We start from the raw sequence: 230,686 nt of genomic DNA on the forward strand, positions 1-230,686 counted from the left end.
CCGGCCACCCCGGCCGCGGAGAAGCCGTCTGCTCCGGTCGCCGCGAAGCCGGGCGCACCGGCACCGGCACCGGCCGCCCCTGCGGCTGAGAAGCCGTCTGCTCCGGCACCGGCCGCGCCTGCGGCTGAGATGCCTGCTGCTCCCGCCGCGCCGGCCGCCCCGGCAGCCTCGGCGGAGGCTCCCGCACCGGCGGCACCAGCGTCCTCGTCCGCGCCGAAGCCGGCCACCCCAGCCCGTCCGGGTGCCCCGAAGCCGGGCGGCACCAAGCCGGCCGCCCCGCGGCCCGGCAACAATCCGTTCACCTCCAAGCAGTCCGCGCCCCGCGCAGACGAGCGTGGCGGCGAACGCTCGGGTGGCCCGCGTCCTGGCGGCCCCCGCCCCGGTGGCCCGCGTCCCGGCAACAACCCGTTCGCGCCCAAGCAGGGCATGCGTTCGGGCCGTCCGGACGCTGGTGAGCGTGCCGGCGGTCCCCGCCCCGGTGGTCCGCGTCCGGCAGCCGCCGGCGCGGGTGCCGGTGCCCCCCGTCCGGGTGGCGCACGCCCCAGCCCGAACATGATGCCAGGCCACATCAACAAGCCGCAGCCGGCCTCCGCCCGTCCGGGTGGCCGTGGACGTCCCGGTGGCGCTCCCGGCGGCGGGACCGGTGGCGGTCCGCGTGGTGGCCGTCCCACCGGCCGCGGCGGCACCCAGGGTGCCTTCGGCCGCGGTGGCCCCGGTGGCCGCAAGCAGCGCAAGTCGAAGCGCGCGAAGCGTCAGGAACTGGAACAGAAGTCGGCACCGTCGGTCGGCGGCGTCTCCGTCCCGCGCGGTGACGGCACCACGCAGCTCCGCCTGCGCCGCGGCTCGTCCCTGAGTGACTTCGCCGAGAAGATCAATGCGGATCCGGCCTCGCTGGTGACCGTGCTCTTCCACCTGGGCGAGATGGCGAACGCCAACCAGTCCCTGGACGAGGAGACGTTCCGCGTGCTCGGGGAGGAACTCGGCTACCAGATCGAGATCGTCTCCCCGGAGGACGAGGACAAGGAGCTCCTCGAGGCCTTCGACATCGACCTCGACGCCGAGGAAGAGGCGGAGACCGAGGACGACCTCGAGAAGCGCCCGGCTGTCGTGACCGTCATGGGCCACGTGGACCACGGCAAGACCCGACTGCTGGACGCCATCCGCTCCACCAAGGTCATCGAGGGTGAGGCCGGTGGCATCACCCAGCACATCGGTGCCTACCAGGTGGATTTCCAGCACGGCGAGACGGACCGCAGCCTGACCTTCATCGATACCCCGGGCCACGAGGCGTTCACCGCCATGCGTGCCCGTGGTGCCAAGGTCACGGACATCGCGGTGCTCGTGGTGGCCGCTGATGACGGCGTCATGCCGCAGACCGTCGAGGCGTTGAACCACGCCAAGGCGGCCGGCGTGCCGATCGTGGTCGCGGTCAACAAGATCGACAAGCCCGAGGCCTCCCCGGAAAAGATCCGCGGTCAGCTCGCCGAGTACGGCCTGGTCCCCGAGGAGTACGGCGGCGACACGATGTTCGTGGACGTCTCCGCCCGGAACAACCTGAACATCGAGGAGCTGCTCTCGGCCATCCTGCTCACCGCGGACGCCGCGCTGGAGCTCACCGCCAACCCGAACAAGGGTGCCCGCGGTGTGGCCATCGAGGCGAACCTGGACAAGGGCCGCGGTGCCGTCGTCACGGTGCTCGTGCAGTCCGGCACCCTCCGCGTCGGAGACACCATGGTGGTGGGCCACGGCCATGGCCGCGTCCGCGCCATGTTCGACGATGACGGCACCACCGTGACCGAGGCGCCGCCGTCGCGTCCGGTCCAGGTGCTGGGCCTGTCCTCCGTGCCGCGCGCCGGCGACACCTTCCTGGTGACCGAGGACGACCGCACCGCCCGCCAGATCGCCGAGAAGCGCGAAGCCGCCGATCGCAACGCCATGCTGGCCAAGCGCCGCAAGCGGATCTCCCTGGAGAACTTCGACCAGGCCGTGGCCGAGGGCAAGATCGACACCCTCAACCTCATCATCAAGGGCGACGCCTCTGGCGCCGTGGAGGCCCTCGAGGACTCCCTGCTCGAGATCGAGGTCGGTGCCGAGGTGCAGCTGCGCGTCATCCACCGTGGCGTGGGTGCCATCACGCAGAACGACGTCAACCTGGCCACCGTGGACAACGCCATCATCATCGGCTTCAACGTCCGCCCGGCCGAGCGCGTCACCGATCTGGCCGACAAGGAGGGCGTGGACATGCGCTTCTACTCGGTGATCTACGACGCGCTCGATGACATCGAGAGCGCGCTGAAGGGCATGCTCAAGCCGGAGTACGAAGAGGTCCAGCTGGGTACCGCGGAGGTCCGCGAGGTCTTCCGGTCCTCCAAGTGGGGCAACATCGCCGGCACGCTGGTCCGTTCCGGGCTCATCCGCCGCAACGCCTCCGCCCGCCTCGTGCGGGACGGCAATGTGGTGGCGGACAAGCTCAAGATCGAGTCGCTGCGCCGGTTCAAGGACGACGCCACCGAGGTCCGCGAGGGCTACGAGTGTGGTATCGGCCTGGGTGGCTTCAACGACATCAAGGACGGGGACATCATCGAGACCTTCGAGATGCAGGAGAAGCCGCGCGTCTGAGTTGACGCGCCGGCCGATCCCCCCAAGGAGAAAGGACGGTCCCATGGTGGATCAGGCACGTGCGGCCCGGTTGGCCCAACGGATCAAGGTCCTGGTCGCCGAGGCCCTGCGCAAGCGGGTCAAGGATGATCGGGCTGAGGCCATCACCCTCACCGAGGTGCGGGTGACCAACGACCTCCAGCACGCCACCGTGTACTACACGGTGCTCGGTGATGCCACGGCGGCCGAGGGCGCCCGGGAGGTCCTCGAGGCCCACCAAGGCGTCATCCGGCACGAGGTCGGGCGCCAGCTGACCATCCGGCTGGTGCCGACCCTGGAGTTCGTGGCCGATGAGGTCCCGGAAACCGCGGCGCACCTCGAGGAGGTGCTCGCCCAGGCCAGGGAGCGCGACGCCGAGCTGGCCCGGTTGCGGGAGAACGCCTCCTTCGCCGGTGAGCCCGACCCGTACAAGAAGGACGGCGAGGACAGCGGGAACGAGGACGCGGCCCGTTGAGCAGGTCTTCCAGGCAGTCCCGGGACCGGGAGCTGCCCGAGGGCGCTCCCGGCACCGAGGCCTCCGGCCTGGTGCTCGTGGACAAGCCGGCCGGTTGGACCTCCCATGATGTGGTCGGGAAGGTCCGCCGGCTGGCCGGCACCCGCAAGGTCGGTCATGCCGGCACCTTGGATCCGATGGCCACCGGCCTGCTGGTGGTCGGCTTCAACAAGGCCACCCGTCTGCTGACGGCGATCACGGGGACGGACAAGACCTACCTGGCGACCATCCGGCTCGGTGTCTCCACCGTGACGGACGACGCCGAGGGGGACGTGCTGCAGACCCGGCTCGCGAACGCGGTCACGCCGGAACGGGTGGACGCTGCCGTGGCCGACCTCACGGGCGACCTCCAGCAGGTCCCCTCGGCGGTGTCCGCCATCAAGGTGGACGGGCAGCGCGCCTACCACCGGGTGCGGGCCGGCGAGGACGTGCGCCTCGATGCCCGGCCCGTCACGGTCCGCCGCTTCGAGGTCACCGGTTACCGGCGCGCCGAGGACGGTACCACCGTGGACCTCGACGTCGAGGTGGACTGCACCTCCGGGACCTACATCCGTGCCCTGGCCCGGGACCTGGGGGAGGCCCTGGAGACCGGAGGCCACCTGACCGCCTTGCGGCGCACCGCCGTCGGGCCCTTCTCCGTGGCCGATGCCGTGACCCTCGAGGACCTGGCGGTGCGCTTCACCTCCACCGAACTCTCCGTGGCCGCGGCCGGGCTGTTCCCCGTGCGCCGGCTGACCGGTGAGGAGGCCTCTGAGCTGTCCTTCGGGCGGCGCATCGAGGTCACCGGCACCGAGGGGATGGTGGCCGCCCAGGCGCCGGACGGCACCGTCGTCGCCCTGATCTGCGACCAGGAGCGCCAGGGCCGCCCGGAGGTCCTCTCCGCCAAGCCCGAGATCGTCTTCGCGCCCGCCACAGCACCGGCAGCAGCCTCGACGCAGGACGGCGGGCGGACGTGACGGAGGTGGCGACCGACGGCTGGTTCTGGGCCGGCACCGCGTTGTGTGCCCTCTCTCTGGTGATCTGTGTGGTGATGACCTTCATCCGCACCTTCCCGGACGACTTCTCCATCCTCTCCGTGGCCGCGGTGGAGCTCTTCCTGATCACCTACGGCGTGGGGGCGATCTTCCGCCAGACCGGAGGCGAGCCCCTCCAGGGGGAACTCTGGGAGTTCTGGGGCTACGTCCTCACGGCGCTGGTTGTCTCCCTGGTCGCGGTGGTGTGGGCCGTCACGGACAAGACCCGCTGGTCCAACCTGGTGATGGCCGCCGTGGGGCCGACGATCTTCGTGATGCTCTACAGACTGCAGGTGATCTGGTTTGGCTGAGGCCGAGAACAACAAGAACAACAAGGGCAATAAGACCAAGGAGAACAACAGGCCCCGGCGGAACCAGGGGCTCGGCCGCATCCTGGTGATGGTCTACGCCGTGTTCGCCCTGTCCTCCTTCGCGCGTTCGATCTTCCAGATCGCCACGCACTTCGAGCAGGCGCCCCTGGCCTATCTGCTCTCCGCCTTCGCCGCCGCCGTCTACATCGTGGCCACGCTGTCCCTGGCCCGTTCCGGCCGCACGGCCTGGTACGTCTCGGTCGTGGCGGTGGGCATCGAACTGGTGGGCGTGGTCGGGGTCGGGCTCTGGACGCTCCTGGACCCGCAGCTGTTCGCCGATGACACGGTGTGGAGCCGCTTCGGCGCCGGTTACGGGTACATCCCGCTGATCCTGCCGATCCTGGGCCTGGCCTGGCTGCTGGGACACCGACCCCGCGTCGAAGTGGAAAGCCGCCCCTGAGGGGGTGGATAATCGAGAGATGAGCCGGAGCGGAGGGACTGCATGCACTATTGGGACGGCCTAGCCGCCGTACCGGAGAGTCCCGCACCCTCCGTGGTCACCATCGGGAACTTCGACGGGGTGCACCGTGGTCACCTCCAGGTCCTCGACCAGGTCGTCTCCGCCGCGCGCGGTTCCGGGGCGACGTCCGTGGCCATCACCTTCGACCCGCACCCCCGGGTGGTGCACCGGCCCAATGACCTCCAGGAGGCCATCACCGGCTACGAGGAGAAGGCGCGGCTGATCGAGCAGGCCGGCATCGACGCGATGCTGGTCATTCACTACACCCTCGAGTTCGCCCAGCAGAGCCCCGAGGAGTTCGTCAAGAACGTGATCGTGGACGCCGTCAACGCCACGGCGGTGGTGGTGGGCCGGGACGTCCGCTTCGGCTACCGCAACTCCGGTGACTTCGGCACCATGGTGGAACTCGGCCGGACGTACGGCTTCGAGGTCATCGACGTCGCCGACTTCGGCGAGGACCGCCGCTGCTCCTCCACCTGGATCCGCGAATCGCTGCGCGAGGGCGAGGTCCGCGAGGCCGCCGGCGTGCTGGGCCGCAACCACCGCGTGCATGGCGAGGTCGTCCACGGCTTCGCCCGGGGCCGCGAGCTGGGGTTCCCCACCGCCAACCTCTCCGACGAGGTCCAGGGCATGATCCCGGCCGACGGCGTCTACGCCGGCTGGCTCTTCGACGAGGCGCACCGGCGATGGCCCGTCGCCATCTCGATCGGCTCCAACCCGACCTTCGAGGGGGTGTCCCGGGTGGTCGAGGCCCATGTCATCGACCGGCCGCAGGAGCAGGTCGAGGACTTCGACCTGTACGGCCAGTTCGTCACGATCGAGTTCGTGGAGCGGCTGCGCGGCATGGTCGCGTTCGAGGGCATCCCCAAACTCGTCGAGCAGATGACCCAGGACGTCGACCGCACGCGTGAGGTCCTCGCCGCGGTGCCGGCGGACCCACGTCCGTGACCGTGCGGTGTGAGCACAGGGACAGTCCGGTGACAGGTCCCGTCCCGAACCGGCCTGGTGGGGACCCCCGCCTCGACAGCGCCTCCCGCCAGAGCCTCGGGGCCGCGTTCGTCACCGGGGGAGAGCACTACCACGCGGTGCGGCCCTCCTACCCGGAGCAGACCGTCGACTTCCTGGTCCCGGCCGGTGCCCGCACCGCCGTGGACCTCGGCGCCGGCACCGGCCTCTTCACCCGGCTGCTGGCGGACCGGGGGCTCGAGGTCACCGCCGTGGACCCCTCAGCCTCCATGCTGGAACCGCTGCGGCGCGCGGTGCCCTCCGCCGCCGTCGTGCAGGCGGCCGCGGAACACACCGGACTGGACTCCGGCGGATTCGACCTGGTCACAAGCGCGCAGGCGTGGCACTGGATCGACCCGGACGCCGGCTCGGCGGAGGCCGCGCGGCTGCTGCGCCCCGGCGGGACGCTGGCCCTGGTGTGGAACCAACTGGACACCTCCGTGCCCTGGGTCCACCGGCTCACCCGGATCATGCACGCCGGGGATGTCCATGCGGCCGGCTCCGGCCGGCCATCGCGGCGCACGCGCGCTCCCTTCGGAGCTGAGGAGCACCACGAGGTGCGCTGGACGGACCGCACGACGCCGGCCGGCCTCCATGCGCTGATGGCGTCCCGTTCGTATTGGCTCCGCTCGGGCGAGCACATCCACGCGCGGATGACCGCCAACCTCGAGTGGTACCTGCACGAACACCTGGGATTCGCTACGGATGAGACGATCGAGCTGCCGTACCTGACGCTCGCGCTGCGCACGCGACGGGACTGAGGGCACCCGGACTGCTAGACTGGTGTGTTGGTGCCCGCTGCAGTCCGCGGTGGCGGGATCCACCATTTCTGATCGCGGCACAACTCATAAGGAGTTCGCGTGGCACTCGACCCCGCCGTCAAGCAGGACATCATGAAGGAATACGCCACCCACGAGGGCGACACCGGTTCCCCGGAAGTACAGGTTGCTGTGCTGTCCCGTCGCATCTTGGACCTGACGGAACACCTGAAGTCTCACAAGCACGACCACCACACCCGCCGCGGCCTGATGGCCCTGGTCGGTCGCCGTCGTCGTATGCTCGGATACCTCGAGCGCACCGACATCGAGCGCTACCGCTCGCTGATCGGGCGCCTCGGCCTGCGTAAGTGACATCCTGACTTCAGGCGGCGTCCCGCGTATGGGGTTTCCCCCTTCGGGCCGCCGCCTTTAGTCTGGTCCGGGAGGGTCACCCGATGTGACCGTCCCTGCTGCATACCAGTCAGCACCCCCATCAAGCCCGTCACGTCCATCCATTCGCGGTCCTCGACAGTGGCTTCCGGAACCTCACGACCATCGTGTCCGAGCGTCCGGAGGCTTCGATCGAAGACCGGGTGGTGACGCGGCGGGCCGTGAAGAAAGGACACCCACCCATGGAGGGTCCCGAAATCAAGTTCGCCGAAGCCGTCATCGACAACGGCACCTACGGCCAGCGCGTCGTGCGCTTCGAAACCGGCCGTCTGGCCCAGCAGGCCGCCGGCGCGGCCATGGTCTACATCGACGAGGAGACCTCGATGCTGTCGGCCACGACCGTCGGCAAGTCCCCGCGTGAAGGCTTCGACTTCTTCCCGCTGACCGTGGACGTCGAGGAGCGCATGTACGCCGCCGGCCGCATCCCCGGTTCGTTCTTCCGCCGCGAGGGCCGCCCGTCCACGGACGCCGTCCTCACCTGCCGCCTGATCGACCGCCCGCTGCGTCCCGCGTTCACCAAGGGCATCCGCAACGAGGTCCAGGTCGTCGTGACCGTCACCTCGATCGCCCCGGACGAGGTCTACGACACGGTGGCCATCAACGCCGCCTCGATGTCCACCCAGCTCTCCGGCCTGCCGTTCTCCGGCCCGATCGGCGGCGTGCGCGTGGCCCTGATCGACGACGGCACCGGCAGCCGCCAGTGGGTCGCCTTCCCGAAGCACTCCCAGCTCAAGGACGCCGTGTTCAACATGGCCGTGGCCGGCCGTGTGGCCGGGGACGACATCGCCGTGATGATGGTCGAGGCCGAGGCCACCCCGGACTCCTGGAACCTGATCAAGGAACAGGGCGCCACTGCTCCGACCGAGGAGATCGTGGCCGAGGGCCTCGAGGCTGCCAAGCCGTTCATCAAGGCTCTCTGCGACGCCCAGGCCGATCTGGCCCAGCGCGCCGCGAAGGCCCCTGTCGAGATCCCGGTCTTCAAGGACTACGAGGACGATGCCTACGAGGCCGTGGAGCAGTTCGCCGCCGCCCGCCTGCAGGAGATCTACTCGATTGCCGACAAGCTGGAGCGCCAGAACACGGATGACGCCTACCGCGCCGAGGTCGTCGAGGCCCTGGCGGGCGAGGGCACCCAGTTCGAGCAGCGCCGCGGCGAGATTGCCAAGGCCTACGGCGCGGTGACCAAGAAGGCCGTGCGCCAGCAGATCCTGACCAACCAGGTCCGCATCGACGGCCGTGGCCTCACGGACATCCGCAAGCTGACCGCCGAGGTGGAGGTCCTGCCGCGCGTGCACGGTTCGGCCATCTTCGAGCGCGGCGAGACCCAGATCATGGGTGTCACCACGCTGAACATGCTGAAGATGGAACAGCAGATCGACTCGCTGGCCCCGGAGACACGCAAGCGTTACCTGCACCACTACAACTTCCCGCCGTACTCCGTCGGCGAGACCGGCCGCGTGGGCTCGCCGAAGCGGCGCGAGATCGGCCACGGTGCCCTCGCCGAGCGCGCCATGGTCCCGGTGCTGCCGTCCCGCGAGGAGTTCCCCTACGCGATCCGCCAGGTCTCCGAGGCGCTGGGCTCCAACGGGTCCACCTCCATGGGCTCCGTCTGCGCCTCCACCCTGTCGATGCTGAACGCCGGTGTGCCCCTGAAGGCCGCCGTGGCCGGCATCGCGATGGGCCTGGTCTCGGACACCGTGGACGGTCAGACCCGCTACGCCGCCCTGACGGACATCCTCGGCGCCGAGGATGCCTTCGGCGACATGGACTTCAAGGTGGCCGGCACCTCCGAGTTCGTCACCGCGATCCAGCTGGACACCAAGCTCGACGGCATCCCGGCCTCCGTGCTGGCCGCCGCGCTGACCCAGGCCCGTGAGGCCCGCCTGCACATCCTGGGTGTCCTGAACGCCGCGATCGATGCCCCGGACGAGATGAGCCAGTACGCACCGCGCATCATCGCGGTCAAGATCCCGGTGGACAAGATCGGTGCGGTCATCGGCCCCAAGGGCGCCATGATCAACCAGATCCAGGACGACACGGGTGCGGACATCTCCATCGAGGACGACGGCACCGTGCTGATCGGAGCCACCGAGGGTTCGGCAGCCGAGGCCGCCCGTTCCGCGGTCAACGCCATCGCCAACCCGCAGGTCCCCGAGGTCGGCGAGCGCTACCTCGGCACCGTGGTGAAGCTGACCACCTTCGGTGCGTTCGTGTCCCTCACCCCGGGCAAGGACGGCCTGCTGCACATCTCCGAGCTGCGCAAGATCAACGAGGGCAAGCGCGTCGAGGACGTGGAGGACGTCGTCGAGGTCGGCCAGAAGATCCAGGTCGAGATCACCAAGATCGACGACCGCGGCAAGCTGTCCCTGGCCCCCGTGGTCGAGGGCGGCGAGTCCGAGAACAACGAGTCGGATGCCGTGTCGGACGCCGATGAGTCTGACAAGTCCGAGGAGAACTGATCTCCCGCTGATCGCCTGAAGGAGCTGACCCGTCAGCTCCACCGGCCCGTGGCCCGCACTTCGGTGCGGGCCGCGGGTGGTTAACGTCCCGGTGAGGCCAGCCGCGGCGGCGCTGGTAGTTTCGGAGGCATGAGTCCTACGCTGCCGATTCCCGCTGATTTCACCGGAACCATCCAGGACGCCGGCCATGGCTCCGTGGTCCGGCGTTCCGTGTTGCCCGGAGGAGTCCGGGTGCTGACGGAGGCGATGCCGGACCAGCGCTCGGTCACCATCGGCTTCTGGATCGCCGTGGGATCACGGGACGAGGCGGAGGGCGGATTCGGCTCGACGCATTTCCTGGAGCACCTGCTCTTCAAGGGCACCCCCACCCGGTCGGCCATGGACATCGCCACCGCGTTCGATCGCGTCGGCGGGGAGTCCAACGCCTCCACGGCCAAGGAGTCCACGTGCTATCACGCCAGGGTGCTGGACACCGACCTGCCGATGGCCATCGACGTCATCACGGACATGGTCACCTCCGCCCTGATCGATGCGACCGAGCTCGAGACGGAGCGCGGGGTGATCCTCGAGGAACTGGCCATGGATGCCGACGATCCCATCGACACCGCGCACGAGGCCCTGGCAGCGGCCCTGCTGGACGGTCATGAGCTGGGCCGTCCCATCGGCGGCACCGCCGAGACCATCAACGCCGTGACACGTGAGCGCGTGCTGGAGCACTACCGCCAGTGGTACCGCCCGGACGAATTGGTGGTGACCGCTGCCGGCGGCCTGGACCATGACGAGGTGTGCCGGCTCGTGGTCGAGGCGTTGGAACGCTCGGGCTGGAACCTGCCGGACGGCGCTTCCCCCGCCCCGCGGCGCAGCCATGTGTACACGGGAGCGGGGATCTCCGAGGGTTTGCACCGGATCTCCCGGCCGGTGGAGCAGTCCTCGATCCTGGTCGGCGGGCGCTCAGTCCACTCCCTGGATCCCGACCGGTTCGCGCTGGCCCTGATGAACTCCACCCTGGGAGGGGGCATGAGTTCGCGCCTGTTCCAGGAGATCCGGGAGAAGCGCGGCCTGGCCTACAACACCTACTCCTTCTCTGCCGCCTATTCGGACGTCGGCTACTTCGGTCTCTACGCCGGCTGCTCCCCGCAGAAGGCCGACTCCGTGGCCGAGCTCATGGTCTCGGAACTGGAGCGCCTGGCCGAGCACGGCATCACCGACGAGGAACTGGAACGCGCCCGCGGCCAGCTCTCCGGCGGCACCGTGCTCGGGCTGGAGGACACCGGGTCCCGGATGTCCCGCCTGGGCCGGGCCGAACTGGTCACGGGGGAGTTCGTTGACCTGGACGGGGCCCTGGACCGGCTGCGCGCCGTCACGGCCGCGCAGGTGCAGGCGGTGGCCCAGAGACTGGCGGCCTCCCCGCGGGCCACGATCATGGTCGGCCCGGACGTGTCGGCGGACGGGCTCTCCGGCAGCTGAGCGTTTCCAGGACGTTTCCATCCGCGCCTTCCACGGGGAGTCGCTTGACTCGGCGTGGCGTGTGCAACATTCTGGACGGCATCGACCTCTCACAGGCCGATCCGTCGCCCGAGGGGTCGGGTACCGCACCACGGACAGAAAGACCGGTTCACCGTCATGGATCAACTGCAAACAGTGCTGGACAACATCGGCTCGTTCGTCTGGGGTCCGTTCTTCCTCATCCCCCTGCTGTTGGGCACCGGCCTCTACCTGACCATCCGTCTGGGCTTCCTGCAGTTCCACAAGCTCTTTCCCGCCCTGAACCTGGGGATCATCCGTCGGCGGGATGCGGACACCGAGGGAGACATCTCCCAGTTCCAGGCCCTGACCACCGCCCTGGCCGCCACGGTCGGCACCGGGAACATCGTGGGTGTGGCCACCGCGATCGGTATCGGCGGACCGGGTGCCCTGTTCTGGATGTGGGTCACGGGACTGCTGGGCATGGCCTCGAAGTACTCCGAGGCGTACCTGGCCGTCCGGTTCCGCACCACCGACGAGGCCGGTGACAAGTCCGGCGGCCCGCAGTACTACCTGCAGAAGGCCATCAAGGGTCCCGTCGGCAAGATCCTGGCACTCACCTTCGCGGTCTTCGCCTTCCTCGCCTCCTTCGGCATCGGCAACATGACCCAGAGCAACTCCATCGCGGCCAACGTCGAAGGCTCCTGGAACGTGGCCCCATGGATCACCGGCATCATCCTGACCGTCATGACGCTGCTGGTGCTGGTGGGCGGAATCAAGTCCATCGGCAAGGTCACCGCCGGATTCGTTCCCGTCATGATCGTCTTCTACGTGGCCGCCTCGCTCTACATCCTGATCGTCAACCTCGTGGACATCCCGGCCGCCTTCGCGCTCATCTTCACCGATGCCTTCACCGGCACGGCCGCGGTCGGGGGCTTCACCGGCTCGATCCTCATCATCGCCATCCAGTACGGCGTGGCCCGCGGTATGTTCTCCAATGAATCCGGGATGGGCTCGGCGGCGATCGCGGCGGCAGCGGCCCAGACGTCCCACCCGGTCCGTCAGGGCCTGGTGTCCATGACGCAGACGTTCATCGATACGCTGATCGTGGTGACCTGCACCGGCCTGGTGATCATCACGACCGGGGCGTGGAACGTGATCGACGAGGCCACCGGTGAGCAGATCTCCGCGGCGCTGATGACCGGCGAGGCCTTCTCCCACGGCCTGCCCGGCGAATGGGGTCACTGGATCGTCACCATCGGCCTGATCATGTTCGCCTTCTCCACCATCCTCGGATGGTCCTACTACGGTGAGCGCAACGTGGAACGCCTCTTCGGTCAGCGGCTCGTGATGCCCTACCGAGTCGTGTTCTCCCTCGTGGTGTTCGTGGGCTGCACCGTGCCGCTGTCCATTGTCTGGAGTTTCTCCGACATCATGAACGGCCTGATGGCCCTGCCGAACCTCATCGGACTGCTGGTCCTCTCCGGCTTGGTCGCCCGCGAGACCCGGCACTACCTCAAGCATGATCCGAAGCTGGTGGCCAGCACCGCCGAGATCGAGGCCTTCATGGTGGACCGGCCAGGCTGGGCGGACTGGAAGTCCGGCAACGTGGTCGGCTCATCCCGCACGCACACCGGGCGGGCGCCGGTGGAGTCCGTCCGAGACCTGGACTAGCAGACACCTGCCGACGGCCCGCGCGGGGCCGTCGGCGCCGAGGGCCTCCGGAGGCACCTAAACTGGAGGTCATGACTGCGCCCGAGACCGAATCCCGCACCGTATCCCGCCCCGAACTCAGCGCCGAGCCGATCCGGGTCGCCATCCTCGGAGCCACCGGCAAGATGGGCCGCTACGCCGTGGCGGCCGTGGGCGGAGCCCCGGATCTGGAGCTGGTGGCCGAACTCGGCTCCCGGGATCCCGTCTCGGCCGCCCTCGATGCCGGCGCGAGCCACGTGCTGGACCTCACCGTCCCGCAGGTCTCGCCGGACAACGTGGCCTTCGCCGTCGAGCACGGCCTGCACGCCGTCGTCGGGACCTCCGGCTGGTCCGCCGAGCGCCGGGAGACGCTCGCGGGGCAGCTGGCGGCGCATCCGGAGGTGGGCGTGCTGATCGCCCCGAACTTCTCGGTCGGCTCCGTCCTGGCCAGCGCCTTCGCCGCAAAGGCCGCCCGTCACTTCCCCTCGGTGGAGATCATCGAGATGCACCACCCGGACAAGGTCGATGCGCCTTCCGGCACGGCGGTGCGGACCGCGGGACTGATCGCGGACGCCCGCCAGGCGGCCGGCGTCGGAACCTCCCCGGACGCGACCGCCCATGATCCGCACGGCGCCCGCGGGGCCCTGGTGGACGGGATCCGCGTGCACGCCGTGCGACTGCGCGGGCTGGAGGCCCACCAGGAGGTCCTGATGGGCGGGCCGGGGGAGCAGCTGGTCGTCCGTCACGACGCCTTCGACCGCGGGGCGTACATGCCCGGTGTCCTGCTGGGGCTGCGGACCGTGGCATCCCGGCCCGGCCTGGCCTACGGCCTGGACGCCTACCTGGACCTCGACTGAGCTGGACCGGAGACGATGAGAACCAAGATCGGAGTGGTGGCGATCGCCGCCCTCATGCTGCTGTTCGCCGTGGTGGCGGTCGTGTCCGCCGTGGGCTTCCTGCAGGCACCCCAGCCCATCGCCAAGATCCTCGGCGTGGCCGTGCTCTGCGTGGTCGCCGTGGGTGTGTGGACGCTGTGGCGCGAGTTGCGCTTCGGACTCACGATGGAGAAGATGGGCCGCACCCTGGAGGCCGAGGGCGGACTGCCCGAGGACAACCTGCCCCGCTCGGCCGCGGGACGCATCGACCGCGCGGCCGCGGACGTCCAGTTCGAGACCTTCCGTGCGGAGGCCGAGGTCGCCCCGCGGGACTGGCGCTCCTGGTACCGGCTCTCCCTCGGCTACGACGCCTCCGGGGACCGTTCCCGGGCCCGGAAGGCCATGCGGGACGCGATGGCGTTGTACTCCGCCCGGTCAGGGAGCTGAGGGCCCGGCTCTGATCGGGCCGTTCTCACCGGGCCGCGGGTGTGGCCAGGCGAGCCGCCGCCTCGGTACTGTGTGCGCAGCAGGACCGCACACTGCCGGCCAGGGAGGGCCTTTGGAACACGTCGCAGCACACCATCCGGACCACGACTCGCCGCACACCGGGTCACCACACACCTCACAGCACGTCCCGGAGCAGGGCATCACCCTCCGGATCGATGGCACCGACCACGAACTGACCGTTGACACCCGAACCACCCTGCTGGACGCCCTGCGCGAACGCGCCGGCAACACCTCGCCCAAGAAGGGCTGCGACCACGGACAGTGCGGCTCCTGCACGGTCCTGCTGGACGGGCGCCGGCACCTGACCTGCCTGGCCCTGGCCGTGGCCTATGACGGCGCCGAGATCGTGACGGCGGCGGGACTGGCCGGACCGGCAGACGAGGGGGACCTCCACCCGGTCCAGCAGGCGTTCATCACGCACGACGGCTTCCAATGTGGCTACTGCACGCCGGGTCAGGTGTGCTCCGCCGTCGGGATGCTCGAGGAGGCCGGCCGGGGAGCTCCCAGCCACGTGACCGCCGACCTCGAGGCGGACGTGGAGCTCACCGACGAGGAGATCCGCGAGCGCATGAGCGGCAATCTGTGCCGCTGCGGCGCCTACGCCGGCATTCTCAGCGCGATCCGGGAGTCGGCGGGCCGATGAGACCACTGACCTATGCAGCCCCCGCCACCGCCGCAGAAGCGGTCAGCGCCGTCAGCGGGGATCCCCAGGCGCGGTTCCTGGGCGGCGGGACGAACCTGGTGGACCACCTCAAACTCGGGGTCAGCACGCCCGGACGGCTGGTGGACATCAGCCGGCTTCCGCTGGACACCGTCGAGCAGACCGAGGCGGGGGTGCGGATCGGCACCAACGTGCGCAACAGCGACCTGGCCGCCCACCCGCTCCTGCGCAGCGGCTGGCCCGGCATCAGCCGGGCCCTGCTGGCCGGGGCCAGCGGCCAGATCCGCAACCAGGCCACCACCGGCGGCAATCTGCTGCAGCGCACCCGGTGCGTGTACTTCCAGGACATCACCACCCCGTGCAACAAACGGGAGCCGGGCAGTGGCTGTTCGGCCCTCGAGGGGTACGGCCGGTACAACGCCGTGCTCGGTGCCAGTGAGGCCTGCGTGGCCACCCACCCCTCAGACCTCGCCGTCGCCCTGACCGCCCTGGACGCCGTCGTCGTGGTCCTGGGGCCCGATGGCGAGCGGCAGGTCCCCATGGCGGACCTGCACACTCTGCCCGGGCACCACCCCGAGATCGAGACCACCTTGTCCCACGGTGAGCTGATCACCGCGGTCGAAGTCCCGGCCACGCCGTTGGCCCGGCGCTCGACCTACGTCAAGACCCGGGACCGGGCCTCCTTCGCCTTCGCCCTCGTCTCGGTCGCCGCCGCCGTGACCCTCGACGACGACGGCGTGGTCGCGGACATCGCGCTCGCCTGGGGCGGGGTCGCCCACAAACCGTGGCGCGCCACCCGGGCCGAGGCAGAGCTACGGGGACGCCGGCCGGACGAGTCCGCGATCGCCGCGGCCGTGGAGGAGGAACTGCGGGCGGCGGCCTTCGGCCCGGACACCGAGTACAAGCGCCCGCTGCTGCGGGGCGCCACCACGGAGGCACTCTCCCGTCTCCTCGGCGGTCTGGACGGGAAGCCCGACGGAACATCGGAGAAGGAGGGGGGACGATGACCGCGAACCCCGTACGGGCCGTGGCCATGGGCACCGCGATGGAGCGGGTCGACGCCCGGGAGAAGGTCACCGGCCGCGCTGCCTACGCCGTGGAATACGACGCCGAGGCAACAGCCGCGTCCGGCGGGTCTCCATTGCACTGCTGGCTGGTGACCTCGACCACCGCCAAGGGGCGGGTGCTGCGCGTGGACGCGAGCCAGGCCCTGGAGCATCCCGGCGTGGTGGCGGTGCTGGACCACACCACCGCACCGAGACTGGCCACCACGGACAACCGCGAACTGGCCGTGCTGCAGGACGATCGGATCGGGTTCCGCGGCCAGATCGTGGCCCTGGTGCTGGCTGAGACCCCTGAGGCCGCCCGCGAGGCCGCCCGTCTGGTGCAAATCCACCAGGAGGACGAGCCGGCGTCGGTGGTCCTGGAGGGTGCGGAGACCTACCGGCCCGAGACGGTCAACGCGGGCTTTCCGTCTGACACCGACGAGGGTGACGTCGAGGCGGCGCTGGCGGCAGCGCCGGTGCGGATCGAACAGACCTACACCACCCCGCACGAGCACAACAACGCGATGGAGCCCCATGCGGCCACGGCCCTGTGGCACGAGGACACGCTGACGATGTGGGACTCCACCCAGGGCGTCCACAGCGTTGCCTCGACCCTGGCCCCGATGCTCGGCATCGACGTGGACCGGGTGCGCGTACAGGCGCCCTACGTCGGCGGCGGGTTCGGCAGCAAGGGGCTGCCCCACAGTCCGGAGATGGCCGTCGTCCTCGCCGCACGCTGGGCTGAGGGACGGCCGGTCAAACTGGCTGTGACCCGCCAGCAGATGTTCGCCCTCACCGGGTACCGCACCCAGACGATCTCCCGCCTCCGCCTGGGCGCCGAGCCGGACGGTCGCATCGTCGCCCTCGACCACGCGGTCGAGGTCCAGAGCTCCGCCATCAAGGAATTCGTCGAGCAGGCCGCCGTCCCGGCACGGATGATGTATGCCGGTCGGCACCGGCGGACCAGCCACCGGGTGGCCGCACTCGACGTCGCTGTCCCGTCCTGGATGCGGGCACCGGGGGAGATGCCCGGCATGTACGCCCTCGAAGTGGCCATGGACGAGTTGGCGGTGGCGTCCGGCGTCGATCCCCTCGAGGTGCGCGAGCGCAACGAGCCCGAGGTCGATCCCGAGACCGGCAACCCGTTCGGCAACCGGCGGCTGGTGGAGTGCCTGCACCGTGGCGCCGAGCTCTTCGGGTGGGCCGACCGCCCCGCCGAGCCGCGTGCCACCCTCGACGGCGACTGGTGGGTGGGCACGGGCGTCGCGTCCTCGACCTATCCCGCCCACTTCTTCCCGGGCAACGCCGCCCACATCGCGGCCCTCGGCGGGGGGCGCTATGCCGTCTCCATCGGAGCGGTCGACATCGGCACCGGGGCCCGGACCGCCCTGCTGCAGATCGCCGCCGATGCCCTGGGCGTCGGGGTGGCCGACGTCGACCTGGCGATCGGTGACACGGACCTGCCGTTCGCCACCGTGGCCGGCGGGTCGTCCGGCACGGGTTCCTGGGGCACCGCCATCACCCAGGCGGCGCAGCAATTCCGCGCGGACCACGGCGAGGACCCGGACCGCGGGGTGGAGACCACCGCGACCGCCGAGTCCTACCCCGACGTGGAGCACCTGGCCATGCACTCCTTCGGCGCCGTGTTCGTCGAGGCACGGGTGCACCGCTGGACCGGTGAGGTGCGGATACCGAGGATGCTCGGCGTCTACTCGGTGGGCCGGGTGATCAACCCGACCACGGCGCGCTCGCAGTTCCTCGGCGGACTCGTCATGGGGCTCTCGGCCGCGTTGTTCGAGGAATCGGTGCGCGATCCCCGCTTCGGCCACGTCGTCACCCAAGACCTGGCTACCTACCACGTCGCCGCGCACGCGGACATCGGCGACCTGCAGGTCGAGTGGCTCGACGACGTCGACGAGCAGGCGACCCCCATGGGGTCCCGGGGGATTGGGGAGATCGGCATCGTCGGTACCTCCGCCGCCGTTGTCAATGCCACCTACCACGCCACCGGGATCCGGGTCCGAGACCTGCCCGCGACCGCCGACAAGTTCCTGTGAGCCCCACGCGTCCTCCGGTGAGCCCCGGGCCCGTCGCGGTGAGTGGCCCGCAAGTGCGAGTGCCGGCAGGGCCGTACCGGGGCGGTGCACCGGTGGTGGGTGTGCTGCTGGCCGCCGGTGCGGGCCGCCGCCTGGGCCGGGGGCCCAAGGCCCTGCTGTGCGTGGACGGTACGCCCCAGGTGGTCCGGATGGCGCGTGCCCTGCTGCGAGGCGGCTGTGACGCGGTGGTGGTGGTTCTCGGCGCCTCGGACGAGGAGGTACGGACGGTCCTGGACGGAGCGCTGACGGGGACCCCCGAGGGCCAGCGCGTGCGTACCGTGGTGAACGCGGACTGGGAGTCGGGGATGGGCTCGTCCTTCCGGCTCGGGATCGAGGCCGCAGATCGGCTGCTCGCCTCCTCCGGCCCCTCGTGCGGCTTGATCGCGGTGGCCCTGGTGGACCAGCCCGACGTCGGCGAGGCCGTGGTGCGCCGTCTGCTGGCCGCTGCCACCGCCTCCACCACCGCCCGGGACCTCGGCCCTCGGGTGACGGCCGCCGGGTACTCGGATGCGCAGGGCCGGCTGGTCCGCAGTCACCCCTTGGTCTTCCCCCGGCACTGGGCCCGGGAGGCGGCCGCCCTGGCAGCGGGGGACGCGGCCGGACGGGTCTGGCTGCGTGGCCACCCGGAGGTGGTGGACGTCGTGGACGTGGGGCAGCTGGCCACGGGCCGCGACGTGGACATCCCGCAGGACCTCGACGGGCTCAGCCGGGGAATGGAGGCCGATGTCCGAGCGTGACGACCTGTGGCAGCGGATGGCCCCGGTCCTCGACGGTGACGCCGGCTTCGTGCTGGCCACCGTGGTCTCCACCTCCTCGAGTGCGCCGAGACCGGTGGGGACGCAGATGGCCGTCCTGGACGACGGCACGGTCATCGGCAGCCTGTCCGGGGGATGCATCGAGGCAGACGTCTACGCGCACGCTCAGGAGGTGGCGACCACGGGCCGGGCGCTGGTCCGTGACTACGGCTACAGCGACGGTGCGGCGCTCGACATCGGGCTGACCTGTGGCGGCTCGCTCCGGGTCTTCCTCGAACGCGTCGCCCCGGCGGACCTGGACTTCTTCCGCGCCCTGGCCGAGGCGCTGCGCTCCGGTGAACCGGTCGCCACCGTCACGGCGTTGCCGGGACCGGACGCCGGGTGGCGCGGTCTCGTGACCGCGGCTGACTCCGCAACGAAGCCTGACCGGGGCCTCCACGAGGCCGCCGCCCTGCTGAGGGAGTCTCGCTCCGGCGTCGTGAAAGTCCCAAGCCCCGACGGCGGTCCGCCCTCCGACTACGCGGTCCGCAGCTTCACGGCGCCGGCGCACCTCGTGGTCTTCGGCTCGAACGCGTTCGCCGCGTCCCTGGCCCGGTTGGCCGCGGACGTGGGCTACCGGGTGACCGTCTGCGACGCCCGGGCGGCGTTCGCCACCCGGGAGCGGTTCCCCGAGGCGGATGAGATCGTCGTGCGGTGGCCCCACGAGTACCTGGACGAGCTTCACGTCGATCACCGCACCGTCCTCTGCGCGCTGACACATGACCCGAAGTTCGACGACCCGCTGGTGGCGAGGGCCCTGCGCTCGCCGGCCGCCTTCGTCGGGGCCATGGGATCGCGGCGCACCAGCCGGGAACGTGAGGAGCGACTGCGGGACCTGGGGCTGAGCGAGCAGGAACTGGCGCGGTTGCATGCGCCCTTGGGCCTGGACCTCGGGGCGGGAACCCCACAGGAGACCGCGGTGTCCATGATGGCCGAGATCATCTCGGCCCGCAGGTCCGGGACGAACCTGCCTCTGACCCAGGTGGGCGGCCCCCTGCACCGTGCGCGGTGAATCCAGGGGCGCCAGGGGCGTCAGTGGCGCGGTGCGTCAGGGCCTCGGCCCGGCCAACGTGCCGGAGACGGTCGCGACGAGCCACTCCAGCGGGCCCCTCCAGCCGAATCCGCGCCACAGGGTCCCGGCGACGAGGCAACCCACCCAGTAGGCCAGGAGCAGGCCGAGACGGGGCCAGTCGGCCGTCGCCGTCTCGAAGACGTCCAACGCCACCAGGTGCCCCACGTACAGCGTGAGGGGCAGGGCTCCGGCGCCGATCAGCGGCATCAGGGGCCAGACGAGCACCCCGCGGGCGATCTGGGTCAACAACAGGCAGACCCCGAGCACCAGGGCGGAGGTGCCGCAGGTCAGCAGGAGGTCCAGCGGCGCCCCGGAGTGGGGTGTGGCGAGCGTGAACCACACCGGAAGGTGCTGCACCGACTCCGTGGACAGGCTCGCGCCGGTCAGAAGCTCGGCCCCGAGGGCACGCGTGCCGGCCCCGGTCCCGGTCGCCAGGGCCGAGGCCACCTCGGGCCACTGCTGCAGACCGCGCGAGAGGAGGAAGGCCAGCGCGGCCAGGGCGGCGCCCCCGGCGGCCAGGACGGCCGCCACCCGCATCCGGTCCAGCCGCAGCCGGCCGAGGAACAGGCCGAAGAGCACGTAGCCGAACCACTGCAGCACGGGATAGTAGCCCGTGAACAGCAGGTCCCAGGCCAGCAGCCCGGGCTGGGAGACCAGGTCGATGAGGGTCGGGTTGGACCACAGCCGCCAGCCGTCCACATAGGCCGTGGACCCCACCGCCGACTGCATCGCCGCGGACAGCAGGCTCGCGAGCACGGGGGAGAGCAGCACCCAGCCGATCGCCCAGGCGGCGAGGGCGCGGGCCCCCAGGTGCAGGAAAGGCACCGCGACCAGGAACAGCAGTGCGTACTGGGCCAGGATGACGGCGACGTTCATGTCCAGGGAACCGCAGGCGAGGCCGAGGACGAACAGCAGCAGCGCGCGTACCGCCACCCGGCGGCGGTCCCAGCCCAGGAGGGGGCCGCGGTGGGGTGCGCCGGTCCGGCCCGCGCCGCCACTGAGCAGGGCCAGCCCGACGCCGGCCAGTGTGGCGAACAGGGCCGAGGACTTCCCGGCGAACACCAGCCCGACGACGGTCGGTTCCGTCCCGTCCGCGGACACCAGTCCGAGCAGATGGGTGGCGATCATACCCAGCAGGGCCAGGCCCCGGGCCGCGTCCACACCGGGGATGCGACGCTGCACTGCCGTGGTTGCCGCCATGGGCCGCTCCTTGTTCCCGATCCGTTCCTGGTGCTTACTTGGTTCGATCTCGGTTCGATCTTGGTTCGTCTGTGGTTCGGTCGTCGTGTCAGCCCAGACTCTCGCCCTCCGGCTGCCTGCCGGATGCCATTCTCGCAGGTAGGCTGGAAGCCATGATCGAGACCCCTGCCGCGCGCTCCGCGAACACCTTCGGCACCGTTGTCCCCGCCATGGTCACCCCCTTCACGGCCGACGGCGGCCTGGACCTGGATTCGGCCCAGAAACTGGCGAACCACCTGGTGGACGAGGGTGCCGACGGGCTGGTCATCACCGGCACCACCGGGGAGACCTCGACCCTGCTGGACGAGGAGAACGTGGCCATGTTCGAGGCCGTGGTGGAGGCCGTGGGGGGCCGCGCCAAGGTCATCGCCGGGACCGGCATGAATGACACGGGTCACTCAGTGCACCTGTCCCAGCTGGCCGCCAAGACCGGCGTCGACGGCCTGCTGCTGGTCACGCCGTATTACAACAAGCCCAACCAGGCCGGAATCCGGGCCCACTTCGAGACCATCGCCTCCGCCACCGACCTTCCGGTCATGCTCTATGACATCCCCGGGCGCTCGGTCATGCCGATCAACCCGGACACCATCATCGCGCTGTCCCAGCACCCGAACATCGCCGCCCTCAAAGACGCCAAGGGCGACTTCCAGTCCACCACTCTCGTGGCGGCGAACACGGACCTGGACATCTACTCGGGCGAGGACTCCCTGACCATGCCGCTCATGACCCTGGGCGCCGTGGGCGTGGTCTCCGTGACCGCCCACGTGGCCACGCGGCTGTACCGCCGGATGGTGGACGCCATGCTCGCCGGCGACCTGGCGGCGGCCCAGGCACTGCACTTTGAGCTGGATCCTTACCAGCGGGCGGTGATGACCCACATCCAGGGCGCGGTCTCCGCCAAGACGATCCTGAACTGGCAGGGCATCCTGCCGAACTCCGTGGTCCGCCTCCCGCTCGTGGAGGCCACCGAGGACGAGAAGACCACCATCCGTGCCGACCTCGCGGAGGCCGGACTCACCTTCTAGAAGGGACCGAACCCCATGGCACCAGGCTCCCGCCTGTCCACTCCACCCGCGCTGAAGCCGGGCACCTGCCGCATCGTCCCGCTCGGCGGCCTCGGCGAGGTGGGCCGCAACATGACCGTCTTCGAGCTGGACGGCAAGATCCTCATCGTCGACTGCGGCGTGCTCTTCCCCGAGGAGCACCAGCCCGGCGTGGACCTGATCCTGCCGGACTTCAGCTATATCGAGGATCGCCTCGATGACGTGGTCGGGGTGGTGCTGACCCACGGCCACGAGGACCACATCGGCGCCGTGCCGTACCTGTTGCGGCTGAAGGCGGACATCCCCCTGATCGGCTCCACGCTGACCCTGGCCCTGATCGAGGCCAAGCTCGAGGAGCACCGGATCCGTCCGCTCACCCTCACCGTCACGGAGGGGGACACCGAGCACCTCGGCCCCTTCGAATGTGAGTTCGTGGCCGTCAACCACTCCATCCCGGACGCCCTGGCGGTGGCCATCAAGACGCAGGCCGGCACCATCCTGCACACGGGCGACTTCAAGATGGACCAGTTGCCGCTGGACGGCCGCATCACTGACCTGCGGGCCTTCGCCCGGCTGGGGGAGGACGGCGTGGACCTGTTCCTCACCGACTCCACCAATGCCGAGGTTCCCGGGTTCACCACCACGGAGAAGGAGATCGGCTCCGTCCTGGAGGGCCTGATGGCACGGGCCAGCCAGCGCGTCATCGTGGCCTCGTTCGCCTCCCATGTGCACCGCATCCAGCAGGTCCTGGACGCCGCCCACCAGCACGGCCGCAAGGTCTGCTTCGTGGGACGGTCCATGGTCCGCAACATGGGCATCGCCGCCAAGCTCGGCTACCTCAAGGTGCCAGAGGGCATCCTGGTGGACCTCAAGCAGGTGGACCAACTGCCGGATGACCGGGTGGTGCTGATGTGCACGGGCTCCCAGGGCGAGCCCATGGCCGCGCTGTCCCGGATGGCCAACGGGGACCACCGGATCCAGCTCAATGCCGGCGACCTCGTCATCCTGGCCTCGTCCCTGATCCCGGGCAACGAGACCTCGGTGTTCCGGGTGGTCAACGGCCTGATGAAGCTCGGCGCGGAGGTGGTCCACAAGGGCATGGCCCAGGTCCACGTCTCCGGGCACGCGTCCCAGGGCGAGCTGCTCTACTGCTACAACATCGTCAAGCCCACCCACGTGATGCCCGTCCACGGGGAGACCCGCCACCTGATCGCCAACGGCAAGATCGCCGAGTCGACCGGGGTGCCGAAGGAGAACGTCCTGCTCACCGAGGACGGTTCAGTGGTGGACCTGACGGACGGCGTGGCGCGCGTGTCCGGACAGGTGGAGTGCGGATTCGTCTACGTGGACGGTTCCTCGATCGGCGAGATCACCGACGCCGACCTCAAGGACCGCCAGGTGCTCGGCGAGGAGGGGTTCATCTCGATCATCTCCGTGGTCAACCGCCAGACCGGCACCATCGTCTCCGGCCCGGACATCCACGCCCGCGGCGTGGCGGAGGACGATTCGGTGTTCGACGAGGTCAAGCTCAAGATCGCCCGCGCCCTCGAGGAGGCCGTGCAGTCCAACGCGGACCACACCACACATCAGCTCCAGCAGGTGGTCCGCCGCGTCATCGGCACGTGGGTCAACCGCAAGCTGCGCCGCCGGCCGATGATCGTGCCGGTGGTCCTGGAGGCCTGAGGCGCCGGAACCGTCGCCGGAACCCCTGTGTTGGTCACGGACAGCCTAGGGGGACGCCGGTACCCTACGTAGCATGGCGACCCGTACTTCCCCGACGCGTTCGCAGTCCAGCCGGTCCTCGACCTCCACCGCCCGCAAGGGTGCGGAGCCGAAGTCGGCGAAGTCGTCTGCGCGCCCGTCCGGCTCCACCCAGCGCAACCGCAGCGCGCCCGAACCCGCCCCGCAGCCGGCGGGCAACCTGTTCGTGCGCGCGGCGCGCGGGTTCTGGATGGCCCTGGCCACGCCGATCGGCGCCGGCGTGCGCAAGGTCGGCCGCGACGCCAAGATCGAGCCCGAGGACCGCCGCGACGGCACCGGGTTCTTCCTCGTGGCCCTCGCCTTCGTCATCGGCTCGGTGGAATGGTGGGGCCTGCGCGGCACCCCGGGCTACGGCACCGTGGTCCACAACGTGGCCGCCGGCACTCTCGGCTGGGCCGCCCTGCTCTTCCCGGCCGTGCTGCTCATCATCGCGGTCCGGTACTTCCGCACGCCCCAGGAGCACCGGGACAACGGCCGCATCTCGATCGGCCTGCTGGTCATGCTGGTCGGCGCCGCCGGGATCGCCCACCTCGTGGCGGGCCTGCCCGCCGTGGCCGATTCCTTCGAGAACCTCCTGGCCGGAGGAGGCCTGGTCGGCTACCTCGCCACCACCCCGCTGGCCTCCCTGCTGACGCCATGGCCCGTGTGGGCCCTGATGGTCGTCCTGGTCCTCTTCGGGCTGCTGATCGTCACCGCCACCCCGGTGGGTCAGATCCCGCAGCGCACCCGGGATGCCTATGCCTGGCTCACCGGCCAGCCCGACGGCGGCGCGGCCACCGAGCGCCCAGACCGCACCGCCCGCGGTGCCCGCGAGAGCCGGGCCTACCGGGACGGAGAGGACGCGCATGACCAGTCCTACCTGACGCAGCACGAACGGAACCAGGCCGGCAAGCGGGACAAGCAGAACAAGCAGGGCAAGAAGCGCAAGGGCACCCGGCTCTTCGGGCGTGACGACGAACAGCCGACCGCGGTCCTGGACCAGAACGGTGATCCGGTCACCACCACGGAGGCCTACGAGACCGCCGTGATCGGAGATGCCGATGCTGACGGGCACCCGGGCGAGCACTCTGACGCTGACTCCGCGGCGACGCCCGCCGAGGCCGAGTCCTCAGGACCGGCCGTGCCGCCCGGTGTCCGGCGGCCGACCGCCGGGGAACTGGCCATCGCCCGGGTCAGGGAAGCGGCCGGCGTCGGGCCCGATGCCCCCGCCGGACCGGCCACCGAACCGATCGGCACCGTGCCTCCGGCGATGCCGGCGGAAGCACCGGCAGCGGCTGTGAAGGCGACCCCGGTGGCCCGGCCGGCTGAACTGCCGCCCATGCCGGCACGCTCCGAGCAGCTGCACCTGGGCGGGGACATCACCTACACCCTGCCGGACTCGGCCCTGCTTCCGGCCGGGCCGCCGCACAAGGACCGTACCGAGGCCAATGACGCCGTGGTGGCCGCCCTCACCTCCACGCTGGACCAGTTCAAGGTCGATGCCGAGGTCACCGGATTCTCCCGCGGCCCCACGGTCACCCGCTACGAGATCGAGCTCGCGCCGGGCACCAAGGTGGAGAAGGTCACGGCGCTGTCGAAGAACATCTCCTACGCCGTGGCGTCGTCAGACGTGCGCATCCTCTCGCCGATCCCGGGCAAGTCCGCGATCGGCATCGAGATCCCGAACGCGGACAAGGAGGTCGTCGCCCTGGGTGACGTGCTCCGTTCCAATGCCGCGCGCAAGACCGACCACCCGATGGTGATGGGCGTGGGCAAGGACGTCGAGGGTGGCTTCGTCATGGCCAACCTCGCCAAGATGCCGCACATGCTCGTGGCCGGTGCCACCGGTGCCGGCAAATCCTCCTTCGTGAACTCGATGATCACCTCGATCCTCATGCGTTCCACCCCGGACGAGGTCCGCATGGTCATGGTGGACCCCAAGCGCGTGGAGCTCACCGCGTACGAGGGCGTCCCGCACCTGGTCACCCCGATCATCACGAGCCCGAAGAAGGCCGCGGAGGCCCTGCAGTGGGTCGTGCGGGAGATGGACACGCGCTATGACGACCTGGCGGCCTTCGGCTACAAGCACGTGGACGACTTCAACAAGGCGATCCGGGCCGGCAAGGTCAACCTCCCGCCGGACTCCAAACGCGTGCTCAAGCCCTACCCGTACCTGCTGGTGATCGTGGATGAGCTCGCGGACCTGATGATGGTCGCCCCGCGGGACGTCGAGGATGCGATCGTCCGCATCACGCAGCTCGCCCGTGCCGCCGGCATCCACCTGGTGCTGGCCACCCAGCGGCCCTCGGTGGACGTGGTCACCGGTCTCATCAAGGCCAACGTGCCCTCCCGTATGGCCTTCGCCACCTCATCCGTCACGGACTCCCGCGTGGTCCTGGACCAGCCCGGAGCCGAGAAGCTGCTCGGCCAGGGCGACGCCCTGTTCCTGCCGATGGGCAAGTCCAAGCCGATGCGCGTCCAGGGGGCCTGGGTCAACGAGTCCGAGATCCACGCGGTCGTGGAGCACGTCAAGACCCAGATGACCGCGCAGTACCGCCAGGACGTGGTCCCGGAGAAGGTCGAGAAGGTCATCGACGAGGACATCGGCGATGACATGGACCTGCTGCTGCAGGCCACCGAGCTGGTGGTCACCACGCAGTTCGGCTCCACCTCCATGCTGCAGCGCAAGCTGCGCGTCGGCTTCGCGAAGGCCGGCCGGCTCATGGACCTGATGGAGTCCCGCGGGGTCGTCGGCCCCTCGGAGGGCTCCAAGGCCCGCGACGTGCTGGTCAAGCCCGATGACCTGGCCGGCCTGCTGGCCACCATCCGCGGCGACGGGCCGCCGGCCGCGGCCCCGAGCGAGGACGCGCCGGAGGCCTATGCCGAGGACGTGGTGCACGCGGACCAGCCCGACGGCACTGGTGCCTCGGAGGGCCTCACCCGTGAGGACGACGCCGGCGGTCCCGGTGGCTCCGGCGGTCCCGGTCAGGCGGGCGCGGCGTACCCGGAGATGCCCCAGCGCTCCGGCCAGGCCCCCTCGGACCAGGAACTGGTGCGCGGCTCCCTGCCGGCGGAGTCAACGGAGTACCAGGCTCCCGACTACGGACGTGACCTGGTGGCAGACGATCTCGCCTCCCGTCCCGCGGCGGACGACTGGTACGACGAGGACGGTGGCGAGGACGGCGAGGGTTCCGAGGACGCGTGGCACCTCACCGGCCGGTGAGATCCGTAGACTGCACGCATGAGTGAGAACTGGAACCTGCCCAACCTCCTGACGGCCGTCAGGATCGTCATGGTCCCGTTCTTCATCTGGATGCTCGTGGCCGGAGGCCCTTCGGGCGAGGACTCGATGGTCCTGCGCTGGGTGGCCTTCGCGCTGTTCGCGGTGGCCATCTACACCGACAAGCTGGATGGCGACATCGCCCGGTCCCGGGGACTGGTCACCAGCTTCGGCAAGATCGCCGATCCCATCGCGGACAAGCTCCTGACCGGTTCCGCCTTCATCGTCCTCTCCCTGCTGGGCGAACTCTGGTGGTGGGTGACGGTGTTGATCCTCGTCCGCGAGTGGGGCATCACGGTGATGCGCCTGATGGTGCTCAAGTACGGCGTCATGCCGGCCTCCAGGGGCGGCAAGCTCAAGACCGTGCTCCAAGCCGCGGCCCTGCTGTGGCTGCTGGCCCCCCTGGGCGCGGTGCTGGGGGATTGGTGGCTGTGGGCCGGTTGGACCCTGATGGCCGCAGCCCTCGTGGTCACCCTCGTCACCGGAGTCGACTACGTCGTCAAGGGCCTGAGACTCCGCCGGGACTCCCTCGCCGGCCAGCCCAGCCGTGATTGACCGGGCGGAACCGGAAGAGCCGATGGAACCTGCCGAGCTGGTCGATGCGGAGAGACTGCCGGCCGCCGTCGTGCAGCTGTTGATCCGCCGGGGCCTGACGGTCGCCACCGCGGAGTCACTGACCGCCGGACTGCTGGCCGCCACCCTGGCCGAGGTGCCAGGGGCCTCCGGGACGCTGCAGGGCGGCGTGGTGGCCTATCAGAACCACGTCAAGGAGCGGCTGCTCGGCGTGGACCCGGGCCTGCTGGTCCGCGCCGGTGCCGTGGACGCCGTGGTGGCCCGGCAGATGGCCGAGGGTGCCCGCCGCGTGACGGGGGCCGACGTCGGGATCTCCACGACCGGCGTGGCCGGACCGGACGCGCACCAGGGCAAGCCGGTGGGCACGGTCTACGTGGGGTTGGCCGGAATGCCCGGTCATGCGGAGCCGGAGGCCGTGCTGCTCCACCTCGAGGGCGGCCGGGAGGCGATCCGGTGGAACACCGTCCGCCGGGGACTGCAGTTGATGCAGGCGCGTCTGACCGGGTGGACATGACATTTGCGTCACGGAAGGCAGGCGATGCGTCGGGACGCTTGCCTCCGGGTCCGGGGTTGTCGGTAGGCTGGGACCACGCCGCGCACTCAGCTGGGAATCGGCTGAGAATCCAGATGATGGGCGGCCGGGGCGGGAACAAAAACCGGCCTGGTCGCCGTTGTACCCACCAGTTGGCCTGATCGGCCACTCCCAGTACCCACTCAGGAGAAGACAGTAGACATGATGAAGCATCCGGTAACCGTCAACGGCATCACCCGTTGGCTGGAGACCGGGGAAAACGTCCCAACCGACTCCCTCGAGACCAAGGAGCACGCCGTGCCAGTCCTTCGCCAGGAAATCGGAGACGTCCTGCGTGACGTCCGCCAGCGCCAGCGCCGCACGCTCCGCGAGGTCTCCCACCATGCGCGGGTCTCCCTCGGCTACCTGTCCGAGGTCGAGCGCGGACAGAAGGAAGCCTCCTCGGAGCTGCTGTCCTCCATCTGCGGCGCCCTGAACGTCCCCATGTCCCTGATGCTGCGCGAGGTCTCGGACCGGATCGCCCTCCAAGAGGGAGTGCACATCCCGGACACCGTCCCCGTGGACCTCGAGAGCGGCTTCGCCCCCGAGGAGTTCGGCGCCCGTATCCCGGACGAGGTCCCGGACGACTTCGGCCAGCTCGCCGGCAGCCACTGACCAAGACCGCAGCGCAGGACCGCAGACCCTCGGGGCTGCGGTCCTGTTGCCGTGAGGGGACGGAAGGGCCCAGAGATGAAGCACAGTGAGTTCCGCCGGTTGATGGACGACGAGTTCGGCCCCGGCAACGCCGGCGTGATCGCCGCGACCCTCGTGCTGCCGTCCCTCCTGGAGACCGCAGACCGGGCCCTCGACGCCGGCGTGGACCCGCGGCGCGTGTGGCTCGACGTCTGCGACCTCCAGGGCGTCCCCGAGGGGCGACGCCTCGGCCGTGACCTCCCGGTGCGGGACCGCGCCCAGGACTGAGTCCGGCGCTGATCCCGGACAACTCCGAGGACACGCCGGGCCCGAGCTCTTCGAAAACATCTTCGAACGGCGGTAGGCTCCTCCACAGGACATGAACCGGGTATGACCCGGGCATGTCATCCACAGCACCAGCGGCGTTCCGCTAACCCGTCCGGGCGATCCAGTAGGTTCGTCATCAGTACAGGGGAACGGCTCGAAGGCCGCCCGCCACCAGCACACGTAGGGGTGAATCATGGCGTCAGCCACTGACCGCGAGAAGGCTCTGGAAGCCGCACTGGCCCAGATCGACAAGCAGTACGGCAAGGGCTCGGTGATGCGCCTCGGGGACGAGGTCCGCGTCCCGATGGAGGTCATCCCCACCGGCTCCGTGGGCCTGGACGTCGCCCTGGGTATCGGCGGTTTGCCCCGGGGCCGTGTCGTGGAGATCTACGGACCGGAATCCTCCGGCAAGACCACCGTCGCACTGCACGCCGTGGCCAACGCCCAGCGCAACGGCGGCATCGCCGCGTTCATCGACGCTGAGCACGCGCTGGACCCGGAATACGCCAAGAAGCTCGGCGTGGACACGGATGCCCTGTTGGTCTCGCAGCCGGACACGGGTGAGCAGGCCCTCGAGATCATGGACATGCTGATCGGCTCCGGTTCGCTGGACATCATCGTCATCGACTCCGTGGCGGCCCTGGTGCCCCGCGCCGAGATCGAGGGCGAGATGGGTGACAGCCACGTGGGTCTGCAGGCGCGCCTGATGTCCCAGGCCCTGCGCAAGATCACCGGTCGCCTGGCCCAGAGCAAGACCACTGCCATCTTCATCAACCAGCTGCGCGAGAAGATCGGCGTGTTCTTCGGCAGCCCCGAGACCACCACCGGTGGCAAGGCCCTGAAGTTCTATGCCTCCGTCCGGATCGACGTGCGCCGCATCGAGACCCTCAAGGAGGGCGGCAACCCCGTCGGCAACCGCACCCGCGCCAAGATCGTCAAGAACAAGATGGCCCCGCCCTTCAAGCAGGCCGAGTTCGACATCATCTACGGTGAGGGGATCTCCCGCCAGGGCTCCCTGATCGACATGGGCGTGGACGAGGGCATCGTCAAGAAGTCCGGCGCCTGGTACACCTACGACGGTGACCAGTTGGGCCAGGGCAAGGAGAACTCCCGCCGCTTCCTCAAGGACAACCCCGACCTCGCCGACGAGATCGAGACCCGCATCCTGGAGAAGCTCGGCATCGGCGTGGCGGCCGAGGACGAGACCGCGGGTGAGCCGCAGCTGCGCGCCGTCTCGGGTCAGTCCCCGGCCTGATGACACGTCGCCACCTCCGCGCGGTACCGGACGTCCCCGAGCACCTCGCGGACGATCCGGAGCCGGCTGCCGCGGAGGTGGCGCGGACCATCGTGCTGCGCCAGCTCACCGCCTCGCCCAAGTCGCGGAAGCAGTTGGAGGAGAAGCTCGCCGAGCGGGATGTCCCGGAGGACGTGGCCGCCGCCGTGCTGGACCGCCTCGAGGACGTCCGGCTCGTGGACGACACCGCCTATGCGGAGAACTTCGTCCGGACCCGTCAACGCTCCAAAGGCCTCGCCCGCGGCGCCCTGCGCCGGGAGCTCCAGCAGAAGGGCGTCTCCGGGGAAGCCGCCGAACAGGCCCTCGAGACGATCAGCGAGGATGCCGAACGGGAGGCCGCCGTTGAACTGATCCAGCGCAAGATCCGCGGGCGCCAGCTCCCGTCCGGGGACTCGGCCGAGGACCGGGCCGAGCGGGACAAGACGGTCCGACGCCTGGCCGGCATGCTCGCCCGCAAGGGATACCCGCCCGGCATGGCCCTGGGGATCGTCAAGGACGTCCTCGGTGGCCTCCAGGACGAGGCGGATGCTTTTGCCCTGGACGACGACTAGAATGTTGCGGTGACTTCCGCCCCCCACCGTCTCGATGAGCGCACGTACCAGGTCCGCACCTTCGGCTGCCAGATGAACGTGCACGATTCCGAGCGCATCTCCGGCCTGCTGGAGGACGCCGGGTACGCGCCGGCCGAGGGGACCGCCGATCCCGACCTCGTCGTGTTCAACACCTGTGCCGTCCGGGAGAACGCGGACAACAAGCTCTACGGGAACCTCGGCAACCTGCGCGCCGTCAAGGACAGCCACCCCGGCATGCAGATCGCGGTCGGCGGCTGCCTGGCCCAGAAGGACCAGAAGACCATCATCGACAAGGCCCCGTGGGTCGATGTCGTGTTCGGCACCCACAACATCGGCTCGCTGCCGACCCTGTTGGAGCGGTCCCGCCACAACCACCAGGCCGAGCTCGAGATCCTGGAATCGCTGGAGACCTTCCCCTCCACCCTGCCGACCAAGCGGGACTCCACCTACTCCGGGTGGGTCTCCATCTCGGTGGGCTGCAACAACACCTGCACCTTCTGCATCGTCCCGGCCCTGCGCGGCAAGGAGAAGGACCGCCGTCCCGGCGAGATCCTCGCCGAGGTCCAGGCCCTCGTGGACGCCGGCGCCGTGGAGGTCACCCTGCTCGGCCAGAACGTGAACACCTACGGTGTCGAGTTCGGTGACCGCGGTGCCTTCGCGAAGCTGTTGCGCGCCTGCGGCTCGATCGAGGGACTGGAGCGGGTCCGCTTCACCAGCCCCCATCCGGCCTCCTTCACCGATGACGTCATCGATGCCATGGCCGAGACCCCCAACGTCATGCCGCAGCTGCACATGCCGTTGCAGTCCGGCTCGGACCGGATCCTCAAGGAGATGCGCCGTTCCTACCGTTCCCGGAAGTTCCTGGGCATCCTGGACAAGGTCCGGGAACGGATCCCGCACGCCGCCGTGACCACGGACATCATCGTCGGTTTCCCCGGGGAGACCGAGCAGGACTTCCAGGACACCCTGGACGTGGTGGAGGCGTCCCGCTTCTCCTCGGCCTTCACCTTCCAGTACTCCATCCGCCCGGGGACCCCCGCCGGTGAGATGGAGAACCAGATTCCCAAGGCGGTCGTCCAGGAACGCTTCGAGCGCCTGACCGCCCTGCAGGACCGCATCAGCGCCGAGGAGACGGCGAAGCTCGTGGGCACCCGCCAGGAGCTGCTGGTGACGAACCACTCCGGTTCCAAGGACGCCGCCACCGGCCGGTTGGCCGGCCGCGCCCCGGACAACCGGCTCGTGCACTTCAGCGTCCCGGAGGGCGCCGAGGTCCCGCGGCCCGGTGACGTCGTCACGGTGACGGTGACGGCATCGCACCCCTACTTCCTGATCGCGGATCCCACAGCGGAAGACCCGGAGGGCTACGTCCTGCGCCGGTCCCGCGCCGGTGATGCCTGGGACCTGGCCCAGGCCGCCTCCTGCGGTGTGCCTTCGCCCGGGGCGGGGGCAGCTCGTGCCGAGGGTACTGCCGGCTCGGCCGGCGTGAGCCTGGGCATGCCCACCCTGCGCCCCGCATGACCGACGCCGGCCGCGCACCGATCGTGGCCGTCGTCGGGCCCACGGGCACCGGGAAGTCCGAGCTGGCCCTGGACCTGGCCGAGCGGCTGGGCGGGGAGATCGTCAACAGCGACGCCCTGCAGTTCTACCGCGGCATGGACATCGGGACGGCCAAGCTCCCGGTCTCCGAGCGGCGGGGGTTACCCCACCACCTGCTGGACGTGCTCGACGTGGCCGAGGAGGCCTCGGTGGCCCGTTTTCAGTCCGAGGCGAGGGCGGTGATCGGCGACGTCCGGGCTCGTGGCCTCGTGCCGGTCCTCGTCGGCGGCTCCGGGCTGTACGTGCGGGCCGCACTGGACGACCTCGAATTCCCCCCGACAGACCCGGATGTCCGGGCACGGATCGAGTCCGAAGGTCATGAGATCGGTCTGGAGGGCCTGCGGAAGCGGTTGCAGGCCGTGGATCCGGACAGCGCGGCACGCCTGGGGGATGCCCGGCGGATGGTGCGTGCCCTCGAGGTCTTCGAGCTCACCGGACGCACGTTCACCTCGTACATGCCCCAGCGGACCTACCTGCGGCCGACGGTGCAGGTGGGGTTGGACCTGGACCGGCCCCGATTGCATGAGCGGCTGCACGCCCGGGTGGTCGCCATGGCCGAGGGTGGCCTGCTGGATGAGGTCAGGGCCCTGGACGCCCTCGGGCTGCGGCAGGGCAGGACGGCCTCGCGGGCGATCGGCTACGCGCAGTTCCTCGCCGTCCTGGACGGTCAGGCGGACACGTCCTGGGCCATCGAGGACACCGCCACGGCGACCCGCCGCTTCGCCCGCCGCCAGATCACCTGGTTTCGGGCGGACCCGCGCGTCACGTGGTTCGATCCCACGCGCCCCGGCCTGCTCGAGGACGTGCTGGGACACCTGGCCCGGTCAACAAGGCCGCAGGCCGCCACCTAGACTGAGGTCATGACCCTGCCGATCGCCCAGGACCCCGACCGCCTGCGGACCGCCCTCGACCAACTGGCCGGGCTGGCCTTCACGAAAGGGCACGGCACCGGCAACGACTTCATCCTCGTGCCGGACCTGAGCGGGGAGACCGAACTCGCCCCAAACCACGTGGAGGCCCTCTGCGACCGCCACTTCGGGGTCGGCGCCGACGGGTTGATCCGAGTCGTCGAGTCCACGCACCTCATCGAGGGGCGGGATCTGCTGGAGGGCCATCCCGAGGCCACCTGGTTCATGGACTACCGCAATGCCGACGGCTCCGTCTCCGAGATGTGCGGCAACGGGGTGCGCGTCTTCGTGCACTATCTCGCCACCCGGGGCCTGGTGGACCTGGAGGTCGGACAGCAGGTGCGGATCGGCACCCGTGCGGGCGTCCGCACCGTCACCCGGATCGGCGAGGAACAGTACTCGACCGACATGGGCCCGTGGAGCTACATCGACCCGGAACTGGCCGAGGAACGGGCCTCGGACTCCCTGGTGCTCGCCGCCGGGCTGGCCGATCCCCGCCCGGCCCTGAGCATCTCGATGGGCAACCCGCACACCGTCGTCGCACTGGCCGAGGACGCGGATCTGGCGGATCTGGACCTGGCCAAGCAGCCCAACGTGGAACCGGTCCCGCCGAACGGTACCAATGTGGAGTTCGTGGTGGCCGCCGACCCGCTCTTCCTGAACGGCGTCGGCCGACTGGACCTGCGTGTCCACGAGCGGGGAGTGGGGGAGACCCTCTCCTGCGGCACGGGAGCCTGTGCCGCCGCCACCGCCGTCCGCATCTGGGCCGGAGACCGTGACGCCCTGACCTGGGAGGTCGGCGTCCCGGGCGGCACGGTGGGCGTCGAGTTCCTACCGCAGGCTGACGGCACCGAACGCGTCATCCTGTCCGGGCCCGCCACACTCGTCTCGGACGGAACGGTGGCCTGACAAGGACACGACCGAAGGCTATCGGATTCGGTCCACCTGCAGGATCCGGAAGCCCTTCTCGCTGCCGAAGCGTGACGCCGTGAATTGCTCCGGTAACCGTTCGTCGAGGGCCGCGGCCATCCACGGCAACAGGGAATCGGCCCCGAGGTTCTTCTGCACCACCAACAGGGCCCGCCCTCCGGGGGCCAGTCGGGGCAGCCACTGCAACAGGATCGAGTGCAGTGCCTCCTTGCCCACCCGTATCGGCGGATTGGACCAGATCAGGTCGAAGGTCCGCTCGGCCGGGACCTCGTCCGGCCGGTAGACGGAGACGTTGTCCAGGCCGAGGGCGGCGGCATTGTTCCGGCACAACTGCGCGGCACGGTCATTGACCTCCACCCCCGTGATCTGGGCGTCGGGGCTGGACAGCGCCAGCGTGAGGGTGAGCGGCCCCCATCCGGTGCCGATGTCCAGGAAGGAGCCCGACGACGGAGGGTCCGGTACCGTCCGCAGCATCGCCGCGGTGCCCTTGTCCAAGCCGTCGGGGGAGAAGATGCCGCCCGCCGTCTCGACGGTGACGTCCCGGCCGGCCAAGGTGACGTTGAGCCGTCGTCGTTGTTCCGGGCCGACCGGCTCGGCGGAGAAGTAGTGTGCGGAATCCATCACGGCCGATGCTACCTCTGCTTGACAACGTCCCTATACTGGATGGCATGTGGATTTACCTGCGTTGAGTCGGACGTGCCCCTGCGGCACCGACGCTCCGGACCCCGATCTCCCCGCTGTGCAGCGGGTCGAGACACCGTCCGTGATGGCACCCACTTTCCCCTGAGCCTGCGTGACCCGACTGTCCGGGTCCTGGTCTGCCGCGATTCCTCGCGCCGACCCCACGCCGGCCCGACCCGTGAAGGAGGCCCTGGTGGCCCCGAAAACCCCCATCCACAGCGGCGACCCGAACACTCTCGGCGTCCCCGCCAGCGACTACTCTAGAGACCACACCTCTTCCAAGGAGACCATGACCGAGACCACCCCGCAGGGGAACGAACAGCCCGCGAACGAGCAGCACGGGAACGAGTCCGAGATCCGGGACGTGATCGACCGGATCCTCGCGGCCGATGCAGCCAGTGCCGCCAAGAACGCCCCCGAACAGGGCCGAGCGCTCGCGCTCTCTGAAGGCGGTGACGGGCACACCGAGGCGGACGGCGAGCAGTTCGACCTGGCCGAACGTCAGGCGTTGCGGCGCGTCAGCGGACTGTCCACCGAGCTCGAGGACATGAGCGAGGTCGAGTACCGTCAGCTGCGCCTGGAGCGGGTCGTTCTCGCCGGTCTCTGGGCCGAGGGGACCGCGGAGGACGCCGAGAACTCCCTGCGCGAGCTCGCGGCCCTGGCCGAGACTGCGGGTTCCGAGGTCCTGGACGGTCTGATCCAGCGTCGGCACCTGCCCGATCCGGCCACCTTCCTGGGCAAGGGGAAGGCCGAGGAGCTGCGCGGCATCGTGGCGATGACCGGTGCGGACACCGTCGTCGTGGACTCGGAGCTGGCTCCCTCCCAGCGCCGTGCCCTGGAGGACATCGTCCGCGTCAAGGTCATCGACCGCACGGCGCTGATCCTGGACATCTTCGCTCAGCACGCCCAGTCCCGTGAGGGCCGCGCCCAAGTGGAGTTGGCGCAGCTCGAGTACCTGTTGCCACGCCTGCGCGGTTGGGGCGAGTCCATGTCCCGCCAGGCCGGTGGCCGTGCCGCCGGCGGTGAGGGCATCGGCTCCCGCGGCCCCGGTGAGACCAAGATCGAGCTGGATCGCCGCCGCATCCGCACCCGCATGGCCAAGCTGCGCCGGGAGATCGCCGCGATGAAGCCCGCGCGCGAGACCAAGCGGGCCAACCGGCGTCGCAACCGGGTGCCTTCCGTGGCGATCGCCGGGTATACGAACGCCGGCAAGTCCTCCCTGCTCAACCGCCTCACGCATGCCGGCGTCCTCGTGGAGAACGCCCTGTTCGCCACACTGGATCCGACGGTGCGCAAGTCCGTCACGCCGGACGGCATCGGGTACACGCTCTCGGACACGGTCGGCTTCGTCCGGTCCTTGCCGACACAGTTGGTCGAGGCTTTCCGCTCCACCCTGGAGGAGGTGGCCGACGCTGACGTGATCCTGCACGTCGTCGACGCCTCGCACCCGGATCCCGAGGGGCAGATCACCGCCGTGCGATCTGTGCTGGCCGAGGTGGACGCCCGGCAGATCCCGGAGATCATCGTGCTGAACAAGGCTGACGCCGCCGACCCGGTGGTGGTGGCCCGGCTGCGTCAGAAGGAACCGCGGTCAGTGGTCGTCTCCGCCCGCACCGGGGAGGGGATCGAGGAACTCGAGCGCGCCGTCTCGGACGCGATCCCGCGCCCGAACGTGGCCCTGGACCTGTTGATCCCTTTCACGGACGGGGATGTGGTCTCGCGCCTGCACTCGCCGGACGCGGACATCATCTCGGAGACCTACGAGGCCGAGGGCACGCGGCTCCGGGTACTGGTCCGAGAGGACATCGCCGAGGACCTGCGCCGCTATGCCGCCGAGGGGTCCGCGGACGGTCAGGAGCGCGCCGGAGCATGACAGAGACGGTCGAGGAAGCCGCGCCGGCTGCCGTGGCGCAGCCCGCCGCCGAGCCCCGTACCGAGGCGGAGCGTGAGGCGCTGCGGCTGCTGGACGCCGCCGTCACAGCCACCGGGGGTCAACGCCGGGAAGGGCAGCGGCGCATGGTCGTGGAGGTCGCCCGGTCCCTGGAGACCGGGCAGCACCTGCTGGTGCAGGCGGGCACCGGCACCGGGAAGTCGTTGGCGTACCTGGTGCCGGCGCTCCAGCACGCACTGGAGGCCGAGAACCCGGTGGTGGTGGCCACCGCCACCCTGGCGCTGCAGTCCCAGATCATGCGGCGGGATGCTCCCAAGCTGCTGGAGGCCCTGCGGGACGAGCTTCCCCGTCCCATGAACATCGCCCTGGTCAAGGGCCGGTCCAACTACTTGTGCAAGCACAAGCTGGAGGGCGGCTTCCCGGAGGAGGACGGCCAGGCACTGTTCGGCATGGCCGACGACGGCGAGATGACGTCCGGATCCGACGGCGGCCCGACCAGCCCCCTGGGCCGTGAGGTCCTGCGGCTGCGGGAATGGTCCGAGGAGACGGACACGGGGGACCGGGACGACCTCGATCCGGGCGTCACCGACCGCGCGTGGCGCCAGGTCTCGGTGTCCGCGGTGGACTGCCTGGGCGCCCAGAAGTGCCCGATGGCGGCCGAGTGCTTCTCCGAGCGGGCGCGCGCGGACGCCGGGGACGCAGACGTGGTGGTCACCAACCACGCCATGCTCGCGATCGCCGCCTTCGAGGGACTTGCGGTGCTGCCCGAGTTCGAGGCCGTGGTGGTGGACGAGGCCCACGAACTCCAGGACCGCGTGACCGGGGCGGTGACCGGCCAGCTCTCCGGGGCCATCGTGCAGGCCGCGGCCTCCTCGGCCCGCAAGCACACGGCCATCGCCGTGGAGGACCTGGTTCAGGCCGGCGCCGGCCTCGACGCCGCCTTTACCGCCACCCCCACGGGCCTGATACCGCGTGGACCGGACGAGGTCCAGCAGAACGCCCTGAAGGCGGTCCGCGATGCGGCCCGCCAGGGGCTGAGTGATTCCAAGCCGAGCGGGGGAGGTGCCGACTCCGCGGCCGACGGCGGGCGTCAGATGGCCCGATCCCGGATGCAGGACGTCCTGGACGTGGCCGAGCGGATGCTGGAGACCACTCCGGACACCAGTCACCCCGAAGTGCTCTGGGCGTCCCGTCCGGGCCACTTCGAGCCCGGCACCGGGTGGATCCCCGGGGACGAGTCTGCGGCTCCGATGCTCTACGTGGCCCCGCTGTCCGTGGCCGGCAAACTCCGCGAGGGACTCTTCGGCCAGGCCACGACCGTGCTGACCTCGGCCACGCTGGCCATCGGTGAGTCGTTCAACCCGGTGGCGGGATCCCTCGGTCTGATGGGCGAGGGGGCACCGGCCTGGACCGGTCTGGACGTGGGCAGCCCCTTCGACTACCCGAGGCAGGGCGTGCTCTACGTGGCACGGCATCTGCCGAAGCCGGGTCGGTTCGCCGCCCCCGAGACCTATGACGAACTCGAGGCACTGCTCAGGGCGTCCGGCGGAGGGGCCCTGTGCCTGTTCTCCTCCAAACGGGCCGCCGAGGACGCTGCCGCCGAGATGCGCACCCGGCTCGGTCCGAATCCCACGATCCTGTGCCAGGGCGACACCACGCTGACCGCCCTGGTGCGGCAGTTCGCCACGGAGGCGGACACCTGCCTGTTCGGGACCATGAGCCTGTGGCAGGGCGTGGACGTGCCCGGCGAGTCCTGCCGCCTGGTGGTCATCGATCGGATCCCGTTCCCGCGACCCGATGATCCCCTGTCCACGGCGCGGTCCAGAGACATCAGCCGGCATGGCGGCAACGGGTTCATGGCGGTCTCCGCCTCCCATGCGGCGGTCCGTCTGGCGCAGGGCGCCGGCCGGCTCATCAGGACCGCAACGGACCGCGGAGTGGTGGCTGTCCTCGACTCCAGGCTGGCGACGGAACGGTACGGTTCGTTCCTGCGTTCGACCCTGCCGGACTTCTGGCCGACGGCCGATCCGTCCGTGGTCCGCGGCGTGCTGGAGCGGCTGCGCCCCGCTGACTAGCGGATCAGCATCTCGAGGGCGCCGACCGTGCGAATGGCCCGCCATTCGATGCCAGGAGCCGTGCTCCAGGCCGGCCAGTCCACGGACCATCCGCCATCGGGCTCCTGGGCGGATGCGAGCCACCGGCGGTCCCGGGACATCACGGCCGCGGGGACCAGGCTGCCGTAGAGGTCCGTGGGGAAGGGGACCGTCCAGGGATGGTGGACCAGGTCGACCGCATGGATGCTCTCGTCCTCGGCGCCACCCTCCACGGGGAGGGAGCCGTTGGCGGACAACCGCTCACGAAGGGTGGCCAGAAATGGGCTGTCGGCCGAGCCCGTGGGAAGGCCGTCCGCTGCGAGGAACCTCAGGGCGTACTTGACCTCATAGGCTGGCAGGTCGCCGGCAGTCGCAGCCCGGGACAATCGGAGGCGGCACCAGTCCGAGGCGGCCTCAGCCCACCCGCCCGAGAACCCCGTCAGCAGGGCCGCGGCGGCGAAGCCATATGTGAGGTGCGAACCGCCGGGAACCGGTTGGACCCACGGCGCATGGGGCCATTCGAGGGAGGCCTCGGTGACGAAGGGCACGGAACCGTCCAGTCCGGAGGTCGAGGCCACCCATTCCAGTCCACAGCGCACCCAGGGGTGCTCGGCCAGATCCCATCCGGCCAAGAGGTCCAGGGCCGTCAGCGTGGAGAGCGCCTCACTCTTCGGTGACCGCACATCGGGTTCGAGGCCGTGACCGAATCCGCCGTCTGGATTGCGGTACGCCCCCAGGGCGGCCAGGACACCCTCGGTGCCGCCGCCGTGGAGCAGCAGGTCCACCCGGCGGCGTTCGAGCAGCCGCCCGTGGGTGTAGACGAACTCCTCGGCATCCGCCACGCGGACGCCCGGCGGCAGAGGCCGATGGTTCATGGGGCTCAGAGCGCCCGAAGTACCGTGACGACCTTGCCCATGACCGTCGCCTCGTCTCCGAGGATGGGCTCATACGCAGAGTTCTGCGGCAGCAGCCACGTGTGGCCGTCCCGCTGCCGGAAGGTCTTCACGGTGGCCTCGTCGTCCAGCAACGCGGCGACGATGTCCCCGTTCTGAGCGTTGTTCTGCTGACGCACCACCACCCAGTCGCCGTCGCAGATCGCCGCATCGACCATGGAATCGCCGGAGACCTTCAGCATGAACAGTTCCCCCTCGCCGGTCAGCTGACGCGGCAGGTTCATGACGTCCTCGACCTGCTGGTCGGCGAGGATCGGCCCACCGGCGGCAATCCGGCCGACCAGGGGGACCGGGACAGCATCACCGTCGGCGGCCCCGGTGTGCAGGGTCCGCACCGTCCCGCCCGGCGTGGCCGCCGATTCGGGGGGCATGACGGCGGACTCGACCACGAGGGCCAGGCCGTTCTCGTCCAGCAGGACCTCCATGGCCCGCGGACGGCCCGGATCCTTGCGGATGTAGCCGAGCTTCTCCAGCTGACCCAGTTGATGGGTGACCGATGACAGTGAGGCCAGGCCTGCCGCATCCCCGATCTCCCGCATGGACGGCGGATACCCGTGTGCGGCGATCGCAGAGCGGATGGATCCGAGGATGATCCGCTGACGGTCGGTGAGGGGCCGGACGCCGTGATCGTGATGCGGGTCCGGGGCGGGAGAGGGAATCCGGGGGGCCATTCGACCATCCGTTCTTATCGTGTCCGTCGGTCTTGGTGAAGTGTCTCGTGCTGGGTCGCTGGGTCTGACGGTACCGGAGTCACACCCTCGATTCAAAGATATGTTCGAATTTTTCTTGGCATGTCTCGAACAGGCGTGCTAGACATGACATCGAAGCAGTCGAACACACGTTCTATACGGCCCGGGGTTCCGGGAGGAGAGGCAGAAGAGCATGAGCACTGCAGCATCGGTCCAGACCCGCACGTCCGGCTCCGCCGGATTCCACCTGAACCGCCGTGGTCGTTTCCTCTTCGTGGGATTCCCCGTCATCGTCCTGGCGGCCCTGGCCGCAGTGGCCGCCGTCTTCTTCGGCGCCCACGGGATGGCGCCCGCGGCGGCCTCCGATGACCAGCCTGTTGCGGACGTGGAGACGGTCACGGTGAACTATGGCGACACCCTGTGGGCCATCGCCGGGCGCACCGCCCCCGAGTCCCCCCGCAACGAGGCCATCCTGCGCATCGGCCAACTGAATGATCTCGACAGCGGCGATCTGCAGCCCGGTCAGGTGTTGTTCGTCCCCGCTGGCGCCTGAACCTCCGCTGGCCCCGCAGAGACTGCCGCGGGATTCGTCTCCCTTCAGCCGGGCGATAGGATGGCCTGGGTCCGTAGTGGGGCGGATCCCTTGCTGATGACGGGGCACTCATGGGGAACAAGCGCAGGCAGATGAAGTCTGTGGCGACCCCGGTGGCCTTCTCCGCCGTCGGTGCCCTCGTGGCCACCGGCGCGTTCCTCTATCCCGGCTTCGACACCGCTGACCTCGAACTGCATGACGCCGGCATCTGGGTCACCCACAACAGTGGGGGATACGTCGGCCACCTGAACCACGAGTCCACCATCCTGGACGGTGGTTTCCGGCCCCCGGTGGAGGACTTCGAACTTCACCAGGAGGACGCCACCGCCCTCATGCTGGACCCGGCGTCCGGCGCCCTGACCGCCATTGACACCACCGCCATGGTCGCCGGCGATCAGATCATGCTGCCTGCAACCCAGGATTTCGCGCTGGGCGCTGGCGTCATCTCGGCCAGCAACCCCGCAGAGGGGGCCGTCTACGCCGGGACGGTGGACCCGACGCCCCAGGTCTCGACGGACGAACCGCTCTACGAGGCCGAGGGAGCCGTGACGTCGACGACCACGGTGGGTGGCGAGGTGTTCGTGGCGGACCTCGGCCGGGACACCGTGATTCGCTTCGCGGCCGAGGGTGAGCAGCCTGGTGCCCCGGTGGAAACCCGCCAGGACGGCCTCGAAGGGCTGTCCGGAATGCAGGACCCTCAGCTGGTGGCCGTGGGCGACGTTCCGGTGGTGGTGGACCCTGAGTCCGGCATCCTGTCCTGGCCAGGCCACTCCATGCAGGATGAGCGGCTGGTGGGCGCGGTGCCACAGCCGTCCGGTCCCGAGGCGGAGCAGTTGGCATTGTCCACTGAGCGGGACCTGCTCACCGTGGCGCTGTCCAACGGGGACATTCAGGCCATGAGCATCGTGCCGCCCACGGACGCCTCCGCCGGATCGACCACGCCCGCCGGTACTGACGGCAGTGTGGCGGCAACGGCCCCCGTACGGGTAGCCGGTTGCCTTCATGCCGCCTCGGCTGTCACCGGGCACTACCTGCAGGACTGTGACGGTGAAGAACAGGATCAGATCGTCCCCATCCCCGAGCTGACGGCCGGCGCGGAGCTGGTCTTCCGAGCCAACCGCGATGTCGTGGTGCTCAACGACACGACGTCCGGGACCAACTGGATGGTCCTCGACCAGATGAAGGTGGTCGCCAACTGGGACGACCTCGAACCGCCCCAGGGCGAGGGAGAGGAGACGGAGGAGGAATCCGACGAGGTCACCCAGGAGACCGCTCTGCCGGAGCGTCAGGAGGAGAACAGGCCGCCCGTGGCGGAAGATGACAGTTTCGGCGTGCGACCCGGCCGGACCACGCAATTGTCCGTCCTGTTCAATGACTCCGATCCTGATGGAGACGTCCTGACGGCCTCCCTCGAAGGTGACCAGCCCTCGGTGGGCACGGTGCAGGAGATCATCGACGGCATCGGGATGCAGATCGTCGTCCCGGAATCCGCGAGCGGCCGGGCCGCGGTGACCTATGTGGCGGATGACGGACGTGGCGGCACGGACACGGCCCAGATCTCCTTGCGGGTGGTGCCGGACAGTGAGAATCGGGGACCCACCCAGGAGCGCAAAGCGGTACTGCGCGTGCCGGCCGGGGAATCGGTGACGAGCCAGGTCTTGACGGACTGGATCGACCCGGACGGTGACGACCTCCAGCTCGTGGGCGCCCTGGCCGAGGAGCCGGATACCGTCCGGACCCGTCCAGACGGCCAGCTCACCTTCCAGGACAACACCGGCGAGGCCGGACGCCGGGACATCCAGGTCTCCGTGTCCGACGGGCGTGAGACCTCCACGGGCACAGTGCAGATCGAGGTCCTCGAACGCGGTTCGATCCATCCGCCGATCACCCAGGCCGACCACGTCACCGTCCAGGCAGGGCAGGAGGTCACGTTCTACCCGCTCGAGAACGACACCGACCCACTCGGCGGCCAACTGCGCCTCTCCCAGGTGGCTGCTGTGGAGAATGCGGAGATCGACTACTCGGCGGCCGGGGGATCGGTGCAATGGTCCTCGGATGTCGCTGACACCTACTACGTCGAGTATCTGGCGGCGAACGAGTACGACTCCGCCCCGGGGCTGATCCGGGTGGACGTCGTGGAGAGTGAGGAGAGCGCCGGACTGCCGGTGGCCGTGCGTGACATCGCGCTGTTGCCGGCAGGCGGTCAGACCCTCGTCAACGTCCTGGGCAATGACACCGACCCGGCCGGCGGCGTGCTGGTGGTGCAGGGGGTCCAGGATGCCACGACCGAGTCCGGGGCGCCGGCCCCGTTGAAACTGGCCGTCGAGGACTTCAACCACATCCGGGTGGTGGACACCGGTGGGATGACCGGTCCGGCCACCTTCTCCTATTCGGTGTCGAATGCCCAGGGCACCTCCCAGGGTGAGGTCACCGTGGTGCCGCTGCCGGAACCGGAGGTCATGCAGCCGCCCATCGCCGTCGCGGATGCGGCGAACGTCCGCGTCGGTGATGTGGTCACCATCGACGTCCTGGCCAATGACACCCATCCCAATCAGGAAGAACTGACCCTGAAGCCCGAACTCGACCGCCAGGTCGCCGAAGGCCGCGGGATCGGTTTCGTGTCCGATGGAAAGGTCAGGTTCCGTGCCGGCAGTGAGCCCGGACGGGCCACTCTCGCCTACACGGTGCGTGCCCCGGACGGACAGGAGGCCTCGGCCACCGTGGAGATCACCATGGTGCCGATGGATCGCGAGTCCAACAACCCGCCGGTGCCTCTCTCGGTGTCCGCCCGCGTGCTCTCCGGAGAATCCGTGGCGGTGCCGATCCCGTTGGACGGGATCGATCCGGACGGCGACTCCGTCACCCTGGAGGGCGTGCAGTCGCCGCCCACCCAGGGGTCCGTGCGCATGGAGAAGGGCCGGCTGGTGTATACCGCCTCCAGTGCCGCCACGGGTTCTGACCACTTCACCTACTCGATCGTGGACCGGCTGGGCGCCCGGGCCACCGGCACCGTGACCATCGGGATCGCCCAGCCGCTGAGCACGAACCACCCGCCGGTGGCCCTGGACGACTCGGTCGAGGTCCGGCCCGGGCGCACCTTCACCACGAACGTCCTGACCAACGACGCCGATCCCGACGGCGATCAGGTGACACTGGTGCAGGATCGATTCGCCCCCAGCGAGCCGGAGGTGCCGGTGGACATCGTGGACGGACGGGTCCGCGTGGTCACCCCGGAGACCGAGGGTTTCCTCAACATCGGTTACACCATCGCCGACCCCGCCGGCGCCACCGCTACGGCCACCCTCTCCATCCGCGTGGATGAGGAGGCCCCACTCATGCCGCCTATCGCCCGCGACGACCTCGTCGGTGTCGAGGAGATCGACGGCCGGGAGCAGATCTCCGTCTCGGTCTTGGACAACGACGAGGACCCCGATGGCGCCGTGGAGGACCTCGAGCTCGGCGTGGACGAGGCCGCCCAGATGGCCGGTGCCCGGGTGGAGGGCACCAACGTGGTCCTCCCGGTGCAGCCGGCGGCACAGGTCATCATGTACACGCTGACGGACGTGGACGGCGGGGTGGGCCGTGCCTTCATCCTGGTGCCGGGCAACGACCACCGCGCGCCGTGGCTGACCACCACCGAACCGTTGCGCGTGGTGGCCGGCGAGGACCTCCGCGTGGACCTGACCGATCACATCGGTGTCCGTGACGGCCGCACGCCGCGGCTGACGGATGACAGCTCGGCGTCCGCCACCCCCGCTTCCGCTGCGTTCACCGTGGGATCGGCCACCGAGGTCCGGTTCACGGCTCCGGCCGACTACGCCGGTGGCGCGTCGGTCAACGTGACGGTGACGGATGGCGAGGATGGCTCGGACCCGAACGGGCTGGTGTCCACGTTGTCCATCCCCATCACCGTCGAGCCGCGTCCGGACGAGAACAATCCGCCGACGGTGCAGTCCAGCTCGCTGCAGATCGAGCAGGGCGGCGACCCTGTGACCCTGGATCTCGGTCCTCTGGCCGCAGATCCCGAGGGCGACGAGCTGACCTTCTCCCGCGGTCAGGTCAGCGGCGAGTTCGCGGCCGAACTCGACGGGTCCGAGCTGACGGTAACCCCCTCATCGAACGCCGAGCGGGGTACGACGGGCACCGTGGCGTTCACGGTGTCCGACGGCGAGGCCGAGCCCGTCGCCGCAGAGATCACCGTCGACGTGGTGGGCACCTCCCGGCCGCTCCCGCGCGCCCTCGATGACGAGGTCCCGGAGGCCCGGTCCGGCGAACCCGTCACGGTCAACGTGCTGGAGAACGACATCAACCCCTTCGAGGGAGAGGCGCCGCTGACCGTGACCGCGGCCCAGGTTGCGACGGGCGAGGGGACCGCCGCGACGGACGGCTCCACCGTGACCGTCACCCCGGGGCAGGACTACTCGGGCCGGATGCAGGTGACCTACACGGTCCAGGACCTGACGTCCGACCCCGCACGGGAGGTCCAGGGCAACATCACCGTGATCGTCAAGGGCCGTCCGGACGCCCCCGGCGTTCCCCGGATCGAGTCCGTGGACGACCAGACGGTCGAGCTCTCCTGGGCCGCCCCGCCGGACAACGGCGATCCGATCACCGGGTACACCGTGACGGACACGACCACCGGCTCCACCCAGCAGTGCTCCTCCACCGCGTGTTCCATCACCGGCCTGGAGAATGCCGTGGAACACCGCTTCACCGTCGTGGCCACCAACGGCGTGGGCGCATCGGACGACTCGGGTGTCTCGGCGCCCGCGATTCCGGACGTGCGTCCCGAGCAGCCGGCCCCGCCCACCGTGGACGCCGGTGACGGACTCGTCACGGTGCAGTGGACGCCGCCGGTCAACCGCGGCACGGCCATCACGGACTATCGCGTGCAGTTGAGCCCGGCACCGCCCGGTGGCGGCCTGCGCTCGTCGGGGGCCGGGACGTCCCTGGGCTGGGACGGCCTCACCAACGGCGTGGACTACCAATTCCGTATCCAGGCCGTGAACCAGGCCGACGAACCGTCCGAGTGGTCGGGCTGGTCGGTGGCCGCGACGCCGGCCGGCAAGCCCTTCGCCCCCGGGACCCCATCAGCGGTCAGGGACACCTCGGCCGTCGATGGCGGCGTGGTCCGGTTGTCCTGGTCCGCAGCGGATGACAACGGTGCTGCCCTCCAGGGCTACACCGTGACGGCACATTCCGGCAGTTCGAGTCAGTCCCGCGACGTGGCTCCGGGGGCCACGTCGATGAACTGGTCAGGACTGGACCCGTCCACCGCCTACGCGTTCAGCGTGGTGGCCGAGAATGCGGAAGGCACCTCGCCGTCGTCGAGCCGTTCCGCGACCGTGACGCCCTACGGGCGGCCGGGAGCGGTCACCGGACTCACCACGAAGGCCACCGGATCGGACCGGCAGCTGGACCTCTCGTTCTCCGGGGTGGCCAGCAACGGCTCGCCGGTGACCTACCAGTACAACCTCGGCGGCGGCTGGTCCAATCTGGGGTCCTCGACCTCGGACACCATCACGGTCCCCGCCAACGGAAAGAGCTACCAGCTCACGGTGCGCGCTACCAATGCCGCGGGTGCAGGGACGTCCCAGAAGGTCGCCACCGCCACCGCCTACGGTCCCGCCAAACCGCCTTCGATATCGGCCACCCCACACCAGGGGAACGTGCAGTTCAGCTGGAACCCGAGCACCGACAAGAACACCGTCGGGAACGGGCGCCCGGTGACGATGACCGCCAAGGTCAACAACCAGACCGTGTCCAATGACGGCGAGTACACCACGGACCGTTTCCGCTCACCCCGGGACTTCACCCTGGTTCTGACGGTGTGCGTCACCGGCACCAGCGAATGTGAGACCGTGCAGAAGAAGGAGCGGTCACTGGCCATCCCGGACCCGGGCATCTCCATCAGCGTCGGCCCGTCCGGAGACGGGGTGAAGAGCAACTGCGGCGAGGGCAAGGAGTTCGAGAACTGCCACTACACCCACATGGACATTGTCGGCCTGGACCCCGGCCCGGTGGACATCACCTGCGTGGCGATCGGCGGCGCGAGCTCGAATGCGCCGGGGCGGGAGAACGAGTACATCACCGGAACGTGGACCATTCCGGAGAACGGCAGCTACTCGGGGGTCCCGGGCATGTGCATCATGCACGACGACCACGCGCAGATGTTCGTCCGCATCAAGGAATACGGCCTCGAATCGAACCGGCTGTCTGGCCCCTGGCCGTAAACCGGCGAGACCGTGCCCAGGTCGGAGAGAGGCCGAACTAGACTGGCTCGGTGAGTACTACGGATTCCCAGTCCACCCCGGAGGCCCTAGCCGCCCTGCCGCTGCGTGATAACCTGCGGGGCCTGAGCCCCTACGGCGCCCCGCAGCTGGACGTGCCCGTCACGTTGAACACCAACGAGAACACGCATCCGGTGCCGGACGAGGTGGTGCAGGCCATCGCCGCTTCGGTGGCGGAGTCGGCGGTGAGTCTCAACCGCTACCCGGACCGCGAGTTCACTGAGCTGCGCAAGAGGCTGGCCGAGTACCTGGGCCACGGGCTGTCCGAGACGCAGCTGTGGGCCGCCAACGGCTCCAACGAGATCCTGCAGCAGCTGCTGCAGGCCTTCGGCGGCCCCGGGCGTACCGTGATGGGCTTCCCGCCCACCTACTCGATGTACCCGCTGCTAGCGGCCGGAACGGACACTGGCTACCTGGCCGGCGTGCGAGGCGAGGACTTCTCCCTCACCGCCGAGTCGGCCGCTGCGCAGGTCGCGGAGCACCGTCCTAACCTGGTGTTGCTGTGTTCCCCGAACAATCCCACCGGAACGGCCCTCGGCCTGGACGTGGTCGAGGCGGTCTACCAGGCCACCGAGGCGTATCAGGGCATGGTCATCGTGGACGAGGCATACGCCGAGTTCGCCCTCGCCGGCACCGACTCCGCGTTGTCCCTGTTGCCCGGCCGGCCCCGGCTCGTGGTGACCCGCACCATGTCCAAGGCCTTCGCCCTGGCCGGTGCTCGGCTCGGCTACCTGGCCGCCGCGCCCGAGGTCACCGACGCCCTGCGCCTCGTGCGGCTTCCCTACCACCTCTCCGCGGTGTCCCAGGCGACGGCCAACGCCGCGCTGCAGCACTACGACGTGCTGCTGGAGAACGTCGAGGACATCAAGCGCCAGCGGGATCGGATCGTCGAGAGCCTACATGGGCTCGGGCTGCAGCCGGCGGTCTCCGACTCGAACTTCGTGTTCTTCGGCGGACTCGGGGATGCCCATGCCGTGTGGCAGGGTCTGCTGGACCGAGGCGTGCTGGTGCGCGACGTCGGGATCGCCCACCACCTGCGCGTCACCGCCGGTACCGAGGCCGAGACCACGGCCTTCCTTGATGCGCTGGGCGATGTGCTGTCCCGATAGACTGGACCACCGAATAGCCTCACCGTGACGGTCCGTCGTGGTCATGAGAGAGCATCCACCACAGCAAGGAGCTGAGCCGCCATGGGCGCAGAGCTGATATCCGGACGCAAGGCCCGGATCCAGCGGACCACTTCCGAGTCCGACGTCTACGTCGAGATGGACCTGGACGGAACCGGCACCTCGGAGATCTCCACCTCCGTGCCGTTCTACGACCACATGCTGACGGCCCTGGCCAAGCACTCCCAGATCGACCTGACGGTGCGGGCCACGGGGGACATCCACATCGACGTGCACCACACCGTCGAGGACGTGGCGATCTCCCTCGGCGAGGTCCTCAAGACCGCGCTGGGGGACAAGTCGGGCATCCGCCGCTTCGGCGAGGCCTCGGTGCCGCTGGACGAGGCGCTGGCGCGCGCCGTCGTCGACGTCTCCGGGCGCCCCTACCTGGTGCACGAGGGCGAGCCGGAAGGCCAGCAGTACCACCTGATCGGCGGTCACTTCACCGGCTCCATGACCCGCCACGTCTTCGAGGCCATCACGTACCACGCGTCGATCTGCCTGCACATGGACGTCGTCCGCGGCCGGGACCCCCACCACATCGTGGAGGCCCAGTTCAAGGCGTTCGCCCGGGCCCTGCGCGCCGCGGTGGAGGACGACCCGCGGGTGACCGGGGTGCCGTCCACGAAGGGAGCGCTATGACCGGAACTCGACCGACCGTCGCCGTCCTCGACTACGGCTCCGGCAACACCCACTCCGCCGTGCGCGCCCTCCAGCGGGCCGGGGCGGACGCCGAATTGACGGCGGACGCGGACACCGTGATGAACGCGGACGGTCTCGTGGTCCCCGGAGTGGGCGCATTCCAGTCCGTCATGGAGGCCCTCCAGGCCACCGGTGCCACCCGGTGGATCGGCCGCCGCGTGGCCGGCGGCCGGCCCGTGCTCGGCATCTGCGTGGGCCACCAGATCCTGTTCGACGCCGGCGTGGAGCACGGCGTACGCACCGAAGGAATGGCCGAGTGGCCCGGCGTGGTGGAAGCGCTGCCGGCCCCGATCGTGCCGCACATGGGCTGGAACACCGTGCGACCGCCCGCCGGCTCGGACCTGTTCCGGGGCATCGAGGACGAGCGCTTCTACTTCGTGCACTCCTACGGGGTACTGGACTGGACCTTCGACCAGACCCACCAGGCGATGAACCCGCCGCAGGTGACCTGGTCGAACCACGGGGCGGACTTCATCGCCGCCGTGGAGAACGGCCCGCTGTCCGCCACGCAGTTCCACCCGGAGAAGTCCGGGGACGCCGGCATGCAGCTGCTCACCAACTGGCTCGGAACCCTCTGATGCCGTACTGGACCACGTTGCTCATCGCCCTGGGCGGCCTGTTGCTCGGCGGGGCCTACTCCCTGCGCAAGCAGGAGTTCCCGGTGTGGCTGCAGATCGGCTTCGTCGTCTGCGCCGTGATGGCGATCGTGGCCGGATTCCTGCTGCTCCCGTAGGCAGCCGGCCCGCACCGAATCAACCGTTTCACCCGAATCACCCCTGACCCTGTTGTCTTTACTGCAGATGTCTCTATTCCCGCATTCCCGAGAGGACCCACGTTGACCGAGAAGAAGCTTGAACTGCTGCCCGCCGTGGACGTCCAGGACGGCCAGGCCGTGAGGCTCGTCCAGGGCGAGGCCGGCACCGCCACCGGGTACGGAGAGCCCCTGGAGGCCGCCCTGGCCTTCCAGCAGGCCGGTGCCGAGTGGATCCACCTGGTGGACCTGGACGCCGCGTTCGGCCGCGGGGACAACCGCGAGGTCATGTCCCGCGTGGTCACGGAGCTGGGCGTGAAGATCGAGCTCTCCGGCGGCATCCGGGACGACGCCTCGCTGGAGAACGCCCTGGAGATGGGCGCCACCCGCGTCAACCTCGGCACGGCCGCCCTGGAGGATCCCGAGTGGACAGCACGGGTCATCGAGCGCTTCGGTGACCAGATCGCCGTCGGCCTGGACGTGCGTGGCACCACGCTGGCCGCCCGCGGCTGGACGAAGGAGGGCGGGGACCTCTGGGAGGTGCTGGCCCGCCTCGAGGAGGCCGGCTGCGCCCGCTACGTGGTCACCGATGTCACCAAGGACGGCACCCTGAAGGGTCCGAACACCGAACTGCTGGCACAGGTCGCCGAGAAGACCGCCAAGCCCGTGGTGGCCTCCGGCGGCATCTCCTCGCTCGAGGACATCGCCGCGCTCTACGCGATGGTGGGCGTGGCCGGATCTGCTGCTGCCGCCGGCGTCGAAGGCGCCATCATGGGCAAGGCCCTCTACGCCGGCCGGTTCACGCTCGAGCAGGCGCTCGCAGTCGCCTCCGGCGCCACCCTCGATGCGGCGGTGGCGGAGCACCCCGCCCCGTGACCGGTAACGATTCCGGCCGGCACCTCCCCGGGCACATCCAGGCTGCCATCCAGCGCAACCTGGAGCGCCAGCAGCGGGACGACGCCGGCCGCCCCGCCGACTCGGCCGGCCTCGCCTGGGAGGGCCGGGACCTCTCCGGAGAGGGGATCGACGGCTCGGCCAACCCGCTGCACGCGTTCGACACGGACGACGGCACCGCGGACCCCGCCTGGGGCCCGGTGCTGGACCGGTTGGCGGCCGGCGAGGCAGGGGAGCCCGCCGTGGTGGACGTGCTGTCCCGCATGCGCGTGTTCGCCGCCGTGGTGCCGACCGTCGCGGAACATGACGAGCACGGCGGCGACAAGGAGGCCGACGTCGCGATCGTGACGCTCAAGGCCCCGGACGGCCGGACGGCCCTGCCCGTCTTCACGAACGTCCCGGCTCTGACGGCGTGGCATCCGCAGGCCCGGCCCGTGGCCACCTGGATGCCGCGCGCATGCCTGTCCGCGGTGGACGAGGGAGCCGAGCTGGTCGTGGTGGATCCGGCGGCCGAGCGCACCTTCGTGGTGCGGCGGCCGGCCGTGTGGGCGCTGGCCCAGCAGCAGGACTGGACGCCGTCATACGCGGATGAGGCCCTGGCCGGTGAGCTGGCGTCCGTGGTGGGCCTGGTGCCCGGCCTGGAGCGCATCGGCCTGGCGCCGGGCTCCGGAGTGGCCTCCCGTACCGCCTCCGGCGCGGTGCTGCCCGGCGGCGGTTCCGGACCCGAGCTGCGGCTGGTGGCCTACCCGGAGCCGGCACTGAGTGCGGCCCAGGACGAGGCCGGGCTGCGGCTGATGGCCGCGACCCTGCAGCAGGTGCTCGGCGAGGTGCCCTCCCTGGCGGAGAAGGCGGACTCGGTGGAGATCACCGTCAGTCGCTGAGGGTCGCGGTCTCCCCGCCTTCCAGGGTCCTTCCCAGCCGGGAGAACACCCGGAGCAATGTCTCGGCCTCGCCGTCCTCGAGCCGGTCCAGGAACAGGTCCTGCACCTGGCGCGAGTGCACGGCCGCGGCCTTGCGGAAGTGGTGCCGGCCGGCGTCGGTGATCACGGCCTCCGCCCCGCGCCGGTCCGTGGCCGCGGCGCACCGCTCCACCAGGCCGCGTTGTTCCAGGGTCTTGACCTGGTAGGTCACGCGGGAGGGGGAGAAGACCATCAGCCGTGCCAGCTCACCCATGCGCAGCCGTCCCTCCGGCGCCTCGGAGAGCAGCAACAGCAGGTTGTAGTCGGCCAGGTGCAGCCCGGCTGAATCCTTCAGCGTCCGGTCAAGGCGGTCCTGCAACAGGGCCGTGGCCTCGAAGTAGGCACGCCAGGACTGGCGTTGCACACCGGACTCGTGGGCGACCGGGGCGGAGGTCCGGGACCAGGCGTCAGTTTCCGCGGAGGAGCTGGTCAAAGGGGATCACCTCCACGGGCTTCACCTCGCCGGTGGCCCGGCATGGGCGGGCCGGCAGCCGTCCCACCACGGAGGCCAGATCCTCGCCGGCGGCGTCGATGCGGTGCTGCAGCGGAGTGGTCCGGGCCGACTCCTGGCCGCCGGTGACCTCGCCCCAGTCGTCCGAGGCGGCGAACACCGAGGAGGACAGGACCTTGGAGCGCAGGTAGCTGAACAGCGGCCGCAGCGCGGTATCGATCATCAGTGAGTGGCGGGGCGTGCCTCCGGTGGCGCCGAGCAGCACGGGGACGCCACGCAGGGCGTCGTTGTCCACCAGGTCCCAGAAGGACTTGAACAGGCCCGAGTAGCTGGCCTTGAAGGTGGGGGACACGGTGACGATGCCGTCGGCCTGCTCCACCTGGTCCAACGCTGCCTGCAGGGCTGCCGACCGGGACGGATTGACCGTGGCCTCGGCGATCTCCGTGGCCAGCAGTCGCAGCTCCACCACATGGATCTCGGGGACGATCCCCTCGGCGGAGAGGTGATCCGCCGCGGCCGTGGCCATCCGGTTCGCCAGCATCAGCGAGGAGGACGGATCGCCCAGTCCGCCGGAGACCACCACGAGGTGGCGGGCCTGCGGCGTGAACGGATCCGTGGCGGCGGGGGAGCCGAAGTCCGGGGCGTCTTCCATGGCTCAGTTCTCCTTCGTGCTGGTGCTGGTGCTCGGGGCGGCGTCAACGGTGGACGCAGCGGCCTGGGCGGCCCGTTCCTGCGCATCCCTCCAGGCCTGTGAGCCCTCCTTGCCACCGGGGACAGGGGCCTCGCCGCGCCGCGCCCGCTCCACGAGGAACTCGTGGCTCGGGGCCTCGGGGACGTCGGCCGGCTTCAGCGCTGCGAATTCCTTGCGCAGGACCGGCAGGACCTCCTCGCCCAGGAGGTCGAGCTGCTCCAGCACCACGTCGGTCGGCAGGCCGGCGTGGTCCATGAGGAACATCTGGCGCTGGTAGTCGCCCACCCAGTCGCGGAACTCCAGCGTGCGCTCGATGACCTGCTGAGGGGAGCCCACGGTCAGCGGGGTCATCTTCGTGAACTGCTCCAGGGACGGGCCGTGGCCGTACACGGGGGCATTGTCGAAGTACGGGCGGAACTGCTTCACGGCGTCCTGCGAGTTCTTGGCCATGAAGGCCTGGCCGCCCAGGCCCACGTAGGCCTGGTGGGCCTGGCCGTGACCGTAGTACTCGTAGCGCTGGCGGTAGAGCTGCACCATCTGGATGATGTGCTCCTTGTTCCAGAAGATGTTGTTGTGGAAGAACCCGTCACCGTAGTAGGCGGCCTGCTCGGCGATCTCCGCGGAACGGATTGAGCCGTGCCACACGAACGGCGCGACGCCGTCCAGCGGCTGCGGGGTCAGCGTGAAGTCCTGCAGCGGGGTGCGGAAGCGGCCCTGCCAGTCGATGTTCTCCTCGTGCCACAGGCGGTAGAGCAGGTGGTAGTTCTCCACGGCCAGCGGGATGCCCTGGCGGATGTCCTTGCCGAACCAGGGGTAGACCGGACCGGTGTTGCCGCGGCCCATGGTCAGGTCCACGCGGCCCTCGGCCAGGTGCTGCAGGTAGGAGTAGTCCTCGGCCAGGCGCACCGGATCCATGGTAGTGATCAGGGTGGTGGCGGTGGAGAGGATGAGCTTCTCGGTCTGAGCCGCCAGGAACGCCAACAGGGTGGGCGGGTTGCCCGGGGCCACGAACGGCGGATTGTGGTGCTGGCCGGTGGCGAAGACCTCGAATCCGGCCTGCTCGGCGTGCTTCGCGATCTTCACCGTGTCCTTGATCCGCTGGTTCTCGGTGGGGGTGGTGCCGTTGGTGGGGTCCGTGGTGATGTCGCCGATGGTGAAGATGCCGAACTGCATGGTTGCTCCTTGCTGGCTTCCAGGATGGCCGCCGGTGGGCCTCGTGCTGAGTATTCCAAATTTGAATCATCTGGTCCAACGGTGGGACGCCGCGGACTATTCCCTGCTCTGCTCCCTGCTTTGTTCTCCTGTCTTCGCTGGTCCACACCGCGCGTCCGGTTGGACCGTGCGGCGGAGGAGGGGAGACTGGGCGCATGAGCCCCACGAGCAGCTTGAGCGACCAGAACCTGTTGGTGATGCAGCAGGTCACCGGCTTCATGTCCAACGACTTCGCGATCGAGAATGGCGAGGGAAGCGTGGTCGCCCACGGTCACACGCGCGGCTCGGCGGCCTCACGGATGTTCCGCGGCAACCGCCAGTTCGAGATCCAGGACCTGGACGGCACCCCGCTGTTCCGCGTGGAGGATCCCATGACCTTCGGCCGGGATCGGTACCGGGTCACCGGCCTCCTGGGGGAGCCCATCGCCGAGATCGTCCAGCGGATCTCCTTCTTCCGCACGTCCGTGGCGATCTCCGTGGTGGACGGCACGGACCTGCAGCTGGACGGTTCGCTGTCCGGGTTCTCCTTCCGGCTGATGGCGGGGCAGGCGCCGGTGGCCAGCGTGGACCGGAAGTGGGCCGGGTTCGGCAGGGCCATGTTGGGCCGCAGCCGCTATGCGGTGGAACTGGATCCCGGCATGCCGGAGGTGGTGCGCTACGCCGTCATCGGCAGTGTGATCGCCTTGGACCTGATCCGGGACAAGGCCAGCAACAACAACTGAGCCGTGCCCCCTCGGCTACGCCCGGGTAACCTGATTCCGTGAACTTCGCCGCCTACGGGCACCTGCTGCGGGACGTGCGCATCCGCCGTGTCCTGGGCGTGGGCTTCATCGCGCGGTTCCCCAATGCGGCCACGGGCATCATCCTGACCCTGCACGTGGCCGTAACGATGGACCTGGGCTACGGGGCGGCCGGCCTGGCCGTGGCGGCCATGACGCTGGGCATGGCCGTGGGCTCGCCGTGGCGCGGCCGGCTGGTGGACCGGCTCGGACTGCGCCGGGCCCTGGTGCCCTCCGTGGTCACGCTGGGGGCGGTGTGGACGGCCGTGCCCTTCCTGCCGTTCCCCTGGCTGCTGTTCGGTGCCTTCCTCGGTGGGCTGTTCGCCCTGCCCGTCTTCTCCGTGGTGCGTCAGTCCATCGGCGTGCTCACCCACGGTGCGCGGCGCGAGACCGCGTTCGCCCTGGACTCGATCATCACCGAGACCATCTTCATGGTCGGCCCCGCCCTGGGTGCCGTGGTCGCCACCAGCTGGTCGAGTGCCTGGGGGCTGGGGATCATCGGCTGGTCCGCCGTGGCCGCCGGACTGTACCTGATGTGGTTCAACCCGCCCACGCGCTCCTCCCAGCTCGGGACCTTCCTGGCCCGGCCCGGTACCGAGCGTGAATACTCCGCCGAGGAAGACCTGCGGCGGGCAGTGGACGGCTCCGTGCAGGGGGCCCCGGCGCACCTGGACCTCACCGCCACCGAGCTGGCCACGGGCGCCCTGCCGGTGATCCGCTCCACACCCCAGCACGACGCCGGCCCGCACCCAGATTCCCGTCCGCACCCGGGTTCCGGTTCGGGTTCCCGCGCGGACTCGCAGGCCGCGGCTCGGCGCGGGCCGCTGGCCCGGCTGCGCGCCTCCTTCGGCTGGCTCAGCGGCACCGCGCTCGCGGTGCTGGCCGTGTCCCTGGGCTCCGGGATGCTGATGTCCGGCACCGAGGTGGCGATCGTCGCGGAACTGGAACGCTCCGGCCAGGCCGCCCAGGCCGGCGTCGTGATCGCGTTCTGGTGCGGGGCCTCGGCAGTCGGTGGCATCCTCTATGGGGCCATGGGCCGGCGGATCTCCCCGTTGCTGCTGCTCGCACTCTTCGCCCTCGGCACGCTGCCGATGGCGCTCGTGGACGGCATGTGGGCGCTCGCCGTGGTCTCCCTCATCTCGGGACTGTTCACGGCTCCGACCCTCGCGGCCGCCTCCGCCCTGATGTCCACCGTGGTGACCGAGGAGCGGCGCGGTGAGGCGCTGGGCTACTACGGTTCGGCCATGACTGCCGGCGCGGCGCTGGGCGCCCCGGTCTCCGGTGCCTTCATCGACGGCATCTCGCCCGAGGCCGGGTACCTGTTCGCCGGACTGATCGCCCTGGCCATGGTGGGCCTGGCCGTGGCGGCACGTTTTCTCGTGCGGCGGCGCCGCGCGCGGCGCTGATCTGCTTCCTGGTGCGAGCCGGCTTCCGGTTCGACCCGGTGACTCAGCCCGAGACGCGCTCCAGCGTGGCGAGCGTCCGGGCCAGGACCAGCTCGGTGGCGGCGGGGTCGAAGTCCGGGTGTCCGTGCTCGGTGAACAGGTGCTGGTCGCCCGGGTACTCGTAGAGCTCGGCGACGTTCCCGGCCAGTCGCCAGGCCACCGGTCGGTCCTCTTCGCCCCAGGGGTCGCTGCTCTTCAGGTGCAGGTCCAGCCCGACGCCGTCCGGCCAGCGGGGTGCGAAATGGTCCACCGGCAGCGCCGCGGAGACGGCGATGCAGGCGCGGGCTGACGGCCGCGTCTGGGCGAGCCGGTAGGCCGGCATGGCGCCCAGGGAGATGCCGAGGAAAACCGTGGCCCCCGGGTGGGCGGCGGCCGCCTCGTCCGCCCGCTGCAGGATGCCGTCCACGCCCACGTCCTGCTCGGCGTGGGCCACCCCTTCCTCGATCGTGCCGAAGGTGCGGCCGGCGAAGAGGTCCGGGGTGTGCACCGTAGGCCCGGCCTCGGCGAGTCGACCGGCCAGCCAGCGGACGCCGTCGGTCACTCCCAGGGCGTGGTGGAACAGCAGGATCTCAGTCATGGTGAGGATTATTCGTCAGCGGCGGCGCGCGCGGTACCACTGGCGGCCGCGGTGGTGCCCCGACGGGCGAACAGGGCGTCCACGCCGGCCGTGATGAGGTCGAGGCCCATGGAGTATTCGGCCTCGACGTCGGCCGGGTCGGCCGGCTCGGTGGCGGCGTGCTCGGCAGCGTCAGGTCCGCTGACGCCGTCGGTGCCATCGATGGGGTCACCCATGAAGCCGCCGGTCGAGACCATGGCGGCCAAGTGGGGAAAGTCCTCGGGCGTGATGACGGTGGAGAGGCGTTCCAGTCCCTCGGCGGTGAGGGAGAGTCCGCCTTCCACGGCGAGGGAGCGTTCCAGTTCCACCATGGACATCACATGCTGCGAGATCAGCAGGATCACCCCCAGTTTCTCTCCGTCGTCCAGGTCCAATCCGGCCAGTGTGGCCAGGCCCAGTTCGGCGGCGCGCATGGTGTTCGGCATCAGCACGGCGGCCTGGTCGCGAGGGAGATCCATGAGCCAGGGATGCGATCGGTAGGACAGGCGCACCAGATCCGCCCATGTCTTGATGCCCTCCGGCCACGTGTCCGGCAGCCGGGTCTCCACCGGGACCTCGACGGCGGCATTCTGCATGAGGCGCAACAGCTCGTCCTTGCTGCTGACATACCGGTAGAGGGACATCGTGGTGAATCCGAGTGACCGCGCCACGGAGGCCATCGTGACGGCCGTGAGGCCCTCCTCGTCGGCGATCCCCACGGCGGCCTCGGCGATCCGACGATGGTCCAGGCCACGGGCTGGTCCACGTTGCGGGGTCTCCAGGAGGCCCCAGGCTGCGGCGACGGCGCGGGGCAGCCCGCCCTCCGTGGTCTCGTTTCCCATCTGAGCATCTTCTCATTCACCGTGGGAGACCGGCGCACTGGTGACGCGTGACTGTGTATGGCATACTCAGTGTATGCCATACACAACTCAATTGGTCGACGTTGACGGCCTGACCCAGTCGTTCGGCGACCGCCAAGTCCTCCGGGACCTGCGGGTGAGCCTGCCCCCCGGCATCCATGCCCTGCTCGGACCGAACGGCGCCGGCAAGACGACCCTGATCAACATCCTGTCCACGCTGATCCGCCCGGATGCCGGTCGAGCCCGGGTGCTGGGCCTGGATGTCCAGGCCGATCGAGCGCAACTGCGGCGCAAGATCGCCCTCACTGGCCAGTACGCGGCTGTCGACGAGGCCCTCAGCGGCATGGAGAACCTGGACATGATGGGCCAGCTCTTCGGTCTGTCCCGTTCAGCAGCGCGACGCCGCGGCGGGTTGCTGCTGGAGCAGTTCGGGCTGACCGCCTCGAAGTCCGCCAAGGTCTCCACCTATTCGGGGGGCATGCGCCGCAAACTGGACATCGCCGTCAGTCTGATCGCCGAGCCGGAACTGATCTTCCTGGACGAACCCACCACGGGCCTGGACACCCGCAGCCGCCAAGCCCTGTGGGACGAGATCCACCGCCTGGCGGACCGAGGCACCTCGGTGTTCCTGACGACCCAGTACCTGGACGAGGCCGAGGCCCTCGCCGAGCAGATCCTGGTGCTCGACGACGGCCGGATCGTCGCCGAGGGAACGGCCGATGAGCTCAAGGAGCTCGTGGGCGGGGCCACCATCCAGCTGCACGACGGCGCCGGTCATCTGCGGGCCGAGCATGCCACAGACGGGTCGGCCGCAGACGTGTCCCGCACCCTGGCGGAACTGGCGGCCCAGCATCCCGACCTGGCCGTGACCGTCCGCAAGCCCAGCATGGACGAGGTCTTCCTCCAGCTCACAGGCCAGCCCACCGAAGGAGCCCGATCATGACCGCCACCGCGACCCCTCCCGCCACCGGTCCTGCCGCTCCCGTGACCGCCGGCACCGGATTCCTCACGTCTCTGAGGGTGTTCTCGGTCCGCAGCCTGAAGAAGTCCTTCCGGGACGGCGAGTCAATGCTCATGGCGATCCTCCTGCCGGTGCTCCTCATGTTGATCTTCACGTTCATCATGGGCGGGGCCATCGATGTGGGCGGCGGGGGAGGGCGAGAGGCCTACCTGGCCTATGTCATGCCGGCGGTGGTCCTCACGGCGGCCGGCTTCGGTGCCTCCTTCACTGCCGTGGTGGTCAGCCAGGACGTGACCACGGGGTTCATGAACCGGTTGCGGACCATGCCGTTCCCCTCGGTGACCGTCCTGCTGGGCCACACGGTGTCCTCCATGACCCGCAACCTGATCGCCACCGCCGTGGTCTTCCTGGTCGGCTTCGCGGTCGGGTTCCGCACCGAGGCCACGGTGGGGCAACTGCTGGCCGCCGTGGGGCTGATCCTGTTGTGGATCCTGGCCACCACGGTGATCTTCGCCCTGCTGGGCCTCGTGGCCGGCTCGCCGGAGTCCGCCAACGGCTACGGCTTCATCCTGTTGTTCCTGCCGTATGTCTCCAGTGGGTTCGCGCCCGTGGACACCATGCCAGGGTGGCTGCAGCCCTTCGCCGAGCACCAGCCGATGACCCCCGTCATCGATGCCGCCCGCGCCCTGATGAACGGCAGGGATCCAGGGGCCGATCCCTGGATCGCCGTGGCCTGGTGCCTCGCATTCATGGCGATCGCCATCTGGCTCATCGCCGTGGTGTTCCCGAGGAAAACGGCTCGGTGACTACGTCGGGGGCACTCGCCGTCAGCTGAACGGCGACGCCGGGAGCCGGGTGGTCCGGCGAGATCATGACCGCCCTCCCCGGAACCTCCTTCACCCGCTGCAACGTCGGCCACACCATCCGGTGCTCCGGGGTGGAGCCGGCCGGAAGGTAGAAACGCGTGGGAACCAGGCCCAGGATGCGACCACCGGCCAGTTCTCTGGCTCCGAACAGCGCGGCGGCCAGCACCTCAGGACCATGGTCCCGCAGGAGGGTGGCCAGATGCTCCTCCACCGTCTCGTAGCCCGTTCCGACGCGTTGCGCCGACCAACGCCCCCACGAGGTCACCACGAAATGGACGCGGTGACGCTCTGCCAGGTGGCCCCTGACCCGCTCCAGGAGGTCCGCCAGGTCCTGCGGGGTGGCCCGGTCTGCTGCGAGCACGCTCCAGGAATCCGGCGCCCTGAGCGAATCCGACAGGCCGTTGCCGTCCAGCACGAAGGTCGGGGTCGCGGGGTCCAGACGCGCGAGATGGTCGAGAACGGACCGCGCTGCCGCGTCAACGCCTCCGGTCGTGGTGCCGATCCAGGCCACCGGACCGTCCCGCCCCGGCAACCAGCGCACGGCGCGCTGCGCCCTCTCGTGGTGAAGATCGGCCAGGCCCACGATGGCGGCCTCCGGCAGCACCGACCGGTCCTCCGGCGTCGGGGTCCACTGTTCTGGGAGTGCGGGCATGACAGCCTTGGCGGGAACCGGCAGGGCGCGGGAGGCGGCTTCCGCGCCGATCCGTACCGTCAGGTCCCGCCAGGGTGCCGGATCGGCATCAGGCTCACCGTCAGTCCACCGGACCAGGCCCGGAGGGCCGGTCGCCACCGAGAACTGACCTGCCTGGAAGAGCCTTGGCGGTCCGCCGCCGTGCCTCAGATAGGCACGTCCCGGGGAATCGGCGGCGATCGTCACCGCGTCGGCAGTGCCCAACAGGTCCCACGATTCCTGCTCGGTGGCCGTGCGCAGGCAGATCACGGTGCCCAGATTGGACCGGACATCGGGGCTGACGGCGCCTTGTGCCCGCTGGGTGGCCAGGATGAGGTGGAATCCGAGTGATCGTCCTGTGGCGGCCAGCCGGGCCAGCAGTGCGGCGGCCCGCGGATGATCGTCGACGAGGATACGGAGCTCATCGATGGCCACCACCAGACGTGGCAGATCCGCGTTCGGGTGGGCATGCCGGTAGGCACGGAAGTCTGCTGCACCGGCGGCCAGGAACAGCTCTTCCCGGCGGCGTAGCTCGGCCGAGAGGGCATCGAAGGTGCGCAGCGACTCGGCTTCCACGAGATTGGTCTCCACCGACATGGTGTGGGGTAGCCCGGCAAGGACCGCAAAGGACGATCCGCCCTTGAAGTCCATCAGGACGAAGGACACCTCGGTGGGCGGATGGTCGGCGGCGAGGCCCGTCAACAAGGTGAGCAGCAGCTCCGATTTGCCCGAGCCGGTGGTGCCGGCGACGAGCAGGTGTGGCCCGTGGGCGACGAGGTCGATGGTCACGGGGTCTTCGCCAGGCGACAGCTCGGCCCGGAGGGACTCGACGCCCGGTTGTTCCATCAGGGACTGAGGCAGGACCAAGCGGATCGGGTCCCGGTCCGCCTCCGGTCGGTGTGCCGCGCCCATCTCGTCCAGCAACCAGGTTGCGGTCCGGGCGGTCATGCCGTGCCACCGCAGAGCCGTGAAATCCAGGCCTGCGAGCGATGCAACTCCGTGGTCCGCCTCCACCCGGTCGTCCTGGCCTGGCGTGCCGCCGGCCATGGCCTCGGGTTGTTGTCCACGACCTGCATCACAGAGCAGCACACGGTGCCATCCGGTAGGAAGGTCCCGGGCAGATGCCCCGGGCCAGCAGACGATGGTGCCGGCTGAGGCCTGCGACGCACCACCCCACGGGGTGTCACCCCGAGCCGTCCGCATCACCACGCCTCGGCCTGAGGCGATCGCATCACGGCACAACTGCACGCGCAGCCACTGTCCCATGGCCTGCAAGGTGGAGGGCTGCCCCGTGACGACCGTCGTCCGGCCGGGGAGCAACACCGAACTGACGGGCAGGTCCACTGTGGACCAGCGGGACCATTGGTCGCCCTCTTTCGCGGATTCCACCCGGAGGCGGGCGGTCCCGCTGCCCCAGCGGATGACCGGACCGTCCGTTGGAGCACCGTCCATGCCGAAGCGATCCACGGAGTCGGCCCGCGAGGCCAGAGCGAGGCGCCCGGGGGTGGGCGCCAGATCATCGAGCCGCGCGGTGATCCGCTCGGCATCGTCCCGGATCCGCCGGCCGTGGCGCCGAGACGCCGCTCGGTGCTGGAACCACATGACGGCCACGACGGCCACCGAGACGAGACTGAACAACAGGAAATACCACAGGCCGGTGACCACGGCCATGACCACTCCGATGACCAGGGGCCCGGCAGCCATGATGGCCTGGAGTGCCGCATTCGGTCGAGCTGGTTCCGGCCCTGGGTCCACGACCGGGTCCGGTATCGGTCGGATGGGTGACAGGGGGTCCGGCCGGCCGCGGACCAGTCGGAAGGTCGAGCTGCCTGCCGTGTAGGGCCGGTCCCCGGTCCAGATCAGGTGTGCAGGACGTTGATCCGTATCCGCTCCGGTGACGAGAACACCTTCCGCGTCGACCTCCAGCCGGAAATGCGGGGCGGACAGATAGGGATCGGTGACGAGCCATTCGGCATGATTCCGCCCCACGGTGAGTCCGGAACGAGGCAGCGGGGCCAGTCGGCCGGCGTCGGGACCGTCTTCGGCCACCACCGTGACATCCGGCCCAGGACCCCGGGTATTCGTGCTCTCTCGCGGGCGGGCGACCACGGTCAAGTGGTCCCGAGTGGGCAGCCGCCCGTCAGCACGCCGACCAGGCCGGACGGCGTCTCCATCGACGCCCGAGAAGCGGTATCCGGGGAATCGGTCGCGCAATAGACCGTCGACCACGCTGGCGGAATCAGGCCCGGCGATTGGCGGGCCATTGACCACCTTCCACCATTGGCCTTCCTTGGCCGGCAGGCCCAGTATTCTCAACCACACTTCAGGTTGACCTCCCGCACTGCTGATGTTCCTCACGCCAGAATGCCGTGAAGGCAGGTGGTCTGGGGAGCGGGTTCAGCGAGAGTGTGGATAACACGCCCGAAACATGGATATCCACAGTTCACTGGGGATGCAGTGGGTTGCGCGTCCAGAATTCTGTACGCTCAGTCCCAGGTTGAGGCCCGATCGGGTCGTCATGGAGGGGAAACCATGGAAGCCATCCGCATTCTCGAGGATGAGGTCCGCGAGCTGATCCGCCGACGGGGCATGGACCCGCAGCGCGAGCCAGAGGAGATGCGCCGTCTGGTGCAAGCTGCCACGGCGGACTATGACGCGCGCTCCTTGATCGGTTCACTGCCGCTGCTGCCTGACCGCGACGATGCGGAGAAGACCGTCTTCGACTCCGTGGCCGGTTTCGGCGCGCTCCAGCCCCTACTGGATGACGACACGGTGGAGGAGATCTGGATCAACTCGCCCACGGCCGTGTTCTGCGCCCGGGGCGGTGTGTCCGAGCTAACCAATATCTCGCTGACCGAGGAGAACGTCCGGGATCTGGTCGAGCGCATGCTGAAGTCCTCCGGCCGCCGCCTGGACCTGTCGTCCCCGTTCGTTGACGCGGCCCTGCCGGACGGTTCACGCCTGCACGTGGTCATCCCGGATATCACCCGCAGGCATTGGTCCGTCAATATCAGGAAATTCGTGGTCCGAGCCCATCGGGTCGAGGACCTGGTGAGGTCCGGATCCCTGAGCGCGGATGCCGCACGCTTCCTCGACGCGAGTGTGGACGCCGGATTGAACATCCTGGTGTCCGGAGCCACCCAGTCCGGCAAGACCACCATGCTCAATTGCCTGTCGGCCTCCATCGGCAGCCGGGAACGCGTGGTGACCGTCGAGGAGATCTTCGAACTCAAGCTGCCCTTGCGTGATGTGGTCCAGATGCAGTGCCGTCAGCCGAACCTGGAGGGCCACGGCGAGATTCCCCTGCGCCGTCTCGTGAAGGAGGCACTGCGCATGCGCCCGGACCGGCTGATCGTCGGGGAGGTCCGCGAAGCCGAGAGCCTGGACATGTTGGTCGCTTTGAATTCAGGCCTGCCCGGCATGTGCACGTTGCATGCCAACAGTGCATCGGATGCCCTGACGAAGATCTGCACGCTGCCCCTGATGGCCGGTGAGAACATCTCCCGGAACTTCGTGGTCCCGACGGTGGCGTCCTGTTTCGACCTCGTGGTGCATTGCGCGCGGGACCGCCACGGCCGCCGATACGTGGAGGAGATCCTGTCCGTCGGCAGCCGGGTGGAGGAGGGGATCATCGAGTCCTCGACTGTCTTCCACCGCGTTGACGGCCAATTGGTCCTCAGCTCCTCGGCCATGTTGGAGAACCGCAAACTCGAATCCCGGGGCTACGACGTGCGATCCGTGGTGGGGGTCGGCTGATGGCACTGTTCCTGGGTCTGATGCTGGGGGCCGGGTTGTTCCTGGTGTGGTGGTCGTTCTGGCCGCGCGGGGACAAACCGGTGGTGATCCGCCGGGACAGCAACCTGCGGCAACTGCTCGCCCGTGCCGGCGTCGAGCAGGTCGGCCCCGCCGGTGTGGTCGCAGCGATGATCGGCTGCGGAATGGTGGCATTGTTGCTGGTCTTCATCGTGACGCGGGCCCTGCCGATCGCGTTGTGCTTTGGCCTGTTCGGGGCGCTGGTGCCGTGGGTCGCGCTGAATTGGCAGGCGAAGAAGCGGCGCACCCTGCTGCGTGATGTGTGGCCAGATGCCGTGGACCACCTCCGCTCGGCCATCCGTGCCGGCCTGACGCTGCCCGAGGCTCTCATCCAGCTGGGGGACAAGGGGCCGGAGGAACTCCAGCCGGCCTTCCGCGAGTTCGCCCGGGACTACCGTTCGGGACTGCGATTCATGGATGCCCTGGACAACCTCAAGTTCAGGATGGCCGATCCGGTGGCCGACCGCCTGATCGCCGCCCTGCGACTGACCCGGGAAGTCGGCGGCGCGGACATCGGCAATCTGCTGTCCACCCTCGCCGAGTTCCTGCGCGAGGACGCCCGGACCCGCAGCGAACTGGAATCCCGTCAGTCCTGGACCGTCAATGCGGCTCGCCTGGCCGTGGCGGCCCCGTGGATCGTGCTCCTGCTGTTGGGAACCCAGCCCGACGCAGTACGCGTCTACCAGACCTTCACGGGCCTGCTGGTGTTGGCCGGCGGCCTCGTGGTCTCCGTCATCTGCTATCAACTCATGCTGAAGATCGGTGCACTGCCGGAAGAACAGAGGGTGCTGTAGATGACGACATTCTCCCTCGCCCTGGTCTTGGGACTCGCCCTCGGGTCCGGGCTGGCCCTCGTGCTGGTGGCGCTGCCCTGGGGGTGGCAGCCCTCGCTGGCCCGCCGCGTCGAACCCCAACTGAGGCACCATGCACCCGGCTCATCACTGTTGAACGAGCAACAGGTCGTGTCCCCGTGGGGCGCCCTGGGCAGGATCATGCAACCGGTGCTGTCGGCCGGCGTACGGCAGTTGGGACGGCTCAACCTCGGGCATCAGGCTCTCGAACGCAAACTGGATGCCGCGGGATCCGGCCTCTCCGTCCAGGACTACCGGGCCCAGCAGCTCATCGCCGCGGCCGGGGGAGCGGCATTGGGGGTGACCGGATGCGTGGCGCTCGCGGTCAACGGTGCCCTGAATCCGGTCATCGGCTTCATGCTCGTCGGGGTTCTGGCCGTGGTGGCCTTCTTCCTCAGGGACAACCTGTTGACCAGCCAGATCAATCGCCGTCGCGCGAGGATCCTCAGCGAGTTCCCCTCCGTGGCGGAGCTGTTCGCCCTGTCCGTCAGCGCCGGGGACAGTGCGGCCGGGGCCCTGGAACGCGTCGCCACCTCGGCCAGGGGAGAACTGGCCGGGGAGTTCTCCACAGTCCTGTCTGACATGCGCTCCGGATCCTCCATCCATGCGGCCCTGAAAGCGTGTGCACGCCGGATCCAGCTGGCGCCGGTGGAACGGTTCATCGAGGGGGTCCTCGTGGCCCTGGAACGGGGTACGCCGCTGGCCGATGTGCTCCGGGCCCAGGCCAAGGACGTCCGTGAGCTGTCCAAGCGGGAGCTACTGGAATCCGCCGGCCGCAAGGAGATCGGAATGATGGCGCCCCTGGTCTTCGGCATCTTGCCATTGACCGTCATCTTCGCCGTGTACCCCGGGATCTCGATCATGAATCTCGGATTCTGAACCACCACCCGCCCAACAGAATCACCCAGCCGACAATCGAACCGACAACCCATCCTGGAGGGGACCATGACAGACAAGACCGAACCGAAGTACCGGGCCCTGGCAGCCCTGACCGCCTTCCTGGGCGAGGCCCGTGATGACGAGCGGGGAGATGTGCCCGGCTGGGTGATGATCACTTTGATGTCGGCCGTGCTCGTCGCCGGACTGCTGGCCATCGCGGGCCCGGCTCTGACGGACCTGTTCAACCAGGCGATCAGCCAGGTCACGCAGAACTGACCGTGCCGAACGCGCGTGAGGGCGAACGTGGATCGGCAGTGGCCGAATCCGTCATGGTGATGGCGCTCCTCTCGATCATCTTCGCCGCGATCCTCCAGTTCGGCATCATCATCCACGTCCGCAACACGCTGATCGATGCGGCCAGCGCCGGGGCGCGGTACGGAGCGCTCGGGGACCGGACGCCCGACGACGGCGCGGCCAGGACCCGAGAACTGCTCGCCGGGTCGATTCCGGGCGGCGGCCAAGCCGATGTGTCTGCGGAGACGACGGGCGGGGACGGAACCACCATCGTCAGGATCACCGTGCGCACGCAGATGCCCATGGTCGGCTTCCTGGCCGGTCCCGTGGGATTGGAGGCCGATGGCCATGCCTACCGGTACTGACACGGCTCCGGGCACTACTCCTGGGACCGCTATCGACACCACGATTGACGCTCGGCGAACGGAATGGCGGGGAGAGGAAGGCTCGGCCACGGTGGAGTTCGTGCTCCTGGCCGCGCTTCTGCTGATACCGGTGATCTACTTCCTGATGCTGACCAGCCAGATCCAATCCGCGGCCTATGCGTCCGTGGCCGCTGCAGACCAGGCGGCCAAGGCGATGGCTGGAGCCCCCGATGCCTCCAGTGCTGCCGGCCGTGCCGACCAGGTCGTCGCCTTGACGCTGGGGGACTACGGGCTGGATCCCTCCGTGGCGCAGTCCTCCCTGTCCTGCTCCACCAGCCCCTGCCTGGAGCCCGGTTCCTCCGTGTCGGTGGAGGTGGCGATCCGGGTGCCGGTGCCGTTGTTGCCGCAAGGACTCGGCTGGGACGCCGCCGTCGCCACGGTCACCAGCAGCTCCCAGCAACCCGTTCCGAGGTTCGGATGAGGGCCCGGATGCCGCGTCAGGGCGAGGCGGCGCGGGACCGAGGCGTCAGCGTAGCCAGCGACGAGGGTCAGACCACGGTGCTGGTCGTGGGGCTGACGGTGGTCTGCCTGTTGCTGGCCACCGTGATCCTCGCCGTGACCACGGTCAACCTCGAGGCCCGCAAGCTGCTGTCCGCAGCGGATGGGGCCACTATGGCCGCGGCGGGCAGCTTCACCATCGCCATCGAGGAGGGCGGGGACGCCGGGCACGCCCCGGTGCTCGCTGACGCCGAGGCTGCTGAGGCGGTGGCTGGGTACCTGGCCGCGGCCGGTGCGCACGGGCGGTTCGATGGGCTCGTGGTGGAATCCGTCTCCGTGGGCGACGGCGGCCAGACGGTCGACGTGGTGCTGACGGCCACCGCCCGCCCGCCCATCGTGAACTGGATCGTGCCGGACGGCGTCCGGATCGTGGCCACCAGTTCGTCCCGTACCGCCTTGACGCGCTGAGGAGACTCCATGCCCGCTGACAACACCGAGAACACCGAGAACCCCGACAACACCGAGCACCCGGACCTGCAGCGCCTGCGCCGCTGGGAGGAGTCCGGGGGCACCTGGGCGGTGGCCGCCCGCCGGGCCACACCCTCGGGGGAGACCGTGACCCTCGCGCTGATGACCTGCGACGGTGGAGAGGAGATGGACGTCTTCTCCTCCTCTGATCCGGGGCTGGTGGAATACGTCTCGGGGGACGCCGACTGACGGGCGGACGGGCCGGCGTCGTGCCCCGGAACAACACCGGCCCCACCGCGCTGTAGGCTGGACCCCACCATGGCTGAGACTGACTACACCGCTGAAATCGCGCAACTGCGCTCCACGCTGTCCAACATCGAGCAGGTGTCGGACATGGAGCAGATCAAGGCGGACATCACCCGGCTGGAGGCGGAGGCCTCCGCCCCGGACCTCTGGGACGATCCCGAGGCGGCGCAGAAGGTGACCTCCAAGCTGTCCCACCGGCAGACCGAGCTCGAGCGCGTCGCCAAGCTGGAGCAGCGCATCGATGACATGGAGGTCCTGGTGGAGCTCGCGGCCGAGGAGGACGACGACGCTGCCCGCGAGGACGTCGCCAAGGAGCTCGAGGCCCTCCGCAAGACGATGTCCGACCTGGAGATCGTCACCCTGCTCTCCGGAGAGTATGACGAACGCGACGCGGTCATCACCATCCGCGCCGGTGCCGGTGGCGTGGACGCCGCCGACTTCGCCGAGATCCTGATGCGCATGTACCTGCGCTGGGCCGAGCAGCGCGGCTGGGCCACCAAGGTCATGGACACCGCCTACGCCGAGGAGGCCGGGCTGAAGTCCGCGACCTTCGAGGTCAAGGCCCCCTACGCCTTCGGCACGCTGTCCGTGGAGGCCGGCACGCACCGCCTCGTGCGCATCAGCCCCTTCGACAACCAGGGCCGCCGGCAGACCTCCTTCGCCGCCGTGGAGGTCATCCCGCTCATCGAATCGGACGACTCGGTTGAGATCCCCGAGGGCGAGCTGAAGATCGACGTCTACCGCTCCTCCGGCCCCGGCGGCCAGTCGGTGAACACCACCGACTCCGCCGTGCGCATGACGCACATCCCCACCGGGATCGTGGTCTCGATGCAGAACGAGAAGTCCCAGATCCAGAACCGTGCCGCCGCCCTGCGCGTCATGCAGTCCCGCCTGCTGCTGGTGCGCAAGGCCGAGCAGGACGCGAAGAAGAAGGAGATGGCCGGAGACGTCAAGGCGTCCTGGGGCGATCAGATGCGCTCCTACGTGCTGAATCCGTACCAGATGGTCAAGGACCTGCGCACCAATCACGAGGAGGGCAACCCCTCTTCCGTGTTCGACGGCGCGATCGACGGCTTCATCGACGCCGGCATCCGGTGGCGCGCCGGCGCCCGCCACGGCGAGGACTGATCACCCGGTCCCTCCGCCGGACGGACCCTGGTTCCCTGGTTCCCTTGTCCGCGCCGGAACACCCTGCCTACAGTGACCACGAGGTCCGATCCGGGCCGTGGGCCCGTCCCGGGCCCTCCCGTCACCATCCGCAGCAGGAGGCCGGCATCATGCGCGCAGCACGGTACTACGACGCCAAAGACATCCGCATCGAGGAGATCGACAACCCGACCGCGGGCCCCGGGCAGGTGCTCATCGACGTGGCCTGGTGCGGCATCTGCGGCACGGACCTGCACGAATACCTGGACGGTCCGATCTTCATCCCGCCGGCCGGGCATCCGCACCCCATCTCCGGGGAGTCGGCCCCGCTGACCATCGGCCACGAGATGTCCGGCACCGTGGCCGCGCTGGGCGAGGGCGTGGACGATCTGGAGATCGGCCAGAAGGTGGTGGTCGAGCCCTACGTGATCCGCGAGGAGCACGAGAACGACCAGGACTACCAGCTCTCCCCGGACATGAACTTCATCGGCCTGGGCGGTCACGGCGGAGGCCTGGCCGAACAGATCGCGGTGCGGCGACGCTGGGTGCATCCGGTGGCAGACCACGTCAACCTGGACGAGGCGGCCCTGATCGAGCCACTCGCCGTGGCCCACCACGCCTTCGTCCGGTCCGGGGCACAGGCCGGAGACGTGGCCATCATCGGCGGCGCCGGGCCCATCGGGGCGCTCACGGCCGCCGTCCTCAAGGGCGAGGGCCTCACCGTCTACGTCTCCGAGCTCTCCGAGCTGCGCCGGCAGCGGGTGCTGGACGCCGGCGTCGTGGACGACGCCTTCGACCCCCGAGAGGTGGACGTGGCCGCGAAGGTCAAGGAGCTGACGGGTGGCCGCGGCGCGGACGTGGGCTTCGAGGCCACCAGTGTGGACGTGGTGCTGGAGATGCTCCTGGAGGCGGTGCGCCCCGGGGGCGTGATCGTCAATGAGTCCATTTGGGGCCATGAACCGAAGGTCCCCCTTCACCAGCTCGTGCTCAAGGAGATCGACCTGCGCGGCACCATCGGGTACGCCTGGGACCATCCCGCCACCATCAAGCTGATCGAGGACGGCACCGTGGACGTCAAGCCGTTCATCACCGGCAGGATCGGCCTGGACGACCTCATCGACAAGGGATTCGACACCCTCATCAACCACAACGAGACTGCAGTCAAGATTCTCGTCTCGCCCACCGGGAAGGGGCTCTGAGCCGGTGGCCGAGCACCCGGACCCGCCGCCCGTCGCCGAACGCGTCGTCACCGCCGAACGTCGTATCGCCGCTGGCGCCGGCACCATCTTCGAGCTGATCGCGGACCCGGCCCGCCAACCCGAGTGGGACGGCAATGACAACCTGGCGGAGGCCGCGCCCGGCCAGCGGATCACCGCCGTCGGGGACGTCTTCACCATGGTCCTGACGAAGGACGGTGCCGTCCGGGAGAACCATGTGGTGGAGTTCGAGGAGGGCCGGCGGCTCGCCTGGCTGCCCGCCCCGGTGGGTGAGGAGCCCCGGGGCCACCGGTGGCGCTGGGAACTGGAACCGGCGCCGGACGGCGGCACCCTGGTCCGGCACACCTATGACTGGACCCGGCTGACCGATGAGACCCGCTTCCGCCGGGCCCTGGCGACCACGGAAGCCACCCTGAGGGCGTCCCTGGACCGGTTGGCCGTGCTGGCCGAGCCAGTCCGCTAGGTCCCCGGAACCGGCCCACAACTCACCACGGGTCCGGACGCGGGCGTTGGTGTGGCGGTGAAGCGGTCGAGCAGATCCTGGCCGACGTCACGGACATCGTCCGGCCGGTGCGCCGCGACGGCTCCCAGGTAGCCCTCCGGAACGGGGACCACACAGGCCCACAGCTCCTCCACCTGCCGGTCCAGGGCCCGTTCCACGGGGTGCCAGGTCAAGGTGTGGACCCGGTCCCCCGAGTGAAACCTGGTCTCGGCCCGGGCGGGGCCCAGCAGGAGTTGGTCCGGAGGGTGGTCCAAGCCGGTCCCGGCGGCCTTCAAGACTGCCTCCTTGAGGACCCACAGGGCGATGCGCCGTGTCACGGGCTCGCCGATCGGGGTGCCCGCCGATGTGCCCGGTGATCCGCCGGTCCGGGTACCGCCGCTGTACCGGCCACCGGAGAACCGCTCGCGCTCGGCCGCGTGCAGGGCATAGTCGTCGAATCCCGGGATGGTCTGGTCCGGGATGCGTTCGAGGTCCACCCCGATCCGGTCCTGCTCGCGTGCCACCCCGGCCAGCACGGCGCCACGCCGGCTGGCGGTGCTCAGGCTGAGACCCGGCAGGGTGGGGCGTCCATGGCCGGTGCCACAGCGCGGGCAGGTCCTGTCGATCGGCAGTGTGCGGGCGACGTGGGGCGATTCTCCGCGTTGGTGCGCCACCAGGAGCCGCAGCGCCGCCCGCCCGGCCAGCAGGCGTTGACCATCCGCGGGATCCCGGCGCAGCCCGGCCTGGATCAGGTCGCCGGAGGAGACGACGTCGGACACCCGGCCGCCGGCCCATCCGGTCACCCGGGGCATGGCACGGGTCAGGGCGTCGACACCGGTGGCCACCACGGTGATCACCGGCCGACGCGCCGGTACTGCGCCACGGCCAGGGGCGCGAAGACGGCGATGATCGCCACGCAGCACAGGGCCGCATACAGCGGTGCGTTCTCAGCGGGCCAGCCTGCGGCGGCCTGGAAGCCCGCGGGGGCCTCGTTGCCGAATCCCTGGCGGGCTGCGGTGGCCACGGCCGTGACGGGATTCCATTCGGCGATCCCCTGCAGCGGGCCGGGCAACGAGGCGGGGGAGACGAAGGCGCCGGAGACGAAGCACACGGGGAAGAGCCACAGCAGCCCGAGGCTCTGGGCGACCTCCACGCTGCGGGCCGTCAGGGCGATGACCGCCCCGATCCAGGAGACGGCGAAGGCGAAGAACAGGAGCAGGCCCACCGTCCCGACCACCTGGAGCGGATCAGTCCCGACCCGCCAGCCGATGGCCAGCCCGCACGCCAGGATCACCAGCAGGGAGACCACGCTGGTGGCCAGATCCGACCAGGTCCGTCCGAGCACGACGCCGACGCGGGACATCGGCAGGGCGCGGAACCGGTCGATGATGCCATGGTGCAGGTCCTTGGCCAGGTAGACCGCGGTGAAGGAGGAGTTGAAGGTCAGGGTCTGCGCCAGGATGCCGCCGATGAGGAACTCGCGGTACTCGCTGCCACCCAGCGTGCCGCCGAAGACGAACGCCAGGATGAGCACGAACAGGATCGGCTGGGCCACCCCGGTGACCAGCGCGCCGGGGGTGCGGCGCACGACGGTGAGGTTGCGCCGGGCGATCACGCCGCCGTCGCGCACTGCTGAGACCACACCGGAGATCGCGCCGGAGGGCCGGTGGGTGACGGTGGAAACGCGGGAGACGGTGGAAACGGAGGTGCTCATGCGGTGGTCTCCTGCAGGAGCTCGGTACGCCGCGCCCCGGCGGGACTGCGGGTGATCCGGAGGAAGACCTCGTCCAGGGTCGGTTGGCGCAGAGCGGCCTCGGTCACGGGAATCCCGGCCGATGCGAGGACCTCCAGGACGCGCGTCAGGCTCCGGCCGCCGTCCGGGGCGGCCGTGGTGATCCGGCCGGACCGCTGCTCGGCGACGGCTTCCAAGTGCAACGGTCCCAACAGATCCAGGGCCAGTGCCACCGACCCTCCGGCCTCCAGGACCAGGTCGATGCGGGCGCCGCCGGCCATGGACTTCAGGGAGGCCGAGGTTCCCTCGGCGACGATCCGGCCGCCGTCGATCACGGTGATGGAATCCGCCAGTTCGTCGGCTTCCTCCAGGTACTGCGTGGTGAGCAGTACGGTGGTCCCATCCCGCGCCAGCGAGGTGATGGCCTCCCACGTGTCCCGGCGGCCGCGCGGGTCCAGCCCGGTGGTCGGCTCGTCCAGGATGACCACCGGCGGGCGGGACACGATGGCCCCGGCCAGGTCCAGCCGCCGGCGCATGCCCCCGGAGTAGGAGCCGGCCCGCTGGGTGCGGGGTACTCCGTCGAGCCGGAACTGCTCCAGCAACGCCGCCGCACGATTCCGGGCCTCACGCCGGCGCATGCCGTAGAGCTCGCCCACCATGCGCAGGTTCTCCGGTCCGGTGAGTTTGTCGTCCACCGCGGCGTACTGTCCCGAGACACCGAGATTGGCTCGCACCAGGTCCGGGCGGCGCCGGACGCTGTGACCGGCCACCACTGCGTCACCGTGGTCCGGGGACAGCAACGTGGTCAGGACCCGGACGCTGGTGGTCTTGCCGGCCCCATTGGGCCCGAGCAGGCCCTGGACGGTGCCGGCGGGCACCTCCAGGTCCACGTCGTCGAGCGCCGTGTACGTGCCGAACCGTTTGGTCACGCCGCGCAGGGCGATCACGAGACCGCCAGATCTCGCGAGGACAGCGGCGTGATGTCCAGCCAGTGCTCCTCCACGTACTCCAGGCAGGCCGGCCGCAGGGCGGGGCCGTGGACCACCACCCATCCCGGCGGCACGTCGGCGAACTCGGGCCACAGGGAGTGCTGGCCACGGTCATTGACGAGCACGCGGAACTGGTCGTCGTCGCGGTCGAAGGGGTTGGTCATGATCTCTCCTGGTGATCGTGGGTGGCGCCGGGTCGGCGGGTCTCATCAGGGGTTCGGGGCGGAACCGGCCGCGGATGGGTCACGGCGGCAATTTTCTCCGGCCACCACCGGTTTCTCACGGCAGTTCGAGCTGCAGGATCTCGGTCAGGGTCCGCAGGGACTCCGCCGTGCTGAGCAGGCCATCGTGAGAGGCGGCCAGACGATGGTGCTGGACTCGTCCGGAGACATGGCATCGCCAGGATTCCGGAGCGGGCCGGTCGGCCGGCACGTCCCGGGTCGCCTCGAAGAGGACCAGGTCACCCTCGAACATGGGTACCGGGGTGGCATCGAGAAGGGATCCGATGGACCGGAAACGACGGACGATGCGGTCGATGCTGTCCTCGGGGACCTCTCCCAGTGGACTCCCGGCCTGCTGCAGCCGGTCCCGGACGGACGCGGCCGTCAGCCGGTCCGCGGGGTCAGTGGCCACACCATTGGCCGCCAGGAAAGCGTGCCACAGGGCCTGGGAGTCCTCGACGCCGGCCATCGAGTGACCGGCCGGATAGGCATCCAGCACGGCCAGCAGTCCGACCCGCTGCCCCGCCGACTGCAGGGCAGCGGCGATGGCGTGGGCCAACCGCCCCCCGAGCGACCAGCCCACCAGGTGGTAGGGGCCGTCAGGCTGGATGCCGCGGATGACGCGCACGTACCGGTCCACCAGTTCCGCCAGGGTCTCCGGCTCGCCCTCGGCCGGGGCCTCCGGGGAGATCCCGCCCATCTGCAGGCCCATGATGGGACGGTCCGTGTCCAGCCGGTCGGCGAGGGCGGAGTAGGACCAGGCCAGTCCGTTGCCCGGGTGCACCGCGAACAGCGGTTCACCACGCCCGTCAGGACGCAGGGGCAGCACCGGCCGCAGGCTCGCGGCCACCGAATCAGCGCCGGAGGTGGCGAGGGCGGCCAGACCGGCCACGGTCGGGGCCTGGAAGAGCGCCCGTACCGGCAGCGTGGTGCCCAGGGCGGCGTTGAGAGCCGCGATGGTCGGTTGGGCCACGAAGGAGTGCCCGCCGAGGTCGAAGAACGAATCGTCCGCCGAGACGTCGGGGACGCCCAGCACCTGCGTGAAGGCAGCGGCCACGGCCTGTTCGGACCGGCCCTCCGGGGCCCGGCCCGAACCACTCCGGGATTGCGCCTCGGGCAGTGCCCGTTCGTCCACCTTTCCGTTGGCGGTGAGCGGTATCTCGCTGACCACCGCCACCGCTGCCGGGACCATGTAGGCCGGAACCCGGTTCTGGAGGGCGGCGACGACGGCGGACCGGAAGAGGTCCTCGGACTCGCCACCTGCACCGCCATCGACCACCCCGGCACCGTCCACTCCACGCTCACCGTGGGCGGCGGGGACCACCCAGGCCACGAGGACGGTGCCCTGGTCCGTCTGCCGGGCACGCACCACCGCCTGGGCGGCCACACCGGTGGAGCGCAACAGTGACTCCACCTCGGCCGGCTCCACCCGATGACCACGGATCTTGACCTGGCCGTCCGCCCGGCCGATCATCCTGACCCGCAGCCGCCCGCCGGAAGCATCCGCCGTGGACGGTGCCGGGAGATCCTCACCGGTCTCCGGGCCGGTCATGGCGCCAGAGGCCGGGCGTGCCGCCACCAGGTCGCCGGTGCGGTACATCCGGCTGCCATCCGCGGCGAACGGATCCGGGACGAACCGGGCGGCCGTCTCCCCGGGGCGCCCCCGGTAGCCGTGGGCCAGTTGCGGGCCGGCCAGCCAGAGTTCGCCGGTCGACCCCGCGGGCACCGGCTGCAGGCGGCCGTCCAGCACATACGCGCGCATGGCGGCGGTGGGGGAGCCCAGCTCTGGTGCTGGGTCTCCCGCCACCTCGGCCACCAGGGCGTCCACGCCGGCCTCGGTCGGGCCATAGAGATTCCAGCTGCGGGTACGCCGGAGGCGGCGCAGCCAGGCCCAGAGCTCCGGATCCACCGGTTCCCCACCGAGAAGCAGGGTGACCTCGGGGGTGTCCGGATCGTCCAGGTAGCCGTCGAGGTCGGTGGCGGAGCGCACGGCGGAGACGTAGCTCGGGGTCGTCTCCCAGGCGCTGATCCGGTGGGCACGGAAATACGCCACCAGAGCCTCCGGGTCCCGCCGGGTCTGGTCCGGGACCACGTGCACCTCATGCCCGGCGACGGCCCAGAGCACCGGGTCCAGGGCGGCGTCGAAGCCGACGCCGGTGGTGTGGGCCATCCTCGCCCGGGCACCCGGTGCGCCTTCTGCGTCCTGGGCGTCCGGCATCACGGTGGCGCGGTGTGAGGCGAGCAGCCGGGCCAGGGCGGAGTGGGGCACCTGGACGCCCTTCGGACGGCCGGTGGTGCCGGAGGTGAAGATCACGTAGGCCGGATCCCCCGGTGCCGGCGCCTCCGGTGCCGAGCCCGGCCCGGATGGGTTCGCTGCCGCCTCGGTGCCCGGGGCGGGGGCCTGAGCCAGCTGGTCCGTACCGAGCACCTGATCGGGAGCCAGGCCGGCCTGCCGGGCCGCGTCCGCGGCGATCTGAGCGGTCGAGGGATCCTCCGGTGCGCGGCCGGAATCCGGGCCGTGCAGCACCAGGCGGGTGCCGGCGTCGGCCATCATGTCCGCCAGGCGGGCCGACGGCAGGGTCGAGTCCACCGGCACGGCCACCGCCCCGGCCTGCCAGACGGCCAGGAGCGCCGCCACCGTGTCCACGGAACGGGGCAGGCAGAGGGCCACCGCGTCGCCACGGCGGACGTGCCGGGCCCGCAGGCCGGCAGCGAGTGCGCCGACCCGGGTCCACAGGCTGGCGTAGTCGACGGCCTCCGTGGAGTCGACGAGGGCCGTGGAATGCGGCTGGCGGCGGACGGTCTGGGCGAAGTGCTCCAGCACCGGCACCGCGTCCTCCTCGGACGCCCACGGCTCCAGGCGCGTGGCGGCCCCGGCCATCGGCGTATGGGCGAGGGACCGGTGCGGTGCCGAGGCGACCTCTTCCAGGAAGACCAGCCAGCGGTCCATCAGTCCGCGGACGGCCGCGGCGCTGAACAGCGAGCTGTTGTACTCCAGCACGGCGTCCACGGTGGGGTCGTCACCACCGCGGGGACGGAGGGTGATGGACAGGTCCAGTTTGGCGTGGCCGGTGGATTCCGAGGGCAACGGCGTGGCCGTGACGCCGGGAAGCTCCGGCACCAGGTCGGTGGGCTCCTCGACCGAGAGCATGGTCTGGAACAGCGGATGACGGCCCAGCCGGCGTTCGGGGGAGAGCTCCTCCACGATCTGCTCGAAGGGCACCTGTTCGTCCTCCAGCGCCTCCAGCGTGACCTGACGGGCCAGGTCCACGGCCTCTGCGAAGCTGAGCCGGCCCTCCTGCAGTGACAGCCGCAGCGGAAGGGTGTTGACGAAGAACCCCACCATGTCCAGCACGTCCGGGTCGGAGCGGCCGGCGGAGGGTGAACCGATGACGAGGTCGTCGCCGGCCCCGATGCGGTACAGGTACGCGGCCAGGGACGCCAGCCAGGCGTGGAAGCCACTGGCGGAACGGCCGGAGGCCACCCGGCCCAGGCGGCCGGCCAGCTCACCGGGAATCTCGAAGCGGTACTGGGCCGCCGGCTGTGCACCGGTGTCCCGCCGCCGTCCGTCGGCCGGGAGGTCCAGCTCCTGGGGTGCGCCGTCCAGCCGGTGGACCCAGCGGGCCAGGGCTTCCGGCCCGGTGCCGTCGGCCACCTGGCGCCGGGCGACGTCGGCCATCTGCACCCGCAGCGGCCGGCTCAGGGCGAGACCCGAGGAGACCCGGGCCGCATAGGCCGTGGCGAGGTCGCGGACCAGGGGCCGCAGTGACGCCCCGTCAGTGGCGATGTGGTGGATGACCAGCTCCAGCCGCCAGCTCTGCTCACCCTCCGGGATCAGCGCTGCCCGCAGGGGCGGCTCGTGGGTGAGGTCGAATCCGGCCGTGATGTCCACGGGGCCGTCATCGAACAGCCGATCCGGCACGGGGCCGACGCGCTGCACGGGTGAGCCCTGCACTGACGGGTAGACGGTCCGCAAAACCTCGTGGCGCCCGACGACGTCCCGCAAGGCGGCCTCCAGGGCATCCGGTTCCAGAGCCCCCTCCAGGCGCATCCGCACCACCACGTTGTACTCGGCGGTGCCCGATTCCAGTTGGTTGAGGAACCACAACCGGGCCTGGCCCGCGGTCGGCGGCAGCGGAGCTGCCGGGTCATGGGGGTGGGCGTCCACCCACTGGCTGAGGGACACGGTCCCGGCAGATCCGTCCGATCCGGCCGATGTCTCGACGTCCCGGACCTCGGACCCGTCCCCGCCGGCGGCGGCGAGCATCAGCGCCGGCGTGGGCGCCTCGAACACCGTCCGCAGGGGCAGGTGCAGCCCGGCCTCCTGCTGCAGGCGTCCCACCAGGGTGACCGCCAGCAGGGAGTGGCCGCCCAAGGCGAAGAAGTCATCGTCCATGCTGACCTCCGTGACGCCGAGCACCTCGCCCATCACCGAGCACACGGCACGCTCCGCCTCCGTGACGGGCGCCGTGGAAGAGGCTCCGGCCGTTCCATCTCGGAGGTCCGCCAGGGGATCCGGCAGGGCCGCCTCATCGATCTTCCCGTGGGCGGTCAAGGGCACCACCGGGATCGTCATCGCCCGGGTGGGCACCAAGTAGGGAGGAAGTTCCAGGGCAGCAGCCCGACGAGCCTCGTCAGGGTCCCGGGAGCCGACCAGCCAGGCCGCCAGCTGTTCGGTCCCGGAGCCACCGGGGGCCACCACCCGCACAATGGCGGACGTCACCCCGTCCAGCCGCTCCAGCACGGCCTCGACCTCGGCCGGTTCGATCCGGTAGCCGCGGATCTTGACCTGGCTGTCGTTGCGGCGCAGGAACTCCAGGGACCCGTCAGCCGATCGGCGCACCAGGTCCCCGGTCCGGTACATCCGGGCGCCCGGGTCCTGGGCGAAGGGGTCGGCCACGAACCGGGCCGCCGTCTCCCCGGGGCGACCACGGTAGCCGTGGGCCTCGGCCGGCCCGCTCAGGTACAGCTCACCGGCGACACCCGGGGGGACCGGGGCGAGGGTGGAGTCGAGGACGCGTGCGGTGAGGTTCGCCACGGGGGAGCCCAGATGAGGGCGGCCGGACTCGATGGGTGCCATGAAAGCGTCCACCGTGAATTCGCTGGGACCGTACAGGTTCCAGCCGTGGAGCACGGGGGATGCGGCCACGCGATCCCACAGGGCGGCGGGCAGGGGTTCCCCGCCCAGGGCCAGCAGCAGGGTACGGTCCTGCTCCTGGAGAACGTCCTCGAGCCCGATGGCGAGCAATTGCTGGGCGTAGGAGGGAGTGGTCTCCACGACGTCCACGGTGGCCAGCGCCTCCACCACGGCCTGGGCGTCCACCCGCTCCGCCTCCGAGGGCAGGACGAGGGTGGTCCCGGCCACGAGCCACAGGATCGGGTCCCAGGCGGCGTCGAAGCCCAGTCCCGTCAGGTGCAGCATGCGGGGCAGGTCCGGAGCGCCGAGCTGCTGGCCGGCGTCGATGATGGTGCGCCGATGGTGCGCCAGGAGATTGGCCAGGGCACGGTGCGGTACCTGCACGCCCTTGGGCGTGCCCGTGGTGCCGGAGGTGTGGACCAGGTAGGCGGTGTCCTCGAGACCGGGCGTGGCCGGCAGCGGCCGCCGACTCCGGGCACCGGCGGTGCGGAGCGTGTCCGGCCCCACCCGGGGCGGATCCGCGTCGGGAGCGTCTTCACCGATCACCAGCCGCGGCGCGGCGCTGGTGGTGATGTGCGCGATCCGGGCGGCCGGATAGGAGACGTCCACTGGCACCGCGACCGCGCCGACGCGCAGGGTGGCCAGCATGCTGACCAGTGCCTGGGCGGACCGCGGCAGGCAGACCAGCACCCGGTCGCCGGGGTCCACCCCGTGGGCCACGAGGCCACCGGCCACCTGGTCGACGGCCTCCAGCAGCTCGCCGAAGGTCATCCGTCCGGCGTCGTCCTGCACGGCTGTCTCCTGGGCATGGCGTGCGGCAGACCGTTCGAAGGTCTCCAGAAGGGTGCTGGGCGCCGGTACGGACGGCCCCTGTCCCCATTCCTCCAGCCGGTTGCGCGTGGCCGGTCCCACCGTGTCGAGCTCGGACAGGTGGCGCTGCGCCGAGGTGGCCAAGGCCGTGAGCACCCGGTCCAGGGCGTCGAGGATCCGCTGGCCCGTGCCGGGCTCGAACAGGGCGCGGTCGTAACCCAGCACCACCTGCAGCTGCCCGTCCTCACCCTCGGGGGTGCTGACATCGATCATCAGGTCCGTCTTGACTCCGGCGCTCGTCATCTGGGCGGGCACGGTGACGTTGACCCCGTCCAGGTCCAGCACCGCCGGCGGGGTGTTCTGCAGCGTCAGCATCACCTGGAACACCGGGTGGCGTCCGGCCACCCGGGGCGGGTTCACCGCATCGACCACGGCATCGAAGGGCAGGTCCTGGTGTCCGTAGGCCCGGGTATTGGCCTCCCTGACCCGCTCCAGCACCTGGATCAGCGTCGGATTGTTGGCCACGTCCGTGCGCAGCACGAGGGTGTTGACGAAGAAGCCGACCAGGGGTTCCAGCGCCGGGTCACCACGGCCCGCGACGGGTGTGCCCACGACGATGTCGTCCCCGGCGCCGTGCTGCCTCAGGGTCACGGCGACGGCGGACTGAAGCACCATGAAGAGGCTGCTGCGGTGCTGGGCGGCCAGGTGCCGCAGGGCGGCGTGACGAGCCGGATCCACGGGAAGGTGGACCTCGCCCATACCAGACGGTGCCCCCTCTTCGCCGCGTGCTCGGTCCCGGGGCAGCTCGATCTCGGCGGGGGCGTCCTGCAGGGCCTGCTGCCAGTACTCGTGCATCTGACGAGGGAATGCTTCGCCGTCCCCGAGGAGCTCGCGCTGCCACAGGGTGAAATCGGCGTAGGACACAGCCAGATCCGGCAGCTCGGCGGCACGGCCGTTCCGGCGCGCCGCGTAGTAGGCGGCGAGGTCCTGGGCGAAGGGAGCCAGGGACCATCCATCCGTGGCGATGTGGTGCATGACCACCACCAGGGTGTGCACCTGCTCCTCCGTCTGCAGCAGGACGGCCCGCAGGGGAGTCTGGGTGGTGATGTCGAAGGGACGCTCCGCCTCAGCCTGGACGGCGGCGTCGAGACTGGCAGCGGGGATGCGCACCGCGGTGAAGGGTGGCGCGCCCGCCTCGGCGCCGAGCACCTGCTGCACCGGTTCGCCGTCCAGCAGGGGGAAGACGGTGCGCAGGGGTTCATGCCGCCCGACCACATCCTCCAGGGCCCCGCGCAGGGCATGGGCGTCCAGGTCTCCGGTCAGCTGCAGTACCAGCGGCACGTTGTAGGCCGCCGAGTCCGGGTCCATCCGGTTCAGGAACCAGAGCCGCCGCTGTGTCAGGGAGACAGGCAGCCGCTCGGGGCGCTCCATCGGCTGGAGTGTCAGTGGACTCGCGGTGTCGCGACGTTCTCCGAGTCGCCGGTCCAGGGCACCCACCGTGGGGCACTCGAAGATGTCCCGCACCGCCACCGGCATACCCAGTTCGGCCGTCAGGACCGCCGCGAGGCGGGTGGCCAGCAGTGAATGTCCGCCCACGGCAAAGAAATCGTCGTCCAGGCCCAGCCCGGTGCCGGTGGCATCGTGGCCGAGCACTTCGGCGAACGCGGCGGCGATCCGGCACTGGCGTGCCGTGCTCGGTCGCTGGGCCTCATCCAGGACGCCCGTGGAGGAGGATGCGTCGAGGGGATCGGGCAGGCGGAGTCGGTCGAGCTTCCCGTTCGTCGTGAGGGGCAGATGCTCCAGCACCATCACGGTGCCGGGAACCATGTAATCCGGCAGTGCCTGCCGCAGGCGTTCCCGGACGGTGACTCCGTCCGGCAGGCCCGGGGAGTCCGGATCGGTCAGCGTGACGTAGCCGGCCAGCCGGGCCGTATCGTCCCGGCCGTGCACCACGACGGCGGCCTGCGCCACCCCGTCCTGACGCTGCAACGCGCCCTCGATTTCACCGATCTCCACGCGGTAGCCGCGGATCTTGACCTGGTCGTCCAGTCGCCCGAGGAACCGGACCGAGCCGTCATGCCGGAGCCGTACGACATCGCCGGTGCGGTACATCCGTGAGCCGTCGGCCGCGAAGGGGTCCGCCACGAAGCGTGCCGCGCTGAGGCCCGGCTGGCCCACGTAGCCGCGGGCCATATTGGCACCGGCCAGGTACAGCTCGCCGACGGCACGTTCGGGGACCGGTCGAAGGGCCGCATCCAGGATGTAGTGGCGGCTGTTGCGCACGGGACGGCCCAGGTGCGGTTGCGTCTCCGGCGTGATCTGGGCGACCAGGCTGTCCACGGTGGTCTCGGTGGGACCGTAGAGGTTCACCGCGTGGACCCCGTCCAGGGAGGCGAGGCGTTGCCAGACCTCAGGACCGACCTCCTCACCACCGACGGCGACCACGGTGGGATGGCCGTCCCGATCGAACAGCCCGGCGTCCAGCAACGTCTGCACGAAGGAAGGGGTGGTCTCGATCGAGTCGATCCGGTGGTCGATCAGGTAGTCGGCCAGTCGTTGCGGATCCCGCCGGACCTCCTCGTCCACCAGGTGGAGCGGGTGACCCGCCAACAGCCACAGGAGCGGGTCCCAGGAGGCGTCGAAGGAGAGCCCGGAGGTGTGCGCCACCCTGGCAGGCCGTCCCAGCCGTCGCTCCGTGGGCTCGAACAACGTGCTGCGGTGGTCGAGGAAGAGGTTTCGCAGGGCCGCCCGGGGCACGCCGACCCCCTTGGGGCGTCCGGTGCTGCCGGAGGTGAAGATGATGTAGGCGAGGTCCTCATCGGTGACTCCGCCGACGGCGGGGACCAGCGCCAGCGGATCGTCTGTGCAGCGCCGCCAGGCCGGCTCGGTGTCAGCGTCGACGGTGAGGCATGGGACGTTCCAGTCGGCCCCGGCGGAGCGGTCGATGGCGGCCTGGCGACCCGTGGTCAGGAGCAGCAGGGGGCCGGCGTCCTCGATCATTCCGTGCACCCGCTCCACGGGATACGCGGGGTCCAGGGGCAGGTAGGCCGCCCCGGACTTCAGGACCGCCAGCACCAGGACCGGCAGTTGCACTCCACGCTCCATGCGAACGGCGACGGCGTCGCCGCGGCCGATCCCACGGTGCAGCAGGTGGTGCGCCAGCCGATTCGAGGTGGAGTCCAGCTCCGCGAACGTCAACGCGCCGTCCGCCCCGACGACGGCGGTGGCCTCGGGGCGCGAGGCCACGGTGCGGGCGAAGGAGGCCAGGACCGTCTCGGCGGCGTCAGGATGTTGCGGACCGAGCCCGTCCTCCAGCAGCACCCCGGCCTCCTGCGGGAGCGTGACCGGGAGCTGGGACAGGGCGGTGCCCTGCTCGGCGGCGAGGAGACGGTCCAGGAAGGTGAGGAAGCGTTCGCCGTGGGCGTGCAGAGTGGAGGTGGTGTGCAGCTCGGCGTCGCCCTCGAGCAGCAGGGCAGCCTCGGCAGCGTCGCTGGTGAGCCCAGAGATCACGAAGGACAGATCGTGCACGGGCCCGGTCGAGAGGATGTGCACGGATCCGGTGGCCGCTCCGAGTCTCAGGTCCTCGACGAGGGGAAGCAGGTTGACCGAGGGGCCGACATGTCCGGGAGCACCGGGGAGCCGTCCCGGGTGGAACTGCTGGTGTGCCACCGTGCCGCGCAGGGCCTCGGCCGTGGAGGTCAACAGCGCGCCGACGGTCATCCCCGGGGTGGCTTCCACGGGCAGGGGAAGGATGGTGGAGAGCATGGACGGCGTCGACTTGGCGATCCGGCCCCGCCGTGCCGTGACGGGCAGTCCCACGGAGACCCGTTCATGTCCGGTGATCCGGGACAGGTAGTAGCCGATGGCGCCGATCAGCGTCCGGGAGGCATTCCGGCCCTGTTCGCGCAGGGAGACAGCCTGGTGACCGGCCAGGGGGATCCGGACGCGCACCACGTCGCGTGCCGGCCGTGTGGTGGTGCCCTCCAGGCCGTCCACCGTGGAGTCCCGCTGGAGGGTCTGGCGCCAGAACTCCTCGTCCCGCACGTACTGCTCGGACGACTCGTAGTCCTCGATGGCGGCGAGCAGGTCCTGGTGCCGGGGGAACGGTGATGGGATCCGGGCGGCCGTCCGGGCGATCCGCCCCGCCAGGGCGCGCACCGGCAGGGCCCGGGGTACCCGCTGCCGCAATTCGGTGTAGACGCGGGCCAGATAGTGCAGGGCCAGCACCGCAGAGTAGCCGTCGAGCTGGATGTGGTGAACGCGCTGGAAGAGCAGGGAACGGTCCGGAGACAACCGGAACAGCACGGCGCCGAACAGATCGCCCTGCTCGATCGGACGAGGGGTGGTCATCTCCCGCTCCATCCGGTCCCGCGCCTGCTGCCACGCCACCTCCACGTCGGGCTCCTGCTGGAGGTCCACGACGTGGAGGAGGTCTGCCGTCGGTTCGGGGCGGTCGAGCGTGGCGAAGGGGCCGGCGTCGTCCGCGGCGAAGCGCATCGACAACGCATCGATGTCCCGCACCGTCTTGGTCAGGGCCAGGGACAGGAGGTGGAGATCCACGGGGCCGGTGAGATCGAGGTACTGCCCGATCTGGTAGGTCGGGTTCTCGGGATCCAACTGCTGCGCGTACCAGATGCCGTGCTGGGCCTCGGTGAGGGATAGCGCCTCGGACCTGTTCGGTCGAGCGTGTCCGGCGGGCGGTGTCTGGCGGTGGGGCATGGCAGTGGGTCTCCTGGTCTCAGCGGCGGGCGGTGACAGCCCGGAGGTCTCGGTCGGGGAAAGCTCTCAGGAGGGCATCACTGCTGGAACTGGCCCAACTGCAGTCCGTTCAGCAGACCGCCCACGTCGAGCAGGGGGCCGTCCACCAGCGGTCCGTTGATGAGGGTGAGGCCGGCCACCACCGCCTGTGTCAACGAGACGGGATGGGCGCCGGTGATCAGGGCGTTCAGGGTCATCAGTGCTGCCACAGCCAGCACGGCCAGCACGGCCCACTGGGCCGGGCGGGTGGACGGTCGGGTCATGGTGATTTCACTCATGGTCTTCACTCCTGGTGTTCCGGTGAGTACGCGCCCCGGGCGGGGCGTTGGTGAGTGTTCGGAGCGCGAGCGGGAACGGATGGCATATGGGACAGAATGTGAACCACATCACAGGCCGCTGGGTGCTGGCCGCTGGCCGCACGGTGGCTCGCGGACGGCCGGACTGGACCTACAGTGAGAGCGTCAGGAAACGGTGCGGCGGAAAGGCGGTGGTGGGCGTGGATCCCGTGCGGGCCCTCGTTGAGTCGCTCGCGGCGGACGATGCCATCCTGGCCGAGACGGTCGAGACCCTCCGGGCCACGATCCCCGGTTATGAGCATGTCCCCGCCGAGTCCCTGGAGTCCTCTGCCCGCCGCAACCGGGCGCTGAGCATCCGCACCATCCTCGACGGTCTGGCCCCCGAGCCCGAGGGGATCGATGAGGCGGAGACGCTGACCGAGGAGCGGATGGCCCAGGGCGTCGAGATCGCCAGTGTGCTGGCCGGATTCCGTGCCTGCATGTCCATCATCCTGCGCCACCTGCTGGCCGCCGCCCCGCGCTTCGGGGTGCCGGTGGAGACAGCCCTGTCCTTCTCGACGTTGCTCTGGTCCCTGGGGGACGCCTTCACCACCCGCGCCGTGGTCTCCTATCGCGACCGCACGATCGCCCAGGCCGTGGCCGATTCGGCCCGCCGTGCCCACTGGCTCGGCGCCGCCCTGGCGGGGAGTCTGGACCGGACCGCGTTGTTCGCCGGAGCCTCCGTCTTCGGGGTACCCCGGGACAGGCCGGTCCGGGCCCTCTGCGCGGACGGGGTATCGGTCTCCGCCCTCCAGGACTGGGCCGAGGAAGCCGGGGCCCAGGCCGTCGTCGTGCCGCAGGGCACGGGGGTCATCGGCATCCTCATCGGTGAGCCCGACGCCGGCCCGTGGCCTGCCGGGGTGACCATCGCCCTCGGTGCCCCGACGGTCCTGGGGGAGCTGCCCCGGTCCTTCGACGAGGCCACCCGGGTGTTGGCGTCCGCCCAGCGGGTGGGGGCGGACGGGGTCGTCGACGTGGATCGGCTCTCCTGGCGCATGGGCGTCTTCGCCAGTCCAGAGGCCACCGACCTGCTCGACGGGATCTACCTGGAACCGCTGCGGAAGGAGGGGGCCTTCGGCGAGCTGATCGTCGAGGCCCTGCACGCCTACCTGGGGCATCGGATGAACATCCCCGCGGCGGCCGAGTCCATCCCGATCCACGTCAACACCCTGCGGTACCGTCTCCGGCGCTACCGCGACCTCACTGGAGCCGACCTGGGGGACCTCAACACCCTCATCGAGGTCGCCTGGGCCCTCGCTGCCGACCCGGGCTGAGCGTGACCTCGCTGCCGTGAGCACGTTGTAGCCAGCTACGAATACAGCACTCAGCTCTTGTGGAGCGGAACGTGGTCTGAATCACGTCTCCGGGGCATGGTGGTAGGTGCGGCCCGTCAGCGCCGTGACACCTCACTCATCAAGGAGACCCGAATGATCTTGGGGATCATTGGCATCATCCTGTCCCTCGCCCTGCTGATCACGCTGGCATACCGCGGCATGCCCGTCATCATCGCGGCGCCCATCGCGGCCGTCGTGGCCCTGGTGTTCTCCGGCGCGCCGATCCTGGCCTCCTACACGGAGATCTTCATGCCGGCACTCGCCGGGTTCGTGGGCCAGTACTTCCCGCTGTTCCTGCTCGGTGCCATGTTCGGCGTGCTGATGACGGTCACCGGTTATGCCGAGTCCATCGCCCGCTCGGTGGCCCGCTGGATCGGGGCCCGCAACGCCCTGGCCGCCACCGTGGTCACCTCCGCCCTGATGACCTACGGCGGCATCAGCCTCTTCGTGGTGGCCTTCGTGATGTTCCCCCTGGCCCGCGAACTGTTCCGCGTGGCGGACATCCCGAAGAGGCTGATCCCGGGGACCATCGCCCTGGGCATCTTCACGTTCACCATGACGGCCCTGCCGGGTTCCCCTCAGGTCCAGAACCTGATCCCGGGACAGTTTTTCGGCACCGACGGTTTCGCGGCCCCGGGGGTCGGCCTGGTGGGGACCGTGATGATCCTTGGGCTCGGCCTGGCGTGGCTCGAGTTCCGGCGCCGCCGGCTCATGGCCAACGGTGAGCACTTCAGCGATGCCAGTCCCCGCCGCGGGGACGGACCCGGTGCGGCGCTGGCCGGATCCGAGGCTGATTCCGCGACGGATTCCGCGACGGCTTCTGGAAGTGGCCCCGGCTCTTCTGCGAGTGGCCCCGACTCCGGCGCCCAGGTCCAGGTCAAGGAGGCCGAGGCCGGCACCTCCGGCGCCCTCATGACCCCGCGCAACGGGGTCGAGGCCTTCATCCCGCTGCTGGCCGTCATCGCCGTCAACTTCGGCTGCACCCTGCTGATCTTCCCCGCACTGAACTGGGACTACCTGCAGGAGGAGAAGTTCGGCGTCATCGAGTTGAGCTCCCGTGCCGGCATCTGGGCCGTCATCATCGCCCTGGCCGTGGCCATCCTGGTCATCGTGGCCTTCAACGTCCGCCGCTTCGGAGACCTGCGCAAGGCCTTCGTGGACGGGGCCAAGGGCTCCATGCTGCCGATCTTCTCCACGGCCTCGGAAGTCGGCTACGGTGCCGTCGTCGCCTCCGTGGCGGCCTTCGCCGTGATCCGGGACTCCGTGTTCAACATGGGCGGCAACGCGCTGGTCACCTCGGTGTTCTCCACCTCGGTCACCGCCGCCATCACGGGCTCCTCCTCGGGTGGCATGACCATCGCCCTGAACGCCTTCGGCGACGACCTCAGGACGCTGGCCCTGGACCAGGGGGTGAGCCTCGAGGCCATGCACCGCCTGACCGCCATGGCCGCCGGCGGCCTGGACACCCTGCCGCATTCCGGGGCCGTGGTCACCCTGCTGATCGTCTGCGGTATGACCCACCGCCAGTCCTACAAGGACATCTTCATGGTCACCCTCGTCATGCCGGTCATCACGGTCGCCGTGCTCACCGCCGTGGTCTCGGTGGTCGGGGCCTTCTGATGCGCCCGGCCCGGCCGATCTAGGCTGGATGTCATCCACGCCACACCACGTCACTCCACACCACGCGACACCACGTCGCCTCCCGACTCACCCACAGGAGAACTCCCATGACCACCACATCTTCTGCTCGCTCTGCTTCCCCCGCTGGACAGGACGCCGTGATCGTCGGCGGGGCCCGGACCCCGTTCACCCGGCTGCTGTCCCAGCAGGCCTCCCTGACCGCTGTGGACCTCGGCGCCCACGCCATCCGGCACGCCCTGCAGCGTGCCGGCGTGGACGGCGCGGACGTGGACTCGGTCATCATGGGCCAGGTCGTCCAGGCGGGCCAGGGGCAGAACCCGGCCCGCCAATCGGCCCTCGCCGCCGGACTGGACTGGAGCGTGCCGGCCACGACCATCAACAAGGTGTGCCTGTCCGGCCTTACCGCCGTCATCGATGCGGCGCGGCTCATCCGCCTGGGTGAGGCCGAGGTGGTGGTGGCCGGCGGGCAGGAGTCCATGACCAACGCTCCACACCTGTTGGTGGGAGCCCGGAAGGGATACAAGTACGGCCCGACGACGGTGCTCGACTCGGTCGCCTACGACGGCCTGACCGATGCGCTCAGCAAGGAGGCGATGGGCGAGCTCACCGAGTCCGGCAACACCGAGCGGCAGATCGACCGCCCCGCCCAGGACGAGGTCGCCGCGGCCTCGCACCGGCGAGCCGCCGCTGCTCAGGCCGACGGCACCTTCGAGACAGAGATCGCGCCCATCGAGATTCCGCAGCGCAAGGGCGAGCCGGTCGTCCTGTCCCAGGACGAGGGCGTGCGTCCGGACACCACCGTGGACTCCCTGGCCGGCTTGCGCCCGGCGTTCGCGCAGGAGGGGGGCATCACCGCTGGCAACTCCTCGCCGCTCTCCGACGGCGCCGCCGCCCTGGTGGTCACCTCGAGGGCCTATGCGGAGTCCCGTGGGCTGACCGTGCTGGCCACCGTCGGGGCTCCCGGCCAGGTGGCCGGGCCGAAGGACTCGTCCTTGCACTCCCAGCCGTCCAACGCCATCCGGGCTGCTCTGGCCAAGGAGGGTTGGTCCGTGGGGGACTTGGACTTCATCGAGATCAACGAGGCCTTCGGCGCCGTGGCGGTCCAGTCCCTGAAGGACCTGGAGTACCCGCTGGAGCGGACCAACCTCCACGGCGGTGCCATCGCCCTGGGTCACCCCATCGGCGCTTCCGGGGCTCGGCTGGCCCTGACCGCCGCCCTGGAACTGTCCCGGCGCGGCGGAGGCCGAACCGCCGTCAGCCTGTGCGGTGGTGGCGGCCAGGGCGAGGCCCTGCTGCTGAGTCTCTGAGATCCACCCCCACCTCACCACCCCCACCCCAACGCAGAAGGCAGGAACGTTCCGTGACCGAACCAGGGACCGCACCAGTGACAGAGCATCAGCAGACCACCGGGATCTTCCGGGACGGCATCCTCGCCGGACGGACCGCGGTGGTGACGGGAGGGGCCTCCGGGATCGGGGCGGCCTGTGTGCGTGCCCTGGCTGCGGCGGGGGCCACGGTGACCGTGGCCGATCTGAACGCGGAAGCGGCCGAGGCGCTCGCATCCGAGGTCGGCGGCACGGCCTGGGTGGCCGACCTCGCCGACACCGAGGCCCTGGACGACCTCCGGCTGGACACGGACATCCTGGTCAACAACGCGGGGATCCAGCGGGTCGCCCCGATCCACGAGTTCGACCCCCAGGCGTGGAGGTTCATCCACCGGCTCATGCTGGAGTCGCCGTTCCTGCTCACCCGGGCCGTCCTGCCGGGCATGTACGAACGGGGCTTCGGCCGGATCATCAACCTCTCCTCCGCCCACGGTATGCGCGCCTCGGCCTTCAAGAGTGCGTATGTCTCCGCCAAGCACGGTCTCGAGGGCCTGTCCAAGGTGACCGCCCTGGAGGGCGCGGAGCACGGGGTGACGTCGAACTGCATCAACCCGTCCTATGTGCGCACCCCGCTGGTGGAGAAGCAGATTGCCGACCAGGCGAAGAGCCACGGCATCTCGGAGGACGAGGTCGTGGAGAAGGTCATGCTGACCGAGTCCGCCGTCAAGCGCCTCGTCGAGCCGGAAGAGGTGGCCTCGCTGGTGCTCTGGCTGGCCTCGGACGTCTCCGGCATGGCCACCGGCGGTTCCTATGCGATGGACGGTGGCTGGACCGCCAGCTGAGACCGCAGACCAGCAGACCAGAAGACCAGCAGAACGGAAGGACAGACCATGAGTGTGGACAAGACGGTGGGTACCGCGGCGGAGGCAGTGGCCGATATCGGTGACGGCTCCTCGCTGGCGGTGGGTGGTTTCGGGTTGTCCGGCAATCCGGTCCAGTTGATCGAGGCATTGAGGGATCAGGGAGCGAAGGAGCTGTCCATCGTGTCCAACAACTGCGGCGTGGACGGCTGGGGCCTTGGGCTGCTGCTGGCCTCCGGGCAGATCGCCAAGATGACCTCGTCCTATGTGGGGGAGAACAAGGAGTTCGCCCGTCAGTACCTCGAGGGTGAGCTGGAGGTCGAGCTGGTGCCGCAGGGCACCCTGGCGGAGAAGCTGCGGGCCGGGGGAGCCGGCATTCCCGCGTTCTACACGCGTTCCGGCGTCGGGACCCAGGTGGCCGATGGTGGCCTGCCGATGCGGTACAACACGGATGGGACGGTGGCGAAGGCCTCGGCGCCGAAGGACGTGCGGTCCTTCTCCCTGGGCCAGACGGGGGAGAAGGACTACGTCTTGGAGGAGTCCATCGTGACGGACTTCGCGCTGGTCCACGCGGCGGTCGGTGACCGCCACGGCAACCTGGTCTTCAACAAGGCCACCCGCCAGTTCGCGCCGCCGGCGGCGATGTCCGCGACCGTGTGCATCGCCCAGGTGGAGAAGCTGGTCGAGCCCGGGGAGATCGATCCGGACCAGGTCCACCTGCCGGGGGTCTATGTGCACCGGATCGTGGAGGTCGGGCCGGACATCGAGAAGCCGATCGAGAAGCGAACCGTCCGCGCCGCCGGCCCGGACAGTGAGGAGGGGAACCGATGAGTTGGAGCCGAGATGAGATGGCGGCCCGGGCGGCGCAGGAGTTGCCGGACGGTGCCTATGTGAACCTGGGGATCGGGATGCCGACGCTGATCCCGAACCACATCCCGGAGGGGCGCACCGTGGTGCTGCAGTCCGAGAACGGGATCCTCGGGGTGGGTCCGTACCCGTTCGAGGAGGACGTGGATCCGGATCTGATCAATGCGGGCAAGGAGACGGTGACGGTCCGTCCGGGGGCCTCGTTCTTCGATTCGGCGTCCTCGTTCGGGATGATCCGCGGTGGCAAGATCGACGTCGCGGTGCTCGGTGGGATGCAGGTGGCTCAGAACGGGGATCTGGCGAACTGGATGGTGCCGGGCAAGATGGTCAAGGGCATGGGCGGGGCCATGGACCTGGTCCACGGTGCCGGCCGGGTGATCGTGCTGATGGACCACAACGCCCGGGACGGGGCCCCGAAGGTCCTCACGGAGTGTGACCTGCCGCTGACGGGCCAGGGGGTGGTGGACCGGATCATCACGGACAAGGCCGTGATTGACGTGGACAAGACGACGGATCCGAGCGCCCCGCGCCTGGTGCTGGTCGAGACCGCTCCCGGGCTCACGGAGGATGAGGTCCGCGAGGCCACCGGCGCCACCCTGTACTGACGCACACCTCCACGGCCCGACGCCGGCCGGTGGGTACCGGGGGCCCGACCACCTTGCGCGGTGGTCGGGCCCCGTGCTCCGCGCCGACTCACCGCCCAGCATCCCACCGCTGTTATCGCTTCGTGACTACCGTGGGAAAGGTCGGCACCGAGACTTCCCCAACCCAGCCCCTGGTGCCGCGGGATGATCGCGTCCGGGGGCAAGTGTGGAACATGATCCGGTTCGAGCAGGTCTCCAAGGTCTATGACCGCCGTTCCCGTCCGGCATTGCACGACGTGACGGTGGAGTTCGAGCGGGGTGAGTTCGTCTTCCTCGTGGGTGCCTCCGGTTCCGGGAAGTCCACCTTCATCCGCCTGATGCTGCGTGAGGAACGCGCCAGCAGCGGGACGGTCTACGTGGTCGGTCGGAACGTGGCACGGCTGCCCTCGTGGCGTGTGCCGAAGCTGCGCCGGGGGATCGGCGTGGTCTTCCAGGACTTCCGCCTGCTGCCCAACAAGACCGTCTACGGGAACGTGGCCTTCGCCATGCAGGTGCTCGGCAAGGGCCGGGCGCAGATCCGCCAGACCGTCCCCGAGGTCCTCGAGACCGTGGGCCTGGAGGGCAAGGAGAAGCGTATGCCGCACGAGCTCTCCGGTGGCGAGCAGCAGCGCGTGGCGATCGCCCGCGCCATCGTCAACCGGCCGGAGATCCTGCTGGCCGACGAGCCGACCGGCAACCTCGACCCGGAGACCTCACTGGGCATCATGGCCGTGCTGGACAAGATCAACCAGAACGGCACCACCGTGGTCATGGCCACCCATGACGACGACATCGTGAACCAGATGCGCCGCCGCGTGGTGGAGTTGGACGCCGGCGGGATCGTCCGTGACGAGTCCGGTGGCGGGTACCGGACGGCGGTGACGGCATGAGGTTCGCCTTCGTCCTCGGGGAGACGTTCTCCGGCATCCGCCGCAACCTGTCCATGGTCGTCTCGGTCGTGCTCGTGACCTTCATCTCGCTGACCTTCGTCGGGGCGGCGGGCCTGCTGCAGCAGCAGATCAACCAGATGAAGGGGTACTGGTATGACCGGGTCGAGGTGGCCATCTTCCTCTGCACGGACACCTCCACCACCACCTCGTGCGCCTCCGGTCCTGTCACGGACAGCCAACGCCAAGCCATCCAGGACCTGCTGGAGTCGCCCACGGCCGCCCCCTACGTCAAGAGCTTCGACTACGAGTCGCAGGACCAGGCCCTGGAGATCTTCCAGGAGCAGTTCAAGAACTCCGCCATGGCGGGCACCGTCACGGCAGACCAGTTGCCGGAGTCCTTCCGGGTGGCGCTGGTGGATCCCGAGCAGTACGAGGTCGTCAACGAGCTGTTCTCCTCCATGCCCGGCGTGGAGATCGTGTCCGACCAGCGCGAGTTGCTGGAGCAGATCTTCTCCCTGATGAACATGGCATCCGTCATCGCGGTCTCCGTGGCGGTGGTGATGCTGGTCTGTGCGGTGTTGCTGATCGCGACCACCATCCGGCTCTCCGCGTTCTCCCGCCGGCGCGAGACCGGAATCATGCGCCTGGTCGGTGCCTCGAAGACCATGATCCAACTGCCCTTCCTGTTGGAGGGGGTGATCGCCGCCCTCGCGGGCGCCGTCCTGGCCAGCATCACCACGTGGGCCGTGGCGGAGTTCTTCATCGGCGACTGGCTCACCGGCCAGTACCCGGGAACCGGTTTCATCGCGGGCGGGGACGCCCTGATCCTGATCCCCCTGCTGCTGGGCGTGGCGGTCCTGCTGGCCGCGCTTTCGTCGATCCTCACCCTGAGGCGTTACCTTAAGGTGTGATGATGGTGAGACAGGTGTGACTCGTGTGACACTTGTGACCAGATGTTGTCCGATTCGAGATAGTGCACCGCCTGATTCACCCGCAGGTCGCGGGCCCGCCCACGGGCCCACCGACCGTCTCTGACCGTATTCCTGACGGAGGAACCCGTGAAGCCACGCCGACTCTCCCGCGCCATCATCGGTGCCGGACTGGTCACCTTCCTGACCCTGTCCATGGGCGGCACCGCCACGGCACAGGACTCGATCGATGACCTGCAGCGCCAGATCGAGCAGGCAGAGCGCCAGCAGTCCGAGATCGATGAGGAGATCGGCGACCTGGGCGGGAAGCAGTCGGACCTGGAGGATCGCCAAGGTGATCTCGATGCGTCTCTCGAGGGCCTGGACTCCGACATCGCGGATAAGATCCGCGAACTGAACTCGCTCCAGGACCAATTGCCCGGGGCCCAGGAGGCGCTGACTGCCGCCGAAGGCCAGGTCTCGGCCGCCGCTGCGGAGGTCCAGTCACTCAATGAACGTGTGCGGCAGGCCGAATCGAGCCGCTCCGAGATCCTCGCCGAGATCGCCGCGAGCGAGCAGGAGTTGGACGTGGCCTCCGCCGAGATCGGGCAGATCGCCAACCAGGCCTACAAGCAGGGTGGTGTCTCCTCGGACCTTGCCTTCATCCTGGGCATGAGCGACTCCTCGTTGCCGGACGCCATGGGACTGGCGAACCAGGCCATGCGGATCCAGAACAGCCGCATTTCCACCGTCTCGCAGAGCAAGTCCACGGACGTCAACGCCGAGGTGCGCCTGGCCGCCGTCGAGACGGAGATCCGTGACCTGCGGGCCCAAGCCGAAGAGGCGCTGCAGCGCGAGGAGCAGGCCCGTGACGCCGCCGCCACCGCCAAGCGGGAACTCGACCAGATGGTCTCCACCACGTCGGAGCTGACCGACGAGCTCAAGGCGCAGCGCCCTCAGATCCAGGCGCAGATCGACGCCAACCGAGCGGCTCAGGACCAGGTCAACGATCAGATCGCCGAGCGCCAACGGGCGTTGACGGCCCAGGCTGGCAAGGCCAGCGACCTTCAGGAACAGCACCGTGCGGCCGTGGCCGAGGCCGAACGCAAGCGCCGCGAGGCCGAGGAGGCGGCCCGCAAGGCCCGGCAGGCCTCGGCTGCGAACCGGGCAGCCGCGCAGGCCTCGGCCGAGCAGGCCGAACGCGAGGCCAGCGCCGCGGAGGACCGGGCGAGCGAGGCGGAGAAGGCGGCCAGCACCTCGAGCAGCTGGGGCCTGCAGTGGCCGCTGAACACGTACATCACCTCGGGATTCGGCTGGCGTCCGACGCCGTCCGGCACCTTCGACTACGGGGGCGCCGGAGGCTACGTCCACACCGGCATGGACTTCGGCGGTGGCTGCGGCCTGCCGATCCGGGCCTCGGCGGACGGCGAGGTCTGGAACGCGGACTGGGCGGTGTGGACCTCGGGCAAGCGCGTGGTCATCTCCCACGGCGTGGTCAACGGGCGTGCCCTGGCCACCAAGTACCACCACATGACCCGGTACATCGTGTCCCCGGGGCAGGACGTCAAGCGCGGCCAGATCATCGGCTACACCGGCACCACCGGCAACTCCACCGGCTGCCACCTGCACTTCGAGACGATCCTGGACGGCCAGGCCGTCAACCCCGCCGGTCTGCTCTGAGGCTGGCCCGGTGCCGTCCCTTGACGGCGGCGGTACACTGGTGAGTCTGTGTATTGAGCATCCGACCCGTCGGAAAGGAGGGGACCGGCTATGGCCAAGAAGTCCGCCGGCAAGTCCGGCAAGTCGTCCACCCCGGACGGCCGGCAGATCATCGCGACCAACCGCAAGGCCCGGCACAACTACCTCATCCTGGACACCTACGAGGCCGGGATCTCCCTGATGGGGACCGAGGTCAAGTCCCTGCGTGAGGGCAACGCCTCCCTGGTGGACGGATTCGCCGTCTTCTACGGGGACGAGCTCTACCTCGAGCAGGTCTACATCCCGGAGTACCTCAACGGGTCCTGGACCAACCACTCTGCACGCCGGCGGCGCAAGCTGCTGCTGCACCGCCAGGAGTTGACCAAGATCTCCCGCCAGATCATGGAATCCGGACACACCATCGTTCCGCTGCAGCTGTACTTCCGGGACGGCCGGGTCAAGGTCGAGATCGGCATCGCCCAGGGCAAGAAGGACTATGACAAGCGCCATGCCCTGCGTGAGAAGCAGGACAACCGTGAGGCGCAGCGTGCCATGAGAATACGCAACCGCCGGGCGGCCTGATGTCAGGAGACCGGCCGGAATACCCCGGACCGGGGATGCGTTACACTGGGTAGTCCGGACCAGGCGGGGAATCAGAGAAGCCTCGCAGGGAACCGGTTGATTGAGAACAGAACATGGGGATGATCGGTTTCGACGATGTGAGTCGCGACAGGGGAAGCGGGCCGAGGATGCAGAGTTATCTCGGAAACGCTCTCTGCAAACCAACAAGTGCCGAATCTAAGCGCACTGACTTCGCTCTCGCTGCCTGATCAGTGAACGAGTCCGTCAACCTGAGGATGCTATCGCCCCAGGACCTGGCGTCGATTAGATAGCCAATGTCCACCACCCTCGCCGGGGGTCGTGGTGGAGACCTTAATCCGGCTGGGCCCGGGTTGGCTGCCTGTTTGCGGGACAGCCAGGGCCGAGTAACACCCACAGCAAACTGCGCCCGGAGAAGACCTGGCAACGCTGCATCGGACGCGGGTTCAATTCCCGCCATCTCCACCATCCCACGGCATAGGCCCTGGGACACCGTTCAACGGTGTCCCAGGGCCTTTGTCATATCCGTCTTTCCCCTAGACTGGGCAATCATGCCAGTCACCGCCGGTCCCGCCCTCCACGCCGTCCTTCTCTTCCTGCTCGAACTCGGACTCCTGGGTGCGGCGGGGTTCTGGGCGCTGACGCTGTTCTCCAGCCCCTGGGCGGCCGTCGTGGCCGTGATCGTGGTGGCGGCCGGATGGGGCCTGCTGCTCTCGCCCAAGGCTCCGGCCCGGCCACCGTGGCCCTGGCACGCGGTGGCCGCTCACGTGTTGTTCGTCCTGGGCGCCGTGGTGCTCTTCGCCGTCGGCCAGCCGCTGATCGCCGCCGTCTACCTCGCGCTGATCCTCGTGTCCGTGGCCCTGACCGTCGTCTATCGAGACCGGGTCGGCCGAGCAACGGAGCGGATCCGAGAGTCCGCCGCGCCCTCGGGCCGCCGCGCCGCCGGCCGGTAGGCCTCCTGCTAGCGGAAGGTGCCGCCGGTGGCGAGCCCCAGTCCGACGGCCAGCATGGCGAGTGCCAGGTGTGCGGACCAGGACCCGACGGCGGCGGCGAACCTCCCGGACAGGGCATCCCGCGCCGTGGAGACGGAGACGGTGGAGAAGGTGGTGAGGGCTCCGGCCAGGCCGACCACCCAGATGGCCTGGGCAGGTCCGGAGACTCCCGTGGTGGCCAGCCCGGCCACGAAGGAGCCGATCGCGTTGGCCACCAGGATGCCACGTGGCTGGAGATAGTGATCCGCGAGCAGCCGCAGGACCGCGCCGACGGCTCCCGCCAGCGCCAGCGCCAGCAGCATCCCCGTCATCGCCGGTGTCCTCCGGAGGCGTTCCCCTCCACGGGGGAGGACCACCCTCCCAGGCGCAGACCGGCGGCGGCGCAGGCGGTCCCCAGCGTCGCTCCGGCTGCGAGGGCCAGGAGGGTGCCGGCGAGGCCGGCCACGAGCGTGACCCCGCCGGGGGAACCGGTCTGAATGAATCCCGTGACGCCGAAGGCCGGGGCCACGGAGGCGGCCACCACCACGGCGGACAGTGAGGTGTAGGCCCCCAGCACGCCGACACCGAGGCCGGCCACGAGCCAACGCGGCAGGGTCCGCCGCGAGCTGATGCCTGCCAACAGCCCCAGCAGGAAGGACCCGGACAGGTTCACCAGCCCCAGGCTGATCCATCCGGCCACGGGTGAACCGGTCTCCGGGGTCGGAGCCACGAGCAGCCAGCGCAGCAGCGTCCCGAGGGCACCGCCGGCCGCCACGGCGCCGACGACGGCCCATCCGGGGTGGCGTGGCCGTTCCATCAGGCCTGCTGCTGGCCGATCAACTCCGGATTGAGGGACTCGAGGGCGTCCGGATGCAGCAGCCCGTTGGTGGCCAGGGCGTTGCCGCCGAAGGGACCGTCCTCGCCCTCGAGCGAGGTGAAGCGCCCGCCGGCCTCGGTGATGATCGGCACCAGCGCCGCCATGTCATAGAGCTCGAGCTCCGGTTCGCAGGCGATGTCCACGGCACCCTCGGCCACCATCATGTAGGACCAGAAGTCACCGTAGGCCCGGGTCCGCCACACGGTGGAGGTCAGCTCGAGGAACTCGCGGATGTTGCCCCGCTCCCGCCATCCCTCCAGGGAGGAGTAGGACAGCGAGGCGTCCTCGATCCTGGAGACGTTCGAGACGTGGATGCGGGTGGCCGAGGCGATGGACTTGCCGGTGTAGGCGCCGGTACCCTTCGCAGCCCACCATCGGCGGTTCAGGGCCGGGGCGGAGACCACGCCGACCACGGGCACGCCGTCGTCGAGCAGGGCGATGAGCGTGGCCCAGACGGGGACGCCGCGCACGAAGTTCTTGGTGCCGTCGATGGGGTCTACGACCCAGCGCCGTGGCCCGTGGCCGTGCTCGCCGAACTCCTCGCCGAGGACGGCATCACGGGGACGGGCGCGGGCCAGGTTGCCCCGGATGAGTTCCTCGGCGCCCCGGTCCGCATCGGTCACGGGGGTCAGGTCCGGCTTCGTGTGGACCGTGAGGTCCTGCGCCTTGAAGCGGGACATGGTCTGGGAGTCAACCGAGTCGGCCATGATGTGGGCCAGTCGAAGATCATCGGTGTAGTTCTTGGGCGCATCCGTCATGGAGGCCACGCTACCGTTCCCCGGCGGCCGTATCGGAACGTCCGTCGAGGAGGCGCCGCAATGACGCCAGCCGTTCGGGTCCGGACGCCCCCGCGTGCCCCGCGGCCACCCAGGCGTCCAGGGCGCACCCGGGCTCGCCGGCAGCGTGCAGGCAGCCGCGGGGGCAGTCGGCCAGTGCCGGTGCCAGGTCCTCGAAGGCCTCCACCACGCGGTCCCGGTCCACCAGTCCCAGGCCGAAGGACCGAATGCCGGGGGTGTCCACCAACCAGGATCCGTCCGCGCAGTCCGCACCGATCGACTTCGGCAGCGGGATCGCCAGCGCCGAGGACGAGGTGTGGCGGCCGCGGCCCGTGACGGCGTTGACGTGGCCGGTGGCACGCCGGGTCCCGGCCAGGGCGTTGAGCAGGGTGGACTTCCCGACGCCGGAGGGCCCCACGAGCACGGAGATGTGGCCTTCCAGCCGGGTCCTGAGGGTGGCGAGCAGGCCGGCGTCCAGGTCCGCGTCGCCGTCCGGCCCGTCCGTGCTGTCCGTGCCGCCCTCCTTCGCCGGCTCCGCGGTGCCAACATGGGCTGGCTCCGCGGCGCCCGAGGTGAGGACCTCGAGGTCGAGGTGGCGGTAGTGGGAGAGCAGGTCGGCGGGATCCCGCAGGTCGGTCTTGGTGATGCACAGGATCGGCTCGATGCCGGCATCATAGGCGGCCACCAGGGCCCGGTCGATGAAGCCGGTGCGGGGTTCCGGATTGGCCGCGGCCACCATGATCACCAGGATGTCCACGTTGGCCACCACCACGCGCTCGTAGGCGTCCGAATCGTCGGCGGAGCGGCGCAGGACCGTGGATCGGTCCTCGATCCTCACGATCCGCGCGAGGCTCCCCTCGCGGCCGGAGAGGTCCCCGACGACGCCCACGAGGTCACCCGTGACCACGGGATTGCGGCGTAGTTCCTTGGCACGCATCGCGGTGATGTCCCGGGTGCCGTCATCGTCACGGACCTGCACCGTGTACCGCCCGCGGTCCACCGTGACGACCCGGCCCACCAGGGCCTCCCCATGCGTGGGGCGGTCCTTGGTGCGGGGACGGGACCCCTTCTTGGACGGGCGGGCACGGACATCGGACTCGTCCCACCGGCGCGGGTCGAAGTCGCGGCCGGGGCGGCTCATCCCCCCACCAGCCCGGTCCACATCTCCGGGAAGTCCGGCATCGTCTTCGCCGTGGTGGCGATGTTGCGGACGGTCACGTCCGGCACCGCCAGGCCCACGACGGCGGCGAAGGTCGCCATCCGGTGATCCTCATAGGTGTCCAGCGTGGCTCCGTGCAACGGTGCGGTCCCGGCGGGGAGGCCGGTGAACACGAGGTGGTCCCGGCCCTCCTCGACCGCACCGCCGAGACGCCCGGCCTCGGTCGCCAGTGCCGCCAGACGGTCCGTCTCATGACCGCGCAGCTGGCCGATGCGGGTCAACTGCCCCGGACCCTCCGCCAGCAGGCAGAGGGCCGCCACGGTGGGGGCCAGTTCCCCGGTATCCGCGATCTCGCCCGGGGCGGTGATACGGGGTCCACCGGTCACGGTCAGCGTGCCGGTGGCACCGCCCGGGACAGTGGGGGAGAAGTCCACGCGGGCTCCGAAGGCAGGCAGGATGCTGCGCCAGCGGTCACCGATCTGGGTGGTCTGGGCGGGCCAGTCGGGAACGGAGACCGTGCCGGCCGTGGCGACGGCCGCCGCCAGGAAGGGCCCTGCGTTGGACAGATCCGGCTCCACCGCGGTGTCCAGGGCGCGGATCGGCCCGGGGGAGACCCTCCACTCGCCGGGCACGGAGTCGTCCACCTGGACACCGCAGCGCCGCAGCACCGCCACCGTCATGCCGACGTGCTCGGGGCTCGGCACCGTCTCTCCGGTGTGCACGAGGTGCAGACCTTCGCGGAAGCGGGGGGCGGCCAGCAGCAGGGCTGAGACGAACTGACTCGACCCGGAGGCATCCACCTCGACCCGGCCGCCGTTCACTCCGCCGGTGCCGTGGACGGTGAAGGGCAGGGTGCCGGCGTCGAGTCCGGGGCCGTCCATCCGGACGCCGAGGCGGGCCAGGCCGTCCAGGACCGGACCCATGGGCCGGGACAGCGCGGCCTCGTCACCGGTGAACCGGACGGAGCCGGACACGAGCGCGGCCACCGGTGGGACGAACCGCATGACGGTACCGGCCAGGCCACAGTCGATGGTGACGTCGCCGAGCGGATCAGCCGCGCCGGCGTCGGGCCCGGTGGTGGGGACGGGGGAGGGAAGGGGCGTGACCTCCACCGTGCCGGGCGCGACCTCCGTGATGGTGGCCCCCAGGGCGACGAGGGCCTGGACCATGAGCCGGGAGTCACGGCTGTCCAGCACGCCGCGCAGGCGGCTGGGCCCGTCAGCCAGGGCAGCCAGCACCAGATAGCGGTTGGTGAGCGACTTGGAGCCGGGCACGCGCACGGTGCCGGAGACGGGGCCGGAGGCTCGAGGTGCGGGCCAGGGATCGAGGGGTGCGGGAAAGGTGCTCACCCTGCCCAGATTACCGGCCGCGGAATATCCCTGCTGGTTGGGTTGCTGTACTCGCCAAGATCCAGCTGATCTCCAGCTGCTCTGCACCAGTCCAGCACAGTCCAGCAGAGTCCAGTCGTCTCGGAAGGATGGTCCCCATGGCCCCAGCCGCAGTGTCGCTTGCCGAACGGCCCCTCCTGACGGACCGGGCCGTAGACTGGCAGGCAATGGATACCAAAGACACCGCCTCGGTCCCCGCGGCGCACGACAACCCGGACGTGGACCTCACCTCGGAATCGGACGGCGCACGGCGCATGCGCTTCGAGCGGGACGCCCTGGAGTACGTGGACCAGTTGTATTCGGCAGCCATGCGCATGACGCGCAACCCACAGGACGCCGAGGACCTGGTCCAGGAGGCCTTCACCAAGGCGTATTCGTCCTTCCATCAGTACAAGCCGGGGACCAACCTCAAGGCATGGCTGTACCGGATCCTGACGAACACCTACATCAATCTGTACCGCAAGCGTCAGCGCCAGCCCCAGCAGGCGGCCACGGACACGGTCGAGGACTGGCAGATGGCCCAGGCCGCCGAGCACACGTCCAGCGGCCTGCGGTCCGCCGAGACCGAGGCGTTGGACCACCTGCCCGATTCGGACGTCAAGGACGCCCTGCAGGCCATTCCGGAGGAGTTCCGCCTGGCCGTGTACTTCGCGGACGTGGAGGGCTTCGCCTACAAGGAGATCGCCGGGATCCTCGACATCCCCATCGGCACGGTCATGAGCCGGCTGCACCGCGGCCGCAAACTGTTGCGCGGCTTGCTGACGGACTACGCCCGGGACCGCGGCATCAAGGTCGATCGTGCTGGCAAGAAGGGCCCCCAGGGCGGCGCGAAGAACCAGAAGAGTACGACCACGACGACAGACCACGAGACAGACCACAAGACGGACAAGGAGGCGGGCAGATGAGCGAGGACTGCCAGAAGATCGGCGACTGTGAGGATGCCCGCATCCAGCGGCTCTACGAGTACCTCGACGGTGCGCTGACCCACCAGGACCTCGAGGAGGTCAAGAACCACCTGGGTGAATGCACGGACTGCTCCCACGAGTACGACCTGGAGTGCATCATCCGCTCCGTGGTCAAGCGCAGCTGCTCCGAGAAGGCCCCCTCGACCTTGAAGGTCAGCATCATGGCCCGCATCAGTGAGATCAAGGTGGAAGCCGGCCATTGACCCCGGCGGTTGCGTGCTGGTTGCGAGAGCGGTCCGCGGCAACGGCTTCACGCAGGACGAGAACGGGCTTAAAGCAACAGACCCCGCCGGAGCGGACGGATCAACCGTCCCGATCGGCGGGGTCTAGTGCGTTGCAGGGCCTCAGGAGTTGGGCCGCTTGCCGTGGTTGGCGCTGCCCTTGCGGCGGTCCTTGCGCTTGCGTCCACGCTTGCTCATCGCGGTTCCTTCCGGTGATGGATGCCGTCATCGATACATGACAGCGTCCTCCAGTTTCGCACACGCCGGTTGCCCGGCCCAACTTGGAGGTGGCCCCGCTGGCGGGGGAACCGCGGTCAGGCGGTGGGCTCCGGCACGTTCAGCCACTGGTACCAGCCGCGGTGCAGCACGAGCCAGGCGATGAGGCCGTAGCCGGCCTGGCCGGGCAGGCCCTGACCCGCCGCCAGGTCATTGCGCCACTGCTCGTGGTTGACCAGCGGCGTGAAGGTGTCCACGTAGTAGTGGTGGCGCCGGTCCGCCACGTCCATGTAGGCCGTGTTCAGCTCCTGCAGCCGCGCATTGCGCTCACCGTCCAAGGACGGAACGGGACCCACCACGAGGGTGGCGATGTCCAGTTGCGCGGCCCGGTCCAGGATGTTGGCCAGGTTCAGGCGCGCACGGGCCGTGGAGGACTCCCGGTCCAGGTCGAGGTCGGACAACCCGATGACCAGCCGGTTCTCGGTCCCCTCGCCGTAGCGCAGCGCCGTCTCCGACTGCCACCGCTGGGACAGGGCCTCGGTTCCCTCGTCCGGGCGGGCGAGGACATAGCTCTCCAGGTGCACCCCGGGTGCCGAGGTCTTGGCCAGCACGCGTCCGAGCCAGCCCAGGGCGCGGGGGTCGCCCACGCCGGCCAGCAATTCATTGCCGACGGAGGCGATGCGGATCCGACGAATCTCCACTGTTTACCTTTCGATGGGGTGCCCGTCACTGTACCAAGGCCGACTGGGAGCCGTGCACGGAGTCAGGGTCTGGCGGGAAGCACTGGGGAGCACTCGGCCCGGCCACGTGAGGTGGTGGCCGGGCCGAATACCCCCGTCAGGGACTGGCGGTGACGCTCAGCGGCCGAAGGCCTGGTCCAGCAGGATGGAGGCCTCGTGATCGTGGCGGACCTTGGAGCCGGCCGATGTGGAGGCCGAGGCCTGGCGGGACACCAGAGTGACCTTCCGGTCCAGTTCCGGCAGCAGGTTCAGTGCCATGAACGGCCACGGACCCTGGTTGGCGGGCTCGTCCTGGACCCAGGACACCGTGGCGTTCGGGTACTTGGCCAGCTCGGCCTGGATCTCCTCGGAGGGCAACGGGTAGAGCTGCTCCACACGGATGATCGCCGTCTTGGTGTCCCCGTCCTTCTGGCGGCGGGCCAGCAGGTCGTAGTACAGGCGCCCGGAGACCAGCAGGACCTTCTCCACCGAGTTGCCGACCTCGTGGTCCGGGATGACCGCCTGGAAGCGGCCCTGCGTGAAGTCCTCGACCGTTGAGGAGGCCGCCTTCAGGCGCAGCAGCTGCTTGGGCGTGAACACGATCAGCGGCCTGCGCGGACGCGCGTAGGCCTGCTCGCGAAGCAGGTGGAAGTGGTTCGCACCGTTGGACGGGTTGGCCACCCGCATGTTCTCCTGGGCGCACATCTGCAGGAAGCGCTCGATCCGTGCGGACGAGTGGTCCGGCCCCTGTCCCTCATAGCCGTGCGGCAGCAGCAGCACGAGCGAGGAGTTCTGGCCCCACTTCTGCTCCGAGGAGGAGAGGAACTCGTCGATCACGGTCTGGGCGCCGTTGACGAAGTCGCCGAACTGGGCCTCCCACAGCACGAGGGCGTCCGAGCGCTCCACGGAGTACCCGTAGTCGAAGCCCATCGCGGCGTACTCGCTCAGGAGGGAGTCGTACGCCCAGAACTTGGCCTGGTCGCTGGACAGGTTGCGGATCGGCGTCCACTCGTCATCCGTCACGCGGTCGTGGAAGACCGCGTGACGCTGCACGAAGGTGCCGCGGCGCGAGTCCTGGCCCGCCAGTCGCACCGGCACGCCCTCCATGAGCAGCGAGCCGAAGGCCGCGAGCTCGGCGAAGCCCCAGTCGATGTCCCCGTTGACGGCCATCTTGGCACGCTTCTCGAGCAGCGACTTGAGCTTCGGGTGGATGGTGAAGTCCTCGGGGATCTCCAGGTGGGCCTGACCGATCCGCTGCAGGGTCTCCTCGGTGATCTTGGTGCCGTCCGGCGCCTCGGGAGTGCGGTCCTCATTGTCCGTGGTCTTCTCCAGGCCGGTGCCGATGACCGGGATGGGCGAAGTCTGGGCCTCATGGGTCTCTGCGAACACGCGCTCCAGGCGCTGCTGGTAGTCCTTGAGGGCCGAGTCCGCCTCGTCCTGGGTGATGTCACCGCGGCCGACCAGGTTCTCCACGTACAGCTTGCGCACCGAGCGCTTCTGCTCGATGAGGTTGTACATGCGCGGCTGGGTCATCGAGGGATCGTCACCCTCGTTGTGGCCGCGGCGGCGGTAACAGATCATGTCGATGACGACATCCTTGTTGAACCGCTGCCGGTACTGGTAGGCCAGTTGGGCCACGCGGACCACGGACTCCGGGTCGTCACCGTTGACGTGGAAGACCGGCGCCTGGATGGTCTTGGCCACGTCCGTGGCGTAGACCGAGGACCGGGCGGAGGACGGCGGGGTGGTGAAGCCGACCTGGTTGTTGACCACCACGTGGATGGTGCCGCCGGTGCGGTAGCCCCGCAGCTGGGAGAGGTTCAGCGTCTCCGCCACCACGCCCTGGCCCGCGAAGGCGGCGTCCCCGTGCACCAGGATCGGCAGCACGGAGTAGGAGTTCACGGAGTCGCCCCCGCGGTCCAGGCGGTCCTGCTTGGCGCGGACCACACCCTCCAGGACCGGGTTCACGGCCTCGAGGTGGGAGGGGTTGGCGGCCAGGTAGACCTTGGTGCGGTTGCCGCGGTCCGAGATGAAGGTGCCCTCGGTGCCGAGATGGTATTTCACGTCACCGGAGCCCTCTACGGAACCCGGGATCGCGGTGCCCTCGAACTCGCGGAAGACCTGAGCGTAGGTCTTGCCCGCGATGTTGGTCAGGACGTTGAGGCGGCCGCGGTGGGCCATGCCGATCGCGACCTCGTCGAGGCCGTCGTCGGCAGCGCCGGACATCACCCCGTCCAGCAGGGCGATCAACGATTCACCGCCTTCCAGGGAGAAGCGCTTCTGGCCGACGAACTTGGTCTGCAGGAACGTCTCGAAGGCCTCGGCGGCATTGAGGCGGCCGAGGATGCGCAGCTGCTCCTCACGCGTGGGCTTGGCATAGGGATGCTCCAGCTCGTCCTGGAACCACTTGCGCTCGGTCGGGTCCTGGATGTGCATGTACTCCACGCCGGTGTTGCGGCAGTAGGCATCCCGCAACACGCCGAGGATGCTGCGCAGAGGCAGCATGGGCTGGCCGCCGAAGCCGCCGGTGGGCCACTCGCGGTCCAGGTCCCACAGGGTCAGCCCGTGCTCCAGGATGTCCAGGTCCGGGTGCTTGCGCATCGTGTATTCGAGCGGGTCCACGTCGGCGATCAGGTGGCCACGCACGCGGTAGGAGTGGATCATCTGCTGGATCCGGGCGACCTTGTTGATCTGGTCTTCCGGGTTGACCTGCACGTCCGGCTTCCACTGCACGGGCTCGTAGGGGATCCGCAGCGACTCGAAGATCTCCTCGTAGAAGCCCTGCTCACCGAGCAGCAGCCCGTGGATGATCTTCAGGAACTCACCGGAGGCGGCACCCTGGATCACGCGGTGGTCATAGGTGGAGGTCAGCGTGATCGTCTTGGAGACGGCCAGGCGGTTCAGGGTCTTCTCGGAGGCCCCTTGGAATTCGGCCGGGTAGTTCAGGGCACCGACGCCGATGATCGCGGCCTGGCCCTCGGAGAGGCGCGGCACGGAGTGAACGGTGCCGATGCCACCGGGGTTGGTCAGCGAGACGGTGGTGCCGGCGTAGTCGTCCAGGCCCAGCTTGTTGTCCCGGGCGCGCTTGACCAGGTCCTCGTAGGCGCGCCAGAAGTCGATGAAGTTCATGGACTCGGCGCCCTTGACGTTCGGGACCACGAGGGTGCGCGAGCCGTCCTTCTGCGGCAGGTCGATGGCCAGGCCGAAGTTGATGTGGGCCGGTTCCACGATGGAGGGCTTGCCGTCCACCTCGCGGTACAGGACGTTCATGGCCGGGTACTGGGCCAGGGCACGGATCAGGGCGTAGCCGATCAGGTGCGTGAAGGAGACCTTGCCGCCGCGGCTGCGCTTGAGGTGGTTGTTGATGACCACGCGGTTGTCGATGAGCAGCTTGGCAGGGACGTCGCGAACCGTGGTCGCGGTCGGCATGGACAGCGAGGCGTCCATGTTCTTCGCCACGGCCCGGGACATTCCGCGCAGGGGGGAGACCTTGTCCTCGGTGGACTCCTCGGAGCCCTTCTTCTTCGTCTTCTCCGGCTCGGACGGGACGGGGGCGGTGGCCGGGGCGCCCGACTTCTTCACGGCGGGGGATGCCGAGGCAGCGGACGGGGCGGTGGACTTCTCGGACTTCTTCGGGTCCTCCGTCTTCCCAGCCGGCGCGGCCTTCGCTGTCCGCTCTGCCTTCTCAGTCTTGTCGCCAGAGCCGGCGGACTGGCCCGAACCGTTCGAATCGGCACGCTTGCCGACGTCGACGGCGGTGTCCTTCACGGCCTGCGAGGACGCCCTGGCCGGCGCGGCGGACGGAGCGGCTGCGGATGCCGGAGTGTCTGCTTCCAGCCGTTCGAAGATCTGGACCCACTTGGCATCCACGGAGGACTTGTCCGCCTTGTACTTGTCGTAGATTTCCGCGACGAGCCATTCGTTTCCGGGAAATTCCGCGGAAAGCCGGTCGGACGTGAGTTCTGGCACGGTGGTAACGCCTCTTCCGTAAGTTTCTGTCTGGTTCACCGGCGGGTGCATCCCTGCTGCGCGCCCCGCTCCGGTCCGCTCTGTTGGCGCGCCTCCCCAAGCATAGTGATACTTCGGCGTCAGGTTCCAACGCGCGCCGGGATTTTCTGCCAGCCAACGGCGAACTACGCGAGAACCACTCGCGAATCGGTTCGTGGGACCATGGGGCCATGGAATTCCTCACGACTCCGACCACCGATCTCACCTATGCGGATGTGTTCCTGGTTCCCTCGAAATCCGAGGTCACGAGCCGGATGGACGTGGACATCTCCGCCGACGACGCCACCGGCGCGACCATCCCGCTGGTGTCCGCCAACATGACCGCCGTGACCGGCCGCCGCATGGTGGAGACGATGGCCCGGCGCGGCGGTCTGGGCATCCTGCCGCAGGATGTACCCCTGGACGTCATCGGGCAGGTGGCGGGCTGGGTGAAGCACCGCCACCCCGTCTTCGAGACGCCCCTGCGGGTCCGTCCCACCGACACCGTGCTGGACGTGCTGCACCTGCTCGGCAAACGCAACCACCCGGCGGTCTGCGTGGTCGAGGGCGGGACGGGCGATGGCGGGGCGGGCGAGGAAGAGGTCTTCGCGGGCATCGTCCGCCGCGAGGACTGCGAGGGCGTGGACCGCTTCTCCTCGGTGGCCTCGGTGCTCCGTTCACCGGCGCTGACCTTCGAGGCCGGGACCTTCCCCTCTCTGCAGGAGGCCTTCGGCCAGCTGGACACGGCCGGTGTGGCCTATGCCCCGGTCCTGGACGGCACGTCGCTGGTGGGCGTGGTGACGCCCTCAGGGGCATTGCGCTCGGGGATGTTCGCCCCCGCGCTGGACCGGAACGGGGCGCTGGGTCTCGGCGCCGCCGTCGGGATCAACGGGGACGTGGCCGGGAGGGCCGCCGCCCTGGTGGAGTACGGCGTGGACGTGCTCGTGCTGGACACCGCGCACGGCCACCAGCAGAAGATGCTGGACGCCCTGGCGGCCGTGAAGTCCCTGGACCTGCCAGTTCCCGTGGTGGCCGGCAACGTGGTCTCGGCCGGCGGCGTGCGTGAGCTCGTGGCCGCTGGAGCGGACATCGTCAAGGTCGGCGTGGGGCCGGGCGCCATGTGCACCACCCGGATGATGACCGCCGTGGGCCGGCCCCAGTTCTCCGCGGTGCTGGACTGCGCCGCGGCCGCCCGGGACCTGGGCAAACATGTCTGGGCCGACGGCGGCGTCCGCTACCCGCGTGACGTCGCCCTGGCTCTGGCCGCTGGGGCCAGCCAGGTGATGATCGGCTCCTGGTTCGCGGGCACGGTCGAGTCCCCGGGGGACCTGGTGGTCGACGCCGACGGGCGCCAGTACAAAGAGAGCTTCGGCATGGCCTCGGCGCGGGCCGTGCAGAACCGCACCAAGGCGGAGGACGCCTATTCGCGGGCCCGCAAGGCCATGTTCGAGGAGGGCATCTCCACCTCGCGGATGTACCTGGACCCGGAGCGGCCCTCCGTGGAGGACCTGCTGGACATGATCACGGCCGGGGTGCGCTCCTCCATGAGCTACTCCGGCGCGAGTGACCTGGCCCAGTTCCGCGAGCGGGCCGTCGTCGGGGTGCAGTCCGCTGCCGGCTACGAGGAGGGGCGGCCGGTCCGGCAGTCTTGGTGAGACGCCGGTGAGACCCCGCGGGAAGTGTTCCGTATACTGGGGGACACTATGGACAGACACCGATCTGGTGCCACCGCCCGCCGCCGGGGATCCCTTCAGGATTCCGCCGTGGCCGGAACGGAGCCCTCTAGTACGTGCCCACTGAACGACCCGGCCGCTGACGGTCCCGCAGGGGGTGGGTGCTGACGTGGAATGGCTCCTGCTTGCCCTGGGCCTTCTGCTGGTCTTCGGTACCGGCTTCTTCGTGGCCGTGGAGTTCTCGATGATCGCCCTGGACGTTCCCACGGTCCAGCGTCTGGCGGACGAGGGCGACCGCGGCGCAGTGCCGTTGCTGAAGTGCCTGAAATCGCTCTCCACCCAGCTCTCCGCGTGCCAGCTCGGCATCACGCTGACGACCCTGCTGACGGGCTACCTGATGGAACCGTCCCTCGGCGCCCTCCTGGCGGGGCCGATGGCGTCCCTGGGGCTGAACGAGGCCACCGCCTCGACCGTCTCGATCGTGGTGGCCATGGTGGCCGCCACCCTCGCCTCGATGCTCATCGGCGAGCTGATCCCGAAGAACCTCTCGATCGCCCGGTCCATGCAGGTTGGCCGCGCCCTGGCACGTCCCATGCTGGCGTTCTCGCTGGTCTTCCGGCCGGTGATCTTCATCCTGAACGGCTTCTCCAACCGGGTGCTGCACCTGTTCGGCATGGAGGCCAAGGAGGAGATCTCCGGTTCGCGCACCCCGGAGGAGCTCTCCTCCCTGATCCGCCGGTCCGCCAAGATGGGCACCCTGGACGAGAAGACCGCCGTGTTCGTGGACCGCACCCTGCGGTTCTCCGATCGCACCGCGGCCGATGTGATGACCCCGCGCATCAGGATGGAGTCGATCGAGGTCGACGAGCCCCTGGACGCCGTCATCGAGACCGCCCGCCGCACGGGCTACTCCCGGTTCCCGGTCATCGGTGACTCCCCGGATGACGTCCGTGGGGTGCTCCACGTCAAGAAGGCCGTGGCGGTGCCGCGCGCCAAACGCCAGGAACTCGTGGCCGCCACCATCATGACCGACGTCGGCCGGGTCCCGGAAACCGTGCACCTGGACCAGCTGTTGACGGAGCTGCGCTCATCCAGCCTCCAGGTCGCCATGGTCGTGGACGAGTACGGGGGCACCGCCGGCATGGTCACCCTCGAGGACCTCGTGGAGGAGATCGTCGGCGAGGTCTCCGACGAGCACGACCGGGTCACCCCGGGCGTGCTCCAGACCGCCTCCGGAAAGTGGTACTTCCCGGCCCTGATGCGCCCCGACGAGGTCGGTGCGCAGATCCCGGCCCTGAAGGTGCCCGAGGACGGTTCCTATGACACGGTCGGCGGCTACATCATGGCCGTGCTCGGCCGGGTGGCCGAGGCCGGGGACACGGTGGCGGCCGACGGCGGCACGCTGGTGGTGGAGCGGATGGACGGGCGCCGCGTGGACCGGGTCAAGTTCGTGCCGAGCGCCCCGAACCTCGCCGCGGCCGAGGCGTCCGGTTCAGCCGGATCAGCTGATCAGCGGAAGGCGGCCCACCGATGAACGCGCTGAACAACGACGTCATGGGCATCGTGTGGCTGGTGGTGCTGCTGATCGCCAACGCCTTCTTCGTGGCCGGCGAGTTCGCCGTCATGGGCGCCCGCCGCAGCCAGATCGAGCCCAAGGCCGACGCCGGCTCGGGCCGGGCCCGGACCGCCCTGTTCGCCATGGAGCACGTCAGTCAGATGCTCGCCGTGTGCCAGCTCGGCATCACGGTCTGCTCACTGCTGATCCTCAATGTGTCCGAACCGGCCATCCATCATCTGCTCGTCATCCCGCTGGAGGGCATGGGGGTCCCGACGGCGGCCGCGGACGTCACGGCCTTCGTCATCGCCCTGCTGGTGGTCACCTTCCTTCACGTGACCTTCGGCGAGATGGTCCCGAAGAACGCCGCCGTCTCCATGGCGGACAAGGCGGTCATGCTCCTGGCCACCCCGCTGGTCTGGCTCAACAAGGTCCTGCACCCGGTGATCGTGGCCCTGAACTGGGCCGCCAACATCGTGCTGCGGGCCATGAAGGTCGAGCCGCAGGACGAGGTGAACTCGACCTACACCCTCGAGGAGGTCCAGTCGATCGTGGCCGAGTCCACCAGGACCGGTCTCGTGGACGACGGCTCCGGTCTGATCTCCGGCGCCCTGGAGTTCTCCGACTACACGGCCGAGGCCGTCATGGTGCCGGTCTCCGACGTGGTCTCCCTGCCGGCTGACGTCGCACCCAAGGCCTTCGAGACGGCGGTGGGCCGCACCGGATTCTCCCGCTTCGTGCTGGAGGACGGCGACGGCTCCTACACCGGGTACCTGCACCTCAAGGACGTCATGACCGTTCCCGGGGAGCGCTACCGGGAGCCCGTGCCGGTGACCAAGGTCCGGTCCATGGCCAACGTGTCCGTCACGGACGAGATCGAGGACGCCCTGAGCCTCATGCAGCGCACCGGTTCCCACGTGGCCCGGGTCATCTCGGCCGAGGGCGAGACCGTCGGGGTGCTGTTCCTCGAGGACGTGCTCGAGATCCTGGTGGGCGAGATCCACGATGCGACCCAGTCCAACAACCCCCTGAAGCTGCAGGCTCCGGGGCGGTAGCGGGCCGGAGGGCACCTGCGGGCGAAGCGAGACTCCTGCCCTGACCGCAGCACGGATTATTGGCAACGGTTCGCAGCATGCTAAGTTGACAACCGTTCTCAATAGATCTCACCGCCCGGAAGGCACCCCATGCACGAGACCCCGTCGACCGCCACCCGATCCGCCCTGGGGCGGTCCGGTCGGAGACGGTCCGGCACCGCGCGGACGCGCGTCCTGTCCCTGACGGGACTCGTCCTGGCCGGCACCGTCCTGGCCGGATGTGCGGGTGGGGGCTCCGGGGAGGGGGCCGCATCGGACGGGACAGAGCCCGTGGCCGTGGCCACCACCACCCAGCTCGGCAGCATCCTGGACAGCATCACCTCGTGCGCCGGGACCATCTCGTCCACGGTGATGGGCCCCGGTGACGACCCGCACGACTTCTCACCCTCCTCACGGCAGATCGCCGAGATGGCGGATGTCGGCCTGGTCGTCACCAACGGCCTCGGCCTCGAGGCGGGGATGCAGACGGCGCTGGACAATGCCGCGGCGGACGGGGCCCACCTGGTCGCGGTGGCCCCCGAGGTGGATCCGCTGCCGTTCGCGGAGCACGACGGGCATGAGGGCGGTTCCCACGAGGGCCACTCTCATGAGGGTCACTCCCATGAGGGTGAGGACCCGCACTTCTGGATGGACGTCGCCCGCATGGGCCAGGCGGCCGAGCTGATCGGGGCCGAGCTCGCCGAGGTCACTGGAGACGGACAGTATGCGGACTGCGGTACCCAGACGGCCGAGGAGCTGGCCGCAGTGGACGCCGAGGTGCGCCAGATCCTGGAGACCGTCCCCGAGGACCGCCGCACCCTGGTGACCGACCACGCCGCCTACAACTACTTCGCCGAGGCCTATGGGTTCGAGGTCGCCGGCGTGGTCATCCCCGGGGGCTCGACGGACTCCGAACCGTCCTCCGGCGAGCTGGCCGGACTGGTGACCCAGATGAACCAGGAGGGAGCGGATGCCCTCGTCACGGGTGCCGGATCCGGCAACAAGCTCGTGGGAGCGCTGTCCGCCGAGACCGGGGGAGAGGTCCCGGTCGTGGAACTCTACGAGGGTGGGATCGGCCCAGAGGGTTCCGGCGCCGAGACGTATGCCGACGCGATGGTGCTCAACGCCCGCACCCTCGCCGAGGCCCTACAGTGAGTGGCGTGCCGTTCCCCGTGTTCTCTGTGTTCTCCGTGTTTTCCGTGGATTGGCTGGTCGAGCCCTTCGCCCTGGGCTTCCAGCAGCGCGCCCTCGTCGGCGGCCTCGTGGCCGCGGTGATGTGCTCCGTGGTCGGCGTGTGGCTGGTGCTGCGCGGCATGAGCTTCTTCGGTGACGCCTTCGTCCATGGCGTGATCCCCGGCATCGCTGCCGCCGTGCTCTTCGGGTTCTCCCCGTACGTGGGAGCCGCCATCGCTGCGGCCGCCATGGTGGGCGGGATGCAGCTGATCTACCGCACCACCACGCTCAAGGAGGACACCTCCATCGGCCTGCTGTTCGTGGGCATGATGGCCCTCGGCGTGGTCCTGATCTCCAAATCCGAGTCCTATACGGGCTCGTTGACGGCCATCCTTTTCGGCGACGCCCTCGGTGTCAGCTGGGAGGACATCCGCACGCAGACCGTGATGGCCGTGGTGGTCATCGTCTTCGCCGTGCTGCTGTACCGGCCCCTGATGTCCCTCTCGTTCTCCCCGGCCAAGGCCCAGTCGCTGGGGATGCATCCGAAGCTCACGCACGGGCTGCTGCTCGTCCTCATCGCCACGGCCGTCATCGGCAGCTTCCAGGCCGTGGGGACGCTGCTGGTGTTCGGCCTGCTCGTCGGGCCGCCGGCCACCGCTGCCCTCGTCTCCCGAACGGTGCCGGTGATGATCACCTGGTCCGTGGCCATCGCGGTGGTCTCGGTCTGGTGCGGGCTGACCCTGAGCTACTACTGGGGCACGGCCGGCTCGGCGACCATGGCGCTGGTGCCGATCGTGCTGTTCTTCCTCGTGCTGGCCGTCCGGGAGGCGGTCCGGTGGGTGAGGCGGCGTGGACGCCCGGACGATCCGGCACATCCCTCACACCCACACCCGCAGGAGAGCGCGCTCAACGACGGGCTGGACGAGGGGGTGAGGGCATGAGCGGCTTCCTCGTCGAGGCGCGGGACCTCGTCCTCTCCCACGGCCACCAGATCGCCGTGCACTCCTCCTCGTTCCGTGTCCCGCTGGGCGGGGTCACCGCTGTCATCGGACCCAACGGGTCCGGTAAATCGACGCTCCTGCAGGCGATCGCGGGGGTGCTGGAGCCGGCGTCGGGCACCTTGACGGTGCTGGGTGGCTCGGTCCGGGACAGTCGGCAGCGCATCTCCTACGTCATGCAGTCCGTGGTCTTCCCGGTGGGGACGCCGATGACCGTGCGGGATGTGGTCCGGATGGGCCGCTATCCGGCCGCGGGGTGGCTGCGGCCGTTCACGAAGGCCGACCGCGCGGCCGTACGGGACGCCATGGAACAGATGAAGGTCGAGGACCTGGCGGGCCGCCACCTGGATGAGCTCTCCGGCGGCCAACGGCAGCGGGTCTACGTGGCCCAGGGGCTGGCCCAGGGCCATGAGGTGCTCATGCTGGACGAGCCGATGACCGGACTCGACATCAACTCGGCCCGCACCATCGACCGCATCATCCACGCCGAGACCACGCACGGACACTCCGTGGTCCTCACCACGCATGACCTGGACGAGGCGCGCGCCGCTGACCACGTCATCCTCGTGCACGGCCGGGTGGTGGCCTCCGGCCGCCCCGAGCACGTCATGACGCGCTCGAACCTGGAGGCCGTCTACGGCCTGGGCTCCCTGCACGGCTCCGCGGACGGCGACGCCCCGGTCCTCGTGGACCCGGACTGCACGGCGAACGAGGTTCAGGAGCGGGAGCAGTCGGGACAGATCCCGTAGATCTCCACCGTGTGCTCCACCTCGGTGAACTCGTGCTCGGACGCGATCCGGGCCGCCCACTGCTCCACGGCGGGGGCCTCGATCTCCACCGCGCGGCCGCAGCGGCGGCAGACCAGGTGGTGGTGGTGGGTCTGGGCCTCGCAGCGGCGGAACAGGGATTCGCCGTCATCCGGATTCAGCACGTCCACCAGACCGTCCTGCTGTTGTTGCTGGAGGACGCGGTACACCGTGGCCAGGGAGACCTGCTCGCCGCGCTCCTTGAGGACGGAGAAGAGTTCCTGGGCGCTGACGAAGTCGGTGAGCTCGTCCAGGGCGCGGTTCACGGCGGTCTTCTGCCGGGTGGAGCGGCTTTTCACGGGTCCGGCATTCATCCAGGCAAGGCTACCAGCGTCCTCGTCGCATGGGGCCGTCGAGCCGGGCAGCATGAGACCGGAAGGGAACTCGTGCCTGACGTGGAGCACCTTCCTCCGTTAGGGTGGAGCGGTGCCTAGCCAGATAGTCCTCACCAAGTACGGCCATGCGTGTATCCGGCTCGAGAAGGACGGGCGTCGCCTCGTCCTCGATCCGGGGAATTTCAGCGATATCCCCGTGGCCCTCGACGGCGCCGAACACATCCTCGTCACGCACGAGCACGCCGACCACCTCGACGACGGCCCGGTCCTGGAGTACCTGGCGGCACACCCGGACGTGACGGTGAGGGCGCCCGTCGCCGCGGTGGCCAGATTGGCCGCAACGGCGCCCTCCTCCAGTGTGGATCCGGACCGGATCATCCCCACGGGCCCCGGGGAGGAATTCGAGACGGCTGGGTTCGCGGTGCGGACCGTGGGCGGCCAGCACGCCGTGATCCACCCGCAGATCCCCGTGGTGGCCAATACGGGCTATCTGATCGACGGCCTCGTCTACCACCCGGGGGACAGCTACATCGTCCCCCCGGGCCCGGCCCCGGACACCCTGTTGGTACCCCTGAGTGCACCGTGGAGCAAGCTGTCCGAGATGGTGGACTTCATCACCGCCGTCCGTCCCCGCCAGGCCATCCCGGTGCACGACGGCCTGCTCAACGACCGCGGGCTGCCGATGTACCGCAGGCAGGCCACCACCTTCGCCGAGCGCTACGGCACCGAACTGACCGTCCTGGAGGAGGGTGAGAGCACGTGGATCTAGCGTCCCAGCCCCCCGTCCTCGTCGACGTGGGGGTCCTGGCCTCCTGGCAGGGCCGTGACAGCTCCGTGTCGGCCGACCCGCCGGCCGGCTTCGTGGGACGCGAGCCCGCGCCGACGGAGGAGACCCTCAAGATCCTGGACGTGCGGTGGACGCCGATGGGCTCCGGCAACGGCCATGAGGAATACCTCCGCGGCCACATCCCCGGGGCGGTCTTCGTGAGCATGGGCAGCCAGCTCGCCGGCCACTACGGACCGCGGGAGGGCCGCCATCCGCTGCCCGATCCGGCCCGCTTCGGGGACACCGTCCGCATGCTCGGCCTCAACGACGGTGACACCGTGGTGGTCTACGACGATGCCCACGGCACCTCCGCTGCCCGCGCCTGGTGGCTGTTGCGGCATGCCGGGGTGGAGAAGGCCTACCTCCTCGACGGCGGGCTGTCCGCCTGGCGGGCGACGAACCTGCCGCTGCAGGCCGGGGACGTCATCCCCCGGCCCGGGCGGGCCCGGACCACGTGGGGGCAGATGCCGGTGCTGACCATGGATGATGCCGCCGTGCTGCCCGAGGACGGGGTGCTGCTCGATGCCCGTGCGGCGGAGCGATACCGCGGCGAGGCCGAGCCGCTGGACCCCCAAGCCGGCCACATCCCCGGGGCGGTCAGCGCACCGACCGCGGACAATGTGGACGAGAGCGGGCACTTCCGGCCGGCCGGCGAGCTCGCCGAACGGTTCCGGGCGCTGGGCGTGGACGAGGCCGGCATCGTGGGCGCCTACTGCGGTTCCGGCGTGAGCGCGGCCCACCAGATCGCGGCACTGCATGTCGCCGGGGTCCCGGCCGCCCTGTACCCGGGGTCCTGGTCGGCCTGGTCCAATACCCCGGGACGGCCCGTGGCCACCGGGGAACGGCCGTGACGCCGGCCCCGCGTGGACCGATGCCGGTCCCGCGGGGGAAGATCGAAGCAGCAGTGAGCACCAGTCCCGTACCAGGAGGCCACACCATGAGCACCGTCTTCACCCGCATCATCAACGGAGAACTGCCCGGCCGGTTCGTCTGGAAGGACGAGACGTGCGTGGCGTTCCTCTCGATCGGACCTCTGACCCAGGGCCACACCCTCGTGGTGCCGCGGGCAGAGGTCGATCTCTGGACCGACGCCGAACCCGAGCTGGTCTCCCACCTGATGACCGTCGCGCAGGCCATCGGCCAGGTGCAGGTGCAGGCCTTCAACGCGCACCGGGCGGGACTCATGGTGGCCGGCTATGAGATCCCGCACCTGCACGTGCACGTCTGGCCGTCGAACTCCCTGGATGACTTCGACCTGGACCAGGTGGACAACAACCCCGAGCCCGAGGACCTCGACGAGGCCGCGGACCGAATCCGGGCCGGGCTGCGGGTGGCCGGCCACACGGAGCACGTGCCCGAGGACTGAGCCGATCCCGGAGCTGCCTGCCGGCCCTGGAGCAGAGGGGCTAGCCGGCAGCCTGCTTCAGGGCCTGGCGCACCCGCTTCTCTGAGACGGAGACGGCGGTCCCCAGGTCCTGCGCGAAGTAGCTGATGCGCAGCTCCTCGATGAGCCACCGGACCGCGTCCAGCGCCGGCGGGGTGGACTGGCCGGCGGGCAGCTTCCGCACCTCGGCGTCGAAGGCGTCCTCGAGACCCTGCACCACGGCCATGTCCCGGGCATCGCGTTGCACCTGGCCGCCAGCCTTGAGCTTGTCGATCCGCCGGAGCATGCCCTGCAGGTACCGGGGCAGGTGTTGCAGATGTGCCCACCCGGTGGCGGCGACGAAGCCCGGGAACACCAGCTGCTCCAGGTGGGCCTTGATGTCGTTCAGGGCGGGAGCCATGGCCAGGGACACCGACCCCTTGAGCTCCTTGCGCACCTGGGTGGCCCGGGACAACACCTGCTCCACGATGGCCGTCACCGCGAAGACGGTGTCGATCACCTCGGCCCGTACGGTGGTGAACAGTCGGCGGAACTCGGTCTCGGTGAACGGCAGGGACGCCGGTACCAGACGGTCCACGGCGGCGCGGGTGCAGTCGTTGATCAGCTGCTCCACCGAACCGTGGGGATTCTGCGTGAACGTCAGCTTCTCCCGGTTGTCCAGGTGGTCCAGGACGTAGCGCTGCGGGCTGGGCACCAGCGCCAACAACAGGTTCACGACGCCGGCCCGGTGCGCGGCCTGCTGGTCCGCCTCGGTGCGGTACACCGTCAGGCCTGCGGCGGGCGACCCGTCCCGGGCGGTCTCGGCGGTCAGTCCCGGATAGCCGGTGATCCGCTGCCTGCCTGAGCCGGCCGAACCTGCCGAGATCTCGGTGTCCACCTTCCGGGGAATGTCCCCGACCACCCAGTCGGTCAGGCCGTGCCGCTCGGCGAAGGCAGTCCTGGCCGGGGCGGAGGCGGGACGGCCGTCGGAATGGGGGTGGGCATCGCGCCGGACGCTCTGCGGCGATGGTGCAGAGCTGGCACCATCGCCTGCACCATCGCCTGCACCACCGGCGCGGGCGAGCGACTCCGCGATGGCCGTGCGGTTCGCCCCGGCCAGCCGGCCCTGGAGCGCGGCGAGGTCCTGGCCGGTGCCCATAATGGCGCCACGGGCGTCCACCACACGGTAGTCGGGCACCAGGTGCGGCGGGATGGCGGTCAGGTCCCAGGACCCCGGGGGGATGACCACGCCCTTCATCCGCCGCAGGGCCAGTTCCAGGGCGGGCAGCAGGTCGTCCGCAGCGGGGTCCGCGTCCCGGTCCAATTGCTCGACGGCGGCCCGCGCCACATCCGGTGCCGGCACGAAATTCTTGCGCACGGCCTTGGGCAGGGAGCGGATCAGGGCCGTCACCAGGTCGACACGCAGCCCGGGGACGAGCCAGCGGAACCGCTCCGGGTCCATCTGGTTGAGCATCAGGATCGGGATGAGGACGGTGATGCCGTCTGACTCGCCAGCCCCCGCCGCCGGGTTGAAGTCGTAAGACAGCTCGAGGTCGATTCCGCCCCCGTCCGTGGGGTGGTGGAACACCGTGGGGAACTGGTCCGTGTCCAACTCCCCGGTGTCCACGGCCAGGAGCGCCCGCTGATCGAGGTCCAGCAGGTCCGGGGACGTCTGCCGCGTCTTCTTCCACCAGGAGTCGAAGTGGCGCTCGGAGACGACCGTGGCGGGGATGCGCGCGTCGTAGAAGTCGAAGAGGTCCTGGTCCGAGACGCGGAGATCGCGGCGGCGCAGGCGCGTCTCGAGGTCCTCGATCTCGGCCAGGGCTGTCCGGTTGCGTGCGAAGAAGTGGTGCCGGGTCTTCCAGTCGCCTTCCACCAGGGCGTGGCGGATGAACAGCTCACGGGAGCCGGCCGGGTCGATCCGCCAGAACTGGACCTGACGGTCCGGGATCAGGGTGATACCGAACAGGGTGACCTTCTCCCGGGCGACCACCGAGCCGGAGCGCCGGGACCAGTGGGGCTCGTTGTAGGTCCGCTTCGCCAGGGCACCGGCGGCCTCCACGGCCCAGACAGGATCGATCTTCGCCACCATCCGGGCCCAGAGCCGGGAGGTCTCCACGAGCTCCGCCGCCATGACGAAGGCATGCCTCTTCTTGAACAGGGCCGAGCCCGGGAATACCGCGAACCTCGTGTTGCGGGCGCCCTGGTAGTCGCGCTTGCGCTCGTCCCACGCTCCGATGTGGGACAGCAGTCCGGTCAGCAGGGACCGGTGCACGGGCTCATGCTGACCCACCGGGTCCACGGGCCCGGCGGAGACGGAGATGCCCAGCGGCTTGGCCAGCTGGCGCAGCTGCTGGACCAGGTCCTGCCACTCGCGGACGCGCAGGTAGTTGATGTACTCGGTGCGGCACATCCGGCGGAACTGGTTCCCGGAGAGTTCCTTCTGCTGTTCGCGCAGATAGGCCCACAGGTTCAACAGCGACGAGAAGTCCGAGTTCTCGTCCTTGAAACGGGAGTGCTGCTCATCGGCCTGGGCGCGCTGTTCGGTGGGGCGCTCTCGGGGGTCCTGGATGGTCAGGGCCGCCGCGAGGACCATGACCTCGCGCACGCAACCGCGCTCGCCGGCCTCCACGATCATCCGTCCCAGACGCGGGTCCACGGGGAGCCGGGCCAGCTTCCGGCCGACCGGCGTGATGGTGCCCTTGGGATAGGATCTGCCGCGCTCATCCGGCTGGCCGCTGTTCAGTGCCCCCAGCTCGGTCAGCAGGGCCGCACCGTCGCTGACCTGCCGGGAGTCCGGCGGCTGCAGGAAGGGGAAGTCGCCGACGTCGGCCGGGGTGGTCGCCACGCCCATGGAGCACATCTGCAGGATGACGGCCGCGAGATTGGTGCGCAGGATCTCCGGGTCGGTGAACTCGGCGCGTGACTCGAAGTCCTCCTGCGAGTAGAGGCGGATCGCGATGCCGTCCGAGGTGCGGCCCGAACGCCCGGACCGCTGGTTGGCGCTGGCCTGGCTGATGCGCTCGATCGGCAGCCGCTGGACCTTGGTGCGGTGGGAGTACCGGGAGATGCGGGCCGTACCGGTGTCGATGACGTACTTGATCCCGGGAACGGTCAGCGAGGTCTCGGCCACGTTGGTCGCCAGGACGATGCGCCGCCGGGGGCCGGTGGAGAACACGCGGTGCTGTTCCGCCATGGACAGCCGCCCGTAGAGCGGCAGGATCTCCGCGTTCCCGAGGCGGCGGTTGGCGGCGACCCGGGGTGCCAACGCCTCCGCGGCGTCACGGATCTCGCGCTCGCCGGAGAAGAACACGAGGATGTCCCCGTCCGGCTCGCGGGACAGCTCGTCCACGGCATCGCAGACCGCGTCCACGGGATCGCGGGACTCCTCGTCCGTGTCAGCGTCGAATCCCGAGGAGCCGGAGGACCCGTCGTCCTCGTCGCCCGGACCTACCGCACTGCCCGGAGCACCGTCACGGCGCGGGGCGTCCAGAGGGCGGTAGCGAATCTCCACGGGGAAGGTGCGGCCGGAGACCTCGATGATCGGGGCCGGCTCGTCCTGACCAGCGGCATCGGGCAGTGCGAAGTGGGCGGCGAAGGACTCCGGATCGATGGTCGCGGAGGTGATGATGACGCGCAGGTCGCGGCGCCGGGGCAGCAGGCGCTTGAGGTATCCGAGCAGGAAGTCGATGTTGAGACTGCGCTCGTGGGCCTCATCGATGATGATCGCGGAGTACCTGGACAGCAACTGGTCGTGCTGGATCTCGGCGAGCAGGATGCCGTCCGTCATGACCTTGACCCGGGTCCGTGCGGACGTCTGGGCCGTGAAGCGGACCTGGTAGCCGACGTCGGAGCCGATTTCCGTGCCGAGTTCGTGGGCGATGCGTTCGGCCACGGAGCGGGCGGCCAGGCGCCGGGGCTGGGTGTGACCGATCATCCGCTCGGCATCCAGCACGCCCTCGTCCGCCAGCTCGAGGAGCATCTTGGGCAGCTGGGTGGTCTTCCCCGACCCGGTCTCGCCGGCCACGATGACGACCTGGTGGTCGCGGATGGCACCCATGATCCGGTCCCGTTCGGCGGAGACCGGCAGGTTCGGTGGGTACTCCAGGCGGATGGTGGAGGCGTGCACGGAGGGGTGCGTCGTAGCATCGGACATGGCACCGGCCAGTCTACGGGGCACGCGGGCGGGCGGGCATGCCCCCCTCGGCATCGAACAGGCGTACTATCCAACGGCCAGGTCTGGACAGGAGAGGCTGCCAGCGCCGCGACGGTGGACGAAACCGGGGTGCTGACCGTTCGAGGAGGACAGACGGTCCGATAAGTGATCCGTGTTACGTCAAACGCGACTAGGGTGGGTAACCGTCGTACCCCGGATCCCTCGCACCGGCGCACCAGCGTCCGCCCGGCGTACGCGGTGGTGAAAGGACCCCATGATGCTCGGTAGCCAGAAGAACCGCACCGGACTCCGTGCAGGAGCGCTGCTCGCCGTCTCCGCACTCGCTCTGACGGCCTGCGGCAACGACGGAGGCGACGGCGGCTCCGCGACCGAGGGCGGCGATGGCGCCGAGTCCTATTCGATCGGTGTATCCCAGTTCCTCTCCCACGCCTCCCTGGACGCGGCCCGCTCCGGGTTCGAGGCACGGATCGAGGAGTCCGGCCTGGACATCACCTTGGACGTCCAGAACGCCCAGGGCGACCAGGCGACGGCCAACACCATCGCCGGTTCCTTCGCCTCCGCGGACCACGACCTCGTGCTCGCGATCGCCACCCCGTCCGCGCAGACCGCCGCCCAGGCCATCACCGACATCCCGGTGCTCTTCACCGCCGTGACCGATCCGGTCTCGGCCAACCTGGTGGAGTCGAACGAGGCACCGGGCGGCAATGTCACGGGTACCTCCGATGCCAACCCCGTGCTGGAACAGCTGACCCTGCTGACCGAACTGGACCCGGAGGCCGCGACGGTGGGCATCGTCTACTCCTCTGGTGAGGTCAACTCCGAGGTCCAGGTCGAATGGGCCAAGGAGGCCGCGGAGGAACTGGGCCTGGAGATCGTCGAGGCCACCGTCTCCAACTCCTCAGAGGTGCAGCAGGCCGCGAACTCGCTCTCCGACGTCGACGCCCTGTACGTGCCCACCGACAATGCGGTGGTGTCCGCCCTGGAGACCCTGATCGGTGTGGCCCAGGAGCGCCAGATCCCGCTGATCCCCGCCGAGGGCGATTCAGTGGAACGCGGCGGAGTGGCCACGTACGGCCTGAGCTATGAACAGCTCGGTGCGCAGACGGCGGACATGGCCCTCCGCATCCTGACCGAGGGTGCAGACCCGGCCACCATGCCGGTGGAGACCCTGACCGAACCGGAGCTGTACGTGAACCCGGACGCCGCCGAGGCCATGGGCGTGGAGATCCCGCAGTCAATGATCGACGAGGCCGACCACGTGGTGGGCCAGGAGTAGGCGTCCCTTCATGAACACCGCCATCGAACTGGGCCTGATCTACGCGATCATGGCCCTCGGGGTCTACGTGACCTTCCGTATCCTCGACTTCCCTGACCTGACGGTGGACGGCTCGTTCACCACGGGTGCGGCAGTCGCCGCCATCTCCATCGTCAACGGGGTGAACCCGTTTCTGACCTTCCTGCTGGCGTTCGTGGCGGGATTCCTGGCAGGCGTGATCACGGGGCTGCTGCACACCAAGGGACGCATCAACGGCCTGCTGGCCGGGATCCTCACCCAGATCGCGCTGTACTCGATCAACCTGCGGATCATGGCCAAGGCCAACGTCCCCCTGCTGGGCGAGGAGACGGCCATCAGCCCGCTCAAGGACGCCGGCCTGATCGGAGGCTGGGGTTCCATCGGCATCTTCGCGGCCGTGGCCATCCTGCTGGCGCTCATCCTGGCCTGGTTCCTGCACACGGACCTCGGCTTGGCGATGCAGGCCACGGGTGACAACGAGAAGATGATCCGCTCCTACGGGGTCAACACGGACAACCAGAAGATCCTGGGCCTGGCCCTGTCCAACGCCCTCGTCGGAGTCAGCGGGGCCGTGGTCGCTCAGTTCCAGGGCTTCGCGGACATCGGCATGGGCATCGGCCTCATCATCGCCGGCCTGGCGTCCGTGATCCTCGGCCAGGCCATCTTCGGCACGCGCTCGATCCTCGTGGCTGTCCTGGCCGTCATCGCCGGGTCCGTCCTCTACCGGGTGGCCATCCAACTGGCCCTGACGGTGGGGCTGGACCCGAACGACATGAAGCTCGTCTCGGCCGTGCTGGTGGTGATCGCCCTGGTGGTACCCCAGATGCCCTTCTTCCGGCGCCGCAAGGCGCTGGTGAACCGGGCCGACCCGGGCGGTGCCGCCGCCGCGGGGGCCGAGGCGGCGGCACCGCCGGCGGGCGCGACCGCCGGGGCATCCGCAGGCGCACCGGACGCCCCCACGGCAGGAGGAACCCGCTGATGCTGACTCTGACGGACGTGAACAAGACGTTCTTCCCGGGCACCGTCAACGAGCGGCGTGCCCTGCGGGGGATCGACCTGCACCTGCGCGAGGGCGACTTCGTCACGGTGATCGGCTCCAACGGCGCCGGCAAGTCCACGGTGCTGAATGTGATCTCGGGCGGACTGGGGCCGGACTCCGGCACCGTGACGATCGACGGCCGCAACGTCACTCGGCTCAAGGACCACCGCCGGGCCGCCCTGGTGGGCCGGGTCTTCCAGGATCCGATGGCGGGAACCGCGCCGCACCTGAGCATCGAGGAGAACATGGCGATCGCGGACAAGCGCGGTGCCACCCGGATGCTGGGTCGAGGCGTCACCAACGCCAAGCGCCGCCGATTCACGGAGGCGCTCTCCGTGCTCGAGCTGGGCCTCGAGAACCGGCTCAAGGCCAAGGTCGGACTCCTCTCCGGTGGCCAGCGGCAGGCCCTCAGCCTGCTCATGGCCACATTCTCGGACCCGCGGATCCTGCTGTTGGACGAGCACACCGCCGCCCTGGATCCGCAGCGTGCCGAGCTCGTGACCCGGCTGACCGAGCAGATCGTCACGGACCAGGGGCTCACCACGCTGATGGTCACGCACAACATGGAGCAGGCGCTGCGGGTGGGCAACCGCCTCGTCATGATGCACGACGGCCAGATCATCCTCGACCTGGACGAGGAGCAGAAGCGCGGCAAGACCGTGCGGGACCTGCTCGGCGAGTTCGAGAAGATCAAGGGGGCCACGCTGGACGACAAGACCCTGCTCCAGTAGGCACCGGGGCCGGGCCGCCTTCCGGCGATCCGCACCTGACCGGTACGGCGGCTGGCAGTGACCCCCTGCACGTGAAAGGGTGACTCCACCGCACCCTGATGTCGAGGTCCCGGGCCATGATGAGCCCTAGGGACGAGGAGATGATGGATACCACCTTCAAACTCATAGCGATCCTGTTGTACTTCGCCGCGATGCTGGCCATCGGCTTCTACGCGTCCCGGAAGAACAACGACCTCGACGACTACATGCTCGCCGGTCGCAAACTCCCGCCGTTCGTGGCGGCGCTCTCCGCCGGCGCCTCGGACATGTCCGGCTGGCTGCTCCTCGGCCTGCCCGGCGCGGTCTACGCGTCCGGCCTGGTGGAGGCCTGGATCGCCGTCGGCCTGACCATCGGCGCCTGGCTGAACTGGAAGTTCATCGCGCCGCGCCTGCGGGCCTACACCGAGGTGGCCCGGAACTCCATCACCATCCCCTCGTTCCTGGAGAACCGCTTCCGTGACCGCACCCACCTGCTGCGGATCGTGGCCGGTGGAATCGTGCTGGTGTACTTCACCTTCTACGTGTCCTCCGGCATGGTGGCCGGCGGCAAGTTCTTCGAGTCCTCGTTCGGCTCGACCTACCTCGTCGGCATGCTGCTCGTGGCGGGCGTGACCATCGTCTACACCCTGTTCGGCGGCTTCCTCGGTGCCTCGCTCACGGACGTGGCGCAGGGCCTGCTCATGCTGGCCGCACTCATCGCCGTCCCGGTGGTCGCCCTCATCAACGTGGGTGGCTGGGGCGAGATGGTCGACCTGATCGGGTCCGCGGACGCCGGGATGGAGGAGGGCACCAACCGGCTGTCCTTCCTGGCCAACGCCACGTGGGTCGGCGTGATCTCCGCCTTGGCGTGGGGCCTGGGGTACTTCGGGCAGCCACACATCATCGTCCGCTTCATGGCCCTGCGGTCGGCGAAGGACGCCGTGGCCGGACGTCGCATCGGCGTGGCCTGGATGGCGATCTGTGCCTTCGGCGCCGTCATGACCGCGCTGGTGGGCATCGCCTACTTCCAGGCGAATCCCGGCATCACACTGGACGATCCGGAGACGGTGTTCCTGGTCCTGGCCCAGATCCTGTTCCACCCCTTCGTGGCCGGTCTGGTCCTCGCGGCCGTGCTGGCCGCCGTGATGTCCACGATCTCCTCCCAGCTGATCGTGTGCTCCTCCGCCCTGGTGGAGGACCTCTACAAGCTCTTCGGCCGCAAGGCCAGTGCCCGGAACGAGCTGTGGCTGGGCCGCGGCGGGGTCATCCTGGTGGCCATCATCGCGATCCTCATCGCCCTCGATCCCGAGGCCAGTGTCCTGGACCTCGTTAGTTTCGCCTGGGCGGGCTTCGGCGCCTCCTTCGGGCCGGTGGTGATCCTGGCGCTGTTCTGGAAGAAGTTCAACGCCTGGGGCTCCCTGTCCTCACTGGTGGTCGGCGCCGTCATCGTCTTCTGGTGGGGCAACATGCCGGACGAGGCCTGGGGTGGGGCCTTCGAGATGTACGAGATCGTGCCCGGCTTCGTGCTGGCCGCCATCGTGGGCATCATCGTCTCCCTGGTGACCCACCGCTCGGAGGCCGCGGAGACGGCCGAGATCAGCGCCGAGTTCGACGAGGCCGTCGCGGTCTCCAAGGGCAAGGAGTTCGTCACCTCGGAGGCCTGAGATGCACGGTAGGACGGTTCACCCGGGGTGCTGAGCCGTCACCCGTGGCCCCCGGTAACCGCGCAGTGCCGCGTCCTGCCGCATCCCCAGGGACAGGTACAGGGCGTGCGCAGCCTTCCGGGACTCGCGCACCGTCAGGTGCAGCATCCCAGGATCTCCCGCAGCCAGGAGCCGTTCGGCGAGACCGATCACGAGCCGGCGGCCCAATCCGTGGCGCCGAGCCTCGGGGACCACGGCCGTGAAGTCCACATAGGCCTGGCCGTCGTCCTGGAGAGATCCCGCAGCGTAGCCCAGCACCGCCCCGGTGGAATCCTCGGCCACCACGGTGTGGTGGCGGGAGAGCAACTGGGCGGCCGTCGCGTAGGCCTCGCCGAACTCGGCCGTGTGCAGCGGTTCCAGGAGCCCGACGTCGGCCGGTCCCGCCGGCCGGATACGCACCGGTTCGCGGAGGCGCACCGTCGGCGCCGCGCCGGCGTCGGGCCCGGTGTGCTGTTCGGCTTGTTCGGCCTGTTCCGTCTGTTCCCTCTGTACTGCCGGCTCCGACCACCGCGCCGCCGTAGAAGCCGGGGCCACCATGGCGTAGTTCACCTCCGTGGCGGTCCAGCCCAGGTCGGCGGCCAGGGCGGCCATGGACCCGTTCGCCACGTGGCCGCACATCTCGAAGCGTTCGATGCCCGCCGGGACGGCATCACACACCGCAGCCACCAGGGCGGCGCCGTGGCTGGCCACCTGCTCGGGACGGCCCCACGGTCCGTGGACCCAGGCCATTGACGGCTCCGGGTCCCAGTCGACGGTGCACGCGGCGATGACCGTGCCGTCCTGTTCCACGACCCTCAGGCCACGCAACCAGGGCTGGCCCAGGCCCTCGAGTTCGGCCTCGATCCCGGCGGCATCGTCCCCGAGGAACGCGGTGCCGGTGGCGGGATCCTGCTGGCAGGCGACGATGAAGGCCAGGGCGGCGCTTCTCTCCGCTGTGCTGCCGTCCACCGCGTCTCCCGCCACCGGGTTGCTCTCGACCATGAGGGAATCGTCTGCCCTACGATGGCGTGATGGAAGAGCTCGCCGCCGAACTCATCGATCACCGTTGGGGCTCCGACGCCCCGGGCCAACCGTGGCTGGGCTTCGAGGCCGGGGGCCGGCTGCACGGTTCCGACGGCTGCAATCGCCTGATGGGGGAGTGGACCCTGACGGCGCAGCGGGCCGACTTCGGCCGTCTGGTCTCGACGATGATGTTCTGCGAGGGCGTGGACACCTGGCTCAACGGCGCCGTGTCCGCACGGCTCCTCCATGACGCTTCCGGAGATCGGCTCGAGGTCCTCGATGCGGCGGGCCGGGTCATCGGCGTCCTGCCGCGGACCGTCCCGGACACCGGGGTTACCGCGTGACGATCCGGCCGTGGGTGACGCCGATGACACGGCCATGAGGAGAGAAAAAGAGGAGATAATGGTGCCCCCGGCAGGAATCGAACCTGCGGCCTTCTGCTCCGGAGGCAGACGCTCTATCCCCTGAGCTACGGAGGCGGGGGTCTCTCAATCGGCGGGCCGATCAGGACTTGATAACCCTACCCCATGCGGGGCCGGTGCGGGAAACCGGCCAGCGGTCCCACGTCGGTTACGGGCGGAGACCGCCAGAACATTAGACTGTCGCGGGTGACCCCCGAAGACCTTTCCACAGCCCTGGCCGCTTGCCTGCAGGATGCCGTTGATTCCGGCGAGATCTCTGTGGAGGTGCCCACCACGATCAAGGTGGAGCGACCGAAGAACCGAGAGCACGGTGACTGGGCCACCAACGTGGCCATGCAGCTGGGCAAGAAGGCCGGCCTGGCCCCGCGAGACCTCGCGGCGCTGCTCTCCGAGAGGCTGGCGCAGGTCCCCGGCGTGGACCGGGTGGACATCGCCGGCCCCGGATTCCTGAACATCACGCTCGACGCCGCGGCCGCGGGGGAGCTGGCCCGCACCGTCGTCGAGGCCGGAGCAGCGTATGGCCGGAACACCGCCCTGGCGGGCAGCGTGGTCAATATGGAGTTTGTCTCCGCGAACCCCACGGGTCCCCTGCACATCGGCCACACCCGCTGGGCCGCGCTCGGCGACGCGATCTCCCGGCTGCTGCGCGCCTCCGGAGCCGAGGTCACGGCCGAGTACTACATCAACGACGCCGGCCACCAGATGAACGTGTTCGCCCAGTCGGTCTACAACCGCCTGCACGGCCTGCCCGTGCCGGAGGGCGGCTACCCGGGCGGGTACATCCAGGACCTGGCCACCCAGGTGCGCACCGAACACCCGGACATCATGACCCTCACCGAGCAGGCGGCCCTTCCGGTCATCCGCGAGGCGGCCTACCGCCACCAGATGCAGGACATCCGGGACACGCTCAAGACCTTCGGCGTGCACTTCGATGTCTGGTTCTCGGAGAGGGAGCTGCACGAGTCCGGGGCCATCGGCCATGCCGTGCAGCGTCTGCGCGAGCAGGGTCACATCGACGACCGTGAGGGCGCCGTCTGGCTGCGCACCACCGACTTCGGGGATGACAAGGACCGCGTGCTCATCCGCGCCAACGGCGAGCCCACCTACTTCGCCGCGGATGCCGCGTACTACCTGTCCAAGAAGGACCGCGGCTTCATCGAGAAGATCTACCTGCTCGGCGCGGACCACCACGGCTACGTCGGCCGCCTCAAGGCCATCGCCGCCTGCGCCGGTGATGACCCGGGACGCAACATCGAGGTGCTCATCGGCCAGCTGATCTCCGTCAACGGAGCCAAGCTGTCCAAGCGGGCCGGCAACATCATCGAGCTCAAGGACCTCATCGACTGGCTCGGGGCGGACGCGCTGCGCTACTCACTGGCCCGGTACCCGGCGGACTCCCCGATCACCATCGACCCGGAGATCCTCACGTCGAAGACCAATGACAACCCGGTGTTCTACGTGCAGTACGCCCATGCCCGGTCCCGGGGGGCGGCACGCACGGCCGAGGCGGCCGGCGTCGACCGTTCCGTCTTCGACGCCGCGCTGCTGACGCACGCGACCGAATCGGATCTGCTGGCCCGGCTGGGCGAATTCCCGTCGATCGTGGCCCAGGCCGCCGAATTCCGCGAACCGCACCGCGTGGCCCGCCACCTGGAGGTCATCGCCGGCGCCTACCATTCCTGGTATGCCGCGTGCCGGATCGTGCCCGTGGCCGAGGGCCGGGCCGGCGACATCCAGCCGGGGGAGATCACCGACCTCAACCGCACCCGCCTGTGGCTCAACGAGGCCACCGCGCAGGTGCTCGCCAATGGACTCGACCTGCTGGGCGTGAGCGCCCCGGAACGGATGTGACCGTGACTTCTTCGACTGCCCAGGTCTCGCCCCTGGCACCCGACTGGCTCGACTACCCCGAAGACCCGAATGCCCTGGTCACCAAGCTCTGGGCCTCCGGAGTGGAACGGAACGACGACGGCGAGATCGCCGTCCAGGGCCTGCCCGCCTCCCAGCTGGCCCGGGACTACGGGACACCGCTCCTGGTCCTCGACGAGGATGACTTCCGCTCGCGGGCCCGGGCCTTCCGCGACGCCTTCAACGAGGCCTTCGCGGACCTGTGCGGCGGCGTGGACGTCTACTACGCCGGCAAGTCGTTCCTCTGCACCCCCGCGGCCCGCTGGGTGACGGAGGAGGGCCTGCGCCTGGACACCGCCTCCGGGGGCGAGATGGCCACCGCGCTGCGCGCGGGCGTCGATCCGGCGCACATCGGACTGCACGGCAACAACAAGTCCGATGACGAGATGCGCCGGGCCCTGGCCGCCGGGGTGGGGCGGATCGTGGTGGACTCCCTGGACGAGCTGGACCGGCTCACCGAGCTGGCCGCCGAGGCCGGCGCGGTCGCGCCCGTGATGCTGCGGCTGACGCCCGGAGTGCACGCCCACACCCATGAGTTCATCGCCACCGCCCACGAGGACCAGAAGTTCGGTCTCTCGATGGTGGGGCCGGCGGGAATCGACGGGACGGCTGGAACGGCCGGGTCGCCGGCCGCAGAGGCCGTCGCGCGGGCGCTGGCCGCCGGGTCCATCGACCTGCGCGGACTGCACTGCCACATCGGCTCGCAGATCTTCGAGCCCGAGGGCTTCGGCGTGGCCGCAGAGAAGCTGTTGGGCTTCCTCGCCGAGATCAAGGCGGAGCACGGCGTCGAGCTGGAGGAGCTGGACCTCGGCGGCGGGCACGGCATCGCCTACACCGCCGCGGATACCCCGCGGACGCCGCAGGACATCGCCACCACGCTGGCCGGCGTGGTCGGCGCTGCCTGCACGGCGCTGGGGATGGCCTGCCCCCGGATCTCGATCGAGCCCGGCCGTGCCATCTCCGGCCCGGCCGCCTTCACCCTGTACGAGGCCGGTGTCCGCAAGACCGTGACCGTGGACGGTGACCAGGGCGCCACCCATCCGCGCCGCTACGTCTCCGTGGACGGGGGCATGTCGGACAATGCCCGCCCGGTCCTCTACGAGGCCGACTACTCCGTGGCGTTGGCCTCCCGTGCCTCCGGCGCCCCGGCGGTCCTCTCCCGGGTGGTGGGCAAGCACTGCGAGTCCGGGGATATCGTCGTCAAGGATGCCTACCTCCCGGACGACGTGGCCCGCGGCGATCTGCTGGCCGTGCCCGCCACCGGTGCGTACTGCCATTCGCTGTCCAGCAACTACAACATGCTCACCCGGCCGGCCGTCGTCGCGGTCCAGGGCGGGCAGGCACGCGTGATCATCCGCCGCGAGACCGAAGAGGACCTCTTCGCCCGCGAGACCGGTCTGTAGCGGAGCCGACTTTTCCACCCTGACTTTTCCGCCCGACTTTTCCATCTCCCAGAACCAACGGAGGACCATGACCGTCACGACCCCGTCCGCTCCGCACGCCTCGCAGCCGGCCCTGAAGATCGCGCTGCTGGGCGCCGGCACCGTCGGCTCCCAGGTGGCGCGGATCCTCACGGAGGACGCCGAGATGCTGGCCGCCCGCGTGGGCACGCGCCTGGAACTGGCCGGCGTCTTCGTCCGCAATCCGGACGGACGTCGCGACTACCAGCTGCCCCGCGAGCTGTACACCACGGACGCCGAGGCGCTGGTGGACTCCGCCGACATCGTGCTGGAGCTGATGGGTGGCATCGAGCCCGCCAAGTCGCTCATCGAACGGGCCATCGGCAACGGCTCAGCCGTGGTCACGGGCAACAAGGCCCTGCTCGCCCAGTCCGGCTCGGAGTTGTTCGCGGCCGCCGCGGAGGCCGGCACCCAGCTCTCCTTCGAGGCGTCCGTGGCCGGGGCCATCCCCATCCTGCGCCCGCTGCGGGACTCCCTGGCGGGGGACACCGTCACCCGCGTGATGGGCATCGCCAACGGCACGACGAACTACATCCTGGACCAGATGGACACCACCGGGGCAGCTTTTGATGATGCCCTCGCCGATGCCCAGGAGCTCGGCTACGCTGAGGCCGACCCGACGGCGGACATCGAGGGCCATGACGCGGCCGCCAAGGCTGCGATCCTGGCCAATCTGGCCTTCCACGCACCGTTCCGGATCGACGAGGTCTACTGCGAGGGCATCACCAGGATCACCGCCGCGGACAATGAGGCCGCCTCCGAGGCCGGCTACGTCATCAAGCTGCTGGCGATCGCCGAGCGGATCACGGCTGGTGACGGGACCGCCGGCGCCGTCCTGCGCGTGCATCCGACACTGTTGCCGCGCGAACACCCGCTGGCCGCCGTCCGCGGCGCGTTCAACGCCGTCTTCGTCGAGGCGCAGAACGCCGGCGAACTGATGTTCTACGGCCCCGGTGCCGGCGGGGCCCCCACGGCCAGCGCCGTCATGGGGGACACCGTCTCCATCGCCCGCCGGCTGGTCCGCGGCGGTGCCGGGCGCACGCACACCCCGCGCTCCGTGGTGCCGGCCCTGCCCGTGGGGGAGGCACGCACAAGCTACATGGTGGTCATCCGGGTGGCGGACCGCCCCGGCGTACTGGCCGCCATCGCCTCGGCCGTCGCCCAACACGGTGTCTCGATCGTGTCCATGCGCCAGGTCCCCCTGGCGGAGGACGACCTCGTCGTCGAGGAATCCGACGAGGCCTACACCGATGAGGCACCCGAGTCTCTCCTGCGCATCATCACGCACGAGGCCAAGGAGCAGAACCTGGCGGCCACCGTGGCCACCATCAAGGAACTGGACGTGGTGACCGAAGTGGTTTCGGTCCTGCGAGTCGAAGGGAACTGAACACAGTGGCACACCAATGGCGCGGGGTCATCCGCGAATACGCCGACCGCCTGCCCGTCAGCACGAGCACCCGGGTGGTCACCCTGGGCGAGGGCGGCACGCCGCTGATCGAGGCCCCGGCCCTGTCCGCGCTCGTGGACGGTGAGGTGTGGGTGAAGTTCGAGGGCATGAACCCCACCGGCTCCTTCAAGGACCGTGGCATGACTATGGCCATCACCGCTGCCGTGGAGCAGGGTGCCCAGGCCGTGGTCTGTGCCTCCACCGGCAACACCTCGGCCTCCGCCGCCGCCTACGCGACCCAGGCCGGGCTGACCTGCGCCGTGCTGGTACCGGACGGCAAGATCGCCATGGGCAAGCTCTCGCAGGCCATCGCCCACGGCGCCACGCTGCTGCAGGTGGACGGCAATTTCGACAACTGCCTCGACGTGGCCCGCAAGCTCTCCGAGAACTACCCGGTCTTCCTCGTGAACTCCGTGAACCCGAACCGCATCGAGGGGCAGAAGACCGGTGCGTTCGAGGTCGTGGACGCCCTCGGCGACGCCCCGGACTACCACCTGCTGCCCGTGGGCAACGCCGGCAACATCACCGCCTACTGGAAGGGCTACCAGGAGTACTCCCAGCCCTACACGAACCCCCACCCCGGTGCCGCCCCTGAAGGGTCCGAGCCGGTCGAGCTGCCCGCGGTGGCCACCCGGACCCCCACGATGTGGGGCTTCCAGGCCGCCGGTGCAGCACCGATCGTCCTCGGTCATCCCGTGACCGAGCCGGACACCATCGCCACCGCCATCCGGATCGGCAACCCGGCCTCCTGGGAGCAGGCCGAGGCGGCGCGCGACGAGTCCGGGGGCATGATCGACTCCGTCACCGATGACGAGATCCTGGCCGCCCACCGCTGGCTGTCCGCCCGGGAGGGCGTCTTCGTGGAACCCGCCTCCGCCGCCGGCGTGGCCGGACTCATCAAGCATCACGCCCTCGGCAACGTCCCGGCGGGCAAGCGCTGGGTCATCACCGTGACCGGTCACGGACTCAAGGACCCGCAGTGGGCCCTGAGGAATGCGGACGGCTCGGACGTCGAACCGCAGAAGGTGCCGTTCGACGTCGTGGCCGTGGCCGAGGCCCTGGGGCTCTCCTGATGCCGAACCGGCCGGAGCAGGGTTTGAGGAGCGTGCCCGCCGGGGTCACCGTGCGTGTCTCCGTCCCGGCGACCTCGGCGAACCTCGGCCCCGGATTCGACTCCATGGGACTCGCCCTCGACCTGCGGGACGACGTGGAGGTGACCACCGTGGACGGGGGTTTCTCGGCCGTGGTGCAGGGCGAGGGCGCCGGCGTCGTGCCCACCGACGCCTCGCACCTGGTGATCGCCACACTGCGTGGATACCTGCTCGAGCGCGGCTGGGAGGTGCCCGGGCTGGAGCTGGTGGCCACCAACCGGATCCCGCACGGCCGTGGGCTCGGCTCATCGGCCGCGGCCCACGCCAGCGCCATCCTGCTCGCCGATGCCCTGCTGCCGGAGGACGAACGCGCCTCCGAGGCGGACCTGCTCAACGCGGCCTCGCACCTGGAGGGCCACCCGGACAACGTGGCGCCGGCCCTGACCGGGGGACTCACCGTCTCCTGGGAGGAGGACGGTCGCTACCGTTCCTCGGTCATGAGGCCGCATCCCGCGGTGGTGCCCGTGGTGGCGATTCCCGCGCAGCCGCTGAGCACCGAGACCGCACGCGGGCTGTTGCCCGCGCAGGTCCCGCACCACGTGGCCGCCGCGAACGCCGGCCGGGTGGGACTGCTGGTGCACGCCCTGACGCAGGAACCGTCACTCCTGCTGGCCGGCACACGCGACTGGCTGCACCAGGACCAGAGGGAGCCTGCCATGCCGGAGTCCGTCGGCCTGGTGCGGGATCTGCGCCGGCAGGGCCTGGCCGCCGTGGTCTCCGGCGCTGGCCCGACCGTCATGGTGCTCGCCGACGGCATGGATCAGGCGGAGACCGCCCGGATGGCCATGGAATCCGGTCTCGACCGGTCCGCGCAGCCGTGGCGTGTCAGCATTCTGCCCGTGGACGCCGCGGGTGCTAGGGTGGAGACACACCGCTCAGGCCAGCCCATCTCGGGCTGATGTCGACCGGGACCCGCTGAGAGTGCGGATCCCGTGGTCGGTGGGAATCCAGGCTCCACGCGGACCAGTTTGGTCCCAGCGGGCTTCGGCCTGTCTTGGCTCCCTGGATTGCACTTTCCCGGATCGAGTCCGATCCGGTATTGAATCCCGGTTTTCAGCCACCTGTTCAGGTGGCAGCCGGTACACACTTCGCGGGATCCCTCCAGTCGGATCCTGCCTGACGAGGGAGAAGGAACCTTCGTGACCGAAACCACAGAACTGCCCACGGCCTCCGCGGGCAATTCCACCGAGGCACCAGCCGCGGCAGCCACCACCGCCGCCCAGGCGGGTGGCGGCCTGGCCGGCCTGAAGCTGGCACAGCTGCAGGCCCTGGCCTCCCAGCTCGGGATCACCGGGGGATCCCGGATGCGCAAATCCGACCTGGTGGCCGCCATCTCCAGTCACCAGCGCGGCGGCTCCGTCGCGGACCGCAAGCAGGCCGAGGACACCTCCGGCACCGCGGCCACGGCCCGCTCGGACAGCAAGGCCGGTGCCGACAGCAAGTCCACCGGTGCCGACGACGGCGCGGCCGCACCGAAGCGCCGGTCCCGCGGCACCAAGACCGCCAGCGGCCAGGTCGAGCAGAAGCAGGCCGAGCAGTCGGCTGACCAGAAGCAGGCTGACTCGTCGGCCGACCAGTCGACCGACCAGAAGCAGACCGCGACGTCGGCTGCGGGCACCGAGGGCGGCGCTCCCGAGCGTCCGGCCCGCCGGACCCGTTCGCGCCGCGCCGAGTCGGCAGCCGGCGCCACCGGCGAGGATCAGTCCGCCTCCGCGGAGCCCTCGTCCGAGGCGGCCTCCGAGTCCCGGAACGGTACCGGCGACGGCGCCGACCAGGGGAACGACGGCCAGCAGGAGCGCTCCAACGACCGGAACGCCCGCGGTGACCGCAACAACCGCTCCGGCCGTGGCGACCGGAATGACCGGAACAGCCGTAACGACCGGAACAACGACCGGAGCGACCGGAACAACGAGCGCAGCGAGCGGAATGCCGATCGACAGCAGGACAACAGGTCTGACAGCAACAGGTCCGACAACAAGTCCGACAACGATCAGCAGTCCGGCAGCCGGGGCACCAACCGGAACAACGACCGGAACGAGCGGAACAACGACCGCGACGAGGACAGCCGCCGCAACCGCCGCAACCGCAACCGCAACGACCGCAACCGCAATCGCCGCGGTCGCAGCGGCCCCGAGGTCGACGACACCGAGATGACCGAGGACGACGTGCTGCTGCCCGTCGCCGGCATCCTGGATGTCCTGGACAACTACGCCTTCGTGCGGACCTCCGGCTACCTGCCGGGTCCGAACGACGTCTACGTCTCGTTGTCCATGGTCAAGAAGTACGGCTTGCGCAAGGGCGACGCTGTGGTGGGTGCCATCCGTGCCCCGCGTGACGGCGAGAGCCAGAACAGCAGCAACAACAGCGCCAGCGGTGGCAACCGGCAGAAGTTCAACGCCCTGGTGCGTCTGACCTCTGTCAACGGTCAGCAGGCCGAGGACAGCCCCAAGCGCACCAAGTTCAACGACCTGGTGCCGCTGTACCCGCAGGAGCGGCTGCGCCTCGAGACCGACTCCAAGCTGGTCGGCCCTCGCGTGATCGACCTGGTCTCACCGATTGGCAAGGGGCAGCGCGGCCTCATCGTCTCCCCGCCGAAGGCCGGCAAGACGATGATCCTGCAGTCCATCGCGAACGCCGTCACCACCAACAACCCCGAGGTGCACCTCATGATGGTGCTGGTGGACGAGCGTCCGGAAGAGGTCACCGACATGCAGCGCTCGGTCAAGGGCGAGGTCATCGCCTCGACCTTCGACCGTCCGGCCGATGATCACACGACCGTGGCCGAACTCGCCATCGAACGGGCCAAGCGCCTCGTGGAGATGGGCCGTGACGTGGTGGTCCTGCTGGACTCCATGACCCGCCTGGGCCGTGCCTACAACCTGGCCGCGCCGGCGTCCGGACGCATCCTGTCCGGCGGCGTGGACTCCTCGGCGCTGTACCCGCCGAAGCGGTTCTTCGGTGCCGCCCGCAACATCGAGAACGGCGGATCCCTGACCATCCTCGCCACCGCCCTGGTGGAGACCGGTTCCAAGATGGACGAGGTCATCTTCGAGGAGTTCAAGGGCACCGGCAACATGGAACTGCGTCTGTCCCGCCAGCTGGCGGACAAGCGCATCTTCCCTGCCGTCGATGTCAACGCCTCCGGCACCCGCCGTGAGGAGAACCTGTTGACCTCCGACGAGATCAAGATCATGTGGAAGCTGCGCCGGGTCCTGTCCGGCCTGGACACGCAGCAGGCGCTGGAGATCCTGACGAACAAGATCAGGGAGACCCAGTCGAACGCCGAGTTCCTCATGCTGGTCTCCAAGACCACGTTGGGTTCCAAGGGCGAGAAGTAGCGACCCACCCTGGCCCCCGTCCCTCCGCCGTCTGTGCTGTCCGGTATCCACCGGGCACTGGACGGCGGAGGGGCGGGGGCCGAGTCGTTCGCCCCGCCACCGGGAACCGGACCTGACCGCGCCCCTGAATGCGCCCCTGACTGAAGGAAGACACCGATGTTCGAATCCGTGCAGGACCTGCTGGACGAGCACCACGAGCTCACCGAGAGACTCGCGGACCCCGCCGTGCACCAGGACCAGGCCCTGTCCCGGAAGCTGGGCCGCCGCTTCGCCGAACTCGGTGCCATCGTCGCGGCGCACCGGGCGTGGACCCAGGCCGAGGCCGACCTGGCCGATGCCCGCGAACTCGCCGAGGACGACGAGGAGTTCGCCGCCGAGGTGCCGGAGCTCGAGGCCACGGCGGAACAGGCCACGGAGAAACTGCGCCGGTTGCTCATTCCCCGGGACCCGGCCGATGCGCGGGACGCCATCCTCGAGATCAAGGGCGGCGAGGGCGGCGAGGAGGCCGCCCTCTTCGCCGCGGACCTGTTGCGTATGTACGTGCGCTTCGCCGAGACGAAGGGGTGGAAGACCGAGATCCTCTCCACCACGGAATCTGACCTCGGTGGCTACAAGGACGTCCAGGTGGCCATCAAGGGGAACTCGACCGACCCGTCCCAGGGCGTCTTCGCGCACCTGAAGTTCGAGGGCGGAGTGCACCGCGTGCAGCGCGTCCCCGTCACCGAGTCCCAGGGCCGCATCCACACATCGGCGGCCGGCGTGTTGGTGTTCCCCGAGGTCGACGCACCGGAGGAGGTCGCCATCTCCACCAACGACCTCAAGATCGACGTGTACCGGTCCTCCGGTCCGGGCGGCCAGTCTGTGAACACCACCGACTCCGCGGTACGCATCACCCACCTGCCCACCGGGATCGTGGTGTCGATGCAGAACGAGAAGTCGCAGATCCAGAACCGTGAGGCCGGCATGCGCGTGCTGCGCTCGAGGATCCTGGCCCACCAGCAGGAGCAGCTCGACGCCGAGAATGCCGCCGTGCGGCATTCCCAGGTCCGGACCATGGACCGCTCCGAGCGCATCCGGACCTACAACTACCCGGAGAACCGGGTGGCGGACCACCGCACCGGATACAAGGCCTACAACCTCGACGCCGTCCTGGACGGTGACCTCGGTCCCGTCCTGCAGTCCTGCATCGAGACGGACGAGGCACACCGATTGGAGGCGTTGGGGCAGCATGACTGACACCGTGACTGACCGGCAGACTCACCGCCAGGGGGACACCGTGACGCTGGAGTCCCTGCTGCGGTCCTCCACCGAGTTGCTGGCCGCGTCCGGCGTGGACTCACCCCGCGCGGACGCCGAGTTGCTGGCCGCCCACGTCCTCGGCGCCAGCCGTGGCGAGGTGGCCGCCTGGGCCATCGCCGGACGCCGGCTGGATCCCCTCCAATCCGTGGACCTGCGCCGGCTGTCCATTTCCCGCGCCACCCGCACGCCGCTGCAGTACCTGACCGGCACCACGACCTTCCGGTCCGTCGAGCTGCAGGTCGGACACGGCGTGTTCCTGCCCCGCCCGGAGACCGAACTCGTCGCCGGAGCGGCCATCGACGCCGCGCGGGCCGTGCGGCCCGGACCGGGCGAACAGGACGGACACCCGCTCGTGGTCGACCTGTGCACCGGCTCGGGAGCCATCGCTGCAGCGGTGGCCACCGAGATCCCCGGAGCCACGGTCCACGCGGTGGAGGCCGACCCCGAGGCCGCCTGGTGGGCGGCCGCCAACCTGGACCCGCGCGGTGTCGCGTTGCACGTGGGGGACGCGGCGACCGCGCTGCCGGATCTGGACGGGCGCGCCGACGTCGTGGTGTCCAACCCTCCGTACGTGCCGGACGGCCGCATCCCGGCCCAGGCCGAGGCACGGCGAGATCCGGGGCTGGCCCTCTATGGCGGGGGAGCGGACGGCATGCGCCTGCCCACCGTCGTGGCCGCCACGGCCGCCCGGCTGCTGCGCCCGGGCGGAACACTGGTCATGGAACACGACGACACCCAGGGCGAGCTGGTGGGCGGCCTGCTGCGGCGGGGCGGACGGTTCAGCGATGTCCAGACCCGGGAGGACCTCAACGGGCGGCCGCGTTATACGATCGCAGCGCGCACGGATGGGACAATGGCACGGTGAGCCTGCTGATCGACTGCACCACGGAATCCGGACTGGACGAGGCCATCGAGGCCGCCCGGACGGCACTGGCCAACCGCGAATGCGTGGTCCTGCCGACGGACACCGTCTACGGGATCGCCGCCGACGCCTTCTCCCCGCAGGCCGTGGCGGTGCTCCTGGCCGCCAAGGGCCGGGGACGGGCCATGCCGCCGCCGGTGCTCATCGGGAGCACCCGGGTGATGGACGGCCTGGCCGTCGATGTCCCGCAGAGTGCCCGGGACCTGGCCGAGGAATTCTGGCCCGGTGCCCTCACCCTGATCCTCCAAGCACAGCCCTCGCTGACCTGGGACCTGGGGGAGACCCGCGGGACCGTCGCCCTGCGTGTGCCGGATGACCAGGTGGCCCGCGAGCTGCTCCAGGAGTTCGGCCCGCTGGCCGTCTCCAGCGCCAACCGCACGTCCCTCCCGGCGGCGACGACGGCCGGGGCCGCCCGCGAGATGCTCGGCGACACGGTGTCCGTCTATCTCGACGACGGCGAACGCACCGTCTCCGAACCATCCACCATCATCGACTGCACCGTCTCGCCCTTCCGGGTGGTGCGTCACGGGGCCCTGTCCTACGGCGAGCTGGCCGCGGTGGTCCCGGACCTGGTGGAATGAAGGTCTACCTGCTGCTGCTGGGGCTCTCCGCCGTCATCAGCTTCGTCCTGACACCGGCGGTGCGCAGGCTCGCCCTGGCCGGGGGCGTCTACACCCCGCAGCGCCAGCGGGACGTGCACCGCGAGCCGGTGCCCAAGCTCGGCGGCGTGGCCATGATCGCCGGAGTGCTGGTAGCGCTGGGCATCGGCGCCATGATCCCGTTCCTCGACGGCATCTTCTCCGACCCCGATCCGATCCGCGGGCTGTTGTTCGCCCTCGCCGTGGTCCTGGCGATGGGTGTGGCGGACGATCTGTGGGACCTGCACTGGACCCTCAAACTCGCCGCCCAGGTGACGGCGGCCGCGCTGGTGGCCTTCCATGGGATCCGGGTCGAGGCCATGCCGGTGGGGTGGATCCCCGTGGGCAACGAACCGATCCAGATCGGCCTGACGATCTTCATCCTCGTGCTGACCATGAATGCCATCAACTTCGTGGACGGCCTCGACGGGCTGGCCGCCGGGATGGCCGTCATCGGTGGCTCGGCCTTCTTCATCTACACCTACCTGCTGACCCGGACCATCAACGAGTTCGACTACTCGAACCTGGCCACCCTCCTCATGGCCGTCCTCGTCGGGTCCTGCCTCGGCTTCCTCCCGCACAACTTCAACCCGGCGAAGATCTTCATGGGTGAGGTGGGCGCCATGCTCATCGGCCTCCTCCTGGCCACCGCCGCCGTGGCCGTGACCGCGGACGTGGAGGCGATGGAGGGATTCCGCTTCCGCAATGTCCCGGCCTACATGCCGATCCTGCTGCCGATAGCCGTCATGGCCCTGCCGCTGCTGGACCTTGCCCTGGCCGTGGTGCGGCGGACGGTCCGCGGGGCCAGCCCGTTCTCGGCCGACCGCGGACACCTGCACCACAAACTCGTGGACGGCGGGTGGACGCACCGGCAGGCCGTGCTGCTGCTCTACCTGTGGACCTTCCTGATCGCCTACGGGGTGGTCTCACTGAACTTCTTCGACGGGCTGATCGTCCTGCCGGTCGTCGGCGTCCTGCTGCTGGGTGCCGGATACCTGACCCTGCACCCCTGGGTGCGCCGTTCGAGGGAATCATCGAGGGAGCTCCGCTCATGAAGCCGCCCATGAAGCCGTCCATGAAAACGTCCGTCAAGCGCGTCAACACCCGAGGCTGGTGGGGGATCCTCACCGCCTGCCTCATCGGCTCCGTCGCCGCACTGGCCCTGGCCGTGGTCGTCGCGTGGCTGGTGGTCGGGGGAGCGGCCGGCGGAGCCGCCGCCGCGTCGCTGGGACTGGCAGGCGCCGCCGTCGTGGTCCTCTCCGGAATGACCCTGCTCGTGACGGCCTGGTCCTGGGACCGCTGGCGGGAGCACGCGGTGTTCATCGCCCTGTTCGGCTTCGTCCTGAAGATCATCCTGATGGCGGTGCTGCTGACCGTGGTGCCCACGCCGGCCTGGCTGGACACCATGGCAGCCGGACTCGGCGCACTCGTGGCGATCGTGGCCTGGCAGGTGACGGAGGTCCTCGTCTTCGCCCGGACCCGCCAGCAGATCTACGACGACTGACCTCATCGGCGCCTCGAGGGATGGCCAGGGGCGGCGAACGGACACCGCATCACGGTCTGGTCACGGACGGATGTCGGGCCGATGACGGTGTGACTTCGACACAACGTAGAAATAAATCGTCGCGAGGCGCGAAAACCGCGCCGAATTGGGCTTTTTGGTCATCAGCACCACGCCCGGTTTGATAGGCTCATCAACGATCAATAACGACGGTCGGGGCTGCGCTGTGCCGCCCGCATGACCGCTCCGGTGGGAACGCGCCGTACGCGTCCTGTTGACCGACACTGCAGAGAGGATCAGCGTGCTACCGATCGTGCTCGCCAGCTCCACCGATGAGGGTGGATTCGCTCCTCCCACGATCGACCAGACCCACCTGCCGGACATCCTGCCCTGGATGGCCGAGTATGGCACTGGTTTCGGCAAGCAGATGCTCATGATCATCCTCTCGGTGATCCTCATCTCGGCCTTCTTCATGCTCGCGATGCGCAAGCCGGGGCTCGTTCCGGGCAAGGTGCAGTGGCTCGCGGAGTCAGGCTACGCCTTCGTGCGCAACGGCATGGGCCGGGACATCATCGGCGAGAAGGAGTTCAAGCCCTTCGTCCCGCTGCTGTTCGGCCTGTTCTTCTTCGTGATCGTGAACAACCTGTTCGGCGCTGTTCCCTTCCTGCAGCTGCCGAGCTTCTCGCACGCCGGGTCGGCCTACGCCCTGGCGCTGATCGTCTACATCATCTGGATCGGCCTGGGCATCAAGCGCAACGGCCTCAAGTACTTCAAGCTGGCCGTGGTTCCCAGCGGTGTCCCCGGCTGGATCCTGCCGCTGCTGGTGCCGCTGGAGATCATCTCCACCTTCCTCGTCCGGCCGCTGACCCACTCGCTGCGTCTGATGGCCACCATGCTCTCCGGCCACATGATCATCATGCTGGCCGGCGCGGGTGCCCAGTTCCTGATCATGGAGACGGGCAACGTCGCCCTCCAGGCCACCGGTGTCCTCGTGGTCCTCGGCTCCGTGGCCATGTACTTCCTGGAACTGCTGATCATGTACCTGCAGGCGTTCGTCTTCACCCTGCTCACCGCGATCTACATCCAAGGGGCGCTGGCCGCCAACGACCACTGACCTTCCGGGCCCGCCATCCTTGGGTGAAGGTGGGCACGGTTCGGCGGAGTGATCCGCCACCGCAGCACGTCCCGGTCCCGGCAACCGCCGGATCCGCACCGGGAACCCTCCGCACAACCTGCCGTCAGGCATCTTGAAAGGAACACCATGGAAATCACCGGCAACCTCAACTTGATCGGCTACGGCCTGGCCTCCATCGGCTCCGCCATCGGCGTGGGCCTGATCTTCGCCGCCTACATCAACGGCGTCGCCCGTCAGCCGGAAGCCCAGCGCATCCTGCAGCCGATCGCCCTGCTGGGCTTCGCCCTCGCCGAGGCCCTGGCCATCCTGGGCCTGGTCTTCGCGTTCGTCCTCTGATTCCTGCCCTTCCCGGCCGGTTCGCCGGTCATCCACAGAGCAGGAAACTTCACCAAAGGATGGTTGAAACATGATCAGGTCTGAAGCGATTCTCGCTGCAGCCGAGGGCGCCAATCCCCTCGTTCCCAACTGGTGGGAGGTGCTCGTTACCGCCGTTGGCTTCGCCGTGTTGATGTTCCTCGTGGTGAAGTACATCGCCCCGGCTCTGGAGAACTCCTACCAGAACCGCGTGGACGCCATCGAGGGCGGACTCGAGAAGGCTGAGAAGGCCCAGGCCGAGGCCAACGCCCTCAAGGCTGACTACGAGCAGCAGCAGCAGGAGGGCTACGCCGAGGCCAACCGCGTCCGCGAGGAGGCCCGTACCGAAGGCGCCCAGATCCTGGCCGAGGCCAGGGAGAAGGCGGCCGCCGAGTCCGCTCGTCTGGTCGAGCAGGCTCAGGTCCAGATCGCCGCCGAGCGTCTGCAGGCCGAGTCCTCGCTCCGCACCGATGTCGGCGCCCTGGCCACCACCCTGGCCAGCCGCATCGTCGGCGAATCCCTGGAGGACGACGCCCGCTCGCAGCGCGTGGTGGACCGGTTCCTCGAGGACCTCGAGCGGAACTCGACCGCCGGCACCGCGTCCGGCACGGCAGGTGTGGCTGAGTAATGGCAGGTGCATCGAGCGATTCGCTGGCCACCGCCCGGCAGGAACTGGACTCCGTCCTGGTCTCCGGCGGCACCCAACTGGCTTCCGAGCTGTTCACCGCCCTGGCGGCGGTGGACTCCAGCGCCCCGTTGCGCCGCGCCCTGACCGACCCCTCGTGGTCGGTGGAGCGTCGCACCGGAGTCGTCGGCTCGCTGTTCGGGTCCAAGATGTCCGAGGATGCCCTGCGGGTCCTCACCACCCTGGCCGGCCTCAAGTGGTCCCAGACCCGGGACTATGGGGACGCCCTCGAACAGCTGGCCACCACGTCCGTGGCGGCGTCGGCCGAACGTGACGGGCTGGATGGACTCGGGCGGCTGTCCGACGAGCTGTTGTCGTTCAACCGAGTGGTCCAGGAATCCCACGATCTCCAGCGTGCGCTGACGGATCCGCAGGCTCCCGCCGCGTCCAAGGGCACTCTGGCCGAGCGGCTGCTGGCCAACGGTTCTGCCGAGGCCAAGCTCCTGGTCCGCCAGGCGGTGGAAGCCCCTCGGGGCCACAAGCCCGTGGATCTCATCCGCGGCTTCGTGGACACCCTGGCGGAGCGTCAGAGGCTGTGGATCGCCGAGGTCACCGTGGCCCGTCCCCTGGCCCCGGCTCAGCAGGAGCGGCTTGCCGCTGGATTGAAGCGCCTCTTTGGCCGCGACCTGAAGTTGGACGTGGCCGTCGACCCCGAGCTGGTGGGTGGCATCCGGGTCCAGGTGGGAGACGACGTCGTCGACTCCTCCCTGCAGTCCCGTCTGCACGACCTCCAGCGGAAGATGGCCGGCTGAGGCCGGTCTGACGAACCCACAAGACACCTTCGGTCATCGGCATGTCGATGATCACCAACCCCAGAGAGCAGGGAACGCAGATGGCCGACTTGACCATCAACGCTGACGATGTTCGCAATGCCCTGAATGAGTTCGCGGCATCCTACGAACCGGCCGGCACCGAACGTGTGGAGGTCGGCCACGTCGTCTCCGCGGCAGACGGCATTGCCCGTGTGGAGGGTCTGCCCTCCGTCATGGCCAACGAGCTGCTGCGCTTTGAGGACGGCACCCTGGGCCTGGCCCAGAACCTCGACACCCGTGAGATCGGCGTCGTCGTGCTCGGCGACTTCCAGGGCGTCGAAGAGGGCCAGGAAGTCCAGCGCACCGGTGAGGTCCTCTCCGTGCCGGTGGGCGACGCCTTCCTCGGCCGCGTGGTGGATCCGCTGGGTGCACCCCTGGACGACATGGGCCCGATCGAGGCCGAGGCTCGCCGCGCCATGGAGCTCCAGGCACCGGGCGTCACGCAGCGCAAGTCCGTGGACGAGCCGCTGCAGACCGGCATGAAGTCCATCGACGCCATGATCCCGATCGGCCGCGGCCAGCGCCAGCTGATCATCGGTGACCGCCAGACCGGCAAGACCGCCATCGGCATCGACACCATCCTGAACCAGAAGGACAACTGGGAGTCCGGCGATCCGTCGAAGCAGGTGCGCTGCATCTACGTCGCCGTCGGCCAGAAGGCCTCGACGATCGCCTCCGTGCGGCAGACGCTCGAGGAGCACGGCGCCCTGGAGTACACCACCATCGTGGCGTCCCCGGCCTCCGACCCGGCTGGCTTCAAGTACCTGGCGCCCTACGCCGGTTCGGCCATCGGCCAGCACTGGATGTACGGCGGCAAGCACGTCCTCATCATCTTCGACGATCTCTCCAAGCAGGCCGAGGCGTACCGTGCGGTCTCCCTGCTGCTGCGCCGCCCGCCGGGCCGCGAGGCGTACCCCGGCGACGTGTTCTACCTGCACTCCCGCCTGCTGGAGAGGTGTGCCAAGCTGTCCGACGAACTGGGCGGCGGTTCCATGACCGGCCTGCCGATCGTCGAGACCAAGGCCAACGATGTCTCGGCCTATATCCCGACCAACGTCATCTCCATCACCGACGGACAGATCTTCCTGCAGTCGGATCTTTTCAACGCCAACCAGCGTCCGGCCGTCGACGTGGGCATCTCGGTGTCCCGCGTGGGTGGTGCGGCCCAGGTCAAGGCCATGAAGAAGGTCTCGGGCACGTTGAAGCTGGATCTGGCCCAGTACCGCGACCAGCAGGCCTTCGCCATGTTCGCCTCGGACCTGGATCCGGCGACCCGCCGTCAGCTGGCCCGTGGTGAGCGTCTGACCGAGCTGCTGAAGCAGCCGCAGTACTCCCCGTACCCGGTCGAGGAGCAGGTCGTGTCCATCTGGACCGGTTCCAACGGACACCTGGACGAGGTCCCGGTGGAGGATGTGCTGCGATTCGAGCGTGACTTCCTGGACCACCTGCGTCGCAAGGAGGTCGTGCTCGGCCCGATCCGCGAGACCGGCAAGCTGGAGGACTCCACCCTCGAAGCGCTCAAGACCGAGGTCGAGGCGTTCAAGAAGGGCTTCTTCGGGGAGGGCGACAGCAAGCTCGTCGCCGCAGGCCACGAGGAGCACGAGCCGCTGGCGGCCGATCAGGTCACCCAGGAAAAGATCGTCAAGCAGAAGCGCTGACCCGTTGTGCCGACGGCGGTCCCGTCCGATCCTTCCACCAGGAATGACCGGACGGGCGCCGGAGGCGGACGCGTAAGGAAAGGACCACCATGGGAGCCCAGATCCGGGTCTACCGCCAGAAGATCGCCTCGACCCAGTCGATGCAGAAGATCTTCAAGGCGATGGAGCTGATCGCCACGTCCCGCATCGGCAAGGCACGTGAGCGCGTGTCCGCGTCGCTGCCGTACGCCAACGCGATCACCCGCGCCGTGTCCGCCGTGTCATCGCAGCAGGACATCGAACATGTGCTGACGTCCGAGGTCGAGAACCCGAAGCGCGCCGCCGTGCTGGTCCTCTCCTCGGACCGTGGCATGGCCGGCGCCTACTCGGCGAACATCCTGCGCCATGCGGAGGAGTTGCTCGAGTCGCTGCATGCCGAGGGCAAGGAGACGGACATCTACCTCGTGGGCCGCAAGGCGCAGGGGTACTTCGACTTCCGCAACCGCGAGTACCAGGAGGTCTGGACCGGCAACACCGATGCTCCGGAGTTCCTGCGGGCCCGTGAGATCGGAGAGCGACTCGTCGACTCGTTCCTGGAGGACACGGAAGCCGGTGGGGTGGACGAGATCCACGTTGTCTACACCGCCTTCCACTCGCTGGTCACCCAGGTGCCGACCGTCGTGCGTCTGCTGCCCCTCGAGGTGGTGGAGGAAGAGGTCAGCGACTCCACGGAGCTGTACCCGCTCTACGAGTACGAGCCGGCGCCGGAGGATGTCCTGGACGCGCTACTGCCGAAGTACATCGAGTCCCGGATCTTCTCGGCCATGCTCCAGGCCTCCGCATCCGAACTGGCCAACCGCCAGCGCGCGATGAAGTCGGCCGGGGACAACGCCAAGGACCTGGTCACCGAGTACACCCTGAAGATGAACAACGCCCGCCAGGCCGAGATCACCCAGGAACTGACCGAGCTGATCGCCGGTGCGGACGCGCTCAGCGCATCCTGACCGGGCACCGGCTCTTCACCCGACGAGCCACCTGACTGCCCACTGACTGTCAACGTCCAGCCACACCAAAGAAGTGAGAGAGATGACTGCCACCACGAACGAACAGGGCACCGGTACCGCCACCGGTGGCGCCACTGGCCGCATCGCCCGCGTGATCGGGCCGGTGATCGACGCTGAGTTCCCCGCCGATGCCATGCCGGCCCTGTACAACGCCCTGACCGCCGAGCTCACCGTCAACGGTGAGACCCACACCATCACCTTCGAGACCGCGCAGCACCTGGGTGACAACCTGGTCCGCGCCATCTCCCTGCAGGCCACGGACGGCCTGGTCCGCGGCTCGTCCGTGGTCGACTCGGGCTCCCCGATCTCCGTGCCCGTCGGCGAGGTCGTCAAGGGACACATCTTCAACGTCCTCGGCGAGTCCCTCGACGTGCCGACCTCGCAGCTCGAGGTCACCGAGCGCTGGCCCATCCACCGCCCGGCGCCGAACTTCGCCTCCCTCGAGGGCTCCACGGAGATGCTCGAGACCGGCATCAAGGTCATCGACCTGCTGACCCCGTACATCAAGGGCGGCAAGATCGGCCTGTTCGGCGGCGCCGGCGTGGGCAAGACGGTGCTCATCCAGGAGATGATCACGCGTGTGGCCCGCAACTTCGGCGGCACCTCGGTGTTCGCCGGTGTCGGTGAGCGCACCCGTGAGGGCAACGACCTCTGGGTGGAGATGGAAGAGGCCAACGTCCTCAAGGACACCGCCCTCGTGTTCGGCCAGATGGATGAGCCGCCGGGAACGCGCCTGCGCGTCGCCCTGTCGGCACTGACGATGGCGGAGTACTTCCGTGATGAGATGAACCAGGATGTGCTGTTGTTCATCGACAACATCTTCCGGTTCTCCCAGGCCGGTTCCGAGGTCTCCACGCTGCTGGGGCGCATGCCCTCGGCCGTGGGCTACCAGCCGAACCTCGCCGACGAGATGGGCGTGCTGCAGGAGCGGATCACCTCCACCCGCGGCCACTCCATCACCTCGATGCAGGCCGTCTACGTGCCCGCGGACGACTACACCGACCCGGCTCCGGCCAACGTGTTCGCGCACTTGGACGCCACCACGAACCTGACCCGCACCCTGGCCTCCCGTGGCCTGTACCCGGCCGTGGACCCGCTGGCATCGACCTCCCGCATCCTCGACCCGCAGTACGTGGGCCAGGATCACTACGATGCCGCCACCCGCGTCAAGCAGATCCTGCAGAAGAACAAGGAACTGCAGGACATCATCGCGATCCTCGGTGTGGACGAGCTCTCCGAAGAGGACAAGATCGTCGTCTCGCGTGCCCGCCGCATCGAGCAGTTCCTGTCCCAGAACACCTACACCGCCAAGCAGTTCACCGGTGTCGAGGGTTCGACCGTGCCGATCAAGGATACCGTCGAGGGCTTCACGGCCATCGCCAACGGCGACCTTGACCACATCTCCGAGCAGGCGTTCTACAACGTCGGCGGGCTGGATGACGTCGAGCGCAACTGGGCCAAGATCCAGTCGGAGAACTGATCCGCATGGCTGAGCACGAACTCGAAGTCGAGATCGTCGCCGAGGACCGCTTCGTGTGGTCCGGACCGGCGAAGTCGGTCAGCGCCCGGACCGCAGAGGGTGAGATCGGCATCCTGCCGGGACACACCCCGCTGCTGGCCGTGCTGGGTGACGGAGACGTCGTCGTCCAGCAGACCAACGGGCAGACCCTCACGGCACACGCCGAGGGCGGGTTCTTCTCCGTGGACAACGACCGCGTCGTGATCGTGGCCGGTGCGGCGAGCCTTGAGGGCGACTCCGCCGGCCAGGGCGCAGCCTGAGGTGACGCCTGGGTGGTCCGCGCTGATCGTAGCGGTGCTGGCTGCCCTGGGGGCGGCCGTCCTGGTCGTCGCCTTCATGGTCTACTGGCGCTGGCGCACCCTGGTGCGCACCCCCGGGACCTTCACCGCCCGCATCCGCGGGGCAGGTGAGGACACCGGGGGTGCCCGCGTCATCGGGCGGTACGACGAATCCGGCCTTGACCTCATGACGGTGGCCTCGGTGGATCCGCGGCCCCGCTGGTCGGCGGCCCGGCACCTGTTGCGGCTGCAGCGCGAGGGGGCGGTCCGCCAGGACGGCTCCGTCGTGGTGCGTGTGGACGGCGGGCCCGCCCCGGTCGACCTGGTCATCCAGGCGGATGCCTGCGCCGGGCTTTCGGCCTGGATCGAATCCGGCCCGTCCGTGGGTTTCGGCACCTGGCGGGAGCTCCCGCCGCGGGGCTACCGGCGCAGGGCCCATTAGGACACCTCACGCGGTCCATCGGACTTACATCAGCATCTCTTCAGGCACCCCGGCATCGCCGGGGTGCCTGCGGTTTTAAGGCGCACCATCAAGGCCCGGAACACCCGGAGGGACGACGACGGCCGGCGGGCCCGGTGCGATCGTCCCGTTCTCGGCGTCCCAGTCCCACTCGACCCATCCCGAGGCGCGGCGTGCGGAGGGCAGGGTGAGGGCCGGCGTCGTGCTCACGGCGGGGACCGCGAGTTCCGGGGGAACACCCCACCCGAGCAGGTGCCGCAGCGCACCGTCCAGGGCCACGGCTCCTGAGGCCAGGGTCGGCTGACCCGCGACTCGGGGTGCGGTGGTTCTCCCGGTCCCGGTGTTGCTGTTGTTCCCGGTGGTCTCGATGGTGACCGCGCCCAGCGTGTAGGTGCCCGCGGGTGCGTCGGTGGCCGCGGAGGCGTCTGAGACCACGCAGACGGCGCCCGGGACCAGGCGCAGGACGTCCAGGATGACGCCGGGGTCCACATGGAGGCCGTCAGCCACCAGTTCGACTCGGAGGTCTCCGCGGGCCGCAGCGCGCAGGGCGGCCGGAACGGGTCCCGGGGCGCGGTGGTGGAATCCGGGCATGGCGTTGAACAGGTGGGTCACGGCGGGGCGGCGGTGCTGGCCCGTGCCGCCCAGACCCAGCGTCTGCATCCCGGTCCACCGCTGCAGTGCCGTGGAGAACTCGGCCTCCGTGGCGTCGGTGTGGCCGGGGGAGGGAAGGATGCCCGCGGCGAACAGGGTGCGGTCCACCCATTCGGCGCCCTCGAGCTCGGGAGCGTAGGTCATGGCGACGATCGCTTGGGCGTCCGGGCCGACATGGTCGGGGGATCCTGCCTGCACCAGGGACTCCAGCAGCCGGCGTGACCGGTCCGAGCCTGGCTCCAGGACGTCCTCGGCCGATTGGGCCCCGCAGCGGTGGCGGGACAGGAATGGCCCCTCGAGGTGGAGGCCGGCCAGGGCACCCTCCCGGACCAGCGGGGCGAGTCGCCGGACGGCGGCCAGCAGGTCCGGGGCCGGCAGGGTGGGGAGGGAGGCGACCACGCGGGTCACGCCCCTCAGGGACAGCTCTCGGAGTGCGTCACGGACGTGGTGCACGGGCGCCGTGGCGAAGTCCACGCCGGCCAGTCCATGGCAATGCTGGTCGACGAGTCCGGGCGTGATGAGACGGCCCGTCCGTGGTCCGGGTGGGGAGCCGGCGTGGACAGCCGGGTCAGACGCCGGATCAGAAGAGCCGGGACTCGGCATCGTCCACGCCGCGCATGGCGTCGTAGTCCAGGGTGAGGCAGCGGATGCCCCGGTCCTCGGCCAGGGTGCGGGCCTGGGGCTTGATCTGCTGTGCGGCGTAGACGCCCCGGACCGGCGCCAGCAACGGATCGCGGTTCATCAGTTCCAGGTAGCGGGTGAGCTGCTCCACGCCGTCGATGTCCCCGCGGCGCTTGAGCTCCACGGCCACCGAGCCGCCGGTGGCGTCCCGCGCGAGGATGTCCACGGGGCCGATGGCCGTCATGTACTCACGGCGCACCAGGGTGTGACCGTCGCCAAGCAGCTCGATCTGCTCGGCCAACAGCCGTTGCAGGTCGGACTCGACGCCGTCCTTGACCAGTCCAGGGTCCACGCCGAGCTCATAGGAGGCGTCATGCAGGATCTCGAAGAGGTGCACGATCAGCCGGTCGTCCGACTTCGTGGCCTGCACCGTCCAGACCTGGACCACACCCTCGGCGGCCAGCTCCTCGGTGGGTTCGGCCGTGCGCAGGGTCGCCGGCGGGCTCATCCAGTTGAGCGGCTTGTAGGAGCCGCCGTCCGAATGCACCAGCACGGAGCCGTCGGCCTTGACCAGCAGCAGGCGGGTCGCCTGGGGCAGGTGGGCGCGCAGACGCCCCTCGTAGTTGACGGAACACCGGGCTATTACCAAACGCACACAGGGGAGTCTAGCGGTCCGGGAGGCGGGGCCGTGAAAGGGCGGGCTGTGGAAAGATGATGGCGTGCCACGCTCGAACCGCCCCCGCCGCTCCGGGCCCTCCCGGCGCCAGGCGCCGGCCCCCGGTCGGCAGGACCGGTTGGATGCCCTGCTGGGCCTGGATCCCGGTTACCGGCAGGAACAGGGGCACGACGGCGGCTGGCATGTCCGCCAGATCGCCGCCTGGCGCGCGGTGAAGGACTACACCTGCCCCGGTTGCGGCCGGACGATTCCGCCCGGGCTGGCGCACCTGGTGACCTGGCGTTCGGATTCGATCTTCGGTGACGAGGCGGCCGGCGCGGACCGGCGGCATTGGCACCAGCCCTGTTGGTCCAATCGTCGGCAGGACGGGCTCTACTGACGGGCTGCTAGATCCGGTCCTGCCGGGGGATCAGCACTTCCTTGACCACCAGCATGACGGCCGCCGCGAGCGGGATGGCCATCAGGGCGCCCAGCACCCCGAGGAGGGCGGCCCCGGCGATCACGGCGATCACGGCGACCGAACCCGGTACGGCCACGGCCTTGCTCATCACCCGCGGGGAGACGAAGTAGGCCTCCACCTGGAGGTAGATGAAGTAGATGGCGGCGAAGATCAGGGCCTGCTGCCATCCGCCGGTCAGGGCCACGAGGGTCAGGATGATGCCGCCGGTCATGGCGCCCACGAGGGGGATGAAGGCCATCAGTCCGGCGAAGAAGGCCAGGAGCGCCCCGAAGGGGATCCCCGCGATGGAGATGGCGATGAACGCGACCAGCCCGTTGAGGCCCGCCACGACCGACTGGCCGATGACGTAGTGGCCCACGGAGGAGGTGATCTCCTCGCCGAGGTACTCCACCCTGGGGCGCCGGGTGCTGGGGGCCAGCCGGTAGGCCCAGAACTTCATGGCCGGCAGGGTCGCGAGGAAGTACAGGGTCAGGACCAGCACGATCAGCACGGAGAACCCGGTGTTGACGATGGCGGTGCCCACCCCGAAGAGCCCACCGAAGACGGCCGTCACGTTGGACGAGTCGCCGATGAACTTCTCCAGCTCCGTCACGGCGATGTCCCGGATGCCGAACTGGCTGTCCAGGTCATGGAAGAACTGTGATTCCAGGAAGTCAGAGACCATGGCCGGCAGGTCATTGACGAAGGCCGTGGTCTGCTCGACCACCGTGGGGATGAGCAGGGAGAAGAAGAGTGTCAGGATCGCCGCCAGCAGCAGGACGGCCGCCGCCACGCCCACCCCCCGGGGAGCACCCCACGATTCGATGCGCCGGACCACCGGGTCCAAGCCGAGGGAGATGAACAGGGCCGCGCCGATCCACACGAGCAACTGGGTGTTGGCGGAGATGATCCCGTACAGCAGGAAGGCCAGGCCCACGCCGAACGTGAACAGGAAGCCGGTCTGGACCGGATGGGCCCAGTGGACCAGCCGGATTCGGTGGGACGGGTCGGCGGCGTCGGCGGCACGGACTGCGGGTCCGGTGCTCGCCTCGGTCTCTGCTGCGGAAGGTGACGTGGCCGCCGGCCGGAGCTCGAATCGGGGCCGGGGCCGTGCACCGGGCAGCCGGCGCGCGGCCCACCACCTGCGGAGGAGGCCGGAGCGCGGCGCGGCGGCTGCGGCGTCGGCGGCTGCGGGGGTACCGGAGGCGGCCCCGGACGGGCTGCCGGAGGCGGCTTCTGGGACGGCACCGGAAGCCGCATGGGGGGAGTCATGGTCCTGCACAAGCCACAGGTTACGTCACCGGCCCGAGTCATGTGACGACCTGCGTCGTTATCATTTGGTGACCTTCTCGGTATACTGGGGCGTTGAGGTGCGGCGAGGTGCGGCAGGGTTCTGCCCTCGCAACGCCATCCTCGCCACCAGCACCGCCCACACCACAGCCACCACCTCAGCCCCCCCGAACCACAGACAGGTAGACCGCGTGCGAGTTGTTTCCGGAGTAGTAGCCCTGATACTGGGCCTTGCCGCCATTTTCGGCGCCGTCGGCCTGCAGACGATCTGGGCCCCTCCGGCGACGCTGACGGCCACGACGGACCAGTCCTCCGTCGATGCCGCGCCGGAGGCTCCCCTGACCGTCATCACCGGTGGCATCAATGAGGCCGCGGAGGACCCGGTGGACTACACGCTCACCGGTGACGGTGACTACACGGTCATGCTCGGCCAGACCCGGGACATCGAGGCGTGGATCGGGGACGCCGCCCACAACACCGTCACCGGCGTCGAGACCGAGGTGCCGAACGGCCAGGATCCGCGGGTCGTGGTGGAGCACACCGAGGGAGAGGCCACGGTTCCCGACCCCGCAGGTTCCGATCTGTGGGTGGACACCCAGGAGGCCAGCGGCACGATCGAGCAGCGGTGGTCCGTGCCGTCCGAGGGGGAGTGGTCCCTGTTGGTCGCCGCTGACGGCACCGAGCCCGCACCGGCCGAAATGACGGTGAGCTGGACCAACACCCTCGGCGACAGCCCGTGGATCGTCCCGCTGGCCATCATCGGTGGCCTGCTGGTCCTCGCCGGACTCGGCCTGCTGGTGTGGGCGCTCCTGATCCGTCGCCGTTCGGCTCCGGGCAACACGGGAAACCACCACCACCATCACAACGACAACAACGACGACGGCGGCGCCGGCCGAACCAGCGCCGGCTCCCCAGACGTGCGAGGCAGCTCGGCCTCGACCATTCCGAACACCTCGACCACTCCGAACGCCCCGACCACGCCGCCCACCGACGGCACCGGTCAGGTCTCCCGCACGCAGGCTGCCCGCACGCAGGCTTCCCGCACGCAGGCTGCCCGCCCTCATGCGTCCCGTGCCCGGCTCGCCGGCCTCCTGGCCGGAAGCCTGGCGCTGGCGGGTGTCCTGGGCGTGGGCCCGGCGACCGCACAGGGCACCCAGAGTGCTCCAGCCAGCGACGCGCCCCAGGCCTCAGACGAGGCGTCGGCTGACGAGAACGACCAGTACCCGATCCTGACCGACAGCCAGTTGGAGCGCATCCTCGGCCAGATCGAGTCGGTCGTGGCCGAAGGTGATGCGGAGCAGGATCCCGAGGTCCTCAAGCCCCGCGTGGCCGACCCCCAACTGTCCATGCGGGGCGCCAACTACGCCAATGTCCAGGTCTCGGACGACGTGCGGGCGGCAGAGCCGGTGGCGGCCGCACCCATCCGATCCGTGCTGGCTCCCGCCGATCCTGCGTTCCCCCGCACGGTCACCGTGGTGACCCAGGGTGAGGACAACGCCACCCCGCAACTGCTGATGCTGCGGCAGGATTCCGCGCGGGCGCGATACCGGCTGGTGACCGCCGCATCCATGATCCCGGCGGCCAGGCTGCCGGCCAGCGACCTGTCCAACACCGAGGTCGAGATGGTGGCGGAGGATGACGGCAGTGGTCTGGTCATGTCGCCCGCCACCGCCGTGGACGGGCTGGCTCGGTACCTGAATGTGCCGGACCACTCCTTCGGTGACCAGTTCACGAACAACAGCATGGTGGACGGCATCCACGACTACCAGGCCAGCATTGAGGAGGAGGCGCCGGATGCCCGCCTGTCCCTCCTCCGTGAGTCCATTCCGGGGACGACGACCACGATGCGCCTGGCCGACGGCTCCGCCCTGGTGATCGGTCTCCTGGACGCCAGGATGACCATCGCCCCGCGCGAGGAGGGTGCCACGGTGATGGTGGACGAGGTGGCAGCCGCCCTGGCCGGCGAAGACAGCACTGAAAGCGACTCGCCGGTGGAGATGACGTACCGTGAGGTGGTGGCCCTGCGCATCCCGGCCGAGGGAGCCACCGGAGACGAGGCCAAGGTCTCCATGGTGGCCCTGACGGACGAGTTGCAGTCCGTCACCTACGAGTGACGGAGGGCCCCGACTCAACTCTCGATTCAGCTCTCGATCCAGCCTCGATCCCTTCAAGGAGTGCCCGGAATGTCCCAGCAGCCCCCAGCCATGCCGACCCACCTGCGCGGGGCCCTCGACCTGTCCGCTCTCAAGCGGCCGGCGGGCCAGCCCGGACCGCAAGGCCAGACCGGACAAGCGGGACAGCCGCGGCAACCCGGACCAGCCGGCCAGCCGTCGGCCCAGGGCGGGCCGGCGGGGAGCTGGGTCCTGGACAACGCCAGCCAGGGTGACCTGCAGCAGCTGGTCCAGCTCTCCTCCCGGGTGCCGGTCCTCGTCCACCTGGCAGCACCCTCGAATCCCGCGAGCCAGCAGATCGATGATCTCGTGGCCCCCGCCGTGGACGCTCGGGGTGGTCAACTGATCCTGGCCAGAGTGGATGCCGAGGCCGATCCGCAGGTCCTCCAGGTCTTCGGGCTGGCCGCCGGGCCGGCCGTCGTCGCGGTCCTGGCCGGTCAGCCGATCCCGGTCCTCAACCAGGCGGTTCCCGCCGACCAGCTCGAGCAGCTCCTGGACGAGCTGCTCGCCGCCGCCGCCCAGAACGGCGTCTCCGGCACGGTGCCTCCGCTGGCCCCGGCGCGCGAGTACGGCCAGGGCGCCGGCGGGTCCGTGGGGAACGACGCTCCGGCCGCTCCGGCTCTGCCACCGCTGCACCAGGAGGCCCAGGACGCGCTCGAGGCCGGCCAGTACGAGGCGGCTAAGGACGCCTACCGCAGGGCCTTGGCCGAGAATCCCGCCGATGCCGAGGCCAAGGTGGGACTCTCCCGCGCCGGGCTGTTCGCCCGGACCGCGGCCATGGACTCGAATGCCGTGCGGGAACGCGGCGCCACCGAGCCGGACGAGGTCCAGGCCCAGATCGACGTGGCCGATCTCGATGTGCTCGGCGGCCACGTGGAGGACGCCTTCAACCGATTGGTCCGTTTCATCGCCGGCCACCCGGGGCAGGAGCGGAACACCGCCCGCGAGCACCTCGTGGACCTCTACACCGTGGTGGGTGACCAGGACCCGCGCACGTCCGCGTCCCGCAAGGCGCTGGCCATGGCATTGTTCTAAGCAGCCATCTCCTGACTTAAGTCATGGCCGTCCTGGCCATGGCGCTCTCGTGGTCTGGGCCCGGCCCTTGCTAGCGTCAGGGGCATGAGCAATCCTGAGAGCTCCCTGTCAACGCCGTTCCCGCCAGAGCCGTCCGGTGCCGTGCCGGATCCGGACACGGCCCTGGCCATCCGTGGCCTGGCCAAGCGCTTCGGGGAGAAGATCGCCGTCAACGGCATCTCCCTGGACGTGCCCGCCGGTTCGTTCTACGGACTGGTCGGACCGAACGGTGCCGGCAAGACCACCGCCATGTCCATGGCCACGGGACTGCTGCGCCCGGACCACGGACAGGTCTGGATCCACGGCACTGATGTCTGGTCCGAGCCGCTGACCGCCAAGCGGCGCATGGGCGTGCTCGCTGACGGCGTGCGCCTCTTCGACCGGCTCACCGGGGAACAGCTCGTCACCTACTCAGGTCTCCTGCGCGGGCTGGACCGGGACACGGTGGCCAAGCGCACCGCCGATCTCCTGCGGGTCATGGACCTCACTGGGGACGCCGGAAAGCTCGTGGTGGACTACTCGGCCGGCATGACCAAGAAGGTCGCGCTGGCCTCGGCCATGATCCATGCTCCCAAGGTCCTCGTCCTGGACGAGCCCTTCGAGGCCGTGGACCCGGTCTCCGCCGCCAACATCCGGGACATCCTGGCGCAGTTCGTGGAGTCGGGCGGAACGGTGATCGTCTCCAGCCACGTCATGGACCTCGTCCAGCGAATGTGTGACCACGTGGCCATCATCGCCCAGGGCAACCTGCTGGCGGCCGGGACCGTGGACGAGGTCCGCGATGGACAGAGCCTCGAGGACCGCTTCGTGGATCTCGTGGGCGGCCGTTCGACCGGAGAGGGACTGTCATGGTTGCGCACCTGATCCGCATGAAGCTGGCCATCACGGTCAACGGGTGGAAGAAGAGCACCGGCCAGCTGGTGCTGGCCATCCTGCTGATGGCGTATCTCGCCTTCGTCCTCGTGATGTTGGGCGTCGGAGCCTCGTTCATGCCCGAACTCGAGACGGATGCCCGGGGCACCATCCTCACGCTGGTGGGGGCCGTCGCCGTGCTCGGCTGGATCATCGTCCCCGTGTTCTTCACCGGTGTGGACCTGACCCTGGACCCGGCGAACTTCGCGACCTTCGGGGTCCCGTCCCGTCAGCTGGTCCTCGGCCTGGCCATGGCCGGACTCGCCACGATCCCCGGCGCGGCCACCCTCATCGGCTTCCTGCTGTCCACGCTCGCGTGGCGGGACCAGGCCGGCCCGATGCTGTTGGCGGTGCCGACCACCATCCTGGGAGCCGTCTTCTGCATCTGCATCTCCTACGCCGTGACCGGACTGCTGGCCGGGATCACCGGGCAACGGCGGATCCGCGAGATCATGTCCATCGTCGCCTTCATCCCCTTGATGCTGGCCGGTGTCATCTTCGCCGGCATCGTCGAATCCGTGGAGGCGGCCCTGGAGCAGCTGCCCGGCCTGGCGGCCATCATCGCTTGGACCCCGCTCGGCTCCTTCACGGGGGCACCCTGGGCACTGGCCGAGGGGCGCCCACTCGAGGCCATGGCCCAGGCCGTATTGTGCCTGGTGTGGGTGGCCGGGGCCCTGTGGCTCTGGCAGCTGGCCGTGAACCGCAGCTATGCGCAGGTGCGCGGTTCCGGCCCCGCCAGTTCGAAGACCAAGACCGGACTCGGCCTGCTGGGGGTGTTCCCGGGGACGCCGGCCGGAGCCATCGCCGCCCGCTCGATGATCTACTGGCTCAAGGACCCCCGCTACTCGGCCTCCCTGGTGGTATTGCCGCTGCTGCTGGTGCTCTTCTGGTTCCTCGGTTACCAGTCGGGTGAGTACGTCATGATCCTGTTGATGGGTCCCATCACCGGCTTCATGCTCGGATACTCCATCTCCGCGGACATCAGCTACGACGGTTCGGCCTTCGCCCAGCACGTGACCGCCGGTGTCTCCGGTCGGGACGACCGCGTCGGCCGGATCGGTTCCCTGCTGGCGTGGGGGACCCCCGTGACGCTGCTGTTCACCGTCGCCACCGTGTGGATGGCCGGCCAATGGTGGCTGCTGCCCGGGCTGATCGGCGTCGGGATCGGCGCCCTGTTGACCGGGGCGGGTGTCTCCGCCCTGGTCTCCGCCCGGTTCATCTACCCGGTGCCGCCACCCGGCGCCAGTCCGTTCGCCACGCCTGAAGGCGGCGGCATGCGCATGATGCTCATCTCCCTCGGCGCCATGGTCGTGGTCGGGGCGCTCTGCCTGCCCGGCCTGATCCTCTACGTCGTGGCCCTGGCCACCGGCACCATGCTGCTGATGTGGATCACCCTCGTGGTGGGCCTGGGACTGGGGCTGTTCCTGCTCTGGCTTGGCATCCGGCTCGGGGCGAAGTGGTTCGACCGGTCCCAGGCAGAGACCTACCAGGCGGTGCTGGCCGCCACCGGCTGAGCGACCGCAGACTTGCCTCCACCCGGGTGCGGGGGCGGTAGACTGGGGGGCATGAGTTTGCCTGCCGATCCTGACCCCCATCAGCCTGGCGCCCCGGGGGCTCCCGGCGGCCCCAGCAGCGGCGGAGCCGCGGTCCTCGACCGCCAGGAGCAGCTGCAGGACGCCGAGCCGGGCGACCACGAGCGCTTCTCGCACTATGTCCGCAAAGAGAAGATCATGGAGTCCGCCGTCACCGGCGAACCCGTGGTGGCCCTCTGCGGCAAGGTGTGGACCCCGGGCCGGGACCCGGAACGGTTCCCGGTCTGCCCGGAGTGCAAGGAGATCTACGACGGCCTGAAGTCCCCCAAGGACGGCAACTCCGGCGGGGACTCCGGCAAGGGCGGATCCGGCGGGGGACGGCGCGGCTGGTTCGGCGGTCGCGGCTGAGCCGCGGTGCTGCTTTTCCGCACCGTTTAGCACCCGTCTTAACGCCCGTCTTTCCCTGACCGCGCCCACGTGACGGACCGCGCCGTACCCGGCCGGCCGGCGTCGTGCCGATGATTCTCTGATCACGCGGTCCCCGACCGTTTCACGCATGACGATGTGTATGCCCACGCCCGCGAGGAGGCCTCCGAAGATCCGTGTCTGATCCTGTGACTGATGCCGTACCCGGCGCCCTGTTCCACATCGGCGATGACCTGCCACCGGCACTGCCGGAGCGGGCTGCCTGGGGTACCGCCCAGAAGCTGCGCCAATGGCAGCAGGAGGCCCTGGAGCTGTACTTCTCCAAGCAGCCGCGGGACTTCATGGCGGTCGCCACCCCCGGCGCCGGCAAGACCACGTTCGCCCTGCGCGTGGCCAAGATGCTGCTGGAGGCCGGGACCGTCTCCCGCATCGCCGTCGTCGCGCCGACGGAGCACCTCAAGCGCCAGTGGGCGGATTCGGCGGCCCGCATCGGCGTCGCGATCGATCCCAACTTCAAGAACTCGGACGGACGGCACGGGGACGAGTACATCGGCGTCGCGCTGACATACGCCCAGGTCGCGTCGAAGCCCGTCCTGCACCGCAACCGCACCGAGAACGCACGAACCCTGGTGATCCTGGACGAGATCCACCATGGCGGCGACGCCCTGAGCTGGGGTGACGGTATCCGCGAGGCGTTCGAGCCGGCCACCCGGCGTCTGTCCCTGACCGGTACCCCGTTCCGCTCCGACACGGCGACCATCCCGTTTGTCGAGTACGTGGAGTACGACGACGGCATCCGCCGCTCGAAGTCCGACTACACCTACGGCTATGGCCCGGCCCTGCGCGACCACGTGGTGCGTCCCGTGATCTTCATGGCGTACTCGGGCCAGATGCGCTGGAAGACCAGCACGGGTGACATCATGGAGGCCCAGCTCGGCGAGGCCGCCACCAAGGACATCACGGCCCAGGCCTGGCGGACGGCGCTCAACCCGGAGGGGGAGTGGGTCCCCTCGGTCCTGGCGGCCGCGGATCGTCGCCTCACCGAGGTGCGGCGCAATGTGCCCGACGCCGGCGCGCTCGTCATCGCGACCGACCACGAGGATGCTCGCGCGTACGCCGCGCAGCTGACGCGGATCACCGGCGAGGAGGTGACCGTGGTGCTCTCGGACGACAAGGGCGCCTCGGACAAGATCGAGGAGTTCTCGGCCGGGACCCAGCGGTGGATGGTCGCCGTGCGCATGGTGTCCGAGGGCGTCGACGTGCCGCGGCTCTGTGTGGGCGTGTACGCCACGTCCACGTCCACCCCGCTGTTCTTCGCCCAGGCCGTCGGCCGCTTCGTGCGTTCCCGCAAGCGCGGGGAGACCGCCAGTGTCTTCCTGCCGTCCGTGCCGCAGCTGATGCTGCTGGCCAATGAGATGGAAGCCGAGCGAGACCACGCCCTGGACCGGCCCGAGTCTGCGGCCGGGGTGGATGGGCTTGAGGACCTGTCCCTGTCTCCGGAAGAGGACCTGCTGGCCGCGGCCAACCGTCTGGAGCGGGCCTCGGACTCCCTGACGAAGTCCGAGTTCAAGGCCCTGGAATCCCAGGCGTCCTTCGACAAGGTCCTGTTCGACGGCTCCGAGTTCGGCACCGGAGGTGCAATCGGTTCCGAGGACGAGCTGGACTTCCTCGGCATCCCGGGTCTCCTGGACGCCGAGCAGGTGGGTGAGCTGTTGCGCCAGCGCCAGGCCGATCAACTCAAGCGCCGGCCCAAGACCGGTGGGAACGCGGCGGCGGACCAGGTGCACCACGGTGCGGGCCCGGGGGCCGAGCAGGTGGTGGACCACCGCCGCCTCAAGCAGATGAGGTCGGAGCTGTCCAAGAACGTCTCGGCCTGGTCGGCACGGTCCGGGACCCCGCACGGGATGATCCACAACCGCCTCCGCGAGATCAGCGGCGGGCCGGCCGTTCCCCAGGCGACGGCCGAGCAGCTGGAGACCCGGCTGAAGACCCTCCAGGGCTGGTTCGTCGGCCGGAAGTGACCTGGACGTGAGGACGCGGCGCTAGTCTGCCGTGCCGCCCCACACCTGCAGCACGGCGCCGTTCTCCTCCATGAGCTCCAGGGCCTCATCGGACCGCTCCGGGTCCACGCCCGTCACGAGGTCCGTGTACACGGAGGTGTCATAGCCGGCGTCGATGGCGTCCAGCACGGTGGCGCGGACGCAGTGATCGGTGGCGATGCCGACCACCGTGACGGAGTTGATGCCCTCGGCCCGCAGCCAGTCGTCCAGGCCCGGGGCGTCCTCCTCGACGGCCGTGGCAGCAGCAGCAGTGGCGCCGAAGGGGCCGGCCGTGCCCTCGGGGGCGCCGGAGCGCACCATGTCCGGAACGCCGAGCTGGCCGTCGAAGCCGGAGTACGAGGCGTCGAAGCGGCCCTTGAGGAACTGGGCGTCGATGAACTCGGTGTCCAGCTCCGGGTGCAGTTCGGCGCCGCCGGTTCCGGCGACGCAGTGCACGGGCCAGGTCTCGGTGTAGTCCGGCTCGGTGCCCTCGTCAGCGAAGTGGGGACCCGGGTCCACGTGCCAGTCGCGGGTGGCGACCACCGCGGCGTAGTCCTGGGCGTGCTCGTCCAGGAAGGCTGTGATCCGGCCGGCCACCAGGGCGCCGCCGTCAACGCCGAGGGTGCCGCCCTCACAGAAGTCGTTTTGCACATCCACGATGACCAAGGCGCGCATGGTGAAGTTCTTTCCTGTTCTGACGCGGGGGTGAAGCGGTGGTGGGAGAGGCCCTCAGGCCTCGGTGAACACGGTCGGGATGACCGGTTCGCCGGGCTGCAGCCTACGCACAGCGGCGGGCAATTCCGCACGGGAGGCCCGGTGCCGGTCAGCCGCGCGGGTGACGGCGGCCGGTCCGGTCCAGCCGGGTTGGAGCTCACCATCGCGGACGAAGGCGTGTTGCAGCGGGCGGTTGTCACCCTCGGACTCGGCGCGCTGGTTGACCGTGAGCAGTTCGGCCGTGGCGCGCCCCGACTGGTTGAGCCGGCGGACCGCGTGCTTGCGACCGCCCAGGGAATTCTTGCCGGTGGCGGCCTTGGCCACGTCGATCCATTCGCCGTTGCCGTCCTGGCGGCTGACGAGCTTGTAGACCATCGACGCCGTCGGGGCGCCCGAGCCGGTGACCAACCGGGTTCCCACGCCGTAGGAGTTCACCGGCGCCGACTGCAGGTGGGCGATGGCGTACTCGTCCAGGTCCGAGGTGACCATGATGCCGGTCTCGTGGTTGCCGAGCTCGTTGAGCAGGGAGCGTACCCAATGCGCCTGCTCCACCAGATCACCCGAGTCCAGCCGCACGTTGCGCAGCTCCCGACCGGCCACCTCGACGGCGGTCCGGACGCCGGACTCCACGTCGAAGGTGTCCACGAGCAGGGTGGTGTCCTTGCCCAAAGAGGCCACTTGGGCCTCGAACGCCTCGCGTTCGGAATCGTGCAACAGGGTGAAGGAGTGGGCAGCGGTGCCGACCGTCTCCAGGCCGTAGCGGATTCCCGCCGCGAGGTTGGAGGTGGAGGCGAAGCCCGCGATGACGGCCGCTCGGGCCGCGGCGACAGCGGACTCCTCATTGATCCGCCGCGAGCCCATTTCGATGCAGGGGCGGCCGTTGGCGGCGGAAGTCATGCGCGAGGCGGCCGAGGCCACCGCTGAGTCGTAGTTGAGCACGGACAGCAGGTAGGTCTCGAGGATGCAGGCCTCGGCGAAGGTCGACTCGACCTGGAGGAGCGGTGAATAGGGGAAGTACGCCTCGCCCTCGGCGTAGCCGTAGATGTTGCCGGAGAACCGGAAATCGGCCAGCCATTGCAGGGTGGTGTCATTGACCACCCGGTGGTCGGAGAGGAAGTCGAGCTCCTCGGTGCCGAAGCGAAAGGTGGCCAGTCCCTCGAGCAGGCGCCCGGTCCCCGCCACCACGCCGTAGCGGCGGCCCTCCGCCAGGCGGCGGGCGAAGACCTCGAACAGGCTGCGGCGGTGTGCTGCCCCTGACTGGAGGGCAGCCTCCAACATGGTCAGTTCATAGTGGTCCGTGAACAGGGACGTCGGGAGCAGCCAACCGGCAGGGCCGGTGGAAATCTGGTCGGTCACGACTGACACCCTACAACTCTTGACTCCGCTCAGATGCCGGATGCCGGATGCCGGGTGCCGTCAGCCGTTCGCAGTTCGCCGTCAGCCGTAGAATGGCTGCCATGTTCTTGACCCTCAGTTGTCCTGGCAGTTCCCCCGGGCCCCGGGACGGAGCTCCCATCGGTGCTCACCTGGAGCGCACCCCGGATGTTCCGGGCGGACGGCCCGGGACGGGAACAGACGTCTTGGAGCGGGAGGAGACCGCGGCCGGGACCGCTGAGCGCACTGCCGCGGACCGGCCCTGGCAGGTGGTTGTGTGGAATGACCCCGTCAACCTCATGAGCTACGTCTCCTACGTGTTCCGGTCCTACTTCGGCTTCAGCCGCGCCACGGCAGACACCCTCATGCTCCAGGTCCACCAGGAGGGCAAGGCGATCGTCTCCTCCGGGGGCCGGGAGGAATGCGAGCGCCACGTCCAGGCGATGCACGGCTACGGACTGTGGGCCACCCTTCAGCACGAGCAGGGGGAGGGGTCCTGATGGCCCGTGCCTTCAAGAGCACGCCGAAGGGGTTCGTCGCCGACCTGGAGAAGGCCGAGCGGCGCCTGCTGCGGACCCTGTTCAAGGACGTGATCCAGCTGCTGGACGTGGAGCAGGAGACGCCGACCGACCCAGCGTCCACCGACCCAGCGTCCTCGTCAACGTCCACATCAGCGTCCACATCCTCCTCCGACCCGTTCTGGGACATCGTCGCGGGCCTGGGGCCGCTGGGAGCGGACGACGCCGGTGAAGGGGAGGCGGCCGGCGTCGGGAATTCGAGGGGTGCCGGCGAGAGCCCTCCGGTGCGGGAGGCACCGCAGGACGAGGCCCTCGCGCGGCTGCTGCCACCCGGGGTACACGGCGACACCCCTGCCGAGCAGGCCGCCGCCGGCGAGTTCCGGGCCCTGACCGAGGACGGTGTCCGCCGGTCCAAGACGGCCGATCTGCAACGGGCGGTGGCGGCCCTGCAGGTCAACCCCGTGGTGCTGGATGAAGAGCACGCGATCGCCTTCAGCCGTGCCCTCAACGACGTGCGCCTGGTGCTCTCGGCCCGGCTGGACATCGACACGGACGAGGACGCCGAACGGGTACACGCGGTGGACGACTGGTCCGCCGCCAAGGACGTGGAGTCCTACATGGCTCTGTTGTACAACTTCACCACGTGGCTGCTCGAGACGCTGATGCTGGCCTTGTCCACACGGCTTCCCGACTGAATCGTGCTTGACTGCAGACAGCTGGATTTGCACTTGCTGACCGAAGGACCCACCCGACCATGACCAACGCGCCCGTGCCGACGGCCCCCATCGGCGTCTTCGACTCCGGGGTCGGCGGGCTGACAGTCGCCCGCGCCATCATCGACCAGCTGCCCGGCGAACAGATCGCGTATGTGGGGGATACGGCCAACGGCCCCTACGGGCCGAGGACCATCGCCCAGGTGCGCGCCTTCGCGCTCGGCATCATGGACGAGCTGGTCGACGCCGGCGTGAAGGTCCTGGTCATCGCCTGCAATTCCGCTTCGGCCGCCGTGCTGCGGGATGCCCGGGAGCGGTACACCGCCCGGTACGGGATTCCGGTGGTGGAGGTCATCCAACCGGCCGTGCGCCGTGCGGTCGCCGCCACGCGGAACGGCCGGATCGGGGTCATCGGGACCGAGGCCACGGTGAGCTCGCGGGCCTACGAGGACACCTTCGCCGCCGCGCCGCAGCTGGAGATCACCTCGGTGGCCTGCCCGCGGTTCGTCGAGTTCGTGGAGGCCGGTGTCACCACCGGGCCGGAGCTGCTGGCCACCGCCGAGCAGTACCTGGCGCCACTCCAGGAGGCCGGTGTGGACACCCTGGTGCTGGGGTGCACCCACTATCCGCTGCTGACGGGCGTGATCTCGCTGGTGATGGGGGAGTCCGTCACGCTGGTCTCCTCTGCGGAGGAGACGGCCAAGGACGTGTACCGGGCGCTGGTCCGGCACGGTCTGGAGAGTCCGGCGGGTGATCCTGTGGGCGGTGTTGCGGGTGATACTGCGGAGAAACCGGGTCACCGCTTCATGGCGACCGGCGATCCGCAGTCATTCGAGACGCTGGCCCGTCGTTTTCTCGGGCCGGAGGTCGGCGGCGTGCAGCAGGTCGACCACATCTCCGAGCGTTACCCGACCGGAGTGCTGGCCCGGATCACCCCGGAGATGCTCTCGGCGGCCCAGGGCGGAAACGGGCAGGGCGCAAACGGGCCGGGCGGAATCGGACAGTACAGTGGTCCCAACGCAGGATCCCCCGTGCCGGCCTCGAACCTGGCGAGCACGGGTCACCGGGGGATCGCCACGGACGAAAGGCCGGACGCAGGGTGAAGCTCACGATCATCGGTGCCTCAGGATCGTTTCCCGGTCCGGGCTCGCCGGCCTCGTGTTACCTCGTGACGGCTGAAGGGCCGGACCCGGACGGTGCCCCCGGCAGCCAGAAGACCTGGCGGATCCTGATGGACCTCGGCAACGGCGCCCTGGGCACGTTACAGCGCTATATGGCTCTGGACGACATCGACGCGGTGCTGCTGACCCACCTGCACCCGGACCACTGCATGGACCTCTGCGGACTGCACGTGGCCATCCGCTGGAACCCGTACGGCTGGAAGGGCATCCACGTTCCCGTGTACGGCCCCGTGGCCACCGCGGACCGCATGGCGACCGCCTACGGACTCGACCCCGACCCCGGCATGCATCCAGATTTCGACTTCCACCACTGGCAGGAGAACGTGCCCGTGACCGTCGGCCCCTTCACCATCACGCCGGTTCCGGTGCGTCACCCCATCGACGAGGCGTACGCGCTGCGCCTGGAGACCACCGAACCCGGCCCGGATGGGGGACCGGTGCACCGGGTGCTGACCTATTCCGGAGACACGGACACCTGCGACGGATTGGTCGAGGCTGCCCGTGGTGCCGACCTGTTCCTCTGCGAGGCCGCCTTCCAGGAGGGCCGCGACGACGGCATCGACGGCGTCCACCTCACCGGCCGGCGTGCCGGGCAGATGGCCACCGACGCCGGCGCCCGCCGACTGCTGCTGACCCACCTCCCCGTGTGGACCGATCCGCTGGCCGCGTCCGTCGAGGCGCGGGAGACCTACGCTGGCGACCTTGCGGTCGCGGTCTCCGGGGTCACCTACCGGGTCTAGACCGCTGTGGCGTGTCTGGCGTGTCTGGCGTGTCTGGCGTGTGTCCAGGAGGTCCGACGCCCGACGTGCCCGATGTGCCCAAGCCCCGCTTAACGAGTCCGTCCCCTCGGTAGGATGGCTGCCATGACCTCATCGACTTCCGGCGCTTCCGCCCTGCCCGAAAACAGCACGACCGGCGCCTCGTCCACCGCGACCCGCCAGGACGGGCGAGCCGTCAACGAACTGCGTCCCATCAGCATCACCCGTGGCTGGTCCCGCCAGGCCGAGGGCTCCGCACTGATCGAGTTCGGCAACACCCGTGTGCTGTGCACCGCCTCCTTCACGCAGGGCGTCCCGCGCTGGCTCAAGGGCGAGGGCACCGGCTGGGTCACCGCAGAGTATGCGATGCTGCCGCGTGCCACGAACACCCGCTCCCAGCGCGAGTCCGTCAAGGGCAAGATCGGCGGCCGCACTCACGAGATCTCTCGCCTCATCGGCCGTTCGCTGCGCGCCATCATCGACCTCAAGGCCCTGGGCGAGAACACCATCGTGCTGGACTGTGACGTCCTGGAGGCGGACGGCGGCACCCGCACCGCCTCGGTCACCGGTGCCTACGTGGCACTCGCCGAGGCCATCGCCTGGGCCAAGGGACAGGGAGTCATCCCGGCGTCCGCCCAACCGCTGAAGGACTCCGTCGCCGCGGTGTCCGTCGGCATCATCGACGGTGTCCCCATGCTGGACCTGCCCTACGTGGAGGACGTCCGCGCCGAGACGGACATGAATGTGGTGGTCACCGGATCGGGCGAGTTCGTGGAGGTTCAGGGCACCGCCGAAGGCGCCCCGTTCAACCGATCCGAACTCGACTCCCTGCTCGATCTGGCCGTGGCCGGATCCGCCGAGCTGGCCATCATCCAGCGCGAGACCCTGGCCGGCGAGCGGTGAGCGGCGGAGCAAGCGCCGCGTCCGAGCCCCGGCTGGTGCTGGCCACCCGCAACGAGGGCAAGCTGCGTGAACTGCGTGAACTGCTCCGTGGACAGGTGCCAGGACTGGACGTCGACACCCAGGTCGTCGACGCTGCGTCCCTGGAAGCCCCAGACGTGGTGGAGGACGGTGTCACCTTCGAGGAGAATTCCCTCAAGAAGGCACATGCCGTCGCCCGGCACACCGGGCTGGTGGCTGTGGCCGACGACTCCGGCCTGTCCGTGGAGGTCCTCGGGGGTGCCCCCGGGATCTTCTCCGCCCGATGGGCTGGACGCCACGGGGATGATGCCGCCAACCTGCAGCTGCTCCTGGACCAGACGGCGGACGTGAAGCCCGAGCACCGTAATGCCGCGTTCGTCTGTGCTGCCGCGGTGGCAACACCGGCCGGCGAGGAGCATGTCCAACTCGGCTTCCTGGCCGGGACCCTGCTGACGGCACCACGGGGCACGGGTGGATTCGGCTATGACCCGATCCTGCAGCCGCACGGCATGCACGTCTCCGTGGCCGAACTGGATCCCGAGGTGAAGAACTCCATCAGCCACCGTGGCACCGCCTTCCGGCAGCTGCTCCCCGAACTGGTGCGGTTGCTGGCGGGGTCACAAGATGCCGTGTCCGGCGGAGGGAGCTGATGGCGCTCGACTTCACGGCGCTGGACTTTGAGACGGCCAACGGATTCCGCGGGTCTCCGTGTTCCGTGGGCCTGGTGCGGGTCCGCAACGGCCAGCCGGTGGAACGCGCGTATTGGTTGATGAGGCCGCCGGCAGGCTTCGACCGGTTCGACTCGCGGAACGTGGGAATCCACGGCATCACGGCGGCGCAGGTGGCCGGCGCTCCGCGATTCGCCGAGGTGTTCGGGGATATGGCGGACTTCATCGGCTCCGACCCCCTCGTGGCACACAACGCGGGTTTCGACATCGGGGTCATCGAATCAGCCCTCGAGGTCTCCGGCCGAGACATCCCGCGCTTCGACTATGCCTGCTCCCTGGTGATGGCGCGGCGCACCTATGACTTGCCGTCCTACGCGCTGCCCGTGGCAGCCGTGGAGTCGGGGCATCCACTCGAGAACCACCACGATGCCCTCGCCGATGCTGAGGCCTGCGCCTGGATCATGATCGATGTGCTCGAGAGGCGGACGGCAGCCCGGCAGCCGGCTGACCTGCAACCGGCTCGTCTGCAATTGGCTGATCCGCAGCTGACGGACCGACCGCTGCTGGAGCTTCCGGACGCCGGCGTGCACCTCGCGACAAAGCGTGAACCGGCGTCACCGGCCACAACGGGCTCGGCGGACTCAGCGAGCAGAACACTGACCACGCGATCCTCCACCGGGCTGCTGGAGGCGGGGCTGGCCGAGATCCTGGCCCTCGACGGGGTGCGGTTGCGACAGCTGGAGGCTCGCAGGGCCGGAGCCAGCCCGGAATCCCGTGCCACCCGGCAGGCCCGCGGGCTCGGGCCCGTCTTCGACTCCACCGTGGTGCTGCCGCACGCCGAACGGATGCCGGATTTGATGCACTGGCCGGATGAGGGGATCAACCCCGAGCCTGCCGCCGACGCAGACCCGGCTCATCCGCTGTATGGACACACCGTGGTGTTCACCGGCAACCTGGGCATGCCGAGGCAGGAGGCCAAGAACCGGGCCGCCGTGTGGGGCGCACGTACGGGCAGCCGCGTCAACGCGCAGACCACCATGTTGGTCGTCGGCGACGGCTTCCGCGCTGAGGACCTTGGCGCGGCAACGCGCGGCGGAGCGATCGGGCACCGCAAGACGCGGGACGCACTGGCCCGCCGTCAGCAGGGTCAACATGTGGAACTCGTCTCCGAACCGGAGTTCCTGCAGATGCTGGATGGCAACTGGCCCGACGCCGCGGTGTAGTGGACTCTGGCAGCCACACAGTTGCCATGCTCCAGTCGCGCGCCCTGACGCATCGCGTTGGCTCGGTCCACGCCTAGGCCCGCCAGTACCGGTTGCGCAGGGGCGTCCTGAACGGATCCAGATAGGGTGCGGGGATGAACCAGGGGACGCCGTCGTCTTCGACGCTGATGTCCCAGGAACCGCTGTGGACCGCGTGATGATGCCGACTGCAGAGCAGCACCCCGTTGTCCACGCTCGTCGGCCCGCCGTGGGTCCACCACTGGATGTGGTGTACCTCGCACCATGGCGCGGGCATCGTGCAGCCGGGTGACGCGCATCCGCCGTCGCGGGCCGTGATGGCCCGACGGAGTCGATGTGGAAAGAGGCGTTGGGTGCGCCCCACGTCCAGGATCTGTCCTGGGCCGCGCATGACCACGGGCAGGATGTCGGCGTCACAGGCGAGGGTACGTACGGTGCTGGGACTGATCGGGCCGGTGAAGGCCGCCTCCGATCTGTAGGTGCCGAGGTCGAGTGGGAGCATGCCCGGCTCGCCGGGTGGGTCTGGTGGTTTCCGTGGGTCGGCCGATCTGGATTCGGGTGGGGAGGTTCCGGCGGTGGAATCCTGGCTGCTCCCGACCTGACCGGCGAGTGTCTCGTAGTCGATGGTCACCATGACCAGAGGGCGGTTTCCGCCGGACGACGGCAGGCCGTTGCCCTCGACCAATGCCAACGCCCCCATGAGGGCGGAAGTCAGGCCGTCGAGTTGGCGCTGGTGACGGGACCTGCGGTCGACGGACATGACGTCGGCGTCTGGCCAGAGACCTGCTCCATTTGAGAGACCCGGGACGGGAGCCTCCACGGCCGACGTTGTACTGCTGGTGGCCTCGCCACCGCCCTGGGTGCCTGCGTCGTGCATGCCTTCGTCTTGCGCGCCACCGCCCTGCGCGCCACCGCCCTGCGCGCCCTCACCCATCGCGCGGGGGTTGGTCGCGGCGCCGGCGATGGTGCTGAGGACCTCGTGCTGGAGGTCGTCCGCAGCGATCTTCCACAGATGGAAGCCCCGTCGCTTGCCCCGGTAGGAGAGTCCTTGCTGGACGGACGGGACGGCGTCGGACGGCTCTGCCCCATCCGGGTTGAGCGCGTGTTGGGCCCACTGACGCCAGCGGGTACAGGCATGTCGCATCAACTCCGGGTCCAGGACGGTGGCCTGGGCCGTCAGAGTTTCCTCGCCCCGGGACAGCCAATCCGCGGTCAAGGACGCGTCCGCGTTCGTCGCTTCGGCATCCTTTTTCGTCTGCTCCAGGGCAGTGGAGATCAGGTCGAGAGAGCATGGGTCGAGATGCCCCCGCAGGAAGGCCTCGGCCAGGACGGGGTAGGCGGCACTGCGCTGGTGACCGGTGATCTCTGGGACCGGCGGCTGGACCTGCTGGGCACGGTGGATGCGTCTGCGTGCCTCCGGCCGGGGAATCCGCAGGGTCTTCACCATCCAGTCCGGGGCATCTCGAAACGGCCTGGCCCCTCCAGGGATGCCGAGCAACGGCTCGCGGAGGGAACCCTCACCCATGGCATGGGCGGCATGACCGGCCAACGACGTATGTACCGCTGTCAGAAGACGTCCCAGATCTTCGACCCTACGGTGGATGACGGGTAGCGAACCGGTCGCAAAGGTCTCCGGTGCCGCCACGAAGTCGGGGCCGTGGGATGACTCTCCCGGGGCGATCGGTGCGAGGGAGGTCAGCCCGGACCAGTCTGCATCGGTGGGTGGCGGGATCACGCGTTCGAAGGCATCGACCGTGGTGGGGCCGGACAGGCGTTCAGCCAGTAGCTCCAAGGCGTGGCGAGCGATATCAAGGACCTCCGGAGTGGCCCACTCAGCCAACTCACCCAGGCCATGAGCGGGTTCACGCTCCTCTGCTGTCATGACTCTGCACCTCCTTCCGTCCGGTCGCTGCCCCTCGTTCTAGTACATATATTCGATCACGAGCGACGGACGAGATAAGCACCCTCCACGGAAAGGTGGATGACTGAGCGAGAAACTCAGGGTGTGGAGTACTGCGGCTGGAGAAGCGGACGCAGCGGACGGTGAGAACGGTGGACTCAGGACTCCGAAGCGGGCTCAGGTGAGACCGGGGCTGAGCCGATGGCCAGTCCCTTCTCAGCGGCGGCCGTGCGGATCGCATTGATGACCAACTCGAGCGGCGGTCGGCGTGTGGGGGTAGTCCGATAGGCGATGGAGACCGTCCTCATCACCGGTTCCTCCAGGGCGATGATGTCGACTCCGTCCGGGATCAGCTCCAGCGCGAGATCGGACACCAGTGTGACCCCGAGTCCGCCGGCGGCCATGGCCAGGGCGGTGGGCTGTTCGGCCACGGTGTGGACGATCCTCGGGTCGAAGCCCTTCTGGTGGCAGGCGATGCGGACCGCATGGCCGAAGTGGTCGCTCTCCCGGGCCAGGATCCAGGGATAGTCGGCCAGCTGCGCCAGCCGCACCGTCTCGGAGGGGATCATCCCTGTGGGGACGGCGGCGTGGAGCCGCTCCACGGCGATGACCGTACGGGTCAGGTTGGGGTCCCAATTCACCGGAGTCACCGAGTAGTCGATGACGAAGGAGAAGTCCAAGGTGCCGTCCTTGACCGCACCTGCCGTCTGCTCGGGATCCAACTCCACGGTGCGGACCTCGATACCGGGATACCTCACCGCCAGACTGGACAGGGCCTGCGGAACGAGGCTGGAGGCCACGGAAGCCCAGACACCCGCGGTGAGACGCGCCGTCACCCCATTCTGAGCCTGCTCCAGGGCCATCGTCGCCCGGTCCACCGAGCCGAGGATCTGCTCGGCATGCTCGGCGAGGACGAGCCCCAGGTCCGTGAGCAGCAGCCGGCGGCCGTGCCGCTCCACGAGCCGGGCGCCGACGTCGCGCTCCAGTTGGGCCAACTGCTGGGACACGCCGGACGGGCTGTAGTGGAGGGCAGCCGCCACGGCGGTCACGGTGCCGCGCAGGTGCAACTCCCGCAGCATCCTCAACCGACGCAACGACAACTCCATGGGCGTCAGCATAGGGGCGGGCCTCCATCGCCGGGGAGATCTTGCAGTCCCGGTACACGGCATCGTGCAGGAACCGGCGATAGACGCCAGCGGCAACCCCCTCCACGCTGGGAGTACGAGCCGGAGCCGATCCGGCGGGAACCGAACATTCACCGAAGCACGCACCGGAGCACACGCCGGAGGGCGAACCGCTGCGGGACCAACCGTGAACTCGATGGAGGTGGCGGGTATGACCCTGATCCAGAACCCTGATGGCAACCGAACGCACTACGGCACGAGAGGACCGGCGCGCGGCACCCGGCCAGGGACCCTGCCCGGTAATCCACCGGGGGAGCCGTTCACCCGTCCAGATCCCTTCGACCGTCCGCCGGAGCACGAGATCACGTGGACCGATCCGGTCACGGGCGCCCAGGGTTGGCTCGTGGTGCACACCCTGGTCGGTGGCATGGCCACGGGGGGCACCCGCATGCGAGCCGGCTGCACCCGGAATGAGGTCGCCGACCTGGCACGCTGCATGGCCACCAAGACCGCGGCGTTCGGCCTGCCCGTCGGCGGGGCCAAGGCGGGCATCGACTGCGATCCGCGGGACCCGGACGCGCTGGGCGTTCTGGAGCGGTTCTTCGCGCACATGCGGCCGTGGCTCGAGAACTCCTGGGTGACCGCCGAAGACCTCGGAGTCTCCCAGTCGGACCTTGACGCAGTCTTCACCCGGCTGGGGTTGGACCAGTCCTTCCACGCCGCCATCCGGCGCTCGCCGGACCCGGTCGCCACCCTGGGCCGCGTCCGGGCAGGACTGGACACCGTGGACCGGGACGGTCTGCCGCTGGGGGACGTGATCGGCGGCTACGGGGTGGCACAGGCCTGCCTGGGGACGGCGGCCGCCCTCGGATGGGAACCCACGCGGACCACGGTGGCCATCCAGGGCATCGGCACCATGGGCGGCGGGGCCGCGTGGTACCTGCATGAGGCCGGAGTCCCCGTGACCGCGATCGCCGACGCCGCCGGCACCCTGTTCTGCCCTCGCGGCTTGGACATCCCGGCCCTGCTGGCGGCCCGCGACCACTACGGCGAGATCGACCGGGCGACGGTACCGTCCGGCGTCGAGCTGCTGCCGCGCGAGGCGGTGCTCGCGGCACCGGCCGACATCCTCGTCCCGGCGGCGGTCTCCTATGCCCTGGGGGTCGGGTCCGTGGCGCACGTCGCGGCCCGGGCGGTGGTCGAGGCAGCGAACTCACCCACGACGCCGGACGCGGAGGAACGCCTGGCAGTGCGCGGGATCCCGGTGATCCCGGACTTCGTGGCCAACGCCGGCGCGGCGGCCTGGGCGTGGTGGTTGCTGCAGGGACAGGTCGGCACGGACCCCGAGGACTCGTTCCGGCGCCTGCGGCAGGAGATGCAGGGCAAGGTGGCCTACATGCTCGCGGAATGGAGCGGCGCCAGGATGAGTCCCCGGCGCAGTGCCTGGGGATTCGCCAGCGCCAACCTGGAGGCGCTCGCCGGTCGCCAGATCACCATTCCCTAGCCGCGTCGGGCGCTGCCGCATCAAGTTCGGCAGCAACGCCCGCTCTCGGTTTCAGGCACCGCCTCAACGGGCACCGCCGGCACCACTACACCTGCGTGAACAACGCGCCCAGCCGGTCCGAGACCACCGACGATCCGGCCAGCCGGAGACCGTGCCAGATCGTGACCTGGTTGGCCGTGAGGACGGGCTTTCCCAACCGGTCCTCGATTGCGGTCAGCACGTCCAGCGTGTGCATGGCCGTGTCCGGGATGAGCAGGGCCTCGGCGGCCGGATGGTCGTTCTGCAGGGCCAGATCCATCACTCGGGCGCCGTCCAGGGAGCCCACCTCCGCCGCCGTGTCGATCCCGGCACTGCCCCGGGCCACCACCTCGATCCCCGCGGCCGCCAGGAAGTCGGTGAAGAGCACCGCCACCTCCTCCGGGTAGCTGGCCGCCACAGCCACCCGTCCCACGCCGAGCGCGGCCACGGCGGCCACGAACGACTGCGACGTGCTCGCCGCCGGCACCCCGGCTGCCTCGGCCAGCTGGTCGGCCTGCTGGCGAACGCCCTCGTGGCCGTAGACGAAGCTGCCGGAGGTGCAGGCCCACATCACCGCGTCCACCGGGCCCACCGCGTCCGCTGCCACGGCGGCGAGCAGCCGCGAGACCCCCTCCGCGAGCTTCTCCGGGCTGCCCAGATCGAGGAGTTCCGGAACCGCGTGGAGGTCGGTGCCGTAGACGTGCGCGAGCGGCAGGCGCATGCCGAGCAGGCTCGCCGCCGCCGGGTATTCGTCCTCGGCCGCATGATCCGGGTAGATGATGCCGATGGTGGTCATGAGGGGGATTCCTCTCGGAAGACGTCGGCCAGCCAGCGGCCCGGGCCGACCATCGGCAGGCCCATGCGGCCGAGGCAGGCCCAGACGGTCAGTTGATTTGCGGTCAGGACGGGCTTGCCGAGCCGGCGTTCGAGCGGTTCGACAATGTCATAGGTGGGCAGGTTGGTGCAGGAGACGAAGACGGCCTCGGAGTCGGGGGTGTCGGCTGCGAGGATGAGCTCGGCCACGGTGCGGTAGTTGACCCGCCAGATCCCGCCGCCCAGGCCGAGGTAATGGCTCTGCGGCACGGCCACCCCGAGTTCGCCGAGGAAGGCGACCAGGCGGTCCGTCAGGTCGGCGTCGTAGGGGGTGATCACCGAGACCCGCCGCAGCCCCAGCGCCCGCACGGCCTCCGCCAGGGCGCCGGAGGTGGTGACGGCGTCGGGAGCTCCAGCCTCCAGGATGGACCGGCGGAGCTCGGACTCGTACCCGAGCCCGTGGATGAAGCTGCCGGAGGTGCACAGGTAGGCCACGACCTCGGGGTCCACGCCGAGCACGTCCCGGGTGGCCGATTGCATGTGCCGCTTCTCGGAGACGAGCTCGGCCATCTCCAGGCTAACCGGGACCGGCTCGAAGGGCGTCCGGGCGAGGTGGAGGCTGACGTCCAACGGCGTCCACCGCCACAGTTCCCGCTCCAGGGCCAGGTCGAAGGGGGCGATCACACCGATGCCGCGCTGGGTCACGGGACCGTCGAAATCGATGTCTGACAGGTCCACCGCCGGCCCTCGCCCTCTTCCACGTCAGTCTGCCGAGTTGATGATGGGCTGAATCATAGGGGCGGCACCGTCCTCGCGACCATGGGCCGGTCACGACGTGTGGGCCCTTCCATCCGCGCAGATCAAACCCCCATAATGCGGGGACATGACGGCCGCAAACCTGAGTGTCCGCGAAGCCGTCCGCACGATGTCACCGAACACCATGTCACCTACCGGGAGCTGCAGATGGACCCCACCCAGATGACCGCCGTCGAGCTCGTGGCCGCCTATGGGAGCCGGTCACTCTCACCCGTGGAGGCCACCACCGCGATCCTGGACCGGATCGAGACGGCGGACGGCGATCTCGGGGCCTACTGCCTCGTGGATGGTGACCGCGCCCTGGATCAGGCCCGCGCGTCCGAGGCCAGGTGGCTCAGTGACCACCCTCAGGGGCTCCTGGACGGCGTACCGGTCTCCATCAAGGACATCTTCCTCACGGACGGCTGGCCCACCCTACGGGGTTCCCGGTCCATCGATCCTGACCAGCCGTGGACGGTGGACTCGCCCGTCGCGGCCCGGCTCCGCGCGGACGGCATGGTCTTCCTCGGCAAGACCACGACGCCGGAGCTCGCCTGGAAGGCGGTCACGGACAGTCCGCTGACGGGCATCACCCGCAATCCCGCCGATCCGCGGTTGACCGCCGGCGGCTCCTCCGGTGGTTCTGCGGCCGCGGTGGCCGCTGGCATGGGGCCGTGTTCCGTGGGGACCGACGGCGGCGGCAGCGTCCGCATCCCGGCCTCCTTCTGCGGCATCGTGGGCTTCAAGCCCACCCACGGGCGGATCCCGTTGTACCCGGCCAGTCCGTTCGGTCCGCTGGCCCATGCCGGGCCGATGACGCGCACGGTGGAGGACGCGGCCCTGATGATGGACATCCTGGCGCTGCCGGACCCCCGGGATCCCACCTCGCTGGCGCCGCCGCCACGGACCTTCCGCGGAGAATTCAACCGGGAGGTGGCCGGACTGCACGTGGCCTACTCGCGTGACCTCGGCTACGCGACCGTGGACAGGGAGGTCGCGGCCGTGGTGGACGCGGTGGTGCGGCGGATCGACGAGGCGGGACTGCCCGTCACCGAGGCCGATCCAGGCTTCACGGATCCGATCGAGGCGTTCGAGGTGTTGTGGGCCAGCGGGGCCGCCACCCTGCTGGACACGATGGCCGCGACCTCGCCCGGCACCCGGGAGAAGGTCGACCCGGGTCTGGGCCGGGTCTGGGACCGGGGGGAGCGGATCAGCGCGGTCGAGTACCTCCGGGCCCGGGACGTCGCCGCACAGGCCGGGATCACGATGGGCTCCTTCCACGAGGAGCACAATGTGCTGCTCACCCCCGCCGTGGGGATCCCGGCGTTCGAGGCCGGGCACGAGGTCCCGCCCGGCAGCGGACTGGAGCGTTGGCCGCAGTGGGCGACATTCAGCTTCCCGTTCAACCTCACCCAGCAGCCGGCCATCAGCATCCCCGTGGGCGTCACCGCCGCCGGGCTGCCCGCGGGGCTGCAGATCGTGGGTCCGCGGCACTCTGACGACCTTGTGCTGGCGGTCGCGCGGTTCGTGGAGTGGCTGCTGGAGCTGGAGCAGTAGCCCCTACTCGCGCTCGAACACCAGCCGCTCGCCCGCGAATCCGTTCCGCCACAGGTCGTTGCAGGCCGCGGCCATGGCCTCGAGCCCGGTGCCGCCCGGTGAACCGTCTGGTGAACCGTCCGCGCCGTCCGGCCAGGCCACGACCGTGCCGAACACATTGCCCGGGACCCATCCGACGTCGCCGTTGAGGAGAAGGTTGTTCCGGTCGTAGAACAGGGCCAGGTCTGTGGCGCCCTGGTCCTCATGGGCGGTGGTGCCGGGCGCGTAGCCGTAGGCGGGGTTGCCGATCTCCCAGGGCTCGAAGTCGAACAGGCACACGTCCCCGGGGACCGGCGTGACCGTGGGGTTCTCCCGCCGGGGCGCCGCCATGATGCGGGGCAGCAGGGCGTACACCTCGTTACGGGCGAACTTGGCGTGATAGGCGTCGCCGGCCAGCGGGAGGGCATCCCAGACGGCCGCACACGTGACCGGAGCGAGGTCGTCGAGCAGCCGGACCCGGCAGGAGACCTGGCGGGTGGCGAGCGTGAGGATGAGGTGACGTGGCATCCGAATCCCCTAGATCTCCGCGAGGACCTCGGACCACAGGCCCAGCCCCTCGTCGATCTCCTCCGCGGTGACCACGAGCGGCGGGATCATCCGGACCACGTTCATGTAGGCGCCACACGTCAGCATCAGCAGGCCCTTGTCCGCCGCCACGGTCAGGGCGGCCTTGGCCCGGGCCGGATCGGGGGTGCCGTCGTCGTTGGTGAACTCGCTGCCCACCATCAGCCCCAGCCCACGGACGTCGCCGATCCCTGCGGCGCCGGGGGAGCCGGCCGCGGCAGCCGACCGCGCGCCGTCGAGCAATTGGGTGCCGCGTTCGGCGGCGTTGCCCACGAGCCCTTCGTCTTCGATCACCCGCAGGGTCGCGACGGCGGCCGCACAGGACACGGCGTTGGCACCGTAGGTGCCCCCCTGGGACCCCGGCCAGGCGCGGGCCATCACCTCTTCGGTGGCGGCGATCCCGGACAGCGGGAAGCCGGATGCGATGCCCTTGGCGAAGGTGATGATGTCCGGGGAGACGTCGAAGTGCTGGTGCCCGAAGTACCGTCCGGTGCGGCCGAACCCGGTCTGGATCTCGTCCATGACCAGCAGGATGCCGTGCCGGTCCGCCCGCTCGCGCAGTCCGGCGAAGAAGGCGGTGTTCCCGGGGATGTAGCCCCCCTCGCCGAGGACCGGCTCCACGATGAACGCGGCCGTCTCCTGCGGGGACGTCACGGTGGCGAAGAGGTAGTCCAGCTCCCGCAGGGCGAAGGCCGTGGCCTCCTCCTCGCTCCAGCCATAGCGGTAGGCGGTGGGGAACGGGGCGATGTGCACCCCGGACATCAGGGGACTGAACCCGGCGGAGAACCGCGTGCCGGAGGTGGTCATGGTCGAGGCGGCCACCGTGCGGCCGTGGAACCCGCCGTGGAACACGATGACGTTCGGCCGTGCGGTCGCCTGGCGGACCAGGCGCAGGGCCGCCTCCACGGCCTCGCTGCCGGAGTTCGCGAAGAACAGCGAGTCCAGGTGGTCCGGCAACACCCCAGCCAGCTCCTCCGTGAGCTCAAGGAGGGGCCGGTGCATGACGGTCGTGTACTGGCCGTGGATGAGGGAGGCCACCTGCTCCTGGGCGGCTGCCACCACGCGCGGATGGCAGTGGCCCGTGCTGACCACCCCGATGCCGGCGGTGAAGTCGAGGAACCGTCGCCCGTCCTGGTCGTAGAGGCAACTTCCGAGGGCATGGTCCACGATCACGGGACTGGCCTGCTTCAGGTGGGGTGACAACGCGGTCATAGATGAGCCTCCGGTGTGAGGAGTGGGTACTGGGTCGGTGGCTGCGGTTGGGTGTTGACAGTACTTCTACGATGGGCTGACCGGCAAGGATCCACGACGCGGAGGCAGCCCATGCGCCAGTCAACCCCCTCTTCAACCACCGAGGCCGAGGCCATCGCCTCCGTGCCGACCGGCCTGTTCGCCGGCGGCCGGTGGCAGACCACCGCCCGGACCATGCCCGTGGAGGACCCGTCCACGGGAGAGGTCCTCACCGAGGTGGCCGACGCCAGCCCGGAGGAGGCCGCCAGCGCCCTGGATGCCGCGGCGAGGGCCCAGGCCGACTGGGCTGCGACCGCGCCACGGCAGCGCAGCGAGATCCTGAGCCGGGCGCACCGGCTCATGATGGAGGAGACCGACCGGCTGGCCCTGGTCATGACCCTGGAGATGGGCAAGCCCCTGGCCGAGGCCCGCGGTGAGGTGGCCTACGCCGCTGAGTTCTTCCGCTGGTTCGCTGAGGAGGCGGTGCGGATCGACGGCGGCTACATGACCGCCCCGGCCGGCGACTCCCGCTTCCTGGTGGCCCGCGAGCCGGTGGGACCCTGCATCCTGATCACGCCGTGGAACTTCCCCCTGGCCATGGGGACCCGCAAGATCGGCCCGGCGCTGGCCGCCGGTTGCACCTGCGTGATCAAGCCCGCCTCCCACACCCCGCTGTCCATCCTGGCCCTGGCCGAGATCCTCGTCCGCGCCGGAGTGCCGGACGGAGTGGTCAACGTGGTCACCACGAAGCGCAGCAATGACGTGATGACCCCCCTGATCCTCGACCCGAGGTCCCGCAAGCTGTCCTTCACCGGCTCCACCGAGGTGGGCAAGGGACTGCTCGAACTCGCCGCGAAGACCGTCATGCGCACCTCGATGGAACTGGGCGGCAACGCCCCGTTCCTGGTCTTCGAGGATGCCGACCTGGACGCCGCCGTGGAGGGGGCGATGCAGGCCAAGATGCGCAACATCGGCCAGGCCTGCACCGCCGCCAACCGCATCCTGGTCCAGCGCTCGGTGGCCGCGGACTTCGCCGATCGGCTCACCCGGCGCATGGCCGAGCTGCCGCTCGGGCGCGGCGTGGATGACGGTGTGGTCGTGGGGCCGCTCATCAACGCCGGGGCCGTGGACAAGGTCACCGAACTCGTGCGCGACGCCGTCGGGCGCGGGGCTGAGGTGCAGCTGGGCGGCCAGGCCGTGGACCGGCCGGGTCACTATTTTCCGGCGACGGTGCTCACCGGGGTGCCGGCCGACGCCGAGATGTGCAGTGCCGAGATCTTCGGTCCCGTGGCCGCGCTCTCCGAGTTCGACACCGAGGAGGAGGCCGTGGCGATCGCCAACGACACCCCCTACGGGCTGGTCTCGTACCTCTACACCACCGACCTGGCGCGAGGCTTCCGCGTCAGCCACGCACTGGAGACGGGGATGGTCGGGCTCAACCGCGGGGTGGTCTCCAACCCGGCGGCACCCTTCGGCGGTGTCAAGGAGTCCGGGGTGGGCCGCGAGGGCGGATTCAGCGGCATCGACGAGTTCCTGGAGACGAAGTACATCAGCGTCGGACTCTGATGCCGGACTCTGATGCCGGCCTCTGATACCAGCCCTCTGATCGCGCTCCGGCTCAGCTGGTCGCGGCGATCCATCGCTCCGCGGCCTCGGCCACGATCTCCCGCTCGCCGATCCATGCCGGAACGGCGGCGTCGGGGAAGATGCCCATCCCGTAGCGGGCCCCGAGGAGCTGGCCGGCCAGGGAGGCGGTCGAATCGGAATCGCCGCCGTGGTTGACGGCCAGGTGCAGGGCCGCCCGGAGATGCAGGGGTGCTAGCGCCTGGATGTCCGCGTCCACCGCGGTGTCGCCACCGTCAGTCACCAGCGCGGCGTAGACCGCGATGGCCAAGGCCTCCTCGGCCACCCAGCCCTCGCCCAACTCAGTCGGAACAGAACTTGACCCGCTCGATGCGCCAGCCTTGTCAGATCCGTCAGATCCGCGAGTCCCGGCCAGAGCGACAGCCGCACGGACCGCCGCGGCCGTGCCGCCGTCGTCGGGCACGGTGTCCAGCCACTCCAGCGCGGCGGTGACGGACGCGTCAAGCGCGTGCCCGGCCATGAGCCGGGAGATCATCAGGCCGAAGGCGGCGGCAGAGGTCCAGGCTGCGGGGTGACCGTGGGTCAGGACGGCGCCACGGCGGGCGAGGGACACGACCATGGTGTCCTCCAGCCCGGGGACCATGCCGTAGGGGGCCGAGCGCATGACGGTCCCGCAGCCCTTCGACTCTGGGTTCTGCGGCTGGTGGGGCAGGCCCATGTCCCGCGACGACAGGCCGGACAGGCAGGCTTTGCCGGGGGCCCGGCGCACGTGCATCTCCGGGTGCTCCTCGAGCCAGCGAGTGGGCGGCTCGGGGGCTCCCTCAGGGAGGGTGCCGGTCTGGGTGCGGTACCAGCGCAGGCAGGAGAGCCACACGCAGGCGGCGGGATCGGCCATGGAGCCCTCGTTGGCCCACTCGATCCAGTCCAGCAGTCCGTCGAGGACGAAGAGCGTCATCTGCGTGTCGTCGCTGATGGGGACCGTCCCGCCCGCGCGGATGGCGGGGACCTGGAGGGGGTGCGTCAGCCCGCCGTCACCGTGCTCGGCACGGATCTGCGCCAGCGAGGAGAACTCGACGGTGTATCCCAGGGCGTCCCCGGCGGCACCGCCGGACAGCAGGCCCAGCACCCGTGAGGGGTAGGAGGGGGAGGACGGCGCGGCGGATTCGCTCATGACCTCCATCGTAGGCACTGCCTGAGGCATCGCAGGACCGCCTCGCTGGACCGCATCGCAGGACCACAACGGCAGGACCAGGTGTGGAGAAGTGCCCAGCGCGTCCCGGGCGACGGATAGCGTGGTGTCCATGTTGATCCTGCACACCTCTGACTGGCATCTGGGCCGCTCGTTCCACGGAACCGGACTGCTCCAGGCACAGCGTGAGGTCCTCGGCCAGATGGCGGCCACGGTTCGGGAACGGGGCGTGGACCTGGTCCTGGTGTCCGGGGACGTGTATGACCGTGCCCTGCCCGCCGCTGACGCCGTGGAGATCCTCGACCGGGCCCTTGCGGAGCTGGTGAGCGCCGGGGCGGTCGTGGTGCTGACGAGCGGAAATCACGATTCCGCCATCCGGCTGGGCTTCGGCGGCCACCTCATGGGCGCCTCCGGGGTGCACTTCCGGACGCGGATGGACCAGGTCACCGCACCGGTGGTGCTGGATGATCCCGACGGCGGCCTGGTCGCCGTCTACGGTGTGCCCTACCTCGAACCCCGGCACGCCGGCCAGGTGTGGGAGGTGGATCCGAACCACACGGCGGTCACGGCAGAGGCGGTGCGCAGGATCCACGAGGACGCCGATACGCGGTTCGGCAGCCAGGATCAGGAGGCCGCCGTGATCGCCATGGCCCATCTCTTCGCTGCGGGCGGTGCCGGCTCGGACAGTGAGCGGGACATCGGCGCGGACCTCCCGCAGGGCGAGGCGCCCGAGGAACAGGCGCCCGAGGAACAAGAGTGGCAGGCGGACTGCCCATCGGAGGAGTTACTGGTGGGCACCCTCGGCCAGGTGCCGGTCTCGGTCTTCGAGGGAATCGACTACGTGGCGCTGGGCCACCTGCATGGTCGCCAGCGGATGGCGGAGACGGTGCGGTACTCGGGATCGCCGCTGCCGTACTCCTTCTCCGAGGCCAACCACACCAAGGGTGGGCTGCTCGTGAGGACGGCCGGAGGCTCGGTGACGGGCGTCGAGACCGTGGACTGGTCCGCCGGGAGGAAGCTTGCCGTCCTGCGTGGACGGATCGAGGACCTGATGGACGATCCGGACCACGCGTGGGCGGAGGACCGCTGGTGCCAGATCACCGTCACGGACCCGGTGCGCCCCCCGCAGGCCTACCGCCGGCTCAAGGAGCGCTTCGACGGACTGCTGAACTTCGTCCTCGATCCTGACGTCGGCGCCGCTGCGAGGAAGTCGACCTACGCCGCCCGGCTGGCGGCCGCGACCTCGGACCTCGAGGTGTGCACCGGATTCGTGGAGCATGTGCGGCAGCGCCCGGCATCCGCGTCCGAGACAGCGCTGTTGACGACCGCGTTGGCGGAGAGCCGGAACGAGCTTGAGGACGAGGGGAGTGCCGCATGAGGATCCATCGACTCGAGCTGCAGGCATTCGGGCCCTTCGCCGGACGGGAGGCCATCGACTTCTCCGAACTCAACGAGGCCGGACTGTTCCTGCTCGACGGCCCCACCGGTGCCGGAAAATCCACTGTGCTGGCCGGTATCTGCTTCGCGCTCTACGGAACGGTCCCCGGTGGCCGGAGCGCCGAGGGGCTGGCGAGCACCCAGTCCCCGATCGGGATGCGGCCCGAGGTCCTGTTGGACTTCACCATTGGCGCCCGGAACTTCGAGGTCCTGCGGTGGCCGAAGTACCGGCGTCGGGCCAAGCGGCAACGCCAGGGCGACGCCGGCATCAGCCTGACCGAGGAGAAGGCCGGTGCGGTGCTCCGTGAGTTACGGGACGGTGAGTGGGCCGAGGTCTCCGTGCGGGCGGACGAGATCGGCCAGCTGCTGCGCCAGGAGCTCTACCTCGACGCCGAGCAGTTCATGCGCGTCGTGCTGCTGCCCCAGGGGGAGTTCGCCGCCTTCCTGAGGGCCGGCTCCCAGGAGAAGGAGACGCTGCTGCGCAAGCTTTTCGGCACGGGCCGGTATGACGGGGTCGCGACGTCCCTGGCCACACGGCAGCAGGCTCTGGAACAAGCTGCGCGGCGGGACCGGGATCGCGTGGCCACGGCCCGTCAGGATCTCCTGTATTCGCTGCACGACGGTCTGGGGGCGGGCTGGTGGGGGTCCGAGGCCGAGCCGGAGGGGTGGCCGGACACCGAGCTCGTGTCCCAGTCGACGACCTCCGTGGCCGCCGCCCTGGAGAACTCCCGGACCGCACGCCATGACGCCGTGGTGGAGGCGTCCCGTGCACAACGGGCCCTGGACGCGGTGAGCCGGACCCGGCAGGACCTGCAGGCTGCACAGGCCTGGGCAGACCGGACCAGCCGCCACGAGGAGACGAGGGAATCCACGGTTTCCGCCAGGTCTGCCGTCGAACAGCACCGGGCGGCAGTGCCCGTGAACCGCAGGGCCACGGAGGCCCGGGCGGCCGAGGACGCCCACCGGGAGCATCGTGCGGCTCTGGACCGTGCCCTGGAACGGGCGTGGGCCGATGAACGGTGCCTGGCATGGGACCGAGTCTGGGGCCGGGCCGGGGACGGGGGCCGGGCCGGGGACGGGGACCAGGCCGGGGCTGGGGCCAGGGACGAGACCCCGACCGGCCTGGCCTCCCGATTCGACGACCTGCGCCAACAGGCCGAACGGGACCTCAACCGGCTGGCCGACCGCGAGCGGGACGCCGCAGCCCTGACCCGGGCCGAGGGGGAGCGCGCCCGGCTGGTCGACTCCATCGAGGTCTCGACCCGCACGGCCACTTCAGCTGAGACCGAACGGGACGTCCTGGTGGCAGCGCAGCGAAGCCTGCACCAGCGCCTCGAGGACCTGGCCAGTCCGGCCGCGGGCCTGGGCCCCGCCCGGTTACTGCTCGAGCAGGCCACCGCCCAAAAGGAAGCAGCGCTGGCCCATGAGCGGGACCACCACGCCAGGGCGGCCGCCGAGGATTCCCTGCGGACTGCCACCGATCAGGCCCAGGCCGCCGTGGATGCCTGGCAGGACGTCGTCGAGCGGCGGCTGGCCGGGGCCGCCTCACTGCTGGCGGCTGCCTTGCAGGACGGCGAGGCGTGTCAGGTGTGCGGCTCCGTGGACCACCCATCCCCGGCGGCCCCGGGAGGCTCCGAGATCTCCGCCGAGGCCCAGGACCGGGCCCGTCAGGACATGGACGAGCTCACCGCAGCTCGACGGCGCGCTGAGGCCGCCGTGGACGAGGCGCGCCGGACGGCCGAATCCAGCCGGCTGGCCTCGGCCGGCCTGTCGCCCCAGGACGCCGAGGTTGCTCTGGGCCGGGCGCAGGATGCGGTGTCTGCCGCACAGCAAGCAGCCCGGGACCTCGAGGCGGCCCGTACCGCCGTGCGGCAGAACGAGAAGGACCAGCTGGCCCAGGCCAAGGCCGCCGAGAAGGCCCGCGGAGACCTTGCTGCGGCGCAGACCCGGTTGACGACGGCGGACGAGGAGATCGACCGCCTCCGCCGGGTGGTGGCAGACGCCTTGGACGGCCGGACCGACCTGGGCGAGGTGCGTCGGGAACTGGAGACGTCCAAGCAACTCGTGGACGCTGTGGTCGCCGCTGCGGCTGCTGAATCCACACACCGGTCATTGGCCCTTCAGGCCGCCGAGCACCTCTCCGTTGAGCTGGGGGCGAGTCCATTCGCGACGGTCGAGGACGTTCGTGCCGCCGTGCTGCCGTCCGAGGAGGAGACGCGGCTCTCGGCTTGCGTCCGGGACTGGGACCACGAGGAGGCACGTCTGGCCGAACTGGCTGCCAGTGAGCCGGTGCAACGCGGACGTGAGCTTCTCCGGGCCGGCGTCGAACCGCCGTCGGAGCAGGAGGTGTCACAGTTCGAGGCCGCCCTGGACGCCGCCACGCAGGATCGTGATGCCGCAGGCGAACGGGTCGGCCTGCTGGAGTCACTGCACCGGCAGACGGTCCGGCAGACCGGCGTGCTGACTGAGGTCGCCGGGCGCTCCGCCGGCCAGGTGGCGGACCTCGAAGAGACGGAGGGGCTGCTCAGGCTCGTCCGCGGCGCGGGGGAGAACTCCTACAAGATGACTCTCGGCAGTTATGTGCTGGCCGGTCGCCTGGAGGAGGTGGTCGCAGCCGCCACGGAACGGCTCCTGGGCATGACCCAGGGGCGGTACGAGCTGCGCCACGACGACTCGGCCCGGGGCCGCGGCATCCGCGGGCTCGACATCACGGTGTTCGACCGGTACACCGAGGACGAGCGGGCCGCCTCGACCCTGTCCGGCGGGGAGACGTTCATGGCCTCGCTGGCCCTGGCCTTGGGACTGGCGGACACCGTTCAGGCCGAGGCCGGGGGCGTGGACATGGACACCCTGTTCGTGGACGAGGGCTTCGGATCCCTGGACAGCGCCACCCTGGCTGACGTCATGGACGTCCTGGACGGACTGCAGGCCGGTGGCCGGACCATCGGCATCGTCAGCCACGTGGACCGGATGAAGCAGGACATCGGTTACCGGCTCGAGGTGCAGAAGACCCAGCAGGGCTCACATCTTCAGGTCCGAGTGCCGGACCGCGCGGGCCCGGTCAGGCGAGCTTGAGCGCGGCGTTGGTGGCCTGCTCGACCTCTTCCATCAGGGACCGGTTCTCGTTGAGCCGGTGGCCGCGGGAAGGAATCATCTCCTGCAGCTTCGGCTTCCAGGTCTCCATCATGGCGGGGAAGCACTTCTCCAACAGTCCGACCATGATCGGGGCCGCCTGGGATGCGCCCGGGGAGGCCCCCAGCAGGGCGCCGATCGAGCCGTCGCCCGCCGTGACGACCTCGGTGCCGAACTGCAGCACGCCGCCCTTCTGCGGGTCCTTCTTCATGACCTGCACCCGCTGGCCAGCGGTGATCATCTCCCAGTCGCCGCCGTTGGCGAGCGGGTAGAAGTCCTGGAGGGCGTCAACCTTCTTGACCTGGCTCTTGGTGACCTCGGTGACGAGGTACTTCACCAGGTCCACGTTGTCCTTGGCGACGTTGAGCATGGGCAACAGATTGTGCGCCCGGACCGAGAGCGGCAGGTCCAGGTAGGACCCGGACTTCAGGAAGTTCGAGGAGAATCCGCCGTAGGGGCCGAACAGCAGCGAACGGCGTCCGTCCACGAAGCGGGTGTCCAGATGCGGAACGGACATCGGTGGGGCGCCGACCGAGGCCTGCCCGTAGACCTTGGCCATGTGCTGGTTGACGATCGACTCGTCAGTGCACTTGAGGAACTTGCCGGAGACGGGGAAGCCGCCGAAGCCCTTGCCCTCCGGGATTCCGGAGGACTGCAGCAGGTGCAGGGCGCCGCCCCCGGCGCCCAGGAAGACGAAGCGGGCCTGGGCGGTGAAGGACTCGCCGGCGGCCTTGTTCTTGACCTTGAGTTCCCATCGGCCGTCGGTGCCGCGGTCCACGGAGGTGACCTTGTGGCCGAAGCGCACGTCCACACCGGAATTGGCCAGGTTGGTGGTCAGCTGCCGGGTCAGCGAGCCGAAGTCCACGTCCGTGCCGTTGGTCTGGCGGGAGGCGGCCAGCCGCTGGCCGCCCTTGCGGCCGTCGATGAGCAGCGGGGCCCAGCCGCGGATGGTGTCCGGGTCCTCCGTGTACTCCATGGTCTCGAACAGCGGGTTGGCGCTGAGGGACTCGTGGCGAGTCTTCAGGTAGTCGGCGTGGTCGTTGCCCCACACGAAGCTCATGTGCGGCAGGGGATTGATGAAGGTCTTCGGATCGCCGAGCTTGCCCTCGTTGACCAGGTAGGACCAGAACTGGCGGCTGACCTGGAACTGCTCATTGATGGCCAGTGCCTTGGTCGGATCAACCGTGCCATCGGCGCCCAGCGGGGAGTAGTTCAGCTCGCAGAGGGCAGCGTGACCAGTGCCGGCGTTGTTCCACGGGTCAGAGGACTCGAGACCGGCCTGGTTGAGGTTCTCGAACAGACCGATCGACCAGTCCGGCTGCAGCTGCTGCAGGAAGGTCCCCAGCGTGGCGCTCATGATGCCACCCCCCACCAGGACAACGTCGTAGGTGGTTGCGGCAGACTGCTGGCTCACGATTCTCTCCCAGGGTTACGGATGGGTGACAGATAGGGGTCTGCCCTTGACTTTACTACCGGCGCGGACTGGTCTGATCCACGGGAACGATCCGGTCGAAACGCTCGTCCAATACCGGTGAGGTCGGGTAGGAGACCAGCGTGTGTCCCGAGGCGACCGCGGAGATCGGATACACCAGGGGCAGGGCGGGCAGGTCCAATGCCAGAGATTCCGCACCGCGCCGATACAGGGCAGTGCGGGTCTCGGCATCCCTACTGGACACGGCCTCGGCCAGGGTCTCGACCACGAACGGGTTCGAGTAGCCGAATTCGGTGGAGTGACTGCCGAAGAGTGGCTCGAGGAAATGGTGCGGATCGCGGTACTCACCGGTTCGGCCGGACAGGTGGAAGGCCCGGCCAGTGTCTGAGGTCAGCCGGTCAAGATAGCCGTCCTCCCACCGGACAGGCACCGGTTCCAGGACGAGTCCGACGTTCGCCAGGTCCTCGGCGATACGGGCGTACACGGGTTCCGGGGAGGGCAGGTAGGGCCGTGACGTCTCCACGGGGTACAGGAATTCCAGCGGCTCACCGCGGTACCCGGCCAATTCCAGCAGCTCCCGGGCCTTCTCGGCGTCATAGCCGTACGTCGTCAGCTGCGGATGGGCCACCCCCAGGGACGGAGGGACGAACTCGTCGGCCCGTGAGGACCCCGCCAGGAAGTACTCCTCAGCCAGGGCCCTCCGGTCAAGGGCGTGCGCCACGGCCTGACGGACATACAGCTGGCCCAGGATCGGATGCTGGGTGTTCATCCCCAGGTACAGGACGGAGAAGGGATCCCGTTGGAGTACCTGCGCACCTCCCTGCACCAGCGGGCGCAGGGTGGACGGGGAGACGTAATCGAAGGCATCGAGGCGGCCGCGGCGCAACTCCCGGAGCCGTTGCTGGACGCCGGTGATCATCGACAGGGTCACCGGTCCGACGGCGGATGGCCGGCCACGGTAGTCCGGGTCGGCTTCCAGCACCAGCAGGTGCTCCCCGGTGGGCTCGTCGGCACCGTCGGCCTTGCCGGTACCGCCTGCCGATACCTCGCCCCAGCGGAACGGGCCCGTCCCTGCCGGTCGGGCGTCCGGGAGCTCGCCGGGTTCTGTGTCCGCCAGGGCGCGGTCGAACTCGACCCAGGAGCCGGGCGAACTGAGGGCGAACGGCGGGGAGGTGAGTGCTGCGGCGAGGAAGACGATCGGTTCGGACAGGACGAGGGACACCGTCCGCTCACCGACGGTCTGGCACTCGACGTAGCGGCACTGCTCGTCTCCGGCATAACCCCCGAAGACGGAGGCGAAGGCCAGTCGGGGCAACCGGTCGAGTCGGTCCTGTCCCAGGAGTCCGGGCAACCGGGCCCACCGCTCGAAGTTGGCCGCGACGACCTCGGCGGTCAACGCGGTGCCGTCATGGAATTCGACATCCGGGGTGAGGGAGAAGGTGTAGCGCCGGCCGTCGTCGGAGACCGTCCAGTCACTGGCCAGGTGGGGGATCGGGGCCCCCGTGTTGTGGTCCACCCCGAGGAGCGTCTCCAGGACCTGGCGCGTGCTGCGATGGGACTCTGCGTCCACGGTGAGGGACGGGTCCAGCGACTGGGGCCGGGCGGGAACGCCGATGGTCACGGGAACCGTGGCTGGAGCGGGGGACGCCGAAGGCGGCGGACTGGAGCCCTCCGGATCGGATTCGCTGCGGATCTGGGCCGCGCACCCGGTCATCGGCAAGACGAACGCTGCCGCCAGGGACGTGATGACGGTGCGGCGCGAGATCTCCACGCGTCCGGGCCTCCCTGAAACTGAGGTGAAAGGGTCTGGTACTTCTGGTGCGGGCGGGGGGACTTGAACCCCCACGTCCGAAGACACTGGAACCTAAATCCAGCGCGTCTGCCAATTCCGCCACGCCCGCAGGTCCCCGCTGACGGGAACAACGGCCCATCATACCCGCTGGGGCGGAAGCCGATCCGTCGTGGGCCCGAGGCACCGTGGTCAGGAAAGGACGGTGGCGCTGAGGCCTTCCTGAGGAGTCCCGGGGCGGCCCTGAGACGACTCAGGCGAGGTGGAGATCCCGGCGGAGCTTGGCCACGTGTCCCGTCGCCCGGACGTTGTACTGAGCCAGCTCCACGGTGCCGTCGGCACCCACCACCACGGTGGAGCGGATGAGACCCTCGTAGATCCTGCCGTAGTTCTTCTTCTCTCCCCAGGCGCCGTAGGCCGCTGCCACGGCGTGGTCCTCGTCCGAGAGCAGGGGGAAGGCCAGCGACTCGGCCTCGGCGAACTTCGTCAGCTTGGCCGGCCCGTCAGGGGAGATTCCCACCACTGCGAAGCCTTCGGCCATGAATGCCGCGAGGTTGTCACGGAAGTCGCAGGCCTGGGTGGTGCAGCCGGGCGTGGCAGCCGCCGGGTAGAAGTACAGGATGACCCGCTGGCCCGAGTAGTCCGCGAGGGAGACGGTGTTGCCCTCCTGATCGGTCAAGCTGAAGGCGGGGGCCGTGTCGCCCGGGGCGAGTCGCTGTTGATCAGTCATGCGCACCACTGTAGGGCTTCCCCGGCGTGCGACGTTGACGAGGCGAGCAGGCGGTACACCGTCGATACAAGGCTCTCGCCGCGCTCTCATCGCGCTCTCACCGCGTCGTCGGCGCTCAGGAGGACGCGGGCGCCGGCGTGGCCGCCGTGAGGAAGTCCTCATCCGAGCATGCGGGGAGGGACTCCAGCCAGGCGGTGCTGGGGTCCACCTCGGCCAGGCGGCGTGCATCCACGTGCTCGGGCTCGCCGGCTTCGCTCAACACGGCGATGACCTCCGTCAGCACGGTCTCGGCGGTGATGTCCAAGCCGCCGTTGACGTCGTCCGGGTCCAGGTCCACACACCAGCGGGCTGCCTCAACCTCGTCCAGCGCCTTCGGAGCCGCCGGCTCCGGCACCGGGTCGGCCGGCGGGGAGGTGGGTGAGGTGGTGGGTGCAGGAGTGGACGGCGAGGTGGACGGCGCAGCCGGTGACTCCGTTGGCTGCCCCGGGGTGGGTGTCGGGGCAGGCGGCGTCGACGTGGGTGTCGGCGTTGGGGTGGGTGTCGGGGTGGGCGTGGGCACTGGCGTGGACGTGGGGGCGGGTGCAGGAGCCGGAGTGGTGGTGGCAGTGGGAGTGGGCGCCGGCGTGGTGGGTTCGGCTGTGGCACTCGGCTGCGGGACCGTCGGCTTGCTTGGCTTGCTTGGCTTGCTTGGCTTGCTTGGCTTGCTCGGCTGCGTCGGCTTCGGCTGGGGCGTGTCAGACGGGCGTGCGGGCCTTTTCATCGGCGGGGCATCAGGCCGGGGAGCCCCGGAACCGCCCGTGGCGTCCTCCTGGTTGCTGTGCTCCCCGTTCTCCTGGTGCCGACCGGCCTTCACCTGGGGTGCGGGGGCGCGGCCAGCGGTGTCGGACTCTTTCGGGCCGGACGCGATGCTGGTCGGAGGGGCCGTCGTCGGATTGCCGTGGGAGGCGTTGCGGATGCGTTTCAGATCCTCCGGGGTCAGAGCGGCCGGCTGGCCCGCCACAGCGGGCAGCACGAGGGAGGGATCCAGATACCGGCCGTCCAGGGTAATGCCGAAGTGGACGTGGCACCCGGTGGAGTTGCCCGTCGTCCCGGCCAGGGCGATCACGTCACCCCGGGTCACCCGGTCGCCGGCGGAGACCAGGAGCACCGAGTTGTGGTGATAGGCGGTGGCCAGGCCGTCACCGTGGTCGAGGTCGATCCGCAGTCCGGAGGTCCCCCGGTCCGCGGCGAAGCGCACGGTGCCATCGGCGGAGGCCCGGACCGGAGTGCCACAGGCCACCGGGTAGTCCTGACCGATGTGGAACTGCATGGCTGGACCGACGTCGGTCGGGTTGACGCGCCAGCCGAAGGCGGAGCTGAGGGAGATGGGCCCGGACACGGGATGGTCCATCACCACCTTGATACCGGGGATCGCGCCTCGATGGGCAGAGGCCGGCACGTGGCCCGAGGCGGCGTCAGCGGACCCGGTCCGTTCCTGCAGCGTCTGCTGCTGTGAAGCCGATAGGACGACGAAGGAGCCGGGGTAGGCGCTCTGGGCGGTGGCAAAGGAGCCGGTTACCGCCGGAGCGAGGTCCCCGGGGGAGCCGCCGTCGGAAGGGTCGGTCGTGGCGGGCGCGAGCGAACCGGGCAGGAGGAAGGTGGATCCTCGTTGCGTCTCCTGGCCGTGGGTGGAATCCGTCGCGGAGGAGGGAACCTCTGTTCCCAGTGACGGAAGAGCCATCGACGTGCCCACTCCTCCGGAGACTGCCAGCAGAACCAGTGCCGTCGTTGCAGCACCGGCAGGTGCCCATCCATGCTTCACGATCCGGTTTACCTCGATCTTCCCTCATCGCAGCGACTGTCGATAGCCGATAGCGTCGCACGCTTTGGACACGGGAGGTAGACCTGAAGGTGAACGGAGAGTGCGTCGGGCGTGTCGATTCTCACAACGATGCCGGTGGCTCCTTCGTGGGAGCACGTCTACCGGTGGCGGAGAGGCCGGATTGCAGAAGGGCCCCGGTCCTGTGACCGGGGCCCTTCTGGTGGGTGCACCCCCCGGGACTCGAACCCGGAACCCATTGATTAAGAGTCAATTGCTCTGCCAGTTGAGCTAGAGGTGCCTGTTGTTCTGGACCTATAAACCGTCCGTGCAACGAGGAAAAACTTTAGCAGAGAACCGTGGTGGAGGCGAAATCGGCCCAGGCGTGGTCTTCGCCACTACGGGCGGGGATCTCCGGACGCGGCCGGCTCAGGGGCGTCGCCGGTCTCACCGGTCTCGGCGTAGTAGGACTCCAGAGTGTCCATGAAGTGGGACATGAACTGGTGGAAGTCCTCGGCGTCCTCGTCCTGCTCCAGAACCAGGGTGCCGTCGTCGTCTTTCTGCTCCGGGCACGGCCTGAGGGCGGTGAGGTGGGCCCGCAGGTTCTCCGTCAGCGGCACCCGGGGTGCCCCCGAGACCTCGAACCAGGTCCGGAAACCGGTCACGGTCTCGACCTGGTAGCCGGTACCCGTGTCCGCCAGGGTGGCCACATTGCCCAGGGCGACCGTCGCGATGGACGTGTCGGCCGGCACCTCGGGCAAAACGTCCAGGTCAACGGGGCACAGCAGTAGCTCGAGAGGCTGCCGGCGATAGCCGATCGTCCAGGGATTGCCGGCGCCGGAGGGCTGCGCATAGACGAGATTGAAGTCGCCGTGGTTGAACACGCGGGTGTCGAAGACCCCGCGGAGCAGGTGCTTCAGGTCTTCGCCGTCCATGGGGACAGTCTACGGATCGGGAGGCTGGCATGCGTGCGGGGTGCCGTGTGCGGTGTCACGTGGGGGCCGACGGTGGCGGGCGGTCCTAGGATGTTGCCCATGACCACCCCCACCGCAGACACCACCCTTCCCGGCGGTTCGGAGGGCGGAGGCAACTCCGGTGCCTCCACCCCGGACATCAAGCCACGCTCCCGCGCGGTCACCGACGGAATGGAGCGCGCCCCCGCACGCGGCATGCTCCGTGCGGTCGGCATGGGCGACGATGACTTCGCCAAGCCCCAGATCGGCATCGCCAGCTCCTGGAACGAGATCACCCCGTGCAACCTCTCGCTGGATCGCCTGGCACAGGCATCCAAGGAGGGCGTCCACGCCGGTGGCGGCTACCCGCTCGAGTTCGGCACCATCTCCGTGTCCGACGGCATCTCCATGGGCCATGACGGCATGCACTACTCGCTCGTGTCCCGCGAGGTCATCGCCGACTCCGTGGAGACCGTGATGCAGGCCGAGCGGCTGGACGGCTCCGTACTGCTGGCCGGCTGTGACAAGTCCCTGCCGGGCATGCTGATGGCCGCCGCCCGTCTGGACGTCTCCAGCGTGTTCATCTATGCCGGGTCCACCATGCCGGGGTACGCCACCCTGGAGGACGGCACGGAGAAGCAGGTCACCCTGATCGATGCCTTCGAAGCTGTGGGTGCGTGCGCCCGGGGATTGATGAGCGAGAAGGACCTGGACACCATCGAACGGGCCATCTGCCCGGGCGAGGGTGCCTGTGGCGGCATGTACACGGCCAACACCATGGCCTGCATCGGCGAGGCGCTGGGCATGTCCCTGCCCGGTTCCGCCGCCCCGCCCTCGGCCGACCGCCGCCGCGACGTCTTCTCCCGCCAGTCCGGCGAGGCCGTGGTGAACCTGCTGCGCCTGGGCATCACCTCGCGGGACATCATGACCATGAAGGCCTTCGAGAACGCCATCGCCGTGACCATGGCCTTCGGTGGCTCCTCCAACGCGGTGCTGCACCTGCTGGCGATCGCCCGCGAGGCCGGCGTCGACCTCACCCTCGACGACTTCAACCGCATCGGTGACAAGGTCCCGCACCTGGGCGACCTCAAGCCCTTCGGCCAGTACGTCATGACGGACGTGGACAAGGTGGGCGGCGTTCCCGTGGTCATGAAGGCCCTGCTGGATGCCGGGCTCATCCATGGCGACGCGCTGACCGTCACCGGCAAGACCGTGGCCGAGAACCTGGCGGACATCACGCCCCCGGACCTGGACGGCAAGGTCCTGCGCGCGCTGGACAACCCGCTGCACCACAACGGCGGCCTCGCCGTCCTCAAGGGATCCCTGGCCCCCGAGGGCGCCGTGGTGAAGTCCGCTGGCTTTGACGCCGATGTCTTCGAGGGCACCGCCCGCGTCTTCGAGCGGGAACGCCAGGCCATGGACGCCCTCGAGGCGAACGAACTCCAGGCGGGCGACGTCGTCGTCATCCGCTATGAGGGCCCCAAGGGCGGTCCGGGCATGCGCGAGATGCTGGCCATCACCGGAGCCATCAAGGGGGCCGGCCTGGGCAAGGACGTCCTGCTGCTCACCGATGGCCGCTTCTCGGGCGGCACCACCGGCCTGTGCATCGGCCACGTGGCCCCGGAGGCGTCCGACGCCGGCCCGATCGCCTTCGTGCGCGACGGCGACCGGATCCGCGTGGACATCGCCGCCCGCACGCTGGACCTCCTGGTCCCGGAGGACGAGCTGGAGGCTCGCAAGGACGGCTGGGAGCCGATCCCGCCGAAGTTCACCACCGGGGTGCTCGGCAAGTACGCCAAGCTCGTGCACTCCGCCGCCGAGGGCGCCTACCTCGGTTGATTGTCCACGGACCGGACACCCGTCTCACGATGTGAGACGGGTGTCCGGTAGATTGACACCGTAAGCACCCACTCGGGGATACTGGTCGCATGTCCAACACACGACTAGTCGTCGTTATCCAGCGCCTGGCCTGAACCACGGTTCGGTACGGCGGGTTCGCCCGCTGCCAGGCGCGAAACCCCGAGTAGGCCAACCGGCCGCCGTCGGGGTTTTTTTGTTGGGGAAGCGGAACGAGGCCGGCCACCACATCGGCTTCACTGGTTTCTCCGCCATCAGGCGGACGACCCGGGGGACACCCGGGCCGGGCACCCAAGGGGCTTTGAGTAGCCATCGGACTAGCAGTGACGAAGAAGGCACAGCAATGAGCAACGGACCTCGCATCACCCCGTCGGTGATGCCATCCCATACGGCCCGTGACAGGCGGGACAGGAACGAGTCGCCGGCCGACAGTCTGGTCCCCGGCCTCAACCGGGTCGTCGAGCCGGTGCAGATGACCGGATCACAGGCGATCGTGCGGGCGCTGGAGGAACTGGGCGTGACGGACGTCTTCGGGCTTCCGGGCGGAGCCATCCTGCCGACCTATGACCCGTTGATGGACTCCACCACCATCCGCCATATCCTGGTGCGCCATGAGCAGGGCGCGGGCCACGCCGCACAGGGCTACTACCTGGCGTCGGGTCGGCCCGGCGTGGCGATCGCCACCTCGGGTCCCGGTGCCACCAACCTCGTGACGGCCATCGCGGATGCCCACATGGACTCCCAGGCCTGCGTGTTCATCACGGGCCAGGTCGCCTCGACGGCTATCGGCTCCGATGCGTTCCAGGAGGCGGACATCGTCGGCATCACCATGCCGATCACCAAGCACTCCCGGCTGATCACGAAGGCCGCCGACATCCCCCAGGCCATGGCCGAGGCCTTCCACATCGCCACCACCGGCCGCCCCGGTCCTGTCCTCGTGGACGTGGCCAAGGACGCCCAGCAGGCGATGATGGAGTTCTCCTGGCCCCCGAAGATCGACCTGCCGGGCTACCGGCCGGTGGTCCGTGGCCACTCCAAGCAGGTGCGGGAGGCTGCCCGGCTCATCCAGCGGGCCGAGCGTCCGGTCCTGTACGTGGGCGGCGGCGTCTCCCGCGGCCATGCCAGCGTCGAGCTGGCCGAGCTGGCCGAACTGACCGGCGCGCCCGTGGTCACCACCCTGACGGCGCGTGGCGTCTTCCCGGACTCCCATGAGCAGCACCTGGGCATGCCGGGCATGCACGGCTCCGTGGCCGCCGTCTCCGCCCTGCAGATGTCCGACCTGCTGATCACGCTCGGGGCCCGCTTCGACGACCGCGTCACGGGCCAGCTGGACTCCTTCGCGCCGAAGGCCAAGATCATCCACGCTGACATCGACCCGGCAGAGATCTCCAAGAACCGGACTGCGGACGTGCCGATCGTGGGCTCGGTCAAGGAGATCATCCCCGAGCTCGCCGATGCCGTGCGGGACACGCATGCCGAGGCCGGGAAGCCGGACCTGGCCGAGTGGTGGACCGTGCTGAATCGGCTCCGCGAGACCTACCCGATGGGCTACACGCCCACCGAGGATGGCCTGATGAGTCCGCAGAAGGTCATCGAGCGCCTCTCCGAGCACTCCGGGTCCGAGGCCGTGTACGTGGCCGGGGTGGGCCAGCACCAGATGTGGGCCAGCCAGTTCGTGAAGTACGAGCGACCCCACCAGTGGCTGAACTCCGCCGGGCTCGGGACCATGGGCTTCGCGGTCCCCGCCGCCATGGGCGCCCAGGTCGGCAATCCGGACCGAGTGGTCTGGGCCATCGACGGGGACGGATGCTTCCAGATGACCAACCAGGAGCTGGCCACCTGCCTGATCAACAAGATCCCGATCAAGGTGGCCATCATCAACAACTCCTCGTTGGGCATGGTCCGCCAGTGGCAGACCCTGTTCTACGAGTCCCGCTACTCGAACACGGACCTGAACACCGGGCACGACACCATCCGGGTGCCCGACTTCGTGAAGCTCGCGGAGGCCTACGGATGCGTCGGCCTGCGGTGCGAGAGCGAGGAGGACCTGGACGCCACGATCGAACAGGCCCTGGCGATCAACGACCGCCCCGTGGTCGTCGACTTCGTGGTCTCCCGTGACTCCATGGTGTGGCCGATGGTTCCGGCCGGTGTGGGCAACAGCGAGATCCAGGTCGCCAAGGACATGACCCCTGACTGGGACGAGGAGGACTGACCATGGCAAGGCATACGCTGTCCGTATTGGTGGAGGATCTGCCGGGCGTGCTGACGCGCGTCACCAGCCTCTTCGCCCGCCGCGCGTTCAACATCCACTCCCTCGCCGTGGGCACCTCGGAGCTGGAGGGGCTGTCCCGCATCACCGTGGTGGTGGACGCCGAGGGCGACCTGCTGGAACAGGTGACCAAGCAGCTGAACAAGCTCGTCAACGTCATCAAGGTCGTCGAACTCGCGTCCGGAGCATCCGTCCAGCGCGACCACCTGCTGGTCAAGGTCCGCTCCGACGCCGCGTCCCGGTCCCAGGTGGTCCAGGCCGTCGAGCTCTTCCGCGCCTCCGTGGTGGACGTCTCCACGGACTCGGTGACCATCGAGGCGACCGGCGCGGCCGACAAGCTGTCCGCACTGCTCGAGGTCCTGGAGCCCTTCGGAATCCGTGAGCTCGTGCGCTCCGGCACCATCGCCGTCGGGCGCGGGGGCAAGTCGATGACCGACCGTGCCCTCCCCAAGAGCTGACCCCAGAACCAACCCCAACCATCACCTTCAACAGATCCACAACGAGGAGATTTCCTGTGACGACCACCAAGTACTACGAAGACGACGCCGACCTGTCGATCATCCAGGGCCGCACCGTCGCCGTCATCGGCTACGGCTCCCAGGGCCACGCGCACTCCCTGAGCCTGCGCGATTCCGGTGTCGACGTCCGCATCGGCCTGGCCGAGGGCTCGAAGTCCCGTGCCAAGGCCGAGGCCGAGGGCCTGCGCGTCGTCTCCGTGGCCGAGGCCGCTGCTGAAGCGGACCTCATCATGATCCTCACCCCGGACCAGGTCCAGGGCGCGGTCTACAACGAGCACATCGCCCCGAACCTGCAGGACGGCGACGCCCTGTTCTTCGCCCACGGCTTCAACATCCGCTTCGGCTACATCCAGCCCCCGGCCGGCGTGGACGTCGCCCTGGTCGCCCCGAAGGGCCCGGGCCACGTGGTCCGCCGCGAGTTCGAGGCCGGCCGCGGTGTGCCGGCGCTGGTCGCCGTGGAGCAGGACGCCACCGGCAACGCCAAGAACCTGGCCCTGGCCTACGCCAAGGGCATCGGTGGCACCCGCGCCGGCGTCATCGAGACCACTTTCACCGAGGAGACCGAGTCCGACCTCTTCGGCGAGCAGGCCGTGCTCTGCGGCGGCGCCTCCCAGCTGGTCCAGTACGGGTTCGAGACCCTGACCGAGGCCGGCTACCAGCCGGAGATCGCCTACTTCGAGGTCCTGCACGAGCTCAAGCTCATCGTGGACCTCATGGTCGAGGGCGGCATCGCCAAGCAGCGCTGGTCCGTCTCGGACACCGCCGAGTACGGCGACTACGTCTCCGGCCCGCGCGTGATCGACCCGTCCGTCAAGGAGAACATGAAGGCCGTGCTGGCCGACATCCAGGACGGCACCTTCGCGAAGCGCTTCATGGACGACCAGGCCGCCGGTGGCCCCGAGTTCAAGAAGCTGCGCGCCGCCGGCGAGGCCCACCCGATCGAGAAGACCGGCCGCGAGCTGCGCCAGATGTTCTCCTGGCTGAAGGACTCGGACGACGACTACACCGAGGGCACCGCGGCCCGCTGATCGAGCGGACACCATTGATCGCTTTCAGTCGACTTCGCGTGGGTCACCGAGCCCAGAACCCACGCGAAGTCGACTGAAGGCGTTGGCGAGGGGCCGTCGTCGTCCCTCAGGCCGGTCACCGGTCCGCTCTGCGGTCCGCCGCCGACCGTCCCTGCCTACCCCTAGAATCAATACGGCCGACCCGAGCCAGCGCGGTCGGCATCCCTGACTACCCGAAGGTGATTGACCCGTGTCTGAGACCAAGCCCGTTGTCCTCATTGCTGAAGAACTCTCCCCGGCCACGGTGGACGCGCTCGGTCCGGACTTCGAGATCAGGACCACGGACGGTTCGGACCGGGCTCAGCTGCTGGCGGCCCTGCCGGAGGCCAGCGCGGTGCTGGTCCGCTCGGCCACGAAGATGGACGCCGAGGCCATCGCGGCCGCGCCGAACCTGAAGGTCATCGCCCGGGCCGGCGTCGGGCTGGACAACGTGGACACGAAGTCTGCCACCCAGGCCGGCGTCATGGTCGTCAACGCCCCGACCTCCAACATCCTCTCGGCCGCGGAACTGACCTGCGGCCACATCCTCGGGGTGGCCCGCAACATCGCCCCGGCCAACCGTGCGCTCAAGGGCGGGGAGTGGAAGCGCTCCAAGTACTCGGGAGTCGAGCTCTACGAGAAGAAGCTCGGCATCATCGGCCTGGGCCGCATCGGATCGCTCGTGGCCGAGCGCATGCGCTCCTTCGGCATGGAGATCCTGGCCTACGACCCGTACGTCACCTCCGCCCGCGCCCAGCAGATCGGTGCCCGCCTGCTGTCCCTCGACGAGCTGCTGGCCGAGTCTGACTTCATCACCATCCACATGCCGCGAACCCCGGAGACCCTCGGCATGATCTCGGACGAGCAGTTCCGGATCATGAAGGACACCGCCTTCGTGGTGAACGTCGCCCGTGGCGGCCTGATCGACGAGGACGCCCTGCACCGCGCCCTCGAGGCCGACATCATCGGGGGCGCGGCCATCGACGTCTTCTCCTCCGAACCCGCCGTGGATCTGCCGTTCTTCGCCCATGACAACGCCGTGGTCACCCCGCACCTGGGCGCCTCCACCGAGGAGGCCCAGGAGAAGGCCGGCGTGTCCGTGGCCAAGTCCGTGCGCCTGGCGCTGGCCGGCGAGCTCGTCCCGGACGCCGTCAACGTGGCCGGCGGCGTCATCCACGAGGACGTCCGTCCCGGCATCCCGCTGGCCGAGAAGCTCGGCCGCATCCTCACGGCCCTGTCCACGGGGGACTCGCTCACCGTGGTGGAACTCGAGGTCGCCGGTGAGATCGCGGACAAGGACGTGAAGTCCCTGCAGCTGGCCGCCCTCAAGGGCGTGTTCACGGATGTGGTCTCGGACCAGGTCTCCTACGTCAACGCCCCGGTCCTGGCCGAGCAGCGCGGCGTCGAGTCCCGGCTGACCACCACCGCCGAGTCCCCGGCCTACCGGAACACCGTCACCGTCAAGGGCGCCACCTCCAACGGCACCCAGCTCTCCGTGGCCGGCACCCTGACGGGGCCGAAGCAGGTGCAGAAGGTCGTCGGCATCGACGGCTACGAGCTCGAGGTTCCCATGGCCGAGCACCTGCTCGTGTTCCGCTACACCGATCGTCCGGGCGTCATCGGCACCATCGGCCAGGTCCTGGGCGACGCCGGCGTGAACATCGCCGGGATGGACGTGTCCCGCCAGGAGGAGGGCGGGGAGGCCCTGGCCCTGCTGACCCTGGACGCCACGCTGCCGGCCGGCGTCGCGGAGGAGCTCGGCAACGCCATCGGCGCCTCGAAGGTGGCCGGCATCGACCTGGCGGACTGACCCTCCCCGCGTGTCCCTCATCACGTTCTCATCCCCGGTTGCTTGACTTCTGCCATGCAGAAGACGCAGACCCCAAAGGCACCAAAGGCACCAGAGGTGGCCGAGGACCACAGGGAGCCCGAGGCCCACGCCGACCCGCGCGGCGGAAGCACGCGTCCGTGGTGGCAGTCCACCCTGTGGTTCCTGCTCGCCGCCGGGCTGGCGTTGGTCATCCTCTCCGCGGTGGTGCCCCTGGTCCTGGGAGCCGGCCCCGTGGACCGCACCTCCCCGGTGCGGGTGTTCTTCGACGTGGCCGGGGAGCGCAACCTGCCGACCTGGTGGAACACGGGCCTGCTGTTGATGGCCGGCGCCCTCAGCGTCGCCGTCGGACTGCTGCGCCGCCCCACGCGCCTGGACGGTCGCGGTGGGTGGGCCGCCTGGGGCGGATTGGGCGCCCTGCTGGCCCTGATGTCCCTCGACGAGTTCGCCGGCATCCACGAACGGCTGGACGGGCTGTGGCGGCGGCTCGTGGGGGACAACCCGCTGCCGGCCTTCGAGTGGCTGATGCTGGGCGTGCCGGTCGCCGGCGCCGTCGTCGTCTTCCTGTGGCTGTGCGCCCGCGTGCTGCCGGCCCCGTCCATGGCGCTGTATGTACTGGGCATCGTGGTGTTCTTCCTCGGAGCGCTCGGTGCGGAGGCCGTGGTGGTGGCGGCCGGGGTGCCGCTGGACTCATGGGCCTACGTGGCGAGCTATCACGTGGAGGAGCTGCTGGAGTTCACCGGCTCCGCCCTCCTGGTGGTGGCCCCGCTGGCAGCCGTCCGGCTGGCGTCCGGCGGGGAGGCCAACGGGCTGGAACTGACGTGGCACGCCGGCCGCCGGCGGGGCAGCGAACCGGCCCGGCCGTCGTCGGCGATGCGATAGATTCGACGGGTGACTTCTCCGGATGCCGAGCCCCAGAACCAGACCCCCGAGCGGGTGCCGTACTACCTGACGACCGCCATCTCCTACCCGAACGGTGAGCCCCACATCGGGCACGCCTACGAGTTCGTCGGCACGGACGTGATGGCCCGGTTCCAGCGGCTGGACGGCAAGGACGTGTACTTCCTGACCGGCACGGACGAGCACGGCCAGAAGATGCAGCAGACGGCCCAGGCCGAGGGCATCACCGCCCTGGAGCTGGCCACCCGGAACTCGGCGGCGTTCAAGGCGGTCGACGACGAGGTGCTGGACATCTCCTATGACCGGTTCATCCGCACCACGGACGCCGATCACACCCCGGCGGTCCAGGAGATCTGGCGCCGCATGGAGGCCGCCGGAGACATCTACCTGGACCAGTACGCCGGCTGGTACTCCGTCCGGGACGAGTGCTTCTTCGGCGAGGACGAGACCGAGGTCCGCGCGGACGGGAAGCGCTATGCCACCGAGACCGGCACCGAGGTGACGTGGACGGAGGAGGAGAGTTACTTCTTCCGTCTGTCCCAGTACCAGGACCGGCTGCTCGAGCTGTACCGCACCCGGCCGGACTTCGCCGCTCCGCAGTCCCGGTTCAACGAGGTCATCCGCTTCGTCGAGTCCGGCCTGGAGGACCTGTCCATCTCCCGGACCTCCTTTGACTGGGGGATCCCGGTACCGGCACCCGCCGAGGGCTCGGGTAACCGGCCCACGCAGGACCACGTCATGTACGTGTGGGTGGACGCCCTGACCAACTACCTCACCGGTGCCGGATTCCCGGAGGAGGACTCGGAGCAGTACCGCTTCTGGCCGGCCGATCTGCACGTGATCGGCAAGGACATCTCGCGGTTCCACTGCATCTTCTGGCCGGCCTTCCTGATGAGTGCCGGACTCGAGCTGCCCCGGCGGGTCATGATCCACGGCTTCCTCAACAACAACGGCGAGAAGATGTCCAAGTCCCTGGGCAACGTGGTCGGCCCCGCGGAGTGGGTCGAGCACTACGGCCTGGACGCCGTGCGCTACTTCCTGCTGCGCGAGTTCCCCTTCGGGGCCGATGGCTCGTACAGCCACGAGGCCGTCGTCGGGCGCAAGAACGCGGACCTGGCCAACAACCTCGGGAACCTCGCCCAGCGGTCCCTGTCCATGGTGGCCAAGAACCTGGACGGTGTGGTGCCACGGCCGGGGGAGTACACCGAGGCGGACCGTGCCCTGCTGGACGCGGCCGCCGGCCTGTTGGACACGGCCCGCGCGGACTACAGGGTGCAGGACTACCACCACGCCCTCGAGGTCACGTGGGGGCTGTTGGGTGATGCGAACGCCTACTTCGCAGAGCAGCAGCCCTGGGTGCTGCGCAAGACCGACCCCGCGCGGATGGCCACGGTGCTCTACGTGACCCTGGAGACCGTGCGTCGGGTGGCCCTGCTGGTGCAGCCGGTCATGCCCGGCTCCGCCGCGAAGCTGCTGGACCTCCTGGGTATCGCCCCCAGCGGCGACGCCGGCCGCACCGGTGCCTCGGGCGCCGGCCCGCGCTCCTTCGCGGCCTGGAACGAGGCCCTGGTGCCGGGCAGCTCCCTGCCCGCGCCCCAGCCGGTCTTCCCGCGGCACGAGGAGCCGGACGCCGGCTGAGGCCATGTCCACCATGTGGACTGAACGACCACATGGTGGACGCTCGGGAGGGCGTCGGCCTAGCCTGTCGCCATGGACACCACCGCCTCCGCCACCGTTCCGTCTGCTGCCTCCACCGGGGTGGCCACCGCCCTGGACCTCGCCGTCATCGGCGGCGACGGGATCGGCCCGGAAGTCACCGCAGAGGCCCTCAAGGTCATGCGTGCGGCCACCGCTGCCTCCGGCGACGCCGAGATCAAGGCCACCGAGTACACCCTCGGCGCCGCCCATTGGCTCGCGACGGGGGAGACGCTCACCGACGAGGCGCTCGAGCAGTTGCGAGGCCATGACGCCATCCTGTTCGGCGCCGTCGGGGCCGCCCCGAACGACATCCGGATCCCCTCCGGGCTGATCGAACGCGAGCTGCTGCTCAAGCTCCGGTTCTCACTCGATCACGGCGTGAACCTGCGCCCGTCTCGCCTCTACCCGGGCGTCCCGAGCCCGCTGGCCCACCCCGGGGACATCGACTTCGTGGTGGTCCGTGAGGGCACCGAAGGCCCCTATGTGGGCAACGGGGGTGCCATCCGGACCGGGACGGCGCAGGAGATCGCGACCGAGGTCTCCATCAACACCGCCTTCGGCGTGGAGCGCGTGGTTCGCCATGCCTTCGCCCTGGCCGCCACCCGTGATCGCCGCCATGTCACCCTGGTGCACAAGCACAACGTCCTGGTCCACGCCGGACACCTGTGGCGCCGAACCGTGGAGGCCGTGGCCGCCGAGCACCCGGACGTCACCCACGACTACATGCACGTCGATGCCGCCACCATCTTCATGACCACGGACCCGGGGCGCTTCGACGTCATCGTGACGGACAACCTGTTCGGCGACATCCTCACGGATCTCGCCGCGGCTGTGACCGGGGGCATCGGCCTGGCCGCCTCCGGCAATGTCAACATCTCCGGCACCGCGCCGTCCATGTTCGAGCCGGTCCACGGCTCCGCCCCGGACATCGCCGGCCAGCAGAAGGCCGACCCGACGGCAGCCATCCTCTCCGGCGCCCTCCTGCTCGAGCACGCGGGCCGCTCCGACGCCGCCCGCCGCATCAACGAGGCCGTGTACGCGGACATCGCCTCGCGCGGCGCGGCAATCGGTGGAGCCGACGGCGGGACCGTTCGGAGCACCTCCGAGATCGGCGACGCCATCGCCCGCTCCGTCTGAGCCGGCGGGTTCTATGATGGATGCACCCGATGAGAAAGAAGTTGCCGTGACCATGGAATTCGCCCGCCACCCCCATCCCTCGCCGATCGCCGAGGAGCGGCGCCGGGAGATCCTGGTCAGCCCCGGCTTCGGACAGCACTTCACCGACCACATGGTCTCCATCGACTGGACCCGGGCGTCCGGGGATGCCGCCGCGGAGTCCTCGGCACCCCACAGCGGGGGAGAGTGGCATGATGCCCGCCTTGAGCCGTTCGGCCCGCTGTCCCTCTCACCGGCCGCCGCCGTGTTCCACTATGCCCAGGAGATCTTCGAGGGTCTCAAGGCCTACCGGCATGACGACGGCAGCGTGTGGACCTTCCGCCCGCAGGCCAATGCCGCACGGCTGAACCGTTCCGCCCGCCGCCTGGCGTTGCCGGAGCTGCCGGAGGAGGTCTTCCTGGAGGCGCTGCGCGTGCTGGTCTCCACGGATCAGTCCTGGGTCCCGGATGGCGACGGCCAATCGCTCTACCTGCGCCCCTTCATGATCGCCACCGAGGAGTTCCTCGGCGTGCGGCCGGCCAACGAGGTCGGCTTCAAGGTCATCGCCTCCCCGGCCGGCAACTACTTCGGCGGCGAGCTCAAGCCCGTGTCCATCTGGGTGTCCCGTGAGCTGGCCCGTGCCGGCCATGGCGGAACGGGGGCCGCCAAGTTCGGGGGCAACTACGCCGCGTCGCTGGCGGCTCAGCTTGAGGCCTCGGCCCACGGCTGCGACCAGGTCCTGTTCCTGGACCCGGTCCGGGACAACGCTGTCGAGGAACTCGGCGGCATGAACGTCTTCTTCGTCTTCGCGGACGGCAGCCTGGTCACTCCGGAGCTGACCGGCACCATCCTGGAGGGTGTGACGCGCTCCTCTGTGCTCCAGTTGGGCCGGGATCGCGGCCTGAACGTGGTCGAGCGCTCCATCACCGTCGAGGAATGGCGCGCGGGAGTGGCCAGCGGGGAGATCACCGAGGTCTTCGCTTGCGGCACGGCCGCGGTCATCACCCCGATCGGCACCCTCGTGGACGGCGAGGACTCCTTCATGTCGCCGGAGATCGATCCGGCGACCTCGGTGGCGCTGGACATCCGCCGCGAACTGCTGGACCTGCAGACCGGCCACGGCGACGATCGGCACGGTTGGCTGCACCGGCTGGTGTGATCCCGTGAGCGTGATCCGGCGGGCATGATCCGGCGGGCCGTCACACCGGCTGCACTGACTTAGGCTGGTGGCATGCGCATTGCCCGATTTGTTGTAGACGCCGAACCACAGTACGGACTCGTCGAGGGGGAGGCGGAGAACCCCCAGGCGGACCCAGAGGACCTCGAGGTCGTGGTCCTCCATGGGGACCCGTTCTTCCAGGGCATCCAGCCGACCGCCACGCGCCACCGCCTGGCGGACGTGCGTCTCGTGGCGCCCATCATTCCCCGGTCCAAGATCGTGGGCATCGGGCGCAACTGGGCGGACCACGCCTCCGAACTCGGCAACGCCGTCCCGGACAGCCCGCAGTTCTTCCTCAAGCCCAACACCTCCGTGGTGGGTCCGGGGGAGCCGGTCACCCTGCCGGCCTGGAGCGAGCAGATCTCGTATGAGGCCGAGCTGGCCGTGGTTATCGGCACCATCTGCAAGGACGTCCCCGCCGAACGCGTGGACGATGTGGTCTTCGGCTACACGGTCGGCAACGACCTCACCGCCCGGGACGCGCAGAAGTCCGATCTGCAGTGGGCCCGCGCCAAGGGCTTCGACGGCGCCTGCCCCCTCGGGCCATGGATCGAGACCGGCCTGACCAGTGCGGACACCGAGGACCTGGGCATCCGGATGGAACTGGACGGCGCCGTCGTCCAGGACGGCCGCACCTCGGACATGGTCTTCGGTGTGAAGGAGATCGTCTCCGCCGTCTCCCAGGCCTTCACCCTGCTCCCCGGTGACGTCATCCTCACCGGGACGCCGGCCGGCGTCGGGCTCGTGGAAGGCGGGCAGCGGACCGAGGCCACCGTGGAGGGCATCGGCACCCTCACCACGGTGTTCCGCCGCTGACCTCCGGCTGACCCGTCAGGCAGCCGCGCCGGTGACCCACCGGCGCGGTTGCTTGACGCATATCACACTCGGGTTCAGGATGGTTGCGGTCCGCGCGCCAGCGCACCACGCACCTGACCGAGGAGAACCCTTATGAGTGACGCCAGTTCGGCCGCCACCGGCACGGAAACCGACCCAGACCCGGCGGTGGACCTGCCGCCGGTGGCCGTGGAGTCCAAGCCCCGATGGACCCCGCTGAAGATCGCGATCTGGGCGGCCATCGCCCTGCTGGGCGGCGTCGCGTGGGTCATGCTGGCCATCGTGCGCGGCGAGACCGTGAACGCGATCTGGTTCGTGTTCGCCGCCGTGTGTACCTACCTGATCTTCTACCGCTTCTACTCGAAATACGTCGAGCGCAAGATCACGAGGCCGGATGACCGCCGTGCCACCCCGGCCGAGTACAAGGCGGATGGCAAGGACTACGTGGCCACGGACCGCCGGGTCCTGTTCGGTCACCACTTCGCGGCGATCGCCGGTGCCGGCCCGCTCGTGGGTCCCGTGCTGGCCGCCCAGATGGGCTATCTCCCCGGCACCATCTGGATCATCGTCGGCGTGGTGCTGGCCGGTGCCGTGCAGGACTACCTCGTGCTGTTCTTCTCCACCCGCCGCGGCGGCCGGTCCCTGGGCCAGATGGCCCGGGACGAGCTGGGACGGGTCGGCGGCTACGCGGCCATCGTGGCCACGCTGCTGATCATGATCATCATCACCGCGATCCTCGCGCTCGTGGTGGTCAACGCCCTGGGCGAGAGCCCGTGGGGCGTGTTCTCCGTGGGGATGACGATCCCGATCGCGCTGTTCATGGGGGTCTACCTCCGGTACCTGCGTCCGGGCCGCATCGCCGAGGTCTCCGTCATCGGCTTCGTGCTGCTCATGGTCGCCATCGTGGCCGGCGGCTGGGTGGCTGAGACGGAGTGGGGTGCCGCGATGTTCACCCTGGACCGCACCACCATCGCCTGGGGCATCATCATCTACGGCTTCATCGCCGCCGTGCTCCCCGTGTGGCTGCTCCTGGCCCCGCGCGACTACCTCTCCACGTTCATGAAGATCGGCGTCATCGTGCTCCTGGCCGTGGCGATCATCATCGTCCAGCCCGGCATCGAGGTGCCGGCCGTCAGCGAATTCGCCTCGCGGGATGACGGCCCGGTGTGGGGCGGTGCGCTGTTCCCGTTCCTGTTCGTCACCATCGCCTGTGGCGCGCTCTCCGGATTCCATGCGCTCATCGCCTCCGGCACCACCCCGAAGATGATCGAGAAGGAGAAGCAGACCCGCTTCATCGGGTACGGCGGCATGCTGATGGAGTCCTTCGTGGCCATCATGGCGCTGGTGGCGGCCGTGTCGATCGACCGGGGGATCTACTTCGCCATGAACGCGCCGGAGGCCCTGACCGGCGGCACCGTGGAGGGAGCCGTGGCCTGGGTCAGCTCGCTGGGACTGGCCGGGGTGGACCTCACGCCGGAGATGCTCACCACGCTGGCCGGTCAGGTCGGTGAGGAGACGGTGGTGTCCCGGACGGGTGGCGCCCCCACCCTGGCGGTGGGCCTCGCCCTGATCATCGGCCAGTTGATCGGCGGAGCCGGCATGCTCGGCTTCTGGTACCACTTCGCCATCATGTTCGAGGCGCTCTTCATCCTGACCGCCGTGGACGCCGGCACCCGCGTGGCCCGCTTCATGCTGCAGGATTCCATCGGCAATGTGGTGCCCCGCTTCAAGGACACCAGCTGGCGGGTCGGTGCCTGGTTGTGCACGGCCATCATGGTGGCCGGCTGGGGCGCCGTGCTGCTCATGGGCGTGGGGGACCCGCGAGGCGGGATCAACACCCTCTTCCCGCTGTTCGGCATCGCCAACCAGCTGCTGGCCGCCATCGCGCTGGCGGTGGTACTCACCATCGTGGCCCGACGCCGGACCTTCGGCTCGCTCTGGATCGTCGCCCTGCCGTTGGCGTTCATCACGGTGATCACCACCGTGGGCTCGTTGCAGAAGATCTTCTCGCCGGCGCCGGCAGTCGGGTACTGGGCTCAACACGTCCAGTTCCGGGACGCGCTGGCGGCGGGAGAGACGTCCCTGGGCGCCGCCCCGGACGTGGCCGCCATGGAGGCGATCGTGCGCAACTCCCTGATCCAGACCAGCCTGTCCGTGATCTTCCTGGTGCTGGCGATCGTGGTGATCGCCACGTCCGTCATCCGTACCGTCCAGGCCTTCCGGAGCACCGAGGTCATCGACCATGCCGAACCGGACGTGCCGTCACGGATGTTCGCCCCGGCCGGGTTGTTCGCGACCCCGGAGGAGAAGGCGGTCCAGGCCCAGTGGGATGCGCTGCCGGAGGACCGCCGGCCCGTGCGGAGTGGGCACTGATGCGCGGGTCGATGCAGCAGGCCCTGAAGCGGGGGTGGTCCTCCGCCGCCTGGTACGTCCGGGCGCTGCTGGGGGAGGACCGCTACCGGCAGTACGTGGAGCACCAGTCCCGGTCCCATCCGGGGACGGCGCCGCTGAGCGAGCGGGACTTCTGGCGGATGGTCTACCGGGAGCAGGACCTCAACCCCTCGGGACGGTGCTGCTGATCGGGAGCCGGTGATCGTACGCTGCTGACCGGGCGCCGGTGATCGGGTCGGTGCAGATCGGGTTCGGAGCCCATGACGAGGAGGCGACGGGAACGCGGCGGGGGCCGCACTAGGATGGTGGCCATCATGAGCCTTGAAACCCGACCGGCCCCCGCCGATGTTCCCGCTGTCCCCGCCGAGACGCCCGTCCGCGTCCGCTTCTGTCCCTCACCGACCGGAACCCCGCATGTCGGGCTGATCCGCACGGCCCTGTTCAACTGGGGTTGGGCGCGCCACACCGGCGGCAAGATGGTGTTCCGCATCGAGGACACCGACGCCAAGCGCGATTCCGAGGAGAGTTACCAGCAGCTGCTGGAGGCCATGGACTGGCTCGGCATCGACTGGGACGAGGGCGTGGAGGTCGGTGGACCGCACGGCCCGTACCGGCAGTCGCAGCGGGCTGACCTCTACCAGGAGGTCATCGCCAAGCTCCGGGACGCGGGCTACATCTACGAGGCCTTCTCCACGGCTGATGAGGTCGAGGCCCGGCACCGTGCCGCCGGCCGGGACCCGAAGCTGGGCTATGACAATTTCGACCGCGAGCTGTCTGAAGAGCAGAAGCAGGCCTTCCGGGAGGAGGGCCGCCAGCCGGTGCTGCGCCTGCGCATGCCGGACACGGACATCACCTTCACGGACACCGTCCGCGGTGAGATCACCTTCCGGGCGGGATCCGTCCCGGACTTCGTGGTGGTCCGGGCCGATGGGAACCCGCTGTACACGCTGGTGAACCCCGTGGACGACGCCCTGATGGAGATCACCCATGTGCTGCGCGGTGAGGACCTGCTCTCCTCCACGCCCCGCCAGATCGCCCTCTACCGGGCCCTCTACGCGGTGGGTGTGGCCCGGTACATGCCGGAGTTCGGGCACCTGCCCTACGTCATGGGCGAGGGCAACAAGAAGCTGTCCAAGCGTGATCCGCAGTCGAACATCTTCCTGCACCGTGAGCGCGGCTTCATCCCCGAGGGGCTCATCAACTATCTGGCCCTGCTGGGCTGGTCCCTCTCCGCGGACGAGGACATCTTCACCCGCGAGCAGTTCATCGAGGCCTTCGACATCCACCAGGTGCTGGCCAACCCCGCCCGCTTCGACGAGAAGAAGGCCACGGCGATCAACGGCACCCACATCCGGATGCTGGACGCCGCCGACTTCCGTGGCCGGCTGGTGCCCCACCTGCAGGCTGCGGGCCTGGTGGGAGAGTCCCTGACCGATCGGGAGAACGTGATCCTCGACGCCGGCGCCCCCCTCGTCCAGGAGCGCGTCGCCCTCCTGGGGGAGGCCGTGGACATGCTCGCCTTCCTCTTCCAGCCGGACGCGGACATCAGGACGGCGGACGGAGCCCTGAAGGGCATGCCCGCCGACCTGCCGGCGGCCCTGGCCGCGGCCCGGGCCAGCCTGGACGGGATCGACGCCGGCTCGTGGACCGTCGAGTCCATCGAGGCTGCCCTGCGAGCCGCATTGATCGACGGCCTGGGGCTCAAGCCGCGGCAGGCCTTCGGCCCTGTGCGCACCGCAGTGTCCGGCAAGAAGGTCTCACCGCCGTTGTTCGAGTCCCTGGAGATCCTGGGCAAGGACTCCACCCTGGCGCGCCTGGACCGGTTTGCGGCTGAACAGGCAGGCCAGGCAGAGCCGGCAGAGTAGCCGAGGGCGGCGGCAACGCCGGCGGCCTAGGGCGCCGGGCGGGATCCTTCTTCAGAGCTCTCTTCAGAGCCCTTGTCCGCGGTCTTGTCAGTGTCCTTTTCGGGGGCTTGCTCGCGGCGGGCCCGTCGGCGCCAGGCGGCCAGGCCGGCGAGCATCGCCGCGAGGGCGAGGAAGGGCAGACCGAGTCGCCAGACCTCGCCCTCGACCTGGGTGGTCAGGCCGATGCAGGAGACGATCCCGGCCACGGGCAGGAACGCCGGGACACGGAAGTGGCGCCGCTCCACCGGGTCCCTCCGCAGCATGAGCACGGCGGCGTTGACAGCGGTGAACACCACGAGCAGCAGGAGCACCATGGTGCCCGCCAAAATCTCCAGTGTGCCGGTCAGCGCGAGTACCAGGGACAGTCCGGTGGTGGCGATGATGGCCACCCACGGCGTCCGCCGTTGCGGCAGCAGCCGGGTCAGTACGGCCGGCAGCAGTCCGTCCCGGGCCATGCCGTAGGCCAGGCGCGAGGACATGATGCCGGTCAGCAGGGCACCGTTGGCCACCGCCACGAGGGCGATCACACTGAAGAGGACCGGCGGAACGAAACCGGCGGCCGTGACCACCTGGAGCAGGGGAGCGGAATTCTCGGCCAGCTCCGCCGTGGGGATGACGGCCGCGGCAGCGGCACCGACGAGGGCGTAGACGACGCCGGCCACGACCAGGGCTCCGAAGAGGGCCCGGGGGTAGGACCGCGCAGGGTCCTTGGTCTCCTCGGCGATGTTCACGCTCGTCTCGAAGCCCACGTAGGAGTAGAAGGCGAGGACGGTGCCGGCCAGGACGGCGGGCAGCGGACCATGGTCGTCCGTGCCCAGCTCCGTCAGCCGGCCGAGGTCCCCGTCGCCGCGGGCCACGACGATGACGCCGAGGACGACCACCAGGATCAGACCGGAGACCTCGATGATGGTCGCCACGCGGTTGGCGCCCATCGACTCGGAGATGCCCCGCGCGTTCAGCGCGGCCAGCAGACCCAGGAAGACCACCACGACGAGTGCCGTGGGGAGCGTGACGAACTCGGTGAGGTAGTCGCCGGCGAAGCCGAGGGCCAGGGTACCCACGGACACGATGCCGGCTGAGAGCATGCAGAACCCGACCAGGAAGCCGACGAAGGGGCCGAAGGCGCGCATGGTGTAGTGCGCGGAGCCTCCGGCGCGCGGATACTTGGTGGCCAGTTCGGCGTAGGAACCGGCCGTCAGCAGTGCCAGGACCAGGGCCAGCACGAGGGGGACCCAGACGGCGCCGCCCGCCGTGGCGGCGATCTCCCCGGCCAGGACATAGACGCCGGCACCGAGGACGTCGCCGAGGATGAAGAAGAAGAGCCCCGCGGTGGTGACCGTGCGGCGCAGGGAAACTGGCTGACGAGAGGGCGCTGTCATGGACACACTGTAAGCGCGGGGGAGGCCGCGTGGCGGCTGTTTTGTCATTGGGGAGGAACACCGGTATAGTAAACAGCCGTGCCGGAGTGAGTCCGGCATGAATGGCGCAGGAGGGATTCGGGCCACCGAATCATCCTCTTGACAGCCATTGGGGTATGGTGTAATCGGCAACACAACGGTTTCTGGTACCGTCATTCTAGGTTCGAGTCCTGGTACCCCAGCGGAGTCCATCGCGTCGGTTTCGATCGATTTGGTGGAATCCCCCAGAGTGTGAAATACTACTGGGGTTGCCCAATCGGAAATGCGTCACAGCAGGACGGTTGAGCGACGGTGACGGCCCCATCGTATAGCGGCCTAGTACGCTGCCCTCTCACGGCGGTAACGCGGGTTCGAATCCCGCTGGGGTCACCAACTGAGAAGACCCGGTCCACCAGGACCGGGTCTTTTTCTGTGCCCACCGGAAGCTGCTGCGCTCCGGTGTCCCGTTCCGGTGCCATGATGGGATGCGTGAGCACTGATCCCACCTCCGTCCCTCCGCAGCGAGCGGCCCAGGCCGTGGACCTGTTAAGCCGGCTGCGCAGCGAACTGGCCGGGGTGTCCCTGCCGCTCGGGATCGACGGAGCCGCCGAGGCAGCCCGGGTGCGGGACGCTGCCGTCGCCCAGCTGGACGACTACGTCCTGCCGCGGTACCGCAGCCTGGACGCACCGCTGCTGGCCGTCGTCGGGGGATCCACCGGTGCCGGCAAGTCCACGCTCGTCAATGCCCTGGTGGGGCACGCCGTGACCCGTTCCGGAGCCATCCGTCCGACGACCCGGCAACCGATCCTCCTGCACCACCCGCAGGACGTGGACTGGTTCACCACTGCCCGCGTCCTGCCGAACCTCTCCCGGACCACCGGCCACCGCGCCGTGCCGGGAACCACGGTGCCCGCGGAACGCGTGGGGGTGGATCCGGACCCCGGGGCCATCAATTCCCTGGTCCTGGTGGCCGAACCGGCCCTGCCCGCCGGTCTGGCCCTGCTGGACGCCCCGGACATCGACTCCATCGCGGACGAGAACCGGCGACTGGCCGGTCAGCTGCTCTCGGCCGCAGACTTGTGGATCTTCGTCACCACCGCGAACCGGTATGCGGATGCCGTCCCCTGGGAACTGCTCCTGGACGCCGCCGCCCGGGACATCACGGTCGCCGTGGTGCTGGACCGTGTTCCGCCCGGCGTGGAGGACGAGGTGGCCACGGACCTGCGCGGACTCCTCGAGCGTCAGGGGCTGGGCTCGGCCGGGCTCTTCGTCGTCACGGAATCCGCCCTCGACGTCCAGGGGATGCTCCCGGCGGGCGCCGTGCGGCCGCTGCGCGAATGGCTGGAGTCCATTGCCGGGGATGCCGGTTCACGTGCTGCGGTTGCCCGGCGCACCCTCAACGGGGTGGTCCGGCAACTGGCTGAGAAGACCTCGGCGCTGGCGGCGGCGGAGGACGACCAGCGTCATGCGGCGGCCCGGCTGACCGGTGACGTGGACTCCGCCTACGAGCAGGCGCTGGCGGGCGTGCTCGCCTCGACCCAGGACGGGACGTTGCTGCGTGGTGAGGTGCTCTCCCGCTGGCAGGACTTCGTCGGCACCGGAGAGTTCTTCCGGTCCGTGGAATCGGGGATCGGGCGGTTGAGGGACCGGATCACCTCCTTCTTCCGGGGCCGGCCGGCCCCACCGGAGGAGGTCGAGACAGCGATTGAGACGGGTCTGCACGCCGTCCTCGTGGAACAGGCCGCTGCGGCCTCCGAGGAGTCCGCCCAGCGCTGGCGTCAGGACGCGGCTGGGCGCGCGCTCGTCACCGGCCGGGATCCCGCCAGTCTCCCCACCGATTTCAGCGACCGGGCGGCCGCTGAGATCCGGGGCTGGCAGGGGGACCTGATCGCCCTGATCGAACACGAGGGTGCCGGCAAACGGGCGATGGCCCGGATCTCCGCCTTGGGGGTGAACGGCGTGGCCGTGACCCTGATGATTCTCTCCTTCGCGGCCACCGGCGGGCTGCTGGGCATCGAGGTCGGGATCGCCGGCGGGACCGCGGTGGTGGCGCAGAGGCTGCTCGAATCGATCTTCGGCGAGGACGCCGTCCGCCGGCTGGCCCAACGCTCCCAGGCGAACCTCGTGGACCGGATCACCGGGCTGCTGCACGCCGACGCCCGCCGGTTCACCGCGCTGTTGGACGGCGTCCGTGACCAGGAGGAGTCCGGCCGGTTGAGTACCATCGCCCCCGAACTCCGTCGGCTGGCCGGACGGGAGGGCTGACCCGTGACGACCTTCGACTCCGGTCCGCTGGACCGCAAGCTCACCGCGCTCGAGACCGCGGCCCGGCTGGGCGAGGGCCGGGTGTCCGAGGAGGTGCTGGCCTCAGCCGGCCAGGTGGTGGAACAGGCCCGGGAACGACGCCGGCTCTCGGCCGACCACACGGTCGTCGGGTTCTTCGGGGCCACCGGCTCCGGCAAGTCCAGCCTCTTCAACGCGGTCACCGGTCACCCTCTCGCCCGCGCCGCTGCCACGCGGCCCACGACCTCCGAGCCCCTGGCCGCCGTGTGGGGTGCCGATGGGTCCGAAGCGCTGCTCGACTGGCTGGAGGTCACCCGCCGTCATCAGCTGGACGGTCCCGCGGCCGGAACCGAACCCTCGGGGCCGTGGTCCCGGCTGCTCGGCCAGCGCTGGAGCCGGAAGAGCGACCAGCCCGGAGGCCTGATCCTGCTCGACCTGCCGGACTTCGACTCGATCGCCGTCCGGCACCGGGAGATCGTGACCCGGCTGGCCGGTCAGGTGGACGTGCTCGTCTGGGTCGTCGACCCGCAGAAATACGCGGATGCCGCCCTGCACCGTGAATTCCTCGAGCCGCTGGCCGCGCACCGCGGCGTCACCCTCGTGGTCCTGAACCAGGTCGACCGGCTCGCCGAGGCGGACGTGGGGGCAGTGACCGCATCCCTGAAGGGCATCCTGGCTCAGGACGGCCTTGCCCGCGTGCCCGTCTATCCTGCCTCGGCCACCACCGGCGCCGGTGTCGAGCCCCTCCGGTCTGCCATCGCGGAGGTGGCCGAACGGCGGAGCGCCGCCAGTGAACGGCTGCTCTCGGATGTGCGCACGGCCGCCAAGGCTCTGGGTGCCGGGGACGCGGGAGGCGTTCCGGCCGGCGTCGGGAAGGCGGATGAGGCCAGGCTCGTGGACGCGTTGACCGAGGCTGCCGGCGTCACCACCGTGGTGCGGGCCGTGCAGCGCTCCTACCGGATGCAGGGCGGCCGCCGCACCGGATGGCCCGTGGTCCGGTGGGCCACGCACCTTCGGCAGGACCCGCTGCGCCGGCTCGGGTTGAGACGCGGGGACGATCCGCAGCGCGGGTTGAACCGGTCGCCGGCCTCCTCCGCAGACGATCCGCGACTGCACCGGAGCTCACTGCCCGAGCGCAGCCCTGCCCAACAGGCGCAGGCCGACGGTGCCATCCGCGCCTTCGCCGAGGTCACGGGTGCGGGCGCCCCGGACGCATGGCGTTCCTCCATCCGCCGTGCCGCCCGCGTCCATGCGGACACGCTCCCGGACGAACTGGACCAGGCGATCACCTCCACCGACCTGGGGGCCGGGAAGGGTTCCTGGTGGTGGCACGTGGTCAATGCCCTCCAATGGATCGCCCTGGTGGCAGCCGTGGCCGGTCTCGCCTGGTTGGGCGTGCTGGCCTTGGCCGGGTACTTCCAGTTCGAGATGCCACCCGCCCCGGACGTGGAGGGCTTCCCGATCCCCACGCTGCTCGTGTTCGGCGGACTGGCCTTCGGGCTGCTGCTGGCACTGCTGACGGCCCCGCTGGTGCGGCTGGGGGCACGGAACCGTGCCCGCCGAGCCCGACGCCGGCTGCGCGCCGCGGTCTCGAGGGTCGCCCGGGAGCGCATCGCCGAGTCCGTGACGGCGGAGATCGAACGCTACGGGGCGTTCCGGGAGGCGCTGGCGGCGGCCAGCGGGCGGCATTGACCGCGCTCGGCATGACACCGACTCCGCGGGCCCGCCAGACCGTCGGCGGACTGGGCGAATCGGGGATCCTGCGGATCCTGAACCGTCGTTTCGCCACCGTACCGGCAGCGGGAGACTGGCCGGAGGGGACCGTCGGCCCCGGGGATGATGCTGCCGTCGTGGCCGCCCCGGACGGCCGGTTCGTCATCACGACGGATGCCATGGCGCAGGACCGTGATTTCCGGCTGCACTGGCCAGCTGTTCACGGCGTGATGTTCGACGGTCATGGCTTCGCGGGCGGCTATTCCACCGGGTGGAAGGCCGCCGCGCAGAACCTCTCTGACATCAACGCCATGGGGGGCGAGCCCTCCGGTCTGCTCCTGGCCCTGACCATGCCCCCCACCACACCCGTGACCTGGATCGACGGCCTCGCGGCCGGGCTCGCCGGGGCGGTGCGCCACCTCGGCGCGACTCACTGCCGGATCGTCGGCGGAGACCTGGGCTCGGACGACCGCATCACCGTGGCCGTCACCGCCACGGGAGACCTGGACGGCCGGCCGGCGGTGCTGCGCATCCTGCCGCCGGCAGCCCACGCGGTCACGGTTGACCTGGACCTGGTCCTGTGCGGCCGGGCCGGCTGGGCCGCCGCCGGCCTGGACGTGCTCGAGACGCCCCGCGGGCGGTTGGATGCACTGCTGCGCGCTGCCGAACAGGCGGAACACGTGGAAGAGGCGGAACACGGCGTCCGGCGACTCGCCGCGCTGGCGGCCGCCGCCCAGCTCCGGCCCCGGCCCGTGCTGGGGGCAGGACGGGTGGCCGCCGAGGCCGGCGCACTGGCCATGATGGACGTCTCCGATGGCGTGCTGAAGGACGCCGGCCGCCTGGCCACGGCCAACGGCCTGCGGGCGGAACTCGATCCGGACTGGGTGCGCCGCGAGGCCTCGGTCCTCGTGCCCCTGGCGCGCGCCCTGGACCTCGAGAACGCGCAGCGGACCGCGGAACGGTGGGTGTCAGCCGGGGGAGAGGACTACGGCCTCCTCGCCGCCCTGCCCGGAGGTGCCGCGGTGCCTGCGGGATTCCGCCGGATCGGATGCCTGGTCGCCGAATCGGGAGCAACCGCGGCATGGGAGAACGGCGGCAGCGCAGGCGGGTGGGACCACTTCACGGACCGGTGACCGGCCGGCGTCGTTCCCCGCGGCATCAGGCCGATGAGTCCGGCATGAAGCGGTGTCCGAGGGCGGCGTGGGTGAAGCCGGCTGCTTGCCAGGCGGCGGGGTCCAGGACGTTGCGGGCGTCGATGATGGTGCGGTGGTCCATGAGTCGGCCGATGTCCTCGGGGTCCATCTGGCGGAACTCGTCCCATTCGGTGAGCAGGATGAGCAGGTCGGCACCGATGACGGCCTTGGCGAGGGTGTTGACGTAGCCCAGGCGGGGGAACCGTCGGGCGGCGTTGGCGTTGCCCTTCGGGTCGTAGACCGCCACCTCCGCTCCGGCGGTGTAGAGCCGGTTGGCCACATCCAGGGCGGGGGAGTCGCGCACATCGTCCGAGTTGGGTTTGAAGGTGACTCCGAGGATCGCGATCTTCGCTCCGTTCAGGATCTCGACGGCGGCCGGGGAGGGCGCGGTGCCGGAGCCCTCGCCCACACCGGTGGTGCGGATCGCTCCGTTGAGGCTGTGGGAGAGGACCTGGACGGCGAGGTCGACCACGCGGTCGCGGCGGCGCAGGTTGATGTCGTCCATCTCGGCCAGGAAGCGCATGGTGCGGTCCAGCCCGAGTTCGGAGACCCTTGCCTGCAGCGCCCGGATGTCCTTGGGCAGGCAGCCGCCGCCGAAGCCGACGCCGGCGTTGAGGAACTTCCGTCCGATCCGGGGGTCGTGGCCGATCGCGTCGGCCAGGGTGCCGATGTCCCCGCCGACCTGCTCGGTGATCTCGGAGAAGGCGTTGATGAAGGAGATCTTCGTGGCCAGAAAGGCGTTGGCGGCGACCTTGACGAGTTCGGCGGTGGCGAAGTCCGTGGTGATCCACGGGGTGCCCTCGCCCAGGGACTTGGCATAGACCTGGCGCAGGATGTCCTCGGCGTGGGCCGATTGCACGCCGACGACCAGGCGGTCCGGGGTCAGGGTGTCCTTCACGGCATAGCCCTCGCGCAGGAACTCCGGATTCCAGGCCAGCTCGACCGTGCCTGGCAGGCCGGCGTGGGTGCGGGCCTCGGCCAGCAGGGTGCCCAGGCGTTCGGCGGTGCCGACCGGGACGGTGGACTTGCCCACGATCAGGGCGTCCCGGGTGATGTGCTCGGCCAGGGAGGCCACGGCGGCGTCCACGAAGCGCATATCGGCGGCCGTTTCGCCGGGTTTCTGCGGGGTGCCGACCCCGATGAAGTGCACATCGGCCCAGGTGCCGACCTCCTCGTAGGAGGTGGTGAACCGCAGACGACCGGACTGAACGTGCTTGATCAGCAGTTCCGGCAGGCCGGGCTCGTGGAAGGGCAGCTCCCCACGGGTCAACGCGTCGATCTTCGCCTGGTCGATGTCCAGGCCCAGGACCTCGAACCCCAGCTCCGCCATGCACGCCGCATGCGTGGCCCCCAAATAGCCCGTACCGACCACTGAGACGCGCAGCGGTGGCACGGGCGCGTGGTGGCCGCTGGGCTGCTGCGTTATCTGGTTCACGGAGGCATCCGTCCTGTCCGGTCGTCAACAACTTCCGCTCGGCAGGCTAGGGCTTCCACCGTATTTCCAGCCAACCAGCGCGCGAACATGGAGTCAACGCCTAGCGAATATCGTATTCCACCGCGGGCAGACCCGAACAGCAGTCTGCGCAGAACGGTGGATTCGGCCCTATGATGTCCGGGTAGTTCCCGACCCCCTGCGCGATCGGCCTGTGCCGGTCAGCCCCTCTCTGGAGACCCGTGACCTCGACCCTGGACAACGTGACAGCGGACCCTGCTCCGCGTCCGCGGGTGCGCCAGCCCAGCAGCTCGTTCCGCCCGGACATCCAGGGCCTGCGGGCATTCGCGGTCATCGCCGTCCTGCTGGACCACTTGTTCGCCTGGCCTGCCGGAGGCTTCCTGGGCGTGGATGTCTTCTTCGTCGTCTCGGGATTCCTGATCACCGGATTGCTGATCCGAGAGTACGAGCGGACCGGCACCATCTCCTTCCGGTCCTTCTACGAGCGTCGGATCAAACGCATCCTGCCTGCGTCCGTCCTGGTCCTCTTCGTGACCGGTGTGGCCGCCTGTGTGGTCTTCCCCCGGACACGGGCGGGCTCAACCCTCATCGATGCGGTCTGGTCCCTGTTCTTCGCGGGCAACTGGCGGTTCGCCACCAACGGCACGGACTACTTCCAGGAGGGAACCCCGCCCTCGCCGATCCAGCACTACTGGTCGCTCGGAGTGGAGGAACAGTTCTATGTGATCTGGCCGTGGCTCATGCTCGGTCTCCTGGCGCTGTTGACCCGCACTCGGCGCGGTTCCGCCCGCACCGTCCTGGGCGTGGCCATGGGCGTGATCATCCTGGGATCCTTCGTCTGGGCACTGGCGGAGACAGCCGGCGACCCCACGTGGGCCTACTTCTCGACCTTCTCCCGGGCGTGGGAGCTCGGCGTGGGCGCACTGCTGGCGGTCGCCGGCCCGCTGCTGCTGCGCATCCCCGGCGTTCTCCGCCCGATCCTGACGTGGGCCGGGCTGGCCGGGATGGTGGCGTCCGTCCTGTGGATCACCTCCGACGGGGGAGCGTTCCCTGCTCCGCTCGCTGCCGTGCCCGTCCTCTCGGTCGCCCTGGTCATCGCGGCCGGCGCCGGACCCGTTGCCCGGGCACCGTTGATCTTGACCAATCCGGTCAGCCGCTACATCGGCGACATCTCCTTCTCGCTGTACCTCTGGCACTGGCCGGTCATCGTCCTGCTGGTCGCCGTACTGCCCGCAGGATCCCCGGTGTACTACCTGTCCGCCCTGGTGCTGTCCTTCGTCCTGTCCGTGGTCAGCTACCACGTCATCGAGGACCCACTCCGGCGGGCCCCCTGGTTCCGCCGTCCGGCGGTTCCGGCCACGAGCCGGCGCCGGCGGAACCCGTCCCGTCTCCGGGTCGCCGTGGCCGTGTTGGCCGTCGTGGTCGTGGTCGGCACCTCCACCGCGGTCGTCACCCTACGCAGTGACACCGAGGCATCCCAGGCCGCGGGAGTGGGAGCCGAACAACTCAAGAAGGAATGCCTGGGAGCCGGCTCCCTGGAGTCCTCAGCGGACTGCCGAGCCCTCGGTGATTCGTTGTGGCCGTCCATTGACGCCTATGCCACAGAGGTGGGGGGCTCCTTCCAGTGCTGGCGTGAGGAGGGCGGGGCCGCGTTCCCGGAATGCGATCTCGGTGCTGCCGACGGAGACCTCAAGGTGGCCCTTCGTGGCGACAGCCATGCGGCCTCGCTGCTGCCGGCTCTGGAGCCGATCGCCGTGGAACAGGGCTGGGACCTGGACGTCTTCACCGGCTGGGGCTGCCACTGGTATGTCCACGACGAGGGAGACGACTGCCACGGCCCGTTGGAACAAGCTCAGGATCGGATGCTGACGGGAGAGCCCTACGATGTCGTCATCGTGTCCTCTTCGAGGTATGACGTGGTCCGCTCCGCGCAAGACCGGATGGAGCGATACGAGCAGGCCTGGGAGCCGGTGGCCGCCCGCGGCACGAAAATCATCGTGGTGGCCGACGTCCCGGCCACCACTGACGAGGCCCTTCAATGCATGACCCGCGTGGGCTTCACGCCCCAGGACCACGACTGCGGCGCTAGTGCCCAGGAGGCCTTTGGGATGGTCGATCCGCTCCCCGAGGTGGCGTCCCGGATTGACGGGGCCGAGGTCATCGACCTGTCACAGTTCTTCTGCTCCGATGACTTCTGCCCGGCCGTGATCGGCAACGCCGTGGTCTACCGGGACTCTAAGGCGCATACGACAGCGACTTACATGCGCACCCTGAAGCCGGCGCTCGAGGAGCGGCTTTTGGCGATCCTGGGCGGGTAGGACTTCGGGGTCACCGGATCGGTGTCGACACGCCTGTGGAGCGGACCAGCTCGGTGAGGTTGTGCGCGTGACGAATCACCGTCTCCGCGTGGACCCGTCCGGGTTGGCGGGTCAACCGTTCGATGGGCCCGGAGATGGACATGGCGGCGATCACCCGTCCGCTCGGACCGCGCACCGGTGCCGAGACGGAGGCGACTCCAGGCTCGCGTTCCCCCAGCGACTGGGCCCACCCCCGGCGACGGACGGCGGCCAGGACCGTGGGGGTGTAGACGGCCCCGTTGAGACCCTCGACGAGCCGTTCATTGTCCTCCCACGCCAGCAGCACCTGTGCGGCGGAGCCTGCCTTCATGGACAGCCGCGTTCCGACCGGAATGGTGTCGCGGAGCCCCACGGGCCTCTCGGCACTGGCGACGCACACGCGGGCGTCGGCCTGCCGGCGGAAGAGCTGGGAGCTTTCCCCGGTGGCATCCCGCAGCCGGGACAGCACAGGGCCGGCGGCCGCCGTCAGCCGGTCCTCGCCGGCAGCCGAGGCGAGCTCGGAGAGTCTGCTCCCCAGGACGTAGCGGCCCTGCAGGTCCCGGCCGACCAGCCGGTGGTGAACGAGTGCCGATGCGAGGCGATGGAGGGTGGGCCGCGCGATCCCCGTGGCGGAGACCAGCTCGGCCAGCGACGTCGGCCCGGCCTCGAGGGCGTCCAGGATGGCGGCGGCCTTGTCCACCACGCCGACCCCGCTGGGGGTGTGGAGGGCCTGCGGTGTCTCGTGCTCCGAAGTGTCCATACTCTGATACTAGCGTCTCATTATGTGAGACATTCGCGGAGGTGATGGCCACCGTCGGCGCCACGGTGCCAGAGTATGGATGTCACTGGTGGAAGGACACGAGATGGTAGCCAAGGCATCCCCTGAAAACGTAGCCGCAACAGTCGCAACGGCCTCAGCAGCTGCAACCCCGCGGACGCTGGCCGAGAAGGTCTGGCAGGATCACGTGGTGGTCCCCGGCGACGGTGCCGGCGACGCCCAGACCCCCGACCTGCTGTACATCGACTTGCACATCATGCACGAGGTCACCAGCCCCCAGGCCTTCGAGGGGCTGCGCCTGGCGGGCCGCACCGTCCGGCGCCCCGACCTCACGATCGCCACCGAGGACCACAACACGCCCACGTTGGAGATCGACAAGCCGATCGCCGACCCGGTCTCGGCCAAGCAGATCCAGACCCTGCGGGACAACGCCCAGGAGTTCGGGATCCGTCTCCATTCCCTCGGAGACGCCGAACAGGGCATCGTCCACGTGGTGGGACCGCAGTTGGGCCTGACGCAGCCGGGCATGACCGTGGTGTGCGGCGACTCGCACACCTCCACGCACGGGGCCTTCGGGGCCCTGGCCTTCGGCATCGGCACCTCCGAGGTCGAGCATGTGCTCGCCACCCAGTCCCTGCCGCTGAAACCGTTCAAGACCATGGCCATCACCGTCGAGGGCACCCTCCGGGCAGGGGTGACCGCCAAGGACATCATCCTCGCGGTCATCGCGAAGATCGGTACCGGTGGCGGGCAGGGGTACGTCCTGGAGTACCGTGGCTCGGCCATCCGGGCGCTGTCCATGGACGCGCGCATGACCATCTGCAACATGTCGATCGAGGCCGGTGCCCGCGCCGGCATGATCGCCCCGGACGAGACGACCTTCGAATTTATCAAGGGCCGTCCCCACGCCCCCCAGGGCGAGGACTGGGACGCCGCCGTCGAGTACTGGTCCAGCCTGCCCACGGACGAGGGTGCGGCCTTCGACGCCGAGGTCTTCCTGGATGCCGACGAGCTGGAGCCCTTCGTCACCTGGGGTACGAACCCGGGGCAGGGTGTGTCCCTGAGTGACACTGTGCCGATCCCGGAGCATTTCGACGACCCGAACGCCCGGGCCGCCGCCGAGCGCGCGCTGGAGTACATGGACCTGACCGCCGGCATGCCGATGAAGGACATCCGGGTGGACACCGTCTTCCTGGGCTCCTGCACCAACTCCCGGCTCGAGGACCTGCGCACCGCGGCCGCGATCATCAAGGGGCGGACCAAGGACGAGAACGTGCGGATGATCGTGGTCCCCGGCTCCGCCCGGGTGCGACTGGAGGCGGAGGCCGAGGGCCTGGACCGCGTGTTCAAGGATTTCGGTGCGGAATGGCGCTTCGCCGGCTGCTCCATGTGCCTCGGGATGAACCCGGACCAGTTGGCTCCGGGAGAGCGGTGCGCGTCCACGTCCAACCGCAACTTCGAGGGGCGTCAGGGCAAGGGTGGCCGCACCCACCTGGTCTCGCCGGTGGTCGCGGCCGCGACCGCGATCCGCGGCACGCTGTCCTCGCCGTCCGACCTGGCGGCATTCGAATCCGAACTGCAGGAGGCCTGACATGGAACCCTTTACCAGCCACACCGGGATCGGCGTTCCGTTGAAGCAGTCCAATGTGGACACGGACCAGATCATCCCGGCGGTCTATCTCAAACGGATCACCCGTACCGGATTCGAGGACGCCCTGTTCGCCGGCTGGCGCAAGGACCCGGAGTTCATCCTGAACCGGGAGCCCTACTCGGCCGGCTCCGTCCTGGTGGCGGGCCCGGACTTCGGCACGGGTTCCTCCCGCGAGCACGCGGTGTGGGCCCTGAAGGACTTCGGGTTCAAGGTGGTCCTGTCCGCCCGCTTCGCGGACATCTTCCGCGGCAACTCCGGCAAGCAGGGACTGCTGGCCGCCGAGGTGGACCAGCCGGACATCGAGCTGATCTGGAAGGAGCTCGAAAACCATCCCGGCACTCAGGTGACGGTGGACCTGGAGGGTCGCACCGTGACCTGTGGTTCGTTCAGCACCGGCTTCCAGGTGGACGACTACACGCGCTGGCGCCTGAGGGAGGGGCTCGATGACATCGGCCTCACCCTGCGCACGGAGCAGGAGATCACCGACTTCGAGGCGAGCCGGCCGGCCTACAAGCCCGCCACGCTTCCGGCCCGCATCTCCTGATCCGGGACTGATCCGGCTTCGCCCCGTATGCTGGTGTGCGGATCTGCGCCGGGCCCGTCCCGGCCATCCACACACCAGCGACGGCCCGTCCCGGCGGGCCACGGAGGAATGCCACTGTCTATGGGAAATCTGCTGACGATCAACGGCGGCAAGCCGCTCGAGGGACGCGTGACCGTCCGTGGCGCCAAGAACCTGGTGCCGAAGGCCATGGTGGCCTCGCTACTAGGCAGCAAACCGTCGGTCCTGCGCAATGTCCCGGAGATCCGGGACGTCGAGATCGTCACCGGTCTGCTCTCCGTCCACGGGGTCAAGGTCACCAAGGACCCGGAGACCGGGGACCTCACCCTGGACCCGGCGGCCACCAAGTCCGCCACCAGCTCGGAGATCGACGCCCACGCCGGTGACTCCCGCATCCCGATCCTGTTCTGCGGTCCTCTGATGCACTCCATCGGCGAGGCCTTCATCCCGGACCTGGGCGGCTGCAAGATCGGTGACCGGCCGATCGACTTCCACCTCACCGTGCTGCGCAGCTTCGGTGCCGTGGTGGAGAAGCGCCCCGGCGGTATCCACATCTCCGCGCCGAAGGGTCTGACCGGGGCGAAGCTGGAACTGCCGTACCCCTCGGTCGGGGCCACGGAGCAGGTGCTGCTGACGGCCGTGAAGGCGGAGGGCATCACCGAGCTCAAGGGCGCCGCCGTGGAGCCGGAGATCCACGACCTGATCCACATCCTCCAGAAGATGGGCGCCATCATCACGGTGCAGACCGATCGCACCATCCGGATCGAGGGTGTGGACCGGCTCACCGGTTTCAACCACCGCGCCATCCCAGACCGCAACGAGTCGGCCTCGTGGGCCTCTGCCGCCCTCGTGACGCAGGGGGACATCTACGTCGAAGGCGCCATACAGCGGGACCTCACCGCCTTCCTGAACACCTACCGCAAGATCGGCGGGGAGTTCGAGGTCGACGATCATGGCATTCGCTTCTGGCACGGTGGGGGCCGGCTCAAGCCCCTCGTGCTGGAGACCAATGTGCACCCGGGATTCATGACCGACTGGCAGCAGCCGCTCGTCGTGGCCCTGACCCAGGCGGAAGGCGTCTCGATCGTGCATGAGACCGTCTACGAGAACCGCTTCGGGTTCACCGATGCCCTGGTCCGCATGGGTGCCTCCATCCAGCTGCACCGTGAATGTCTCGGGTCCGTGCCCTGCCGGTTCGGCCAGCGCAACTTCCTGCACTCCGCCGTCATCTCGGGACCCACCGAGTTGCACGGCGCTGACTTCGACATCCCCGATCTGCGGGGCGGGTTCTCCCACCTCATCGCCGCCCTCGCGGCCCAGGGGACCTCACGGGCCACCGGCATCGAGATCATCAACCGCGGCTACGAGAAGTTCATGGACAAGCTGACCGGCCTCGGGGCAGACGTCGAGCTGAGCAGCCTGGGCCGCTAGGGGACCTCTCGTGACCGAATCCACCGGACTGCGCGCCGGCTACTTCGCGGCGGCCTCCCTCGTCCGTCCCACGCTCAACGCCATCATGTCCAAGGAGTGGCAGGGCGGCCACCACATCCCGGAGTCGGGATTCATCGTGTGCGCCAACCACATCTCCAACCTGGACCCGTTGGCCCTGGGCCACATGGTCTACAGCCAGGGCCACCTGCCGCACTTCCTGGCCAAGTCCGAGCTGTTCCAGCTGCCGGTCGTGGGTGGACTGCTGACCCGGATGCGGCAGATCCCCGTGGACCGAGCCCGTGGCGGCAATGAGTCCCTCGTGGCGGCCGACCGGGTGCTCGCCGAGGGCGGGGCGATCATCATCTACCCCGAGGGAACCCTCACTGCGGACCCGGACCTGTGGCCGATGAAGGCGAAGACCGGGGCGGCACGATTGGCCCTCAAGACCGGGGTGCCGGTCATCCCGGTGGCCCAGTGGGGCATCCATGAGGTGCTGCCGAAGACGGCCAGGACACCCCGGCTCCGGCCCCGCGGGACGGGACGGATCCGCATCGGCGCCCCCGTGCCCCTGGAGGACCTGCGGAAGTCCACGCTGACGCGGTCCGTGCTGGAGACCGCCAGCGAACGCATCATGACGGCCATCACCGGCGAACTCGAGGCCCTCCGTGGCGAGGACGCCCCGGAGGGACGGTGGAATCCACGCACCGGTCAACGGGAAGCGGGCCACCGGGGCCAGGGGATCTCGTGAACGCGCGCCCCGAGAAGCTGGTGGTGGTCGGAGCCGGCAGCTGGGGGACCACCTTCGCGAAGGTCCTGGCGGACAGCGCCATCGAGCGGGGAGTGGTCGAGCCGGAGATCGTGCTCTGGGCACGCCGTCCCGAGGTGGCGGAGGACATCACCGCCCGGAAGCGGAACACCGACTATCTTCCTGACATCGACCTGCCGGCGTGCCTGAGCGCCACCACCGAACTGGCGGAGGCCGTCGCCGGCGCCGGACTCGTGGTGCTGGCCATCCCCGCCCAGGAGGTCCGGGGGCACCTGCCGACCATCCGCGCCCACCTGGACCCGGCCGCCGTCGTGGTGTCCCTGGTCAAGGGGTTGGAACGCGGTACCGACGCCCGGATGAGCGAGCTGTGCGCCGAGGAACTCGGCCTGCCGGACGATCGGTTCGCCGTGGTGTCCGGGCCGAACCTGGCCCTGGAGATCGCTCGCCAGGAGCCGACGGCGACCGTGGTGGCCTCCGCGGACCCCGCCACGGCCGAGTGGATCGCGGTGCGGACCTCTGGCCCGTACTTCCGGCCCTACACCAACACGGACGTGACCGGCGTCGAGATCTGCGGCGTGGTCAAGAACGTGATCGCGCTGGCCGTGGGGATCTGCGACGGCCTGGGCTACGGGGACAACTCCAAGGCCTCCGTCATCACCCGAGGGCTGGCCGAGACCGCACGCCTGGTGGAGAGCCTCGGGGGCCAGGCCGGGACCCTCGCCGGGCTTGCCGGGCTGGGCGACCTGGTGGCCACGTGTGCCTCGCCCCTGTCTCGCAACAGGACTGCCGGCCGGCACCTCGGCCAGGGGCTCAGCGTGGAGGAGGCCACCGCGCGGCTCAAGCAGACCGCCGAGGGCATGAAGTCCGTCTCCGCGGTGGTCGATCTCGCCCGGCGACACGGAGTGGAGATGCCGATCAGTGAGGCCATGAATGCCGTGATCGCGGGCACCCTCGATGTAGACACCCTGGCGGGGCTGCTGCTGTCCCGCGACCTGAAACCGGAAGGACGATCGTGACCACGGAACCAGACCGCATCACTCGGCAGGGGTCTGGCGCCCACGGCCGTCTCCGCGTGCTCGTGCTCTTCGGAGGCCGCTCCAGCGAGCACCCGATCAGCTGCATCACCGCCGCCGGCGTGCTGAACGCCATGGACCCGGACCGGTACGAGGCGGTGCCCGTCGGGATCACGGCGACCGGCCGGTGGCACGGCTTCGAGGCAGACCCGGCGCACTGGAACCTGTCCGGCGGGGACCTGCCCCAGGTCCCCGAGCCGGCCGATCCGCTCGCGTTGCGCTGCACCGAGGGGGGCGGCCACGAGCTCGTCTCCGTGGCCAGCGGGGAATCACACGGGGCCATCGATGTGGTGTTCCCACTGCTGCACGGGCCGTTCGGCGAGGACGGGACCTTGCAGGGAGAGCTCGAGATGGCCGCCGTGCCGTACGTTGGCGCCGGCGTGCTCGCCTCTGCCGTGGGCATGGACAAACACTTCATGAAGGTCGCCTTCCAGGCCGCCGGGCTGCAGGTCGGGCCGTGGGAGACCATCACGGACCGCCAATGGCGTGGTGAGCCAGAGGCCGTTCTCGAGAGGGCCGCCGCCCTGGCCTTTCCCGTGTTCGTCAAGCCGGCCCGGGCGGGTTCCTCCTTCGGGATCACCCGAGTGGCGGATGCCGAGGGCCTCGCCGCCGCGATCGAGGAGGCCCGCCGCTTCGACCCCAAGGTCGTCGTCGAGGCCGGGATCGTCGGCCGCGAGATCGAGTGCGCGGTGCTGGACGGCCATGGACTCCAGGCGCCGAGGGCCTCCCTGCCCGGCGAGATCGTGGTCCATGACGGCTCCGGCCAGCACGAGTTCTACGATTTCCAGGCCAAGTACCAGGACGACACCGCGGCAGACCTGTCCTGCCCGGCTGACCTGCCCGAGGCGGCCATCGACACGGTGCGCCGGCTCGCCGTCGTGGCCTTCGACGCCGTGGACGCCGAGGGCCTGTCCCGCGTGGACTTCTTCTACACTCCCGCCGGCGAATTCGTCATCAACGAGATCAACACGATGCCGGGCTTCACCCCGATCAGCATGTACCCCGCCATGTGGGAGCGGTCCGGGCTGGCCTACGGCGAACTGATCGACGAGCTCCTGCAGCTCGCTCTCGAGCGCGGCACCGGGCTCCACTAGGTCCGGCGCGCCGGCCTTCTCCGAGCGCCGGGCCCCACCACTACGACGACGGCGCGTCCGCTCCCGGAATCGGCGCCTCGGTGGGGGCCGAGGTGGTGCACCCGCCGGTGGCGGGGATGCGTCCCACGGCCGAGGAGAGGTCCACCATGACGGAGCTCGACGCCGCCCGGGTGTCATCGAACAGCACCTCGATCGCGGGGGAGCGGCCATAGGTGGTCAGGGTCCAGAACTCCCCGTCGTCCCGCGTGACCCAGTCGATGCCGTTGGCCGTCACGCAGTGCTCGGTGGTGGGCCCCGGGACGGGGACGCCACAGCGGAGGATGACGGCTGAGGGCTCGCCCCAAGCGGCCGTGGCCTGGCTGTCCGTCTCCCGGCGGTCGAAACCGGCGACGGCGTCCGGCAGGGACACCATCGCCTCGGCACACACCGGGTCGGTCGCCTCCGGGGCGGCCTCGACATCGGCGACTGGCGCGCTGCATCCACTGACGATCAGGCCGAGGCCCACCACTGCGACGGCCCCGACGGTCCGGAACCTGCGAACCCGGGACAGCCCGGGACGGGACATCCGGGTGAGACCCGGTGCGGTGGAACGCTCGGCAGGGGTGGTCATCACAGAACGACAAGGAGGCACGCCGGGGGAAAGCATGCTGACAGCCTACGACGAGGGCCCGGGACAGTGCCTTATCATGGGACGAGCACCACAGGCGAGGGGCCATGACGGGCAGGTTGCCTGTGGCACGCGCACGGAGGGCCCTGAGGCCTCGGTGACCGCGTGTGGGACCCACTGCCGCCGATACCGACCGACCCCGGAGGACCTCTGTGTCTGAACCCTCGTCTGACCTCTCCGACTCCGTGGGTGACACGGGAGACGACGGATCCGGGGGCCAGCGCGGCCGCGGTCACCGCAAGAAGCGGAAGAAGCGGAAGAACCGGGCCGTCTGGCTGACACTCGGCATCGTCCTGGTCCTGGTCATCGGGGCCGGCGCCGTGGCCATCGGGTACCTGGCGAACCTCGCCTCCACGTTCGACAACGACACGCAACGCTTCGAGACGACGTTCCCGGAGGCGGAGTCCCGTCCCACCAAGGCACCGGCCGCCGAGGGCAAGGAGGAGCCGCTCAACATCCTGCTGCTCGGATCCGACTCCGGTGGCGGCTCGGGCGAGACGGAGAACCTGGCCGGGGTACCCCAGTCGGGGCGGTCCGACACGATGATGTGGGTCCACATCCCCGGTGACCGGGAGGCCGTCTATGTGATGTCTGTCATGCGCGACCTCTGGGTGGAGATCCCGGGCGAGGGAACCCACAAGCTCAACGCCGCCTACTCCTTCGGTGGCGTGCCGAAGACAGTCCAGACCCTGGAAGGACTGTTCGGCACCCGGATCGACCACGTGGCCTCTGTGGACATGGCTGGGTTCGAAGGCCTGGTGGATTCGCTCGGAGGCGTGGACATCACCGTTCCGGAGGCCTTCCAGGCGGGCAATGGCGGCCAGTCCTTCCAGGCCGGGGCCCAGCACATGGACGGTGACACGGCATTGTCCTTCGTCCGCGAGCGGTATGCCTTCTCCGACGGCGACTATTCGCGCGTCCAGAATCAGCAGTTGTTCCTGAAGGCGGTGGCGCAGAAGGTGCTGACCGCGGAAACCCTGACAAACCCCGGCAGGATCTCGGATATGGTGGGTGGGTTGTCTCCATACCTGACGCTCGATGAAACCCTTGACTCAGGGGAAATGATCTCCATCGGCAGGACCATGACGGACATCCGTTCGGACGACCTGGAAATGTTCACGGTGCCCACCAATGGAGTGGGCCGCGCGAGGGGCCAGTCAGTCGTCTGGCCGGACGAAGAGGCGATTGAGGAGATCGGCGCGGCGCTGAGCCAAGACGATGTGGCCTCATACCTTTCCGGTCAGTGACCGGCACACACTTACGAAAGGATCGCGACTTGGACCTTCGCGACTATATCCGGATCCTGCGGAACAACTGGCTGTCAATCCTGCTGGTGACCCTCTTGGGGGTGGCCGTAGCCGCCGGTGCCACGGCGCTGACGAAGCCGACCTACACCGCCCGGACACAGATCTTCGTGGCCGTGAACTCCGGTGACACCGCGAGCGACATCCTGCAGGGCTCCAGCTTCTCCGAGAAGCGGGTCACGTCCTATGTCAGCCTCGCCACCAGCCCGCGCGTCCTGGCGCCCGTCATCGAAGACCTCGGCCTGGACCTGACCGTGCAGGGGCTGGCCGCCACCATCGAGGCCACGGCCCCGCCGCAGACCGTGCTGATCAACCTCTCGGCCAGTCACGAGGATCCCGCCCAGTCGGCGGAGATCGCCAACGCCGTGGCAGAGTCGCTGATCGCGACCGTGTATGAGGTCGAGGATCCGGGGGGCTCCAACGATCCGCTGGTGGACCTGTCCGTGGTGGAGCAGGCCTCTGTGCCGCTGACCCCGTCGAGCCCCCGAGTGGCCCTGAACCTCGTCCTGGGCTTGGTGGTGGGCGCCGCACTCGGCGTGGCCTTCGCCCTGCTCCGCACTCTTCTGGACTCCCGCGTCCGCAACCGCGAGGATGTCGAGCGCATCACTGACGCCCCGATCCTGGGTGCCTTCGCCGACCACAAGTCGGCCGAGGAGGAACCGATCATCTCGCTGGACGACCAGTTCGATCCGCGGGCCGAGAACTACCGTCAGCTGCGCACCCACCTGAAGTTCACCAATGTGGACGGCGGCACCCAGTCCGTGGTCGTGACGTCCTCCATCCCGGGCGAGGGCAAGACCACCACCTCGTGCAACCTCGGCGTCATGATGGCCGAATCGGGCAGCCGGGTCGTCATCATCGACGCTGACCTCCGCCGTCCCCGCGTCGCGAAGACACTCGGACTGGAAGGAGCCGTGGGCCTGTCCACGATCCTGTCCGGCCAGATCGACCTCGAGGACGCCAT

General features: G+C 69.5%; 194 protein-coding genes, 5 tRNA genes and 1 other RNA gene (2 of these 200 only partly in view). 149 read left to right on the forward strand and 51 right to left on the reverse strand.

The window, feature by feature from the left end:
- The 18 genes from infB to BOSE125_RS03320 form a co-directional block, all read left to right on the forward strand.
- Positions 1–2,619, forward strand: partial view of a translation initiation factor IF-2 gene (gene infB, locus BOSE125_RS03235; protein WP_159549833.1) — the 3' portion only. It extends 249 nt beyond the left edge of the window; the window shows 2,619 of its 2,868 coding nt (coding positions 250–2,868); the start codon falls outside the window, past its left edge; the stop codon is at positions 2,617–2,619.
- 43 nt (positions 2,620–2,662) lie between these two features.
- Positions 2,663–3,112 carry a 30S ribosome-binding factor RbfA gene (rbfA, locus tag BOSE125_RS03240; protein WP_159549835.1) on the forward strand — a complete coding sequence of 150 codons (450 nt, stop codon included), beginning with the start codon at positions 2,663–2,665 and terminating at the stop codon, positions 3,110–3,112.
- A 32-nt stretch (positions 3,113–3,144) separates the two neighbouring features.
- Positions 3,145–4,107, forward strand: a complete 963-nt coding sequence (truB, locus tag BOSE125_RS03245) for a tRNA pseudouridine(55) synthase TruB (protein ID WP_201301256.1) — start codon at positions 3,145–3,147, stop codon at positions 4,105–4,107.
- Between the two features lie 5 nt (positions 4,108–4,112).
- Entirely contained in the window at positions 4,113–4,475 is a 363-nt protein-coding gene (locus BOSE125_RS03250; protein ID WP_159554636.1) for a hypothetical protein, read from the forward strand.
- A gap of 88 nt (positions 4,476–4,563) precedes the next feature.
- On the forward strand, positions 4,564–4,935 hold the full coding sequence (locus BOSE125_RS03255) for a hypothetical protein (protein WP_115933136.1): 372 nt from the start codon (positions 4,564–4,566) through the stop codon (positions 4,933–4,935).
- Positions 4,936–4,977: 42 nt separating this feature from the next.
- Positions 4,978–5,943, forward strand: coding sequence for a bifunctional riboflavin kinase/FAD synthetase (locus BOSE125_RS03260; RefSeq protein ID WP_159549838.1), 966 nt, complete (start codon positions 4,978–4,980; stop codon positions 5,941–5,943).
- A gap of 29 nt (positions 5,944–5,972) precedes the next feature.
- Positions 5,973–6,761 (forward strand): class I SAM-dependent methyltransferase, encoded by a 789-nt coding sequence (locus BOSE125_RS03265; protein ID WP_236557793.1) that lies wholly within the window; start codon positions 5,973–5,975, stop codon positions 6,759–6,761.
- Positions 6,762–6,860: 99 nt separating this feature from the next.
- Positions 6,861–7,130 carry a 30S ribosomal protein S15 gene (gene rpsO, locus BOSE125_RS03270; protein ID WP_115930821.1) on the forward strand — a complete coding sequence of 90 codons (270 nt, stop codon included), beginning with the start codon at positions 6,861–6,863 and terminating at the stop codon, positions 7,128–7,130.
- A 260-nt stretch (positions 7,131–7,390) separates the two neighbouring features.
- On the forward strand, positions 7,391–9,667 hold the full coding sequence (locus tag BOSE125_RS03275; RefSeq protein WP_159549844.1) for a polyribonucleotide nucleotidyltransferase: 2,277 nt from the start codon (positions 7,391–7,393) through the stop codon (positions 9,665–9,667).
- A gap of 129 nt (positions 9,668–9,796) precedes the next feature.
- A complete protein-coding gene (locus BOSE125_RS03280) occupies positions 9,797–11,134 on the forward strand; it encodes a pitrilysin family protein (RefSeq protein ID WP_159549847.1) in 1,338 nt (445 codons plus the stop codon).
- 156 nt (positions 11,135–11,290) lie between these two features.
- Complete coding sequence (locus BOSE125_RS03285; protein WP_159549850.1) at positions 11,291–12,805, forward strand: sodium:alanine symporter family protein; 1,515 nt, start codon at positions 11,291–11,293, stop codon at positions 12,803–12,805.
- A 71-nt stretch (positions 12,806–12,876) separates the two neighbouring features.
- Positions 12,877–13,680 carry a 4-hydroxy-tetrahydrodipicolinate reductase gene (gene dapB / locus BOSE125_RS03290; protein WP_159549853.1) on the forward strand — a complete coding sequence of 268 codons (804 nt, stop codon included), beginning with the start codon at positions 12,877–12,879 and terminating at the stop codon, positions 13,678–13,680.
- Positions 13,681–13,695: 15 nt separating this feature from the next.
- On the forward strand, positions 13,696–14,145 hold the full coding sequence (locus BOSE125_RS03295; protein WP_159549856.1) for a hypothetical protein: 450 nt from the start codon (positions 13,696–13,698) through the stop codon (positions 14,143–14,145).
- Between the two features lie 199 nt (positions 14,146–14,344).
- On the forward strand, positions 14,345–14,848 hold the full coding sequence (locus tag BOSE125_RS03300; RefSeq protein ID WP_159554638.1) for a 2Fe-2S iron-sulfur cluster-binding protein: 504 nt from the start codon (positions 14,345–14,347) through the stop codon (positions 14,846–14,848).
- The gene (locus tag BOSE125_RS03305) at positions 14,845–15,873 is read left to right on the forward strand and encodes a xanthine dehydrogenase family protein subunit M (RefSeq protein ID WP_159549859.1); all 1,029 of its coding nucleotides are present in this window, start codon (positions 14,845–14,847) and stop codon (positions 15,871–15,873) included. The genes BOSE125_RS03300 and BOSE125_RS03305 overlap by 4 nt, the downstream gene beginning before the upstream one ends.
- Positions 15,870–17,969: a xanthine dehydrogenase family protein molybdopterin-binding subunit gene (locus BOSE125_RS03310; RefSeq protein WP_159549862.1), complete on the forward strand. Its 2,100-nt coding sequence runs from the start codon at positions 15,870–15,872 to the stop codon at positions 17,967–17,969. The genes BOSE125_RS03305 and BOSE125_RS03310 overlap by 4 nt, the downstream gene beginning before the upstream one ends.
- A gap of 53 nt (positions 17,970–18,022) precedes the next feature.
- Complete coding sequence (locus BOSE125_RS03315; protein ID WP_236557794.1) at positions 18,023–18,745, forward strand: NTP transferase domain-containing protein; 723 nt, start codon at positions 18,023–18,025, stop codon at positions 18,743–18,745.
- Positions 18,732–19,814, forward strand: a complete 1,083-nt coding sequence (locus BOSE125_RS03320) for an XdhC family protein (RefSeq protein ID WP_159549865.1) — start codon at positions 18,732–18,734, stop codon at positions 19,812–19,814. The genes BOSE125_RS03315 and BOSE125_RS03320 overlap by 14 nt, the downstream gene beginning before the upstream one ends.
- Positions 19,815–19,850: 36 nt before the next feature.
- Here the strand turns inward: BOSE125_RS03320 and BOSE125_RS03325 are convergent, their stop codons facing one another.
- Positions 19,851–21,074, reverse strand: coding sequence for a heparan-alpha-glucosaminide N-acetyltransferase domain-containing protein (locus BOSE125_RS03325; protein ID WP_159549868.1), 1,224 nt, complete (start codon positions 21,072–21,074; stop codon positions 19,851–19,853).
- Between the two features lie 152 nt (positions 21,075–21,226).
- Here BOSE125_RS03325 and dapA point away from each other — a divergent pair, with 152 nt between their 5' ends.
- The 12 genes from dapA to dapF all read left to right on the forward strand — a co-directional run bounded on the left by dapA (position 21,227) and on the right by dapF (position 34,559).
- On the forward strand, positions 21,227–22,138 hold the full coding sequence (gene dapA, locus BOSE125_RS03330; RefSeq protein WP_159549871.1) for a 4-hydroxy-tetrahydrodipicolinate synthase: 912 nt from the start codon (positions 21,227–21,229) through the stop codon (positions 22,136–22,138).
- Positions 22,139–22,153: 15 nt separating this feature from the next.
- Positions 22,154–23,839: a ribonuclease J gene (locus BOSE125_RS03335; protein WP_159549874.1), complete on the forward strand. Its 1,686-nt coding sequence runs from the start codon at positions 22,154–22,156 to the stop codon at positions 23,837–23,839.
- Positions 23,840–23,912: 73 nt separating this feature from the next.
- A complete protein-coding gene (locus BOSE125_RS03340) occupies positions 23,913–27,119 on the forward strand; it encodes a DNA translocase FtsK (RefSeq protein WP_159549877.1) in 3,207 nt (1,068 codons plus the stop codon).
- Between the two features lie 18 nt (positions 27,120–27,137).
- Positions 27,138–27,731: a CDP-diacylglycerol--glycerol-3-phosphate 3-phosphatidyltransferase gene (pgsA, locus tag BOSE125_RS03345; RefSeq protein WP_159549880.1), complete on the forward strand. Its 594-nt coding sequence runs from the start codon at positions 27,138–27,140 to the stop codon at positions 27,729–27,731.
- Positions 27,732–27,753: 22 nt separating this feature from the next.
- Complete coding sequence (locus BOSE125_RS03350) at positions 27,754–28,263, forward strand: CinA family protein (RefSeq protein WP_159549883.1); 510 nt, start codon at positions 27,754–27,756, stop codon at positions 28,261–28,263.
- Positions 28,264–28,482: 219 nt separating this feature from the next.
- Positions 28,483–28,935 carry a helix-turn-helix domain-containing protein gene (locus BOSE125_RS03355; RefSeq protein ID WP_159549886.1) on the forward strand — a complete coding sequence of 151 codons (453 nt, stop codon included), beginning with the start codon at positions 28,483–28,485 and terminating at the stop codon, positions 28,933–28,935.
- A gap of 75 nt (positions 28,936–29,010) precedes the next feature.
- Positions 29,011–29,241, forward strand: a complete 231-nt coding sequence (locus BOSE125_RS03360; protein WP_159549889.1) for a DUF3046 domain-containing protein — start codon at positions 29,011–29,013, stop codon at positions 29,239–29,241.
- 232 nt (positions 29,242–29,473) lie between these two features.
- On the forward strand, positions 29,474–30,535 hold the full coding sequence (gene recA, locus BOSE125_RS03365) for a recombinase RecA (RefSeq protein ID WP_159549892.1): 1,062 nt from the start codon (positions 29,474–29,476) through the stop codon (positions 30,533–30,535).
- Positions 30,535–31,125, forward strand: a complete 591-nt coding sequence (locus BOSE125_RS03370; RefSeq protein WP_159549895.1) for a regulatory protein RecX — start codon at positions 30,535–30,537, stop codon at positions 31,123–31,125. The genes recA and BOSE125_RS03370 overlap by 1 nt, the downstream gene beginning before the upstream one ends.
- Positions 31,126–31,134: 9 nt before the next feature.
- Entirely contained in the window at positions 31,135–32,664 is a 1,530-nt protein-coding gene (gene miaB, locus BOSE125_RS03375) for a tRNA (N6-isopentenyl adenosine(37)-C2)-methylthiotransferase MiaB (RefSeq protein ID WP_159549897.1), read from the forward strand.
- Entirely contained in the window at positions 32,661–33,593 is a 933-nt protein-coding gene (gene miaA, locus BOSE125_RS03380; protein ID WP_159549900.1) for a tRNA (adenosine(37)-N6)-dimethylallyltransferase MiaA, read from the forward strand. Before miaB ends, miaA begins: the two co-directional genes overlap by 4 nt.
- 9 nt (positions 33,594–33,602) lie before the next feature.
- Entirely contained in the window at positions 33,603–34,559 is a 957-nt protein-coding gene (dapF, locus tag BOSE125_RS03385; RefSeq protein ID WP_159549903.1) for a diaminopimelate epimerase, read from the forward strand.
- A gap of 18 nt (positions 34,560–34,577) precedes the next feature.
- Here dapF and BOSE125_RS03390 read toward each other — a convergent pair whose 3' ends face one another.
- Positions 34,578–35,201 (reverse strand): class I SAM-dependent methyltransferase, encoded by a 624-nt coding sequence (locus tag BOSE125_RS03390; protein ID WP_159549906.1) that lies wholly within the window; start codon positions 35,199–35,201, stop codon positions 34,578–34,580.
- A 349-nt stretch (positions 35,202–35,550) separates the two neighbouring features.
- Here BOSE125_RS03390 and hflX point away from each other — a divergent pair, with 349 nt between their 5' ends.
- Both hflX and BOSE125_RS03400 read left to right on the forward strand, forming a co-directional pair.
- Positions 35,551–37,134, forward strand: a complete 1,584-nt coding sequence (gene hflX, locus BOSE125_RS03395) for a GTPase HflX (protein ID WP_159554642.1) — start codon at positions 35,551–35,553, stop codon at positions 37,132–37,134.
- Positions 37,131–39,227 carry an ATP-dependent DNA helicase gene (locus BOSE125_RS03400; RefSeq protein ID WP_159549909.1) on the forward strand — a complete coding sequence of 699 codons (2,097 nt, stop codon included), beginning with the start codon at positions 37,131–37,133 and terminating at the stop codon, positions 39,225–39,227. The genes hflX and BOSE125_RS03400 overlap by 4 nt, the downstream gene beginning before the upstream one ends.
- Here the strand turns inward: BOSE125_RS03400 and BOSE125_RS03405 are convergent.
- Together BOSE125_RS03405 and lexA are read right to left on the reverse strand one after the other, a co-directional pair.
- Positions 39,224–40,120, reverse strand: coding sequence for a hypothetical protein (locus BOSE125_RS03405; protein WP_159549912.1), 897 nt, complete (start codon positions 40,118–40,120; stop codon positions 39,224–39,226). The two genes, BOSE125_RS03400 and BOSE125_RS03405, sit on opposite strands and share 4 nt — an antisense overlap.
- A gap of 5 nt (positions 40,121–40,125) precedes the next feature.
- Complete coding sequence (gene lexA / locus BOSE125_RS03410; protein WP_159549915.1) at positions 40,126–40,869, reverse strand: transcriptional repressor LexA; 744 nt, start codon at positions 40,867–40,869, stop codon at positions 40,126–40,128.
- A 211-nt stretch (positions 40,870–41,080) separates the two neighbouring features.
- Here lexA and BOSE125_RS03415 point away from each other — a divergent pair, with 211 nt between their 5' ends.
- The 8 genes from BOSE125_RS03415 to BOSE125_RS03450 all read left to right on the forward strand — a co-directional run bounded on the left by BOSE125_RS03415 (position 41,081) and on the right by BOSE125_RS03450 (position 52,163).
- Positions 41,081–41,440, forward strand: a complete 360-nt coding sequence (locus BOSE125_RS03415; protein ID WP_159549918.1) for a LysM peptidoglycan-binding domain-containing protein — start codon at positions 41,081–41,083, stop codon at positions 41,438–41,440.
- Positions 41,441–41,571: 131 nt separating this feature from the next.
- The gene (locus BOSE125_RS03420) at positions 41,572–47,712 is read left to right on the forward strand and encodes an Ig-like domain-containing protein (RefSeq protein WP_159549921.1); all 6,141 of its coding nucleotides are present in this window, start codon (positions 41,572–41,574) and stop codon (positions 47,710–47,712) included.
- Between the two features lie 50 nt (positions 47,713–47,762).
- Positions 47,763–48,878, forward strand: a complete 1,116-nt coding sequence (locus BOSE125_RS03425; protein ID WP_159549924.1) for a histidinol-phosphate transaminase — start codon at positions 47,763–47,765, stop codon at positions 48,876–48,878.
- An 81-nt stretch (positions 48,879–48,959) separates the two neighbouring features.
- Entirely contained in the window at positions 48,960–49,577 is a 618-nt protein-coding gene (hisB, locus tag BOSE125_RS03430) for an imidazoleglycerol-phosphate dehydratase HisB (protein ID WP_159549927.1), read from the forward strand.
- On the forward strand, positions 49,574–50,215 hold the full coding sequence (gene hisH, locus BOSE125_RS03435) for an imidazole glycerol phosphate synthase subunit HisH (RefSeq protein WP_159549930.1): 642 nt from the start codon (positions 49,574–49,576) through the stop codon (positions 50,213–50,215). The genes hisB and hisH overlap by 4 nt, the downstream gene beginning before the upstream one ends.
- Entirely contained in the window at positions 50,215–50,370 is a 156-nt protein-coding gene (locus BOSE125_RS03440) for a hypothetical protein (protein ID WP_170144506.1), read from the forward strand. Before hisH ends, BOSE125_RS03440 begins: the two co-directional genes overlap by 1 nt.
- Before the next feature lie 102 nt (positions 50,371–50,472).
- Complete coding sequence (priA, locus tag BOSE125_RS03445; RefSeq protein WP_159549933.1) at positions 50,473–51,264, forward strand: bifunctional 1-(5-phosphoribosyl)-5-((5-phosphoribosylamino)methylideneamino)imidazole-4-carboxamide isomerase/phosphoribosylanthranilate isomerase PriA; 792 nt, start codon at positions 50,473–50,475, stop codon at positions 51,262–51,264.
- Positions 51,261–52,163 (forward strand): SseB family protein, encoded by a 903-nt coding sequence (locus tag BOSE125_RS03450; RefSeq protein ID WP_159549936.1) that lies wholly within the window; start codon positions 51,261–51,263, stop codon positions 52,161–52,163. Before priA ends, BOSE125_RS03450 begins: the two co-directional genes overlap by 4 nt.
- On the opposite strand, the gene BOSE125_RS03455 is transcribed toward BOSE125_RS03450, so the two are convergent.
- From BOSE125_RS03455 to BOSE125_RS03465, 3 genes are read right to left on the reverse strand one after another with little or no spacing between them, the layout of a single operon-like run.
- Complete coding sequence (locus BOSE125_RS03455) at positions 52,153–52,674, reverse strand: MarR family winged helix-turn-helix transcriptional regulator (RefSeq protein ID WP_159549939.1); 522 nt, start codon at positions 52,672–52,674, stop codon at positions 52,153–52,155. The two genes, BOSE125_RS03450 and BOSE125_RS03455, sit on opposite strands and share 11 nt — an antisense overlap.
- On the reverse strand, positions 52,649–53,344 hold the full coding sequence (locus BOSE125_RS03460) for a CE1759 family FMN reductase (protein ID WP_159549942.1): 696 nt from the start codon (positions 53,342–53,344) through the stop codon (positions 52,649–52,651). The genes BOSE125_RS03455 and BOSE125_RS03460 overlap by 26 nt, the downstream gene beginning before the upstream one ends.
- Positions 53,345–53,347: 3 nt before the next feature.
- On the reverse strand, positions 53,348–54,556 hold the full coding sequence (locus BOSE125_RS03465; protein ID WP_159549945.1) for an LLM class flavin-dependent oxidoreductase: 1,209 nt from the start codon (positions 54,554–54,556) through the stop codon (positions 53,348–53,350).
- A gap of 194 nt (positions 54,557–54,750) precedes the next feature.
- On the opposite strand from BOSE125_RS03465, the gene BOSE125_RS03470 reads away from it, so the two are divergent.
- Both BOSE125_RS03470 and BOSE125_RS03475 read left to right on the forward strand, forming a co-directional pair.
- Complete coding sequence (locus BOSE125_RS03470) at positions 54,751–55,317, forward strand: LURP-one-related/scramblase family protein (protein ID WP_159549948.1); 567 nt, start codon at positions 54,751–54,753, stop codon at positions 55,315–55,317.
- A gap of 38 nt (positions 55,318–55,355) precedes the next feature.
- The gene (locus BOSE125_RS03475; RefSeq protein ID WP_159549951.1) at positions 55,356–56,780 is read left to right on the forward strand and encodes an MFS transporter; all 1,425 of its coding nucleotides are present in this window, start codon (positions 55,356–55,358) and stop codon (positions 56,778–56,780) included.
- Between the two features lie 43 nt (positions 56,781–56,823).
- Here the strand turns inward: BOSE125_RS03475 and BOSE125_RS03480 are convergent, their stop codons facing one another.
- Both BOSE125_RS03480 and BOSE125_RS03485 read right to left on the reverse strand, forming a co-directional pair.
- Complete coding sequence (locus BOSE125_RS03480; RefSeq protein WP_159549954.1) at positions 56,824–57,396, reverse strand: dienelactone hydrolase family protein; 573 nt, start codon at positions 57,394–57,396, stop codon at positions 56,824–56,826.
- A gap of 8 nt (positions 57,397–57,404) precedes the next feature.
- A complete protein-coding gene (locus tag BOSE125_RS03485) occupies positions 57,405–58,256 on the reverse strand; it encodes a TetR/AcrR family transcriptional regulator (protein ID WP_159549957.1) in 852 nt (283 codons plus the stop codon).
- Between the two features lie 73 nt (positions 58,257–58,329).
- Here BOSE125_RS03485 and BOSE125_RS03490 point away from each other — a divergent pair, with 73 nt between their 5' ends.
- Together BOSE125_RS03490 and BOSE125_RS03495 are read left to right on the forward strand one after the other, a co-directional pair.
- The gene (locus BOSE125_RS03490; RefSeq protein ID WP_159549960.1) at positions 58,330–59,217 is read left to right on the forward strand and encodes an ATP-binding cassette domain-containing protein; all 888 of its coding nucleotides are present in this window, start codon (positions 58,330–58,332) and stop codon (positions 59,215–59,217) included.
- Positions 59,214–60,041, forward strand: coding sequence for an ABC transporter permease (locus tag BOSE125_RS03495; RefSeq protein ID WP_159549963.1), 828 nt, complete (start codon positions 59,214–59,216; stop codon positions 60,039–60,041). Before BOSE125_RS03490 ends, BOSE125_RS03495 begins: the two co-directional genes overlap by 4 nt.
- Here the strand turns inward: BOSE125_RS03495 and BOSE125_RS03500 are convergent.
- Positions 60,004–62,475: an FtsK/SpoIIIE domain-containing protein gene (locus tag BOSE125_RS03500; RefSeq protein ID WP_159549966.1), complete on the reverse strand. Its 2,472-nt coding sequence runs from the start codon at positions 62,473–62,475 to the stop codon at positions 60,004–60,006. The genes BOSE125_RS03495 and BOSE125_RS03500 overlap by 38 nt on opposite strands.
- Before the next feature lie 828 nt (positions 62,476–63,303).
- On the opposite strand from BOSE125_RS03500, the gene BOSE125_RS03505 reads away from it, so the two are divergent.
- The 11 genes from BOSE125_RS03505 (at position 63,304) to BOSE125_RS03555 (ending at position 71,071) form a co-directional block, all read left to right on the forward strand.
- Positions 63,304–64,527 carry a CpaF family protein gene (locus BOSE125_RS03505; RefSeq protein WP_159549969.1) on the forward strand — a complete coding sequence of 408 codons (1,224 nt, stop codon included), beginning with the start codon at positions 63,304–63,306 and terminating at the stop codon, positions 64,525–64,527.
- Positions 64,527–65,378: a type II secretion system F family protein gene (locus BOSE125_RS03510; protein WP_159549972.1), complete on the forward strand. Its 852-nt coding sequence runs from the start codon at positions 64,527–64,529 to the stop codon at positions 65,376–65,378. The genes BOSE125_RS03505 and BOSE125_RS03510 overlap by 1 nt, the downstream gene beginning before the upstream one ends.
- Positions 65,379–66,314, forward strand: a complete 936-nt coding sequence (locus BOSE125_RS03515; RefSeq protein ID WP_159549975.1) for a type II secretion system F family protein — start codon at positions 65,379–65,381, stop codon at positions 66,312–66,314.
- Positions 66,315–66,380: 66 nt separating this feature from the next.
- Entirely contained in the window at positions 66,381–66,590 is a 210-nt protein-coding gene (locus BOSE125_RS03520) for a hypothetical protein (protein WP_159549978.1), read from the forward strand.
- Between the two features lie 38 nt (positions 66,591–66,628).
- Positions 66,629–66,973 carry a TadE family protein gene (locus BOSE125_RS03525; protein WP_159549981.1) on the forward strand — a complete coding sequence of 115 codons (345 nt, stop codon included), beginning with the start codon at positions 66,629–66,631 and terminating at the stop codon, positions 66,971–66,973.
- Positions 66,957–67,454, forward strand: a complete 498-nt coding sequence (locus tag BOSE125_RS03530) for a hypothetical protein (RefSeq protein WP_159549984.1) — start codon at positions 66,957–66,959, stop codon at positions 67,452–67,454. The genes BOSE125_RS03525 and BOSE125_RS03530 overlap by 17 nt, the downstream gene beginning before the upstream one ends.
- 8 nt (positions 67,455–67,462) lie before the next feature.
- A complete protein-coding gene (locus BOSE125_RS03535; RefSeq protein WP_159549987.1) occupies positions 67,463–67,939 on the forward strand; it encodes a pilus assembly protein TadG-related protein in 477 nt (158 codons plus the stop codon).
- A 9-nt stretch (positions 67,940–67,948) separates the two neighbouring features.
- Positions 67,949–68,188 carry a hypothetical protein gene (locus tag BOSE125_RS03540; protein WP_159549990.1) on the forward strand — a complete coding sequence of 80 codons (240 nt, stop codon included), beginning with the start codon at positions 67,949–67,951 and terminating at the stop codon, positions 68,186–68,188.
- Positions 68,189–68,257: 69 nt separating this feature from the next.
- Entirely contained in the window at positions 68,258–69,373 is a 1,116-nt protein-coding gene (prfB, locus tag BOSE125_RS03545; protein ID WP_159549993.1) for a peptide chain release factor 2, read from the forward strand.
- Positions 69,374–69,522: 149 nt separating this feature from the next.
- Positions 69,523–70,590, forward strand: a complete 1,068-nt coding sequence (locus BOSE125_RS03550; RefSeq protein WP_159549996.1) for a 2,3-butanediol dehydrogenase — start codon at positions 69,523–69,525, stop codon at positions 70,588–70,590.
- Between the two features lie 4 nt (positions 70,591–70,594).
- Positions 70,595–71,071, forward strand: a complete 477-nt coding sequence (locus BOSE125_RS03555) for an SRPBCC family protein (protein WP_159549999.1) — start codon at positions 70,595–70,597, stop codon at positions 71,069–71,071.
- Here BOSE125_RS03555 and BOSE125_RS03560 read toward each other — a convergent pair.
- The 6 genes from BOSE125_RS03560 to BOSE125_RS03585 form a co-directional block, all read right to left on the reverse strand.
- Positions 71,068–71,946 carry a 4'-phosphopantetheinyl transferase superfamily protein gene (locus tag BOSE125_RS03560; RefSeq protein ID WP_159550002.1) on the reverse strand — a complete coding sequence of 293 codons (879 nt, stop codon included), beginning with the start codon at positions 71,944–71,946 and terminating at the stop codon, positions 71,068–71,070. The genes BOSE125_RS03555 and BOSE125_RS03560 overlap by 4 nt on opposite strands.
- On the reverse strand, positions 71,943–72,803 hold the full coding sequence (locus tag BOSE125_RS03565) for an ABC transporter permease (protein ID WP_159550005.1): 861 nt from the start codon (positions 72,801–72,803) through the stop codon (positions 71,943–71,945). The genes BOSE125_RS03560 and BOSE125_RS03565 overlap by 4 nt, the downstream gene beginning before the upstream one ends.
- A complete protein-coding gene (locus BOSE125_RS03570; protein ID WP_201301128.1) occupies positions 72,800–73,768 on the reverse strand; it encodes an ATP-binding cassette domain-containing protein in 969 nt (322 codons plus the stop codon). The genes BOSE125_RS03565 and BOSE125_RS03570 overlap by 4 nt, the downstream gene beginning before the upstream one ends.
- Positions 73,765–73,974 (reverse strand): MbtH family protein, encoded by a 210-nt coding sequence (locus tag BOSE125_RS03575; protein WP_159550011.1) that lies wholly within the window; start codon positions 73,972–73,974, stop codon positions 73,765–73,767. Before BOSE125_RS03575 ends, BOSE125_RS03570 begins: the two co-directional genes overlap by 4 nt.
- 115 nt (positions 73,975–74,089) lie before the next feature.
- The gene (locus BOSE125_RS03580; protein ID WP_159550014.1) at positions 74,090–84,697 is read right to left on the reverse strand and encodes a non-ribosomal peptide synthetase; all 10,608 of its coding nucleotides are present in this window, start codon (positions 84,695–84,697) and stop codon (positions 74,090–74,092) included.
- Between the two features lie 77 nt (positions 84,698–84,774).
- Positions 84,775–85,014, reverse strand: coding sequence for a hypothetical protein (locus BOSE125_RS03585; protein ID WP_159550017.1), 240 nt, complete (start codon positions 85,012–85,014; stop codon positions 84,775–84,777).
- A 98-nt stretch (positions 85,015–85,112) separates the two neighbouring features.
- On the opposite strand from BOSE125_RS03585, the gene BOSE125_RS03590 reads away from it, so the two are divergent.
- The 12 genes from BOSE125_RS03590 (at position 85,113) to BOSE125_RS03645 (ending at position 96,770) form a co-directional block, all read left to right on the forward strand.
- A complete protein-coding gene (locus BOSE125_RS03590; protein ID WP_159550019.1) occupies positions 85,113–86,345 on the forward strand; it encodes a helix-turn-helix domain-containing protein in 1,233 nt (410 codons plus the stop codon).
- A gap of 153 nt (positions 86,346–86,498) precedes the next feature.
- Entirely contained in the window at positions 86,499–88,025 is a 1,527-nt protein-coding gene (locus tag BOSE125_RS03595; RefSeq protein WP_159550022.1) for a GntP family permease, read from the forward strand.
- Positions 88,026–88,132: 107 nt separating this feature from the next.
- Entirely contained in the window at positions 88,133–89,353 is a 1,221-nt protein-coding gene (locus BOSE125_RS03600) for an acetyl-CoA C-acetyltransferase (RefSeq protein ID WP_159550025.1), read from the forward strand.
- A gap of 104 nt (positions 89,354–89,457) precedes the next feature.
- Entirely contained in the window at positions 89,458–90,213 is a 756-nt protein-coding gene (locus BOSE125_RS03605) for a 3-hydroxybutyrate dehydrogenase (RefSeq protein WP_201301260.1), read from the forward strand.
- Between the two features lie 48 nt (positions 90,214–90,261).
- The gene (locus tag BOSE125_RS03610; protein ID WP_159550027.1) at positions 90,262–91,062 is read left to right on the forward strand and encodes a CoA transferase subunit A; all 801 of its coding nucleotides are present in this window, start codon (positions 90,262–90,264) and stop codon (positions 91,060–91,062) included.
- Positions 91,059–91,703: a CoA transferase subunit B gene (locus BOSE125_RS03615; protein ID WP_201301129.1), complete on the forward strand. Its 645-nt coding sequence runs from the start codon at positions 91,059–91,061 to the stop codon at positions 91,701–91,703. Before BOSE125_RS03610 ends, BOSE125_RS03615 begins: the two co-directional genes overlap by 4 nt.
- A gap of 212 nt (positions 91,704–91,915) precedes the next feature.
- The gene (gene ftsE, locus BOSE125_RS03620; protein WP_159554648.1) at positions 91,916–92,611 is read left to right on the forward strand and encodes a cell division ATP-binding protein FtsE; all 696 of its coding nucleotides are present in this window, start codon (positions 91,916–91,918) and stop codon (positions 92,609–92,611) included.
- On the forward strand, positions 92,608–93,522 hold the full coding sequence (ftsX, locus tag BOSE125_RS03625) for a permease-like cell division protein FtsX (RefSeq protein WP_159550029.1): 915 nt from the start codon (positions 92,608–92,610) through the stop codon (positions 93,520–93,522). The genes ftsE and ftsX overlap by 4 nt, the downstream gene beginning before the upstream one ends.
- Positions 93,523–93,669: 147 nt before the next feature.
- Entirely contained in the window at positions 93,670–95,199 is a 1,530-nt protein-coding gene (locus tag BOSE125_RS03630; RefSeq protein WP_159550031.1) for a M23 family metallopeptidase, read from the forward strand.
- 90 nt (positions 95,200–95,289) lie between these two features.
- On the forward strand, positions 95,290–95,799 hold the full coding sequence (gene smpB, locus BOSE125_RS03635) for an SsrA-binding protein SmpB (protein WP_159550033.1): 510 nt from the start codon (positions 95,290–95,292) through the stop codon (positions 95,797–95,799).
- 115 nt (positions 95,800–95,914) lie between these two features.
- Positions 95,915–96,285: a transfer-messenger RNA gene (gene ssrA / locus BOSE125_RS03640) on the forward strand.
- A gap of 83 nt (positions 96,286–96,368) precedes the next feature.
- Positions 96,369–96,770, forward strand: a complete 402-nt coding sequence (locus tag BOSE125_RS03645) for a DUF2568 domain-containing protein (protein ID WP_159550035.1) — start codon at positions 96,369–96,371, stop codon at positions 96,768–96,770.
- A gap of 8 nt (positions 96,771–96,778) precedes the next feature.
- Here BOSE125_RS03645 and BOSE125_RS03650 read toward each other — a convergent pair whose 3' ends face one another.
- The 5 genes from BOSE125_RS03650 to aroA are packed head-to-tail and all read right to left on the reverse strand — an operon-like array spanning position 96,779 to position 100,958.
- A complete protein-coding gene (locus tag BOSE125_RS03650; RefSeq protein ID WP_159550037.1) occupies positions 96,779–97,120 on the reverse strand; it encodes a CrcB family protein in 342 nt (113 codons plus the stop codon).
- On the reverse strand, positions 97,117–97,605 hold the full coding sequence (locus BOSE125_RS03655; RefSeq protein ID WP_159550039.1) for a CrcB family protein: 489 nt from the start codon (positions 97,603–97,605) through the stop codon (positions 97,117–97,119). Before BOSE125_RS03655 ends, BOSE125_RS03650 begins: the two co-directional genes overlap by 4 nt.
- Positions 97,605–98,423, reverse strand: coding sequence for a histidinol-phosphatase (hisN, locus tag BOSE125_RS03660; protein WP_159550041.1), 819 nt, complete (start codon positions 98,421–98,423; stop codon positions 97,605–97,607). The genes BOSE125_RS03655 and hisN overlap by 1 nt, the downstream gene beginning before the upstream one ends.
- Before the next feature lie 10 nt (positions 98,424–98,433).
- Entirely contained in the window at positions 98,434–99,582 is a 1,149-nt protein-coding gene (locus BOSE125_RS03665) for a ribosome small subunit-dependent GTPase A (RefSeq protein ID WP_159550043.1), read from the reverse strand.
- Positions 99,579–100,958: a 3-phosphoshikimate 1-carboxyvinyltransferase gene (gene aroA / locus BOSE125_RS03670; RefSeq protein ID WP_159554650.1), complete on the reverse strand. Its 1,380-nt coding sequence runs from the start codon at positions 100,956–100,958 to the stop codon at positions 99,579–99,581. Before aroA ends, BOSE125_RS03665 begins: the two co-directional genes overlap by 4 nt.
- A gap of 197 nt (positions 100,959–101,155) precedes the next feature.
- Between aroA and BOSE125_RS03675 the strand changes: the two genes are divergently transcribed.
- A complete protein-coding gene (locus BOSE125_RS03675) occupies positions 101,156–101,893 on the forward strand; it encodes a sigma-70 family RNA polymerase sigma factor (protein ID WP_159550045.1) in 738 nt (245 codons plus the stop codon).
- Positions 101,890–102,156, forward strand: a complete 267-nt coding sequence (gene rsrA / locus BOSE125_RS03680; protein ID WP_159550047.1) for a mycothiol system anti-sigma-R factor — start codon at positions 101,890–101,892, stop codon at positions 102,154–102,156. Before BOSE125_RS03675 ends, rsrA begins: the two co-directional genes overlap by 4 nt.
- Positions 102,157–102,297: 141 nt before the next feature.
- Here rsrA and BOSE125_RS18215 read toward each other — a convergent pair whose 3' ends face one another.
- From BOSE125_RS18215 to BOSE125_RS03690, 3 genes are all read right to left on the reverse strand, one after another.
- Positions 102,298–102,372 carry a 50S ribosomal protein bL37 gene (locus tag BOSE125_RS18215; protein WP_371300742.1) on the reverse strand — a complete coding sequence of 25 codons (75 nt, stop codon included), beginning with the start codon at positions 102,370–102,372 and terminating at the stop codon, positions 102,298–102,300.
- A 116-nt stretch (positions 102,373–102,488) separates the two neighbouring features.
- Complete coding sequence (locus BOSE125_RS03685) at positions 102,489–103,091, reverse strand: GDSL-type esterase/lipase family protein (protein ID WP_115930902.1); 603 nt, start codon at positions 103,089–103,091, stop codon at positions 102,489–102,491.
- A 156-nt stretch (positions 103,092–103,247) separates the two neighbouring features.
- Positions 103,248–107,078, reverse strand: a complete 3,831-nt coding sequence (locus tag BOSE125_RS03690) for a multifunctional oxoglutarate decarboxylase/oxoglutarate dehydrogenase thiamine pyrophosphate-binding subunit/dihydrolipoyllysine-residue succinyltransferase subunit (RefSeq protein ID WP_159550050.1) — start codon at positions 107,076–107,078, stop codon at positions 103,248–103,250.
- A gap of 209 nt (positions 107,079–107,287) precedes the next feature.
- Here BOSE125_RS03690 and BOSE125_RS03695 point away from each other — a divergent pair, with 209 nt between their 5' ends.
- The 6 genes from BOSE125_RS03695 (at position 107,288) to BOSE125_RS03720 (ending at position 114,317) form a co-directional block, all read left to right on the forward strand.
- Positions 107,288–108,751: a GuaB1 family IMP dehydrogenase-related protein gene (locus BOSE125_RS03695; protein WP_159550053.1), complete on the forward strand. Its 1,464-nt coding sequence runs from the start codon at positions 107,288–107,290 to the stop codon at positions 108,749–108,751.
- 187 nt (positions 108,752–108,938) lie between these two features.
- Positions 108,939–110,303: a hemolysin family protein gene (locus tag BOSE125_RS03700; protein ID WP_159550056.1), complete on the forward strand. Its 1,365-nt coding sequence runs from the start codon at positions 108,939–108,941 to the stop codon at positions 110,301–110,303.
- A 5-nt stretch (positions 110,304–110,308) separates the two neighbouring features.
- Entirely contained in the window at positions 110,309–111,379 is a 1,071-nt protein-coding gene (locus BOSE125_RS03705) for a hemolysin family protein (protein ID WP_159554652.1), read from the forward strand.
- A gap of 129 nt (positions 111,380–111,508) precedes the next feature.
- Positions 111,509–112,552 (forward strand): metal ABC transporter substrate-binding protein, encoded by a 1,044-nt coding sequence (locus tag BOSE125_RS03710; RefSeq protein ID WP_159550059.1) that lies wholly within the window; start codon positions 111,509–111,511, stop codon positions 112,550–112,552.
- A 5-nt stretch (positions 112,553–112,557) separates the two neighbouring features.
- Positions 112,558–113,511, forward strand: a complete 954-nt coding sequence (locus BOSE125_RS03715; protein ID WP_236557796.1) for a metal ABC transporter permease — start codon at positions 112,558–112,560, stop codon at positions 113,509–113,511.
- Positions 113,508–114,317, forward strand: coding sequence for a metal ABC transporter ATP-binding protein (locus BOSE125_RS03720; protein WP_159550062.1), 810 nt, complete (start codon positions 113,508–113,510; stop codon positions 114,315–114,317). Before BOSE125_RS03715 ends, BOSE125_RS03720 begins: the two co-directional genes overlap by 4 nt.
- On the opposite strand, the gene BOSE125_RS03725 is transcribed toward BOSE125_RS03720, so the two are convergent.
- Positions 114,284–114,688, reverse strand: a complete 405-nt coding sequence (locus tag BOSE125_RS03725) for a Fur family transcriptional regulator (RefSeq protein WP_159550065.1) — start codon at positions 114,686–114,688, stop codon at positions 114,284–114,286. The two genes, BOSE125_RS03720 and BOSE125_RS03725, sit on opposite strands and share 34 nt — an antisense overlap.
- A gap of 112 nt (positions 114,689–114,800) precedes the next feature.
- Between BOSE125_RS03725 and BOSE125_RS03730 the strand changes: the two genes are divergently transcribed.
- From BOSE125_RS03730 to BOSE125_RS03740, 3 genes are all read left to right on the forward strand, one after another.
- Positions 114,801–115,478, forward strand: a complete 678-nt coding sequence (locus BOSE125_RS03730; RefSeq protein WP_159550068.1) for an MBL fold metallo-hydrolase — start codon at positions 114,801–114,803, stop codon at positions 115,476–115,478.
- Positions 115,469–116,386, forward strand: a complete 918-nt coding sequence (locus BOSE125_RS03735; protein WP_159550071.1) for a sulfurtransferase — start codon at positions 115,469–115,471, stop codon at positions 116,384–116,386. The genes BOSE125_RS03730 and BOSE125_RS03735 overlap by 10 nt, the downstream gene beginning before the upstream one ends.
- Before the next feature lie 86 nt (positions 116,387–116,472).
- Positions 116,473–116,901 carry an HIT family protein gene (locus BOSE125_RS03740; protein ID WP_159550074.1) on the forward strand — a complete coding sequence of 143 codons (429 nt, stop codon included), beginning with the start codon at positions 116,473–116,475 and terminating at the stop codon, positions 116,899–116,901.
- Positions 116,902–116,941: 40 nt separating this feature from the next.
- Here the strand turns inward: BOSE125_RS03740 and hrpA are convergent, their stop codons facing one another.
- Positions 116,942–121,054, reverse strand: a complete 4,113-nt coding sequence (gene hrpA / locus BOSE125_RS03745) for an ATP-dependent RNA helicase HrpA (protein WP_159550077.1) — start codon at positions 121,052–121,054, stop codon at positions 116,942–116,944.
- Positions 121,055–121,328: 274 nt separating this feature from the next.
- Here hrpA and BOSE125_RS03750 point away from each other — a divergent pair, with 274 nt between their 5' ends.
- From BOSE125_RS03750 to putP, 4 genes are all read left to right on the forward strand, one after another.
- The gene (locus BOSE125_RS03750; RefSeq protein ID WP_371300568.1) at positions 121,329–122,351 is read left to right on the forward strand and encodes an ABC transporter substrate-binding protein; all 1,023 of its coding nucleotides are present in this window, start codon (positions 121,329–121,331) and stop codon (positions 122,349–122,351) included.
- Positions 122,352–122,361: 10 nt separating this feature from the next.
- Positions 122,362–123,348: an ABC transporter permease gene (locus BOSE125_RS03755; RefSeq protein ID WP_159550080.1), complete on the forward strand. Its 987-nt coding sequence runs from the start codon at positions 122,362–122,364 to the stop codon at positions 123,346–123,348.
- Positions 123,348–124,139 carry an ABC transporter ATP-binding protein gene (locus tag BOSE125_RS03760; RefSeq protein ID WP_159550083.1) on the forward strand — a complete coding sequence of 264 codons (792 nt, stop codon included), beginning with the start codon at positions 123,348–123,350 and terminating at the stop codon, positions 124,137–124,139. Before BOSE125_RS03755 ends, BOSE125_RS03760 begins: the two co-directional genes overlap by 1 nt.
- A 140-nt stretch (positions 124,140–124,279) precedes the next feature.
- The gene (gene putP, locus BOSE125_RS03765) at positions 124,280–125,821 is read left to right on the forward strand and encodes a sodium/proline symporter PutP (protein ID WP_159550086.1); all 1,542 of its coding nucleotides are present in this window, start codon (positions 124,280–124,282) and stop codon (positions 125,819–125,821) included.
- A gap of 18 nt (positions 125,822–125,839) precedes the next feature.
- Here putP and BOSE125_RS03770 read toward each other — a convergent pair whose 3' ends face one another.
- Positions 125,840–126,841: an N-acetyltransferase gene (locus BOSE125_RS03770; RefSeq protein WP_159550089.1), complete on the reverse strand. Its 1,002-nt coding sequence runs from the start codon at positions 126,839–126,841 to the stop codon at positions 125,840–125,842.
- 29 nt (positions 126,842–126,870) lie between these two features.
- Here BOSE125_RS03770 and BOSE125_RS03775 point away from each other — a divergent pair, with 29 nt between their 5' ends.
- A complete protein-coding gene (locus tag BOSE125_RS03775; protein ID WP_159550092.1) occupies positions 126,871–127,206 on the forward strand; it encodes an META domain-containing protein in 336 nt (111 codons plus the stop codon).
- Positions 127,207–127,265: 59 nt separating this feature from the next.
- Here the strand turns inward: BOSE125_RS03775 and BOSE125_RS03780 are convergent.
- Positions 127,266–127,341: transfer RNA gene (locus tag BOSE125_RS03780), tRNA-Arg, on the reverse strand.
- Positions 127,342–127,470: 129 nt separating this feature from the next.
- Here BOSE125_RS03780 and argS point away from each other — a divergent pair.
- The 20 genes from argS (at position 127,471) to BOSE125_RS03880 (ending at position 148,874) form a co-directional block, all read left to right on the forward strand.
- Positions 127,471–129,135 (forward strand): arginine--tRNA ligase, encoded by a 1,665-nt coding sequence (gene argS / locus BOSE125_RS03785; protein ID WP_159550095.1) that lies wholly within the window; start codon positions 127,471–127,473, stop codon positions 129,133–129,135.
- 2 nt (positions 129,136–129,137) lie between these two features.
- Positions 129,138–130,595 (forward strand): diaminopimelate decarboxylase, encoded by a 1,458-nt coding sequence (lysA, locus tag BOSE125_RS03790; RefSeq protein WP_159550098.1) that lies wholly within the window; start codon positions 129,138–129,140, stop codon positions 130,593–130,595.
- 67 nt (positions 130,596–130,662) lie between these two features.
- Entirely contained in the window at positions 130,663–132,039 is a 1,377-nt protein-coding gene (locus BOSE125_RS03795; protein ID WP_159550100.1) for a homoserine dehydrogenase, read from the forward strand.
- A 5-nt stretch (positions 132,040–132,044) separates the two neighbouring features.
- Positions 132,045–133,172, forward strand: a complete 1,128-nt coding sequence (gene thrC, locus BOSE125_RS03800) for a threonine synthase (protein ID WP_159550103.1) — start codon at positions 132,045–132,047, stop codon at positions 133,170–133,172.
- Positions 133,172–134,149 (forward strand): homoserine kinase, encoded by a 978-nt coding sequence (gene thrB, locus BOSE125_RS03805; protein WP_159550106.1) that lies wholly within the window; start codon positions 133,172–133,174, stop codon positions 134,147–134,149. The genes thrC and thrB overlap by 1 nt, the downstream gene beginning before the upstream one ends.
- Positions 134,150–134,389: 240 nt before the next feature.
- Positions 134,390–136,588: a transcription termination factor Rho gene (gene rho, locus BOSE125_RS03810; RefSeq protein WP_159550109.1), complete on the forward strand. Its 2,199-nt coding sequence runs from the start codon at positions 134,390–134,392 to the stop codon at positions 136,586–136,588.
- Positions 136,589–136,744: 156 nt separating this feature from the next.
- Positions 136,745–137,824 (forward strand): peptide chain release factor 1, encoded by a 1,080-nt coding sequence (prfA, locus tag BOSE125_RS03815; protein ID WP_159550112.1) that lies wholly within the window; start codon positions 136,745–136,747, stop codon positions 137,822–137,824.
- Positions 137,817–138,752, forward strand: a complete 936-nt coding sequence (gene prmC / locus BOSE125_RS03820) for a peptide chain release factor N(5)-glutamine methyltransferase (protein WP_159550115.1) — start codon at positions 137,817–137,819, stop codon at positions 138,750–138,752. The genes prfA and prmC overlap by 8 nt, the downstream gene beginning before the upstream one ends.
- Complete coding sequence (locus BOSE125_RS03825) at positions 138,749–139,390, forward strand: L-threonylcarbamoyladenylate synthase (protein ID WP_159550118.1); 642 nt, start codon at positions 138,749–138,751, stop codon at positions 139,388–139,390. Before prmC ends, BOSE125_RS03825 begins: the two co-directional genes overlap by 4 nt.
- Entirely contained in the window at positions 139,387–140,502 is a 1,116-nt protein-coding gene (locus BOSE125_RS03830) for an MraY family glycosyltransferase (RefSeq protein ID WP_159550121.1), read from the forward strand. Before BOSE125_RS03825 ends, BOSE125_RS03830 begins: the two co-directional genes overlap by 4 nt.
- Positions 140,503–140,522: 20 nt before the next feature.
- Positions 140,523–140,951, forward strand: a complete 429-nt coding sequence (locus BOSE125_RS03835; RefSeq protein ID WP_236557797.1) for a hypothetical protein — start codon at positions 140,523–140,525, stop codon at positions 140,949–140,951.
- A 298-nt stretch (positions 140,952–141,249) separates the two neighbouring features.
- A complete protein-coding gene (atpB, locus tag BOSE125_RS03840; protein WP_159554660.1) occupies positions 141,250–142,062 on the forward strand; it encodes a F0F1 ATP synthase subunit A in 813 nt (270 codons plus the stop codon).
- Positions 142,063–142,209: 147 nt separating this feature from the next.
- Positions 142,210–142,419, forward strand: a complete 210-nt coding sequence (locus BOSE125_RS03845) for an ATP synthase F0 subunit C (protein WP_091694676.1) — start codon at positions 142,210–142,212, stop codon at positions 142,417–142,419.
- A 70-nt stretch (positions 142,420–142,489) separates the two neighbouring features.
- Positions 142,490–143,065, forward strand: coding sequence for a F0F1 ATP synthase subunit B (locus BOSE125_RS03850; RefSeq protein WP_159550123.1), 576 nt, complete (start codon positions 142,490–142,492; stop codon positions 143,063–143,065).
- Positions 143,065–143,874: a F0F1 ATP synthase subunit delta gene (locus BOSE125_RS03855; protein WP_159550125.1), complete on the forward strand. Its 810-nt coding sequence runs from the start codon at positions 143,065–143,067 to the stop codon at positions 143,872–143,874. Before BOSE125_RS03850 ends, BOSE125_RS03855 begins: the two co-directional genes overlap by 1 nt.
- An 80-nt stretch (positions 143,875–143,954) precedes the next feature.
- Positions 143,955–145,592 (forward strand): F0F1 ATP synthase subunit alpha, encoded by a 1,638-nt coding sequence (atpA, locus tag BOSE125_RS03860; protein ID WP_159550127.1) that lies wholly within the window; start codon positions 143,955–143,957, stop codon positions 145,590–145,592.
- A gap of 89 nt (positions 145,593–145,681) precedes the next feature.
- A complete protein-coding gene (locus tag BOSE125_RS03865) occupies positions 145,682–146,575 on the forward strand; it encodes a F0F1 ATP synthase subunit gamma (protein WP_115930932.1) in 894 nt (297 codons plus the stop codon).
- A gap of 82 nt (positions 146,576–146,657) precedes the next feature.
- The gene (gene atpD / locus BOSE125_RS03870; protein WP_159550129.1) at positions 146,658–148,115 is read left to right on the forward strand and encodes a F0F1 ATP synthase subunit beta; all 1,458 of its coding nucleotides are present in this window, start codon (positions 146,658–146,660) and stop codon (positions 148,113–148,115) included.
- Between the two features lie 5 nt (positions 148,116–148,120).
- Entirely contained in the window at positions 148,121–148,414 is a 294-nt protein-coding gene (locus BOSE125_RS03875; protein ID WP_159550131.1) for a F0F1 ATP synthase subunit epsilon, read from the forward strand.
- Position 148,415: 1 nt separating this feature from the next.
- The gene (locus tag BOSE125_RS03880; RefSeq protein WP_159550133.1) at positions 148,416–148,874 is read left to right on the forward strand and encodes a DUF2550 family protein; all 459 of its coding nucleotides are present in this window, start codon (positions 148,416–148,418) and stop codon (positions 148,872–148,874) included.
- A 75-nt stretch (positions 148,875–148,949) separates the two neighbouring features.
- On the opposite strand, the gene BOSE125_RS03885 is transcribed toward BOSE125_RS03880, so the two are convergent.
- Positions 148,950–150,017 carry an N-acetylglucosamine-6-phosphate deacetylase gene (locus BOSE125_RS03885; RefSeq protein WP_159550135.1) on the reverse strand — a complete coding sequence of 356 codons (1,068 nt, stop codon included), beginning with the start codon at positions 150,015–150,017 and terminating at the stop codon, positions 148,950–148,952.
- A 106-nt stretch (positions 150,018–150,123) separates the two neighbouring features.
- Positions 150,124–150,819 (reverse strand): endonuclease NucS, encoded by a 696-nt coding sequence (gene nucS / locus BOSE125_RS03890; RefSeq protein ID WP_159550137.1) that lies wholly within the window; start codon positions 150,817–150,819, stop codon positions 150,124–150,126.
- Between the two features lie 64 nt (positions 150,820–150,883).
- On the opposite strand from nucS, the gene BOSE125_RS03895 reads away from it, so the two are divergent.
- The gene (locus BOSE125_RS03895; protein ID WP_201301130.1) at positions 150,884–151,219 is read left to right on the forward strand and encodes a hypothetical protein; all 336 of its coding nucleotides are present in this window, start codon (positions 150,884–150,886) and stop codon (positions 151,217–151,219) included.
- A gap of 7 nt (positions 151,220–151,226) precedes the next feature.
- On the opposite strand, the gene BOSE125_RS03900 is transcribed toward BOSE125_RS03895, so the two are convergent.
- A complete protein-coding gene (locus BOSE125_RS03900) occupies positions 151,227–152,561 on the reverse strand; it encodes an AI-2E family transporter (protein WP_236557798.1) in 1,335 nt (444 codons plus the stop codon).
- A 199-nt stretch (positions 152,562–152,760) separates the two neighbouring features.
- Here BOSE125_RS03900 and BOSE125_RS03905 point away from each other — a divergent pair, with 199 nt between their 5' ends.
- The 6 genes from BOSE125_RS03905 (at position 152,761) to BOSE125_RS03930 (ending at position 160,705) form a co-directional block, all read left to right on the forward strand.
- Positions 152,761–154,683: a hypothetical protein gene (locus tag BOSE125_RS03905; protein WP_159550139.1), complete on the forward strand. Its 1,923-nt coding sequence runs from the start codon at positions 152,761–152,763 to the stop codon at positions 154,681–154,683.
- Positions 154,684–154,752: 69 nt separating this feature from the next.
- Positions 154,753–155,775 (forward strand): co-chaperone YbbN, encoded by a 1,023-nt coding sequence (locus BOSE125_RS03910; RefSeq protein ID WP_236557799.1) that lies wholly within the window; start codon positions 154,753–154,755, stop codon positions 155,773–155,775.
- Between the two features lie 84 nt (positions 155,776–155,859).
- Positions 155,860–156,678 carry an ABC transporter ATP-binding protein gene (locus BOSE125_RS03915; RefSeq protein ID WP_236557800.1) on the forward strand — a complete coding sequence of 273 codons (819 nt, stop codon included), beginning with the start codon at positions 155,860–155,862 and terminating at the stop codon, positions 156,676–156,678.
- Positions 156,663–158,240, forward strand: a complete 1,578-nt coding sequence (locus BOSE125_RS03920; RefSeq protein ID WP_159550142.1) for a hypothetical protein — start codon at positions 156,663–156,665, stop codon at positions 158,238–158,240. The genes BOSE125_RS03915 and BOSE125_RS03920 overlap by 16 nt, the downstream gene beginning before the upstream one ends.
- Before the next feature lie 51 nt (positions 158,241–158,291).
- Complete coding sequence (locus BOSE125_RS03925) at positions 158,292–158,666, forward strand: DUF3039 domain-containing protein (RefSeq protein WP_159550145.1); 375 nt, start codon at positions 158,292–158,294, stop codon at positions 158,664–158,666.
- Between the two features lie 194 nt (positions 158,667–158,860).
- On the forward strand, positions 158,861–160,705 hold the full coding sequence (locus BOSE125_RS03930) for a DEAD/DEAH box helicase (protein WP_236557801.1): 1,845 nt from the start codon (positions 158,861–158,863) through the stop codon (positions 160,703–160,705).
- 21 nt (positions 160,706–160,726) lie between these two features.
- Here BOSE125_RS03930 and BOSE125_RS03935 read toward each other — a convergent pair whose 3' ends face one another.
- Both BOSE125_RS03935 and BOSE125_RS03940 read right to left on the reverse strand, forming a co-directional pair.
- Positions 160,727–161,398: an isochorismatase family protein gene (locus BOSE125_RS03935; protein WP_159550148.1), complete on the reverse strand. Its 672-nt coding sequence runs from the start codon at positions 161,396–161,398 to the stop codon at positions 160,727–160,729.
- A 54-nt stretch (positions 161,399–161,452) separates the two neighbouring features.
- Positions 161,453–162,781, reverse strand: a complete 1,329-nt coding sequence (locus BOSE125_RS03940) for a nicotinate phosphoribosyltransferase (protein WP_236558128.1) — start codon at positions 162,779–162,781, stop codon at positions 161,453–161,455.
- Between the two features lie 182 nt (positions 162,782–162,963).
- Here BOSE125_RS03940 and clpS point away from each other — a divergent pair, with 182 nt between their 5' ends.
- The 7 genes from clpS (at position 162,964) to BOSE125_RS03975 (ending at position 168,793) form a co-directional block, all read left to right on the forward strand.
- Complete coding sequence (clpS, locus tag BOSE125_RS03945) at positions 162,964–163,311, forward strand: ATP-dependent Clp protease adapter ClpS (protein ID WP_371300745.1); 348 nt, start codon at positions 162,964–162,966, stop codon at positions 163,309–163,311.
- Positions 163,311–164,024 carry a DUF2017 family protein gene (locus BOSE125_RS03950; protein WP_159550154.1) on the forward strand — a complete coding sequence of 238 codons (714 nt, stop codon included), beginning with the start codon at positions 163,311–163,313 and terminating at the stop codon, positions 164,022–164,024. Before clpS ends, BOSE125_RS03950 begins: the two co-directional genes overlap by 1 nt.
- Before the next feature lie 59 nt (positions 164,025–164,083).
- Positions 164,084–165,145 carry a glutamate racemase gene (gene murI, locus BOSE125_RS03955; protein ID WP_236557802.1) on the forward strand — a complete coding sequence of 354 codons (1,062 nt, stop codon included), beginning with the start codon at positions 164,084–164,086 and terminating at the stop codon, positions 165,143–165,145.
- Positions 165,142–165,963, forward strand: a complete 822-nt coding sequence (locus tag BOSE125_RS03960) for an MBL fold metallo-hydrolase (protein ID WP_159550157.1) — start codon at positions 165,142–165,144, stop codon at positions 165,961–165,963. Before murI ends, BOSE125_RS03960 begins: the two co-directional genes overlap by 4 nt.
- Positions 165,964–166,086: 123 nt before the next feature.
- On the forward strand, positions 166,087–166,884 hold the full coding sequence (gene rph, locus BOSE125_RS03965; protein ID WP_159550160.1) for a ribonuclease PH: 798 nt from the start codon (positions 166,087–166,089) through the stop codon (positions 166,882–166,884).
- Positions 166,881–167,552 (forward strand): RdgB/HAM1 family non-canonical purine NTP pyrophosphatase, encoded by a 672-nt coding sequence (gene rdgB / locus BOSE125_RS03970; RefSeq protein WP_159550163.1) that lies wholly within the window; start codon positions 166,881–166,883, stop codon positions 167,550–167,552. Before rph ends, rdgB begins: the two co-directional genes overlap by 4 nt.
- Positions 167,552–168,793, forward strand: coding sequence for an exonuclease domain-containing protein (locus BOSE125_RS03975; protein ID WP_159550166.1), 1,242 nt, complete (start codon positions 167,552–167,554; stop codon positions 168,791–168,793). Before rdgB ends, BOSE125_RS03975 begins: the two co-directional genes overlap by 1 nt.
- Before the next feature lie 73 nt (positions 168,794–168,866).
- On the opposite strand, the gene BOSE125_RS03980 is transcribed toward BOSE125_RS03975, so the two are convergent.
- Positions 168,867–170,693 (reverse strand): HNH endonuclease signature motif containing protein, encoded by a 1,827-nt coding sequence (locus BOSE125_RS03980; RefSeq protein WP_159550169.1) that lies wholly within the window; start codon positions 170,691–170,693, stop codon positions 168,867–168,869.
- A gap of 176 nt (positions 170,694–170,869) precedes the next feature.
- The gene (locus BOSE125_RS03985; RefSeq protein WP_159550172.1) at positions 170,870–171,817 is read right to left on the reverse strand and encodes a LysR family transcriptional regulator; all 948 of its coding nucleotides are present in this window, start codon (positions 171,815–171,817) and stop codon (positions 170,870–170,872) included.
- 229 nt (positions 171,818–172,046) lie between these two features.
- Between BOSE125_RS03985 and BOSE125_RS03990 the strand changes: the two genes are divergently transcribed.
- Entirely contained in the window at positions 172,047–173,339 is a 1,293-nt protein-coding gene (locus BOSE125_RS03990; RefSeq protein WP_159550175.1) for a Glu/Leu/Phe/Val dehydrogenase dimerization domain-containing protein, read from the forward strand.
- Between the two features lie 85 nt (positions 173,340–173,424).
- Here BOSE125_RS03990 and BOSE125_RS03995 read toward each other — a convergent pair whose 3' ends face one another.
- The gene (locus tag BOSE125_RS03995) at positions 173,425–174,153 is read right to left on the reverse strand and encodes a maleate cis-trans isomerase (protein ID WP_159550178.1); all 729 of its coding nucleotides are present in this window, start codon (positions 174,151–174,153) and stop codon (positions 173,425–173,427) included.
- Positions 174,150–174,908, reverse strand: a complete 759-nt coding sequence (locus BOSE125_RS04000; RefSeq protein ID WP_159550181.1) for an Asp/Glu/hydantoin racemase — start codon at positions 174,906–174,908, stop codon at positions 174,150–174,152. Before BOSE125_RS04000 ends, BOSE125_RS03995 begins: the two co-directional genes overlap by 4 nt.
- A 225-nt stretch (positions 174,909–175,133) precedes the next feature.
- Between BOSE125_RS04000 and BOSE125_RS04005 the strand changes: the two genes are divergently transcribed.
- Positions 175,134–176,522 (forward strand): amidase, encoded by a 1,389-nt coding sequence (locus BOSE125_RS04005; RefSeq protein WP_159550184.1) that lies wholly within the window; start codon positions 175,134–175,136, stop codon positions 176,520–176,522.
- Positions 176,523–176,525: 3 nt separating this feature from the next.
- Here BOSE125_RS04005 and BOSE125_RS04010 read toward each other — a convergent pair whose 3' ends face one another.
- The gene (locus BOSE125_RS04010; RefSeq protein ID WP_159550187.1) at positions 176,526–177,068 is read right to left on the reverse strand and encodes a DUF3830 family protein; all 543 of its coding nucleotides are present in this window, start codon (positions 177,066–177,068) and stop codon (positions 176,526–176,528) included.
- A gap of 9 nt (positions 177,069–177,077) precedes the next feature.
- Positions 177,078–178,337: an aspartate aminotransferase family protein gene (locus BOSE125_RS04015; RefSeq protein ID WP_159550190.1), complete on the reverse strand. Its 1,260-nt coding sequence runs from the start codon at positions 178,335–178,337 to the stop codon at positions 177,078–177,080.
- 111 nt (positions 178,338–178,448) lie between these two features.
- On the opposite strand from BOSE125_RS04015, the gene BOSE125_RS04020 reads away from it, so the two are divergent.
- Positions 178,449–179,921 (forward strand): NAD-dependent succinate-semialdehyde dehydrogenase, encoded by a 1,473-nt coding sequence (locus BOSE125_RS04020; protein ID WP_159550193.1) that lies wholly within the window; start codon positions 178,449–178,451, stop codon positions 179,919–179,921.
- Between the two features lie 52 nt (positions 179,922–179,973).
- Here the strand turns inward: BOSE125_RS04020 and BOSE125_RS04025 are convergent, their stop codons facing one another.
- On the reverse strand, positions 179,974–181,110 hold the full coding sequence (locus tag BOSE125_RS04025; protein WP_236557803.1) for an ADP-ribosylglycohydrolase family protein: 1,137 nt from the start codon (positions 181,108–181,110) through the stop codon (positions 179,974–179,976).
- Between the two features lie 130 nt (positions 181,111–181,240).
- On the opposite strand from BOSE125_RS04025, the gene BOSE125_RS04030 reads away from it, so the two are divergent.
- Both BOSE125_RS04030 and BOSE125_RS04035 read left to right on the forward strand, forming a co-directional pair.
- On the forward strand, positions 181,241–182,506 hold the full coding sequence (locus BOSE125_RS04030; protein WP_159550196.1) for an exonuclease SbcCD subunit D: 1,266 nt from the start codon (positions 181,241–181,243) through the stop codon (positions 182,504–182,506).
- The gene (locus BOSE125_RS04035; RefSeq protein ID WP_159550199.1) at positions 182,503–185,640 is read left to right on the forward strand and encodes an AAA family ATPase; all 3,138 of its coding nucleotides are present in this window, start codon (positions 182,503–182,505) and stop codon (positions 185,638–185,640) included. The genes BOSE125_RS04030 and BOSE125_RS04035 overlap by 4 nt, the downstream gene beginning before the upstream one ends.
- On the opposite strand, the gene BOSE125_RS04040 is transcribed toward BOSE125_RS04035, so the two are convergent.
- The 7 genes from BOSE125_RS04040 to BOSE125_RS04070 form a co-directional block, all read right to left on the reverse strand.
- Positions 185,627–187,111 (reverse strand): malate:quinone oxidoreductase, encoded by a 1,485-nt coding sequence (locus BOSE125_RS04040; protein ID WP_159550202.1) that lies wholly within the window; start codon positions 187,109–187,111, stop codon positions 185,627–185,629. The two genes, BOSE125_RS04035 and BOSE125_RS04040, sit on opposite strands and share 14 nt — an antisense overlap.
- A gap of 55 nt (positions 187,112–187,166) precedes the next feature.
- The gene (locus BOSE125_RS04045; RefSeq protein WP_159550205.1) at positions 187,167–188,900 is read right to left on the reverse strand and encodes an ABC transporter substrate-binding protein; all 1,734 of its coding nucleotides are present in this window, start codon (positions 188,898–188,900) and stop codon (positions 187,167–187,169) included.
- 45 nt (positions 188,901–188,945) lie between these two features.
- A tRNA-Leu gene (locus BOSE125_RS04050) sits at positions 188,946–189,030 on the reverse strand.
- A gap of 141 nt (positions 189,031–189,171) precedes the next feature.
- A complete protein-coding gene (bcp, locus tag BOSE125_RS04055; RefSeq protein ID WP_159550208.1) occupies positions 189,172–189,648 on the reverse strand; it encodes a thioredoxin-dependent thiol peroxidase in 477 nt (158 codons plus the stop codon).
- Positions 189,649–189,763: 115 nt separating this feature from the next.
- Positions 189,764–191,368, reverse strand: a complete 1,605-nt coding sequence (locus BOSE125_RS18105; protein ID WP_201301132.1) for a peptidoglycan DD-metalloendopeptidase family protein — start codon at positions 191,366–191,368, stop codon at positions 189,764–189,766.
- A 306-nt stretch (positions 191,369–191,674) separates the two neighbouring features.
- A tRNA-Lys gene (locus BOSE125_RS04065) sits at positions 191,675–191,747 on the reverse strand.
- A 97-nt stretch (positions 191,748–191,844) separates the two neighbouring features.
- A complete protein-coding gene (locus tag BOSE125_RS04070; protein WP_159550211.1) occupies positions 191,845–192,381 on the reverse strand; it encodes a hypothetical protein in 537 nt (178 codons plus the stop codon).
- 99 nt (positions 192,382–192,480) lie between these two features.
- Here BOSE125_RS04070 and ilvD point away from each other — a divergent pair, with 99 nt between their 5' ends.
- The 13 genes from ilvD (at position 192,481) to gltX (ending at position 209,982) form a co-directional block, all read left to right on the forward strand.
- On the forward strand, positions 192,481–194,238 hold the full coding sequence (gene ilvD, locus BOSE125_RS04075) for a dihydroxy-acid dehydratase (RefSeq protein ID WP_256375969.1): 1,758 nt from the start codon (positions 192,481–192,483) through the stop codon (positions 194,236–194,238).
- Between the two features lie 361 nt (positions 194,239–194,599).
- The gene (locus BOSE125_RS04080) at positions 194,600–196,471 is read left to right on the forward strand and encodes an acetolactate synthase large subunit (protein ID WP_159550214.1); all 1,872 of its coding nucleotides are present in this window, start codon (positions 194,600–194,602) and stop codon (positions 196,469–196,471) included.
- Between the two features lie 2 nt (positions 196,472–196,473).
- Positions 196,474–196,986 carry an acetolactate synthase small subunit gene (gene ilvN, locus BOSE125_RS04085; protein ID WP_159550217.1) on the forward strand — a complete coding sequence of 171 codons (513 nt, stop codon included), beginning with the start codon at positions 196,474–196,476 and terminating at the stop codon, positions 196,984–196,986.
- Between the two features lie 56 nt (positions 196,987–197,042).
- Complete coding sequence (gene ilvC, locus BOSE125_RS04090) at positions 197,043–198,074, forward strand: ketol-acid reductoisomerase (protein ID WP_115930965.1); 1,032 nt, start codon at positions 197,043–197,045, stop codon at positions 198,072–198,074.
- 229 nt (positions 198,075–198,303) lie between these two features.
- A complete protein-coding gene (gene serA / locus BOSE125_RS04095) occupies positions 198,304–199,902 on the forward strand; it encodes a phosphoglycerate dehydrogenase (protein WP_159550220.1) in 1,599 nt (532 codons plus the stop codon).
- Between the two features lie 54 nt (positions 199,903–199,956).
- Positions 199,957–200,802, forward strand: coding sequence for a hypothetical protein (locus BOSE125_RS04100; RefSeq protein ID WP_159550223.1), 846 nt, complete (start codon positions 199,957–199,959; stop codon positions 200,800–200,802).
- Between the two features lie 9 nt (positions 200,803–200,811).
- Complete coding sequence (gene metG, locus BOSE125_RS04105; RefSeq protein WP_159550226.1) at positions 200,812–202,458, forward strand: methionine--tRNA ligase; 1,647 nt, start codon at positions 200,812–200,814, stop codon at positions 202,456–202,458.
- Positions 202,459–202,530: 72 nt separating this feature from the next.
- Positions 202,531–203,655 (forward strand): 3-isopropylmalate dehydrogenase, encoded by a 1,125-nt coding sequence (locus BOSE125_RS04110; protein WP_159550229.1) that lies wholly within the window; start codon positions 202,531–202,533, stop codon positions 203,653–203,655.
- A 52-nt stretch (positions 203,656–203,707) separates the two neighbouring features.
- Positions 203,708–204,832 (forward strand): branched-chain amino acid aminotransferase, encoded by a 1,125-nt coding sequence (locus tag BOSE125_RS04115; RefSeq protein ID WP_159554678.1) that lies wholly within the window; start codon positions 203,708–203,710, stop codon positions 204,830–204,832.
- A gap of 72 nt (positions 204,833–204,904) precedes the next feature.
- A complete protein-coding gene (locus BOSE125_RS04120; protein ID WP_159550232.1) occupies positions 204,905–205,708 on the forward strand; it encodes a fumarylacetoacetate hydrolase family protein in 804 nt (267 codons plus the stop codon).
- A 132-nt stretch (positions 205,709–205,840) separates the two neighbouring features.
- On the forward strand, positions 205,841–208,099 hold the full coding sequence (locus tag BOSE125_RS04125) for a carbon starvation CstA family protein (RefSeq protein WP_159550235.1): 2,259 nt from the start codon (positions 205,841–205,843) through the stop codon (positions 208,097–208,099).
- The gene (locus BOSE125_RS04130; protein WP_201301133.1) at positions 208,099–208,305 is read left to right on the forward strand and encodes a YbdD/YjiX family protein; all 207 of its coding nucleotides are present in this window, start codon (positions 208,099–208,101) and stop codon (positions 208,303–208,305) included. The genes BOSE125_RS04125 and BOSE125_RS04130 overlap by 1 nt, the downstream gene beginning before the upstream one ends.
- 126 nt (positions 208,306–208,431) lie before the next feature.
- The gene (gene gltX / locus BOSE125_RS04135; protein WP_159550238.1) at positions 208,432–209,982 is read left to right on the forward strand and encodes a glutamate--tRNA ligase; all 1,551 of its coding nucleotides are present in this window, start codon (positions 208,432–208,434) and stop codon (positions 209,980–209,982) included.
- Positions 209,983–210,008: 26 nt separating this feature from the next.
- Here the strand turns inward: gltX and BOSE125_RS04140 are convergent, their stop codons facing one another.
- Entirely contained in the window at positions 210,009–211,400 is a 1,392-nt protein-coding gene (locus tag BOSE125_RS04140; RefSeq protein WP_159550241.1) for an APC family permease, read from the reverse strand.
- A 149-nt stretch (positions 211,401–211,549) separates the two neighbouring features.
- On the opposite strand from BOSE125_RS04140, the gene BOSE125_RS04145 reads away from it, so the two are divergent.
- The 5 genes from BOSE125_RS04145 (at position 211,550) to BOSE125_RS04165 (ending at position 216,547) form a co-directional block, all read left to right on the forward strand.
- Positions 211,550–211,621 (forward strand) — tRNA-Gln (locus tag BOSE125_RS04145).
- A gap of 114 nt (positions 211,622–211,735) precedes the next feature.
- A tRNA-Glu gene (locus BOSE125_RS04150) sits at positions 211,736–211,811 on the forward strand.
- A gap of 96 nt (positions 211,812–211,907) precedes the next feature.
- Positions 211,908–213,683 carry a dynamin family protein gene (locus tag BOSE125_RS04155; protein ID WP_236557804.1) on the forward strand — a complete coding sequence of 592 codons (1,776 nt, stop codon included), beginning with the start codon at positions 211,908–211,910 and terminating at the stop codon, positions 213,681–213,683.
- A 3-nt stretch (positions 213,684–213,686) separates the two neighbouring features.
- The gene (locus BOSE125_RS04160) at positions 213,687–215,393 is read left to right on the forward strand and encodes a GTPase family protein (RefSeq protein ID WP_159550244.1); all 1,707 of its coding nucleotides are present in this window, start codon (positions 213,687–213,689) and stop codon (positions 215,391–215,393) included.
- Positions 215,394–215,404: 11 nt separating this feature from the next.
- A complete protein-coding gene (locus tag BOSE125_RS04165) occupies positions 215,405–216,547 on the forward strand; it encodes a thiamine-monophosphate kinase (RefSeq protein ID WP_159550247.1) in 1,143 nt (380 codons plus the stop codon).
- Between the two features lie 25 nt (positions 216,548–216,572).
- On the opposite strand, the gene BOSE125_RS04170 is transcribed toward BOSE125_RS04165, so the two are convergent.
- A complete protein-coding gene (locus BOSE125_RS04170; protein WP_159554684.1) occupies positions 216,573–217,991 on the reverse strand; it encodes a UDP-glucose/GDP-mannose dehydrogenase family protein in 1,419 nt (472 codons plus the stop codon).
- A 290-nt stretch (positions 217,992–218,281) separates the two neighbouring features.
- Between BOSE125_RS04170 and BOSE125_RS04175 the strand changes: the two genes are divergently transcribed.
- Entirely contained in the window at positions 218,282–220,378 is a 2,097-nt protein-coding gene (locus BOSE125_RS04175) for an acyltransferase family protein (RefSeq protein ID WP_159550250.1), read from the forward strand.
- Positions 220,379–220,388: 10 nt separating this feature from the next.
- On the opposite strand, the gene BOSE125_RS04180 is transcribed toward BOSE125_RS04175, so the two are convergent.
- A complete protein-coding gene (locus BOSE125_RS04180; RefSeq protein ID WP_159550253.1) occupies positions 220,389–221,156 on the reverse strand; it encodes an IclR family transcriptional regulator in 768 nt (255 codons plus the stop codon).
- A gap of 103 nt (positions 221,157–221,259) precedes the next feature.
- Here BOSE125_RS04180 and leuC point away from each other — a divergent pair, with 103 nt between their 5' ends.
- The 6 genes from leuC (at position 221,260) to BOSE125_RS04210 (ending at position 227,751) form a co-directional block, all read left to right on the forward strand.
- Complete coding sequence (leuC, locus tag BOSE125_RS04185; RefSeq protein ID WP_236557805.1) at positions 221,260–222,765, forward strand: 3-isopropylmalate dehydratase large subunit; 1,506 nt, start codon at positions 221,260–221,262, stop codon at positions 222,763–222,765.
- Position 222,766: 1 nt separating this feature from the next.
- Positions 222,767–223,369: a 3-isopropylmalate dehydratase small subunit gene (gene leuD / locus BOSE125_RS04190; RefSeq protein WP_159550256.1), complete on the forward strand. Its 603-nt coding sequence runs from the start codon at positions 222,767–222,769 to the stop codon at positions 223,367–223,369.
- A gap of 120 nt (positions 223,370–223,489) precedes the next feature.
- Complete coding sequence (gene murA / locus BOSE125_RS04195; protein WP_159550259.1) at positions 223,490–224,818, forward strand: UDP-N-acetylglucosamine 1-carboxyvinyltransferase; 1,329 nt, start codon at positions 223,490–223,492, stop codon at positions 224,816–224,818.
- 10 nt (positions 224,819–224,828) lie between these two features.
- On the forward strand, positions 224,829–225,566 hold the full coding sequence (locus BOSE125_RS04200; RefSeq protein WP_159550262.1) for a 1-acyl-sn-glycerol-3-phosphate acyltransferase: 738 nt from the start codon (positions 224,829–224,831) through the stop codon (positions 225,564–225,566).
- Positions 225,563–226,600, forward strand: coding sequence for an NAD(P)H-dependent glycerol-3-phosphate dehydrogenase (locus BOSE125_RS04205; RefSeq protein ID WP_159550265.1), 1,038 nt, complete (start codon positions 225,563–225,565; stop codon positions 226,598–226,600). The genes BOSE125_RS04200 and BOSE125_RS04205 overlap by 4 nt, the downstream gene beginning before the upstream one ends.
- A gap of 17 nt (positions 226,601–226,617) precedes the next feature.
- Positions 226,618–227,751 (forward strand): D-alanine--D-alanine ligase family protein, encoded by a 1,134-nt coding sequence (locus BOSE125_RS04210; RefSeq protein ID WP_236558132.1) that lies wholly within the window; start codon positions 226,618–226,620, stop codon positions 227,749–227,751.
- A gap of 40 nt (positions 227,752–227,791) precedes the next feature.
- Here BOSE125_RS04210 and BOSE125_RS04215 read toward each other — a convergent pair whose 3' ends face one another.
- Positions 227,792–228,361: a DUF3515 domain-containing protein gene (locus BOSE125_RS04215; protein ID WP_236557806.1), complete on the reverse strand. Its 570-nt coding sequence runs from the start codon at positions 228,359–228,361 to the stop codon at positions 227,792–227,794.
- A 209-nt stretch (positions 228,362–228,570) separates the two neighbouring features.
- On the opposite strand from BOSE125_RS04215, the gene BOSE125_RS04220 reads away from it, so the two are divergent.
- Positions 228,571–229,665 (forward strand): LCP family protein, encoded by a 1,095-nt coding sequence (locus tag BOSE125_RS04220; protein WP_236557807.1) that lies wholly within the window; start codon positions 228,571–228,573, stop codon positions 229,663–229,665.
- Positions 229,666–229,694: 29 nt separating this feature from the next.
- Positions 229,695–230,686, forward strand: the 5' portion of a protein-coding gene (locus tag BOSE125_RS04225) for a polysaccharide biosynthesis tyrosine autokinase (RefSeq protein WP_159550268.1). The gene runs 487 nt beyond the window's last position; the window shows 992 of its 1,479 coding nt (coding positions 1–992); it begins with the start codon at positions 229,695–229,697; its stop codon lies beyond the right edge, outside the window.

This window comes from Citricoccus sp. K5, from assembly GCF_902506195.1.
Lineage (GTDB): Bacteria > Actinomycetota > Actinomycetes > Actinomycetales > Micrococcaceae > Citricoccus.

What these genes read in the sequence shown, in the direction of transcription:
- putP (WP_159550086.1), top strand. Translation starts at nt 124,280, where the DNA reads ATGATGGATACCACCTTCAAACTCATAGCGATCCTGTTGTACTTCGCC.
- ftsX (WP_159550029.1), top strand. Translation starts at nt 92,608, where the DNA reads ATGAGGTTCGCCTTCGTCCTCGGGGAGACGTTCTCCGGCATCCGCCGC.
- BOSE125_RS04100 (WP_159550223.1), top strand. Translation starts at nt 199,957, where the DNA reads ATGCAGAAGACGCAGACCCCAAAGGCACCAAAGGCACCAGAGGTGGCC.
- BOSE125_RS03925 (WP_159550145.1), top strand. Translation starts at nt 158,292, where the DNA reads ATGAGTTTGCCTGCCGATCCTGACCCCCATCAGCCTGGCGCCCCGGGG.
- BOSE125_RS03760 (WP_159550083.1), top strand. Translation starts at nt 123,348, where the DNA reads ATGCTGACTCTGACGGACGTGAACAAGACGTTCTTCCCGGGCACCGTC.
- ilvD (WP_256375969.1), top strand. Translation starts at nt 192,481, where the DNA reads ATGACCACCCCCACCGCAGACACCACCCTTCCCGGCGGTTCGGAGGGC.
- BOSE125_RS04035 (WP_159550199.1), top strand. Translation starts at nt 182,503, where the DNA reads ATGAGGATCCATCGACTCGAGCTGCAGGCATTCGGGCCCTTCGCCGGA.
- BOSE125_RS04125 (WP_159550235.1), top strand. Translation starts at nt 205,841, where the DNA reads ATGAGTGACGCCAGTTCGGCCGCCACCGGCACGGAAACCGACCCAGAC.
- BOSE125_RS03500 (WP_159549966.1), bottom strand. Translation starts at nt 62,475, where the DNA reads ATGGCTGCCGGGCCCCTGGTCATCGGAGTGGTCATGGCCGTGGTCACC.
- rbfA (WP_159549835.1), top strand. Translation starts at nt 2,663, where the DNA reads ATGGTGGATCAGGCACGTGCGGCCCGGTTGGCCCAACGGATCAAGGTC.
- BOSE125_RS03350 (WP_159549883.1), top strand. Translation starts at nt 27,754, where the DNA reads ATGGAACCTGCCGAGCTGGTCGATGCGGAGAGACTGCCGGCCGCCGTC.
- prfB (WP_159549993.1), top strand. Translation starts at nt 68,258, where the DNA reads ATGGCTGAGACTGACTACACCGCTGAAATCGCGCAACTGCGCTCCACG.
- BOSE125_RS04165 (WP_159550247.1), top strand. Translation starts at nt 215,405, where the DNA reads ATGACACCGACTCCGCGGGCCCGCCAGACCGTCGGCGGACTGGGCGAA.
- BOSE125_RS04130 (WP_201301133.1), top strand. Translation starts at nt 208,099, where the DNA reads ATGCGCGGGTCGATGCAGCAGGCCCTGAAGCGGGGGTGGTCCTCCGCC.
- BOSE125_RS03835 (WP_236557797.1), top strand. Translation starts at nt 140,523, where the DNA reads ATGAAAACGTCCGTCAAGCGCGTCAACACCCGAGGCTGGTGGGGGATC.
- leuD (WP_159550256.1), top strand. Translation starts at nt 222,767, where the DNA reads ATGGAACCCTTTACCAGCCACACCGGGATCGGCGTTCCGTTGAAGCAG.
- dapA (WP_159549871.1), top strand. Translation starts at nt 21,227, where the DNA reads ATGATCGAGACCCCTGCCGCGCGCTCCGCGAACACCTTCGGCACCGTT.
- BOSE125_RS03725 (WP_159550065.1), bottom strand. Translation starts at nt 114,688, where the DNA reads ATGAATGCCGGACCCGTGAAAAGCCGCTCCACCCGGCAGAAGACCGCC.
- BOSE125_RS03845 (WP_091694676.1), top strand. Translation starts at nt 142,210, where the DNA reads ATGGAAATCACCGGCAACCTCAACTTGATCGGCTACGGCCTGGCCTCC.
- BOSE125_RS03295 (WP_159549856.1), top strand. Translation starts at nt 13,696, where the DNA reads ATGAGAACCAAGATCGGAGTGGTGGCGATCGCCGCCCTCATGCTGCTG.
- BOSE125_RS03915 (WP_236557800.1), top strand. Translation starts at nt 155,860, where the DNA reads ATGAGCAATCCTGAGAGCTCCCTGTCAACGCCGTTCCCGCCAGAGCCG.
- BOSE125_RS03990 (WP_159550175.1), top strand. Translation starts at nt 172,047, where the DNA reads ATGACCCTGATCCAGAACCCTGATGGCAACCGAACGCACTACGGCACG.
- BOSE125_RS18105 (WP_201301132.1), bottom strand. Translation starts at nt 191,368, where the DNA reads ATGGCTCTTCCGTCACTGGGAACAGAGGTTCCCTCCTCCGCGACGGAT.
- murA (WP_159550259.1), top strand. Translation starts at nt 223,490, where the DNA reads ATGGGAAATCTGCTGACGATCAACGGCGGCAAGCCGCTCGAGGGACGC.
- BOSE125_RS03255 (WP_115933136.1), top strand. Translation starts at nt 4,564, where the DNA reads ATGGTCTACGCCGTGTTCGCCCTGTCCTCCTTCGCGCGTTCGATCTTC.
- BOSE125_RS03530 (WP_159549984.1), top strand. Translation starts at nt 66,957, where the DNA reads ATGCCTACCGGTACTGACACGGCTCCGGGCACTACTCCTGGGACCGCT.
- BOSE125_RS03755 (WP_159550080.1), top strand. Translation starts at nt 122,362, where the DNA reads ATGAACACCGCCATCGAACTGGGCCTGATCTACGCGATCATGGCCCTC.
- atpD (WP_159550129.1), top strand. Translation starts at nt 146,658, where the DNA reads ATGACTGCCACCACGAACGAACAGGGCACCGGTACCGCCACCGGTGGC.
- BOSE125_RS03865 (WP_115930932.1), top strand. Translation starts at nt 145,682, where the DNA reads ATGGGAGCCCAGATCCGGGTCTACCGCCAGAAGATCGCCTCGACCCAG.
- BOSE125_RS04080 (WP_159550214.1), top strand. Translation starts at nt 194,600, where the DNA reads ATGAGCAACGGACCTCGCATCACCCCGTCGGTGATGCCATCCCATACG.
- BOSE125_RS03505 (WP_159549969.1), top strand. Translation starts at nt 63,304, where the DNA reads ATGGAAGCCATCCGCATTCTCGAGGATGAGGTCCGCGAGCTGATCCGC.
- pgsA (WP_159549880.1), top strand. Translation starts at nt 27,138, where the DNA reads ATGAGTGAGAACTGGAACCTGCCCAACCTCCTGACGGCCGTCAGGATC.
- BOSE125_RS03585 (WP_159550017.1), bottom strand. Translation starts at nt 85,014, where the DNA reads ATGAGTGAAATCACCATGACCCGACCGTCCACCCGCCCGGCCCAGTGG.
- BOSE125_RS03520 (WP_159549978.1), top strand. Translation starts at nt 66,381, where the DNA reads ATGACAGACAAGACCGAACCGAAGTACCGGGCCCTGGCAGCCCTGACC.
- BOSE125_RS03595 (WP_159550022.1), top strand. Translation starts at nt 86,499, where the DNA reads ATGATCTTGGGGATCATTGGCATCATCCTGTCCCTCGCCCTGCTGATC.
- dapF (WP_159549903.1), top strand. Translation starts at nt 33,603, where the DNA reads ATGACCCTGCCGATCGCCCAGGACCCCGACCGCCTGCGGACCGCCCTC.
- BOSE125_RS04005 (WP_159550184.1), top strand. Translation starts at nt 175,134, where the DNA reads ATGGACCCCACCCAGATGACCGCCGTCGAGCTCGTGGCCGCCTATGGG.
- BOSE125_RS03400 (WP_159549909.1), top strand. Translation starts at nt 37,131, where the DNA reads ATGACAGAGACGGTCGAGGAAGCCGCGCCGGCTGCCGTGGCGCAGCCC.
- BOSE125_RS03950 (WP_159550154.1), top strand. Translation starts at nt 163,311, where the DNA reads ATGGCCCGTGCCTTCAAGAGCACGCCGAAGGGGTTCGTCGCCGACCTG.
- BOSE125_RS03985 (WP_159550172.1), bottom strand. Translation starts at nt 171,817, where the DNA reads ATGGAGTTGTCGTTGCGTCGGTTGAGGATGCTGCGGGAGTTGCACCTG.
- BOSE125_RS03795 (WP_159550100.1), top strand. Translation starts at nt 130,663, where the DNA reads ATGACCGTCACGACCCCGTCCGCTCCGCACGCCTCGCAGCCGGCCCTG.
- BOSE125_RS04215 (WP_236557806.1), bottom strand. Translation starts at nt 228,361, where the DNA reads ATGACCACCCCTGCCGAGCGTTCCACCGCACCGGGTCTCACCCGGATG.
- BOSE125_RS04020 (WP_159550193.1), top strand. Translation starts at nt 178,449, where the DNA reads ATGCGCCAGTCAACCCCCTCTTCAACCACCGAGGCCGAGGCCATCGCC.
- BOSE125_RS03710 (WP_159550059.1), top strand. Translation starts at nt 111,509, where the DNA reads ATGCACGAGACCCCGTCGACCGCCACCCGATCCGCCCTGGGGCGGTCC.
- BOSE125_RS03510 (WP_159549972.1), top strand. Translation starts at nt 64,527, where the DNA reads ATGGCACTGTTCCTGGGTCTGATGCTGGGGGCCGGGTTGTTCCTGGTG.
- BOSE125_RS03405 (WP_159549912.1), bottom strand. Translation starts at nt 40,120, where the DNA reads ATGAACCATCGGCCTCTGCCGCCGGGCGTCCGCGTGGCGGATGCCGAG.
- hrpA (WP_159550077.1), bottom strand. Translation starts at nt 121,054, where the DNA reads ATGTCCGATGCTACGACGCACCCCTCCGTGCACGCCTCCACCATCCGC.
- BOSE125_RS03490 (WP_159549960.1), top strand. Translation starts at nt 58,330, where the DNA reads ATGCCATACACAACTCAATTGGTCGACGTTGACGGCCTGACCCAGTCG.
- BOSE125_RS03980 (WP_159550169.1), bottom strand. Translation starts at nt 170,693, where the DNA reads ATGACAGCAGAGGAGCGTGAACCCGCTCATGGCCTGGGTGAGTTGGCT.
- BOSE125_RS03495 (WP_159549963.1), top strand. Translation starts at nt 59,214, where the DNA reads ATGACCGCCACCGCGACCCCTCCCGCCACCGGTCCTGCCGCTCCCGTG.
- BOSE125_RS03830 (WP_159550121.1), top strand. Translation starts at nt 139,387, where the DNA reads ATGAAGGTCTACCTGCTGCTGCTGGGGCTCTCCGCCGTCATCAGCTTC.
- BOSE125_RS03360 (WP_159549889.1), top strand. Translation starts at nt 29,011, where the DNA reads ATGAAGCACAGTGAGTTCCGCCGGTTGATGGACGACGAGTTCGGCCCC.
- BOSE125_RS03750 (WP_371300568.1), top strand. Translation starts at nt 121,329, where the DNA reads ATGATGCTCGGTAGCCAGAAGAACCGCACCGGACTCCGTGCAGGAGCG.
- leuC (WP_236557805.1), top strand. Translation starts at nt 221,260, where the DNA reads ATGGTAGCCAAGGCATCCCCTGAAAACGTAGCCGCAACAGTCGCAACG.
- BOSE125_RS03465 (WP_159549945.1), bottom strand. Translation starts at nt 54,556, where the DNA reads ATGCAGTTCGGCATCTTCACCATCGGCGACATCACCACGGACCCCACC.
- dapB (WP_159549853.1), top strand. Translation starts at nt 12,877, where the DNA reads ATGACTGCGCCCGAGACCGAATCCCGCACCGTATCCCGCCCCGAACTC.
- smpB (WP_159550033.1), top strand. Translation starts at nt 95,290, where the DNA reads ATGGCCAAGAAGTCCGCCGGCAAGTCCGGCAAGTCGTCCACCCCGGAC.
- BOSE125_RS03565 (WP_159550005.1), bottom strand. Translation starts at nt 72,803, where the DNA reads ATGAGCACCTCCGTTTCCACCGTCTCCCGCGTTTCCACCGTCACCCAC.
- BOSE125_RS03335 (WP_159549874.1), top strand. Translation starts at nt 22,154, where the DNA reads ATGGCACCAGGCTCCCGCCTGTCCACTCCACCCGCGCTGAAGCCGGGC.
- BOSE125_RS03855 (WP_159550125.1), top strand. Translation starts at nt 143,065, where the DNA reads ATGGCAGGTGCATCGAGCGATTCGCTGGCCACCGCCCGGCAGGAACTG.
- thrB (WP_159550106.1), top strand. Translation starts at nt 133,172, where the DNA reads ATGCCGAACCGGCCGGAGCAGGGTTTGAGGAGCGTGCCCGCCGGGGTC.
- BOSE125_RS04140 (WP_159550241.1), bottom strand. Translation starts at nt 211,400, where the DNA reads ATGACAGCGCCCTCTCGTCAGCCAGTTTCCCTGCGCCGCACGGTCACC.
- BOSE125_RS03340 (WP_159549877.1), top strand. Translation starts at nt 23,913, where the DNA reads ATGGCGACCCGTACTTCCCCGACGCGTTCGCAGTCCAGCCGGTCCTCG.
- BOSE125_RS03325 (WP_159549868.1), bottom strand. Translation starts at nt 21,074, where the DNA reads ATGGCGGCAACCACGGCAGTGCAGCGTCGCATCCCCGGTGTGGACGCG.
- BOSE125_RS03480 (WP_159549954.1), bottom strand. Translation starts at nt 57,396, where the DNA reads ATGACTGAGATCCTGCTGTTCCACCACGCCCTGGGAGTGACCGACGGC.
- gltX (WP_159550238.1), top strand. Translation starts at nt 208,432, where the DNA reads ATGAGCCTTGAAACCCGACCGGCCCCCGCCGATGTTCCCGCTGTCCCC.
- BOSE125_RS04120 (WP_159550232.1), top strand. Translation starts at nt 204,905, where the DNA reads ATGCGCATTGCCCGATTTGTTGTAGACGCCGAACCACAGTACGGACTC.
- BOSE125_RS03575 (WP_159550011.1), bottom strand. Translation starts at nt 73,974, where the DNA reads ATGACCAACCCCTTCGACCGCGACGACGACCAGTTCCGCGTGCTCGTC.
- ilvN (WP_159550217.1), top strand. Translation starts at nt 196,474, where the DNA reads ATGGCAAGGCATACGCTGTCCGTATTGGTGGAGGATCTGCCGGGCGTG.
- BOSE125_RS04180 (WP_159550253.1), bottom strand. Translation starts at nt 221,156, where the DNA reads ATGGACACTTCGGAGCACGAGACACCGCAGGCCCTCCACACCCCCAGC.
- BOSE125_RS03615 (WP_201301129.1), top strand. Translation starts at nt 91,059, where the DNA reads ATGAGTTGGAGCCGAGATGAGATGGCGGCCCGGGCGGCGCAGGAGTTG.
- BOSE125_RS03390 (WP_159549906.1), bottom strand. Translation starts at nt 35,201, where the DNA reads ATGGATTCCGCACACTACTTCTCCGCCGAGCCGGTCGGCCCGGAACAA.
- rsrA (WP_159550047.1), top strand. Translation starts at nt 101,890, where the DNA reads ATGAGCGAGGACTGCCAGAAGATCGGCGACTGTGAGGATGCCCGCATC.
- BOSE125_RS04010 (WP_159550187.1), bottom strand. Translation starts at nt 177,068, where the DNA reads ATGCCACGTCACCTCATCCTCACGCTCGCCACCCGCCAGGTCTCCTGC.
- BOSE125_RS03695 (WP_159550053.1), top strand. Translation starts at nt 107,288, where the DNA reads ATGGAATTCCTCACGACTCCGACCACCGATCTCACCTATGCGGATGTG.
- murI (WP_236557802.1), top strand. Translation starts at nt 164,084, where the DNA reads ATGACCAACGCGCCCGTGCCGACGGCCCCCATCGGCGTCTTCGACTCC.
- BOSE125_RS04015 (WP_159550190.1), bottom strand. Translation starts at nt 178,337, where the DNA reads ATGACCGCGTTGTCACCCCACCTGAAGCAGGCCAGTCCCGTGATCGTG.
- hisN (WP_159550041.1), bottom strand. Translation starts at nt 98,423, where the DNA reads ATGACGGATGCGCCCAAGAACTACACCGATGATCTTCGACTGGCCCAC.
- BOSE125_RS03740 (WP_159550074.1), top strand. Translation starts at nt 116,473, where the DNA reads ATGAGCACCGTCTTCACCCGCATCATCAACGGAGAACTGCCCGGCCGG.
- BOSE125_RS03665 (WP_159550043.1), bottom strand. Translation starts at nt 99,582, where the DNA reads ATGAGCCGCCCCGGCCGCGACTTCGACCCGCGCCGGTGGGACGAGTCC.
- BOSE125_RS03720 (WP_159550062.1), top strand. Translation starts at nt 113,508, where the DNA reads ATGAGCGGCTTCCTCGTCGAGGCGCGGGACCTCGTCCTCTCCCACGGC.
- BOSE125_RS03770 (WP_159550089.1), bottom strand. Translation starts at nt 126,841, where the DNA reads ATGGTCGAGAGCAACCCGGTGGCGGGAGACGCGGTGGACGGCAGCACA.
- BOSE125_RS03600 (WP_159550025.1), top strand. Translation starts at nt 88,133, where the DNA reads ATGACCACCACATCTTCTGCTCGCTCTGCTTCCCCCGCTGGACAGGAC.
- BOSE125_RS03470 (WP_159549948.1), top strand. Translation starts at nt 54,751, where the DNA reads ATGAGCCCCACGAGCAGCTTGAGCGACCAGAACCTGTTGGTGATGCAG.
- BOSE125_RS04115 (WP_159554678.1), top strand. Translation starts at nt 203,708, where the DNA reads ATGGAATTCGCCCGCCACCCCCATCCCTCGCCGATCGCCGAGGAGCGG.
- ftsE (WP_159554648.1), top strand. Translation starts at nt 91,916, where the DNA reads ATGATCCGGTTCGAGCAGGTCTCCAAGGTCTATGACCGCCGTTCCCGT.
- BOSE125_RS03935 (WP_159550148.1), bottom strand. Translation starts at nt 161,398, where the DNA reads ATGCGCGCCTTGGTCATCGTGGATGTGCAAAACGACTTCTGTGAGGGC.
- BOSE125_RS03650 (WP_159550037.1), bottom strand. Translation starts at nt 97,120, where the DNA reads ATGACGGGGATGCTGCTGGCGCTGGCGCTGGCGGGAGCCGTCGGCGCG.
- BOSE125_RS03850 (WP_159550123.1), top strand. Translation starts at nt 142,490, where the DNA reads ATGATCAGGTCTGAAGCGATTCTCGCTGCAGCCGAGGGCGCCAATCCC.
- prfA (WP_159550112.1), top strand. Translation starts at nt 136,745, where the DNA reads ATGTTCGAATCCGTGCAGGACCTGCTGGACGAGCACCACGAGCTCACC.
- hisH (WP_159549930.1), top strand. Translation starts at nt 49,574, where the DNA reads ATGACCGGAACTCGACCGACCGTCGCCGTCCTCGACTACGGCTCCGGC.
- BOSE125_RS03610 (WP_159550027.1), top strand. Translation starts at nt 90,262, where the DNA reads ATGAGTGTGGACAAGACGGTGGGTACCGCGGCGGAGGCAGTGGCCGAT.
- BOSE125_RS03645 (WP_159550035.1), top strand. Translation starts at nt 96,369, where the DNA reads ATGCCAGTCACCGCCGGTCCCGCCCTCCACGCCGTCCTTCTCTTCCTG.
- BOSE125_RS03285 (WP_159549850.1), top strand. Translation starts at nt 11,291, where the DNA reads ATGGATCAACTGCAAACAGTGCTGGACAACATCGGCTCGTTCGTCTGG.
- BOSE125_RS03775 (WP_159550092.1), top strand. Translation starts at nt 126,871, where the DNA reads ATGGAAGAGCTCGCCGCCGAACTCATCGATCACCGTTGGGGCTCCGAC.
- BOSE125_RS03460 (WP_159549942.1), bottom strand. Translation starts at nt 53,344, where the DNA reads ATGGAAGACGCCCCGGACTTCGGCTCCCCCGCCGCCACGGATCCGTTC.
- BOSE125_RS04025 (WP_236557803.1), bottom strand. Translation starts at nt 181,110, where the DNA reads ATGAGCGAATCCGCCGCGCCGTCCTCCCCCTCCTACCCCTCACGGGTG.
- BOSE125_RS03675 (WP_159550045.1), top strand. Translation starts at nt 101,156, where the DNA reads ATGGATACCAAAGACACCGCCTCGGTCCCCGCGGCGCACGACAACCCG.
- miaA (WP_159549900.1), top strand. Translation starts at nt 32,661, where the DNA reads ATGACCGACGCCGGCCGCGCACCGATCGTGGCCGTCGTCGGGCCCACG.
- BOSE125_RS03415 (WP_159549918.1), top strand. Translation starts at nt 41,081, where the DNA reads ATGAGCACTGCAGCATCGGTCCAGACCCGCACGTCCGGCTCCGCCGGA.
- recA (WP_159549892.1), top strand. Translation starts at nt 29,474, where the DNA reads ATGGCGTCAGCCACTGACCGCGAGAAGGCTCTGGAAGCCGCACTGGCC.
- BOSE125_RS03485 (WP_159549957.1), bottom strand. Translation starts at nt 58,256, where the DNA reads ATGGGAAACGAGACCACGGAGGGCGGGCTGCCCCGCGCCGTCGCCGCA.
- BOSE125_RS03975 (WP_159550166.1), top strand. Translation starts at nt 167,552, where the DNA reads ATGGCGCTCGACTTCACGGCGCTGGACTTTGAGACGGCCAACGGATTC.
- BOSE125_RS03280 (WP_159549847.1), top strand. Translation starts at nt 9,797, where the DNA reads ATGAGTCCTACGCTGCCGATTCCCGCTGATTTCACCGGAACCATCCAG.
- BOSE125_RS04110 (WP_159550229.1), top strand. Translation starts at nt 202,531, where the DNA reads ATGGACACCACCGCCTCCGCCACCGTTCCGTCTGCTGCCTCCACCGGG.
- rph (WP_159550160.1), top strand. Translation starts at nt 166,087, where the DNA reads ATGACCTCATCGACTTCCGGCGCTTCCGCCCTGCCCGAAAACAGCACG.
- BOSE125_RS03355 (WP_159549886.1), top strand. Translation starts at nt 28,483, where the DNA reads ATGATGAAGCATCCGGTAACCGTCAACGGCATCACCCGTTGGCTGGAG.
- atpA (WP_159550127.1), top strand. Translation starts at nt 143,955, where the DNA reads ATGGCCGACTTGACCATCAACGCTGACGATGTTCGCAATGCCCTGAAT.
- BOSE125_RS03305 (WP_159549859.1), top strand. Translation starts at nt 14,845, where the DNA reads ATGAGACCACTGACCTATGCAGCCCCCGCCACCGCCGCAGAAGCGGTC.
- prmC (WP_159550115.1), top strand. Translation starts at nt 137,817, where the DNA reads ATGACTGACACCGTGACTGACCGGCAGACTCACCGCCAGGGGGACACC.
- BOSE125_RS03550 (WP_159549996.1), top strand. Translation starts at nt 69,523, where the DNA reads ATGCGCGCAGCACGGTACTACGACGCCAAAGACATCCGCATCGAGGAG.
- BOSE125_RS03535 (WP_159549987.1), top strand. Translation starts at nt 67,463, where the DNA reads ATGCCGCGTCAGGGCGAGGCGGCGCGGGACCGAGGCGTCAGCGTAGCC.
- BOSE125_RS03370 (WP_159549895.1), top strand. Translation starts at nt 30,535, where the DNA reads ATGACACGTCGCCACCTCCGCGCGGTACCGGACGTCCCCGAGCACCTC.
- lexA (WP_159549915.1), bottom strand. Translation starts at nt 40,869, where the DNA reads ATGGCCCCCCGGATTCCCTCTCCCGCCCCGGACCCGCATCACGATCAC.
- BOSE125_RS03580 (WP_159550014.1), bottom strand. Translation starts at nt 84,697, where the DNA reads ATGCCCCACCGCCAGACACCGCCCGCCGGACACGCTCGACCGAACAGG.
- BOSE125_RS03540 (WP_159549990.1), top strand. Translation starts at nt 67,949, where the DNA reads ATGCCCGCTGACAACACCGAGAACACCGAGAACCCCGACAACACCGAG.
- BOSE125_RS03655 (WP_159550039.1), bottom strand. Translation starts at nt 97,605, where the DNA reads ATGGAACGGCCACGCCACCCCGGATGGGCCGTCGTCGGCGCCGTGGCG.
- BOSE125_RS03875 (WP_159550131.1), top strand. Translation starts at nt 148,121, where the DNA reads ATGGCTGAGCACGAACTCGAAGTCGAGATCGTCGCCGAGGACCGCTTC.
- bcp (WP_159550208.1), bottom strand. Translation starts at nt 189,648, where the DNA reads ATGACTGATCAACAGCGACTCGCCCCGGGCGACACGGCCCCCGCCTTC.
- hflX (WP_159554642.1), top strand. Translation starts at nt 35,551, where the DNA reads ATGACCGAGACCACCCCGCAGGGGAACGAACAGCCCGCGAACGAGCAG.
- BOSE125_RS03995 (WP_159550178.1), bottom strand. Translation starts at nt 174,153, where the DNA reads ATGACCACCATCGGCATCATCTACCCGGATCATGCGGCCGAGGACGAA.
- BOSE125_RS04030 (WP_159550196.1), top strand. Translation starts at nt 181,241, where the DNA reads ATGTTGATCCTGCACACCTCTGACTGGCATCTGGGCCGCTCGTTCCAC.
- BOSE125_RS03275 (WP_159549844.1), top strand. Translation starts at nt 7,391, where the DNA reads ATGGAGGGTCCCGAAATCAAGTTCGCCGAAGCCGTCATCGACAACGGC.
- BOSE125_RS03420 (WP_159549921.1), top strand. Translation starts at nt 41,572, where the DNA reads ATGAAGTCTGTGGCGACCCCGGTGGCCTTCTCCGCCGTCGGTGCCCTC.
- BOSE125_RS03320 (WP_159549865.1), top strand. Translation starts at nt 18,732, where the DNA reads ATGTCCGAGCGTGACGACCTGTGGCAGCGGATGGCCCCGGTCCTCGAC.
- BOSE125_RS04070 (WP_159550211.1), bottom strand. Translation starts at nt 192,381, where the DNA reads ATGGACGGCGAAGACCTGAAGCACCTGCTCCGCGGGGTCTTCGACACC.
- BOSE125_RS03515 (WP_159549975.1), top strand. Translation starts at nt 65,379, where the DNA reads ATGACGACATTCTCCCTCGCCCTGGTCTTGGGACTCGCCCTCGGGTCC.
- BOSE125_RS03440 (WP_170144506.1), top strand. Translation starts at nt 50,215, where the DNA reads ATGCCGTACTGGACCACGTTGCTCATCGCCCTGGGCGGCCTGTTGCTC.
- hisB (WP_159549927.1), top strand. Translation starts at nt 48,960, where the DNA reads ATGGGCGCAGAGCTGATATCCGGACGCAAGGCCCGGATCCAGCGGACC.
- BOSE125_RS03260 (WP_159549838.1), top strand. Translation starts at nt 4,978, where the DNA reads ATGCACTATTGGGACGGCCTAGCCGCCGTACCGGAGAGTCCCGCACCC.
- BOSE125_RS03310 (WP_159549862.1), top strand. Translation starts at nt 15,870, where the DNA reads ATGACCGCGAACCCCGTACGGGCCGTGGCCATGGGCACCGCGATGGAG.
- BOSE125_RS03920 (WP_159550142.1), top strand. Translation starts at nt 156,663, where the DNA reads ATGGTTGCGCACCTGATCCGCATGAAGCTGGCCATCACGGTCAACGGG.
- BOSE125_RS03910 (WP_236557799.1), top strand. Translation starts at nt 154,753, where the DNA reads ATGTCCCAGCAGCCCCCAGCCATGCCGACCCACCTGCGCGGGGCCCTC.